We start from the raw sequence: 230,686 nt of genomic DNA on the forward strand, positions 1-230,686 counted from the left end.
TAAAGCTTCAAAAAACGATGTAAAGAGCCTATTCTTCTGGATTGATATGAGCCATTACCATTTTTAAACTCCCATAATCGTATTTACCTGGATATTCCTGCCTGATTTGTGCCAAGTCAAATTGATGCATCACAATCACATTCCGAAGTTCTTCGATATATTCTGGAGTAAAATGCTGCTCAATCTCTATCCGCCCTTCTGTAATCCCTTTGGCCAAATGACTTTTGATGGTGGACTCTGCCAATCCTCTCATTTCAGCGATTTGGAGAAAGGTAAGCCCTTCATCATGCAGAGCATAGGTGATTTCATAGGTTTCCCCTTTGGCTTTCTTTAGATTGGGACCATCTTCTTTCTTCTTTTTTCCAGTTTTGTTTTTGGCAAATTTTGGATTGGCAATCGCTTCTTCTTTGGCTTTGGTACGCATTTCCTTGGTTTGATTGGAGAGCTCCCGAGAGAAGTTCTCCATTTTAGGAATTTCCTCTCCATTGATGATGCAGGCTACCAAGGTCTTGGTACGAGCGATTTCCAGTAATTTTCTGAAAATTAGCAATTCAATTTCCGCTAATTTCTCAAGGTATTGCTTGGTTTGACTAAATCGCTCTACCTCGGCCATGTGCTTGTATAAAGTTTTCAGTGCTTCTGTCAAAAATGTCTGGTAATAAGCACTGCCTTTTTCTAGGCGCTCCGAGAGATGGTCTATTTGTTGGTGATGCGCGAGATAGACCAATTGGCGCTGGAATTTAAAGGTGTTTTCTGATTCCGTTGCCATCCATGCCAGTAATTGTGGGATAGCTAGATTCATTTCCTCGTCTTCAAATGCCAAACTGCTATCTGAGTCTTTTTGAAAGTCTTGGATTCCTAAGATGATTTCATAAAAGTTGAAGGTTTTTTCTAAAAGAGTTAGCATGTAGGCCTGCTGTCCTTTGGATAACAAGCTGTCTAAGGGCTCTTGGCTTTCGGTACTTTTGGTAAAATGACTGGCTTCCGGGTCCGAAGAAATCACCATGGGCTGGATTTTGGTGCGCAGAATCAAGCCATCCAAACTCCGCAGTCTGGAAAGAGCCACATACACCTGTCCAGGAGCAAAGGCCTGCCCTACATCAATAATGGCTTTGTCAAATGTCAGACCTTGACTTTTGTGTACCGTTACAGCCCAAGCTAGTTTGATAGGAAACTGCTGAAAAGTACCGATGACCTCTTCTTGGATTTCTTTGGTATCTTCTTTGACCGCATAGCGCTTATTTTCCCATACTTCTCGACTCAGATGGTAGCTCACATAAGTGTCACTCATTTTCACCTCAATCCCATCTTCCTCAAAGCCCGTCACAGTTGCCATTTTACCGTTGTAAAACCTTCCTTCCCCGCTCGTATCATTTTTGATAAACATGATTTGAGCACCTATTTTTAACTCTAAGGTATAGGGAACCGGATAAAGAGATTCGGGAAAGTCTTTTTCTACCACTGCTTCAAAAAACTGAGCTTTCCCAGGCAATGCATCCAATTCCTTTCGGTTTTGTTGATCTGCTTTGTAATTATGTGTGGTGATCGTGATTACTTCTTTCTCTTGTTCAATCTCCGTTTCGGTTTTGAAAAAACGATTAAGGAAATCCACATCTTGGCGCTCTATTTTATTTAACCTGAGCTTGTTGAGGATATCGATAAAGTTCTGATCCTTCTGTCGAAAAATTTTATCCAATTCAATGTAGACCATTCCTGAATTTCGCAAGGCTAGGGCTTCAAAAAAATGCATGCCTTTGTAAAATTTACCTAAAACAGCCCATTCATCATCCTTGACAATGGGAGGGAGCTGGAATAAATCCCCAATCATCAACACCTGCACACCCCCAAAGGGCTCATCGAAATTTTGTTTGAGACTTTTCATTCGGTAATCGATGGCATCCAAAATATCTGCCCGTAACATGGATACCTCATCGATGATGATCAGGTCTACTGATCGTAACACTTTTCTGCGGGCACCATTCAAGGCATGTCTTCTTCCCAAAGTAAACTGGGAATAAAAATTGCCTGATTGTGAAAAATTCCCCTCCGGTTCTCGACTGGGAATAAAAGAACCAAATGGCAATAAAAACTGGGAATGAATAGTCACGCCCTTGGCATTCAGCGCTGCTATACCTGTTGGAGCGACGATAATGAAGTTTTTGTGCGTAATGCTGGTAAGCTTACGTAAAAAGGTAGTCTTGCCTGTTCCTGCTTTTCCTGTAAGGAAAATAGGCTTGTTGGTGCTGTTGACAAATTGTGCAGCAACCTCAATTTTATCGGTCAGTTCAAATTCCATGCACTAAAATTAAACAATAGCAGTGGGATGAGTCGGGAAATAAACGTTTAAATGTGGGAAGTTTTTAAAAAAATGTAACTTTGTCTCTTGAAGATAGTTGTCATACTAACTATTAAAACACGAATCAAATGCCGCAATCAATTCTCGTTACTGGTGGTACCAAAGGCATAGGCCGAGCCATTGTTGAGCGATTTGCCCGAGAGGGTTACGATATTTATACTTGCGCTAGAAATGCTGCTGATTTGGCAGCCATGGAGCAGGAGCTTACTGAGAAATATCCTTCAGTTCAACTTTTTACGATGCAAGCTGATTTATCTAAAATGGAAGAAGTCAAAGCTTTTGCTGAAGCTGTGAAAGCGAAGACGGTTCCTGATATTTTGGTAAACAACACAGGTATTTTTCTTCCTGGGTCAATCTATAATGAGCCCGAGGGAAATTTCGAGTTGATGATGCAGACCAATCTATTTTCAGCATACCATTTGACAAGAGCTTTTGCTAATGACATGATCGAGCGGAAGTCTGGACATATCTTTTCGATTGGGTCGATAGCTGGAATTACAGCTTACGCCAATGGGGGGTCTTACGCGATTTCCAAATGGGCAATGCTTGGATTTACCAAATGCTTGAGACAAGAATTGAAAGATTTTAATATTCGAGTGACCTCCATCCTTCCAGGAGCCACGTATACCGCAAGTTGGGAAGGAGTAGAATTGCCAGTGGAGCGATTTATGAAAGCAGAGGATGTGGCAGAAGCTGTGTGGGGTGCGTTCAACCTTTCTGCCTATTCAGTTGTTGAAGAAATGATCATTAGACCTCAATTAGGAGATTTATAAACCTATGCACACCAAGGACCTTTTAGAAAGCATCAAGTATTGTAATAGCCTGACACAGTACTCGCGTAGAAAAACCATTCCAGTCAAAGTAGGAGATGTCATCATCGGTGGAGATAATCCCATCGTGGTACAATCCATGACGACGGTGGACACCATGGATACCATGGGTTCAGTGGAGCAATGCATCCGCATGATTGAGGCGGGCTGTCAGCTGATCCGGATTACTGCGCCGAGTATTAAAGAGGCTGAAAATCTCCGTGAAATCAGGAAAGAGTTACGTGCTAGGGGATATCAAGCTCCCTTAGTTGCAGATATTCATTTTACTCCCAATGCGGCAGAAATTGCAGCTAAGATTGTGGAAAAAGTCCGTATCAATCCGGGAAATTATGCGGATAAAAAGAAGTTTGAAGTGATTGAATATACAGATGAAAGCTATCAGGAGGAGTTAGACCGGATTCGGGAGCGATTCCTTCCTTTAGTTAAAATCTGCAAGGAACATGGTACAGCCATGAGAATCGGTACCAATCATGGTTCTCTTTCGGATAGAATCATGAGCCGCTATGGGGATACCCCGCTGGGTATGGTGGAGTCTGCTTTAGAGTTTTTACGCATTTGTGAAGATGAAAATTTTCATGACATTGTAATATCCATGAAATCATCTAACACACAAGTGATGGTGCAAGCCTATCGTTTGTTAGTTCAAAAGTTAGAAGAAGGTGGTTTTAAACCTTATCCTTTGCATTTGGGTGTGACCGAGGCAGGTGATGGAGAAGATGGAAGAATCAAATCTGCAGTAGGTATTGGAGCGCTTTTAGAAGATGGATTGGGTGATACAGTCCGTGTTTCTTTGACAGAGGATCCTGAGTTTGAACCACCAGTTGCCCAAGCGTTGGTTGACCGTTATAAGGTCAGGGCTTCACATGTACCGATCCAAGAAATTAAAAACTATCCTATCACGCCTTTTGAGTACAATAAACGGGAGAGTTTGGAGGTATTCAACTTTGGTGGAGGCAATGTGCCAAGGGTGATCACAGATATTTCCATTTTGCCCGCTATCACGGAAAAAGAAGTGAAAGCTGTTGGTCATTTCTACTTACCAGAATTGGACAAGTGGAAAATGAACGATCAGGGAGCAGATTATGTGTATTCGGGAAAAAATCCGATTCCTTTCATGTTACCAAATGGGATGAAAGAAATTCAAGATTATGCGGTGTGGCAATCTGTGGAGGATAAAACCAACAAGTTCCCGCTTTTTACATTCGAAGAGTTCAAGCAAGCAGAAGAAGCTCATTATGGGTTGAATTTTCTCACAATCGCCGATACTGCTATAGCGGAAGCAATCCCCTTTTTGCAAGACCGAAAAGATGTAGTCGTTATTTTGAGCAGTGATAATTTCCACAATTTACCTGCGCTTCGGAGAGCTTTTGTGACTATGATGGAGCACCACTTATTACTTCCTGTGGTTGTAAAGGTGGATTACCCAGTACAGGAAAGCGACAAGACCATGTTACATGCAGCTACAGATGTAGGGGGATTATTGATTGACGGATTGGGAGAAGGTATCTGTATAGGTGCTGCTGCTTATGCGGAAGCTGAACGATCAGAGAAAGAAGCTCAAATCAAATTGCATAACTCGGTTAGTTTTGGTGTGTTGCAAGCTGCCCGTACTCGTATGTCTAAAACTGAGTATATCTCATGTCCTTCTTGTGGACGAACACTCTTCGATTTGCAGGAAACTACCGCTATGATCCGAAAAAGAACAGACCATTTAAAAGGGGTGAAAATTGGAATCATGGGTTGTATTGTCAACGGTCCAGGTGAAATGGCCGATGCAGATTATGGGTATGTCGGTTCTGGAAAAGGAAAAATTACCCTTTATAAAGGAAAAGAAGTCATGAAAAAGTCTGTTCCTTCTGAAAAAGCAGTAGATGAATTGATTGAAATTATCCGTAAGGATGGCATGTGGATCGAACCGGAGGTGTAAGTTGACCATCTTGGAGTCTTGGGGTTAAATCTGAAAGGGAGGGGAGCAGCTTAGGATCAGCTCCCTTTGAGTTTTTCCCCTTTGGCTGAAAGTTCTACGAGTTGTTGAATTCTAGCTTGTCGAGTTTTTTCGGTTTTCGCCAATTTTAGCCAGCGTAGTACAAAGCGTTTGCTAGAGTCATTGATCGAATGAAAAAAGGTTTCTGCGCCTTCAAGTTGTCTCAAGGCCTGAAGTAAATCTTCAGGGATGATTAATTGGTCCACATCATCCATAAAGTTCCATAAACCTGCTTGCTTGGAAAGTTCGATGGATGTTAGCCCTGCTTCAGTCATTTTTCCATCTTCGATCAATTTTGCAGCCCTGTCTTTATAGCTTTTTGCCCAGTGTTCTACCCTTCTGGGAGAAATTAATTGCATCGTTCGGTGATCATCTAGTTTTCTTCGGATACCATCAATCCAGCCAAAACAAAGCAACTCATCTAAAACATCGGCTGTAGAAAGGTATTTTTCAGGAATAGATTTTTTGAAAGTAACCAACCAAACACTTGCCTCTTGTTGGTGGTGTTGGGAAAGCCAGTTTCTTAGTTCTTGACTAGAGCTGACTTCAATTTTCTCAAAATTTTCGGTTTGGATCATTGGTTAATGGATTTTAGGAGGTTGGATGAGGTTTATTTTTATAACAAGCATCTCAAATAAAGAATTGTTTTTGTGGATTGTCAGGGACTCATTTTTAGTACCTTTGTACCCGAAAGAATTACTGCATTTATGAAACATATGTACTGGCTGCTGTGTTTTGTACGTATTCTAGTAACAATCTAAATTAGCATTCCCATGGCAAATAGCAGAGTTAAAGAGTTTTTTAAACTAGGTGAGGTAGGAAATTATATCTTGGGTATATTTAAAAAGCCAGACCCTAATAAGCCCACAAACTTCAATTTGAGGATGATGCACGGAATCAATAAGATTTCTATTTTGATGTTTTTAGGTGCGATAGTGTTCATTTTTATCAAAAAAGTGATTCTCTAACTTGAATTTTCAAATCCTTGGATATCATCTATTTTCGAAACTATTGTCTTGCAAAAAAAGGAGTTATTGAAGAAACTCCTTTTGACGTAAATACGCTATGCTTCAAAGTAGGGGGAAAAATCTTTGCTATTATCGACATTGAGCTTTTTGAATCTGTCAACCTCAAATGTGATCCAGAGAGGTCCGTTTTTTTGAGAGAACAATATGACCATATCATAGCAGGGTATCACATGAATAAGAAACACTGGAATACGGTGTTATTTAACCGTTCTGTTTCTGATAAACTGATCCTTGAATTGGTGGACCACTCATACGAATTGGTCTTTCAATCTTTGCAAAAAAAGGTTCAGCTTGAACTTGCTAACCCATGAGTTTCTTATCCATTCAGCAAGTAAACAAAGACTACACTTCACAAAAAGGTGTGGTGAAGGATTTTACCTTGCAGCTGGAAAAAGGGGATATATTGGCCTTACTTGGAGAGAGCGGATCTGGAAAGTCAACGCTTTTGAAAATGATTGCTGGCCTTGAAAATAAGGACACAGGAGAAATCAATGTGGGTGATTTGAAGGTTAAAAACCCCAGCGAGCGCTTAGTGCCAGGATACGACGAGGTACAATTGGTCTATCAGGATTATAAACTTTATCCCAACGCAACAGTCGCTGAAAATATTTTAAGACCTTTGTTGCTTTATGATAGATCCTATCGTGAAAGTAGAGTCAGATTTTTGCTCGATCTGCTCAAACTCGAAGCTTACAAGGATAAATTGCCAAGGCATTTATCCGGTGGTCAGCAGCAAAAAGTAGCCATTGGACGTGCCTTGAGTTTGGAGCCTGAACTGATTTTATTGGACGAGCCTTTTTCAAGTTTGGACACTATCCAGCGGAGAGAGCTGTTGGTGGAGTTAAAGTCCATGTTTAAAGCGCTGGGAGTTACTGTGGTGTTTGTAACCCATGATTTGGATGATGCGTTACAATTGACCGATCAGCTGGCTCTAATCAAGCAAGGAGTATTGATTCAGCGAGGTACGGCTGCAGAAATTTTCAAGCATCCTGCCAACCTCTATGCTGCCCAGCTGTTCAGCCATCTGAATGCTATTCCTGAACAAACAACATCTTTCATCCGACCTTCTGATATTAAGTTATTCAAAACCAAGGGGGTTAAAGCAAAAGTCATGGACGTTCAGTACTTGATTCATTACAACCAATTATTTGTTCAGCTTGCCAATGGGCACCATTGGAGACTAGAGGATCAGTCCCGTAGTTTTCAAATAGGGGATTCAGTGTATTTGCAATGGGAAGAGTCTAAAATTTTACACTTCAATCAAAGTTCAAGTAAGGCTTGATTTTCTCTACCCAATCCTCTGTAAAAATCTTGACTTTCAATAAATCCTCCGCTTCGGAGTAAGGTCCGTGTTGGGTCCGATAAGCTACGATTACTTTGGCAGCCCCATACGTAATGTAAGGATGATTGGCTAAGGAGGAAGCATCCCATTGGTTGATAGCAACTTTTTTATAAATACCTGGAGTAAAATCAAAATATTGAAATACACGTTCCATAACCTCTTCGTTCATACCAAAGACATCTAGCAATTGTTCTTTTTCCATCATTCCGCCTAAACCATCTCTGAATTTAACAATTCTTCCAGCCATCGTTTGACCAATCCCTGGGACGATTTGAAGCACTATAGAATCCGCTTCGTTAAAGTCCAACTTATTGAGTGCCGTTGCTCTCGGTCTTGGGGTTGAATTCCTCTTTTGAGTGCTGTCTTGCTGTTGTGTTTCAAGGTTTGGTATAGTCCGTTCGTAACCAGCGATGACAAGACTATCAATGATGTTTTGGTAGGAATTATAATCAGTGGAAGTGTGTTGTTGAACAATATGTTCATAAATCTTCGGGATGGAATAAAGACCAACCAAAATCGGTAATACCAAAACAAACCCTTGTGATTCCCGTTTGGAGAATCCTAGATAGGTTTTGAGCCAAAAAAAGAATTTGTTTTTCATGAAAATGAGATGTTAGAAATCCAAGATCACTTCATTGCTCGTATCTATGAGTGATAAGTTAATACAATTAGAATAATTATCCAATTTTCATGAATTTTGTCAACGAAAACAGAATGAATGATTGGGAAAAATTATTTAGATGAATTATAAATTATGATTAACGAATCATGTGATTTTCCTCTCTCATCTTTCTGATTTAAATTTGTATGTTAAAAGTAGATCAAATGTCCACAAAGTTTAGAGCTATTAGTTTGTCGCATAAGAGTGCTCCTGTACAAATCAGGGAAGTCATTGCTTTAGATGAACGTTCTATACATTCCCTTTTACTGAAGTTTAGTGAATTTTTTAGCATTCAGGATACATTGATATTATCTACATGCAACCGTACAGAAGTATACTACTCACATCAGCTCGATTTGAGTACAGAGATAATTAAATTAATAGGGCTAGAAAAAGGATTGACTAATATCGTTGAATATCAACATTACTTCAAAGTAATGAATGATGATCAGGATGCGATCAATCATTTGTTCAGAGTATCCATGGGATTGGAAGCTCAAGTTGTTGGAGATCAACAAATAGCTAGTCAGGTGAAGAAAGCCTATCAATTGTCTGCTGACTTAGATATGGCTGGGCCTTTCTTGCATCGATTGATGCACTCTGTTTTCTTTACAAGTAAGCGTGTGGTACAAGAAACAGCATTTCGCGATGGAGCGGCTTCCGTTTCTTATGCTGCAGTTGAATTAATTGAAGAGATTACTTCTAACACGTATCAGCCAAGGGTATTATTGATAGGTGTAGGTGAGATAGGGGAAGATGTGGCGAGAAATATGGTGCATATCCCTGAAGCAAAAGTGACCATTACCAATCGTACATTCGATAAGGCCAAAGTATTGGCAGATGAATTGGGTTTTGAAGTGGTTCCTTTTGAAAAATGCTTCGAATATGTACAGGAATCTGATGTAATCGTTTGCTCGATCATGAAATCAGACCCGTTCATCACCAAAGCGCTGGTACAATCCTTGGATATTCCTAGTTACAAGCTTTTTGTGGATTTATCTGTGCCTAGAAGTATTGAAACATCCATTGAGGAAGTTCCTGGTGCTTTATTATATAATGTAGACAATATCCGTAGTAAGGCATCTGCTACTCTTGAAAAGCGTTTAGAGGCTATCCCTCAAGTAGAGCAGATAATTGAGGAGTCAATCAATGACTTCTTTAATTGGAAAAAAGAAATGTTGGTATTCCCAACAATCAATAAGCTCAAAAATGTATTAGAACAGATCAGGCAGGAAGAACTCTCTCGATACCTTAAGAATGCTGATGAAAAAGAAATTGCTGTGATTGATAAAATCACCAAGAGCATGATGCAAAAAATACTTAAGGTTCCAGTAGTTCAATTGAGAGCAGCTTGTCAGCGTGATGATGCTGATCAAATGATTGATATCATCACAGATTTATTTGATCTTGAAAAAGTAACCGACGATAAAAAATAAACCGGAGCATCTCCGGTTTTTTGCTTGAAATACCATCCCAAACTTGTTACTTTACTTTTTCAATTAGATGAAGACTTATGGTATTGAAAAAGGCATCGCTTGTGCTGGTAGTGAGTATATTTTCACTTGCTTCATATGCGCAGACGTACGAGGTTTTTGACAAGGATTTAAAGCTCAAATTTAGAGTTGAGTACGATCAAATTAATATTCTGGGAGAAGCGGTACGTATCAGTACTGTCAACAACGAGCTCAAACTCTTGAGTAAGGAATATAAACCCTATTTTGATTTAAAAGCTAATCAGGTTATTGCTTACGATCAACCTTGGATTGTGGTCAAAGGAAAAGATGGTATGGGAGCCTTCCACGAATATGGAATAGAGGTTTTTCCAACCACCTATGATGATATTCAGACCTATTTTACCAGGGTCTTAGCCAAAAAAGGAGATCGGTATTTTGTATATGATCATGCTACAAAGCAAACAAAGCCAATTGGAGCTTTTGATGAAGCATTTATGGCACTTAATGGTCAAGTGGTAGCTAAAAACTCTCAAGGATATTTTTTACCCCTATCTGGCAATCCGGACAGGATCTTCGAAAAAATCACACAAGTCAATGAAAATTTTCTCTTTGTTCAGCAGCCTACAGGATATGGTTTAGTGAATAGAGAGGGAGATTATGTATTAGAGCCTGTTATTGATCGCTTGGACCATTTAGAAGGGGATTATTTTTTTGGTTTTGATGGAAATCAGTACATGTTGATCAAAGGAAGGGAAGGGAAAGCAGATATTCGCTATACTTCTTATCACAAAATCACGGTTGAAAATGATGTGATCTTGGAATACATCCATGGAAAACTAAGGAGAGTGATGAATTATGATGGGATCCTCTTAGACCAGGTGGGAATGGAAGCCGTCAGCAGTGTAGGAGAGAAGCATTACAATGTACGATTGAGAGATGCAAAAATAGGACTTTTAGGTCCCAAAGGATGGGAAGTCAATCCCATGTCACAAGTAGATAAAATTTTACCCGGTTCAGAAGGACTATATCCGGCATATAAAGGAGGAAAGATAGGCTTTGTCGATAAACAAGGAAGGTGGGTTATACCGCCTTCTTACGAACAGGTAGGTAAATTTAGTCAAGGCAAAGCCGCTGTCAGTACTCGTGGGAGTTGGGCGTTTATCAATACGCAAGGAAATCCATTGACAGAGTTCAAGTTTGAGCAAAGCCAAGGGTTTGTTCAGGGAGTTGCTGTAGTTCAGTATCAAGGCTTGTTTAATTTGGTTGATGCAGCTGGTCATGTATTGTTTGATCAAGGATTTGATCGGATTTTCCCTACAGAAAATAATTATTATTTAACAGAAAGGCAAGGCTTAATGGGGCTATTATCTCCTGCGGGTAAAGTCATAGCAGAGCCTTCTTTCCAAGAAATCAGAAGGGAAGAATTTGATAGAATCGTCGCAAGGCAGGGAGATAAATATGGGATTCTCAATGAAAATGGAGAATTTTTGTTACCGCTTTATTATCGCAATATCATTTTTGATCAAGGGTCTCAACAGATTTTGGCAGAAGATGCATATCAATTTGAGATAGAAGATCTCACCAAGTCTTCAACCTCTAATCAGGGTAAAAAGAAAAGGGGTTCTTGATACTTGAATCATTTCCTGAATAACTTTGATAGATATTTTTGTGCTGACATTCCTGAAAATTTAAGCCTAGGGATATCAACCAATTGTAATTGAACATAAAAAAAGCGAGTCAACAGGTATGCTGACTCGCTTTTTTTTTAATTGGACTCAAGTTATTTGGTAGAATCTTGGCTTGATGTTGTCGACCCACTACTATTTGGGTCAGCAATGGAAGTTCTCATTTCTGTGTCAGATTTGATATTTTCCATTTTGTAATAATCCATTACTCCCAAATTTCCTGATCTGAATGCTTCTGAAATAGCTTTCGGTACCTCAGCTTCTGCTTCAATTACTTTAGCTCTCATTTCTACAGCTTTAGCCTTCATTTCTTGTTCCAATGCGACGGCCATCGCGCGTCTTTCTTCAGCCTTTGCTTCCGCAACTTTCAAATCAGCAGAGGCCTGATCAATTTGTAGTTTTGCACCAATATTTGTTCCTACATCAATATCCGCAATATCAATGGAAAGAATTTCAAAGGCAGTACCCGCATCTAAACCTCTCTCCAAAACCAATTTGGAGATCTTATCAGGGTTTTCCAATACCATCTTATGATTTTGAGCCGAACCGATAGAGGTTACAATACCTTCACCAACCCTTGCTAAAATAGTATCTTCACCCGCACCACCGACCAACTGAGCAATGTTTGCCCGTACGGTTACACGCGCCTTAGCAATCAATTGGATGCCATCAGCAGCCACTGCAGCCACAGAAGGGGTATTGATTACCTTCGGGTTTACCGAGATTTGAACTGCTTCAAACACATCTCTTCCCGCCAAATCAATGGCAGTAGCTTGCTTAAAACTCAACTTGATGTTTGCTTTGTCCGCTGAAATAAGTGCTCGGATTACGTTAGGTACATTTCCTCCTGCTAGGTAATGTGTTTCTAGATCATTGGTAGTCAAATCAAGCCCTGCTTTGGTTGCAGTAATCATTGCATTGACAATTACTCCAGGGGGTACTTTTCGGATACGCATCCCTATCAATTCTCCAATACCTACTTTCACATTTGCGAAAATAGCTGTGATCCATAGGTTGACCGGTACAAAGTACAAGAAGATAAAAAGCAGGGTTAAACCTGCAAAGGCAGCAAATAAGATAAATGCTGAATTGGTAATTTCCATAAGTTATACTTTAACGATGATTGTATTATTTTCTAATTTACTAATCCAAACTTTGGTTCCCACACGGATAAAGCCCGCATCAGATTTTACTTCATAAATTTTGTCTGCAAATTCTGCTTTTCCAATAGGTTTGATGTCGGAAGTTGCCACACCCTCCATTTGGACGTATAAACCTTCCAAACGGTTGTCAAAAGCGCGGCTTTGAATAGAATTTGTTAATGCGAACTTTTTCCAAACCCCTGAGCGTAATCCATAAATTAGCATGCCGAGATTTGCAGTTAAGGTAGCAGCAGCTACTCCATAGGCTACATTTATATCTAGACTGATAAACGCATAATAGACTCCTACAACAGTTACTATGGCTCCCAAAATACCTACAAGAGTAGTGCCCGGTACAAATAAGACTTCTGCGACGACTAAGATTAGGCCTATGGTCAAAAGGCTAATTAAAATAAACCAAGTCATTTTCAGTTAACTAATGGTGAAAAGCGCATTTCATTCTAACAACAATACAATATAGGCATTAAATACGAAAAAAAACGCCAGACATATAAGTCTAGCGTTTGAATTTAGTAAGCTCTAGCAAATAAGACCCGTTTATTTGATGGATTACCTGTAAAGATGCAAGCACCTGATTCCTCTTTGACATCGATGGGAATACAGCGAATGGTAGCTTTGGTCAATTCTTTAATTTTTTCTTCAGTTTCTTTTGTACCATCCCAATGAGCGGAAATAAATCCACCTTTATTTTCCAAAAGATCCTGAAACTCATCCCAAGTATTGGCATCCGTAGTCATGGATGTGCGGAAATTTAATGCTTTGGTATAAATTGTTTCTTGGATTTCATCCAGCAAGTCCAAAATATAAGGAGCTATTGAAATGCCTTCTAATGAAAGTGTAGATTTGGTAAGTGTATCTCTTCTAGCAAGTTCTATTGTGTTGTTTTCCAAGTCCCGTGGACCCATGGCTATTCGCAAAGGCACTCCTTTTAATTCATACTCTGCAAATTTCCATCCAGGTTTATGTGTGTCTCGATCGTCAAATTTCACGGTGATTCCTACTCGTCTGAGTTGCTGCATGATTTCATGTGCTTTTTCAGAAATTTTTTGCAGCTCATCTTCTCCTTTATAGATGGGAACAATTACCACTTGAATAGGTGCTAGTTTTGGAGGGAGTACTAATCCGTTGTCATCCGAATGAGCCATAATCAAAGCCCCCATCAAACGTGTACTTACTCCCCAGCTAGTTCCCCAGACATATTCCAATCCACCTTCTTTGGTAGCAAATTTCACATCAAATGCTTTGGCGAAATTTTGGCCTAAAAAGTGGGAAGTTCCTGCTTGTAGTGCTTTGCCATCTTGCATCAATGCTTCTATACAATACGTGTCTTCAGCTCCAGCAAATCGTTCATTTTCACTCTTTACTCCTTTTACTACGGGAAGAGCCATAAAAGTTTCTGCAAATTCTGCGTAGACATTCATCATTTGTACTGTTTCAGAAATTGCCTCAGCTTTAGTCGCATGTGCTGTATGGCCTTCCTGCCATAGAAATTCAGTAGTGCGGAGGAACAGCCTTGTTCTCATTTCCCATCGAACTACATTGGCCCATTGATTGACCAAAAGAGGTAGGTCTCTATAGGATTGGATCCAGTTTTTATAAGTGCTCCAAATGACTGTTTCAGAAGTAGGTCTAACAATCAATTCTTCCTCTAATTTGGCGTCTGGGTCCACTATAACGCTTTTTCCATCTTCGGAATTTTTTAGCCTGTAATGCGTTACCACAGCACATTCTTTTGCAAACCCTTCCACGTGGCTGGCTTCTTTGGATAGGAATGATTTAGGGATGAAAAGTGGAAAATAGGCATTGGTATGACCAGTTTCCTTAAACATCCGGTCAAGTTCAGCCTGCATCTTTTCCCAAATGGAGTATCCATAAGGTTTGATGACCATACACCCCCTAACTGCGGAATTTTCGGCCAAGTCAGCTCTTTTTACTAATTCATTGTACCACAAAGAGTAGTCTTCGCTTCTTTTTGGCAATCCTTTGCTCATAGTATTTTTTTGATTTGAAAAATCTCTTTATATTCGCTCAACTATATTTCAGGCAAATATATAGGAAATATTACAACCCTCGAGTATTTGACTCGTATAAAAAGAGTACAAGTAAAAGCCAAACAAATGAAACGATTAAACAAATTCTTGCCCTTTGGAGCCGCTGCCATGCTAGTGTTAACTTCATGCAGTACCTCGTTCAATGCCATGAAAGGTGGTGAAACAGACGATCTTTATTTCATGGCGAGTGATGCTCGCGTAGCGACTGAGTTCGCCGTGAGAAATAACAATCCGGAAAATTTCAGGTCTTTTAACTCCTTATCTCAAGATAATTTTGAGCAGGAGAACTTTTCGGCAAGAAATGTTAATCCCGAGTATATCGCTAGATATTCAGAGCAGACTGCTGTTCAAGATAATGAGACAGTATATTTTGACGATAATCAAATGCAATCTACGCCCAATGTAAATGTTTACAATAACTTTTATGGTGGAGGTGTAAATGGCATGGGATGGAATCAGCCTCGTATGAACGTCAACCTTGGTCTTGGCTTTGGCTTTGGTGGTGGCATGTGGGGTAACCCTTGGATGATGCCTGGCTTTGGCTGGGGAGGCATGGGCATGATGGGTATGGGAATGTGGGATCCTTTTTGGGATCCATTCTGGCCAGGTATGGGCTTTGGTCCTGGATTTGGCTGGGGCATGAGACCTGGATTCGGTATGGGTTGGAACTCCATGTGGGGAATGAATGCTGGCTTCGGTTGGGGCGGTGGTATGTGGGGTAACCCATGGATGAGACCAGGCTTTGGCTGGGGAGGTTTTGGTCCTGGCTTCGGCTGGGGAGGACCTGGTGTAATTATAGTGAATCCAGGATGGAATGGTAGTGAAGGTCAGCGAAGAGTTGTACGCGGTGCACGTCCTGGTACTGGTTCATCTATGGCACCTGGTTATAGAGGAGGTACAACTGGAGCTCCTGCAACGGCAAGAGCAGCAAGAAGAGATGCAGCTAGTGGAGTTAATGCAACTTCTCCTAATAATAGAGTGAATTCTGGAAGAGATTTCTCTAGATCTCAAAATGATTTATATAATAATAGAAGTAGAGTAGCATCAAACCCTACAGCAGGAAATAGAACAACTAGTTCTGCAGCTGCTACAAGACCGAGTAGAAACTCAGCGGTAAATAGTGCTAATCCTGCCTATACCCGAGGAGCGGGTTCTAGAGGAGCAGCGATGAATCCTTCTGCGACTAGAGGTGGTAACACTGGATTTAATAACAGAGGTACTATGCCTTCCAATAGATCAGCAAGCCCATCCTACAACAGAGGTGCTACGAGAAATGCAAATCCATCTTATAATAGAGGAGGTACAATGAATAGAAGTGGTTCTACCATGCAACGTTCAACAACAGCCCCGAGCAGATCTTCTGGAATGTCAGCCCCGAGTAATAGAAGCTCATCGTTTGGCTCGGCACCTTCAAGAAGTAGTTCTGGTGGAGGTGGATTTAGTTCCGGCGGTGGCGCATCGAGAGGTGGCGGCGGCGGAATGAGCTCCGGCGGTGGCGGTGGATCACGAGGAGGAAGGGGGAATTAATTCCCCCTTTTTTTGGCTCGAATTTTGCCCAAACTATTAGAAAACTAATCCATCTAATTACTTATTACTTATTATGCGAATCTCGAAAATCTTTTTTTTGATCTTCTTGGTGTATGCTATTGAATATAATCAAGCCCATGCACAATTTGGATACTTTGAAGATGCTTTACGTTTCAGCCAATTCCGCTCCACTGGTTCTGCCAGAGTCAATGGATTGGGAGGTGCCCAAGTGTCATTAGGAGGAGATATTTCCAACATTCATATGAATCCAGCAGGATTGGGATTTTTTAGAAGGTCGGAATTTAGCATGACACCGACAATTAGCAATTGGCAAACAGAATCAATTTTTCTTGGTCAATCCCAAGAAAATAGAGTGAGCAATTTCGCTCTTCCCAATATCGGAGTAGTTATCTCAAACCCCAAGGGACCACTTCAGAGTGGCGCATTTAGGGGAGGATCTTTTGGTATCAGCTTCAATAGAAGTAATTTCTTTAACACAGATGTCGGATATTTCTCGGATGTAGAGGGAGATATTTCAATCATTGATTTTTTTCTAAGAAGGGCTGATGGCATTCCTGAAAGTCAGATTCAAAACGCAGGTTTGACAGGTCTTGCTTATGAGACATTTTTGATCAATCCAATTACTGTTGATGGGAATGGAAATCCAATTGCTAATCCAACTCAATACGATTCATTTGTATTGGGATTTCCTTTTCAAGATGAGTTGATTATTACCACTGGTAGAACTTCCCAGACAACCTTTTCGTATGGTGCCAACTTTTACAACAAGTTGTTCCTAGGCGCTGGAGTCATGTTTACGGCTGCTAATTTTCGCCGCGAAAGAAGATATACAGAGGAATTCTTTAATGAACCTTTGATCACTACCACAACACGAGAGTTTTTAGAAACTTCAGGTGGAGGTGTAAGTCTAAATTTTGGTGCTATTTATAAGCCTATTGATCAAGTAAATCTTGGTTTCAATTTCCAGTCTCCTACGTGGTACCGCTTCAATGAGCAGTATGATGCAAGTATGGTCAATGTATTTGATAATTTCTTTTTTGAACCAGAAAATATTACCCTAGGAAGAGAGGAAGCAAGGACTGATATTATTTTAGGTACTTACAATTTAAATACACCTCTTAGGGTAAGTGGTGGAGCTACTTTCTTTGTTGGTAAAAATGGTTTTATAACCGCAGATGTTGATTTCCTAGATTACACCACAAGTAGAATCAATTCCCGTGATTTCAATCCATCAGATGATAATTTAGAAATTAGAAGATTGTATGGTCAGGTATTCAATTACCGATTAGGGGGCGAATTTAGACATGATATCTTTCGCTTGAGAGGGGGATATGGTTTTTATGGAGATCCATTTGCCAATTCTAATGATTTTGACAGATCTATGCAGCAATTCTCAGGAGGTGCCGGTATTCGTCTGAAAAGATTTTATGTAGACTTCTCGTACTCAGTATTAATGTTTGATCAATTGTATAATTCATTTCCCTTCATAGAAAATGGATTTAACATCGGTCCATTTACGGAAATTCGTAATCGGATAAATTCCGGGAGTTTGACCTTTGGGATTAACTTTTAAAGTAGTGTAAGAGTTCTGAATATACTTGCTCAGTGGAAACATCATCTCCACTGAGCTTTATTTTTGATAGTTGATAGTATGGACTTCGTATTTGTGATAAGTCCTCTAATCTTGTTTTCAATTCAGTGCTGTCAAGACCTGAAAAAAGAGGTCTCACGCTGCCAGAGTAAATTAATCGTTGATGGATAGTAGTAATTGGTACATCCAAAAAAATGGAGATTGCCACTGCATTTATCCGCTCCATATTATCATGGAAGCAAGGAGTACCACCGCCTGTTGATAAAACTAAACTTGAAAAACCTTCTAAGACCTTTTCTAGGTAGTAGGTTTCTAATTTTCGAAAGGTACCCTCTCCAAGCTCTTGAAAAATTGTTGAAATGCTCTTGTGCTCCTCCTGTTCTATATACTGATCTAAATCAATAAATGGGAAGCCTAACTCATCGGCTAAGATCTTTCCAAACGTTGACTTTCCACAGCCAGGAAGGCCTACTAACACGATCTTTAAGTTATTTTTGTTCATTGAACAAACAAGCTTTTGGCATCAAATCCGGTAGGAGTATTTCTAAAGTGATATTTCTTCAACACTACGCCATCTTTTAAAAGCATAATGCCGGGATTTGAACGCATAATAGTTTTGATTACGGTTGCATCTCCAAGATAAGTTGGGATCGTCCAATTTAACTGTGCCATCATAGCATCGATTTCCTCTTGGGAAGAAGCTGCTACTACCGAAACCTGTATGGGACTTTCTGAAAGCTCTTGAATTAAGTCTTTCATTTTTCTTAAGTTATCTAAATTGAGTTTGCGGACATTGGAAATTAAGATTAACGCCTGATTACCTGAGAGAATCTCTTCTGTAAAATCTCCTTGACTGTTCCAGATGGCGAAATCAGTGATTTTTGGCAATGCTTCTTCGTTGATCAAACGCATTTCTACGAACTCATATCCATCTTCCATTGGATAGGTGTCAAAAATAAATTCGTCTCCATCCTTGGTCATGACGTATTCATATTGCAAAGGTGCTGATGGTAGCATTGCATCTGTAATATTTACTCCTTCCTTGTAGGCTCTAAAATCTATGAAAGGGAGGTTTCTAATAGCGATGATGGCTAATAAAAGAGAGACTACTAAGCTAACTCTTGTAGTCCAAGAAGCCCATGCTGGACTATCATTACCCAAATCTTTTTTGAAAATGAATAAAAAGCCTAAGAGTACTAATAAAACTACATCCTTTGCAAAGGATTCCCAGGGAGTCAATTTGATGGCATCACCAAAACATCCACAGTCCGTTACTTTGTTAAAATACGCAGAATAAAAGGTGAGGAAGGTGAAGAACACCGTTAGTCCCAGCAAAGTATACAGGGTCCACCTGAGACGGGTACCAGTGATCAGCATAACTCCCAATACTACTTCTAATACCACGATAAACACAGCCAATGGTAATGCGATATCTTTGAAAACAAAGAAAAAAGAAGCAATGTCATTGGAAAAAACATCAAAGTATTCTTCTAATTTAATGGCTGTTCCTACAGGGTCATTTACTTTGATCAGTCCAGAGAAAATAAAAACTCCTCCAACGAAAAAACGAACAATGAATATAGCTAAGTTTTTAAGCATGGTCTTTAAATTTGATTAAACAGAATACTGCATAGTTAATCATGTCTTGGTAGTTTGCCTCAATGCCTTCTGACACTAAAGTGTTACCAGAGTTGTCTTCAATTTGTTTTACTCGGTATAGTTTCATGAGAATGATATCAGTGATGGAAGAGATACGCATATCTCGCCACGCTTCACCGTAATCATGGTTTTTATTTTCTAATAGTTTGCGTGTTGCATTTGCCCAGTGGTCGTAGAGCGGGTCTAATTCCTCATAAGGAATTTCCAAGCGATCATCATTTTGTAATTGAATCTGTATCAACGCAATGATGCAATAGTTGATAATTCCTACAAACTCATCTGCAATTGGGTCATTCACTTTTTGATTTCCTTTTTCTTGGATAGAGCGAATGCGTTGTGCTTTGATGAAAATTTGATCGGTGATAGATGGAAGACGAAGAATTCTCCAAGCAGTCCCATAGTCTATTGCTTTCTTCTTAAAAAGTTCTTTACAATGGCTGATAACTTCATTATATTCGCTCACAGTTTGTGTTTTCAAAGGTATCGTGTTTAATGGATTCCAATATTAGTAATTCTTCGAAAATCGAAGATAAATCTTTTGCTGCAAAAATAACACTTCAATCCAAAGGAAAGCTTTTTTTATTGGATGAACCGAAGGTAATGGGCATTTTAAATTTGACGCCTGATTCATTTTTCGAAGGGAGTAGGGTCCAACTAGATGCAGATGTCTTACACTTAAAAGTAAAACAGATGGTAGATGATGGTGTTGATATCATTGATATCGGAGGCTACAGCACCAGACCCGGGGCAGATGAGGTAACTGTTGAGGAGGAATGTGAGCGTACTGTTTGGGCAGTAGCCTTCATTAAGGAAAAATTTCCAGATCATTGGATTTCCATAGATACTTTTCGTGCGGAAGTTGCCAAAGCGGCAGTCCATGCTGGTGCTGATATCGTAAATGATATTTCAGCCGGCTCGTTAGACCCAAAGATGATTGAAATCGTAGGGAGACTAGGAGTTCCTTACATTGCCATGCATATGAGAGGCAATCCTCAAACGATGCAAGGATTGACTCAATACGAGGATATCTTGAAGGAAATGTTGGTTTTCTTTCAAGAAAAATATCAACAGTGTATTCAAGCTGGAATTCGGGATGTGATTTTAGATCCTGGCTTTGGTTTTGCAAAAACTTTGGAACAAAATTATTGGATTCTCAAAAATTTATCTTATTTTAAGAACATTCCAATACCGATACTCGTAGGGCTTTCAAGGAAATCTATGATATACAAAAAATTAGGAGTAAGTGCTGAAGAATCATTAAATGGAACTACTGCACTTCATATGGTGTCTTTAATAAATGGGGCACAAGTTTTGAGAGTGCATGATGTATTGGAGGCAAAACAAACCATTGAATTATATAAACAAGTATACCGTTGATATTTTTATTTAAAATAGGCTTTTTGGAAATCTCCATCGTGAATCTAGTCGATATCTCGTTGGTAAGTATCCTGATTTATCAGGTCTATAAGTTATTGCGCGGTAGTGTGGCCATTAAAATCTTTTTAGGCTTCTTGTCGATTTACTTGGTGTATTTGTTGGTCAATGCCCTCCGAATGGAATTGCTTACAATTATTCTTGGTCAATTTATGGGTGTGGGTGTCATTGCGGCAATCATCATTTTTGCTCCTGAAATACGGAAGTTTTTATTGATCATTGGAAGATCATCCTTTTTATCCAATGAAAGTATTTGGCAAGAGTTGTTGTTTTGGCGAAAGCGAGAATCCAGTGCATTTAATATCAACCCTATCATAGAAGCTACCAAATCTTTGGCAGGTACCAATACAGGGGCTTTGATGGTTTTGTCTAAAAATTCAGAATTGAAATTTTATTCTGAGAGTGGTGATATGATGGATGCAATTCTTTCTAAGCGTCTCTTGATTTCAATTTTCAATAAATACAGTCCTTTACATGATGGAGCAGTTATTATTTACAATGGGAAAGTAAAAGCAGCTCGATGTATTTTGCCAGTAACGGAGCGAGACATACCTGCACAATTTGGCTTAAGGCACAGGGCAGCTATCGGAATGTCTGAGGCCACAGATACTTTGGTATTGATTGTTTCTGAAGAAACAGGACAAGTTTCTTTAGCTAAAAATGGTAAAATTTTACACAATCTCTCTTATCAAGAAGTAAGAGAATTTTTAAATGATTACCTATCTGGTGTAGATATTGACGATAAGTTTGATCCTATATCTGTATATGAGCGTCCACAGTTTAAAAAGCCAACGATAAAAACGGGCTGAAAACGAACAAGGGGAATGAGCTTAAACTCAATCCCCTTTTTTTGTAATCTAACTTTTATACGCCCTTTTTAATCCAAATTATCTTCCTCTTTTTCCTCGTACTCTACCAGTTTAGGTCCTTCTTCTACCTCAACCTGTTCCATCCTTCCCATAGTCTCTTGGCGAGTAGCTTCTCTTCTTTCTTGATCAGCTTTTACTTCACTCAATGGCTTTAGATTTGATGGAGGTGGAGGAAGTAATTCTTCGTCATCTCGTTCATAAGGGAAAACTTCAACTATTGGACTTTCAGTGATATCTGGGACTCTGAACGTCACCAACATATTGCTTAAACTTTCATGAATACGCTCATAAGCCTCTTTTACATCATGGGCTGTGACGAGCATATATTGATTAACTTTCTTTTCCTTTCCACTATCTGCGTCTGCTACGACATATGTAATTTTACATTTGTGCCAAACATCGATATCATCGTAGGGAAAAACATCTACAAAATTACTTTTACTGATATTGGTCACTTGAAAATCTCCACGTATAGTGGATCCCAACATATCATAAATACGTGCTTCAGCTTCTGTAAAGGACACAGCATCAACCAAGTACTGTTCCGATACATTTTTCAGCAGACCCTGCTCATTTTCTTTCGCGTATTTTACTTTGCACAAAAACCAGATTCTCATGTTCATTCATTTTTAGAGAAACGAAGGTAAGGGATAATACTAAAAGCCACAATTAAAAAAATCATTTAGATATCTTTTAAATTTTCACGTATATTCCCGTACAAACTAATGGCCGATGTGGGATAAATTTTTGTATAGTTTTCCTGTTCAGTTGCTCTTTTTACATCTTAAAAAGAACCTGCTGTTGTTGTTATTTTGGTTTGTACTTTTTCTGATAATCATACAGAGTTTTGGGACAGTTTTAGGGATTCCTTTTTTGTTTCTAGACCCCGAGTATCTCAACGAGGTATCATGGCAGAGTTTTTTTATCGTAGGTATGGCTTTGGCTATTTTCACAATGGCTTTTCAGATGACTACCTATATTTTGGATGGGGCTCGCTTCAAATTCCTTGCTGTATCCAATAGGCCTTTCCTTCAGTTTTGTCTCAACAATTCAATTATCCCTATCATTTTTCATGTAATTTATCTCTTGTCAGTGTATCAGTTTCAGCAGAGCAACGAATTGGGAGCCCAGCAAGCTGTATGGAAACTCATCCTTGGCTTTTTGGTAGGAAACTTATTGACTTATATAATTTTACTGATCTATTTTGGAGCTACCAACAAAGATTTTTTTATTCTTTTTGCTGATTCTGTGGAAAAAAGACTCCGAAAAACGAAGCTTCCTCGAGCCAATATGTTGAGAAGGATCAAGGAAACTCAACAAACCCAAAACAAGGTTCTATATTATTTTGATATTAGCTTTAATTTTATCCCTGTTAGGCAAGATTTATCAAAATTTGAGGCGCAAAAACTTTTGAAAGTATTTGATCAGAACCATTTAAACTTGGTGATCATACAGACAGTCTTGATTAGCTCTATTTTTCTGCTGAGTATTTTCCGAGAGAATCCATATGTGCAAATTCCTGCTGCAGCAAGTACCATTTTATTGATGGCTATTCTTACAATGATGGTAGGAGCTATTTCTTTTTGGTTGAGAAGTTGGGCTATTCCGGCCGTACTGGGAGCATTGATTCTGTTCAATTACTTTTCTGATATTGCTTTATTCAATCGTCCACACGAAGCATTTGGATTGGATTATAAAGGAGAGCCATTAGAGTATACAATGGATCAGATTCGAGCTCATCTTCACGAAGATTCAGTCAAGGAGGATAAAGCCTATATGATTGAAGTTTTAAACAATTGGAGAGCGAAGTTTCCTATAAATCAACAGCCAAAAATGGTCTTTATTGCCGTCAGTGGAGGAGGTCAGCGATCGGCACTCTGGACTACGCATGTATTACAACAGTTGCAAAAGCAGACCGATGAAAAACTTTTTAAGCATACACATCTTATTACAGGTGCCTCAGGAGGAATGATCGGAGCTGCTTTTTTTAGAGAACTTTATTTGAGGAATCAATTGAAAGTAGATGATCCGTATTTATCGGCTGAGTTTCTGGATCAAATAGCTGCTGATAATCTCAACCCTATTATTTTTTCTTTGTTAGTGAATGATCTGATTTTTAGAACTCAATATGTAGAATTCAATGGGAATAAATATCTCAAGGATAGGGGATTTGCTTTTGAAAATCAATTAAGTATAAATACTAAAGGCATTTTAAATAAACCGATTGCTGACTATCAAGCACCCGAACGGGAGGCTTTGATTCCCTTACTTCCAATTACACCGTTGATTACTAATGACGGGAGAAAGCTAATTATTTCTCCTACGCCTATGTCATATTTGGCAATCTCGGACGAAAGACTAGAAGGATGGAATGAAAAAAATCAAGGAATTGATTTCCAGAGATTTTTTTATAAAAAAGATGCTATGCAGCTTCGTTTTCTCTCTGCCCTGAGAATGGGAGCAACCTTTCCTTTTATCACTCCAAGCGTACATTTGCCTACTGACCCTCGGATGGAGACCATGGATGCAGGGCTATCGGATAATTTTGGTATTCAAGATGCTCTAAAGTTTATGCATGTTTTCCGGGATTGGATATCCCAAAACACTTCGGGGGTTGTATTAGTGACTATTCGGGATTCTGAAAAATTTACTGAAATCAAAGAAAAACCAAATCCCAAATATCTTCAAAAGCTTTTTACTCCGTTGCAAAATATTTATGTCAATTGGGACAATGTTCAAACGCTGCATAATGAAGCTCTATTTACTCGATTTAAAGAAAAAGCAACTTTCCCTATTCAACGGATAGAATTTGAGTATTCAACAGAAGAATTTTTAAGAGAAAGGGGCTTGGTGGATGCGGGTGGAGATGTACCTACCAATCTACGGGATATCCAACGCGCCTCCCTAAATTGGAGATTAACCTCTCAAGAAAAGAAATCCATTTTGGACAATATTTACTATCCATTTAATCAAGCCTCGCTTCGAAGAGTATCTGAAGTTCCGTGGATAGAGTAGAATACGGGGGCTTTGGGAGGGGGGCATAGGTTTTTCCCCGCACTCTCACAGATACTTTAAATATGACCTCTTTCTCAGCAAGCAAAAATATGCTAAAATTTGATCAGAGTCGATTAATCAACTTCCAACTCTTTTTCAAATATCTCAATTGCATCAGGCTTTCCTACTACATATACCGCATCTCCGAATTTGAGTGTTTGTTCTGCTTTAATATCAGTAATGGTTTTACCATTTCGTTTGATTGCTACAATATTGATACCTAAAAGATCTCTGATCTTAGCATCCTTAAGAGCAACATTGACATATTGCCCAGAATCTTTTTCAACTTTTAGGCAAACAAAATTAATTTCTGGTAAATCGATTTTAGTTTGTGTCTTGGTACTGAGAGGAGTTCTGAAAAGCTCGTAATTATGTGAACGGATTTCCTCTGTGAAACTTTCGATGTCATGTCTAGCGACCAAGTACTTATCCAATACCCTATAAAATATTTCAATAGAAGTTTCAAACTCTTCGGGGATGACTTCATTCGCTCCTAGGTTGATATTTTCTTCAATCTCGTTGACATAGCGTGTTCTTACAATGATGTAAGGGTTAGAACTCATGTGTCTTATGGTAGATACAATGCGTTTGGTTGAGTCAGCATTAGAGATTGCTACGACTGCAACACGAGCCTTGTTGATATTGACATGCTCGAGTACTGTTTCATTCGCAGCATCTCCGTAGATGATTGGTTCACCATTGGATGATTCTACTTTCACTGTTTCTGGATTCATCTCAATAATAACATAAGGGATATTTGCTGATTTGGCCGCAAGTGATAAGTTTCTACCATTGAGTCCATAGCCTATGATTACCAGGTGATCTTTTAGCTCATCTTCATTGAGGGCAATAGTTTGAGATATTTTACTACTAAATCGTTTGTTGAGTCTACTTGAAACAGGTAGATTGATTATTTTAAATGCAAGTTTTTCGCGATTATTCAAAAGAAAAGGAGTAATTGTCATGGTAAGAATGGAAATCGCCAGAAAATATTGATAGGTGACAGGATCAAGTAGATTGAGGCGCATCCCCTCTTTTGCTAAAAGCAAGGAGAATTCACCGATTTGGAAGATAGACAAGCCTACAATGATTGAGTCCTTAAAGTTTTGCCCAATTGCTTTGACTGAGAGAGTAGTGATTATGAATTTCACCCCGAAAGTAAGTAAGGTGAGTAGCAAAATCACACCAATGTTTTTGAAAAGGAAGGTAATATCAAATAACATACCTACAGACACAAAGAAAAAGCTGAGAAAGACTTCTCTAAATGGGAGGATTTTTCCCGTAGCATGATGGCTATAATCTGATTCGGATATAATCAATCCTGCCAAAAAAGCACCTAAACCTAGCGATAGCCCTAGTAAAGAGGTGAGATATGCGATAGCAAAACAAATGACGATAATGCTCAGCAAGAAAAGCTCTTCATTACGGGTTTTAGCAATTCTAAATAATAGTTGAGGCATTAAGTATTTGGCTGTCACAATAGTAATTGCTATAACGGCAACGCCTTTGGCAGCCATCAAAAATAAAGACAAAGCAATATTGTCAGATTCACCTGCCAACATTGGTGTGAATAACATCAAAGGGACAATTACAATGTCTTGAAAAATCAATACGGCCAATGTCGTTCTACCGGAAATCGTATTGACCTGCCCAGCTTCTTGCAAGAGTTTTAATACGATAGCTGTGCTACTCAAGGAAATCAAGAAACCTATGAAAACTGCCACATTCCATTCAAAACCTAACAGCGAAGCAAGTAGGGTAGAAACACCTATCGTGATGAAGACCTGTAATGAGCCACCGATAAAGACTGCTTTTTTGATAGCCATCAAACTTTTAAGGGAAAATTCCATCCCTATTACAAAAAGTAACAGGATCACCCCTATTTCTGATAACACTTCAACGGTAGTAGAGGCTTGAACCAATGAAAGCCCGTAAGGACCGGCTAGTGCTCCAGTGAAAAGAAAACCGATGATTGTAGGGACTTTGAATCTCATAAAGACCAAAATCACAAGAGTGGCAAGCCCAAAAATCCAGACAAGATCTGATAGCATTGGCATCTCCGCAGATGCAAGAATGAAATTTAGCATTGTGATGATTGGTGAATAGTTACTTAAAAATACAAGCTTTCAGTGGTATTTGTTCCGTTTTAAACAGATAAAAATATATTTTAAATAATATACACTACTTACACGATTGAAATATGGCAATGAAAAAGGGTTAAAAAAAAAGAGCTTGAGTAAACTGATAGCTTTAGGGATCCTTTCGACATCTGAACAGTTTACAAGTCCAGATGTCGGCAAGGACGAGATGTTATTAATAAGCTAACCCTAATTTTTTGTAGATAAAATGCATCAGCCATGCTGGTCCAATCAACAGAAATTGCAAGTCTTTAAGGAATGAAGGTTTTTTACCTTCTATTTTATGTCCATAAAATTGAAAGATCCAAGCTACTACAAAAATTGCCACACTTACCAACCACAAGGGTATATCTAGTGCAAGGTTAATAAAATTAGCGAGTGCTAAGCAAATGGCAGAGAAGAATAGCATGCCCAATGCTAGGGGAGGAGAGATGGAAACATAATAAAATAAGACGAGTACCAAAATTAGGGTAGCCCAATTGGCAAAGCTATGAAGGAAGGGTAGTAAGCTGATGAGAGGGCCTGCTGGAATAGAGAATATAAGTCCAACGATACTGAAAAATATAGCAGGAACACATATCCAGTGGATCAACTTATTGGTTTCATTTTGGTGACTCAATCCATATTCGTGTAATAATTCATCAATTTTTCTCATGGGTTATCAGGTGATTTTGAGTTTATTTGTAGAACAGGATACAAGTTAAACAATCACCTTTACAATTTGAAATAGAATTCTGCATGTGGAGCTATTGGGAGTGGAAAAATTTTAAACAGTATGATCTTATTGTGATTGGAGCAGGCATTGTAGGTTTGTCAACTGCAATTCAGTACAAGGAAAAGTTTCCAGAGAGGAAGGTTTTAGTCTTGGAAAGAGGTTTGCTTCCAACAGGTGCGAGTACTAAAAATGCAGGATTTGCCTGCTTTGGTAGTTTGACTGAGATTTTGGATGATTTAGAAGTGTTGACTGAGCAAGAGGTCTTACAGTTGGTTCGGCGAAGGTATAGCGGTTTACAGGCAATCCGTGATCGTTTTGGAGATGCTGTCCTTGGGTTTAAGGATTCGGGAGGATATGAATTGTTTACTACGAATGAGCTGCCTCTTTTGAATCAAATGGAGGTTGTAAACCAGTTGTTGCTCCCTATTTTCAATGAACCTGTTTTTTCATTGGTTCCATTGCATCAAGCACTTGGTTTCGGTCCATCCGTCAAAGCTATTGTCAAAAATCGATTTGAAGGAGAGCTGGATACGGGGTATTTTATCCAGACTCTATGGCATCAGGCTCAACTACTAGGGGTTTTTATAATGACAGGCGCAGATGTACAGGGCTTGGATAGAGAGACTGGTCAAGTGAGTGTGCGTCAATTTGATGGCGCCGAACGCGTATTTGATGGAGGTCAGATTGCTGTATGCACCAATGCATTTACCAAGAAGTTAATTCCTTCACTTACCTTAAAGCCGGGTAGAGGCTTAGTGTTAGTCACAAAACCTCTATTAAATCCAATTAATTGGGAGGGATCTTTTCATTACGATAAGGGATATGTTTATTTTAGAAGTATTGATAATCGTTTATTAATAGGCGGTGGAAGAAATCAAGACTTTGAAACAGAGGAGACCTTAGGTTTTGAAGTCAACTCTAGGATCAGGGATTACCTTTTAAATATTTTACATGAAACCATTCTTCCAGATGAAGCTGCTCAAATCGAATTCGAATGGACAGGAATAATGGCTTTTGGTCCGAGTAAAATGCCTGTAATACAGCAAATCAGCGATCGCTTGCATTGTGCGGTGAGGCTTGGAGGTATGGGAGTAGCGGTTGGATGGCAGACAGCTTCCGAGTTGGTTGATTTATTTTAATCGTGTGACATTGATGAAATTTTATTACATTCAAGCTTTAAAAAATTTTAAAATCGATTGAATGGCTATTCAGCGGAAAGAACCCACCCTGTCGGAAGCTCTTTTTCCGATACTCTTCTTGATCGTTTTGTTGGTGATCAATATTGGTATTTTTGGTACAGAGGGATTATCAGGATCAAATCAAGTTGTATTAGTTGTATCATCTGCGGTAGCAGCTTTGGTGGCCACTTTCAGACTTAGGATTAAATGGGAGCATTTGCAAGACGGGATCGTTAAGAGTATTTCTTCTGCCATGTCCAGTATTTTGATTCTATTGCTGATAGGCGCACTAGCAGGCACTTGGCTATTAAGTGGGATAGTACCGGCAATGATTTATTATGGATTGCAAATATTAAATCCTACCATTTTTTTAATAGCGGCATGTATTGTATCAGCCATAGTCTCCATATCCACAGGAAGTAGCTGGACCACAGTAGCAACAGTCGGTGTAGCTCTGTTGGGTATAGGAAAGGCGCTTGGGTTTGAAGAGGGCATTATTGCTGGAGCTATTATATCTGGAGCTTACTTTGGTGATAAAATGTCTCCATTGTCAGACACTACCAATTTGGCACCAGCGATGGCAGGGACTGATTTATTTACTCATATCCGTCACATGACCAAGACTACGTTTCCTTCTATTGCTATCACATTGGTGATTTTTGGGATCATTGGTTTCACAATAGGAGCCGAAGGTTCGGTAGATCAAGTAAGAGAAATATCAGCCATCATTGTTGATACTTTCAATATTTCTGGTTGGTTGTTTATCGTGCCTGTATTGGTTTTGGCAATGATTATCAAAAAGGTGCCTGCGGTGCCGGCGTTATTAGCAGGGGCTATTTTGGGAGGTGTTTTTGCAGTTATTTTCCAGCCGGAAATAATCCTGACCATTTCCAATACAGAAGCAGTAGGCTATGCTTATCACTCATTCAAAGCAGTGATGTTGGCCCTCTATGGAGAAATCAGCATTGTAACTACCAATGAAGTTGTAAATGAATTATTGGTTACAGGAGGAATGTCGGGCATGTTGAATACCATTTGGTTGATTTTGTGTGCCATGGCTTTTGGAGGAATTATGGAAGAAAGTGGTATGCTTCGTGTATTGGCGGAGGCAGTGATTGCAAAAGTTCACTCGATTGGGTCATTAATCGCTTCTACGGCAGCCACTTGCATGTTTTTCAATGTCACTACCTCTGATCAGTATTTGGCGATACTGGTACCTGGACGAATGTATGCAGATATTTATAGAAAGAAAGGATTGAAAGGGGAAAATCTCAGCCGTACATTGGAAGATTCGGCAACGGTTACTTCGGTGCTCATTCCTTGGAATACCTGTGGAGCTACACAAGCTTCTGTTTTGGGGGTTGCTACTTTAACCTATGCGCCTTATTGTTTTTTCAATATCATTTCACCCTTTATGACAATTCTTTTTGGGTACTTGAAATTGGGAATTAACTATTACTCTGAGGAGGAAATGTTGGAGATTAAAAAAGAGTTTGCGGTATGATTCCTATGCGTATAAGCAAAGAGGAGATTAATGAATTACCCCTTGGTCAGTTTGAAGGAGAGATCAACTTGATTGATGACTTGGATCAGATAGAGGAAGTGATGCAAAGTCTTCGAGGTGAGCAATTATTGGGTTTTGATACAGAAACAAGGCCCTCTTTCCGAAAAGGTGTGCAATATCAGGTGTCGCTTTTACAGCTTTCGACTCCAGATCAAGCTTTTTTGTTTCGTTTAAACAAAATAGGTCTGCCAAGACCCATCCAAAAGGTACTTGAAAACCCAGAAATAGTGAAAGTAGGCGCTGCTGTCCTAGATGACTTAAGAGCCCTTAGGAAACTAGCGATTGACTTTCAGCCCAATGGCTTCTTTGATCTTAATGAGGAGTTGAAAAAAGTCGGTTTTGAAAATGTGGGTGTTCGAAATCTTTGCGGAATGGTGCTGAATATTCGGATCAGCAAAAGTGAGCAGGTTTCCAATTGGGAGTCATTAGAACTTACCAACAAACAACAGGTTTACGCAGCCACGGATGCTTGGGCATGTTTAGAAATTTATAAAAAACTTCAGTACCAAGGATACTTGGACTCCCTATTTAACTGCTAATCTACGTTAGCTACCTCCGCAAATTTCTCACGGACTTCAGTTGTAAGCGCTTGTCTGACCTTGATTTTCATCAGGCAGGTATTATCAAAAGTTTGTTCTAAAATATCCAGTTGGTAGTCTTTAATGATTTTCATGACTTGATTCATCTGTATGTAGTCAAATGAGACGCTAACCGTTGAACATAGAATCTCCGTCACGATGGTATTGGCTGCAATAGCTTCCCCCGCTGCTGTTTTGTAGGCTTGAATCAAACCGCTAACTCCAAGTTTGGTACCTCCAAAATATCGGATAACCACAATTAGCACGTTAGTCAATTGATTGGATCGAATCTGTCCAAGGATAGGGTCCCCAGCAGAATGATTGGGTTCGCCATCGTCATTGGCTCGGTATTGGGTCATTTCTTTTCCAAGCATGTAAGCGTAACAATGGTGCCTGGCATCAAAGTATTTCTTTCGTAGACTTTCCAAATGTTCTTTTATTTCCTCTTCTGAGGAAACAGGGTAAGCAAAAGCCAAGAATTTGCTTCCTTTTTCTTTATATATAGCTTCTGAGTTTCCTGCAAGAGTTAAGTAACTGTCTTCTGCTTCCAATGCTTTCAAGTTTAAGCATGTAAAAATAAGAATTAAGATTTTTTCCCCCCATTTATTAAGCGATAAGTGTAATTTTAAATCATGAAGCAAATGATCGAACGGCCTTATCTTTTAGATTTACCAAGTAAACAAAGTACTGATGGATGGATAACTTTTGCCGAATTGGGAGCATTGATTCAAATGCCTATTAAAAGGATATTTTGGATCAAAGATGTGCCCAAAGGTGCCAAAAGGGGCGTACATGCCCACACCAATGAAAATCAACTGCTTGTCTGTTTAGCAGGTTCTGTGCATGTTTCCATGGAACTATTGGATGGAACTCACACGCTTTATTGTCTGAATAGCGCAGATCAAGCGCTGTATTTGCCGGCATTTGCTTGGTCTGAACTTACTTTTCAGGCGGATGCTGTTCTTTTAGTGCTCTCAGATCAGGTCTTTGATGAGGATAATTATATTCGGGAAAAAAGTAAATTCAAAGAATTGCAGCAAAACTATGAAGCAGGAGAGCTGTGAATTTATGGAAGAAGCGGAGATAAAGCGTTATTCTTTTCCATAATCAAGAGTCTTCTGCTTTTGTTTCCTATTCAAGGATTCCTTCAATGCATTTTTTGATTAAGATGATTTTAACCTCTAAAACAGTAGATGCACGAATGATATCTGGGGAAGAAAAGTATTAAAAAAAATAGTCTAAGAGCTGTTCTTTAAAAGGTCAAAATGGTAACATTAATTGAAGATATAAATGATTTGCCGCTAGTATCCATCATTTGTACGGTATACAATCAGGAGTCCATGATTAACCAAACACTGGAAAGTGTATTTGGTCAAACATACCCTCATTTGGAATTGTTGATAATCGATAATGGGAGTAGGGATGCTAGTCTCAAAATCATAGAAAACTCTTTAAAAAGATGCCCTTCACATATCCCTGCATCTGTTTTCATTCATCCATTTACAAAAAATTATTGCCAATCATTTAATGAAGTGTTTTTACATGCTAAAGGGAAGTACTTTATAGATCTCTCAGGGGATGATATTTTGATGGCTGATCATATCAATATTGCTGTTAAGAGATTGCTAGAAAAACCAGAGGCGTGGGCAGTATTTTCTAATGTACTTTTATTTGAAAGGGAGCGAAAAACCTTTTCTCATTTTTATCAAACTACTACAGAAAGCCATATAGAAGAAGGGAATCTTTATATGTCGATTGTAGGAGGAAATCCAGTATTGTCGGTTTCATTGGTAGTTGATACAGAAAAATTTAAAAAAGAAGGTATGTACGACGAGCATTTGGTATATGAAGATTTCGACATGATGGTCCGAATGAGTAGAAAATATCCTCTATTCTATACAGGGGTGGTGGGCGTGGAGAAGACAATCCACCAACATTCTTTTTCTGCCACCCAATACCAAGCAAGAAATTCTCGCATGCTTCCGTCAACATACCAAGTTTGTAGGAAGATTCAAGTTCTCAATCAAACAGCAGAAGAGCACCAAGCACTTATCAAGCGAGTATCCTATGAATTGAAAATGGCTGTAGTTTCTGGTAATTTCAGCGTAGCTGAGGATTTTATTCAACTCGGTAAAGAAATAGGCCTTTCACATGTTCAGCTTTGTTGGAGTCAATTTGTTTGTTGGCTACGTTTGGACATGTCATTCATTCTACCTTTCAAAGAAAATCTAACCTTCATGCGAAGGAAATTTACCCGACAATAGAACCTACGAAGTAATCTTGGGATATCAATTGTTGGCCGGTTCGTTGAATATCTGCTGCTTGGAAATTTTTCAGGAATGATAGGCGGTTTTCATAGAAGGATAGGTCGAGGCCAGCTTGATGAATCCCCTTAAACCGGTTAATCAATTCAAATGATGAGCTAAAAGTAGAAAGTAGGTTACCAATGAGGTAATTTCTTACAGTTTCCAACTCTTCAATTGGTATCTCTTGATATTGCAGGATTTCCAGTTCTTTGTAGATTTCATCCAGAACTTCAGAGGTATATTCTTTTTTAACATCTGCTGCGATCACCCAGTAATCCGAACTTTTCAAACCACCAATACTACTATAAATACCGTACGTATGACCTTTGTCTTCCCTGATGTTTTTAATCAATCTGCTCCCAAAGTAACCACCTAAAAAGGTATTGAACACAGAAAGGGCATGATAATCTGGATGTGTTTTAGGGATTAGATGGCAGCCCAAGCGAACGCTGGATTGTACAGATTTCTCTCTGTTTTCAATTAGTAACTCTTTTCCAATATTGGCAAATTGTGGAGGGGTACTTTGGTAGCTATGTACAGGTAAATCCCCCAAAACATTTTCAATTAGCTCTAATTCATTTTCAGTAAGATCTCCCGCAATAAAAATTTCCGGATTGACCCACAAATAGTTTTGATAATAATCTACTAAATCTTCACGGTTGATCAACGCAACATCCCTTTCTTCTGAAATCATCCCATAGGGGTGAGATTCGCCGAATAATTGTTGACGAAAAAGGTGAGAAGCCCTTACAGCATTTTTTTCGAATTGGATACTGATATTGAGTGCTTTTTGTGATTTTAGCTTTTGAAGTTCCTTTTCAGGAAAAACGGCTTCTGTCATCAATTCTCTGAATACTGGAAGAACACTTGAAAAATGTTTCTTGGTAGTAAGCAGCGCAATACCTTGATGTTCGAAACTGGAGATGATCTCAACTTCCGAGGCATAATAATCAAAGAAATCATCCAATTCAGCTCCCGACTTAGTAACAGTTCCTTCGAGTAACATGTGTAAGGTAAAGAAGGAAACCATTTTTTTTGTAACGCCAAGCTCTCCTCTAAGGGATTCTCCATTTACTTCAATCCTTACAGCTCCAAGGTTTGGTGTAGAGTTAAAATACAAATGGACTCCATTGGGTAGAGTCCTTTTCGTAGGTTTAATAAAAGAAATCTCCTCCGGAATGATAAAGGGAGGAGCAGTAGTTCTGTCTAAACTCATCTTGTTGGAATATTGTAGCTTAGAGATAATCTGACTGTTTCACCTAAAGGATGGTTTTGAACTTGTGGTATGAGGTATGAAAAGTCAAAATTAAATTTTTCCTGATATCTTAAGCCAAGACCCACAGTGATAAATCTTCTTCCACCCTTGTTAGGGTTTTCATAGAAGTATCCCGAACGTAAAGCAAACATTTCTCTGTGTAGATATTCGACACCTGCTGAAATCATTAATTCTTGTAGTTCCTCTCTAAAACCTCCTGGAGCATCAGCAAATGATCCAAACATACCTGATAACAAAGGTCTATTCGGATCCCTACCAGATGCGATTTCAGGTGTTCCGTCAGGACGAACGATGATCAATCCGTTTTCGTCTCTTCTGAATATGGGGGGCGAAGGAACCATCAGCTTATTGATATCTAACAAGAATGTGATTTTATTGGATTCATTCATATCGATGGAATACCCCATCCCAACACGCAACATTGTAGGAATAAAATCTAAATCTTCTGCACTGTTATACGTTATTTTTGGTCCAATATTGGCAATAGTTACTCCCCAAGATAGTGTTCCTGTCTTTTCTCCTGGAAATATCTCTTTGGCATAATATAAACCTACATCTGTTCCCACTGTTACGCCAGGCCTACTTTCCGTTCCTCCTGCAGAAGAAATGTTGCCAGAAAGGTTGGAATGAATAAAACGAGCCGATATTCCAAGGCCTAATTTATCAGATAATTTCCTAGAGTATGTACCGCCGATGGCAATATCCCTAGGTGTAAAAACACCCAATTCATTACCTCTTCCATCGGTCCATTCCATTTCTCCCATATTGAAGTAGCGAATGTCCACACCCCAAGCAGAAACTTCATCAATTCTTTTGTAGGCAGTCAGATAACTTACTGACATATCGTTCACTAATCTTCCCAACCATGGAGAATAGGAAAGAGAAAATCCCATGTCATTTTTGATAAATGCTAACTTACCAGCATTCCAATGAGCTGAAAAGGCATCTGGTGAGGACGCAACTCCTGCATCACCCATGGCAGAATGTCTACTATCAGGTGCGAAATTTAGGAATGGAACAGCCGTGGTGATCACACGATTATTCGGGTCTTGTCCTGATATGATGGACGAACTCTGTCCAAAAGCAGTTGAAGACATCATGGTGACTACCAAAAAAATCCAAACCTTCGGAAATGATTGTTTACTTATTTTCATTTAATCAGTATTTTTCCAGACCTAGTGTCCGAACTGCCGTCGCGTTCAGATATCAGCTGTAAGTTGTAAATATAAGTCCCTTTTGCTGGAAATTTTGTTTCTGTTTGGAAAAATTTCCATTCCAAATCATCAATTACAAATTCTGCTCCAATATAACGCCTTTGCTCTGTTATTATTTCTTGCCCCATCAAAGAATAAACACGTAAGATTAGAATTAGGTTTTCTCCTGGACGATTTTGTACAATTTTAAATCTGCTATGAGTAATCGTTGGATTAGGATAATTCACTAAGTCAATGATTTTCAATACATTTGTATTTTTAATTTCTATTGTTGTTTGAATAATGGACTGATTCCCGACATTATCCCAAGCCTCAACTTTTACCGTGTTGGTACCGTCTCGCAGACCACGCAAAGCTGTTCTAACGGTGCCTTTTTGAAACTGATTATTTAATGCTTGGAACGATGCGTTCAATATTTCTTGTCGTTCGCCGTTAATATCGAGGACAATATTTTTTGCAGGATTGGTAAACAACACATTGATTCCACTTTCGTCTTCTAATTCTATGAGTAAAGGGATAAATGCTGTCTCAAAACTACGGAGAGTAGGGTCTTCTTCCAATCCAAATTTCAATAAGATTTGAGGTCCCTCAGTGTCAGAAGAATTTCTCATGCTGCCTTCCAGGGTAATGGCATCTGAACCAAATGCCTCCATGCCATTTTCTAAGGTTGCAAAGATTCTGATTTGTCCTTTTGCCAAAGATTCTTCCATATGCGTAGGAATGAAAACCTCCGAGCGGAATTTTCCATCAACAATCAATCCTTTTCCTTGGAAGAGGGCATTGGTGCGTTCTTGTAAGGTGATGGTCGGGTTCTCATCTCCAAGTGTAGTAAACTCTTTGGGTCTGTCCAATATTTGGAGATTAAATTCACCTTTTTGGTGAGTTAACTGTGCCCCTGTAAGTGGATCTTCTATGATTCCTTCGATGGCTATGAGTTGCCCTCCCGAAATTTTGGAAATTTCCGAATTCAGATTGATATCCACTATCCGTTCAGTACTAGTACGAAGATCGGGGAGAGCCAATGTTAAGGAAGGGTCACCTAAAAGTGAGAAATTCCTATTTAGAGAGCCATTTAAACTATTGTTTTTGGTAAGTTTGAATATGGTTCCTAAATCTCTCCATTCACCCTCATCTTGCTTAAATACTGCTTGAATAAAGGCACTATTCAATCGAAAGTTGATGGAAGAAAACACAGGCCTTCCCGTAGTAAGAAGCCCTAAAGCACCTTTTCCTTCTGCAAAGATCATTTCTTCTGCTGCAGAGCGGAGCAGAGGACTGTCATGCCTTCCAAATTCGCAGGTGGCTGTGATAATTAGAGGCAAATGTGGATGCCTTCTCCAGTCATTAAGTTGGGAGACAGTAAATATTTCTTCTGCTGTCAGGGTGTTTTCATTGCCGTGACCTATAAAATTCAGGAATAAGACTCCATTTTCTATGGATTTGCGGAAGGCTTCCTGAGCTTCGGGAGAACGTTGACGGTTGGACGCGTCTTCAATTTGCTCGAATCGGTCTAAGTATATTTTCTGAATTGAAAATTCGGGATGGTTTTGTTCCAAATACCGAATATGATTTTCGGAATCTGTGATGTGTATGTTGTTGTCTCCGTCATCCGCTACAAATGCTAGCTGGCTTTTCCAAGGCCCCAAAGCCTGATCTACGTTTTCATAGTTGATGATTTTATCTACTGCCTCTCGTGCTTCCCGGGCATTGATGGCTGGAATTCTCCCAACTCCAATTTGCATAGGAGCATCTCCTGCTGGAGACTCTTCCCAAAACCCAATTCCGAATGCAATCATCCCGAAATAGTCATCAGAACTGTAGGTCATCAAAGGATTCAAGCTATTTCTTGATGTGTATATAGGTACAAGATTGGGTCTTCCACGGAAAATCCCTTTATAATCATACGTGCCTTTACCTAAAAACAATACGTTTTTTAGGTTTCCACCATTTTGGTACTTGTCCGCAATAAAATTGCGAATGCCTGTAACATCTCTGTTTCCATAGGCATAGCCGTCAAAAACGTCCTGAATCAAAACAACAGCAGTCTGTATGCCCTTACTGATTTTATGGTTGGCAAGTCGATTAGCCTGATTTTGGAGCAGGGGGTGCGTAATGATTAAAAGAGATGCATTTTGATGAGCAGTCCTACTCGATAGATTTACGGGTTGAAAATTACGAATGAGTGGGATTTGATTTTCCTGATAACTTGCAATTTTATCCAGAGGCTTTACTTCTGCATCTTCAGAAATGCTGTGAACTTCAAAATTTGAGTTTATTTTCCAAAATAGTCTGTTTCCATCAGGAGTAAGTCTAGCTAAATTTCCACGGTGTAGGTAAACTGCATTGGAAAGATTGGCCACTGAAACCTGCGAGGATAGGATGGCAAAATCTAAAAAGCCGGCTCCATTGAAGTCAGAAGACTCGTAGCGTGTTCTCACTTGAAGTTCATTTCCGGAATAGGTAACCATTCGTTGATACAAGCCCTCGATTCCTTTGATACCATAGGTGGTATTGGGAATTGGTGGAATAGGGAACGTTTCAAAATTTTGTCCAGCTACGCTGATATGAAACCGGTTTTCAGCTACTGCTTGTCCAAGGTAGTGGATAAACAGTTCATGCGTATTCCCCATTTTACTGGAAAGGGGCATGCTAAAATTAAATGTTTGACCACCGAAAAAAGGTCGGGAATACCAATTTCTTCCAGAGTTAAGGATGTTATCTTCTTGCCATTTCCTAAATTGAATAAAGGCAAGCTGATTGATCACAGGAAGGCTAGCATTTGCTTGTGCGGCTGAACTGATGCGCTGAGGCTGCGTCGTCCTACCAACCCAATAAAAAAGAGTATCTGTGTAGGGATTGCTTTGGATATGGAGTGTGTTGGCAGAGGCTTCTACACGGTGCGGACCTTGTGCATAAAAGACAAGACGGTTTCCAATAACTTGACTAGGTAGTTGATGTGGTTCTTTAAAATCTTCCGTAAGTACTTGATTCAATGGTCCATGTTGACCAAAGATTCCAACTTCTGAAATATTATTGAAACCATGTTGCCGTAAATCATCCATTGAGATGGCGTACATCCCTTCTGCTGTAATAGGAAATTTCATATACAGTTCTTGTGCTAGGCTATTAACCCAACACATGAATAATAAAAAATAAACTGTTACACTACGGCGCATTCTTTTGTACTAATCCTTCCACTACAGACAACACAATATACGTAATAATTAGCAAGGGAATACCTGCCCAGCCAAGAGATAATATCAATGTGGCTCCAAGGATGATTAAAATAAATCGAAACTCATTGCCTTTCCATTGCTTAGTTTTGAATTTTAAGGCTATCAAGGGTAATTCAGCAACTAATAAAAAGGAGCAAATCAGAGCCAAGCATACAAGTACATAAGCATTTTCCAAAAAGGCTACTGAGTTTCCAAATTTATCCATCAGAAATGGAAGAGTTGATATAAACAAAGCATTCGCCGGTGTTGGAACCCCTATAAATCGATCGGATTGGCGTTCATCTATATTAAATTTGGCTAATCGAACTGCGGAAAAAACGCCAATGATGAATGCAATAAATGGCAATATGGTGTTTGACGTATTTTGCTCAATCAATTGAAATAGAATAAAGGCTGGCAAGACCCCAAATGTCACCAAATCTGCGAGAGAGTCAAGCTGTTTGCCAATCTCACTACTGACCTTTAATAACCTTGCGGCAAAGCCATCCAGAAAATCAAAAACAGCGGCAAGGAAGATACAATAGGCTGCAAATGTCAAGTCTCCCTGAAAGGCGAAGTAAATACCAACCATTCCGGAGAACAAGTTAAGGCTCGTGAGACTATTGGGTATGTGTTGTTTGAAAGTCAAAATCGTGCGTTTTTACCAACAAATGGGTTATGAATTTTTTCAATCCCTATTGTCGTGGCGGGACCGTGCCCTGGATAAACTTTTGTATCATCAGGCAAGGTAAATAATTCCTCTCGGATGGCAGCAAGAAGTGTTTGATGATCTCCTCCCGGAAGATCTGTTCTACCTATACTTCCTTGAAACAACGTATCACCTACTATACAAATACCCGAAGGAGCATGGTAAAATACTAGGTGCCCTGGCGCATGTCCGGGTACAAAACGAATTTCTAATGATTCAGTCCCTATCTTAAATCTTGTGTGAGAATCTAAGAGCTCATCTGCTTCCGTCTCTTGATACGCCTGAAATCCATAACTTGGGGCATAGGCAGATACGGATTTGAGTACAGGAATTTCTTTTGAGTGGATCCACAAAGGGACTTGGTAGGTATGCTTAATAAAAGCATTACCCAAAACATGGTCTATATGGCAATGCGTATTGATAAGTGCTACTACCTCTAATTGCTCTTGATGAATAAAAAAAGTCAATTGATCTCTCTCTTGTTTCTCATAACACCCCGGATCAAAGATGACAGCCTTTTTTGTCTCATCGTAGGCGATGTATGTATTTTCCTGAAAAGGGTTAAAGGTGAATGTTTTAAGATAAAGCATGGACGATAGTTAGTTAGAAATCTCAAAATAACAAAGAAAGCAGCTATTTTTGGGTATGGAAATCGACTTTTTACTCATTGGTCAAGGTTTAGCGGGTACCGCATTGTCTTATCGCCTTCTAAAAGCTGGCCGAAAAGTCTTGGTAATGGACTTGCCACATGAAAATCAAAGCAGTAGAATTGCAGCAGGGTTGTATAATCCAATTACAGGCAAAAAAATGGTAAAAACATGGAAGGGTGATGTCTTATTCCCAGAGATTGAGCCTTTCTATGAGCAGCTAGAGAAAGAACTAGAAATTAATTTTCTATATAAGAAGGCAATTTATAGGCCTTTTTTGTCGATTGAGGAACAGAATGAATGGATGGGCTACAGTGGGGAGGAAGGGTTTCAAGCATACTTTCAGGAGATTTTTCAACAAACACATTTCCCAGAAGTAGTCAATCCATATGGGGGGATTTTGCTTGCGCAATCGGGGTATTTGGATATACCTACCTATTTAGATACCTACCGAGATTATCTTATCCGATTGGATGCCTATCGGGAAGAGCGATATGATGAAGAATTCTTGATGTTTACAGAAACAGGCGTTCGATACAAGGAAATTAATGCTAAGGGGATCGTTTACTGCAATGGATTAGGGACGATGGGAAGTAAATATTTCTCCAACGCGCCTTTCGCACCTGTTAAAGGAGAAATACTAGATATCCAACAAGATTTTGTACCAGACGAAATAATCAATCGCGGAGTATTCAGAATACCTCTTTCTAATGGCAATCTCAGAGTAGGTTCTACCTACACTTGGCATGATTTGGATAGCGGTCCAACCGAACGGGCTAAAGAAGAGATTTTTGAAAAGTTAGATAAATTGATGGTTTCCAATGAAAAAGTACTTGTTGCACACCGGACAGGAATCAGGCCCGCTACAAAGGATCGAAAACCGTTTTTAGGAAAACATCCTGAGTTTTCAAGCGTTTATATCTTCAATGGATTCGGCGCCAAGGGTGTGTCTTTAACTCCATATTTTAGTAAAGTAATGACAGATTTGTTGTTAAATAATCAAAATCCAGAAAAAGAAGTCAACATTAGCAGATGGAAATAAACATAAGTGGATTTTTTAAGTATATTTAAAAGTCAATGTAATTGGTACATGAAATCAAGAATCTTACCTCTTTTCATACTTCTCTTTTCTCTAGCACCGAGCATTGTTTTTGCGCAATTTGATAGGGATCGATTTGGTAAAAACCGTGTTCAGCATAAAAATATTGAATGGTACTTCTATTCATCTAATAATTTCGAAGTGTATTATTTCGATGGCGGGATGAATAATGCAAGAATGGCCATTGATTTTTTAGAAAGTGAATTTGATCGATTGACCCAATTGATCGGATATGTTGCCTATACAAAACCTAAGGTATTTATCTATAACTCACCACAGGAGTTACTCCAAAGTAATCTTAATTTAAATAAAGATGAATACACAATTGACGGACAAACCTATTTTAGTCGGTTGATTGGAGAAGTGGCTTTTGAAGGAACTTGGGAGAAATTCAAGAAAGATTTACTTTACACCACTTCCAAAATCATTATTGAAGAGATGTTGTATGGATCCACTATTGTGGATGCTTTTCAATCCAATCTCATAAATAGTTTTCCAGATTGGTACATCGATGGGGCTGCGCGATACATAGGCTATGGATGGAGCAGGGAAATGGATGATTTTGTAAGACACTATTTCAAGGATAATAAAAATATCAAACTACATCGATTACAAGAGGCAGAAGCGTCTTGGGTTGGGCAGTCTGTTTGGAATTTTGTGGTAGAAAAATATGGGCGCCGGTACATTTCTAGTATCCTCAATTTGAGTAGAATTAACCGGAATGAAGAAAATTCCATTGCTAATACCATTGGCTTGAACTATAAGTCATTTTTAGAACAATGGAGAAGTTTTTATGTATCAACAAGCGAGCCAGTTTTTACATCTTTCAAAGGTATTAATGAGTCTAATCAAATTAATGAAACAAATCCTTCTAATCTAGGCGCAATCAATGATATCAAATTCAGTCCGGATGCGAAGCATTTAGCATACGTAATCAATAATGGAGGGAAATTTAAGGTTCAAGTAAGGGAAATGTCATCGGGCAGAGAGCGTACAATATTTTCTGGAGGATCTTCTACACCTGACCAACCTGCCAACCTAACATCTCCTGTGATAGCTTGGAGGGATACATTGAATTTAACTATTGCAACCTTTCGAAGAGGAACGACAACCCTCCGATCTCGCGCCATTGATGGTTCTGCTCAAGACAGGATTTTCTTACGGAATATTACTCAGATTTTAAACTTAGATTTCAACTCTACGGGTAGAAATATGGTATTGTCTGCAATTTCGAACGGCAGAACAGATGTATATACGTTGAATGTCCGTGGGGTTGGAAGAAGATTGACAAATGATGTGTTTGATAACATCTATCCTGTATTTTTAAATGATTCGACCATAATTTTTGCTTCAAATCGTGCAGATCTTCCAGATTCTGTTTTGACCCGTACACCAGATGTCAAACAGTTACCTGATTATTTCAATCTCTATAAAGTAGATTTGACGGACACAACAAATCAGCTCCAGAAGTTGACCAATCAAAATAATCTCAACATCAAACCACGGGTACTCAATAGCAATAATTTACTATTGTTAAGTGATCAAAGTGGAATTATGAACCTAAACCGATTGACTATTTCCAACGGTATTTTAAGTCAGGTTTCAGCATTTAATAAGAGTTTAGAAGCTTTCGACTATTCTTCAAGAATCAACAGAATAGCTTACTCGGTAAGAGATGGTAATCAAAGTAGGCTGATAGTGGAGTCTTTTTCCAATGCGGATCAATTCACCCCTAGTACACCAAGAGTTCAATTGCTTCAAGCCAAGAACTTATCTGAACGCATTGCAACAAGGCGTACAGAAATGGATGTAGAAGAAAGGGTAGCCACTGAGCCAAGGCCGACGTTTGATAGAAACACTCGACCGTCGACTGTTAAAGCAGATACCTCATTGAATATTCGATTGGAAGATATTATGAGTGGGCGAGTAGCCAGTCAAGGAGAGCGAGTGGAAGTAGTGAGTCCAAGAGATACAATTCCACCAATCCTTAGTGATAGTTTGCCAACGCCTCAAAATTTAATCGGCAGTATCAATGTAGACCGTTTGCGTTTTGAAAGAAGTGGCGCTATTGATACCGATAATTACATTTTTGACACCATTCCTGCTGCATCTGCACTTGTCGAAGCTACGCGGACTCAGGCATCAACGCGCAGTAATTTGCTAGAGAATTTTAGAAGACAAGGCTTACAAAAGCGCGTAGTAGGTCCTCGTAGAATAGAACAGCAATTCATCACAAGTAGCCTCAATACAGATTGGGTTATTGATCCATTGAGAGGATTTGGAGTCAAGCTTGCAGGAGAAATGACAGATATCCTAGACAATCATGTTTTCAGGGGTTCGATCATGACACCATTGGATTTTCGATCTGGTAGTGATGTAATGTTTGAATATGAGTATCTGAAACAACGGGTAGATGCACGCTTGAGATATGACCGAAGAGCTATACAAGTTAATCAAGGTGATCTTACTTTCCAACGCTATGTATTAAACAAAGCTGAATTGGGTTTCTCCTATCCTGTAAATGTTCATGCACGCTTTACCGCTGCTCCATTCATTGCGCAAACTCAATACTTTAATTTGAATCCAGACTCGATTATTCGTGGTCAATTCCCTGAAAGGAATCGGTTAGATGTTAACTATGTAGGAGGTACGGCTGAATTTGTTTTGGATAAAACCCAGCAAATAGGACTATATGCTCAACAAGGAATGAAAGGTAAAATAGGGTTGAGGCATTATCAAGGATTAAATTTGGGAGAGCGCTCTTTTTCAAATTTTTACTTGGACTTCAGAAACTATCAGAAAATACATAAGAATATAGTATTTGCCTCAAGGCTTTTTGCGGGTTCCTTCTTTGGACAAAATCCTCAAAATTATTTGGTAGGAGGGATGAACAATTGGTTATTTAACCAATTCCGTACACCACCAGCTAATCGTCCTGAACAATCTCCGGTGAGGAATCCAGAGGGTGTTGAAAACTCGAATATTTTGTTTGCAGAGTTTGTTGATCTTCGAGGTTTCCTATTTGATGAAATTAGAGGAAGAAATGTAGTCACGTTCACCAGTGAATTAAGACTGCCGCTTTTCTCATACTTGTCCAGAGGAAATATAACTTCCAATTTTGTTAAAAATTTCCAATTGGTAGCCTTCTATGATGTTGGGTCTGCTTGGAATGATGCGGCACCATGGGAAAGAAATAATGATCAAAACACAGAAATAATACGAACCCCTGGTTCTCCATTCGTAATCACATTGAATAATTTTGGGAGTGCATGGCTGCAAAGTTATGGTGCTGGATTACGCACGATTTTCTTGAATTATTATTGCAAGTTTGATGTAGCAAGACCTGTAAGGAATTTCGAAACAGAGGATTTAAGATTTTATGTTACCTTAGGGTATAATTTCTAAATCAACCTTTTTGTTATGATTAAATCCATGACTGGCTACGGCCAGGCTATCTATGAAAGTGATCAACTGATTATTACAGTTGAAGTAAAAACACTTAATTCTAAGTTTCTCGACCTTAGCATCCGCAGTCCAAGGCAATATTCTGATAAGGAGTTGGAAATTAGGAATCTTGTTGGTCAAGTATTGGATAGAGGTAAGGTTAATTTGACAATTGAACTTACGCAAAAATCAGCTGCTGAACTCCCCGTTTCCTTTAATCAAGAACTGTTTCAATCATATATTTTGAAATACAAAGAGTTAAGTGATCGTAGTGGGGTAGAAGTACACGACTTATTTAAACTGGCCCTACAGTCACCAAACGTTATGACGTCAGTCGTTGAAAAGTCATCCTCAGAGGAGGATTGGCCTATCGTAAAGGAAACCATTCAACAAGCACTGACTGACTGTGATAAGTTTAGAATGGATGAAGGTAATGCACTGCAAGAGAAATTCCTTTCCAATCTTGAAATCATTCGTTTGCAACTCAGTCAGGTAAAAGTATTAGATCCTATGAGAAAAGAACGTGTACGATCACGGATTCGGACTAATTTTGCAGATTGGTTGGAAGAGAATAGCTTTGATAAAAATAGATTCGAGCAGGAATTGATTTATTACTTTGAGAAAATTGATATCACAGAAGAGATAGTCCGCTTAGAGATGCATCTCAATTATTTTGAGAAGAATTTATTGGAGGCGCTCAATCAAGGTAAAAAATTAGGGTTTATTTCCCAAGAAATCGGGCGAGAGATAAATACAATTGGCTCCAAAGCCAACGATGCTGAAATGCAACAATCAGTAGTTATCATGAAAGATGAGCTTGAAAAAGTCAAGGAACAAGCCTTGAATATATTGTAAAAAAAAAGAGGGATTGAAAATCCCTCTTTTTTTTTATCCTAATTTGAATCTCACTGGGAGTCTCATTCGTACTCTTACAGGTCTTCCTCTTTGCTTGCCTGGGGACCACTTTGGTGCAGAAGAAACTACTCTGATAGCTTCTTCATCGCAGCCTCCGCCGATACCTCTTAGTAGCTCAACATCTTGGATAGATCCATCTGTATTTACTACAAAGACTACGTATACTGTTCCCTCGATACCCATTCTTCTTGCTTGAGTAGGGTACTTCAAGTTTTTAGATAAGTACTGATACCATGCCTCCATACCTCCTGGGAATTCGGGTGCATTTTCTACAACGTCGAAAATTTCGTCTGCTTTCTCTACGACTGGAGCATCTGCAATGACTACTTCTCGAATGACCATTTCTTCTTTAACATCAACGTCAAAGTTTACTTCAATCTTTTCTTCGATTTCAACTTCATCCGGAATTTCTTGGATTACCGGTTGCTCCACTGGTGGTGGTGGAGGTGGTGGTTGTTCTGTGATTGGGATATCTAACAATTCCTCTATTTCAACGTCCAACTGTCCCAAATCTTTTAAATTACGATCGTCATAAGACTTGTATTCAAAAGCAAATAGAACGAGTCCAACACTGACTAGAAGACCCAAGTTCAGGAACATTCCTGATTTCTTGGATAAATCCGCTTGTGGCGTCTTTTTAGCTTCCATGGTTGTACTTTATAAAGGTTAATAATTTCACGGTTACGAATAACAATTGTAGTTATTAATTTTGATTTATACAAGTGAAGGCTTCACCTTATATAAAATTATAAAACCAATAAACCCAATTGTTCCACCAATCAAATTGGCAACAATGTCTTCATACTCAAATGACCTATTGGGGACATATGCTTGAACGTACTCAACAAATATAGGAAAAATAATTGTAAATACTAACAAATTAGTCAATAATTTTCTCCTAATTATTTTTTTTCTTTCATCCAGTGTTCCAATTTGAACCCAGAGAAAGGTAAGAACCCCAAATAAACCGATATGTGCGATTTTGTCTAAATGGGGAATGGATGGCCCTTTGGGAAGAGTATTACCTGGTGTCAGAAGCAATAGGATGACTAGCAAGAGCCAACCTATTGCAAAGTATAATTTAATTCGTTCTTTATCAGGCACCAATCAGCTCACTATATTCCTCTGCGCTCAGAAGATCAGATGGAAGGTCGCCTGTGATTTTCACTTTGATCATCCAGCCACTCTCGTAAGGAGATTCGTTTACTAATTCTGGAGAAGACTCTAACTCCTCATTGACTTCAATGATTTCGCCTTCTAAAGGCATGAAAAGGTCAGAAACAGTTTTTACAGCTTCTACAGTCCCAAAAATACTGCCTGTCGGCAAAAGATCTCCAACAGTTTCCACTTCTACATATACAATGTCTCCTAATTCTCTTTGAGCAAATTCTGTGATGCCAATAGTAGCAATATCGCCTTCGATTCGTACCCACTCATGGTCTTTGGTGTACTTTAATTCTTGAGGAAAATTCATGTTCATTTTTTTAAGGTCTCCAAAAATACAAGGATAAAATAAATCTAAAAACCTATTGAGATAAATTAAATCGTAATTGTCCACCAAAGGCCGTAGAACTTCTACGGAAGGCAGTGGTAACCCTTGGGTCATTGACAATTCTGTCGAAGTAAATCTGAATATTCAGATTTTGGTTTATGATATAACTCACAGTCGGTTTGATTTGTAAGTTGAGATTTCCGTTTGTAACAGTAGACCCCTCCTCTAATGTTCGCTGGATTTGTCGGGTATCCACTATACGGGTGTTTATCCGAACCTGAAGATCATTTTTTAATACTTCCTGTCTTCCTTGGATTTTGAAAGGAATTTTTACGCCTGCTTTGGTATAGCCTAAATCAAATCCAAAATCTCTGCTGCTTTGTTCGGTGATTTGAGCGTTGGAGAAATTGAGTCCGAGGTTTCGTTCAGTATTGTATTCCATGGTGATGTTTAATCTGCTTTTGGTCAACAAGTCTACTTGTATTAACGGGGAGAATCCTTCTGTCAAAATTACTTGATTGAGGATAAACACGGGGATAAACTCACCAAACTCATTGGTTAAGGTGGCACCTGGAATTTGCCTTACGCGGTTAAATAACTCCAACCCATCTTGATAGAGTAGGGAGTTGCTGAAATTACTCACTTCGTAACTCGACCTGTAAGCATGTAATAGATTGATACTTGAAAAATACTCCCTAAGGGCAGGAATATTGGATAGACCTTTATAATCTATCCGCCAGTTTGGAATAGGTATTTGGGGAAAAGGATTCAATTCAATGGTGTTAGGATCTCTTCCTGAGTATGCTGAAAGAAAAGCCAATGTCATAACATCTTGGCCGTTGGCAGAAAATTCACCCCCTGGGTTGGCAGTATTCAATCGATCTTGAATGATGAAACGGTTACTGGCAAACCTATCAAAAATTGGGGAGTTATTGTTACGGTCATCTCGTGCAAAGGTTGTCCGGATCATAGAATATGTAATACTGTAACCCGCCAATCGATTGGGGCTTAAAGAATTGAATTGTCCTGGAACAGCTTCCGATGCCCGAAATATCTCCGAGTATTCTCCCGTTTCTCTCTTTTTTGCCTCTAACGTTATTCTAAAATCTCTAAAGGGTTCTGCCAATACATTGACATTAATGTTCCTAGTCATATTTTGGCGGAACTGCTGAGTGAGTTCTGGACTTGGAGCCATGATCCCACGATCAGCAAAATCATTCCGAACTCCAGGGTTTTGTGCACCGAAGATAAAACCCAATCCAGGATTAAGGAAACTTCGATCAAGTCCCATCAAACCTGTGTTCTCCATAAACCCAGGAAGGAAGGTGCCTTCTACCAAGGAGTACCTGAAATTGACATCCTTCACCATCGTAACAAATTTAATGAGCCTTCTCGTGAATGGAGTTCCAATCGTATCCTCTGCATTGACTGTTTGGCGGCCTGGGATACTAGGTCTTCGGGGTGCATTCAGTGCCCGATATTTCGCATTTTTATTATATAACTTTACAAAATCCAGTTTCCCATCCAATGTTTGCTCACGTGTATTTTGGATTACGTTTCCGAGAGTATCTCGTTGACCAATGGCACCTGTTAGCCAAGCATAATTTGCAGCATAGCGATAATTTGCATTAATCCAGTTGGTAGCTTCTATCTTATCGAAAGGCACCTTGTAGTTAGCATTAAGGTTATGACTATAATTGGTTGGACGGCCAAAGTTTCTCAGATTGACTAAAATGGAGTCCCGCGCAATGTCTCTGCCTACATCTCCTTCGGGTTCATCAATCACAGCTAATACTCTGCTCGAAAAGTCTACTCTAAGGTTTTTGGTTAAATCCCAATTGACATTGTATGTTCTATTGAGAAAAAAACTCTTCTGAAAGAATGGATCAACCCCTTCGGTTCCTAGCTGGTCATTTCGGAATTGGGTTCGCATAAATCGCCTATCAAAATCTGCTCTTACTGCTACAGAGCTCGGTACGAAATTGACATTAAAATCTCGAACTAGTTTAAATTTATCTCCTCCAGTCCACGTGGCATTCTTAAATGGTTCCAAAACCAATGGTTTAGGCTGATATACATAAGCTACATTCCCAACATACGTTTCAAAAACATAGCTTTCGGTATTTATATTGGTTTGTCGTATAGAACCATAGGCGTAAGACACCGAAAAATTACTAATATCCCAAGGTTTGGGAGCTCCGCTTGCTTCTGGATTTCGATTTTTACGGATATTGGAAAAACCGATATTTCTTCTCCTAACTTGATCCAATACTAGCTCACGATAAGCTGCTCGCTCAGCATCCGTATCAAACTTAGTCAAGGCCAAATCTAATGGTACATCTGGATTGAGTGGGTCAAATTCTGGACGCATGATGGAGTTTTCCAAACTTACGTACATTGGGATTGTCATGTTAAGACCTTCTGGTAAAAGCTTTTCTACACTGACATTGGCAGAAACGTCGTATTGAGTCATGTCTGCTAGACTTCTTTGTGAAAGTCTAGTTTCCAAACCTCCAAAACCCACTGTGCTGTGCCTAATGGAGGTAGAAATCGTCGCTACATCTGCAATTTGTGCATTTAGTATAGCATTTGCAGCCCAACCGCTGGATTGAATAAAACCGGTTGCACGTAACTCGTTAGCCCAAATGCAAACGGACCTCGATGCGGTACCAGTTTCACCTGGATTTCGGATCCCAATCATAGAGGCCTGAATCAAACTGAGCTCAGGTCTACCTACAACAGTAACTTTATATTGTCTGATATCTTGGGTAAAAGCAAGATTTAAAGGTACTCGTTGAGCATCTCTGGCTACCTTAACACCTACGATTTCCGAGATTGCTATATCGATTTCGTTTTCCAATGGCCAGATTTCCCGTGGATTTCTAGTGCCGGGAGGTGTAATTAAAAGAGGGACCTCTATTTCATAATAATTGTCAGTATAATCCGTCCCCAGCCTTAAAAAAGCTGTTAATTCCCCGTCTTGTGCATCTTGAGAACCAGCATGGAAAAACATCCTAAGGCGCTCATATTGTACCAAATTCAAGGAGTTGGTGTTCTTGAAAACAGCTCTAGCATCCCTTGCTTGAAGATTGTCTACACACAGTCTTAGGGACTGCTCATTAAGCTGTCGTTCTACTGCTGCTAAGTTATCACGATCTCTCACAATTCCTGGAGGAAGTACATAGGGACTTTGGTTAGGTCCACCTTGGCTATTTTCTTCAATATTGACTACACCCACAACTAGGTTTGAATTGTCAGGCTCTGGTATTTCGAAAAACCCTCTTTCAAACAAAGATTCTTGGAATACACGCCACTGACTGGCTACCAACCTAAAGTTTGCCATACGCAAAACCACTGGCTGCTCAAAATCTGTCAAGTAGGTCCGCATAAAGCGAATTGATTTGAACCCGTTGATATCTCCTTGTACTCTATCAGGTGTTCTAATAGGTATTCGGAACAAATACCAATCGACTTGTTGCCCGTTGATTGGTGCAGTAGTAACCTTATCTACGACGTAGTTTCTTCCTACCTCCAGCTGTCCTGGTCTCAAATCGATTTCATATTCGTAGTAAGCTTCTAACTCATTAATGGTATTGTCATTGTTGAGATCTTCGTTATTTGGTAAGTTTGAACCGGCAGGAGTGAATCCAAGATTGACATTTCCTCCAATAGGCGTATTGCCTTCCATACCGTTGAAAAGTTTATGCCTTTCCAAAATTTTAGCATCTTCTCTGTCGAATGCCTCATCTAAGTAATACCTGAAATCATCCGCAGAAGGATCTTGAATGATTTGTTGCAAGGCCTGCTGGCTAACATTGAGGCGGTTGATAAAGCGATCCCTAAAAAACGCAGCTTCATCTTCATTGCGTAAACCATCCAAGCCTACGTCTTGATTGGCTCGTGCTTCTGGGGAATTGTCAAATGCTGGAAGCAAGAATTGATTTCTGGTAATACGCCCCCATTCAGTTGTATTAGCATCTAATGGATTACCGTCAGCCGGGAGACCATTTTCAAATCCGTGTCTTCCGTCACGAATAATATCCTCAGAAATTTCCCCCAAATTGAATCTTAAAACTCCTCCAGTGGTGTTGTTTTGATTGAAAATTCCATCCAAAACGCGTCCATTTTGTCCTTCAATAAAAGGATCTAATAACCAAAATTCAATATACTCTATGTTGGTACGATCAAAGTCAACTTCTGTAGTGATTGCTCTTGTAACTCCCCCGTAATTTTGTCTAGGATTTGGAAGCAAGCCATTTGTAGTCAACCCTGGATTATAATTGTACATTCCTCGCTCATGAGGAAAATAAGCAAGTTCAAATAAAGGTTCTGGTACAATGATTTGATCTCGATCCCGCTGCTGGAAAATTTCTTGTGGGATTACCCTTCTCACATAGTGATTTTGGCGGTCTTCTCGTGAAAGGTTTCCAGGAACTCCAGGACCCCCTTCTCTGTAAAAAATATTATCAATATTGTACCAAGCCACTTTTGCTCGCCGATAAGCATTTCCGAGTCGGTCTTCAGTTTGGTTACTGAGGTCAAAGGCGTCATTGTCTGTTTTTGGTGTGGCTGCAAGATTCCATGTTTGAGCGGCTGCACTTCCTAAGCCAAACGGGGTAATTGCTGTCTCAAAATCGTCTATGTAAATTGCTGGCTCACCTTGTACGCGAACAGAGGTTCCCGGTAAGAGTTGGGCAAATTCACCGCTAAACTGAACGATGGATTTCTCTTTGGTATTTGTAAATGGTAAAGCATCAGCCAATTTTGTCAAAAAGCGCGATTCATCATTGTAATTAGCATCCAAGCCCCACATGCTGTTTCGGAGTGTTTCCGAACCAACGGCAATTCTTGTGATATTGGGACGTTCGTTAAGGTATAAGAAAGTACCTCCAATATTTAACTTGGAATTAACCATGTAATCCAATCGAGTCCCAAGCATACTTCTGGTTTGGAAAGACACTAAGTCAGCCTTTTCAAAACCAATGGTAATTCGTTTTCCAGATTGGAGAATAGCTTCATTGATGATATTTACGCGGCCTATATTGTAATCAACCGTGTAGTCAACACCTTCTGTCAGGGGGATATTTCCTGCCGAAACTATAACAGAACCAGGTGAAATATTTAAACCTGGCAATAAAATTTCAGAAGCAGAGCCGGCTGTTAAACGTCCCTTGATGAAATATTTATCCAATCGTGTGACAAGTTCTGCATCAGCTAAGGTAGTACGATAAAGGGTGTCAAAGACATATTTTTCAGCTAAGTTGGCCTCATTTGGCAAAAACAAATCATTGAGAGTTCTCCCCAACGGTTCAAGCACAGGAAACGCAATCAAACCTCTATCAGGAAAGATGGTAATGCCAGGAATGAAGTCGAAATTACCATCAGGAGCAGGGTCATTCTGAGGATTCAATCGATCTAGCCCCATCAATCGAATCAGTGGCCTGTTTCGTACATTTTCACCTTCTAGTAGCGTAGGATTATCTAGACCCGTCCGGTCATCTCGATAAATTATTTGAAGCTGAAATCCGTCTTGCTGAATTTGGTTGGCATTCAGGTTATAGATATTTTTCATCATCAAATCCCAGGTAGGGATTCGGATATTGATCCGAGAGGGGCGAAGCATTTTTAAGTAAATCACCTCATTGGCCGGTCTACTCTGATAATCCTCGGATAGTTCACCTACTTTAAATACTTGCCCATTGAATGTATACTCAAAGGATACTCCAAGTACTTCGTCATTCTGGAGTCTTCTATTTAAACTGATATACCCCAATTCCCGATTAAAAATAAACTCTGAAGGTGCGAGCATTCGAGCACCATTCACTTGTTCATAATCAATTCCTCTGATGATATTTAAGTTGCTTTCAATAGCTCCTGAACCAGTGTCGAAAGGTCTAAAAGCTGGGTTATTGGCTAGATTTCTGAAAAGTAAATTTGCATCATTCCCCGCAGGCGCCGAAGGATTTCCCTGTCCGATATTGGGGTTGTCAGGTTTGAAAATTCTTCTCCCTTCCCCCAAATCCATAAAAGCCATGAAATTCCTTAGAGTTTCTGTATTGTTGGCCCGGTTCATAATGTAAACTTCCACTCGAGTGATATTTACCCCTGAAAGTACTTGAGGTAAGCCTCTCAACCAGCGTTCGTAGTTATCTCTAAAGAAGTGACCAAGGAAAAAGTGCCTGTTTTCATCGTATTGAGAACCTTGAATTTCAAACATTCTACCCTGTGTTCCACCCTCTAGGACTAGTTCATCCCTTCTGCCACGCTGAGTGGAGGCAACCGCCGTGACAAATAAGTTTCCAAATTGCATTTGCGTTTTGACGCCAAATAGATTTTGGGCACCTTGAATCAAGCTGTTTTGTACAGGCATGCTTACATTACCTATTTCAACAGATTTCAAAATATCCTCTTTAAAACCTACATATTCCAATTTGAGTTGATTTTGAAAATCAAAGGAATTGTTGGAATCGAAATTGGCACCTAAGCGGATTTTTTCTCCAATGTTGCCGGTTACGGCCATTTGGATTTGTTGATTGAAATTGAAATTTCCGTTTTGTTGCTGTCGAATAGGAATTGCTGGGTTGTCAATTCTTCTAAAAATACCGCCTAGATCTAAGTTTACAAATCCATTGGGTACGATATTGATCTCATCTCCTCCAAAAAGCCTGTCAAATTCCGGTGTCATTACCATGGGAGGAATCAAATCCCAGCCACCTACCGGGCTATTGCCATCCCTTCCTCTTGATCGGCTTCTCCAATAATCTTGTCTTACTTTGTATTCTTGTATTCTTGAAAACTCATCAAAATCATAGCGTACTCCCTGATTGACTGCGCCACTGTCTAATTCATCTTTGATAGTATAACGAATTGTAGAATCCATATCCACTTGCACCCGTTGATTGAAAGATGGATTCGGGTAAAAAGGTGAAAAATTGGGATTGTAAGGATTGGTATTTGGATACAATGGATTGGTGCGGTAGGTAGGCCAAAGTAAGTATGAAGGTATTCTAGTCCTTTGTTCTAAAGAGTCTAAGCGAGCCTTTTCCAAGGAATCTATTTTAACTTTGGCTAAAGAATCTTGCTGTGCTCGTTCGAGTATTCTGAGCCGAATCCTTTCTAGAGAGTCTACTTGATTGATTCTCAGACTATCAGAATTGATTTGTTGGGCTTGTCCTCCGTTCCAACTAAACAAAAATATACACACCAACAAGACGAACCATTTTGTTGGGAGCTTTGGTGGACTGTCTTTCAAAAAAACATCGAGGTAATGCAAAAGACTTGTAAGTTAAAGTATGTTAAGTTGTCTTTAAAGATGCCTTAATTAATTCTTCCAAGGAAATATTTGGGCCTGTTTTTTTGAGAACGGAAGCAATATTTTTTTCGGCAGCAACTTTTGGAAATCCAAGAGTAACCAAGGCTTGTAACGCTTCTTCCCTCAAATTCGTATGCGAGACATCAAAACCTTTTCCAAGATTCGTAGGGTCTAAACTTGACTCTTTTCCAACTTTGTCTTTTAATTCTAAGATGATGCGTTGCGCTGTTTTAGCACCGACACCTTTTACGCTTTGGATGATTCGCACATCTCCTTGAATGATAGCAACTTCAAGTTCCTCGGAATCCAAGGATGATAAAATCATTAGCGCTGTATTGGGGCCGACACCAGATATGGATAGTAAATGTAAAAAAAGTTTCTTTTCGGTCTCTTCCTTAAACCCATACAGCGTATGTGCATCTTCTTTGATATGTAAAAAAGTGAGGAGCATGATATGCTCCTCATCTTTTATTTTTGAATAGGTCTGCAAGGAGATTTTTACTTGATAACCGACACCATTGATATCGATGATTACAAATGTTGGATCCTTGTAGGTTAATTTTCCTTTCAGATAGGCGATCATAATTGTTCTTTGCTTTGTGCATCTACAACTGCGATAGCCACCATGTTAACAATTTCACGGATAGAGCTACCGAGCTGTAATATATGAACAGGTTTGTTCATTCCCAAGAGTACTGGACCAATTGCCTCTGCATTTCCTAATTCAGAAAGTAGCTTGTATGCAATGTTTCCAGAACTTAAATCAGGAAAAATCAACGTATTAGCTTTTTGACCGATCAAAGAAGAGAAAGGATAGTTTTCCCGTTGAATTTCTTCATTGAGGGCAACGTTTGCTTGCATTTCTCCCTCAATGATGAGGTTTGGATATTTTTCCTTGGCCTTTATAGTAGCTTCTGCCGTTTTGCTGGCAATTTCACCTTTGGCAGACCCAAAGTTTGAATAAGATAAAACAGCAACTCTTGGCTCTATGTCAAAGAATCGTACTCCTTTGGCGGTCAATCCAATAATCTCTACCAATTGATCCGCAGTGGGGTTTACATTAACAGTCGTATCGGAGAAGAAGAAAGGACCTTTGGAGGTGTTCATAATGTACATCCCCGCGACACGGTCTGTTCCTTTTTTCACGCCAATTACATGGAGTGCAGGGAGAATAGTTTTTGGGTAATCTTTGGTCAACCCTGAAATCAACGCATCTGCTTCTCCTAATTCCACCATCATTGCTCCAAAATAGTTCCGATCCCTCATCAGGCGTAAACACTCACGAGGAGTTAAGCCTTTTCTTTGACGCTTTTGATGCAGAATTTCAGCATATTGTTGAAGCTTTTCCTCTTCTTTGAATGGATCAATGATGGTTACGCCTGTCAGATCTAATCCATTTTCTTCGATGATCTTATCGATTTTCTCCATATTTCCCAATAGGATAGGAGTTGCCACTTTTTCTGTCCAAAGTAATTGAGCGGCTTTGAGTATTTTAACATTATCGGCTTCTGCAAATACGACGCGTTTCGGATCCTTTTTGGCCCGGGTAATCACACGGAGCATCAATCGTTGATCAATACCGATCCGCTCTTGCAATTCCAATTCATAAGCCTCCCAATCTTCTATATGATATTTGGCAACCCCAGATTCCATGGCTGCTTTTGCGACAGCAGGGGCAATCGTAGTTATCAAACGCGGATCGAATGGCTTTGGAATTAAGTAAAACCTTCCAAAAGCTAGTTTCTGATCACCATAAGCTTTGTTTACGATCTCAGGAACAGGTTCTTTTGCCAAAGCAGCAATGGCCTTAGCGGCAGCTAACTTCATTTCTTCATTGATACTTGTGGCTCTCACATCCAAAGCTCCTCTAAAGATATAAGGGAATCCCAATACATTATTTACCTGATTAGGATGATCTGATCGACCTGTAGCCATCACGATATCATCACGTGTAGCCATCGCTAAATCATATGCTATTTCCGGATTAGGATTTGCTAAAGCAAATACAATCGGATTTTCTGCCATTTGCTGGATTTGTTCTGGCTCCATGATATTACCTGCAGATAGTCCAAGAAATACATCTGCACCTATCAGTGCCTCAGAAAGGGTATGGACATCACGGGTGGTAGCAAATTCTTTCTTGATATCATCCAAGACTTCGCGATCAGCACGGATAGCACCATCACGGTCGCACATCACGATGTTTTCTTGCTTTACCCCTAAACTCATATAGAATCTGGTACAAGAAACAGCTGATGCACCAGCACCATTGACTACTAGCTTGATATCTTCGATTTTTTTGTTGACGACTTCAAGAGCATTTAGCAAGGCCGCTCCCGATATAATGGCAGTTCCGTGCTGATCATCATGCATCAACGGGATTTTCATTTCCTGTTTCAATGTTGTTTCAATTTCGAAACATTCAGGAGCTTTAATATCCTCTAAATTGACACCTCCAAAGGTGGGTTCCAAGGATTTGATGATCTGAATTAATTTTTTTGGATCCTTTTCATCAATTTCAATGTCGAATACATCTATACCGGCAAACTTTTTAAACAAAACACCTTTCCCTTCCATGACTGGCTTCGAAGCTTCAGGCCCTATATCACCTAAACCTAATACAGCTGTTCCATTAGAGATAACAGCTACTAAGTTTCCTTTAGCGGTATATTTATAAACGTTTTCCTTATTTTCTTTGATTTCTAAGCAAGGTTCCGCGACACCAGGGGAATAAGCTAAAGCTAAATCCAATTGGCTGGAAAGTGGTTTGGTTGGGACCACTTCAATTTTTCCGGGTTTTCCTTGTGTGTGGTAATTTAGAGCGTCCTCTTTACGGATTTTTATTGCCATATAGGTTTATTGTTTGATAGTTTCTATTCTTGATTCATCTGACTCGTGATTTCTGTTGCGAGTAATATGGTTTCTATTTCACGGATAGCTTCTCTATGCGCTTCATTTGGATAATACACAAAGCCTTCCATGTAGTACATTTTTCCTTTTTCATTGTCGACCAACAAATAACCTAGGAAAGATCCTCCCATGCTTAGATTGTTGGTCTTCCAACCTCCTCTAATTTCGACCGCAAAATTATCATTTATTTTGAAGTTATTAAATGCAGGACTAGGGTCTACCCGCTCAGTGACAATGTATGAGTTGCGATTGCTTGGATCTCCAAAGATGTGCTGTTTGGTAATACTTTCTCTGAGCGCTAGTACATTTTCAGGAAACACTTGATCCTCAGAGGTATAATCGGTACTGTAAAAAAACATACTGATATCGGGTTTATCCGAACGGGGAGTAGGTTGCCTTAGCCATAAAAAATTATTTTCTGCTTTGGCTATTTGATACGAGGCTGGAACATTCACTTCCAAGCCTAAGTCTCTACCAGCTACCTTGGCGGCGGAGTTTTTGCGTGCCAATAAAAGCTTTTCTAAGCGCCCTCGTTCTCTGACTTGAAATAGATTTTGAAGTCTTGACTTGTTTTCACGGATGTTTTTGATCAAACTTTCCTCGTCTCTTCCAAAAAGGTAAACTACTTCTTGTCCTTGTGCAAATTCATCCTTGCTTCTGAGCATGTATAAGGTTGGATCAGCAGCTGCTTTTTCCTTCGCTTCCTTTGAAAAGGTAGCATTGATACTTTGGCTTGCCGAACTTCTATCATCAAAAGTGGTAACGTATATGATATTAGTTGCCATTCGAAGGATACGGGTCATCCCACGCGGATCTACTTTTCGAATATCGAAAATATATTCGTCTCGGATGAGCCCTTTTTGATCTTCCATGAAGACTTCACGCAATGCCTGACCTACAGGTCCTTGCCATTTAGCAGAATCAATAGCCAAAATGATCTCCCCAATTGCCCCTCTAGCTTTTGGCTTGGTTGAGGAAGATCCTTCTTCATCATTGGAATCACAGGCACTAAACATACCTATCAATAGCAGTAGGCATAAAACACTAGTTAAATTAAGAATTTTTTTCATGAGAGTATTTTTTTTATTGAACAGAGGCGACCTTGTATTCTAGATAAGCTCTTATTGCTTCGGATTTTTATGACCGACAACTTTTGATGAGTTTGATTTGCAACACATGAGTTTATCCGCTCTAAGGTAAATAATCGGAGGGTGAATAAAAAGTATTTTACTATTAAATTAGTTTATCCGATGATTAATTTTTGCCCTGGCTTAATGTTCGTGTTTTGTAAATTGTTTAATTGTTTGATTTGCTCCACACTTAGTCCACTGGATTTTTTGGAAATAGTCCACAAGGAATCACCTGGTTGTACGGTGTAAACTTTTGGATTTCCGCTGGGTGAGTTATCGGCAAGCGTGGGAGAGGATGACTGATTGGTATAAATATAAAGTGTTTGTCCCACACGGATAGTGTTGGAATTCAAGTTATTCCAGTTTTTTATATTTTGGACGCTAGTTCCATGATTGGAAGCGATTTTACCCAAAACATCACCTGATCGTACTTTATAGGCTATTCTTTCCTTACCTGCAGTAGCCGAATTGTTGGTGATAGTATTTGCACCAGTAGAAGAACTAGTCCGCAATGCAACAGCCCGTTCAGGTTGTAACTCGATCGCTTCCTTGAAGAGCGATTTGTTTTCAGCAATGTAGGTAGATTTTGTTTTTGGGACTCTCACAGCCATATGTTGATTCGAACTTGGAATCAATTTGTTTTGAATGGATGGATTTAAGTATTCTAAATCACTCAAACAGATGTCGGCTAATTGAGCTAACTGCTCCAAATCGATTTCTTGATTAAATTTGATTCGATCGTAGGCAATCGGAAAGGTGGGGTTCTCTAAAATGATGTTGTGTTCGTCTGCATAACGGAAGATATACATCATTGCTTGAAATTGAGGGACATAACCTCGCGTCTCCTTAGGTAACCAATTGTAAATTTCCCAAAATGTCCGTTTACCACCAGATCTGCTGATTGCTTTCCGTACATTACCAGGACCACAATTATAAGCCGCTAGTGCTAATTCCCAGTCTCCAAACATGCGGTAGAGAGACTTTAGATATTTAGCAGCTGCTTCTGTTGACATATCAGGATCCATCCTGTCGTCTATGTCTCTGTTAACATGTAAATTATACATTCTGCCTGTAGCCGGCATAAATTGCCAAAGCCCCATAGCACCTACTCTAGACTTTGCTTTCGGATTGAGACCAGACTCAATAATTGCTAAGTATTTGATGTCATCCGGCATATCGTGTTCTTCCAGTGTTTTCTCAAAAAGTGGGAAGTAGGTATACTTTCGTTGCATAACCATACGGGTATAATCCCTGTTGCGCACCACAAAGTAATTGATAAATGAAAAAATACGTTCATTGAGCTCAAAAGACATACTTGTCTCCATTTTCCGAACGCGTTTTTCTACCTGCTCGTAGGTAAAATCAGGAATATAATCATAATTATAAACTGCTTGAAGGAGTTGTTCTTGTATGGCAGTTTCATTTATCCCATAAAGTTCTTGTGCATGAAGCGAATCCTTACCAGAAATGACAACAATCATCCATGTCAAAACGAAGAAGAATAAGCTGGTTTTCATGCACATTGATTTTAAGGTTTATTGATATCCATCAAATAGTCTGCGAAAGCATACAATTCAGCCTCTTTGAAGGAGTTTGCAATGATTTGAATTCCTACAGGAAGGCCTTTTTCATCTATGCCATTAGGAATTGATATAGCGGGTACGCCTGAAACGGACGCTTGAACGGTAAATAAGTCTTCCAGATACATGGCTACCGGATCATTGCTATGTTCTCCAAACTTAAACGCTGTGGAAGGCGTTGTTGGCATAATGATGTAGTCAAATTTATTCAATAAGTTTTCAGTAAACTCTTTGATTAGTCTACGTACTTTTTGAGCTTTGGTGAAATAGGCGTCGTAATAGCTGGCACTCAGCACGAATGTACCCAACATAATTCTTCGCTTCACCTCTTCTCCAAAACCTTCAGAACGAGTTTTTTTGTACATATTCTCCAAACTGTTTACACCGCTGGTTCTATACCCGTATTTTACGCCATCAAAACGCGATAGGTTAGAGCTTGCTTCTGCAGTTGTAAGAATATAGTAAGTTGGTAATACGTATTTCAATAGAGGGAACTCCACTTCTTCCACTTCATGCCCTTCATTTTTAAGTTTTTCCAACAATGCAAGAGTGTTTTTTTTAATCTCCGACTGCAAAGCGGGCGATTCAATGGTTTCTCTTAGGTAGGCTATTTTTACTCGCTTATCAAAGTGAAGTAATTCACTGTAGGGAGGTACTGGTTTTTTGGAAGAGGTACTGTCGAAATTATCATGGCCTGCCATAATTTCCATTACCAAGGCATTGTCACGGACGTTTCTAGAAAAAATGCCGATAGTGTCGAAAGAAGAGGCATAGGCTATTAAACCCCAACGGGAAACGCGAGAATACGTAGGTTTTATTCCAACTAATCCGGTGAAAGCTGCAGGCTGACGGACAGAACCTCCCGTATCTGTTCCGAGGGAAACGGTACAAAGATTAGCTTGAACGGCTACGGCAGAACCACCCGAAGAACCACCAGGTACACGGGTTTCATCGGCTGCATTCAGGGTTTTACCATGGCAAGAATTCTCGTTGGAGCTACCCATGCCAAACTCATCGCAATTCAGACGGCCAATGATGACAGCGTCTTCATCTATCAACCGTTGTACAGCAGTAGCAGTAAACTGAGATACAAAGCCTTTTAAGATGTTACTAGACGCATTGACTTCGTGGTCTTTATAGACCAAGACGTCTTTGATGCCTATTACCATACCTGCCAATCGGCCTGCTTTTCCCTCAGAGATTTTTTGATCAACCAAAGCTGCTTGCTCCATGGCTGATTCCGTATAAACTTCAACGAAGGCGTTGAGATGCGCCTTCGTCTGAATATTTTGGAGATAATAATTTACAATCGTGGTCACAGAGGTTTCCCCATTCTCCAGCGATTTTTGTATATCGTCAAAAGAAAGAAATTTTTCCAAAATCAAAATAATTGCTAAGCGTTAGTCTTTTTTCTTTTTATCGTTGAGTCCTTCCTCCAAATCATTTTGAATGTCTTTGGTGGCATCTTTGAACTCACGGATTCCTTTACCCAATCCTCTTGCCAATTCAGGGATTCTTTTTGCTCCGAACAAAAGAAGAATCACGAATAGGATGAGAATCATAGAACCTGGGCTCATTCCTCCGATAAATCCTAATGTAGTCATAATAGATCTGTTTTAGATGAATATTCCTTGCAAAGATACAGAACTGCGTAGCTAACACAAAAGAAAGCGACGCACAACTGTTCGTTTTTTTGTAAATATAAGGATATTTTATTTTAGCGTCCTGCCAGCCAACCAGACGGGTCCATAGGAGAAAGTCCTTTCCATGTTTCGAAATGCATTTCAGACACTCCGTCTTTGTTGGTATACACTTGCCCAATCACTTGCTTGGCCTTGACCTTATCACCTGTTTTTACAGAAATAACCTTGAGTTTACTGTATAAAGTGTAATATTCCCCATGTTTGATCAAAATGGTGCCTCCGTAGCCCGGAACTGTGGCAACTTTCACAACCTCTCCGTCAAAGACAGCGCGCACACCAGCATTAGGAGTGGTTTGGATGTCAATACCATCATTTGGTTCTACCACACCTTTCAAAGTTGGGTGGGGCTGATTCCCAAATCGCTTCGACACAAAACCTGATTCTACAGGCCAAGGTAATTTGCCTCGGTTACCTGCAAAAGAACTTGAAAGAGCTGCTGCTTCCGGAGTCAAAGGAATTGAGCTACCCGATGCTTTGGAAGCAGTGGAATTCGCTTTTTTTGCTTCGGCTTCCGCTCGTCTGATTTCCTCTTCAATGATGGATCGAATCAATCGATTCAGGTTTTCCTGCTGCTTACGAGCAGCTTCAATTTGTCTCCGAAGTTCTTGTTCTTGTTTATTCAAGGAATTAACAATGCCTTGCTGTTCTTGTTTGGCCTTGTCCAATTCCCGTTTTTGTTGCTGTTCTTTTTGGAGAACTTGCTGCTTTTCTTCTTTTTTCTTGGCCAAGTTTGTCCGCTCATTTACCAATTCTTCCGTAACTTTTTCAATTTGCGCTGCTTGCTTTTTACGGGCATCAGAATACTGTTTGAGGTATTTCAAACGCATGTAGAACTGCTTGAATGTGGTAGAGCTAAATACAAAAGCGGTTATCGTCAAACCTTGATTCAACTTGGCACTGGTGTATATCATTTTGGAATATTCCTCCTTAAGACTGGAGAGCTCATTTTCCAAAGATTTGATTTTAAATTCGGTATTTGCTATCTCCCGATCAATTAAATTGACTTCTCTGCTTAAGGTGCTGATATAAGTGACCCTTGCCTGTAATTGCTTGGTGACGGCATTTAGCTGGCCCACAGACACTTTTTTGGTCTCAGTAGTTTTTTTAAGAATCTGATCAAACTCCAGTAGCTTTTTTTGAATCTCTGCTTTTTCCTTTTCTAATTCTACACGAGATTTTCTGGTCTGAACGATGTTTTGTCCCTCAGCCATCCAGCCTATGCATAGCAAAAACAAGAAAATAAAAAGTTTCTTCATTAGTTAAACTGAAATGGGAAATTCAAAGAAGTTGACGTCCGTTCGATTCTGGAGATCTCCATATGGACCACCGTGTTTTGAGCCTCAGCACCCTCTCCAAGGATTAATTTGAACAGCATGTTGTTGGGGAATGGCTGTCCATCCACATCCTCAAAGGTAACATAACTAGCCATTAGTCCCCCTTTATCATTGATAGAGTTGCTCGTAAGTTCGGTAACTTTTCCATGACTCGTGCTTATTTTGGACTGGTATCTCACACCATCCCGTACTTGTGTTAAGTCAAAGTTGCTCCCGATCCTAATGAGACGATCCCTGTAGCTAAACTCATGTGGCACATTTGCAAAGGCCAAGTTTTGAATCAAATCAAATGAAAGATTCAAATCGAAACGGTCTTTCATTTCAGCAAAACTCATATTTATATCCTCACCGTTCAGGCGATCTTTGATTCTGATATAGTCTTTGGTAACAATGCCCCTGAGGGCTTCCAATCCCAATCCAGGCGTGACTGAAAACCAGATCACGCTGTCTTTTTTTGCTCGAAAGTTGATTGTTCCTTTTGTTACTTTTCCATTGGATTCCTCCAATACAATTCTACCTCTCGAACTTAGGTACTCAAAATCAAAGTAAATCCCCTCAAACTCCTGCATGATTTCATCCGAAGTATACAGGTTTGGTTTTTTGGCACATGAGAAAAAGAAAAATACCAATCCGGATAGTAATAATCCTCGCAAACTCACCTTAGTCATAGTACTTTTGATCTCTGATCTTTTTATTTAAAAATTCGGAGATGTCATCTCCTCCTTCTGCTTTCTTCCAATAGGTCATCGCTTCATTTCGTTTGCCTAAATGATATAGAATATCACCATAATGTTCAAACATTATACCGCTAGGATTTTCTTCACTCGCTAGAGCACGCTCCATAAAACTGCGGGCATCTTCGTATTCTTTCAATTGAAATAGAACCCATGCGTGTGTATCTAAATACGTGGCGTTTTTAGGAAATCTTTTCACCAGACCTTCAGACATTTTTTTCGCTTTTTCTAAATTCTGCTTAGAAAGGGATAGGAAATATGCATAGTTATTTAATACGTGCTCATCGTCTGGTTTTTCTGTCAGGACTTTATCATACATTTTAAATGCTTCTTCTTTTTTTCCTGCTTGGTGAAGGGCATCACCCAAAGAAGCCATTGCGAGTAAATCCAGTTGTTTATTTCTGCCACGGTTGATTTCTATTGCTTTTTCCAATGATTCAACGGCGGCTTCTCCTTTTTTCTGGGCCAACTTGGCAGTACCGTCAAAGAACCAGAATTCAGGTCTTTCAGGGAATTCATCAACTGCTATAATTGTGTAGGTTTCAATAGTCTCAAAATCCTGAGTAGATTCAAAGAGATTGGTGATGACTCCTTGCAAGACTTGTGCATTGGCAGGATTTATCTGCAAGGATGTCCGATACAATGCTAAGGCCTGTTCTTTATTTCCTGCGAAAAATGCACGGTCACCCACTACTGTATTGACATCGGCATCATTGGAATTTAATTCCAACATTGATTTTTCAAGGGTATCTAATAAGCGTTCTCTTCGTTCAGTTTTCATTTCCTGCAAGATTTCTGCAAAGGCTTTCGCTTTGATAGCAGGGTCCAGATCTGGGTTGGAAAAGGCGGTTTTGATAAAATCCTCGGCTGTAGCAACGTCTCCTCGTTCGCGGTAAAGTGCATAAGCTGCCATTTGTAATTCAGCCTGATTGGGGTACGCTTTTAGATTATCTTCAATTAAGTCAATGGCTTCTTGTGATCTCCCGTTGTTGAAGAGGATTTCTACCAGACTGATGACATTTTGAGCATTGCCAGGACTGGAGTTGATGAGCTTTTTACCTTCTTCTACAGCCGCTTTCAGGTTATTCCTTCGCAAGTAAATCCGCTGCTTTTGAAAAATCAGCTGATCAATTACCCCATAGTAATCCTCAGCTCTATCCAGTGCACTTAAGGCATTGTCAAAGTCACCTGCGGAGAGATATAAGGATGCCAAATCCAAGATATAATTTTGATTTTCTGTAGTATTGGCCATCAAGTCTTCCAAAATTTCTGCTGCCTTCCCCGGTTGACCCTGTTTGGTAAAAACCTCAGCCATAACCAGTCTATAATATTTATTGCTTGGGTCGGCATCTACTGCTTTCATTCCATAGGCTAATGCCTCATCTACTTGATTAGCTCGCAGTAGTATTTCTGCGACTTTAAAATTGGGAGCAGCCTCATGTGGTGTTAGCTCGAGGGTTTTTTTGAAATAAAAATAGGCTCTATCAAAGTCCTCCAGCATCATATAACGCTGTCCGTCAATGAAAAGGCGGTTTGCTTTTAATTGCTCCAATTCCTGCTTTTTTTCTTTCCTGGAAAGTTTTTGGGCAGAAAGCATAGAAGGTGCAGTCAAGCAAATGATTAAAAATATACTAATCTGAAGGATTTTCACTCGTAGGGAATATTTGGTTATGAGATTAAGGGTATGATTCTGCGCTCCAGGACATACCTTTCCGAATTCTAACGCAAACTTAATGCCTTTTTGTTTAGCAAAATATTAAAACTTGTTAGGGTTAGGATTTTCCTGTACTCCCATAGCCTCCTGCGCCGCGTTCAGTGTCTGATAAGAATTCCGTGGTTTCCCAAGTGATTTGTTCATGTCTAGCGATGACCATCTGGGCAATTCGCTCACCATCGTTGATCTCAAAGGGTTGATTGGAAATGTTCACCAAAAGAACCTTGATTTCTCCCCGATAATCGGCGTCCACGGTACCGGGGCTGTTTAGAACCGTCAATCCATACTTAAATGCCAAACCGCTGCGGGGACGGATCTGTGCTTCGAATCCAACGGGCAACTCTATGAATAAGCCTGTACCTATCAATTTTCTCTCCAATGGCTGCAATAGGACTGCTTCATCCAAATTGGCTCGTAGATCCATGCCAGCAGATGCAGCTGTTTGATAGGCAGGTAAGGAATGCTTGGAGCGATTAATAACTTTTACGTTCATGATTTTTTTTGATTTACCTGTTGAATGATTTGTTGAAGCTCTTTTTTTTCAATGATCAGAACGATCCCTACAAATAAAACTATGAAACTGTTTTGTAGTATAAATTCCACTAAAGGATTTTCTAACGAAACATAGTATCCAGCATAGCTAAACACAAATGCTAAGAATAGATAGAAAACGCCTTTTCCCGTTTGATAGGGGATAGGGAAATGCTTTTGTCCCCACCAATAGCATAGGATACTCATGACTAAGTAACAGCCAAGTGTACTCAAGGCGCCGCCCATAAATCCTAAACTTGGAATAGTCACAAGTAGAATTACCATGGTGACAATTGCGCCGATAAAGGTGATGTAAAAACTATACTTGGTTTTATCTGTGAGTTTGAACCAAATGCTGAGATTAAAATAAATGCCAAGTAGCAAATAGCCCATTAACAACACAGGGACGATGTAGGTAGCCCTGCTGTAACCTTCATTTCTTAATAATAAATTACCTAACCAACCCAAATTCACAGATACAGCAATCATCAGCGTACTGCAAAAGAGAATGAATACATGCATGACTCTTGCAAAGAGGGCTGGGCTATTTTTATCCGTAGATTGATTGAAAAAGAAGGGCTCTGCAGCATATTTGAATGCCTGAATTATCAGGTTCATTAAGATGGCTAACTTAAAATTTGCACCGAAAATACCTCCAGCTTCTCTACCTGTTAGGCCTGGGTAAAAATCATTTGGAATAAGATGTTCAAATAAATTTCTTGACATAGCTTCATTGACTACTCCTGCCAACCCCATAAATAGTAAGGGAAATGCATAGTGCCACATAGGGGAGAGATATTTTCTGTTAAGTTGGAAACTAAAGCCCCCCATATATTTGAATAGTACAGGGACCATCAGAGCGTTGGCTATCAAATTGGACAGAAGGATGTATTCTACCTCCCAATCAGGCTGGTAGAATTTACTGATGATTTCTTGCAATCCGGGAAGCCAATCCCCTAAGTGTATTTTTTTAAAAACGACAATGAACAGGATATTTAGTCCTACATTGATTAGAATATTGGAAAATTTGGTTAGAGCAAATTGTAACGATTTATTCTCTTTTCGAAGTCTCGCATATGGGATAGCCAAGATTGCATCAATAGCCAAAATCCAAGCGATCCAACGGAAAAGATACTCCTGTCCTGGATAATTTAAGACTTCGGCAAACCAAGGTGCGGAAAAATAAATTAGTGCACCTAAAGACAATGAACTCGTAATAAGCAGCGATTGTATTTGGTGGTAAACTTTGGTTGGGTCTAAACCCTTTCCCGTGGCAAATCGAAAATAGGTAGTCTCCATGCCATAGGTAAAAACTACATTAAAGAGTGCAATGTTAGCATATAAGGCCGTATATGCCCCCATACCCTCCTTAGACAAATAGGCCGTATATAAAGGAATGAGTAAAAAGTTTACTGTGCGTCCTAAAATGCTGCTGATACCATAAATAGCCGTCTGACCAGCAAGTTTTCTTAATTGACCCATAGGAGATAAAAATAAAAAAGGGGATGTTATTCCCCTTTAAAGACTGGTTTTCTCTTTTCGAGGAAGGCACTAGTACCTTCTTTGTAATCACCCGATTTGACGCAGCGGGCAAAACTATTGGCCTCTATCTGGTAACCATCCTCATTTGAGGTGTAAACGGCATTTACACAGTCTACAATCATTCCGATCGCTAAAGGAGCCTTGCTCATGATTTTCCTTAGAATTTCCTCTGACTTCTTTAATGCATCTTCTTTTGTTTCGCAAATATGATTAACCAATCCAAGTGATTTTGCCTCGGTTGCATCAATCATGTCTCCCGTCATCATCAACTCATTGGCTTTTCCTCTGCCTACTAAAAATGTCAGGCGCTGCGTTCCACCATATCCTGGGATAATTCCCAAGTTTACTTCAGGCTGTCCAAATCTAGCATGAGCAGTAGCTACTCGCATGTGACAGGCCATGGCTAACTCACAACCGCCCCCTAATGCAAAGCCATTGACCACAGCGATAACAGGTTTTGGACAAGTTTCAATCAAACTGAATATTTCTTGGCCATTTTCAGCGAACTTTCTGGCATTCAGCTCACTTAATTCAGCGATTTCACTGATATCTGCACCAGCAATAAATGCTTTTTCTCCCGAACCAGTAATAATTACCGCTTTTATGTTTTTGTTATCCACAACCTCTTCGAAGATTATTCGTAACTCCTCAAGGGTTGCAAAGTTGAGAGCATTCAGTTTGGATTCTCGGTTGACGCTTAGGTATAGAATCCCGTCACGTTCTTCCGATAAGATGTTTTTGCTTTCAGCCATAATTAAGGTGAATGTTAGACGTCAAATATACGAGTGAGGAGAGCATTCCCAAAGCATTTCTTAGAAAAATACAATGGATAAGTAATGAAAGGCCTAAATTTAAAAGAAAAGTAATGCATTGATTTATTTCGTATAACTGCTAATTTATGATAGGTTTATCCTGCCTTTCCGCTTTAATTTTGTATTTTTGCAGCGCCAAAGTAAAATCACAAAAACCCAATTATATATGTCTTCAAAAACGAAAATCACAGTAGCTTACGGTGACGGTATTGGACCTGAAATCATGCAAGCAACCTTGGATATCCTCGATGCAGCAGGTGCTCAACTGGAATATGATGTCATCGAAATCGGTGAAAAAGTATATTTAAAAGGAATCAGTTCAGGTATGGAGCCTAAAGCGTTTCAATCCTTAAGAGAGACCAAAGTATTTTTAAAATCTCCTATTACAACTCCCCAAGGTGGAGGTTTCAAGAGTTTGAATGTTACCACTAGAAAATCTTTTGGACTTTTTGCAAACGTCAGACCTTGCAAAGCATATCATCCATTTGTAAAAACTCATTTTCCAAAGACGGATTTGGTCATCATTCGTGAAAACGAAGAAGATTTATATGCTGGAATCGAGCACAGACAGACAGAAGAGGTATATCAAACGTTGAAATTGATTTCTCAGCCTGGTTCTGAAAAAATCATTCGCTATGCTTTTGAGTATGCCAAGAAATATGGTAGAAAAAAAGTGACTTGTATGACCAAAGACAACATCATGAAGTTGGGCGATGGTCTATTCCACAAAACCTTTGATGAGATTGCTAAAGAATACCCTGAGATTGAAAATGATCACAAGATTATCGATATCGGTTCGGCATTGATTGCTGAACGACCAGAAATTTTCGACGTGATCGTGACCCTCAACTTGTATGGTGATATCATTTCTGATATTGCTGCTCAAGTGACCGGTTCTGTGGGACTAGGTGGCTCGGCCAACGTAGGTGCTGAAGTGGCCATGTTTGAGGCCATCCATGGCTCTGCTCCTGATATTGCTGGAATGGATATGGCGAATCCATCGGGGTTATTAAATGGTGCGATTTCCATGTTAGTACACATCGGTCAGCCGGAAGTAGCAGAGAAAGTTGCCAATGCTTGGATGAAGACCTTGGAAGATGGTATTCACACAGGGGATATTTATCAGGAGGGTCTTTCTACCCAGAAAGTAGGAACCAAGGCATTTGCGCAAGCAGTGATCGAGCGTTTAGGTCAAATCCCTGCTAGTATGGTGCCGGCCAAGTTTGATAAATCAGACACGACGCCTATCAGCATCAAGCTAAGACCAGTAACCAAAGCCAAAAAAGAGTTGGTTGGAGTAGATGTTTTCATCGATTGGGATGAAGACAATAGAAATCCAGATTCGATTGGAGAAAGACTTAGAAAAGCAGATGCCAATGGGTTGAAATTGCATTTGATCACGAATAGAGGTGTAAAGGTATTTCCAGAGGGACAGCCAGAAACTTTCTGTACAGATCACTGGAGATGCAGATTCAAGACGGCTGATCAATCTGTGATCACTCATGAAGATGTGTTGGAATTGTTAGGACAGATCAAAGCATTGGGCTTTGACTTTATCAAGACCGAACATTTATATACCTTCGATGGTGTCAGAGGATATAGCTTGGCACAAGGAGAATAAAAAGCTAGAAGCTCCGGAGATATTCTTCGGAGCTTTTTTTAAGCCTTACGAAATCATTTTTTTTTTCAAGGAAGTTTCAATGAAGGGACCTTCTATTTAAAGGTGTCATTTCATATTTTTGAGGATACGTTCACTTTCAACAAAAAGCAATTTAAGATAGATGAGTATAGATGTAGCATTGCTAAGTAAAACCTGTGAAATCCCAGGAGCACCGGGTTTTGAGAAAAGAATTCGTGATTTTATAGTGGAACAGGTTAGTCCACACGCGGACGAGGTTCAAGTCGACAATTTGGGAAATGTCATTGCCATTAAAAAAGCAAAAAATAATCCATCGGGAAAACGGGTAATGCTCGCGGCCCACATGGATGAGATAGGCTTTATTGTCAAGCATATAGATGACAATGGGTTTTTGAGATTCCACACCTTGGGAGGTTTTGATCCTAAAACATTGGTGGCTCAGCGGGTGATTATTCATGGGAAAAAAGATTTAATAGGAGTGATGGGTACCAAACCCATCCATGTGATGTCTCCAGAAGAGCGAAATAAAATGCCACAGGTGACAGATTTTTTTATTGACATGGGCATGCCCAAATCAGAAGTGGAAAAATTCATCAGCATCGGCGATCCAATTACCCGTGATAGGGAATTGATAGAGATGGGGGATTGTGTCAACTGTAAGTCTATTGATAATAGAGTGGCTGTGTATATCCAATTGGAAACCTTGAAGCAATTGGAAAATCCAGCTTACGATGTATATGCGGCTTTTACTGTGCAGGAAGAAGTGGGTATTCGTGGAGCAAATGTAGCAGCTCATCAGATTAATCCTGATTTTGGAATTGCCTTGGATACCACCATTGCATTTGATGTACCTGGTGCACAAGCACATGAAAAGGTGACCGAATTAGGCAAAGGTACTGCTATCAAAATCATGGATGCCATGACTATTTGCGATTACCGCATGGTGGCATTTATGAAAGCTACAGCAGAAAAACATCAGATTCAATGGCAGCCCGAGATCCTAACAGCTGGAGGAACCGACACCGCAGGTGTTCAGCGTATGGGTAAACAGGGAGCGATAGCGGGAGCTATTTCCATCCCCACTCGCCATTTGCATCAGGTGATTGAAATGGCGCATAAGGAAGATATTGGAAATTCTATTCGCTTATTGAAAGCTTGTTTGGAGGAGATGGATCAGTGGGATTGGAAGCATTAGGGGAAAGGATGAAGGAGGAAGGATGAGAGAGGAAGCTCGCAGGATGCAAGGAAAATGCGGAAGAATTCGTATTCAAAAATCTGTATCCAAGTAGAGAAATTAAAATTCAGTTGTTAACTCCACCAATTTTCCCGGGTTAAAACCTGGTAAAATATGAGCATTTCCTGATCATATACGTGGGTTTTAACCCACTACCATGTAACGTCAGGGAACACACCAAATCACCGGAATAAATCTTTGAAAACTGTAAGGATTAGGATTTACCCAGCTAAAAGGAAGCAAAAGACAAAGCCTGTCCCGAATCAGGGAATCGAGAATGACACTAGATGGTGGTAAAGATTAATTGAGATAATGATTTTTCATTTGAATCAATAGTGAAATATGGAAAGCAGCAGCATTTTAATCTATCAAACCGAAGACGGTAAAACCAAAATAGAAACCCGCCTTGAAAATGAGACGGTATGGTTGACAATTGATCAGATGGCTGAACTTTTTCAAAAGTCCAGATCCACAATCAATGAGCACATACTTAATATTTATTCAGAAGGCGAACTAGATGAAGATACCTCTAAGAAAAAAATCGGAATTTCCGATTTTTCTACCAAGCCTACAAATTTTTACAATCTTGACATCATTATTTCTGTCGGTTACCGTGTTAAGAGTTTTCAGGGAACCAAATTCAGGCAATGGGCCACAGCAAGATTGAGAGAATATCTTATAAAAGGGTTTACCCTAAATGATGAGCTACTCAAGCAAGCGGGAGGAGGGAATTATTTCGATGAACTTTTGGCTCGCATCCGTGACATACGGAGTAGCGAAAAGGTATTTTGGAGAAAGGTCTTGGATATCTATGCTACTAGCATTGATTATGATCCAAAAAGTGATCTTTCCGTGCTGTTTTTTCAGACTGTGCAGAACAAAATACATTGGGCGGCTCATGGACATACTGCTGCTGAACTGATTTATAAACGGATCGATGCTGCCAAACCCAATCTGGGTCTTACAAATTTTAAAGGGGCTAAACCTACCAAACAGGATTTGGAAATTGCCAAAAATTACCTCAATGAGGAAGAACTGAATATGCTCAATCGAATGGTGACAGCTTATTTGGAACTGGCGGAATTGCAAGCACTCAATCGTAAACCTATGTATATGAAAGATTGGATTGAGCGATTAGATGATTTCCTTAGAATGACAGGAAATGAAATTCTAACCCATGCTGGCAAGATCAGTCATCAACAGATGCTTGATAAAGCCAAACTAGAATATGAAAAATATAAAGCTTTAACGGTTTCAGACCTGAGTGAGGCTGAGAAGCATTTTGTGGATTATCTGGAAAAGGAAACAAAAAAGCTGACTAACAATAGTAAAAAATAAATATTTAGTTATTTTTGAAATTATATGGAGATGAATCAACAGAACTCAAACAAGCCTTCTTTGACGGGATCGATAGAAAAGCTAATTGAAGCTTGTAAGCAAGAGGATGCTTACAATTCTGCCGGTTCGAAAACCATGAAGTGGGTGTATAGCCTATTTGGAGGGATAGCACTTTTAGCAGCTTGGGTTGTATCTATTGAATCCTGCGATTGTACGTATGACCGTGCGATTGCATATTCTTTCTTGTTTGGTGTTGCCTACTTTCTAGGGTATCTTTTTTGGGAGCAGAGAAAAAAGGCAAATTTCAGCTATGTTGTTCCTGCAGCTAAGCTTTTACCCTTGATTATACAGCGATTTGATATACAGGTCATTCAATTAGGAGCACTCATTCCTCCATTGCTAAGTGTAGGAACTGCCTTATCATTGGTAGTCAACAATCCTAAAGAAGACGACTTAAATTGGGTCAACTTTTGCTGGGTCTTTGGTTTATTCTTGTTAATCATTTTCATTTTTGCCTATGTTGGTTATCGGATTTGGAAGACTAGACAGCAGCCTTTGGTAGTAGAGGCAAGGAGATTGTTGGGGGAGTTGGATATGGCTAAATAACTGGATTTAAATTCAGTCAATTTAATCTTTTGCATATTAGATTATTCTGAAAATTTATCTTATTGATTTGTTAAATCTGATGTCAGAAATAGTTCAAGCTCATGTTTTCAAGCCAAGTGAACGATTAGAGTTGTTGGATAAGCGAAAAAATTTAATTGGTTGGTTTTTCGTTTTACTAGCTGTATTACTTTTCATACTTGATTATGCCTTTGTTGGATTGGCCATAGGTCTTTCTATATTTTCAATTTGCTATTTTCAAGCGTTTTTAAAATGATGGCAAAAAGAAAAGGTATTTGGATCATTTCCAGTTAAATTGAACTTTTATTCCGATAGATTTAACTTAGATGGAGAAGTTTTTAGGATAGATGAAGTCAAAATAACCAAACTTATTTGTTATGACTATGAGGGAAGGGATAATACAGGTTATGTCTTTGTGGTTAAATATCCTATGCGGTCCAGTGGTTCATGGAATCATCTTTCGTTTATTACTAATGGTCAAGAGGTAACTATGCGTTTTAGGCTTCGTTCATTTTTGGATAGTAAGAAATTGGAAGACTTGAAGCGCCATTGGGGGATTATTGACTAAGGTTTACTTTGAATGTTACATTGAAAAAATTGGATAATCAATCATTAAACGAATATTATATTTAACTATGACAATCCAATATGCCTCAGATCTTCATCTAGAATTCCCTGCCAACAAGCAATTTTTGAAGAGGAATCTTTTGCAGCCAATGGCAGATGTTTTGGTATTGTCGGGAGATATTGTCCCATTTGTGCTCATGGATAAGCATCAGGAGTTTTTTAGTTTTCTTTCGGATCATTTTAAAGCTACTTATTGGCTACCGGGCAATCACGAATATTACCATTTTGATATAGCCCAAAAAAGTGGTGTGTTGCATGAAACCATTAGAAGTAACGTGTTTTTGGTGAACAATACTTCGGTGGTTCATGATCATGTGCAACTTATTTTCTCTACCCTGTGGAGTCATATTAGTCCAGAATATCAATGGCAGATTGAACGTAGCTTGAGTGATTTTCATGTGATCAAAAATAAAGGTTATCGTCTTTCAGCGGAGAAATACAATCAGCTGCATTTGGAAAGTTTGGAGTTTTTGACCGATGAATTAAATGACAGGAAAGTGGACCAGGTAGCTGTTTTTACCCATCATTGTCCAACCTTTCTCAATTATCCTCAACAATACAAGGATAGTATTCTCAATGAAGCCTTTGCAGTGGAGCTGTACGACCTAATTGATACATCCAGAATAGACACTTGGGTGTATGGGCATCATCATAGCAATACCGCTACATTCCAAATTGGAGATACTAAACTATTGACCAATCAGCTGGGCTATGTACAGCGCAATGAGCATTTGCTTTTTGAAACAAGTAAAGTCATAATGTTATGAGAATCAAAACTGGAGAAAAAACTCGCCTAATCGAATTTTTCTCCAAAAATTAGTTTTCAATTAAGTATCGCTATTCCATCAAACCCACAGCCTTCAGCGCTGCTTCAGCGATGATCCCGTCTTGAGCAGAAGTAACTCCTGAGATACCAATAGCGCCAATGAGGTCTCCGTTTTTGAATATAGGCAAGCCACCTTCTACAGCTGTTATGGGCATGGTTTTATAAGGATGATATTATTTTTCACACGCTTAGTATTCATCAAGTTTTCAAATTTGCAAAAATAAGCATGTAAAGGAGCATTTTTTCACGCTACTGTCCCAACGTATGGACGCAACGCTCGCAAGGGAGGACATTTAATTTTTTTGTTTCGCTTGTAGGATCTCCCTTCTTTTATTTTTCTTGATTCCCCGATCTTCTGGACAAGCTTTATCTCTTGTTTATTGTCTCAAAAACTCTAACATCACACTCCTGCTTGCAGCAGGCAAGTCTAGTATCTCGCTTCTAATATCTAGTATCTCGCTTCTATTATCATTTACATATACCCTGCCACCTTATACATCGCAATACCCATCCACTCTTTCACCAATTTGTGCCACATAAAAATGGCATAGGGGTCTGGGTAGAAAAGATGGGGGATGTCCCATTTGGTATCGCTGGCATAGTAGTCCGTAGGGAAAGGATAAGTGATGAAACCAGCCTTTTCAAAGCAGCCTTTCGCTCTTTTCATATGGAAGGCTGATGTAATTAATATAAAGGATTGATCTGCCGGGATATCAAGCTCTTGTAAGGTTTCCTTTGTGAAAATTGCGTTCTGATACGTGTTTTTGGCTTGGTCTTCTATGATAATATCTGTTTCCGGAACTCCTGCAACCAGTAAAAAGTCTTTCAAGAGTTTAGCTTCTGTATTGGGGTTGGTTGGATTAAGTCCTTGGCCTCCCGTAATCAAAATCCTGTTGATATTACCTTCTTTATACAATTGAAGCGCATGAGTAATCCGATCTGCTCCTTTATTGAAAAACGTACGGTCATAGGTAGTTTTACTCAGGTTGGTTACACCAGTAAGTACAATACCGATATCATGTTTGGGAACCTCGCTCAAGGGGATAAAGTTAGGTTCCCACCGTTGCATGGCCCAATTGGCTAGAAATTGATTGCTGAAAAAACATAGTGATATTATACTTAGAAGGATGATTTTCTTTCCTTTTTTCCTGTCAGGCCAATAAAAACCAGTGATTAATCCGAGGAAGATCAGTGTCAATGGCATCACTAGGAAACTGAGAAATTGGGATAGAATAAAAAACATAGAAGCCTATTTTGCCCAAATGTAGGGAGTTTTCAACTGCAATGAAATACAGCTTATGATAGTATAAGAGTTTTGGTAATTAACGGTACTGAGTATTTGCAATTGAGGGTAAGAAATGATCTGACCAATTTGTATCATCCAAGAAATAAAAATAAAAGAATGGCAGTAGCAATAATTCCTAAGAATACACCGAAACTCAATCGTTTCTGAAATATTTTTCTGCTATGTCGCTCATCGATAAGAGCATTGTAAATAGCAGGATCTACTTTTTCATTTCGATTTCCTGCTTTATCATGATACGGATTATCTTTCAACGGAGCACGTTTGCTTTTGATGCTTCTGTTATCCTTGAAAGATTGAATCATGTTAAACCCTGAAGTTCCACCCGCCATAATCGTAATTTTAAGGCAGTATACTAAAAAAATATGAAAGCTACAAGGTAGAAGGGACACAAAGGCACGAAGGCACAAAGCGTTAGTTTACATTGATTCAAGACTTAGTTCTGGTCCTATCCTTTCAACAGTCTACAGACTGTTTACCAGCAGTCTAAAGACTGCAACCATTCTAGTCCAAGTCTCAAGACTTGAACTATCCTGTTTTTTCTGTGTATTCCGTGCCTTCTGCGAGAAATAATTCCCCTTTTTTCCATACTCACAAAATTCTCTGTGTATTTTTGACACATGAGTACAAATCCCACAAACCTATTGCCTTTTTTGCAAGCACTTGCCTCTTCTTTGGAGGGAGAGTTGAAGTTTGATTCCCTGAGCAAAACCCTCTATGCTACGGATGCTTCCGTATATCGGGAGATTCCGTTGGCAGTGGCTTTTCCAAAGTCTGAAAAGGATATTCAACTGCTTATTGCCTTTGCTAAAAAACATCAAACTTCCCTGATTCCCCGTACAGCAGGAACTTCCTTGGCAGGTCAATGTGTGGGCAATGGTATCGTAGTGGATGTTTCCAAGCACTTTACCTCCATTATTGAGTTTAATGCGGAAGAAAAGTGGGTGAGAGTACAGCCGGGTGTGGTAAGAGATGAATTGAATCGCTTTTTGAAACCTCATGGATTGTTTTTCAGCCCTATCACATCCACCGCCAATCGGGCCATGATCGGTGGGATGGTAGGAAACAATTCTTCTGGGACCACTTCCATCGTTTACGGCGTTACCCGAGATAAGGTGATGGAATTGAAGGTGCTCTTAAGTGATGGAAGTCCTGCGGTTTTTGGTTCACTAACTTCTGAAGTATTTGAACAAAAACGACTTCAGTCGGATCTGGAAGGAAAACTGTATCAGCAGATTTGGGAAGAACTCCAGGCAGAAGACGCTAGAAAGGAAATTCACGAACAATTTCCTAAAAAGAGTATTCACAGAAGAAATACGGGGTATGCGGTAGACGAACTTTTGAAGTCCGAGCTATTTGAAGGGGATGAGCCTTTCAATTTTTGTAAGTTATTGAGTGGTTCGGAAGGGACTTTGGCGTTTACCACAGAGATAAAAATCAGTTTGGATCCGCTCCCAGACCCCATCGAGGTCGTTGTAGCGGCTCACTTTGAAAGTATCCATCAAAGCATGAAAGCGGCTCAAGTTGCCATGAAGCATCCTGCGACTGCCGTGGAGTTGATGGATAAAATCATTTTGGATTGTACGAAGGAAAGTATTGAATACAGTAAAAACCGATACTTTGTGGACGGAGACCCCAAGGCAATTTTGATGGTGGAGTTCACGGGAAAATCGGAAGAGGAAGCGAGGGGGAAAGGAGAGAAATTAATTGAGGGTTTGAAAGCCGCAGGACTGGGTTACGCTTATCCAGTTATAGGTCCTGATCAAACCAAGGCCGCTTGGGCCCTCCGAAGTGCTGGCTTAGGTTTATTAGCGAATATTCCAGGTGATCCCAAGGCTGTTGCCTGCATTGAAGATACGGCTGTAGATATCGAGGATCTGGCCGATTACATAGATGAACTCGATGAAATCCTCAAAGGGTTCAATCAAGATCCCGTGCACTACGCGCATGCGGGAGCCGGAGAAATTCATATGCGTCCGATTTTGGATTTGAAAAAGGCCGAAGATGTAGAGGAGTTTTACAGAATTTCTGAAGCATCTGCGAAGTTGGTCAAGAAATTCAACGGCTCACTTTCTGGAGAACACGGGGATGGACGGGTAAGAGCCCCTTTTATCCCGATGATGGTTGGGGATAAAAATTATCAGTTGTTTAGACGCATCAAATACACTTGGGATCCTGACAATATCTTCAATCCGGGTAAAATAGTAGATACTGCACCGATGAATACTTCCTTGAGGTATGAAGTTGGTATGCAAACGCCGGAGCACAATACAGCACTTGATTTTTCTCAAGTGGGAGGGATTCTTCGCTTAGCAGAAAAGTGCAATGGAAGTGGAGATTGCCGAAAGCTACCGAGTTCTGGTGGTACCATGTGTCCAAGTTATCAAGCTACCCGCAATGAGAAAGATACTACCCGTGGACGGGCCAATACCTTACGGGAATTTTTGACAAAGGATAAACCTTCCAATCCTTTCGATCATGCAGAGATCAAAGATGCCTTGGATTTGTGTCTTTCCTGCAAAGGTTGTACCGCCGAATGTCCTTCCAATGTAGATATGGCATCCATGAAAGCGGAGTTTTTGTACCAATATCAGCAGACGCACGGTGTTCCGCTTCGCTCCAAAGCCTTTGCACATATCAATGAACTGAATAAACTTGGTTCTTTAATACCAGGTTTAACGAATTTTTCTTTAAGCAATTCCTTGACAGGAGGATTGTTGAAAAAAGTTTTGGGAGTTGCTCCTCAACGGGATTTGCCTGTGATAGCCAAAGAGAGTTTCCGTCAATGGTTGAAAAGATCTGCTAGCAGTATACCTGTGAAGCAGCCTGTGATCAAAGAAATTTACCTTTTTGTAGATGAGTTTATCAATTTCAATGAGCCTAGTATTGGCATTACTACGGTGAAGTTATTGAAGAAATTGGGTTATGAGGTGCTGCTGGTTGATCATGAAGAGAGCGGTCGCTCAGCTTTATCAAAAGGATTGCTAGAAAAAGCAAAGAAACATGCCAATGCAAATATCCAAACCTTTAAAGACTTGGTCAGTGGAGATCGGCCTTTGGTAGGAATTGAGCCATCGGCTATCTTGAGTTTCCGAGATGAATACCCACGCTTGGTGGATAAGCACTTGGTGGAGGCTGCTAAGAAAGTCAAGTTTCATACTTTATTGATAGATGAGTTTATTGGGCGGGAGATTGCGGCAGGAAATATCACTGCTGAGTCTTTTACCAAAGAATCCAAGACCATCAAATTGCATGGGCACTGCCATCAAAAGGCCTTGTCATCCTTAAACTGGACGCAAAAATTATTAAGCCTCCCGCAGAATTATACCGTCGAAACGATTCCTTCGGGTTGTTGTGGCATGGCTGGTTCCTTTGGTTATGAGGAGGAACACTACGAGCTGAGCATGCAAATAGGGGAGATGGTCTTATTTCCCGCAGTGCGGTCCGCTAGTGAGGAGACACTCATCGTTGCGCCTGGAACTTCCTGCCGTCATCAGATCGCAGACGGTACCCAACGAAAGGCTTTGCATCCCGTGGAGGTGTTGTTTGGGGCGTTGCTTTGAAAAAAAGTAGCTTTCTGTTGAGTAATATTTAAAAACGTTTAACTAAAAACGCGATAGTTTAGTACTAAATCCTTTGTGTCTTAGCGTCTTTGTGGCTATAAAAAAGTTTAAATTGCCACCAAGGCTCAAAGACACAAGGGATTTCTAAAGCCTTAACCAGAAAGGCTTTAGATTTGAATAGTATGAGGATGGTTATCAGATTCCTTTCTTAATTTAAATTTATTTTAAATCAAGTTCATCTCACCATCCTTAACTTTAATCACGACCTCCTGTAACAGCGCAGTCAATTCTTCTTGGATTTCTCGACCTTTATTGCTGTTATACCAATTTTGAACAGCAGTCAACACTTCGTCAAAAGCTGCATTACGTGCTTTCAACTCTGTATATAGAGCTTGACAACCAGCTGGGCGTGGTCCCCAAGTTGCTAAATCATTTCCATGCTCATCCCGGATAACTAATTTAGGGATAGCCTTTGCTCCATTGGTAAGGTACTTCTCTATGCTGAATGGCACAGAATCCCTCAATTCAAATGTGAGGTTGATGAGACTATTTTCTTGAGCGGCCAACATAATAAACGGATTCACATGTGCCGCATCTCCGCACCAAGGTTCGGTGATGACTAACCATTGTTGAGGGCTTTTGATTTCGCTCAATACTGATTTTAACTCTTCTGAAACTGTTTGAGTCTTCAACCAACGATTTTGCCTGCTGGTATTTAATCTTGTGTATTCCAAATAGTCAGCTTTGTTGTAAGGTGCTGTTTGTTCGTTCAAATTTGTTTGTACAATGGAGTTCATGTAGCCAAGGTACTGCTCGGTATTCATAGGATTCGTTGGTTTAGTTTTTACTATGGTGGATAAGGCTTTTGTTATCACCATTCATAAATCAATTGAGTAGCATGAAAGTTCAAAAAAAGGATGAAAAAGCGTATGCATCAATTGTTCCTATTCCATAAGTAGGTGAAAAAAAATCCTCTAATCGACTAAGTAATATTTAGTCGACTAGAGGATTCATTGCTTTTGGAAGCGCTTTGATTAGCAACTTTTGAAAGTAGGTTGAATCTTTTCCAAGGGTTACGTGCGATCAATAGAATTCATGGAGTCTATCAATCAATTTTGTAAAAGTTTTCTTAACCTTTCAACCAAGCAGTACTTTATTGTAGCACAACTTTTCCGCTATTGACAGCTTTGGCCAATAGCAAGGCTTCATACAAGTTGGCAATTTTGCCAGAGCGGGAAACCTGATTGAGTCTTACTTTTTGGGGATTATCTCCATTGACAAAAACTTCAAATTTAGGACTAATGCCTGATTGCATGATGATTTGCTTTACTTGAATGGCGGTCAATGCTGGGTAAAGTCCTCGTATTTTGGCTGCAATTCCCGAAACTGCCGGAGCAGCCATAGAGGTTCCACTCTGAAACTCATATTCATTTTCAGGCATGGTTGAGTAGATTCTAGCTCCGGGTGCAAAAACATCCACATTTAATCGACCGTAGTTGCTGAAAGAAGCAATCATATTTTCATCCCAAGATGGTGCTAAAGCTCCCACAGTAATGACATTAGGAGCAAACTCGGGTTCATTCAATAATTTATGGTCATTTGGGAAGTTAGGATTTTCTGGGTCGTCCAAGTCCATACCATCATTACCAGCAGCGTGTACGAGTAATACATCCTTCTCTGCGGCATATTTAATGGCGTCATACACCCATTCAGCATTGGGAGAAAAAGGCTTTCCGAAGCTCATGTTGATGACTTTAGCCCCATTATCAGCAGCATAGCGAATAGCCAAAGCAATATCTTTATCGTATTCATCCCCATTGGGTACTGCTCGGATGGACATAATTTGTGCATTGTTCGCAACTCCCTTAATTCCTCTGTTATTGTTTCTGTCAGCAGCAATAATACCTGCCACGTGAGTACCGTGGCTTTCGTCTTTTACTCGATGCATAGGGTCACCATTACCATACTTGGCATCTGTAATGTCATAAGGATCATCGCCCACCAAGGCTCTTCCATCAAAGTCCAATTTCAAATTGTAATCCAACTGATCCTTGTAATACTTAATCGCTTCATCAATTTGATCAAAAACTACCTGAATGGTTCCTTCTTCTGATAGAATATCTTGCATCAACTCTATATGCATAGGCGTGACCTCGGCATCTGTAGGGAAGGTTGCTAAGTCTTTTGCTGTATAAGAATCTTTTCCTAGTTTATTTCGGATAAGTTGATCGGTGTATTGAAAAATTTGATTCATCATCAGCATTTCTTCTGCAGATGAAGCTGCTTTTGTCAAATCTTTTTCAAAGCGTGCGCGAGCTTTTTCCTGTAGGGAGGCATCTCCAATTCCTAAATTGACAATGCGAGTAGCTTCTAATTGTTCATGGTAGGATTCACCCAAAAAGTTGTATCCATGGATGTCGTCGATGTAACCATTTCCATCATTGTCTTCCAAATCTTCGGCAATTTCTCCGGTATTTGTCCAAAGAACTGTTGATAAATCCTCATGACCTAAGTCAATTCCTGAATCAATCACTGCAACAATCACCTGCGGTACTGACTGATTTTTTATGATTTTCTTGTAAGCTTTATCCACAGACATCCCCGGAATTTTATCCTTTTTGGGGTCTAGGTGTGCCCATGATTGTATGGCTTCCGGATTTTTGTCAAAGATACTTTTAGAACCACCGCAGGATGCTAAAAATCCTGCAAGAATCAGCATTGCCAATCCTTTTTTAAATTGTGCCGTGAGGCTATTTCTACTCTTAATCATGCGTTAATATTTTCGAAGCCACAAATTGGGGAATTTTTTTTGAATCAGCTTTGCGCATGGCTAATAACTTGTAAGAATGATAGGAATTTGCTTAAAATTATAAATCATTTATTAGTCATCTAAATTGAAATGAAATTAAAGGAGAAATTGTTATTATTGAGTAAAGAAAAACTTATGGTGACAATAATCAAAAAAGGTATGTCCAAAAAAAAGGCAAAAATGCTCGTGGATGAGGCTGTAAATAAATCTCAGAAAAAGGATATTAAAAGATATGCTGGTATTCTGAATACAAAAATTGACCCATTGGAATACCAAAAGAAAATAAGGGATGAATGGGAATAGCCTCTTTGTAGATACAAATATTCTTTTATATTTCTTAAAATTTGATTCTCAAATAGTTGAGATGATTTCTGATAAAAATCTAATTTTATCAGTTATTTCAGAAATTGAGCTTCTTTCATTTCCAGATTTGGGAAAATTAGAAGAAGATCTGATAAATGAATTCCTTGATAATTGTGTTGTCTTTGATTTAAGTTTAGATATCAAGGGATTGGCAATTAGGTTAAGAAAAAAGTATAAGTTAAAACTACCCGATGCAATCATTGCCGCATCTGCAATTAATCTAAACATTCCTTTATTGACAAGTGATAAAGGTTTAGAAAGATTGAAGAATTAGAATTAATTATCTATGATTTTTCATGATTGTAATTTTTCAATATGATATTTTTATTGGATTTAAAATTCCGCTCTTTTCTTCCTTGAATAGTTTTAAAATTCGATTAATTGTTTTCATACCAGAATCATTAATTAATTCTTGGTATGCCAAAAATTGAGACAGGCTATCTAATTGGGTACACAGTAAGAGGTACAAAAATCCCGACAACCTCCGTCACTTATTTTTAATTCAGCGTAAAAAGCGTTTGATTTGCTTAGACCGTTTTTAATTGCATGGAACAAGCTCCTTTTATCATTTACAAATCTTCGGCAGGTTCGGGTAAGACGTATACGCTGACCTTGGAATACCTGAAAATTGCTTTAGCATATCCGGGCGCCTTCAAATCTATCTTAGCAGTGACCTTTACCAATAAAGCCACTCAAGAGATGAAGTCCAGGATTTTAGAATATTTGGAACGACTTTCACGGGAAGTAAAGCCGGAGGAATTTTTGGATAAGGAATTGATGAAGCATCTAAATATGAATGCTCCTGCATTGCAAAAGCGAGCACATGATACCTTATTGGATATATTGCATGCCTATGGATATTTTTCAGTGAGTACCATTGATGCCTTTTTTCAACGGGTGATTCGTTCTTTTGCCAAGGAAATGGACTTGCAGGCAAAGTTTGATCTAGAATTGGACCAAGAGGCGGTTTTGGAGCGCTTGGTGGATCGTTTGATGGAGAAAGTTTCTTTGGATCAAGCCTTGAAAAAATGGCTGGTTGAATACGCCACTGAGCAAATCCAGAATGGTGGTTCCTGGGATATCCGTGGAGGTATCCAAACCTTGGGAAGGGAGATTTTTACGGAGGGATTCAAAGCCCACCGACATACTTTTCAGCAAGCTATGGATCAAGAGGATTTTATCAAGCAACTCAAAGCCGAGTTGATGCAGCAGAGAGCTTTACTGATCAAAAAAGCCTTGGAATGGAAGCAAAAAGCGAATGATATCCGTGTTCAGTTTGGATTGGAATGGGGAGAGTTTAGTGGAGGAAATAGCGGACAGAATTTTGCACGAAAATTAGATCATCTGGGTGATAAGAAAAATCCATTTTCCAGCTTCAATGATAATCAACTTGCCAAAGCTCAAAGTGTTGATGGTTGGTACGCCAAAACCAGTAAGCGAAAGGATGCGATCGAATCGGCTGCGAATGCAGGATTAAGGGACCTAATTTTTGATTGTCATTCGAACAGAGTTCAATGGGAGACTTATGCAACTTTAATCAAACAATTAAATGTTTTCGGGATTTTTCGGGATTTGATTTTGGAGCTACGAGACCTGAAAGATGAGGAAAGTATCCTGCTGATCTCAGATGTCAATGATTTCCTAAAAGAAATTACAAAAGACAATGAGGCGCCTTTTGTCTATGAGAAAATCGGCAATCAATACAAACATTTTCTTATCGATGAGTTTCAGGATACCTCCGACTTTCAGTGGGCAAGTTTCCGACCTTTGTTGGAAAACTCCTTGGCTTCGGGGCATACCAATCTACTGGTGGGAGACGTCAAGCAATCCATCTACCGCTGGAGAGGAGGGAAGTTGGAGCTATTACTGGAAGAAGTGGAGCAGCAGATTTCTAGTCAATTGATTGAAGTGAAAAATTTGGATGTCAACTATAGGAGTTTACCTAAGGTGATTGATTTTAATAATTCTGTATTTGAACAGTTACCTTCTCTATTGGAAGTGTACATGCTTGAAAATACCAAAACAGCTGCTGATCATCTTTTGCAAAAAGCCTATGAAGATGTGAAGCAGCAAGTACCCCATAAAAAACGGGAGTTGCCATTTCAAGGAATGATTCAAATTCAATTTCATGAAAAGGCCGCTAGAAGCAGCTTCGGGAATGAGGAAGAGGAGGCTGAGGAAGAAAATGATGTGAACGTATTAGCCAAACTCCCTCAACTCCTCATGGATCTGCAAGATAAGGGCTATCAATTGAAGGATATTGCTTTTTTGGTGCGGAAGAAGAGTGAAGGTGCTGCTATTGCAGATTATTTGATGGAGTATGCTCAACAGCAGGTAGATGCTCCATACCGCTTTGATGTATTGTCAGAGGAATCCTTGTTTATTGACAAATCCATTGCGGTAAAAGCGATGGTGGCCCTATTGACTTACCTAAGAAATGCAGAAGATACGGTTGCCTTGAAAACAGCCTTCTACTACTATGCACTCCTGAAAGAGGTTCCTTTTTCGCATGAACTCTTTGAAAAATTTAGTCTACCGGTTGATTTACAGGCAAAATACAAGGAGTTGCAAGTTCTTCGGGGAAAATGGTTGCAGTATCCGCTTCTTGAATTGATTGAACATGTGATTCAGTTTTTGGATTTGACAACTGCTGGAAATGACTTGGCGTATATCGCTGGTTTTAAAGAAGCGGTATTTGATTATGTGAAAAAGAATCGAGCCGATTTAAATGGGTTATTGGATTGGTGGGAGTTGAACAAGACCAAGCGCACGGTCAAAATCCCCGAAGATCACGATGCCATGCGTATTCTGACTATCCATAAATCCAAAGGCTTGCAGTTTAAGATTGTTATTATGCCTTATCTTAATTGGACTATACTTCCTCCATATTCTCTAGCTCCTATTCTTTGGGCAACGTATGAACATAAGGGAATACCAACCATTGCTCCGATTAAGCAAGAAAAATCTCTCATGGACACACTTTTTGCGGAACTCTACACTCAGGAGGTGAAACTGGCTTATATGGATACCTTGAATATGTTATATGTAGCGTTTACGCGGGCAGAGGATATGCTGTGGGGCTTTGCAGAATATTCAAGTAATAAAGATGGCATTGTACAAACAAAAAGTACCGGAGGAGTTTTGAAAAATTTACTAGAGCACATGGGAAAGCATGGTGCTGCCGAAGAGATGGATTGGGATGCTGAACAAGAATGCTTTGTATGGGGTAGCATGGAAGGGATTAGCCATAGAAGTGAAATCAAGACTATTCAGCCTCCATTAGTCAGATGGGAATTTCGGGATTGGAATGAGCTTTTGAATCCCAAAGAGTATGCATGGGATTTTTCTCCTCAAGGCGTAGATGATCGATCACAACGGCGCATAGGAGTTTTGGTGCATGAGATTTTAGAACATTCCAATCGATTGGAGGATGCTTTGGGTTTAGTGCAAAGCTATGCCTTCGAAGGGCGCTTTACCTCAGAGGTTCAACAAGAAGTTGAGCAGCAATTAAGGGAATTATTTGCACTGCCTCAATTACAAGCTTGGTTTGGAGAAGGATATCAGTCTTTGGCTGAACAAGGGATTTTAATTCCCCAAGGTGGGCAAAAGCGACCAGATAGAATCTTTATTAGTGCAGAAGAAGCCTTGGTAGTGGATTTTAAAACGGGTGCACAAAAAACCCAACACCTTGAACAGGTCAGTTCATACATGAGTTTAGTTGCTTCTATCGTCCAAAAGCCGGTGAAGGGCTATGTTTGTTATTTGGAACCTACAGAATTGATTGAAGTACTATGAACAGTTTTTTGAAAGATACCGCGCAACAAGTTCTGAATTCAGGAAGGGACCTCAGTCAAATGGTAGTAGTGATGCCCAATAGGAGGGCAGGCTTGTTTTTTATCAAATATTTGGAAGAATTGATAAATGCCCCTACTTGGATGCCTGAGGTCAAAACCATTGAGCAGGTTTTTTCTGGGATAGCGAATCAACGGGCAGCAGACGATCTAACGTTGATTTTTGAATTGTACGATGTCTATCTACAGCTCCAACCTGAAGCGGAGACCTTTGATCGATTTTATTTTTGGGGGGAATTGATTTTGAAAGATTTTAATGATTTGGATCAATTTCTCGCTGATGCGAAGTTGGTTTACAGAAATTTATCTGAGATCAAAGCCATTGAATCGGATTTAAGTTTCTTGACAACGGAGCAGGTAGCTTTGATCTCTCAATTTTGGAAATCCTTCCAAGCCCAAAAACCGGAGGAGAAAGAACGATTTCTTCGTTTTTGGCAAGTTTTGGAAAAATTATACGAACAGTTTAATGCGCAATTGGATGTCTTGGGGTTGGCTTATGGAGGAAAAGTGTACAGAAAAGCAGTCTCCAAATTACCTGAACTAGCCAAGCCTGAAAAACACTATGTTTTTATTGGTTTCAATGCATTTACTCTTGCGGAGGAAAAGCTGATCAAGCATTTCATCAAAAATTATGGAGCAGAAGTATATTGGGATGTAGATGCATATTATATTCAGGATCAAAGACAAGAGTCGGGATTATTTTTTAGAGATTATATCAAAGATCCGATTTTAGGACCGACCTTTCCACAAGAGTTGCCTCATGCGATTGAGTCCAAGTCAGCCAGTATTCATACCTATGCCATCCCTTTAAAAATCAATCAAGCCAATGTAGTGGGGAAATTATTGGAGGGAGTATCCACAGAAGAGTCTTTGGAGGAAACGGTGGTGATTTTGCCAGATGAGCAATTGCTGTTTCCCTTGCTTCATGTGTTGCCAGACAATGTCGATAAGCTGAATGTGACCATGGGGTATCCTATTCGGAATGCACCCGTATATGCGTTTTTAGATGCCATCTTAGATTTGCAGCGATACATCAAGGTGAAAGAGGGTAAGGTTACATTTTATCACAAGCAGGTATTGGACTTATTGTCCTTTCCTTACTTGGCTGAAGCCAATCCCGAGTTTACCAAGGAACTCAAATCCGTTATCCAAACCACTAACCTCATTGAAATACCCTTAGAGCAATTGCAAAAAGGAGGAGGTTTATTTCAGGAGGTGTTCCAAAAGGTTGCCTCTAATGAATTGGTAAACTACTTAGCTCAATTGATGCAGCTACTTGCACAGCAATTGAAACAGGATACCATACAGTCGAGCTATTTATTCCAAGCTTACAAACAATTGAACCGAATTCAAGAAGTGCTCTCGGATCATCGATTGGGAAATTTGTCTTTGGAGTTTTTTTTGAAGCTTTTCAGGCAATTGTTTCAAGAGGTTCGATTGCCTTTTGAAGGAGAGCCTTTGCAGGGCTTGCAGGTCATGGGAGTGTTGGAATCTCGGAATTTAGATTTTCGAAGGGTGATAATTTGTGATGTGAACGAGGGGAGCTTTCCTCCCGGAGGAGGTATCAATTCTATGATCCCTCATAATCTGAGGAGAGCCTTTGGTTTGCCAGTGCAGGAGCAAAATGATGCCATCTATGCTTACACGTTCTATCGCTTACTCCATCGAGCAGAAGAAGTGCATTTGATTTATAGTACAGCTTCCGATCAAGGAAAGAATGGAGAGATGAGCCGCTTCTTGCAACAAATGCACGTTGAGTTAGGTATTTCCAAACCGCAAGTACAGTTGCTGTCTGCTGATTTAAATGTCGGTAAGGAAATCACTGTCCTAAAAGACGAGGCAGTTATGAAAAAGCTGAGTGAGTATTGGATGTCAAGTTCACTTGGGGAATTTAACAGATCCCTATCTGCCTCCGCCATCAATTCCTATTTAGATTGTCGGCTACGGTTTTATCTTCGATATGTGGCAGGTTTGAAAGAACAAGAGGAAGTAACTGCGGATGTAGATGCAGGTGTTTTTGGAACGATTTTGCATCGAGCCATTGAGTTGCTTTACCTGCCGGAAGGGGAACAAGCACCTAAATTATTCACTCCACATGAATTGAACCGAATTCAACCGACGATTACTACTGCGGTGGATAACGCCATCAGAGAGTTTTACCATGTAGGAAAAGGAGAAGACTTTGTATCGAGTGGTCAAATGCAAATCGTTCGAGAGATTTTTTTCGAGTATATACAAGGAATAGTGGCTCATGATATTGAACAGGGAGATTTTACGGTTTTAGGTTTAGAGCAACAACATACCACGTATATTCCGGTTCAAGTACAGGGTAGGGTAGAGGAAGTACGCTTATATGGCCTAATTGATCGGGTAGATCAAAAAGACGGGGTAATTCGATTGCTAGATTATAAGACCGGCAAGGACGAAAAGAAATTCAACACGATTGCCTCCTTGTTTGATCGGGAAGATAAGAATCGGAATAAAGCAGCTATGCAAACCATGCTTTATGCCTATTTCTATCAATTCACCAATCCTTCTAATCAGCAACCCTTGAAACCGGGGCTTTTCAATGTCAAAGAGATTTTCAAGGATAATTTCAATCCCTTTTTGATCAAGAGTGAAGGTAAGCTCAAGTTAGAAGTGGAAAACTATCTTGACCTGGCGGAAGAGTTTGAACAAAGTTTAAGTGGACTGCTCAGTGAATTATTTGATCCAGCTGTTCCCTTTGATCAGACTGCGGATGTCGATAAGTGCAAGTACTGTGCGTTTAAGGAAATGTGTGGAAGGTAGGGGAGAAGGGAGAGATTAGAAGCTAGAGACGAGAGTTTAGAAGCGAGATTCGAGAAGCGAGAGTTTAGAGACAATAGAAACAAGAACCAAGAATCAAGTGACAAGAGAAAGCTCGCAGAAAACACGGAAAACGCAGAAAAATTCGTATTGAAAAATTTTGTGTCCAAAGATAGAAATTAAGATACAGCTAGTTAACTCCATCAATTGCCCTGGTTTTTAACCCAGGGAAACATGAGTATCTCCTGATTTATATAGGCGGGTTTTAACTCACCATCATTTGTAGATTAAAACCCACAAGCGAAAGTTGCGCAGTGGACACACTGTCACTGTACACTGCTCAATATGCACTTTTCACTCCTCCCTCCAATGCCGGGGATTGAAATCCACGGCAATTGATGGGTGTTTTCCTTAGTAATCCGCAATAATTTGATTTCAAACTTCTAATCCAAATAGTGGGTTAAAACCCACAGTCTAAGGTTGTACTTTGGACTCACTGTCACACTACTCAATACTAACTGTTCACTGCACACTACTCACTGCTCACCCTAAAACCCTGTTTTTTGGATTTTTTTATGAGCTTCTGGAAGGAGTTGTAAGGCAGCGGAGGCATACCATTCGATTAACTCCATTTTAAGTACGCCAGCTTGAATAGCGGGGTCTGTATTGGTCAAAGCTTCTGCTTCTTCTTTTGTAGCGACATTGAATAGGAAAATGCCTCTTTTTTCTTTTCCATCAATGAAAGGACCTGCAAGAATCAATTTACCGTCTTCCGCTAACCTGTTTATGTTTGCCATATGTCCTTTTTGAATCTCAGTCCGTTGTTCGGGGCTGTAATCATCTGCACGATCTCCAGCCAGTAGGATCGCCATCACATAGGTTTTCATGCCATAGTCATCAGCTTGGAGTTCTTTTGCTAAGGTTTCTTCATAGGAAGTTTGCTGTGCAAAAATCGTAGAAAACAAACCTAAAGTCATTAGAAGGGTAAGAAAGTGGTTTTTCATTTTATTGTATAATTAATGAAAGCGTATCCGCTTTTGAGCGCAACTTGAGCCAGTCTTCTAGTTTTTTGAGCTCCTGTGCACTAGGCTTACTCTTAAACTTTGCGAAAGCCATCATGATGGTGTCTTTTTGATTGGTAGTTAAATCCGCAACAACTGAGCGGTTCATAGAAAAATTTTCTAAGGTAGGATGATTGATTTTGGCTTCTTGAGCAATATCCATGACCTGCTGATAGTTTTTTCCAAACTCTGACAATTCCCTTTCAAGTAAAGCTATTCTTCTGTCTTTGTCTTGTATGAGCGTTTCATTGCGCTCATATAAATCCTTAAGTATATCTGATCTTAAAACATTCATGTCTGCATTATCCCCACTTTGACGGATTCTCAAATAAGTATCCCTTAAGTTGAGACCCGCAAGTTTCTTTTCTATTTGGACAATTGTTTCATCTGAAATTCGCTCACCGATCAAACTGACTTCAATAAAACTGCTATCAGAAGCATATAGCAAATTAGAATTCAGCACTTGAGTTCTTGGAAGGTCAAATTCCACATTGACAAACTGGGTGGCAGACTTTTCCCAAATGGTCCGCTTTACGATGTTGTAGGCTAGGTAAACACTTGGAACAATTGTCAAGATCGTGAAAATCGTAATGTAAGTTTTGACTGTTTTTTCTCTTTTTGGATCCAAAAATTCCTTTTTTGGAAAATTCATAAAGCGTACAATCAAATAAGTGGATAGAGATATAAATACACTATTGATAAAAAATAAATAAAATGCCCCAAAAAAGAAGTAAAGATTTCCTGTAGCAAGCCCATACCCAGCGGTACATAATGGAGGCATCAGAGCCGTTGCGATAGCTACTCCTGGAATAGCATTACTTTTCTCTTTTCTCGAGCCTGCAACTATTCCCGCCAATCCCCCAAAGAGTGCAATTAGTACATCCCAAATGGTAGGTTCTGTACGAGCCAAAAGCTCCGATTGGGCATCGTCTAGTGGTGTAAAGGAAAAGTAAATAGTACTCGTGATAATGGAGATTAAAACAGCAATTCCAAGGTTCTTAAAAGACTTTTGAAGCAGCTCAAAATCATTGATGCCAGCTGCCATCCCAATACCCATGATTGGCCCCATCAGAGGTGAGATTAACATGGCTCCAATGATGACTGCTGTAGAGTTTACATTCAATCCCACGGAGGCAACAAAGATGGCAAAGATCAGAATCCACAGGTTGGCTCCCCGAAATTCTATATTCTTTTTGATGTAGTCAATGGTTTCCAATTCATCTTCTTTTCCTTCATGAAGATCGAATCGATCTCTAAAGAAGAGTAGGAGACCCATGATTTTATTTCTTAAGTTGAAAGCTCTATTAGTTGAATTCATGCGCCTATAATTTTGCTTTCGAAACTAATCAAAAAAAAGGACTCTTGTAACTTACTTGATTTTATTGGAAAAAATCAGGGAGTTTCAACTAATTGGAAGTCCAATTTTCTCCTTACTTAGTTATAAATTATGGACCTCGATCATTCTCAAGTGTTGCCTGCAGATGTATACCTTAACTGATTGATTGAATGAATTTTAAAAAGGGTTTAGATTAATCTAAATTTGATGAGTCTAAAAAAATTAGACATACCTAAAAGTTAAAAGAATTAAAATTTTGCCTTCTCCCAACATTAAGTTTTTATATTTGTAGTGAAGGAAGTTTTATTCATGGTACGAAGCTTGCTTAGGTAACCTAGGTCGCCAAATTTTACTTATCAAATTTTGAATTCTAGATATGAGCAAATCAATTAAGACCATTGTTTTTGTAGATGACGATAAAATTCAGCACATGATCAATCGTAAAAATATGTTACGATTGAAAGAGGATTTAGATCTCCAGTTTTTTGAAAATCCATATGAAGCTTTGAAATGGTTTGAAAGCAATGACGCAGATTTGCTTATCTTAGATGTGAATATGCCGGAAATGAAAGGTTGGGAGTTTTTGGATCAACTAAAACAACTGAACAAATCGATCGAGGTAAAAATGCTTACTTCCTCGGTGGATCCCGACGACATTGAAATCAGCACCCATTACAACATGGTTTCGGGTTTCTTGGTTAAGCCTTTGAAGAATGATATAATGGCCGAAATTTTAGGCATCTAATGGACTGTGTAAAAAATCTATGATCAATTTAACAGACGATAAAAGACCAATTTTATCCAAAAAACTAGACCGATTTTTTATGGGGCTTTCCAATGCATTTGCATTTGTTAAGCGCTTCTTCAAAGAGGTTTGGTTTCCCCCTTATGAATTGCGGGAAATCATGCGCCAATGTTATGAAATTGGTTATAGATCTTTGCCCTTGATATCTCTTACAGGGTTCATCATAGGCATCGTTTTTACCAATCAGTCGAGACCATCTCTAGCTGAGTTTGGAGCAACTTCTTGGTTACCCGCTTTGATATCGATTGCAATCGTTCGGGCCATGGGGCCTTTGGTCACGGCATTAATTGCAGCCGGTAAAGTAGGATCGAGTATTGGTGCGGAAATTGCCTCTATGAAGGTTACCGAACAAATTGATGCCATGGAAGTATCGGCTATCAATCCATTCAAATACCTTGTGGTCACAAGGGTGCTAGCTACAACTTTGATGATACCTGTGCTAGTTATGTACACAGATTTTGTTGCATTGATGGGTTCATTTGTAAATGTAAATCAAAATGAAATGGTTTCTATGTCTACGTTTTTCGTACAGGTATTCGAAGCTGTTTCATTTCTGGATATTTTCTCCTCAGTCATCAAATCATTAGTATTTGGGTTTACTATTGGAATAGTGGGATGTTATAAAGGCTATACATCCACTAAAGGTACAGAAGGTGTAGGTCAAGCAGCTAATTCATCGGTAGTAATGTCGATGTTCCTGATCTTTATCGAGGAGTTATTGGCCTTACAAATTGTAAATGCAATCAGATATGCCTAAGATCAGCACTGAATCAGTCATAGAGATCAATGGCTTGTACAAGTCTTTTGGAGAAAATCATGTCCTCAGAGGTGTGGATTTGGATTTGTACAAAGGAGAAAACTTAGTTGTACTCGGTAGATCGGGTACAGGTAAGTCTGTATTGATAAAAATCATTGTGGGATTGTTGACCCAAGATGAAGGAACAATTAAGGTTTTTGGAAGAAATACCCGTGGATTATCGCTGAAAGAACTGAATCAACTGCGTCTTAGGATTGGTTTTTCTTTCCAAGCATCTGCTCTATATGATTCCATGACCGTGAGGGAAAACCTTGAGTTTCCATTGGTAAGAAATGTTAAAAATCTCACAAGAAAAGAGATTGACTATAAAGTTGAAGACTTGTTAGATTCCGTTGGCCTAGCCCAAACAATCAATCAGATGCCTTCTGAATTGTCAGGTGGGCAGAAAAAGCGAATTGGTATTGCGCGAACACTGATCTTGAATCCTGAAATCATGTTGTACGATGAGCCTACGGCAGGTCTGGACCCCGTCACGTGTATCGATATCAACAACTTGATCAATGAGGTACAGGAAAAGTACAAGACATCCTCTATTGTTATTACCCACGACCTCACCTGTGCCAAACAAACAGGGGACCGAATGGCGGTATTAATAGAGGGGAAATTTAAATCTGTCGGTAGCTTCGAGGAGGTTTTCCATGATGCCAAAGACGAAAACATTCAATCATTCTATGATTATAACTTCATTAAATAATGAGAAACGATAATAAAAAATCAGTCATTGTAGGCATTTTCGTGTTGGTGGGTATCATCATCTTCGTTGCCGCAATTCTAACTTTAGGGGGACAACAAAAGAAATTTGTTAAAAGTATTTCCCTAAATACAGTTTTTGATGATGTAGCAGGTCTCCAAACAGGAAATAATGTTTGGTTTTCAGGGGTAAAGATTGGGACTGTACGAAAAATAAATTTTTATGGAGATTCTCAAGTCGAAATCGTCATGAATGTAGAATCTAAAGTCAGTGATTATATCCGAAAAGACTCCAAAGCCACTATTGGTTCAGATGGTCTGATTGGTAATAAAATCATCGTCATCTATGGAGGAACCACGCAAGCACCACCCGTTGAAGATGGGGACCGCTTGATGTCGGAGATGCCTTTGGATACTGATAAAATGATGACTACTCTACAAGAAAACAATAAAAACCTAGTTACTATAACCGAAAACCTAAAGGTTCTCACGACAAAAATTGCACAGGGACAAGGAATCGTTGGAACAGTTATGACAGATAGCTTATTAGGAGAAAACTTCAAAAATATCATTGTTAATTTGGATAGGGCGGCTAGTAACTCTAATCGAATGATCAATGAGATGAATAAGTTTACAGCTAATCTTAATAAAGAGGGAAACTTGTTTTATGATTTAGCTACTGATAAGTCAATTTATTCAGATTTACAGAGTTCTATTCAAGAATTACAAGCCACTGCAAACAATGCGAATAAACTAACTGAAAATCTGAATAGTATCACTGACAAACTCAATGATAAAAATAATACAGCAGGCATGCTTTTGAATGATGATGAGTTCGCTAAAAGCTTAAAACACACCCTTATTACAATCGATAGTTCCTCTGTTAATTTGAACCGTGGTTTAGAGGCGTTGGAATATACTTGGCCTTTCAGAAAAGGATTTAAAAGAAAAGCCAAGGCAGAGGCAAAAGCAGAGGAAGAAGAAAACTAAATAGATTCTAATGGATAGCGAAAATACCGCCCCATGAATTAGTCTGATTTGCTTTCCTTTGAAGTTATCATTAAAATTGACCCGCAGGTTTGCGGGTTTTTTTGTTTTATACCTATGCATCTTCCTGATTTTTTTGTTATTTGGCCGATGTTAAACCCTTCATCATGTCAAGTAGAAGAACTTTTATTAAAAAAAGCCTTGTTGCCGGATCAGCTTTAATTCCTCTTCAATTGGTGCAATCCTGCGCTACATCCGATGCATCCTCGAATTCTGAGAAATTTAAACCCTTAATCTTAGCAACTTGGGATCATGGGATGCCCGCCAATGATCGAGCATGGGAAGTCTTGGGTCAGACAGGTTCGGTTATTGACGCGGTAGAGGAAGGAGTAAAAGTTACAGAACTAGATATGGACAATCTTTCTGTAGGCCTTCAAGGGTTACCTGATCGAGAAGGGATAGCAACATTGGATGCTTCTATTATGAAAGGAGATGGATCCTGTGGTTCGGTTGCCTTCCTTAGGCAAATTAAGCATCCAATTTCTGTAGCTAGAAAGGTGATGGAAGAAACCCCTCATGTGATGTTGGCAGGTGAAGGAGCTAGGCAATTTGCCATTGCGAAAGGTTTTCCGTTGGAAGAAGAAATCCTAAGTCCTAAAGCAGCGAAGGCATTTGAAGCCTGGAAAGTCGATTCTCAATACAAGCCAATTATCAATATCGAAAACCACGACACCATTGGTATGATTGCTCTTGGTGCAGATGGTCAAATGGCTGGATCTTGTACTACATCTGGACTCGCATACAAAATGCATGGAAGAGTGGGAGATAGTCCAATTATTGGTGCTGGTTTGTTTGTAGATGAAGAGGTAGGTGCAGCAACCGCTACCGGACTTGGAGAATCAATTATTCGTATTTGTGGTTCATTTCTAATTGTAGAGTTGATGCGACAAGGCAGGAGCCCTCAGGAAGCTTGCGAAGAAGCTGTTAGAAGACTTATCAGCAAAAACAGGAAAGATCTAGATGATTTGCAAGTTGGTTTCCTTGCTTTCAACAAAGATGGTGAATATGGTGCTTATGCACTTAGGCAGGGATTTACCTATGCTTTACATCATACCGATGAAAAGGTTTTACGGAATTCAACATACGCAATTTGATGGGCTTACTAGAGGTTCCAGTTTTTACGGTAGAAGCAGCTTTAGAAGCTTTTCGGTGTGGCGCACACAGACTTGAATTGTGTTCAGATTTTTCGGAGGGTGGTACAACTCCATCTGCTGGATTACTCCAATTTTTAAAATCTAAGATCTCAATTCCTATTTTTGTTATGATTCGTCCACGGGGTGGGGATTTTATCTACACAGAAGAGGAGTTGGAAGTGATGGAGCAGGATATTTCCATTTTAGGTGCATCGGGTGCGGATGGTTTTGTTTTCGGTATTTTGGATGAAAATGGTATGGTGGATAGGAAAGCCAATGAGCGTCTGCTCAAGCTTGCTGAGAACAAACCATGTACTTTTCATCGGGCTTTTGATCTTACCCCCAATCTAAAAGAGTCATTGAACAAGATTCAAGAATTAGGGTTTGATCGAATATTAACCTCTGGAGGGAAAGCAACTGTCAGTGATGGCTGGGATATTATTTTGGAATTGGTAGAATTTGCTCAAAATCGAATCATAATTATGCCCGGAGGAGGTTCACATCCCCGACATGCTCGTGAACTTCAATCGTTGGGTTTACTCAAAGAGATTCATGCATCCTGTAAATCGCTGCGTTCTTCTTCGTCAGTATTCAAAAAAGAAGGGATGAATTTTTCCCTAGATATGGAAAGATTTCATCAGGTTTTAACGATCAACCCAATACTACTTTCTGAATTTTTAGCAGCGATGGAGTAATAGAGGCAGTAAAAATCACCGAATAAAATTTATTTTATTTTGCATTTGACGAAAAAATACTTTGTTTAGCCTCTTGTTTTTGACTAATTTTTAGTTTTTAAATATTACAGCAGATTTATTTTTATTTCTAATAACTTTTCCGTAAATTATTCTGTTCAAATAAACCCCTACAACTATGGTAAAAAGTTTTCAAGGTGTGCGTGTTGCAGAAAGTAAGAAACCAACCTCACCAATTTTAGTCAAAGATCATATGAGTACCAATTTGGTTACTTTTAAGCCACAGGATTCCATTGACCATGTACTGGATATGCTCACCAAAAGAAAAATATCGGGAGCACCCGTCGTCGATGAACTGGGACATTTGGTTGGAATCATTTCTGAAGTAGATTGTTTGAAAGAAATTATCAAAGGGAAATACTCCAATACCCCCAAATTTCCGGGTCTGGTAGAAGAGCATATGAGTAAAAACGTACTTACCATGTCACCCGAAACAACCTTGTTTGACGCGGCTCAAAAATTTTTAGAACATAAAATTAGACGTTTTCCTGTGCTTCAGGATGGTTTTTTAGTTGGACAGCTATCTTTGTCGGATGTCATCAGGGCATTTCCTAAGCTTAAAGCTACTACTTGGTAGATTTTGGTAAAAAAACTTTAATTAATCGTCATTTATGGATGACTGAATAGTTTATGTGAAATTAGGATAGTCTGCTCATATTGGATTGCTTCACTGATCAGGATATTCCTAATTTCCTATTTTCATCCACGCCATTCATTACGCAATGCTCATTGCTTTTAGCGCATCATTTCCCATTGCTTCCTCCTAATAATGCACCGTTTGTCCTCCTCATTAGTTGATTAATGATTTACCTTACTTCCCTCAAGGCTGTCCAGATTTCTTGGTCACGGGAGTAAATGTCTTGCCTGAAAAAATATTCTCCACGACTATTTGCCCAATAGGTGAGGTAAAAAATAACTACAGGAATCTTTCGATTAAGAGTAACTGTTCGTTCAGTGGTTTGATTCATCGCAAGACGAATGCGATCATCGGTCCAGCTTTCATCGTAAGAAAGTAAAATTTTGGCTAACTCAAATGGTTTTTGAATCCTGATACACCCGTGACTCAATGCCCTATCTTCACGAGCAAATAGGCTTCTGCTTGGGGTGTCGTGAATATATACCGCATATTTGTTGGGGAACATGAATTTCACTAAGCCAAGAGAGTTTTGTTGTCCAGGTTCCTGACGGATGGTATATGGAAAATTTCTTGGATTGACTTTAGACCATTCAATGCTTGATGGATCAACAGAAGCACCAGAGTTATTCAGGATCTTCATGTTTTTTTCCCTGAGGTAATTGTTATTTCTTTTTACAGCTGGAATTATCTCATTTCGAGTAATGGAAGTTGGTACAGTCCAAGTGGGACTAAATACAAGATAGGACATTTCGGCTTTAAACTGAGGCGTTGAATGGTACGATTTTCCAACGATAACTCTTGAACTTAGCAAGGTATCTCTGTTGACCAAGTAGTCCAGCTGAAAATTGGCTGTATTGACAATGATGAGTTCTTGCTCCTTGATTTCATGGGGTAGCCAGCGCATACGTTCTAGATTGACCGCTGCTGTTTGAGTCAAAGCCGTTGGACTCTGGTTCAGTGCATAAATTGTTCCCTGTCCAATAATACCATCGTTCTCCAATCCAAAACGTTTTTGAATCTGCTTGATAGCAGGAATCAGTAAGGAATCATATGTTTTTTCATTTTCTAGGACTTCTTGATTTTTCAAAAATCCCCAAATTCGTAGCCTTTCCCGTATTTCAGGAATAGAGTTATGGGTATCCCCAATCTTGATGGATTTGTCTGCTTTGATGGATTTCCAAGACGTGGTTGCAGCCTCTAGAGCTTTTTGTTCCAGCGCATAAGTTTCTCTCAAACCATCCCTCATGCGTCTGTAAATACTTAGTTGAGGATAGAGCTCCTCTAAACTCTTACGAATGCTACCTCCGGTTAATGCATCACTTAAACGCTGGTCAATTCGTAATTCAGGAGCATTTCGCTGAATATTCCAAGTCGTCTTTAAGTTTTCAGGATCTACTTTTCCCAAATAGAGATGAGAAGAAAGTAAGATAAAGGCATCTGTCAATAAAATATCTACTGAAGCAAGCGCCATGGGATCAACGGCTAATCCAAGCTTTTGGATGCGTTCCAATTGATCAAACAATTCATTGATTGCATCTAAATGATAATCTTGTGGGTTTAGGCCATCAAATTTTGCTTGTTGTATTTCATAGCGCATTTCATAGGCAATTTCAAAAAGTTTTTTACCATTGGACCAAGCAAATTCAAAATCTCTATGCTGATAGAAATTTTGAATTACTACAGAGCTGTATAGGGATCTCCCAACTACTTTTGGTTTTTTTTCATTTTGGCTTGACTCTATCAACTGCCTGATTAAAAAATCCTGTGGGGGAGAAAAGTTCATTACTTGCTGGGCAACGCTTAAGTGCCCAACAAGTAAAAATAAAATGAGGAGTGCTCTGTACATGATCATTGAGTTATTTTTTTCGCTTCCACTGCACAGAATACAGATCAAGTCTTCGTTGTTCCAAATTCCTAACGGAACCTGCTTTCCGTTGCTTGGTCAATAAGTCTAGGTCAATATCGGCAACAATGGTAGTTTCGGCATTTTCTGAAGCTTGTGCTACAGTAGCATCATGCGGAAAAGAAAAGTCAGAAGGCGAATAAATCGCTGATTGAGAAAATTGGATATCCATATTTTCTACTCGCGGTAAGTTCCCGACTGAACCAGTGATAGCGACGTAACATTCATTTTCGATGGCACGTGCTTTTGCACAGATATTGACACGCAAGAAGGCGTTTTTGGTATCAGTCCAAAAAGGTACAAAAAGTATATCCATCTCTTGCTCCGCCAGAATTCTCCCTAATTCAGGAAATTCTACATCATAACAAATCAAGATGCCAATTTTACCGGCGTCAGTATCAAAGACTTTAATCCCATTTCCCCCTTGTAAACCCCAGTAAGACTGTTCGTCTGGAGTAATATGGAGCTTGTATTGTTTATCAGTAGTTCCGTCCCTACGACATAAATAGCTTACATTTCTTAGTTTTTTTCCATCATATTCTGGCATGCTGCCTGCGATGATATTGACATTGTAGGAAAGTGCCAAATCGCTCATTCTACTCACAATTTCATCGGTATAATCTGCTAAGTTTCGGATGGCTTCAGATGCATCCATATCATTAAATTCAGCTAGTAGGGGTGCATTGAAAAATTCTGGCAGTAAGCAAAAATCAGATTTATAGCCAGATACGGTATCTACGAAAAATTCTACCTGCTGCATTAAATCATCCACTGAATTGAATCTACGCATTTTCCATTGAACAAGCCCTAGCCGAACGGTTGATTTTTTGTTTCCAATGAGCTTTTCATCTTTTTCATAATAGATATTGATCCATTCGAGTAAAGTCGCATAGGCTCTTGAATCGGTATCTTCTGGCAGGTATTTGGTAATTACTTTCCGAACGTGAAATTCATTGGCTAGCTGAAATGAAAGCACAGAGTCAAAAATCTCCTTACTTTTTACCAAATCAATGTATTTCCTTGGAGTCATCTGATCTGCATACTTGGAGTACCCAGGGATTCTGCCACCTGCAATGATAGAGCGAAGGTTGAGATTTTCGCATAGTTCCTTCCTAGCATCATATAATCTTCTACCTATTCTCATGCCTCGGTACTCTTGATGGACGAATACATCTGTTCCATACAGGGTGTCTCCATCATTGTCATGAGTATCAAATTTCCCAAAACCAGTGATTTGATCATAGGTGTGATTATCGCCAAATTTACCATAGTCTACCACGAGACTTAAGGCTGCTGCTACAACTTTACCATTATCTTCGATACAAATCTGCCCTTCTGGGAATGCCTTTATTTGATTTTTTAATTCTTGTTTAGTCCAAGCGCCACCTTGGTTTTTATAAATACTGACCATGATTTCTCTGATGTCTTCATAGTCTGAAAGTTTAATATTTCGGAGCTTTAGCCGGTGTTCTAATTCATCTCTCATAGATTACAAATATACGAAAAATTAAAGAGATTGGAGATTGTGATAGGTGGTCAGCGACTAAATGAAAGGTTCGAGCAGTAGCTATGTGGAGTAAGGTAATAAAGTAATCATTGATTAGTTGGATTGTGATTGAGTTTTTGGAACTATAAAATGAAATTTAAATCGCTTGCGATATAAAATCATTCTACATATATTTGTATCGCTCACGATATAAATTAATACATTATGCAAAAATTATATGAAACTTCTGCTACGGCAGTTGGCGGTAGAAATGGAAGTGTGAAGTCTTCAGATGGCGTATTGGAATTGGACGTACGTCTGCCGAAGGTTTTTGGGGGGCAGGGTGGAAGTTATACCAATCCTGAACAATTATTTGCGGCAGGTTACGCAGCATGCTTTGACAATGCTTTGAATTTTATCGCTAAATCTCAACGACTGGCGATTTCTTCCAAGGTGACGGCACATGTAGCCTTGATTCAAGGAACTCCTACTGCTTGGGATTTGGCGGTGACATTAGATGTTGAGATTAATGGTTTGGAGGAATCAGAAGCTCAAAAACTAATGGAGCAAGCACACGATAGTTGTCCTTATTCTAGGGCTATCCAGGGAAATGTCCAAGTAACGTTAAATTTAAAATAAGTCATGTCAACAAAGTTTTATGAATTTTCTGCCCAAACTCTTCAAGGAAAGGACGTTTCTATGGAGGAGTTTAAAGGAAAAACAATCTTAGTAGTCAATACAGCAAGTAAATGTGGCCTGACTCCTCAATATGAAGGGTTGGAGAAGTTGTATGAGAAATACAAGGACCAAGGTTTGGTAATTTTGGGCTTCCCTTGCAATCAATTTGGAAATCAAGAACCAGGAGATGCGTCTAGCATTGCATCTGGGTGCGTATTGAATTATGGTGTAACATTCCCGATGTTTGCCAAAATTGAAGTAAATGGCCCTCACACACATCCAATTTTTAAGTATCTAAAAGAGCGCTTGGGTGGTTTTCTAGGATCAAGAATTAAATGGAATTTTACTAAATTCTTGATTGATGATAAAGGTCGACCCTTGAAGCGTTATGCTCCCATTACCAAACCGGATCAAATAGAAAAAGATTTGGTCAAAATATTGGCAAAAAAGGCGTCTTAAGTACGCAAAAGTGAAAATGGCTTGAGTTATGACAGAAGAGGTATTAAAACTTGATAATCAAATCTGCTTTCCCTTTTATGCAATGTCCCGTGTTATCATTCGGGGATATCAACCGTATCTGGACAAATTAGGTCTTACCTATACTCAATATCTAGTGATGTTGGTACTTTGGGAACAAGATGGTCTGAGTGTAAATGAAATTGCGGAAAGACTCATTTTGAATACCAATACAGTAACTCCCATGCTCAAGCGCATGGAAGGTATGGGCCTATTGGAAAGGATCAAAGGGGAAGCAGATGAGCGTAAAGTCTTTATAAATATCACTGAAAAGGGGCAGGCAATGCATGAAGAAGCTTCACGCATTCCGAGCCAATTGCTGCAGGCTTTGAATCAAGAGGGCAAGGACTTGACAGATCTCTTGGAAATGAGAGATAAGATCAATGAATTATTGCATAGAGGCTACTAAAGTTGGTGTTTGAGGAACACGCTTGTTCATCATCCACATCCACAATGGGGGTACCAACGCCATCAGCATGCTTCCGGGATAACCTGTTGGTAATTGAGGACTTTCGTCCATATGTCTTAGGAGTTGATATTTTCTAGATGCCAAGTAATGGTGATCTGAGTGCCGAGTCAATTCGAATAACACAATTCGCCCCATTTCATGATCAGAATTCCAAGAATGCTTGGGCAAAACACGCTCATAACGACCAGATTCTAATAAGCGTCGTTGCAACCCATAGTGCTCGATGTAATTGATGGTCTCCAAAAGTAATACGGCAATCAAGCTTATGGACAGGGCAAAGGGTACCATGGACCAACCGAACATCACCCCAACACTCAGGAGATAAAGGATTTGATAGCATTGAAAGCGAATCATCTCATTTTTCCACGTCCACATGGAAAGCCCTTTTTTTGCTAAGCGCTCCTTCTCCAACATCCATGCACTCCGATACTGTCCAAAGATAGATCGAAAGAAAAACACATATATCCATTCCCCTTTTTTGGCAGTAGCTGGATCTAATGGAGTAGAGACATGTTTGTGATGTCCCCGATTGTGTTCAATGAAAAAATGCATGTATAAGACGGGTAAGAGTCCCATTTTTGCAAGAAATTGCTCGCCTTTAGTTGCTCTATGTCCCAATTCATGCGAGACATTGATGCCCAATGCCCCTAAGACTACTCCTAAGCTAAAGGTTAAACCAATTTTTTCAATGTTTTCCATAGGTACATTGCTGATGCTGTAAAAGTAAAAACCGATTAGGAGGTAGCAGATGGGGGCACACAGATAAAGCAAGATATCAAAGAAACGATTCGACAACTTTTCAGCTTCTTTTTCTGGAGAAAGGTTTTCAGTAGAAGCTGGAAGTAAAGCATCGAGTATTGGGAAAATTCCAAACGCTAAGATCACAGACGCCCAAGACCAAACCCCGCCCAACACCAATGCGAGTAAAAAGGACAAGGGCAGTAGATAAGCGCTGAGGTATTTTAGATCTTTGAGCATTTGGGTTAAAGACGGAGTAAAATTAAGTACTTAAATAAACGTTTAAGATAGCCAATTTTTTTTCATTTATCTTTTGGCTGCATTAATTTAACTGAAAAATAAATCAAAAATAGATTGCTAAACAAATTGAGTCCTAAGACTCATTCAAAATAAAGATTAAGAATAAAAAATGCTAGCTAATCCTTTATTCTTGATAATGGGAAAACTTCAATGCCCGTAAATTTGAAGAATAACTTAATTTCACACTATAATGAAAAAGATTGTGTCAATGTTCGCGTTCACCTTGTTCTTATTTGTATTCAGTACAAGTAATTTGAAAGCAAGTTGGTCTTACAAATCAGATGTTGGTTTAGATTTTATGGATGGTAGATTATATGTTGTTACTCATTGTACAAATAAAATTGGAGATGATTGTACAACACCTGGATCTGCTTCAAGATCGGATATTACAGTTATTTTAGAAATTGCTAAAGCTTTGGCAAAATTATAATGATTGGTAAGTTTAGTAATACTAGCGGCTATGAATTCGTAGCCGTTATTTTTCTACTGTTTTCTTGTCATTCTTCCTATGATTATACCTACTTTGATAGAGAGGATATTAAGCATGTAGAAGAATTTGATGTAAAGCTTCCTTTTAACTTTGTAAATCAAACAAAATGGTCTGTATATACAGAAAGTGGGAGGCTTCATCTTCTTGAATATGGTAGAACAAAAGAAGGGGATTTGCTCATTTTCCCATTGGATTTGGAAGCAAAAGCTTATGGTATTCCTATTCAAATCCCAAGAGAAGGACCAGAAGGGTTTAACGCAACTGATGCTGCGGTACAAATATTGACAAGAGATTCTATTTTAGTTTTTCCTATACCATCAAAGCGTTTTTACTTGTATAATGACTTAGGACATCTATTACGTACATATGAATATGAAAGTGAATTTGAATTTTATTTAGCTGGATTCTTCTCATCTGCCATAAAAATGGAAAACCATTTGATTTTCCCAACAAGTTCTTCTTTAGTAAGGTATGATGACCCTAGTTATTTTCAAAAGGTTTTGCCTGTTCATGTTTTTGATATTCACAATTCTAAGTTTGTTCAAGCACTACCATATCCAAAACAGCTTGAAAAAAAGTATTTGTGGAGCTTCTTGGATGGCGCTTCTTTATCCACTTTTCAAGATTCTTTGGTTTTGATAAATTTCAGGTTTTCGGATAGTTTGTATACATATTCTACCCAAACTCAAAATGTTCAAAGTAAATTCTTAGGAATTAACGCTGAACCTTTAGGATTAGTAAAACCTCCAACTAAAGGAGAGGAGCTCAATCTAATACTAAAGGAAAAGGATTACCTATACACATTAGCAGAAGACCATATACTATACAGGGTAGTAACTCATTTAGATAAATGGGAAATGAAAAATGTTGCGATACAAGATATTGTCGATTTCAATTATCGACGGATGACGGTAATTAGGCATAATTCATTGACAAATGAAACTCGTTATATAGATATGCCACTAACCCGCTATTTTATTCCATATAAAGGCAAGCTCATCGTAGGAAGTGTAGATACTTGGGAAGATGAAGATAACGACCAATGGAGAAAATTTTTTATTTATGAGTTTTGATTTTTTGAAATACTAAAATTCCCACTTTCACAGTCACCTATACAAAAAAGGCCAGAGAATTTGCTCTGGCCTTTTTTGTATACGGAGGATTCATCATCCTACATTCATTCGTTGGGTTTATTTCTTTTCTTCCACTTTTGCTGTTTTTACAACATCACCCTCTTTTAATTGTTTGGAGACAACAAAGTATGGGCCCACAATCAGTTCCTCACCTTCTGTAATACCTTCTAAAATTTGGATATTATCAAAATCAGAAATTCCAGTCTTGATTTCTCTGAATTTGGCCTTGCCTTCTTCAATTACAAAAATCAATTCTTTTGGTTTAGTGCTACCATCAGCATTTTTGGTAATTTGATCTTCCCGTGTAGTCACTGCACCTAATGGAATGGAAAGCACATTTTCTTTTTTCTGGGTAATGATATCCACACTTGCAGTCATTCCAGGTCTGAAAGGGAATTTGTTTCTTGCTGTGACAAGGTCCGCATAAGATTCGTTGATGATTCTAATTTTCACCTCAAATTCGGTCACTGCATCAATACTAGCTTTTGTGTTGGCAGAATTGGCAATAGAGGTAACCACACCTTTAAATTTCTTTCCTGTAGATGCATAGGAATCTACATCAATGAGCGTAGTGTCTCCCAAACTGATACGGATGATATCATTTTCGTTTACATTTACCCGAACTTCCATTCTGGCAAGGTCTGCTAAACGAAGCATTTCTGTTCCTGCCATTTGTTGAGTACCTACCACACGTTCGCCTTTTTCAACCAAAAGCTTGGATACAATACCATTTACAGGAGAATAAACATTTGTTAATCGTAGGTTTTCAGCAGCTTCATCTACGGTAGCTTGAGCACTTTTAATGATAAATTCAGCAGCTATTACAGATTGTTGTGCTGCATCCAAATCATTGGAAGCAGTAAAGAATGTAGCTTGTATTTGTTCCCAATCTGCATCCGAAATGACCTTGTCCTTATGAAGTCGCTCATTTCTCTTATATTCTAATTCGGCTCTAACAAACTGAGCTTCAGAGCGTTTGAGGTTAGCTCTGGATTGTGCCAGATTTGCCTTATTTTGATTGAGATTGGCCCGAGCTCTATCGAGTGCTGATATGAAGTTATCGGGGCGGATTTTCACCAATAGATCGCCGACCTTTACAGAGTCACCGTCCACCACATTTAGTTCGATGATCTCACCTGCTACATCTGGGCTAAGTTTAACTTCGATTTCAGGTTCAATTATGCCAGACCCACTTACTTTTTCGATGATCGTTGCTTTTTTCGCTGTACTTACCTCTACGCTTACCTCTTTTGGTCCTCCAATCCACCCTGCACTGCGACCGATAATTGCGAAAACAATTACAAAACCTAAAATTCCTAAAAGGATATAGATCAATTTATTAGATTTTTGCTTTTTAGCCATTGGTATTGTTCTGTTATAGTTTTAATGGATTTCCTAAATAAAAGTCAAGTACCTTCACTCGAAAGATAAAGGTGTATTTTGAGGTGATCAAATCAGCCTGCGCATTGAAGAAATTGTTTTGCGCCAGCTGATAGTCAGCAAAATTGATCGCTCCTGCATCAAAACGCTGTTGGGCAATTCTAAATGCTTCCTCCAAAGAGGCTACACGGGTTAACGATGCTTGATATGATAATCTGGATGCATAAGCATTGGTGTAAGCACTTTCAATATCCTGGCGTAGCTGGTTTTTAGTTTCTACTTCTTGAATCTCTGCCAGTCTTTTTTGTAATCTTGCTCGTTGGACGTTTGCCCGGTTTCTCATGTTTGAAAAAATAGGGACATTTAATTGTAAGTTTGCTGAGTTTGAAAAATTATTCCGGATTTGTGTGTTGAAAGCAGGGACTTCGCCAAAAACAGCCTGATCAATAAAGTTTGAAAATGCACTGACACCTACTCCTAAAGTAGGAAGGTATCCTCCTCTTGCTATCCTAACTCCGATATTTGCACTTTCAATGCCTAACTCGGCAGCTTTGATTTCGGGCATCAATTCCAACGCGATGGCGAAGATTTCATCCACATCGTTTTGAGCCATTTGAAAAGCATCTGTATCTAGCTCTGGAGCCAAAACATCCATTCGATCATCGAATGGGATCTGCATGGCTTGTGCTAAATTTAATTTTGCAATTCTTAGGTTGTTGCTGGCATTGATGACCTCTAACTCATTAGTAGCATTCTGTGCTTGGATGTCCAATTTATTCGCAAGTGGCAAAGAACCTGCGTCCACCAACTTGAGAGTTACTGCCATTTGTTCCTTGGTAGTATTGAGTTGATTTTGAGCAATATTCAACTGTTCTTTTGCAAATACAACATTGATAAACAGGTTGATCACATTTAATGTAATAGAGTTTTCTGTAGCAGCAACATTGTAAGAGGCAGCCTCGATGTCTACTTTTGATTGTCGAACACTATTGTTTATTTGTTGACCAGCAAATATAGTTGCGTTTGAATTGGCGAAGAGATTGATGTTTCCAATTCGATTGTTTTCAAAGAGATTTGTCACTGGGTTGATGGATCGTCCCCAACGATAGCCTGAACTCGCACCTGTACTTAAGGTTGGAATTCTTTGTCCTTGATTCGCGAGGTAGTTGGCCTCTTGCTGTGCGAGTGCTACCTGACTTCTTTGTAAATTGAGGTTGTTTTCTAGCGCAATCTCAATACAAGTTTCTAAGTCCATTACCCCTTGCTGTCCTGTTTGTGCAAAAGAAGCAAAAGTGATGGTTAGGCTCCATAAAATTAAAAGGTAATTTTTTTTCATATTAAAGGTCTATATCAGGAATATAAATTAAATCTTGTATCCAAGGGATGGTTTTTAAGTAATCGATGGTGGTGGCACGAATACCTGAATCCATTTCTATTACATGGCATGCCAAATCATTTTTTCCTTTTCTGGATACTGACATGGTTGCGATGTTTGATTTTTCTTGGGCAATGATATTTGAAATAAAAGCAATGGCCCCAGCTACATCTTGAGCTTTGATGATTAATGTATGAGATTGGGCAGTGAAATTGGCATTGAAACCGTCAACTTCTGCAATATTGATTAATCCTCCCCCCAAGCTTTCTCCGATTACCTCCACAGTTTTAGTACCCTTGGTTAGTATCAGTTTGATGGTATTTGGATGATAAACAGATGCATTTCCAATAGACTTGAAGCTGTATTGAATGCCTTTTTCTTTGATGATTTCAAAAGCTTCCTTGATATGAGGATCATCTGTCTTGAAATCCATTAAGCCACCCAAAATAGCCTTGTCACTACCATGTCCCTCGTAGGTTCTTGCAAATGAATTGTAAAAGGTAATGACAGCTGAATCAGGACTGCCTCCTAAGACACGGATAGCCGCCCGTGCAATACGAACTACTCCCGCAGTATGTGAAGAAGATGGTCCGATCATCACTGGTCCGATCATGTCAAATACACTACTTTTTGAACCCATTATGTATACATTTGTCAAAAGATGTGCTAATCTAGCAACTATTCTATAACTGTACCACGAAAGTATTAACTTAAGTACTTAAAACACCATTAATAAACCTTAAAATTTATGAGTGGTAATGCTCATAATTTTATTTAATCCTTTCATTGTCCATAAATGAACATTATAATGACCGATTTCAGTACACTTTTATTCTTGAAAAAGACCGACCATCTGTGGGAAGCTAGTGAGGAATTTTTGCATAACAGAGCATTTTTATTTGGGGATGGGTTGTTTGAAACTATGGTATTTACCCGTGGGAAAATACTTGATTTTGAATTGCATCGAGTACGATTATTACATGGCATGCATATATTGGGTTTGGATCCTGAAATAATTAGTACTCAGGAAGAGCTGGAGAGGTCAATTTTTTCTCATCTTTCATCGAGCCAAATCCTTCGCGTTCGTTGGAATGTTTTTAGGGGAGGGTTGGGTAAATATACCCCTGAAACTGATAAAGTTTTGGAAACTCTGCAAATTCAGCCATTCCACTATCCGCCAAGGATCAAAAAAACTGCGATGATATCTGCCAAATTTAGAGTTTACCCTCAAGTATGGTCCAATTGTAAAACCAGCAATGCATTACTTTATGTCTTAGCCAATCAGGAGCGCCAACAATACCAACAGGATGATGTGATATTGTTAGATTATAGAGGAAATGTTTCAGAAGCTGGAGCAGCCAACCTATTCTGGAAAAAAGATGGGGTATACTACACACCATCACTTTCTACGCATTGCATTGCAGGCATAGGTCGGTCTAAAATTATGCAGTGCTTACGAAACTTTTCGATCCCTCTAATTGAAGGAGAGTTTTCAGTTCAAGACCTATTGACAGCCGAAAAGGTTTTCACTTCAAATGTCACTGGACTGAGTTACATTGAATGTATCGAAGGGCATTGTTTCAATACTGAATCGGAAGAACTTTTGGATGCATTATTTAACCCAGCTAGGGAAATCTAAATAGCAACAGCCGCCTTTATATGAGGATGTGGATCGTAATTAAGCAATTCAAAATCTTCAAAAGTGAATTCGAAAATATCTTTTACTGCCGGATTGATTTGAATAGTTGGAAGGGGTCGGAAATCTCTACTTAATTGGAGATGCGCTTGTTCGAGGTGATTACTGTATAAATGCGCGTCACCAAAAGTATGGACAAATTCTCCTGGCTCCAGATCACATACTTGTGCAATCATCAATGTAAAAAGAGCGTAGGAAGCAATGTTAAAAGGAACTCCTAAAAACACATCGGCACTTCTCTGATACAATTGGCAGGAAAGTTTCCCTTCTGCTACATAAAATTGGAATAAAGTATGGCAAGGTGGCAAAGCCATTTGATCTACATTGGCAACATTCCAAGCGCTTACAATATGTCTTCTACTATCAGGTTTCGTCTTTATTTGATGGATCAGGTTTTTGATTTGATCAATTTCACCACCTTTTCCATCTGGCCAATGTCTCCATTGGTATCCATAGACAGGGCCTAAATCTCCATTTTCGTCTGCCCACTCGTCCCAAATGCTGACCTTATTTTCTTTCAAATAAGCAATGTTGGTATCCCCTTTTAAAAACCAGAGCAATTCATGGATGATGGATCGTAGGTGCAATTTTTTAGTCGTCACGAGAGGGAATCCATCTTGCAAATTGAATCGCATTTGGTATCCAAACACACTGATGGTACCGGTACCTGTCCGGTCTTCTTTTTTGACACCGTGGTCCAAAATATGCTGCATCAGGTCGTGGTACTGTTTCATGAGGATATGGATTATTGCTCTTTAGATTAAAAGCTAAAATTGAAAAAGTTGTGTAACTTTTCCAACAATTTTGTTGGGAATAAGTATGCTCTATAGATGAATTTCACAAAAAAGCAGTCCTACTTGGGGCTAATAATAGCCTTTCTACTGACCCTTTCCTTTATAGGTTTTCAACCACAGGTGCGTTTTGACTATGATTTCGAGAGTTTTTTTCCGCAGGAAAGTGAAGAATTACAGTTTTATTTGGAACACCGGCTAACGTTTGAAAATGATAATGACTATCTACTGATTGCTATCAATCACAAAGAAGGGATTTTTCGGCAGGATTTTTTGCAAAAGGTAGTAAGTTTCCAAGATCAGTTACAAAACTTGGAAAAAGTTGAGGGGGTGCAATCTTTATTGACCGCCAAGCAGCCGATTATCAGCCCTTTTGGGGTTAGGATGAATCGAGTATTAGACCCTTTAGATTCTGCTAGGTATTTGAAACAGGTGGAGTCTATTAAAAAAAGTTCTATTTGGGAAGGCTTTTATACTCCTGATGAACAGTTTTTACTGCTAGTCTTGCAAAATGAGCAACGTATTGAAAAAGAAGCGGGAGATGATTTGTATGAAGAAATTCGTCAATTGATAGAAATTGCCAATTTTGATAGGGTAGAGACCGCAGGGAAAATAAAGGCTCAAGGAGCTTTCGTAACCTTATTGCAAGAGGAGTTCTCATTCTTTTTGGGAGTTGGGATTATATTGATCGTGACCATTCTGTTTATCTTATTCCGATCCATTTGGGGAGTCGTAATTCCTTTGGTTGTCATTGCTTTGGGTATTGGTTGGACATTGGCTTGGATGTTATTGATGGGTAAGCCTTTGGATGTGATGACAGTGATGCAACCGATTATTTTATCGGTTATTGGTTTAGCAGGTCTTGTTCATTTTCTCAACTACTATTTGACATATGTTCGAGATGGAAAATCCCATGAACAAGCTGTTCAGGCTGCTTTTTCTGGACTGATTTTGGCGGTTTTTCTTACAAGTCTGACTACTTCTCTTGGTTTTTTGTCTTTGTATTTCACTCAAATTCCTACTCTTAGCTATTTTGGTTTGTATACTGGATTAGGAGTTGGTTGGATGTTTTTATCCATGATCTTGATCACCCCAGGGCTTTTGTATTTACTCCCTCCATTACCGGTCAAAGATCGGCCACAGATAATCGTTTTTTGGAGAAAGTCTATGCGGAAATTCTTTTTATGGGTGATTTCGTATAAAAAAAGTATTCCGTTAGTTTTTGGTGCAATTACCCTGATATCCATTATTGGATTGAGCCAATTAAAAGTCAATGGATATATCTTGGATAACCTTCCTGAAGGTAATGCACTCATGGAATCTTTTTTATTTTTTGATCAATCCTTTGGGGGAAGTAAGCCCTTAGAAATTGCACTCACCAAGGGAAGTTCGGTCAATTCATTGATTGAACTGGAAGTTTTAAAGGAGATTGAGAATTTAGAATTATTTTTAGCAGAAACCTACGATGCAGGCGCTATCATTTCACCTCTGAGTTTGGTAAAAACTGTCCATCAAGGCTTAAACAATGGGAATGAGCGAGCCTTTACTATTCCCTCCAAGGGTCAATTGAAGAAGGTGCAGCAGATGATGCCTTCGATGCTTGAAAACAGTCCTATTCCGATGGTGACAGAGGATTTGCAAAAAGGAAGATTGAGCGCAAGGACAGCAGATATGGGTAGTTTGAAGTCCAAACAGCTGAATGAGGAATTGATCAATTATGTGGACAAGCATATTTCGCCAGAGATTTTGATAGTACATTTGACTGGAACATCTCACTTAATTGATATTAGCCATGAAGCCGTGAGTCAACAATTAGCGAAAGGCTTATTTACAGCTTTTTTGTTGGTAGCATTCATTGCTGGTGTTTTATTCCGATCTTGGAGGATTGGCTTGATTGTGTTGATTCCAAATCTCATTCCTTTACTATGGTTGACTGGTATGATGTGGATATTTGGAATTGATTTTAAATTAACTACCGCCATTGTATTTACGGTTGCTTTTGGGATTGCCGTGGATGATAGCATACATTTTATGACCAAATTTTATCTGGAGCTGAAGAAAGGTTCTTCTATGTTATACGCTTTGAAAAGATCATTTTTGGAAACAGGCAAAGCGATTATTCTTACTACGTTGATCTTGGTGGCTGGATTCGGGGTATTAGTCCTCAGTCAATTTGGGGTTACATTTTACGCTGGTTTGCTTATTGGTTCGGCGCTGATATTTGCCTTACTGGCAGACCTTATATTATTGCCTGTGATGTTATTGAATTTACGCAAGTCTTGGATTTCGCTTGAAGGGAAAGCCTATTCCTGATCATTTTGGTGGGGTAGAAAAAAGGGTTTTTCAAAGGTTGCTGAGATTGGATAATGATCGGAGTAGTCCACTTCCCGATGGGTTTTGAAATCTGAAATTTGGAAACTTGGGTCGAAGAAAATGTTGTCAATTCGCAAAAAGAATAGAACCCTGTTGTAAGTAAAACCAAAGCCTCTTCCAGCTTTTTCGAATGCGTTGTCTAAATTTTTACGTAAGAAAAAGTATGTGTAAGAGTAGGGAACGTCGTTGAAATCCCCTACCAGAATGGTAGGATAAGGACAATTATCCATATGTTCCTTCAATATATCTAATTGAGATGCCCGGATTACTTGGCCATTTTTTAATTTGCGTAACGTCTCTCGATAGTTTTCTTTAATTCCTTCCAGGTTGTTGAGGTTGTCTTTATCGATACTCATAGATTCCAAGTGAGCATTATAAACTCGGATGGTATCTTTGTCTATTTTTATGTCGGCAAATATCACTCCATTATTTCTTCTGTTTTCGAATACTTTACCGTCATTGACAATGGGATATTTACTCAAAATCGCCATCCCGTAAGATCTTTTCTTAACATTACCCTCATTGATTTGATAGCTGTATTCATAGCCTGCCTCGGTTGCCAGTTGTTTGAGGTGATTTTTGGAGGGGGTAGTGAAATCTTGATAAAATTCCTGAAAGCATTTGATATCAGATGGGTTATCTTGAATCCATTTGACTAAATTCTCACTGTTGAGAGTTGCGCTTGATTTTTGATGATGGTAGTTAAACATATGAACATTATAGCTCAATACAGAAATACGGTCTTCAATTGGAGTGGGGATGTTGTATTGAAAAGTTGTTCCAACGTATTTCCATCCTGCAATCAAGGCAATGAATGGGAGAATGGCTAGTTTGCGTTTAGCAAAAACCAAGCTAATGAAAATGAAAGCATTTATACAGAGGAGTAGGGGATTAGTGAGCGTAAGTAAGCCAATGTATGGGAAATATTCAGGGGATATATAAACACTGTAAAAGAGAGCTAAAGAAACCAAGAAAAATAAGCTGACAATAAACCTAATCATAATTGTTTTAGAAAATCATTCGAAATTATAGGTTTAAACCTGTCTTTCCAACATTTGAAGGTGAATAAACGCATCTACCAAATAAAATAGTCAAGGTGGCAAGGGCGAAATATCAAGTAAACAGCCTAAGGATTGGATTAAACACGTTTCATATTCCTTCTTTTGCCCCATCAAATTCGAGCTGTCTTTATTTGTACATTACAGCCCGTGACAAGTAGAGGGGCGCTTAGGAGTACTGTTTTGGTAGAATTGATGCCTAAACTGGTATTTTTACCTTTCAACCAATCACCAAATCTACCTATCACTTATCAATAATCATAGTGAGGCTATGAGATCGATTCATTACATTTGCCCTAAAAGAAATAAACCCAATAATGGAAGATTCAATAAAGAAAATTCAACTCAATGACCTCCATGTGGCTTTGGGGGGTAAGATGGTTCCTTTTGCTGGATACAATATGCCGGTGCGTTATTCTTCAGATATCGAGGAACATAAAACCGTGCGTGAAGGAGTGGGTGTTTTTGATGTTTCCCATATGGGAGAATTCATGGTTACAGGACCCCATGCCTTGGAATTGATCCAAAAAGTCACCTCCAACGATGCATCCAAGCTTGTCAATGGTCAAGCACAATATTCTTGCTTCCCTAATGATAAAGGTGGGATTGTGGATGATTTGATCGTCTACAAATTTGAAGATCAAAAATATATGTTGGTAGTCAATGCCTCCAATATTGATAAAGATTGGGCATGGATTAATCAGAACAATACGATGGGCGCACATCTCAAGAATATTTCCGATCAACTTTCGCTTTTTGCTGTGCAAGGCCCCAAAGCTATTGAGGCTGTTCAATCCTTGACTTCAGTGAATTTATCAGAAGTTAAGTTTTATCACTTTACAGTGGGAGAGTTTGCAGGTGTGCAAGATGTTATCATTTCAGGAACTGGTTACACAGGGGCAGGTGGGTTTGAAATTTATGTGAAAAATGAACACGCAGAAAATGTTTGGAAAGCCATTTTTGAAGCAGGAAAAGACTTTAATATTAAACCAATAGGTTTAGGTGCTCGGGATACCTTGAGAATGGAGATGGGCTATTGTTTATATGGCAATGATATCAACGATGAAACGTCTCCTTTGGAAGCAGGTTTGGGATGGATTACCAAGTTTACCAAAGACTTTGTAAATTCTGAGAATCTCAAAAAACAAAAAGAGGCTGGTGTCGAGAAAAAGTTGGTAGGGTTTATTTTGAATGAGCGTGGAATTCCTAGAGCTCACTATCCAATTGTCAACGAAGCAGGTGAGGTAATAGGTGAGGTGACTTCTGGAACACAATCGCCATCCATGGGTGTAGGCATTGGGTTGGGGTACGTACAGACTGCTTTTTCAAGCCCTGGGACCAAGATAGCAATTGCTATTAGAAACAAATATATTCCTGCTACAGTGGAAAAGCTTCCCCTTTATAAAAAATAAATAAGTGTTTTATGGAACGGAAAACGTTGTGTTTTCCGTTTATTTTTTGCCTTCACCTTCACAGGTTTATTCATCCACTTAATCCCCCAAATTATCTGATGGCAACAATTGAAACTTGCTTGAGTCCTGATCTTTTGCCTTTGCATGAAGTAGCAGCAAAGAATGTAGTGATTGTAGATATCTTTCGTGCAACTTCAACCATGGTAGCTGCCTTAGCCAATGGTGTGAGTAGTATTCTACCCATTATGGATTTGGAAAGTTGCAGAGCCAAAGCTTCAGAAGGCTATGTCATAGCTGGTGAGCGAAATGGGAAGACTGCCTCAGGCTTTGAGTTAGGAAATTCGCCTTTGGCCTATACAAATGGGCAGTATGCTGGGAAAAGGATTGCCATGACAACCACTAATGGTACGGTAGCAATTGAGAAAACAGCTTCCTTTGCTAATCAAATTGTTTTGGGAGCTTTCATTAACTTAGAATCTACTGCAAACTATTTATTGGAGCAAAAAGAAGATGTTTTGATAGTATGTGCGGGTTGGAAAGGAAAGTTTAATTTGGAAGATTCTTTGTATGCAGGGGCTTTGGCAAAACTTTTAGTTCCTAGAATGCATACCGATTGCGACGCTACGATTGCAATGCGGAGTTTATACGAATCTAATGAACATAGACTCAAACTTTTTCTCAGTCAGGCAGCCCATTCCAAGCGTCTTCAAAATCACGGAATCGAGGAGGATATCGATTTTTGCCTGACCCTCAATCAGTATTCGGTTGTAGGAGTGGTAAAGGGAGGAGAATTGGTGGTGAACAGTGAAAATTGAGCAGTGGGGGAATTAGGAATCAACATTGAGCAATGATAAGGAACCACTAATTTCACAAATCACCCGAAGAATAATTTTTACTAAAATAGCATCTCTCATCTAGTGTTTCATGTCAAATTTATTGTTCCGATAGCTTACATTTTACGCGAATTGGTAGGGAAAAGGTTAAAGGAGAAAGGGAAAAGTTAGGTTCAGGTCAACCACCAATTCACGTGGATTTCAAGCCATGGAGTGAAGTTTCCTCTTGAATCCCGTGGTTTTCCGGTTGATTATTTTAGCCCCCCTTTCCTTGCTAGCCGATAGGACCATAATTGTATTTAACACTTTTCTGTGAGCTCTCGGCAGTGGACTATTGACTTGGTTTCAAGAAATGTTTTTTATTTTGCCCCTCATCAATAGTTCCACGTTATTTCAATAGTAAGACCATCGTATTTCTTTCAAAAAACTAAGTTTTGATGCTGGTCTCTTGCCTCTTGTTTCTTCCTTATCCTTTCTCCTTTACAACTCTGGTATCTATTTCCCCTTAATCAACACCAATTCAGTCTGCGGTTCAATAAGATACTTTGCTCCATCTTTAGTTACCACAGCCATTTCTTCGACTGACATGGTTTTTGTATTTCCATCTGGAAGATTCCAAGCGTGGAAACCATCAAAGGCAAAGATCATTCCTTCTTTCAAAGGTTTGACAGAAGCGGGTCTTGTACTTGGATCAGGCAGTAATCCCCCACCTAGATTGGGACCTATATCATGTGCAACATATCCCACTGGGTGTCCTGTGCTCCACATAACAGGAAGAGACCCTCTCGATTCCATCCAATCCCGCTGTGCTTTATCGACTTGATAGCCCAATACTCCTGGTTTCATGGCATCAAAAGCTGCTTTTCCTCCCCCAATGGAGGATTCAAAGTAAAATTGTACAGAATCAGGAGCTTGCGTTTCACCCGGACGTAGTACATAGGCGAATCGCTGAATATCCGAAACCCAAGTATCCCAAACCCGGATTCCAAAATCGGTCTGAATGACATCACCTGGCATGATTACTTTTTCTGTAGCATGTGAGTGTCCGCGGTCATATCCAGAGTTGACACTTGGATTTTGATCGGGAGACCAACCATCTTTGACTCCATATTGTTCCATTTTCTTTTTCAAGAAACGGGCTACATCTGCATCCGTGGTTGTTCCAGGGATTACCTGTGCATATGCTTCTAACTGCCATTGTGCCGTCAGTTCAGCGGCTTTGGTCATGATGTCGATTTCTGCTGGTAGTTTTACTGCAAGCCATTCATAGATCAATTCCTCAGAGGAAATGAGTTTGGAAGCTAAAGAGCCAAGTTCTTTTTCTAAGGTTGCTCGTTGTGTATAGCTAAGACCATCAGCCAATAATTCATTAAATGAACTATTGATAGCAATGCGGTTAAAGTTTTTTTCTTTGATAAACTCAGCCCCTGACCTGATTGCAGAGCTACCTCTTCCAACAGGAATAACCTCATCATGGATGGCCAATTCTGCTAAAGCAGTGGCTTCCCCAACAGGAGAGAAGACTTTTGACACCACTTGATTTCCTTCCAGGTAAAAAAGAAACAAAGCAGTACCTCCTGCATTTTCCCCTCCGATATGTTTTGCTATGGGGTCATTATTGTTTTCACGGCAAATGACAATCCAAGCATCTACATTTGCAGCCTGCATAGCTTCTGGAAGTAATTGCTGAATACGTTGTTTTCTGATCTCAGGCCAAGGATTAGGTCCTTCAAACGGGAGGTCTACTGATTCAGCTTCGATGTTTACTTGCTGCTGACATCCAGAAGATAGCGCCAAAAGCAAAGAAAAAGAGGCGACGTATGTGAGTAATTTCATTTTTACAATCATAAATTTTTTGAAAAGGATGGTGGATTCAATGGTGAAAAATACAAACTTAACGCTGATGGCAAAAGGATTTTTATTTATCTTCGGGGATAAAATTCATGAAACTATGAAAAAAATAAATCTATTCTTAACCATTTGCTTTGTATCCAGCAGTATGCTGTTGTTTTCATGTGGTTCCGAAAAATCAGCAGAGACATCAGAAACGGAAGAATCTTCCCAAACAGAGGTGAAGGCAACTGAACAAAGAGCTAGTCCACTTCGCACAATTGAAGGTTCCGTAGGGTCTGCTCAAGCAACCATACAGTATGGAGCACCTTCTGTGAAAGGCAGAGTGATCTGGGGCGACTTGGTCCCGTATAATGAAGTTTGGAGAACCGGAGCCAATGAGTCCACTTATATTGATATCAATAAAGATGTTATAGTAGAAGGGGAGACCTTAGCAGCCGGAAGATATTCTATCTTCACAATTCCGAAAGCATCCGGCAAGTGGACTGTGATTTTTAATTCCGAATGGGATCTAGAACATGGACATTTTCAATACAAAGAAGTAAATGACGTTTTGAGAGTAGAATCCTCTCCTGAATGGCAAGAAGAAAGTCAAGAACAATTAAGTATTGCCATTGAGTCTCCTGGAATCATCGTCAGATGGGAGCGGTTAGTACTACCAATCGTTATTCAGTAAAAATATACGACTATTTCCTTTCCTAATACCAAGCTACATTTAAGAAGGAAATACCTTAACAGTTTGGTGTCAGTAGTATTGAAGGTTTAGGCTATGTGTTGAATTATCGCAGACAGCCTAAACCTTCTTTATTTTAGTTTCCTTCATGAGTTCATATCAGAGAAGCTGTTCAGTATTTTTTTGAACTGGCGAGTTATCGGGATTTAAGGTAAAATGATATTTAAATTAAAAACCTGTTAGCCATAAGCTTGACGATTTTTTTGTTTTATTGAATAGATGACGGTGTACTAGATCCTGACCCAAGCAATTCTTGAAAAGATCCAAATTTTTTTCCGTTTTTTTGCAATTATAAGAATGCTACCAACTATATTTGTTTGCATTCACCCTAACCCCTACATAACCAATATATGCGCTATATAGGCTTCTTGATAACCCTTATCATCACTGCATCGCTAGGTGTAGTTTTATCCATTTCTATTAACTCAATACCTCCTTTAGGTATTTTATTGGATCCACACCATGGTTTTTGGCAACATGCCTACAGTGAAGATGCGCTTGCTCAGGAATCCATAGCTTTAAAAAATTTAAAAGGGACAGTTGAGGTCGTATATGATGAGCATTTGATTCCTCATATTTTCGCGGAAAATGATGAGGACCTTTACCGCGTTCAGGGTTATGTAACAGCTCAACATCGACTTTGGCAAATGGAGTTTCAAACCATGGCGGCCTCGGGGAGAATTTCTGAAATTGTAGGGGATATTGCGTTAGACATTGACCGTATGGCGAGAAGGAAAGGTTTGCCTTATGCTGCCGAGGTAGCTATGCAATATTTAGAAAAAAATGAGCCTGAGACAATCCGATTGGTTGAAGCTTACGCAGATGGAGTGAATCAATACATTGACAACCTTTCAATTGCTAGACTTCCATTGGAATACAAAATTCTTAATTACCGTCCGGAGTCTTGGTCCGCATATAAATCTATGCTATTATTAAAATACATGGCTGATATGTTGGTGGGGGATCGCGATTTGGAATTTACTAACCTTCGAAATATGTTGGGTTCGACGGTCTTGGGTAAGCTTTACCCTGATTTCCCAAGAGACAATGACCCTATCATTGAGGCCAGCAAAATATGGGATTTTGAGCCGTTGCCAGTTTCCCAGCCACAGGGAATACAGTATCCTAAAGATTCCATTTCTTTTGAAAACCTAACGCAGCCAGTGGAAGGTACGGGGAGCAATAACTGGGCAGTGCATGGTTCAAAAACCGCCTCTGGATCGCCTATTCTTGCCAATGACCCACACTTGAGTTTAAACTTACCTTCCATTTGGTACTCTTTACAGCTTTCTACGCCCGATCATACTGTGAAAGGTGCGAGTTTACCAGGAGCTTTAGGGATTATTTCTGGTTTCAATGAGCATATAGCATGGGGTGTGACCAATGCAACCAGGGATACTAGAGATTGGTATAAAATCACTTTCAAAGATGGAAATCGTGCAGAGTATTTATACAACGATCGCTATATTCAGAGTACATTTCGTATCGAGACCTTTAAGATCAAAGGTCAAGAGGATTTCATTGACACGATTGTTTATACCCATCATGGCCCGATCGTATTTGACAAAAGTTTTCGAGGGGATCGTTCAGATGTAAATTACGCCTTGCGTTGGACGGCCCACATGGAATCCAATGAGCAACGAACTTTTCTGGAATTGAATAAAGCCAAAGATCATGATGACTACATAGAAGCGTTAAACCATTACACTTCTCCTGCTCAAAATTTCGTTTTTGCATCCAAATCTGGGGATATTGCTATGAAAGTCCAAGGAAGATTTCCCCTTAAATGGGCTCAGCAAGGGAAGTTCTTGATGGATGGAAATGATCCAGCGTATGAATGGCAAGGTTTTATTCCCAACGAACACAATCCTGCTACTTTAAATCCTGCTAGAGGGTATGTGTCCTCAGCCAATCAGCATCCGGTTGATCCATCCTATCCCTATTTTGTCTTTGACGGATCATATGAGCATTATAGAAATAGACGGCTAAATTCACGGTTGGAAGAAATGCAAGCTATTACAATAGAAGATATGCAGCAATTGCAGTTTGATAACTTCAACTTACATGCAGCTGAAGCATTGCCAATAATGCTTAATTTATTGGATTTTGATGAAAGTACTGATCCTGATTCAGAGGATGCGAGGTATTTTTATCAATTGGCTGAATGGAACTTTTACACACATCCTAATCAAACAGAGCCTACACTTTTTCAAGTTTGGTGGGATAAATTCTATGAGCTGACCTGGGATAAATGGAAAAAAGAGAATCATCCCATACTCTTACCAAATAAGTATCAAACCACCTTATTGTTAGCGGAAGAGCCTGAAAGTGAGTTTTTTGATAAACCTGAAACCCCACAGATAGAGTCAGGGGCTGATTTGGTCAAGGAGGCATATAAAGAGCTTATATCTTTCATGAAGGTATGGAATGAAGAAAATGAAGAGTATTCTTGGGCGACCTATAAAAATACGACTGTGCAGCATTTAGTGCCAAATTTCAAGTCATTCAGTAGGTCGGGTGTATATACTGGTGGAGGTGCGGGGATTTTAAATGCTACTAGTTCCAGGCATGGAGCAAGCTGGAGAATGGTTGTGGAAATGGGTGATCAAATCAAAGCTTACGGCATTTACCCAGGAGGCCAATCAGGTAATCCCGGGAGTAAGTTTTACGATCATTTTCTTAAAACTTGGGCCATAGGTTCCTATGCAAACTTTGACTTGCGAACCAAGAATTCACGAGAAGGAATTTTATTTACCACTAAATTTTCAAAATGATGATACGATTTATCGCACAATTGTTCTTGGTGTTTCTTTTAGTTTTCTTTGTAGGTGGATTTTTCTCATTTTGGGTGTTGATGATTCTGACAGGAATAGGAGCTTTTTTCCTAGTCAAAAACAATACAGTAGCTTTTTTTAGCAGCGGACTTGGATTCGGCCTTGCATGGCTAGTAAAGGCATTCGTCATTACAGTAGAAACTGCGTCCCACCTACCTCAGCAAATGGCTGTATTGATGGGTGTAAGTAATGAAAATCTCTTGTTTGTAGCAACATTTGTGATCGGGTTTCTAATTGGAGGATTTTCAGGTTTAACTGGGGGATTACTGAAAAGTATCTTGCAAAATAAGCGGGAAGGCTATTATGGAGTGTGAGTTTTTAGAAGCGTGAGACTAGAAGCGAGAAGCGAGACAAAGAATCAAGATGCAAGAAACAAGACTTGTTTGTCGTAAGTAGACGATGGGGTTTAAATGAAATAAAGTAGAAATAAGGTGGAAATAAAGTTGAAATAATGAGTTGGGAGTGAAGAAGACTATTTCCAGTAACTATGTTATCAGTCCACGTTCGACAGTCCACATGTCAGTGAACAGTGTATAGTGAACAGTGTATAGTGAACAGTGCGTAGTGAGCAGTTAGTAGTGAACAGGGACAGAAATGTAGAATGAGGAATGAAAAATGTAGAATGAGATGGCAGAAAATAATTAAGATTACCTAAATATATAGCTCATATCTAAAACCAATTAGCGTTAATTGCGAACTATGTGAGCCAAAATTAGACCTGAGACGCTAGACATAAGACTTTCTATCCTATCAAGAGATTTTTATTCGTGTAATTTGTGAAATTCGCGGTTCCTTTTTCCTATGTTTTCGTAGTTCCAGCTATTTTTCAAAAATATTTTTTCAACCAGTTTAACAGAAGAAATCTTGCAGAAATATGTATTTCAAATAAATAAAGCGTCTGTTTATGTGAATAATTTGCAATTTTTTCTTTTTTGATTGAAGAAAGTGGGGGATAGGGCTATGAAAAAAAGTGAGAAAATCTTTTTGTAAACACAAAAGGGTGAGTACTTTTGTTGCGCAGTTTTTACGGCAATTATGTTAGATTCTTTAATTACTTCAAAGACACGCTTAAAACTTTTAGTCAAGTTTTTTAGCAATCCCCAGAATGTAGCGCATTTGAGGGGTTTGGCTGAGGAATTTGGAGAATCTACCAATGCCATTCGTAAGGAATTGAATCATCTATCAGAAGCAGGTTTATTGTTGAAGGTAAATGATAAAAATAAGATAGATTACACAGCAAATTACAATCATCCCTATTTCGAAAGCTTGAAAGACCTCACCCGAAAGTATTTGGGATTCGACAAACTTGTTGACACTGTTTTGGAACGAATGGGTGATGTGGAGGAAATTTCCCTCATTGGAGATTATAGCCGTGGCTTAGATTCCGGATATTTGGATGTGTTGATCAAAGGTAATAACCTATCAGAAGAATACTTAGAGCGCTTAACTTTTCGTTTGCAAGAATTAATTGGCAAACAAGTAAACTTCACTGTTAATGATTCTTTGTGTGAAAGCAATGATTCATTGGTGATTTATAAAAAATAAGACTACTTCTTAAAAGGTAGTCCACCCCAATTGCAGCCCGCTAAGCACAAAGAAATGTGACTGAGAGGGCGAAGCTGTGAGAAGAGGGAAAAGGTACGAGGGAAAAGGTACGAGAAAATAGAGTCTAGCTGAAGTATTGGGGGGAAGAAATGGAACAACTGTCAAAGTATTAATAAAACTTAGGTTTAGTGATTTCTTTTAAATATAGATTTTTAAAAAAATGGAAATAAAATCATTTGAAGATTTAGGAGTTTGGCAAAGGAGCTTCAAGTTAGCGGTTGATATTTTTGAAGTTACAAAACTCGATAAAAACTATGTTATTAAAGATCATCTAGTAAAGACGGCTTTGTCAGTTCCTTCAAACATTGCTGAGGGTTTTGAAAGGACATCAAATAAAGAATACATACGGTTTTTGGATATTTCAAAAGGTTCTAGCGGTGAGTTAAGAACACAACTGATGTTTGCTAAAGCCGTCAACATAATAGAAAACTCAAAAGCAGAGGAAATGATTACCGAATGCAGAGAAGTAGGAAAAATGCTCGGTGGATTGATTAAATCCAGAAGGCAAATTCAAAAAAAATTAGATAGTAAAGATACTTGAAACTGATTTTTACTTCACCCCCCCCTTTCTCCTTTCTCCTTTTACCTTTTCCCTCCTTGATTAACTTATGAAAAAACTATTTGTCATAATACTTCTTTTCACAGTAAACTTTGCTGTTTTAGCGCAATCCCTGTCGGATATTCAAAACGTGAAGGTAGATAATTTGTCGGATGCTCAGATAGAGCAGCTGATCAAACGTGCGGAAGCCTCTGGTATGAATGAGCAGCAATTAATTGCTATGGCACGTGAAAGAGGGATGCCTTCGAGTGAAATTTCCAAATTTCAGAGGAGGGTCAATAGCTTAAGAAATAAAGGTATTGATGCAGCAAATTTTGGAGGAGCTGATGCTGGTAGAGAAGGGATTACAGAAGAGGTTACCGTGCATGAAGAAGGTGCTAAATTAAATGAACAGCAGAGTAAAATTTTTGGTTTCTCTTTGTTTAGGAATAATAAAATGACATTTACTCCAAATCTGAATATTCCAACACCGATGAATTACATGTTAGGTACCGGAGATCAGTTATTGATTGATGTATATGGCGCTTCCCAGCAGCAGTATGATCAACGAATTAATAATGAGGGGATGATTTTTATCCCGAATATCGGACCTATCAATTTGGCAGGACTGACGGTAGAAGCAGCAACGGCACGATTACGGGCTACGTTGTCCAATATCTACAGTGGCTTATCAGGTTCTAATCCCAATACATTTTTGCAGGTGAGAGTAGGCAATATTCGCTCTATCCAAGTGGCTATGGTAGGGGAAGTCTTCGCCCCAGGAAATTACACCTTATCCTCTTTTGCTACAGTATTTAACGCCTTATATGCATCTGGGGGGGTTACTGAAAATGGATCTTTAAGAGCTATTAAGGTCTACAGAAATAATCGCTTGTTGGCGGAGGTTGATGTGTATAATTTTTTGGTGAATGCTGATCAGTCAACCAACGTACGCTTGCAAGACAATGACGTGATTATGGTACCTCCGGTACAAAAAAGAGTAGAAATTCAAGGTCCCGTTCGTCGTCCTGGCTTGTTTGAAATGGTACAAGATGAAACTTTACAGGATCTCTTAAACTTTGCGGGAGGATTTACTAGTATGGCCTATCCAAGCCGTGCAATTGTGTATAGAACTACAGAAAAAGAATTGAAAGTTGAAAATATAGAGGAGGATGCTTTTGCTAGCTTCAGACCTAGACAAGGAGATAATTTTATTTTTGGGGAGATTTTAACCCGTTATGAAAACAGGGTTCAAATCACAGGAGCCTTGATGCGGCCGGGAACTTTTGCTCTGCAAGAAGGGATGGGGATCAATGAGTTGATCAGGAAAGCAGAAGGGCTGAGAGAAGATGCATTTTTGAATCGTGCGACCTTGTATAGAACCCGTGCTGATTTTTCTTTGGAAATCGTTGCTTTAAATATTGGCGCCATTGTCAGAGGGGAAGAACAAGATGTGCAATTAGAGAGAGAAGATGTGTTGAATATTCCGAGTATCTATGATTTAAAAGAGGAGTATTATGTGCGGATCTCTGGAGAAGTTAATAGACCGGGAGCTTTTGCTTTTGGAGAAAATATGAGTGTTTCAGATTTAGTTTTAAAAGCAGGAGGCTTTAAGGAATCAGCAACGGCTTCTCAGTTGGAAATTGCTCGTAGGGTGAAGAACGATATTTCAGGCAAGTTGGCAGAGATCATTCGGATTGATATTGATAAGGATTTAAAAATCAACGCAGACGGGAAAGACCAGATCTTGAAACCCTTTGACCATGTCATTATCCGAAGAAGTCCAGGTTTCCAACGTCAAAAGTTGGTAAGCGTGGAGGGTGAGGTCTTTTATCCTGGGGATTATGCATTGTCTAATGCAAATGAACGGATTTCAGATTTATTGCAGCGAGCGGGAGGCTTAAATCAATTTGCTTATGCAAAAGGAGCTACGCTTATCCGAAGAAATGAGTTCTTTGATACGCCAAGTGAAAATGAAATGAAGGCGCAAAGTCTGACTGAGGTTAAAAGAAATGCGACTGCAAATCAGCAGGATAATACAGAAGCTGAAAAAATTATGTTGGCTCGAATTGATAGCAAGATCAATGAAAGAGGTGGTGATCAGGCGAATAAACGAGGTGGTCTACAGGCAGATGACTTTAGAAAAGAAACTATTGAGGAGATCTCAGAAAGTGAGACAATGAAAAATAGTCCAATCAGAACTACTGAAATGGTAGGGATTGATTTATTGGCAATCATCAATAATCCAGGCAGTAATAATGATTTAATTTTACAGGAGGGAGATGTCCTATCTGTACCAAAAGAATTGCAAACAGTCAGGATTCGAGGAGAAGTACTGTATCCAAATACAGCTAGGTACAGAGAATTAAGCTCCTTTAAGTCTTATATTTCAAGAGCTGGTGGGTTTACAGAAAAATCCCGTAGAGGTAGATCCTATGTGGTCTATGCAAATGGAGATGTTCAACGGACTAGGAAGTTTTTGTTTATAAATAATTATCCAGCAGTTGAACCTGGTGCAGAAATTATCGTTCCTGCTAAACCGGAAAAAGACCCACTATCTGCTCAAGCTTGGATAGGTATAGCTTCTTCTTTAGCCACTTTAGCATTATTGATTAATAATTTAACGAGATAAAGACCCTATTCGTATTAATTGCGAGCTATACGAGTCTAAATTCAATAATATATTTGTGTAATTCCTACCTGCAGCAGGCAGGAGCGTAATTCGCGGTTAAGCTTTTCCCTTTTACCTCGTTCTTTTCACCTTTTAAGAAATGACAGATAAAAATACTTCTTCTAATCAACATACCGTCAACGAAGACGAAATAGATCTGCTAGCCCTAGCTAAAACGCTTTGGATGAAACGTAAGACTATTATAGGGATTACAAGTGTATTCGTGGTTTTAGGCTTGTTAGTAGCCATACTTTCCCCGAAAGAATTTACTGCTACTTCTGTTTTTGTTCCGCAAGTAGGAGAGTCCAATCGTGGGGGAGGTTCCTTGGGAGGTCTTGCCTCTTTAGCGGGGATTAATTTAGGCGGGATGGGCGGAAGTTCTGAGATCCCACCCTCTTTGTACCCTAAGATAGTATCATCTGTTAATTTCAGATTGGCCATTTTAGATGCACCGTTAAGTGTAGAGGGGTTGGATAAGCCTGTAACGTATAGGCACTATTATGATTCCATTCATGATCCAGGAGTATTAAGTTACATTAAAAAGTTTACTATAGGCTTACCTGGACTTTTATTAAAAAGCTTAAGGGGTGATTCTGATGAAGTTGTGAAAGATGCAAATGATCAATTAATTCGGGTCAGTAAAGATGACTTTGAACATTTCAAACGCTTGGATGCTCAGATTTCGGTCACTCCCAACGATAAGGAAGGTTTTGTTTCATTGTCTTTTGTTTTACCAGAACCAATAATGGCTGCTCAGATGGCTCGTTTTGCACAAGACTTATTACAAGAGCAAGTAATAGCCTATAAAATCTCCAATGCGCAGGAACAGTTAAAGTTTACAGAAGAGCGATTTGAGGAAAAGAAAAAAGAATTTGAGGAGATCCAATCTAGGCTTGCAAATTTTAGAGACCGTAATCAAAATATTGCTTCTGCGGCTGTATTAAATCAACAGCAGCGCTTGGAAGCGGAGTATAATTTTGCTTTTAGTATCTACACAGAATTGGCTAAGCAATTGGAGCAAGCCAGAATACAAGTTGCGAAAGATACACCGGTATTTTCTGTGATTCAGCCTGTGACGGTTCCTGTGGAAAAGTCTGCTCCCAAACGGCCTTTGATTTTGATTATATTTATCATTTTGGGAGGTATTGTGGCCATAGGTTATGTATTTGGTATGGAGTTTTTTAAGGGTGTGAAAGAGCAGTGGGTTAATGTTTAAAAAAATAAATTTGTACATGAAAAAAGCTGTCATTGTTTCCGGTTATTTTAATCCCATCCACAAAGGTCATATCGAATACTTTAACCATGCCAAAGCAGCAGGTGATGTACTAATTGTCATCGTAAACAATGACCATCAACGTGCCTTAAAGGGCTCAAAAGAGTTCCAAGGGGAAGATGAACGACTTTTTATTGTCTCCAATATCAAAAGCGTAGATCAAGTATTCCTTTCCATAGATCAGGATAGAACAGTTTGTGAAACTATCAGACAAATACACAATCAATTAGGCAATACGTACCAACTCGCCTTCGCCAATGGTGGTGATCAGAATAACCAATCCATCCCTGAAGTTCCAGTCTGCGAGGAACTAGGAATTGAGCTCATAGACGGGCTAGGAGACAAAATCCAATCAAGCAGCTGGCTATTAAAAAGTAGTTAATGGTAAAAATTTAAAAGGTAAAACTATTTAATATTAAACTTCGCTATTTAGGGTAAGACAACAACCTTTTACCTTTCGCCTTTACCCTTTTTCCTTAAAAAGTTTTCTGTGAAACGCTGCGCCTCCTCAGTGAATCTCAGTGTTACTAAAAAAATATGGACAAATCTTCTAAAATATACATCGCTGGCCATCGAGGCATGGTCGGTTCAGCAATCTGGAGAGCCTTAGAAAATAAAGGCTACGTCAACCTGATAGGTCAATCTTCCAAAGAAGTGGACCTAAGAAACCAACAAGCGGTTCTAAATTTTTTCGATAGAGAAAAACCAGAGGTTGTCATCGATGCTGCGGCTAGGGTAGGAGGGATTCTAGCCAACAATGACTACCCTTATCAATTCTTGATGGAGAACATGCAGATTCAAAATAACCTGATTGATGCATCTCTCCAAGCCGATTGTCAAAAATTCATCTTCTTAGGATCTTCTTGCATTTATCCCAAACTTGCCCCACAACCACTCAAGGAAGAATACCTGCTCACTTCAAGCCTGGAGCCTACCAATGAATGGTATGCCATAGCCAAAATCACTGGTGTCAAAGCTTGTGAAGCCATCAGAAAGCAATTTGGAAAAGATTACATTTCCCTGATGCCGACCAACCTATATGGTTCTTTTGATAATTTTGACTTGAAAACCTCCCATGTCCTTCCTGCCATGATTCGCAAGTTCCATGAAGCAAAGCAGTCAACATTCAACGGTCAACAGTCGACAGTTACGCTTTGGGGTTCAGGAACACCCATGCGTGAATTCTTACATGTAGATGATATGGCAGATGCGGTAGTATTTGCCTTAGAAAATCAATTCCAAGATAACTTGTACAATGTGGGAACAGGCAAAGACCTCACCATCAAGGAACTCGCTAAAATGATTCAAAGGATAGTAGGTCACGAAGGAGATATCTTCTGGGATAGCAGCAAGCCCGATGGTACCCCAAGAAAACTCATGGACGTCTCAAAAATGTCCCAAGCCGGCTGGAAAGCCAAGATAGGACTAGAAGAAGGTATAAAAAGCACCTACCAATGGTTCCTCCAAAATCAAGATTCCTTCAAGGAAGTAAAGATGTGAAATTGCTTTCGCTTTAATTACACAGAGTTTCACTGAGGAGTCACTGAGTCACACAGAGAAAATATAAATAAAAAAACTAAGTGCATCTCGGTGCCTCCTCTATGTATCTCTGTGATTATAAAAAAATAAATATATGAAAGTTGCATTAATAACAGGAATAACAGGCCAAGACGGCTCCTACCTAGCCGAACTTTTACTCGAAAAAGGCTACATGGTCCACGGCATCAAGCGTAGAGCCTCATCATTCAATACCCAACGTGTAGACCACCTGTATGTAGATCAGCACGAAAACAATGTCAATTTCAAGCTCCATTACGGTGACTTAACAGACTCTACGAACCTGATCCGTATCATCCAAGAAACCCAGCCGGACGAGATATACAATCTAGGTGCCATGTCCCATGTCAAAGTCTCTTTTGATTCTCCGGAATATGTGGCCAATGTGGATGGTATTGGTACACTTAGGATTTTGGAAGCTGTAAGGATTTTAGGATTAGAAAAGAAAACCAGGATCTACCAAGCCTCTACTTCAGAGCTTTACGGCGGGATGCCTGAGAACAAAAATGAAAAGGGATTCTATGATGAAAATTCTCCTTTTTATCCCCGTTCTCCATACGGTGCAGCAAAAATTTATGGTTTTTGGATTACTAAAAATTACAGAGAAGCGTATAATATGTTTGCATGTAATGGAATTCTTTTTAACCATGAATCGCCTAGACGCGGGGAGACTTTTGTTACAAGAAAAATCACTAGAGCGGTCGCTAAAATAGCATTGGGCTTGCAAAAAGAACTCTATATGGGTAATCTAGATGCGCAAAGGGATTGGGGACATGCTAAAGATTATGTCAGAGCGATGTGGTTAATCCTACAACAAGATCAAGCTGATGATTATGTAATTGCCACAGGTGTGACTACTAGAGTTCGTGATTTTATTAAAATGGCATTTTCTCATGTGGGTTTCAATATCAGATTTGATGGAGAAGGAGTTGATGAAGTTGGTGTATTGGATTCAGTTGATCAATTTACTTTTGAAGCAGCTACAGGATTAAAGTTTAATCAAGTAAGCCTTAATCAAGGAGACACTTTGCTCAAAATAGATCCAATCTACTTCCGTCCTACTGAGGTTGATTTACTTCTTGGCGATCCGACCAAATCTAAAACTAAACTGGGCTGGGAGCCAGAATATGACTTAAAAGGACTGGTTGAAGATATGATGATTTCGGATTTGAAATTAATGGTTAAAGAACAATACCTAAAAGATGCTGGGTATAATATTTTAAAGAATTTAGAGTAGTTGTCGTACAAATTTAAAGAAAATTTTATGGTTGCCAATCAAACAATTAGTACAGCAAGTACTATCAAGGTTACAAAAGGAAAATTATCGGGAACAGTCAGACTTAGTGGGGCAAAAAACAGTGCGCTACGTTTATTAGCTGCTTCAATATTAACTAATGATCAGGTTCGTCTTTCGAACTTTCCAAATGATCTATTGGATATCCAAGTACATTTGGAAATGCTTTGGGTCTTAGGAAAGGAATATGTTGCTATGGATGATACTGTTGTAATTCGTCAGAATCGGATGCTTGATACAGAATTGAAATGGGAAAAAAGATCAATTAGAAATACGCTATTGATCTTAGGCGCATTAACAGCAAGATATGGAGAAGGAAGGGTTCCATTGCCCGGTGGGTGTAAATTGGGTGAGCGTAAATATGATATCCATATAATGTTGCTGGAGCAGTTGGGAGCAAAGGTATGGGTGGAAGATGGTATGTTATGTGCTAAAGTCGGACTGGAAAGAAGATTAATTGGGAATGATATTTATCTACCTATCAGATCCACAGGTGCCACTGAAAATGCCATATTGTGTGGTTCTTTAGCAATTGGAACTACTACAGTTTGGAATCCTCATATTCGCCCAGAAATACTTGATTTGATCCAAATGCTAAATAAAATGGGGGCAGAAATTAAGGTGTATGGTCAGAAATGTATTGTTATTCAGGGGAAAGAAGAATTAAGAGGTGTAGAGCATGAAGTCATTCCTGACAATATGGAAGCCCTTACATGGGCAATTGGGTCAGTAATTACTAATGGGGATGTTGAAATACTTAATTTCCCTAAGAATCATCTTGATGTACCTCTGGTATTCTTAAAAGAAAGTGGAATGAAGATATACGAAGGGGAGAATTCCGTTATTGTAAAAGGCGGTACGGCTTATCCCTTAGAAATTAGTACTGGGCCTTATCCAGGGATAAACTCAGATATGCAGCCATTATTAGCTGTCTATGGAGCAATGAGCAATGGGGTTTCTAAGATTGTTGATCTTAGGTTTCCTGGAAGATATGCCTATGCTGAAGAATTGGGTAAAATGGGACTGGATTTCGAAATAATAGGGGATTTGTTAGTTATCCATGGTGGAAGGCAGCTCTGTGGAGCTAAAGTTCAGGCACTTGATTTAAGAGCAGGAATAGCACTATTATTAGCTGGATTGACGGCTGATGGAGAAACTATAATTGAAAATGCGTGGCAGATTGAAAGAGGTTATAATAATCTTAATTATAAACTAGGTCAATTAGGAGTTAAACTCATAAATTAAGTTTTAGAAATTGAGATCTTTTTTACGAGATACTTTATCAGTAGGATTTTCAAATATTCTGATAATTCTTTTCAATCTCGGAGTATCAATTGTGACTGCTAGGTATTTAGGACCTGAGGGTAATGGTACAATAGCGGGTTTATTGGTCTACCCTTCAATATTTATGGCAATTGGGTCTTTAGGTGTAAGACAGTCGACAACATATATTTTAGGAAGAAAATTATTCAGTGAGGAACAGATAAAAAGAGCAATTTCACAAATTTGGTTTGTAAGTAGTGTGTTTTCTATTGTAATATGCCTATTACTAATTCTCAATTTTAGTAAATCTGGAACAAATATTTATTGGGTTACTTTTGCACTAATCCCAATTCCTTTTAGTTTATTTAATACTTATAATTCAGGTATATTTTTAGGGAAAAATAATATAAAATTTTTCAATAAAATAAACTGGTTTCCTCCGGCATTAGTTTTCATGGGGACGCTGTTTCTAGTGGTGTTGTTTCAATGGGGAATTAGTGGAGCGTTGATCGCTAAAATTATAGGCCCTCTTTTTTTGTTTTTTATACTGTTATTCAAAAATGATTTCATAAAATGTTTTTCATTTAATATAGAGGTAGATGTACTTTCGAAACTGGTTTCACTTGGTTTAATATACGCTTTTTCATTATTAGTGATAAATTTGAATTATAAAGTCGATGTTATACTACTTGATAAAATTAGCAATACCTATGAATTAGGGATATATAGTAAAGGGGCGGGTATCATTGAGTATTTATGGCAAATACCAATGGTATTTAGTTCTATAGTTTTTGCTAGAAGTAGTGTTGCTAAAGATAGTAGTTCCTTTTCAAATCAAGTGGCCCAATTATTAAGAGTTTCTCTAATATTGATAGGTGGAGCTTCAGTTGCTTTATTGTTATTGTCTAAATATATAATTTTGGGTATGTATGGTCAAGAATTTTTTGAGAGTATATCGGTATTAAAATTTCTTTTGCCGGGCGTACTTATTTTGACAATATATAAGGTAATGAACATGGATTTAGCTGGGAGAGGGAAACCATGGATATCCATGAAAGCGATGATCCCTGCTTTAGTTATTAATGTCTTATTGAATATAATTTTAATTCCTAAGTATGGTGCGGATGGGGCGGCTATTGCTTCAACGATAAGTTATTCATTTGCAGGGCTGTTGTTCCTTTGGTTTTACAGTAAAGAAGTCAAGATTGGAATTAAAGAAATTTTGAAATTCAAAAAAAGTGATTTTGATCCTCTTAAACGTGTGATAAGTAAATTTGTATAAATGAAAATATTTGAAGAATTTGATCTGACAAATTATAACTCATATAAAATTCATTCTAAGTGTAAGAAAGCTTATTTTCCAGATTCAGAGCAAGATATAGTTGATTTGTTCTCCAAAAAGCAAGATTATATTTTATTGGGTACAGGTCATAATGTAATTTTGTCAAAATCGTACTATGATAGAGAGTTTATAATTTTTAATGGTAATTTCTCAAGGTTAGGCAAAAGTATTAATGGTTTACTGGAAGCTGAGTCGGGTGTAACGATGTATGATTTGAGTCTTTTTGCATTAGATCATGGGTTGACAGGGTTAGAGATATTTTATGATATTCCGAGTTCGCTTGGTGGAGCTATAGTTATGAACGCTGGCGCAAGTGGAGAGGAGATTAAAGATGTGTTGGTTAAGGTTCGTTATTTGGATTTAGTAGATTTGCAGGTTAAGGAGATCCTTAAGGAAGAAATGGATTTTCAATACCGAAATAGTTTTTTTCAGAAAAATACAAACAAGATTGTAATTAAAGCTTGGCTAAAGCTTAAAGTAGGAGATTATGAGAAAATAAAAACAAAGATGGAGCTGATAAGAGCTCAGCGGTGGCAAAAACAGCCTAGAGACTTTCCAAACGCTGGCAGTGTTTTTAAGAGGCCAAAAGGGTATTATGTTGGATCTTTAATTGACGAATTGAAGCTGAAAGGTTTGACAAGAGGAGGAGCTAAAGTTTCCGAAAAACACGGAGGATTTATTATTAATTTTAATAATGCTAGTGGAAATGATATTATTGAATTGATTTCCGAGATAAAGGGTAGGGTATTGGAAAAATTTGGAGTAAATTTAGAAGTTGAACAAAGAATAGTATAGGTTTTGATGTTAGTTAGTATTGTTTCAGTCTTTTATAATCGAGAAGATGTTGTTGATTTTTCTGTTGAAAGTTTGCTTAAGCAAACTTATGAAAATATAGAGATTATTTTATGTGATGATGGATCGTCAGATAATACTTATAAGAAATTGAAAGTCTATGAATCACTGGATGATAGAGTGAGAGTGATACATCACCCGAATATCGGTTTTACAAATTCAATTCTAAAAGCTGTTGATAAAGCTGTTGGAGAATTGATAGCCATTCATGGGTCTGGAGATTACTCTTATCCTGAAAGAATTCAAAAACAGGTGAATTACTTGATAGAAAATCCATCTGTAGGAGTAGTAGGTTGTTTGTTTGAAAGGGAGGATTTGGTCCTTAATAGGAAGGTGGTTGTGGAACGTAGCAAAAGTGATGATGTGTTAAATAATATTTGCGTGAGTCACGGAGAAGTAATGTTCAGAAAAGATGTTTACAGTGCAGCAGGTGGATATAGGCCTTTTTTCCATTTTTCACAAGATAGGGATTTGTGGTTAAGGATGTCGTTATCCTGCAAGTTGGATTTTGTTCCTGAAGTTCTCTATACGGCTTTTACAAGAAATGATGGAGTAACCGGAAATGCTTATAAACGGGCAATTCAACTGTATTTCGCAGAAATGGCAAAGCAGATGTATGAAATGAGAAAACAAATTGGTTGGGATTTTATCGATCGATTTGGAAATAACGCTTGGGTGTTTATGAGAAAGTCCAAACGATTGGGAAAGGAATTGATGAAGCATTCACTATGGGCATTCAGGCAGGGTTATACCAAAGAGGCGAATAGGATTTTAAGTATAGCAAAAGATCAATCTAATACATTTTCAATATCGTTGATGTCTACAACAATATTTTTTTTAGGTCGATTTGAGAATGGGCCCTGTTATTTATCAAGAATTCTGGACTTCAAACGAAAGCTTCTTAAATGAGTTCGTTGGTAATCAAGAGGAATAAGTTGGAAAGATTTTTTGTTCTTATTCTTTTGTTTATAGTGGTTTATTTTCCTCCTTTAAGATTTCTCATGATATCACCAGAATATCTTATGATACTCGGTTTTTTAGGCTGGATTATTCTTCATTTAAACCTATTTAAACTGGGAATAACCAAAAAGGCTATATTTGTATTCACTCTGACTTTTGGACTTATGCTATTCTACTTGTTTCTACGAGAGTACTTGAGTACTGGAATTAAGGACATAGGGTACCAACATCTATATTGGGTTAAACAGGTACGTTTTTTTGTGAATATACTTTTTATTTCACTTCCATTTGCGCTACTCCTCTATAAACTGAAATGGACTGTTGAGGGCTTGTTGGAAGCATTTGTTATTGTTGCAGTTGTCCAATCTGTCTTTGCTGTCGTGATGTTATTAATTCCTTCTTTTAAGGATTTTGTTACATTAGATCTTCTGGATTTACAATTTATGTTTGATAAAAAAGAATATTTATTATTTTTTAGAATTTATGGATTATCTTCTGAATATTTGTTTACTTATCCTATATTTCAGGGTTTCGTTTTGATGATCATTTTTACGATGGTCGCTCAAGGGGTTTATAAATATGTTTGGTTTGTACCCTTAATAATAATAAGCATAGTTTTTAATGCCAGAATTGGGATAGTTGCTATACCAATTATTCTTTTTGTCTATTTTGTTTTTGCTTTAAGAAAATCTGATGCCTTTGTAAATCTTTCAAAGTTTTTTAAAACTTTTTCTGTTGTTTTGCTGGCGGTTTTATTGTTAGTTATTAATGTTTCATTGTTTATTGATCCAGAAATATTTACTTATATGGTCTTAAGGGGTTTGGAGGAGAATTCAACTGGAGCTAATCATTGGGACAATCTATTTGAAAGAATGCTGGTGTTACCAAGTAGTATTGGAGGGATTTTCTTTGGTGAAGGAAGGTATTTGTATGGAAACGTTTATGACGTTCAATCTGATATTGGCTATATTAATGATTTGTTGTTTGGTGGAGTATTCTATATTGTTTTTTATTTTAGTATGTTATATTATTTGTTTAGAAAAAAATATCACAGTTTTACAAGAATTCAAAGAGTGTTGTTTTCTGCTGTGTTTTTATACATAATTTTATGCAATTATAAAGGGCCGTTGCTAGTGAATAATGGCTTTTTAAGGGCTGTATTTATCATCCTTTTTCTTCACATATTAATGAGTAAAAATGAATCAAAATCCCTTAGTTACTATAGTGACAGTGTCGTATAATAGTGAAAAATATATTGATGACACCTTTAAATCCGTACTAAATCAAACCTATCACAACTTTGAGTATATCTTAATTGATGGTAAATCAACAGACGAGACCCTTACGAAAGCTCGTGCATTTAAAACAATTCTAGATCAAAAATTTACTATTATTTCAGAAAAGGATAAGGGCATTTACGATGCTATGAACAAAGGAATAAAATTAGCAAAAGGAGAGTTGATTTGTATTTTAAATAGCGATGATTTTTTTGAGCCGACTGCATTAGAAAGCTATGTGGATATTTATAAGAGAAATGATCTTACAAATAACCTGATAATTGTTGGTGACGCTAACATGGTTGATATTGAAGGGAATCTGAGGTATTTTCGTAAAAATAACCAGGCAATTCTTAACGATCAAATTGAGTTTACAATGCCATTGGTTCACCCTGCCTTTTGTGTCCATGAAAAGGTTTATAATAAATTGATAGGACTGTTTGATACCAAGTTCAAACTGATCGCTGATTACGATTTTACATATAAAGCTTTTAAATCTGGTAAAGTTGATTTTAAATTCGTTGATAAAGTAACTGTCAATATGCGGGAAGGTGGAGTTTCAGATGTTTTCGATTTGGAATTAATTTGGGACAGAACAATTGCCAGATATAAAATCAGGAGGCAATATCAAAGTTTCTTTATCAACATTTTACTTTGTTTAAAGTTCTATAGTGAGGAAATGGTCAGACAATTTCTCAAAAAAAAATTTAAGAATACAAAATTGTTAAAAACAAACCGTAAGCATGATTAAAAGATTAAGATTTTTGATTCCTGATAAACTTAAGCAGCGTCTTCTTTATCCAGGGTTTTATCTTTCAAACTTTAAAAAGACTGTTTTTAATAAATCTTTTACTAATTTTACAATTATTAGTGCTGGCTATAAAAATGAGTTTGGAGGTTATTTTAATATTCCGATTTCAAATAGTGTGGGAGATGTTTTGTTCCATGGTACTGATGAATCAGCCTTTTCTTGGCTTCCAAAGGGAAAAGTAGCAATATGTATAAAAAACGAAAAGCAGGAGAGGGCTGTAACCATTTCATACTCAAAGGCCTGGAATTGGCAACAGGGTGCTTTTTTAAGATGGCTATCTGATGAATTAATTTGCTTTAATGATTTTGATGAAATTACGGGTGATTACTTCTTGAAAATAATTAATAAAGAGGGTGAACTCAAAGGAAAAATTCGATATCCTTTAGGGGCCATAGATCAGACAGGAAAAACAGGAGTTTCATATAGTTTTGAGAGATTAAGTGTTCTTAGGGAAGATTATGGATATTTTGCAAAGGAAAACCTAGATGTTACAACTATTTTAAATGATTCAATAGCATTTAGAGTCATAAATCTGGAAGCTAATGATGTAGTTAGTTTGATTAAGTTCGACGCCTTAAGAAAGGTTTTAAAAATTAGTCCTGAAAAGGATAAAGTTAATCATTTTGAATTTAGCCCTGATGGGAGAAAATTGGCATATTTGTACAGGTATTGGTTAGGAGGTACAAAGTTTACTAAACTTATGGTGTTTGATTTGGATAAGGATTCAAATTCAATAGTAGGTGAAGAAGATTTTTATTCTCATTTTTGTTGGGTGGATAATGAAAAATTAATTGTGTTTGGTCAGCTTGATAACGTAAATAAATTTTTTGTGTTAAATGTTACGTTAAATAAAAAAATTGTTCCGAATTACTTTGTGCCTTTGCACGATTCTCATCCAGCGACAAATTTGGAAAATATACTTGTTTTCGATAGCTATCCCAGTTTTTTAAGGAAATCAAAAATCTATTTGTTGGATATTAAAAAAGGATTTAATTCAATGATCTATGAAACAATCCATCATCCAAAGTTTAGGGGGGTGAACCGAATAGATCACCATCCAAGAGTAAATCATGACGGGACGAAGGTATATATTGATGTTCCTAGTGGGACTAATAGAAAATTTGGAGTAGTTGAGTTGTGAAAGTTTCTATTGTATTGGCTTGTAGAGATAATACAGGTAGTTTGCAGGATACTATTAGGTCTATTTTAAGTCAGACTTATGCTGATTTTGAGCTGATCATAATTGATGACGGGTCTAAGCAACCAGTCGAGTCGACCTTGGCAGGAATCAGTGATCCGAGAATAAAAATATATCGAATTGAGGGACAAGGATTAGGGAGTGCATTGAATTTTGGTGTTTTAAAGAGCAAGGGATATTATGTTGCTCGTATTGATGATGATGATTTGATGGAAAATTCCAGAATTAAAAAACAAATGGACTTTTTAGATAGAAATGAAGATGTTGTATGTGTGGGAACTCAGCTATGGTTTAAATCAGATTATAAATATTGCGCATTAAGAAAATTTCCATTAACTCATGAGGAAATTGTAAGAGATTTAATCAAGCTTCGATTTAGCATTGCACATTGCTCAGTTATGTTTAGGAGAAGTTCATTTGACCTAATTGGTGGGTACAGAGTAAAAGGCGGAGGACAGGATTTAGATTTATTTTTACAATTTTCCAAGGTTGGAAAATTGGCTAATATAGATGAATTTTTGACCTACTATAATCTTTCTTTGGGCGGATTGTCTGTTAGGGCACCTAAAAGTAAGTATAGTGCGTATTTGTTTGCTATGAACTCAATTCTCAACGAAAAAAAGTTTGAAGGTTTCAAAGATGAGATTCTAAATACTGTTAAAACCTTAAAATCAAAATTGAATTTAGAATTTAACTATCTTTTTGCTTTTAAGAGATTTCTTCTTATTGGAAAAGTAAAGTTATTAGGAAAGAAAATTGATCTAAACAAAAAAGTAATTTAGGCTCAGATGAAGCTTTTTGGATATGAAATTAGGGATGAATTACCTAATATATTTAGTAATAAAAAAATAATTGTAAATACAATTAATCCACATTCTTATTGTGTGGCTAAATCTGATAGTATATTTAGAAAGTCGCTTCTAGATTCAGATTATTTGATTCCTGATGGTATTGGGATTGTTCTTGCAACTAAATTTATTTATGGTAAGAGAATTAAAAAAATTTCAGGTTTCGATTTACATAAATTTACTTTAGAAATTGCAGAAAAAAGTTCGGCAAAAGTTTTTTATCTTGGAGCGACAGAAAACACTTTATTAAAAATTAAAAGTAAAGTAAATTTTGAATATCCTAATATCCAAGTTGGTTCTTTCAGTCCACCGTTCAAGCCTAGTTTTACTAAAGAGGAAAATCAATTAATGCTGGATAAAATTAATTCATTTAATACTGATGTTTTGTTTGTTGGAATGACAGCACCAAAGCAAGAAAAATGGATTCAAGAAAATAAAGACAAGTTGAATGTAAAGTTTATCAGTGGAATTGGAGCAGTTTTTGACTTTTATGCAGGTACAGTTGAAAGGCCTTCCAAGTTTTGGATAGATTTAGGATTGGAATGGTTACCTCGACTAATCGGAGAACCAAGGCGCTTGTGGAAAAGAAATTTTATTTCAACCCCTGAATTTATATTTGATGTTATAAAGTTGAAGTTATTAGGGACTAGTAATAAGTAAATTTTCAAAGATCTTTTGAATGATTTTGGTCATAAAAAAAGTTAGAGCATACATGAAAATCTTTGTTTTAACATTTAACCAGGATTTAAAATGGCATAATATGATGAATTATCTAAAATCATTTTGATGACCTTCATTTTGAAAATATTAAAATTAATAAAATAACTATTTAATGTATAGTTATTCTTTTGTAAGGGCGCTCCCCATCATAATTTTCACTTTTTTTATTTGCGCGGCGGTAGCACAAACTATTCCAGCCGGAAATAAAATCCTAGAAGAATTTAGCAGACGCAATCAATTATTAAACAAGATTAATAGTGATAATCATTCGTTTACTTTGAGACCATTTTCAAATAAATTAGGTGTTGAAAATGATACAATAAAACTGAACATTGGCTTCACTCCGATTTATAGTACTACAGAATTTAATTCGAAAAGACCATATGGTTGGGGAAATGGACTCATGATTCCGAATGTGGGACTCCAACAGTATTTTTCAGGCGGAGTTTATGTGAAACATAAGTTTTTTGAAATCCAATTACAACCTGAAATGGTTTTTGCCCAAAATAGACAATTTGATGGTGTTTCTGAGGACTTAAATGATGATCTTATTAGATTTCGTTTTAGGGATTGGAACTTTGGTGATTTTCCTGAAAGATTCGGAGATGTTGCGTATTCTAATTTTTGGTGGGGGCAATCCAAGTTTGTATTTAAACTAGGTTCATATGAACTGGGCGCTTCCACCCAAAATATTTGGTGGGGACCGGGTCAATGGAACTCTTTATTATTTTCCAATAATGCTCAAGGCTTTCCTCATATCACTTTAAATACTCACAAACCAGCAAAAACATTTTTAGGGAATTTTGAAACACAAATCCTAATAGGTAGGCTGGAAAGTAGTAATTTACCACCTATTCAAAATGATGATTGGAATCAGCGGTTTTTTAAACCACTTTCTTCTGACTGGAGATATTTAAATGCTCTTTTGATTTCTTATAATCCTAAATGGATCCCAAACCTATTTGTAGGTTTGGGTAGGACATTTCAAGTATACAATCAAAGTAGGGGAAATAATTTTGATGATTGGTTACCAATTTTTGAAGCTTTTCAAAAAGAGCGGTTTTTTGTCGACGGTAATTCTGTTGAGTTTGATGCTAACGATAGAGACCAACAAGTATCTGTTTTTGCTAGATATGTAGTTCCAAAGGCAAAAGCTGAGATGTATTTTGAGTTTGGAAGAAGAGACCATGCATTAAATTGGAGAGAATTTATTTTAAATCCCGAGCATGCTAGAGCATATCTCTTTGGTTTTAAGAAACTATTTGATTTGACTGATCAAAAACTTATTCAAGTTAGGGGAGAGATAACTCATCAGCAAGAGTCTGTAAATAGATTTATAAGATATCGAGGTTTAACTGGATTCCATAGTTGGCATATGCATGATACGCAAAGAGGCTTTACAAATTTTGGACAACCGATTGGGGTTGGTTTAGGGCCAGGCTCAAATGTTCAAACGATTGAAGTAGCATTAGTTGAAAAATTCGACAAACTTGGATTACTTTTTGAAAGATTAGAAAACAATCAGGGCTTCTTCTACCGTGCCTTTGGTCAACAAAATGAACACCGCCCTTGGATTGACCTAAGTGTTGGACTTCTCTATGATAAACAATGGGATAATTTGCTCTTAAGTTCTAGGGTACAGCTAATCAATGGGATGAATTACCAATGGCAACTCCACCCCGACAGCACTCCTGAATTTCCACGTGGACAAAATCTATTTTCAGTTCACAGTCAGGTAAGTTTGATTTATTTGTTCAATAAAAAATAAATAATTTCGTTAATTTTAACCTTTTAAAATTTTCACTCACTAACTAATTCTATTTAAAATTTTATGAAAATTTCGAAGATTTGTTGTATTGGGGCTGGTTATGTTGGAGGCCCGACCATGGCTGTGATTGCCCAGAAGTGTCCGGATATCAAAGTTACCGTTGTTGATATCAACCAAGCAAGAATCGATGCGTGGAATGGAGAAGATTTAGATAAGTTACCTGTCTATGAACCAGGATTGGACAAAGTAGTCGCGGAAGCTCGCGGTAGGAACTTATTTTTCTCTACCGATGTCAATAAAGCCATCGAAGAAGCGGAAATGGTCTTTATTTCCGTAAATACTCCCACCAAGACCTATGGAGAAGGCAAAGGTCAAGCTGCGGATTTAAAGTGGGTTGAGTTGTGTGCACGTCAGATTGCTGCTGCCTCAACTTTTGACAAGATTGTGGTAGAAAAGTCCACGTTGCCTGTCAGAACAGCCCAAGCTGTCAAAGATATCTTAGATAACACGGGGAATGGACTAAAATTCCAAATTCTATCCAATCCAGAGTTTTTGGCTGAAGGTACTGCAGTAGAAGATTTGTTGCATGCTGATAGAGTTCTGATCGGTGGGGATTCAACCCCGGAAGGTCAGGAAGCTATCCAAGCTTTGGTGGACGTATATGCTCATTGGATCCCGAAAGATCGAATTTTAACGACAAACGTTTGGTCCTCTGAACTTTCGAAGCTTACCGCAAATGCTTTCTTGGCTCAGCGAGTGTCTTCCATTAATGCTATTTCTGAGCTTTGCGAAGTTACGGGCGCTGATGTCAATGAGGTGGCTCGAGCCATCGGTGCCGATTCCAGAATTGGATCTAAGTTTTTGAAAGCTTCGGTTGGTTTTGGTGGTTCTTGTTTCCAGAAAGATATCTTGAATATGGTGTATATCTCTCGTAGTTATGGGTTGCATGCCGTGGCCGATTATTGGGAGCAGGTAATCATTATGAATGATCATCAGAAAGCACGATTCGCTAAAAATATAATTAAGGCTTTATACAATACAGTTTCAGGAAAGAAAATCACCTTCTTTGGTTGGGCGTTTAAGAAAGATACCAATGACACCCGTGAATCAGCCGCTATCTATGTAGCAGATCACCTAGTAAGCGAACAAGCACATATTTATGTTTATGATCCAAAAGTCAGTGAAGAGAAAATATATGCTGATTTGGATTACCTAAACACCCGTTCTTCTGAAGAAAACAGGAAATATGTTACCGTAATCACAGATCCTTATGAAGCCGTTGCGGGTGCACATGCGGCTGCGATATTAACGGAGTGGGATGAGTTTAAAGAATATGACTGGTCAAAAATCTTTAACTCGATGTTGCAGCCTGCCCAAGTATTTGATGGACGTAATATTCTCCCTCACGAGGAACTCAAAAAAATCGGTTTCAGAGTTCAGGCCATTGGAAAGGATATTTAAAAATAGGGAAAAGGAACAAGGGAAAAGGAGCAAAGGAAAAGGTACTAGGAAAAAGAAACGAGGTTAATATAATGTCGTTGATACTTTTTTAGTTCTTTTTTTGTCCCTTTCCCCTTTAGCCTCATCCCTTTAACCTCACACCTTTAACCTTTAACCTTTCCCCCTATAACTTAAAAATTATGAAAGGCATCATACTCGCTGGTGGATCTGGAACACGCTTGTACCCGATTACCAAAGGTACATCCAAACAGTTATTGGCTATCTATGATAAGCCAATGATTTATTATCCTTTGTCAGTGCTAATGCTTGCGGGTATTCGAGAGATCTTGATCATTAGTACACCTCATGATTTGCCTAATTTCAAACATTTGTTTGGAGATGGTTCGGAGATCGGCTTATCTATCTCCTATGCCGAGCAACCTAGTCCGGACGGTTTAGCTCAGGCTTTTATTATCGGAAAGGAATTCATTGGAAATGATCATGTATGTCTGGTATTAGGAGATAATATTTTCTACGGTCATGGTTTTACCAAACTACTAAAGAACGCAGTTGATGCAGCGGAAGAAAAAGAACTAGCTACTGTGTTTGGCTATTATGTCAATGATCCACAACGCTACGGAGTAGTAGCATTTGATGAGTCGGGGAAAGCTACTAGTATAGAAGAGAAACCTTCCAATCCCCAAAGTAACTATGCGGTGGTTGGCCTATATTTTTATCCAAACTCTGTGGTGAAAGTAGCAAAAAGTATTCAACCAAGTGAACGAGGGGAATTAGAAATCACCACGGTCAATCAGCACTACCTAGAAGAAGAACAACTGCAAGTGGAACTCATGGGTAGGGGGTACGCATGGTTGGATACAGGAACTCATGAATCCATGATCGAGGCATCTAACTTCATCTATACCATAGAAAAGCGTCAGGGCTTGAAAGTGGCTTGCCTAGAAGAGATAGCATACGAGCTTGGATATATCAACAAAGAACAATTATTGACTCTTGCAGAAAAGCTCAAGAAAAATGAATATGGACAGTATCTGATTAAGAGGGCAAACAAGAACCACTAATTTAGGAGAAAGGGAACCGCGAATTGCGCAAATTTTCACAAATTACGTCTAAATAAACATTGTCTAAGGACAAAAAGTCTAACATCTCATGTCTAGCATCTAATGTCTAATTCTGGCTCACATAGTTCGCAAATAACACGAAGAGCCAGGTCAAAAGAGAAAGTTCAAAGGAGAAAGATGGTTTCAGGAGTGAAGATTCAATGTAGGTTACGATAATTGTAATTAGGCACTGTTCACTGCTAACTGTTCACTGCCCACTGGCTTCGACTTCGCTCAGCCGCTGCGGCAGTGTCACTGACTCCGTGGACCGTCGACTGTGGACTGTCGACATAACTAACAGGAAACGATTTTCTTTACCCCCATCTCAATTAGACCCTCATCGTCTAATTACGACAAACAAGTATTGTATCTTGAGTCTTGTATCTTGATTCTAAAAAATACGCTTCACTTAAACACTTTTACATATGTCTAACAACAAAATTCTAACACCATTACAAGATTCTAAAATTGCCATCATTGGTCTGGGGTATGTGGGCTTACCTTTGGCGGTAGCATTTGCGGAAAAATTTAAAACCGTTGGATTCGATATTAACGACATCCGGGTAGCTCAATTGCAACAGGGTAAAGATGCTACCTTGGAAGTGGAAGATGCAGACTTACAACAGGTATTGGTTAAAAACCTGAATGAACTAGATCAAGAACGTAAGGGATTACTGATTACCAACGATTCTTCTCCGATAGCAACCTGTAATATTTTTGTGATAACCGTTCCAACCCCGACGGATAAACACAATAGACCAGTGCTAACTCCCATGATTAAAGCTTCTGAGACAGTAGCTAAAGTTTTGAAAAGGGGAGATGTAGTTGTTTATGAGTCTACTGTATACCCGGGTGTTACCGAGGAGGAAATGGTTCCTGTGTTGGAACAATTATCTGGTTTGAAGTATAATGAAGATTTCTTTTGCGGGTACTCACCTGAACGTATCAATCCAGGGGATAAAGAACATACTGTCACTAAGATTTTAAAAGTAACTTCGGGTTCCACACCTGAAATTGCGGAATATGTAGATTCCTTGTACCGTGCAGTAATTACGGCTGGTACGCATAAAGCTTCTTCTATCAAAGTAGCAGAGGCTGCCAAGGTGATAGAAAACTCCCAGCGGGACATCAATATTGCCTTTGTCAACGAGTTATCTAAGATTTTCAATCTCTTGGATATTGATACATCTGAGGTACTGGCAGCAGCTGGGACTAAATGGAACTTCTTACCCTTCAAACCGGGATTGGTTGGAGGACATTGTATCGGAGTTGATCCTTTTTACCTGGCTCAAAAGGCTCAGGAAGTGGGATATCATCCCGAAATAATCCTTGCTGGAAGAAGGTTAAACGATAGCATGGGCAAACATGTAGCAACGGAAGTGATTAAACATATGATGCGCAAAAACTTAAAAGTAATTGATGCCAAGGTGTTGATCTTGGGTTTTACTTTTAAGGAAAACTGTCCGGATGTCAGAAATACTCGCGTGATCGATATTTACCAAGAGTTGAAGTCTTTTGACATGGATGTGGATGTATACGACCCGTGGGCAGATGCAGGTGAAGTTAAGCATGAATACGGAATTGATATTATTAGCGGTAGTACTCCCCCAAATATATCAGATTATGCAGCCGTCATTCTAACAGTAGCCCATAATGAATTTAAAAATCTTTCGTTGGAGAAATCTGATCAATTGGTAGTGTTTGATGTGAAAAGTTTACTTCCGAAAGAAAAAGTGGATGGTCGTTTATAAGATGATTGCATGATCATTTGTTAAAGGGTTTTGGTATAAATCGTACAATGAGGATTCCCTTTGTAAACTTAGAAACAGTGCACAAGATGCTTGCTTTAGAAATGGAGCAAGCATTTTTGTCTGTATACAATTCAGCATGGTATATTACAGGCGCAAAGTTGTTAGCATTTGAACAAGCATTTGCGACTTACAATCATGTAAAATATGCCATTGGGTTGAGTAATGGTTTAGATGCACTTACATTAGGGCTTCAAAGTGTCGGTGTTGGAAAAGACGATGAGGTCATCCTTCCTGCCCATACCTATATTGCGACTGCATTGGCAGTTTCTCGTGTTGGTGCTAAGCCAATTTTTGTAGAATCAACACCTAATACCTATCTTTTAAATCCTGATTTAATCGAAGAAGCAATTACCCCTCATACAAAAGCTATACTCCCTGTACATCTCTATGGGCAGGCATGTGATATGAGTCAAATCATGAATGTAGCAAAGCGTCATGAACTATTTGTTATAGAAGATTTCGCACAAGCTCATGGAGCAAGTTGGGCAGGTCGACTTGTTGGGACTTTTGGAAAGGTCAATGCCAGTAGTTTTTATCCAACAAAAAATCTCGGCGCTTTAGGAGATGCGGGTGTCTGTACTACTGATTGTCCTGAAATAGCGGCTCGTATCCGGCTTTTACAAAACTATGGGAGTTTGGAAAAAAATCAACATCAGCTTCGAGGATATAATATGAGAATGGATGAACTACAAGCTGCTTTTCTTTCGGTCAAGCTGCCCTTACTTGAACAGTGGAACTTGGAGCGTCAAGCAATAGCTGCTATCTACAGAGAATGCCTTGAAGGAGTAGGGGATCTTATATTGCCTTATACACACCCCGAAGCTACGCATGTTTTTCATTTATTTGTAATTCAAACGAGTCATCGAGACTCCTTAAGGAATTACCTGTTGGCAAATGGTGTAGAATCGATGGTTCATTATCCTACACCCGTACATTTACAAGTAGCCTATCAGGAACTTGGATTTATTAAGGGGAGTTTTCCGATCGCGGAAAATCTTTCTGAAACTCTCTTAAGTTTGCCTATTTGGCCTGGAATGAAATTAGACGAAATTGAATATGTAGTGCAGCAAATAAGATCTTTTTACAAATTCACAGCTAAAAAAAACTAGTTTAATCATGGGAAATAATTTGATAAAGATTTTAGTACCCAAAAATCAATCTTTTAAAAGTCATTAAATGCATTATATCACTTGATTTATAATTATTTTAAGATAAAGTTCTCAATATTCATCAAAAAATGCTGGTTAATTTAATTTATCTAAACAATTTATTTTCTTTGAAAAGAATTTTGAAAGCTATCTAAAGCATGTTATCTTTGCGGAGTAATACTATTTTTATGAAAGCTTTTCAAATACTTACCACGGCCTTTGTAATTGGTTTCTTTTTTTTACCAGTTCTCATCAAAATTTTGAAAAAAACCAATGTTATAGATGTTCCTGGAGGACGGAAAATACATAAAGGTTTTATTCCTTCTATGGGTGGTATTGGTTTTGTCGCAGCAACTCTTTTATCAGTCGCGATCTGGTTTAATTTTGAAGATGTAGTACAAACTCGTTATTTTCTGGCAGCATTTGGATTAATGTTTTTTGTCGGTCTTAGAGATGATTTAGTTGACCTGACAGCTTGGCAAAAGCTAGGGGGACAAATGGTTGCTGCTTACATGGTGGTGGTTGTAGCAGATATACGACTTGAAGGGTTTTATGGATTTTTAGGTATTTGGGATATACCGGTTTTGATTAGCTATGGTCTGTCCATGTTTATTATTTTAGCATTGACCAATTCTTTCAATTTAATTGATGGGTTGGATGGTCTAGCAGGTTCTCTGGCAATAATTTCATTTACCTTTTTAGGTTATTGGTTTTTTGTAACGGGCTTAATTCCCTATGCTTTGTTTAGCTTTGCTTGCGTAGGAGGGGTATTGTCGTTTTTGGTTTTCAATTGGCACCCTGCAAAAATTTTCATGGGGGATACAGGTTCCTTAAGTTTGGGGTTTGCTTTGTCGACGTTGACGATTTTGTTTATCAATGCAAATGGTACCATGACACAATCAGATGGTATCTTATTTATGGCTCCACTTGCAACAGGTATGGCTGTTTTGATTATTCCAATTTACGATACCCTAAGAGTATTTGTGCGAAGAATTAAAAGAGGAAAGTCTCCTATGGAAGCTGATAAAAGCCATATTCATCATTTTTTATTGAGAATGGGAATGCGTCATGATCAAGTAGCGATGACGTTAGCTGTGATAAAAATCGTATTCTTAGGAGTAGCGATCATAGGATCTTCCCTGACTGATGCGGTTATGATCCCTGTTATTGCTGGAATGGCTCTTGCCCTAGGATTAGGGCTGGATAAAATAACACTTAAGCAAGTGAAAAAAACAGTAAGAAAAGCGCCTCCAGTACTGGATGCCCGTAGGGCTAAGGCGGCTAAGAAAAAGCAACAAAAACCAGAAATTCCCCAACAAATCGTTCAGAATGCTGGCATGATGAAGAATTGATTTTAAATTAGACCTTTATAAAAAGCCTTAGTTCAATTGTAATGACCTAAGGCTTTTATTTTTTAGTGAATATTGAAGATTTTCAATCATTAAATTGTGTCATTGTCATTGCAATGCCCACCGTGCAAAAGCTTAGACACATATCTATTGCTTTATCCATTGCAAAGGGCAATTCATTAATTTCTTGCTGACTCCAACGGCCTAAGACATATTCCACTTGTCTTCCTTTAGGGAAATCATCACCAATACCAAATCGCAAACGTGGATAGTCCTGTCCACCACAGAGTGTTTCTATATTTTTTAAACCATTATGTCCAGCTGCCGATCCTTTCGCACGCATTCGTAATTTTCCAAAAGGAATCGCAACATCATCAACAATTACCAAGATATTCTCTTTGGGAATAGTCAATTCTTTCATCCAATAATTAACAGCCTTTCCACTGAGGTTCATGTAAGTTGTAGGCTTGATTAGGTGTATGCTTCTACCTTTGTACTTAAACTCGGAAGTAAAAGCAAGCCTTCCGCTTTTCCAATCTACCCCTTGCTTATCTGCTAAGCGATCCAGTGTTAAAAAACCCACGTTATGACGGGTTAATTCATATTCAGGACCAATATTGCCAAGACCGATGATAAGGTATTTCATTTTTTTTAGAGTTTTAGAAGCGAGAAATTAGAATAGAAACAAGAAACAAGAATCAAGAATCAAGAGGCAAGAAGCAAGAAACAAGAGGTTTGGCCTGTTTTATGGAATTGGTGGCAAATAAAGATGAGAAGAGGTCAAAGAAGAAGGGGCAAATGGGAAAGGAGGGTTAGTTATAATAAGTGCCTTGTCTCGCAATCATTGGGACAATTCATTCTAAATTCTACATTCCTAATTCCACATTCCCCAAAACTGTTCACTGCCAACTGTTCACTAAAAAACCCTACCCTTGTTGCCAAAGATAGGGTTCTTGAGTTCAGTTGGAGCTGAATTGATTATTCTGCTTTTTTACCTCTCAATGCTCTTGGAATACCGATGGTAACGATAGAAACATTTGGAGAAGTTAAGATTTCAAAACCTTCAGCGGTTAATTCACCTACTTTGAAGGATTTTCCAAGATCTAATTTAGAAATGTCCACCTTGATTTTGTCAGGAAGATTGGATGCCAATCCTTTAACTGCCAATTTTCTGGTTTTGATTTCCAATTTACCCCCTTTTTGGATACCTGGAGAAGTTCCTACGATATCAACAGGGATTTCAAATTTGATCGCTCTATCTTCACTGAATGCCAAGAAATCTGCATGTAACAAGGTCTCACTTACTGGATGAAACTGTGCATCTTTCAATACAGCCTTCATTTTGGTGCCTTCAATGTTTAAGTCAACCATGTGCACATCTGGCGTGTAAACCAAGTCTCTGAAAAGAATCGCAGGTGTGTAAAAGTGAATCTGACCATCAATTGCAGGTCCGTACACTACACAAGGAACATTGCCTTCTTCGCGGATCTCTTTCAAAGATGCGCTATCGAGATTTGCTCTTTTAAACCCTATAATCTCTAATGATTTCATAATGTGTTTGTTAAATTATTTGTTGCTCAGATCAGACCACCTGACCTAAACAGTTTGCAAAAGTACGGGTAAATTTTGAAAATAAAAACTGAGCGCTTCAAGAAAACCCAGATCTCAAAGAAAAATAGATGGTAATAGGACTTACCGCCTTACAATCACAAAGAGCGTTAAATCCAAGACTGAATTGTGATTCTTGTTTAACTTGAGTCTGAGCATAACTTACACAATTACACTAACAACACACAAGTCCAACTACTTAAGCTGAATTCGAGATTCCTTGCTTCTTACAACTGACAAAAAAATGAGGCTGTCTTATAAGTCAATGCTTTAAAATATTACCCAAATTTTATTTGATTTTCATTCAATGAAACTTTGTGACCTAGAGCCTTCGAGGCATATTTTGCTACAAAGACACTAAGTCACAAATGGATAGATTCTTAAACAGAATTTTGTTTGGATGATTATTCTGAAGTCCTATTTATAAAACAGCCTCATTCATTTTTTTTCCAGAAATTATCAAGCTGTAACAGCGATTGTTTTTTCTTCCAAAGCCCAGTCATTCATTCCACCTGCATAGTTGAGGATATTCTCAAACCCCTCTGCCTGTAGTATGGAATAAGCGATGGCCGCTCTACCGCCAGCTTGGCAATGTATGATTACAGGCTTGTCTTTGGCAATTTTATCCAAATTGTTGTATAATTTACCAAGTACCAAGTTATCAGCTGCTTCAATATGACCTTTCTTGAATTCCGCAGCGCCTCTTACGTCTACTACCTGTACGCCACCTTCAGCAATTTTTTCTTTCACTGTTTCTTTGGTGATAGGTGTGTAACTGCTCAAATTTCCTGCTTCAAATTCCATCAACTGTGCGGGCGTAATGAAACCTGACAAGTTATCCAATCCGATACGCATCAATTTGCGCATGATGTCTTCTACTTGAGCTTCTTCCGCAATTACGATAAAGCTTTCTTCATAATTCATGTACCAACCCATGTATGTGGAGAATGAATTATTATTAGTGATGCTCAAGGTGCCTTTTAAGTTGGCAGTTGCGTAATCCACCCATGGCCTAGTGTCAATAATTTTTAAGCCCTCCGCTTTTATTTGTGCAAACTCCTCTTTGGATAGGTTTTTGATTTTTGGAACCTCCGTTAAAAGCTTTCTATCGACCTTATTGAGTTTCTTCATCATTGCGAAATACTTTGGCGGCTCTGGTTGATCCGCTAGTAATTCCTGAGTGAAAGCTTGCTTATCATTTAACAGTTGAAGGGCCCAGTTTCTAATTTTTTCGTATCCAACAGTAGTAGAAGGAACTGCTCCTAGAGCTTTACCACAAGCTGAACCCGCACCGTGACCTGGCCATACTTGAATGTAGTCTCCTAACTTGGCAAATTCATGCAAGGAATCATACATTTGAGCAGCACCGATATCCTGAGTGCCTTTGATACCCGCAGCTTGTTCCAACAAGTCAGGTCTACCCACGTCACCAACGAATACAAAGTCACCTGTAAATAACATGACTGGTTCAGAAGATGCGGGCTTGTCCGTTAATAAGAAACTTACAGACTCTGGCGTGTGACCTGGTGTATGGATTACCTCAAAGGTTAAGTTATTCATTTTTATCACATCACCACCCTTGATTTTAGTATGAGGGAATTCATATTTCCAGTTTTCATCTCCTTCATCGGAAAGGAACATTTCGGCACCTGTTAAGGCAGCCAATTCTCTGGAACCAGAAAGGAAGTCCGCGTGAATGTGTGTTTCTAAAATATGGGTAATTTTAAGATTGTTGGCCTGAGCAATTTGCAAATAGGTATCCACATCTCTTTTTGGATCGATTACCGCAGCAATGCCGGCAGCTTGGCATCCAACTACATAACTGGCTTGCGCCAAACTTTTGTCATATACGAGTTCGAAGAACATAGGTATTTATTTTATGATGTTACTGTTTATTTTCTTTCAACGTTGTAACCAAACAACATGACAAAAATCAGGATTTTAGCGTTCATTTTTTGTGAGAAAAGTTACTTTCCTAACTTTTCCTCGTGTTCTGAAAGATATAATCCTATTTTTGCAGCCAATAAATTAGGAAATTCTTTACATACACACTCATGGCAGAGTATCTTCATCAGGAAATCGAAAAAAAATGGCAGGCTTACTGGGAAAAAAACCAAGTATTCAACGCCCAGGTAAATCCTGACAAACCTAAATTTTATTCGTTGGACATGTTCCCGTACCCCTCCGGTGCCGGCTTGCATGTTGGGCATCCGCTGGGGTATATCGCTTCGGATATCATTACCCGATATAAGCGCCTACAAGGATTCAATGTTCTGCACCCCATGGGCTATGATTCTTTTGGGTTACCAGCAGAGCAATATGCCATCCAAACAGGCCAACATCCAGCCATTACTACAGATCAAAACATCAAACGCTATGAAGAGCAACTCAAAAATATTGGGTTTGCCTTCGATTGGGCAAAAGAGGTCCGAACTTCCGATCCTTCCTATTATAAATGGACTCAGTGGATTTTCATGCAGCTATTTAACAGCTATTATGATAAAAAAGCTGATCGAGCCCAAGCGATCACTTCCTTGATTGCTCATTTTGAGAATCAAGGAAATACAGGTGTAGAGGCTGTCTGTGATGAGGATACACCGTCTTTTACTGCCGAAGAATGGAAAAATTTCTCCGAGCAGGAGCAGCAAGGTATTTTATTGAAATACAGGCTTACTTTTTTGGCAGAAACCACTGTCAATTGGTGTGCTGCCTTAGGAACTGTGCTTTCCAATGACGAAGTAAAGGATGGATTCTCCGAGCGGGGAGGGCACCCAGTGGAGAGGAAAAAAATGATGCAGTGGAGCATGCGAATTACAGCGTATGCCGAACGACTGCTTCAGGGTTTGGATGCTTTGCAGTGGACCGAACCTATCAAAGAAATGCAACGCAACTGGATTGGCAAATCTATTGGTGCAGAGATGGTATTTCAAGTAAAAGGACATGATAAGCAAATAAAAGTATTTACGACACGAATAGATACTATTTATGGAGTAACATACCTCGCATTGGCTCCAGAACACGAGTTTGTGACCTCCTTAATCTCAGAAGATCAACGAGCCACTGCAGAAGCGTACGTAGAAGTTGCCAAAAATAGATCAGAACGGGACCGAATGTCCGATGTAAAAACCATTTCTGGCGCTTTCACAGGATCTTATGCGATCAATCCATTCAATGGAGAGGAGATACAGATTTGGATTGCAGATTATGTGTTGGCAGGTTATGGTACAGGTGCGGTGATGGCAGTTCCTGCACATGATGAGCGGGATTATAACTTTGCTAAGCATTTTGGTTTGGAAATCCGCCAAGTGATAGAAGGGAGTATGGAGAATGGATCATTTCCAGGCAAAGGAGGAATTATCATCAATTCAGACTTCCTCACAGGCTTGGACATGAAAGATGCTATGACCAAGGCTATAGAGTTTTTGGAGGAGCGGAAAATAGGTAAAGGTAAAATTCAATACCGTATGCGGGATGCAATTTTTACCCGTCAGCGTTACTGGGGGGAGCCATTACCCGTATATTTCAAAGATGGGTTACCTTACCTGATCGATGAAAAAGACTTGCCTTTAGTGCTCCCTGAAGTAGATAAATATTTGCCTACTGAAGATGGTGAACCACCATTGGGTAGGGCTAAGGATTGGGTGTACCAAACCTCGGAAGGCGCATTTCCTTTAGAAAAAAGTACCATGCCAGGATGGGCAGGTTCAAGTTGGTACTTTTTTCGCTATATGGACCCGGAAAATACGGAAGCATTTGTCAATCCTGAAATTGAAAAATATTGGGGTGCAGTAGATCTATATATCGGAGGAGCGGAACATGCGACCGGTCACTTATTGTATTCCCGTTTTTGGACCAAGTTTTTGTTTGACAGGGGATATGTATCGATTGAGGAGCCTTTCCAAAAGATGATCAATCAGGGAATGATTCAAGGTCGTTCTAATTTTGTGTATAGAATCAAAGGGAACAATACATTTGTAAGTCACGGCCTCAAAGATCAACATGAGAGTGTAGCAATGCATGTGGATGTCAATATCGTACACAATGATGTATTGAATCTGGAGAAGTTTAAAGCTTGGAGACCGGATTTGGCACAGGCAGAATTTATCTTGGAGGATGGTAAATACATATGCGGTGCGGAGGTAGAAAAAATGTCCAAATCCAAATACAATGTAGTCAACCCAGATGATATCATCGAGCGTTATGGAGCAGATACCCTCCGCCTGTACGAAATGTTCTTGGGCCCATTGGAGCAATTCAAACCTTGGAATACCAATGGGATAGATGGGGTTTCGAAGTTTTTGAAAAAGCTTTGGAAACTGTATCATCATGCGGATGGAACATTTGAAGTGTCCGAGGCAGCGCCAAGCAAAGAAGAATTAAAGACATTGCATAAGACTATCAAGAAAGCTCAAGAGGATTTAGAGAATTATTCCTTTAATACTTCTGTGGCGTCCTTCATGATCTGTGTCAATGAGCTGACTGCTGCCAAGTGCAATAAACGGGCAATTTTAGAGCCCTTAGCTATTTTGGTTTCTCCTTATGCACCGCACATTGCCGAAGAGCTTTGGATGTTGTTAGGGCATGAGCAATCCATTATTCATGCAAGTTTCCCAGAGTTCAAAGAGGAATACTTAGTAGAGAATGCTCATGAGTATCCAGTTTCCATTAATGGAAAAGTGAGAAGTAAACTTTCGCTATCCCTTGCGCTCTCCAAAGAAGAAATTGAAGAGGTGGCGCTAGCAGATGCTACGGTACAAAAATGGCTAGAGGGAAAAGCTCCTAAAAAAGTCATTGTAGTTCCGGGAAAGATCATCAATATCGTGATTGGCTGATAGGTAATTTGATCGACTCGCTAACCAATAGAAAGACTTCCAATAAGCATGGAAGTCTTTCTGCTTTATACTAGTGATGTGGTTGTCGATATCCCTTTCCATCCGCCCATGCTGCTTACAATGAGCAGTGAGTTCATCTATCCCAATAACCTCCCAAAGCCTGAAGGGCTTTAATATTGAATAACCCCGGGTAAGGTGCTACTTAAATTCGCTTATCGACTGTCATCTTCAAGCGCCACAACGCGGGGTGTAGGTTTCCACCGAGAATCCAGAGGCTCGAACAATGATTGCCTTCGAGCTAAACACTCCTCCCGAGACGATACGATCCAAATTTTCTTTTAATGACCAATCTCTAATTATTTGAATTTGATTTTTCATGGTGGTTTTATAATCCTTTAAAGGAATTGTTCGCAGGACGCTAAAAACGAATCGTATTATTTACCGTGAAACAAGTCTTTTCTCTTGTTTCACGGCTCTACAGCCATCGATGGTATCAACGCAGTAATTCCAAACCAGACGGTATGAAAGTATCAGAAAGACCTTGTGTAAATGCTGAGAAGGTCAAAATCAATTTAAAAACTTCATTTAAAACCCATTTAGGCTGGTTTTATAAACCTCTGTTGAGTTTTTGAGCAATAGATTTTTGCTTTTTGATGTAGTATTGATGTAGCAATACATTAGTCCCTTTATCTATTTATTGTTTGTTTTGTTAATTGCATTTTGGATTTATCAATCACCAATTCAATAGACCCAGACTCTGTATGATCAAACCTCAAACCTACTCGGTTAAAAACGCCCCTATTTTAGCAATTGGGTTTTTTTTAGTTGGATTTATATGCTTTTTTATTTTTTCTACTGGTCCAATCATAGGGGTGTCATTTTCTGAATTATTTTCTATCACAATAAATGAAGCTGCAATTTTATTTGTGGGTTTTATCAATTCCTTGGTGAGTGATTCTTTTCAGCAGATTTTCTCTTGGGACCTAGATGCCTTCGGAAGCATCTTTTTTAGTAATGGATTATTTGCGGTATCAGGTATGATTTTCATTATATTGGTAATTCCAGAAACCAACAAAAAATCGCTGGAAGCATTGAAAGAAATTTTGATTAAAAGTAAATAAAATAAAGATGATGTTGAAAATCGGAGATTCATCACTGAATTTTTCAGAACAGCAAGTTAGTGGATCGTTTGTCCAAAAACAGGGAACCCTCTACTATAAAGTTGGTCATGTGGACCAAATGGCACCTTTCTTCATGTCTATTGTTAGTCATGACGAGCATTGGATGTTTATAGGCTCCAATGGTGCCCTTACTGCTGGTAGAAAAAATGAGGAACATGCCTTATTCCCTTACCATACAGACGATAAGATTTTAGATGCAGCTGGAAAAGTCGGGTCAAGTACCTTGATCCGAGTTCATATGGCTGATGGAGTCAAATTATGGAAGCCATTTTCCAAAGAGTATGCAGGTCTGTATCGATTGGAACAAAATTTATACAAAAGTCATTGGGGAAATGAGGTGATATTTGAGGAAATCAATCTTGATTTAGGAATCAGTTTCACCTATGCTTGGCAATTCTCTTCCAAGTTTGGCTTTGTTAAAAAAAGCAAAATCGAAAATCTTACAGAGCAAAACCTCCAATTGGAAGTTCTTGACTTGGTTCAGGATTTAATGCCAAATGGTATTTCATCTGGCCTGCAACAGCAGCGCAGCAATTTGGGAAATGCTTACAAACGGAATGAATTGCATGAGGCTTCTGGATTGGGAATTTTTGCTTTAAGTTCTTTGATTGTAGATCGAGCAGAGCCGAGTGAGGCATTAAAAGCGACCATCGCCTGGCATGTTGGTATACAAGCGGAAGAAGTTCTTTTATCTTCTTTACAAGTAGCAGCTTTTGCGAAAGGTGCGGAAGTACATACAGAGCGGGATATTAAAGGTACATCAGGATCTTATGGTATTAAGACTAGTATAAACTTAGCACCTGATGCAAATAAGGAATGGTATTTTTGTTTGGATATTGATCAATCTCCGGCTCAGGTAAATGACCGTATCCAAGTGCTCTCAAGTGCTCCGAAGGAAATTTTAGATGCTTTATTGGAGGATTTGCAGGCCGGAAGTAGACAGCTACAAAAAATCGTAGCCAAAGCTGATGGATTACAGGTTACTGCTGATCAGGCCTCCGTGAGTAGACATTATTCTAACGTCCTCTTCAATGTCATGCGTGGAGGGATTTTTGAGGATGATTACTCAATAGATAAGCAAGACTTTTTGCATTACATTCATGAGATTAACCGCCCTTTATTGGAGATTCACGCTTCATTTTTTGATGGGTTGAAAAAAAATGAAAGCTATGCAAGCTTGATCACTCAAGCAAAAGCAACAGGTTCTTCTGACTTAATCAGGGTGTGTACCGAATATCTTCCCTTAAGTTTTAGCCGTAGACATGGTGATCCAAGCAGGCCATGGAATAAATTCAGCATTGATCTAAAAAATCCTGATGGATCCAAGAGAAGGGCCTATGCGGGTAATTGGAGAGATATTTTCCAAAACTGGGAAGCTTTGGCTGTATCGTATCCTCAGTTTTTAGAGGGTATGATTTGGAAATTTTTAAATGCCTCTACCATGGATGGCTATAATCCCTACCGTATTTCCCGGAGTGGAGTTGACTGGGAGGTTATCGAGCCAGATGACCCATGGTCTTACATCGGCTATTGGGGAGATCACCAGTTGATTTACCTTCTCAAATTATTAGAACTCGCGCAAAAGCATCAGGTACTTTCTGTTAAGGAGTTAGCAGCTAAGGACTGGTTTGTATTTGCTAACGTTCCTTACAAGATTCGCTCATTTGACGACATCGTAAAAGACTCTCAAGATACAGTGATTTTTGACGATGTTATGGAACATCGTATTCGCCAGCGCTTTGCCGTCATCGGCGGGGATGGAAAGTTGGTTCCAACTAAAAGTGGAGCTATTCTCAAGAGTAGTTTTATGGAAAAGCTTTGGATTCCTTGGTTGACCAAACTGGGTAATTTAGTGCCAGATGCCGGTATTTGGATGAATACACAGCGTCCAGAATGGAATGATGCAAACAATGCTCTGGTAGGAAATGGAACTTCTATGGTGACGCTTTACTACATGTATCGTTTCACTAAATTCATGGAAAAGTGGATACAGGAAGAGCTTCAGGAAGACGTACAATTCCATAAAGAAGTTCATACTTGGATGCTGGGAATGTATGAAGTACTACAGTCGTTTGAGGAGAAGCTTCATAAAGGATTTGACGCCCAGACACGCTATAATTTTGTGAAGGATTTGGGTCTATTATCCGAGCAATACCGTGAAAATGTGTATTCCGGGTTTTCGGAAAGTAAGAAAACTGTTTCTGTTAAGAGTTTGCTCGACCTGTTGTCCATCACTAAAAAATACTTACAAAAATCCATTGAGCACAATAAGCGATCTGATGGTTTGTATCATGCGTATAACCTGATCGAGTTCAAAGGGGAAGCTATTGAAATAGATTACCTCTATGAAATGCTGGAAGGACAGGTCGCGATTCTTTCTTCCGGTTTCTTGAGCCCTGCTGAATCGGTGGATTTGCTTGAAAAAATGAAGGTCAGCTCAATTTATAGAGAAGATCAGTACAGCTATTTGCTCTATCCTAATCGTACCTTGGCTGGTTTCTTGGAAAAAAGTAAAGTTCCTTTGACAAGTGTCAAGGAAAACTCCTTGCTTTCAGAAATGCTTCGCAAAGGAGATCAACGAATAATCGAACAGGATTCCCAAGGGAATTGCTTCTTCAACAGTGACTTCAATAATGTAAAAACGCTTCGTACAATTTATGAGCAGGTCAAGCGGGATTATGAAGTCTTGGATGAAAAGGTATTTGACGAAATCGAAGTGCTCTACGAGCGTGTGTTCAATCATAAAGCTTTCACGGGAAGGTCTGGGACATTTTTTGCTTTTGAGGGATTGGGCAGCATTTACTGGCACATGGTTTCCAAATTATTGCTGGCGGTAGGTGAAATTTTATCTGAGGATACTCCCATGGAAGAAAATGTTCGCGGGAAACTCATTGATAATTATTATGAAATCCGTGCGGGCATTGGAATCAATAAAACGCCAACGGTCTATGGTGCTATTCCAACAGACCCTTACAGTCACACCCCTGCTCACAGAGGTGCACAGCAGCCAGGCATGACAGGCCAAGTGAAAGAGGATGTGCTAAATCGCTGGGCTGAATTAGGCATTCAGGTAGTGGATGGATGCATACAGTTAAATCCAACCTTTTTGGCTACACATGAATGGCTCAAAGAAGCTAAAGAGTTTTTATACTTGGATTTGACTGGCGATTTCAAAAAGTTAGCGTTGGAGAAAGACTCCCTTGGGTTTACCTATTGCCAAGTGCCCGTAAAGTATGTGAAGGGTTCGAAAAGCTTGGTACAAGTCATTGGTGAAAACTCTTTGATTTTGGAAAAGATAGAAGGGAATAGGCTTTCCCGAGAGATGTCATTGGAAATCTTCAATCGGACAGGAAAAGTTAAACTACTGTATTTCACAGTGTCAAAATAATGTTTGGGTTTATTTAAGTATACAAAGGCCATCTCTCTGAGGTGGCTTTTTTTTAATCATGAGCCCGATGGTCAAGTTTTAGATTCAATCGTTTACTTTTGCAAGTATCCCACGTCATTGGGTTCGGAACTTACCGTTTTCCGTGGATGAATTGCAACAACAGCTTTTTTTAGCTGTTTATAGACTCAATAAAACCGATAAAAGTTACATGTCAACCAACGAATTTATTTACCCAAATCTGACAGCTCCTCGAGCTGCCATCAAGCCATTCGATATAGTAGCCAAGCACGGACACCTACGTACAGATAATTATTACTGGCTCAATGATCGTGAAAACCCAGAGGTAATTGCCTATTTGAATGAGGAGAATACCTATTTTGAACAGATGCTAGGGCATACCAAGGTTTTTCAAGAGCGGTTATTTCAAGAAATGCGTTCCCGAGTGAAAGAAGACGATTCCTCTGTCCCTTCAAAAATTGATAATTACTACTATTATACCCGATTTGTAGAGGGAGGTGAGTATCCTATTTATGCTAGAAAACAGGAATCTTTGGATGCTGAGGAAGAAATTTTAGTGGATGGGAATGAATTAGGAAAAGATCAGGCGTTTTTGAATTTCTTTATTTCGGTAAGTCCAAACCATCAATTGATGGCCATTATCATGGATACACAGGGACGAAATTTCTATCAGGTACGCATTAAAAATTTGCAAACAGGAGAATACTACCCAGAGCAGATTTCTGATATCCGAAGTTCAGCTGTTTGGGCAAATGATAATCAATCTTTTTATTACGCAATACCTGATCCACAAACCTTGCGGAATTATCAGATCAAAAAACATGTGATAGGTTCTCCTTCGATTGATGATGCGCTGATTTTTCAAGAAGATGATGCAACACTTAATTGCAGCATTGGCAAAACCAAGTCCAAAGATTATATCATCATTTCTTCAGGAAGGACAGATGCTTCGTATTCCTTGTTTATAGACGCCAATAACCCTTCTAAGCCACAACTTATCGAAGCCCTTATTGACAATGTACAATACGATGTAGAGCATGCTGGTGGAGAAATATTTTATATTCACACCAATAAAGATGCTGTCAATTATAAGCTTTGTCAAGTGCCTGTAGCAACTCCAGCAGCTAGTAATTGGAAGGATCTTATGCCACATCGAACAGATGTCTTCTTAGAAACTGTTGAATTTTTCAAAAATTTCATGGTTGCGCAGGAAACTGTAGAAGGGTTAAATCATATCCGTATCATCCATCTTGATGGGAGTGGGGAACATACATTAGCCTTTGAGGAGGCGGCTTACACGGCAGGTATTTCTTACAATCCTGCTTTTGACACGGATATCCTACGATTTAATTATACATCCTTGACTACACCTGCATCAATTTTTGACTACGATATGCGGACAAAGAATCGTGAATTAAAGAAAGAGATGCCTGTATTGGGAGATTTCGATAAAAGTAATTACCAAACTGAGCGAATCATGGTTCCAGCAAGAGATGGAAAGTTGGTTCCCATGTCTTTGGTCTATCGCAAGGATCTATTTAAAAAGGATAGCTCTATGCCAGGTTGGATTTATTCTTATGGGTCATACGGATACTCCACAGAGCCGACATTCAGCAGGCCTCGGTTGAGTTTGTTGGATAGAGGTTTTGTGTTTGCCATTGCACATATCCGTGGAGGTCAAGAAATGGGTGGACACTGGTATGAGGAAGGTAAAATGATGCAAAAGAAAAATACATTTTACGATTTTATAGACTGCTCACAATGGTTGCAGGACAATGGCTATGTAGCCAAGGATAAATTATTTGCTTCGGGTGGTAGTGCAGGAGGATTGTTGATGGGAGCAGTGATGAATATGGCCCCTCAACTTTATCGCGGTCTTGTGGCGGCTGTGCCATTTGTAGATGTAGTGACCACGATGATGGATGATAGTATTCCTTTGACCACTTTTGAATGGTTGGAGTGGGGGAATCCTTCCATACAAGAGCAGTATGAATATATGCTTTCCTACTCTCCTTACGATCAAGTAGAAGGTAAAAATTATCCACATTTATTGGCTACAACCGGGCTTCATGATTCGCAGGTACAGTATTGGGAACCAGCCAAGTGGGTGGCCAAACTTCGGGTGTTAAAAACAGATTCAAATCATGTTTTTTTGTATACTAATATGGATGCAGGACATGGGGGAGCTAGTGGACGCTTTGAGAGTTTAAAAGAACTCGCTCGGGAGTATGCTTTTGTTTTTGATATTTTAGGCATCCGGGAATAAAGGATATTATCCGAAATTAGGTTGAAATATGCCTTTGAAAGTTCAATTGAAATCTACGATGCCTTAGAAAGAAAAATCGTGTAACAAGGTTGAAATACACCTAGATTAGAGAAGAAAGGGGGCTCACAAGCTTGGTGTCCAAATTTTCGGGACAGATACTCGTACTTCGTATTTGGTACAGGTTTGGGTATAAATCCTCCTTTTTTCCTCCTCAGAATTCCTTACCTTTGCGCAGATCAAAATCTAAATGAAATGACAAACCAACCATTGCCAACTTTACAATCTTGGGTTGCTGTACCGAAAAACTCTGATTTTACCATATACAATTTACCATTTGGGATTTTTCAAAGTAAGCGTTTATCTGCACGAGTTGGAATTGCCATAGGTGATAAAATTGTTGATTTATCAGTATTACATGAAGAAGGGTTTTTCTCCGAACTCAGTCAACTGCCCCATGATATTTTCTTAAGAGATGCTTTGAACGATTTCATTGCGCTTGGAAAGCCTGTTACCAGAAGAGTCCGTGAAAAAGTTCAAGAGCTATTAGTGGACGAAAATGACAGTTTAAAGGAGCATACCTGCAGAGGGAAAGCAATGGTCAACAGGTCTGAGGCTCAAATGCTGTTGCCAGTCAAAATAGGGGATTACACAGATTTTTACTCGAGTATAGAACATGCTACCAATGTAGGAACTATGTTTCGTGATCCGAGCAATGCGCTGCTGCCAAATTGGAAACACTTACCAGTTGGCTATCATGGCAGAGCATCCTCCATCATTCCATCTGGTACACCAATCTTCAGACCGAAAGGCCAATTTAAAGATGCCAATATGGATGCTCCCGAATTTGGACCTAGCCGACGCTTAGACTTTGAATTAGAAATGGCATTTATTGTTGGGAAATCCACTAAAATGGGAGATTCCATTACTACCGTTCAGGCCGAGGATCATATTTTTGGAATGGTTTTATTCAATGATTGGTCCGCACGAGATATTCAAGCGTGGGAATACGTACCTCTTGGGCCTTTTTTGGGAAAAAGCTTTGCCTCTAGCATCTCCCCTTGGGTAGTAACAATGGAAGCTTTAGAACCATTTAGAGCTCAAGGACCAGAACAAGATGTTCCTGTTTTACCCTATTTAGCATGTGAATCCAGCCATTCTTTTGATATCCACTTAGAAGTATATATTCAGCCGGAGGAAAACAAGGCGAGCAAGGTCTGTACTTCTAATTTCAAACATATGTACTGGAATATTGCTCAGCAGCTTGCACATCATACGGTCAATGGCTGTAATGTAAATGTTGGAGATATGATGGCCTCGGGAACCATCTCAGGAGCAACGCCTGATAGCTATGGATCTATGCTAGAACTCGCTTGGAAAGGAACCAAGCCAATTAGTTTAGAAGAAGGAGGAGAACGCAAATTTATTGAAGATGGTGATACTGTGATCATGAAGGGCTATTGTAAAAAAGAACATATTCGCGTCGGTTTTGGAGAAGTAAGCTCCAAGGTATTGCCTGCCAAATAACGATAAGTATTTGCCAAAATCAACCAATCCAACAATCACTAAATATATTTAATAGATTAGTTGGAGGGTAGTGTATTTATGTGCAGATTTGATAGTTCAATTCCTCAATAATTTATGAAAAAATATATTCTCATTGCCTGTTTTATACTTACATTGGTTATCAGTGCACAGGCGCAACAACAAGGTGGTACGCAAGCGTTTTATGCCGAGTTAGGCGGTGCTGGTTTGGCCTATTCATTCAATTATGATTTCCGATTTGACAAGGATGATATCAATTCTTGGGGGATGCGGATTGGTGCGGGGGGATGGTCAAGAAGAGATAGAAGCTGGGGTAACTCTTCAGAAGGCCTCTTAACCATGCCGATTATGTTGAATAAGCTGTATGGGAGAGACACACATTTTTTTGAAATGGGATTGGGCACAACATTTATCTATTACAGAGATCGTTGGGAAGATTGGAATGGAGCAGGTACAACCACATACAAAGAATTTGATTTTATACTCCCCTCAGGAAATACGCCTGCCTTTATGGGGGTTTTCAATTTAGGTTATCGAAGAGTTCCTGTGGATGGTGGATTTACCTTCCGTGCAAATCTTACTCCAATTTTCAATCATAATGGCTTTTGGCCATTATGGGTAGGTGTAGGTTTTGGCTATGCATTCTAAAGAGATTCAAGAATAGTTTTAACTTTGTGACTTATCCTATTAAACCTACAGATGCATGAAGGCAATTAATCCGACTAGTACACAAGCGTGGAATTCATTAACGGAACTTTCCCAGGAGTTTAACGCTATTCAAATAAAAAACTTATTCGCTGATTCTGATCGGTTTCAGAAATATTCCATCCAATTAGAGGATATTCTTGTTGACTATTCCAAAAATCGGGTTTCTGATGATGTGAAAAAGCAATTGCTAAATCTCGCTTCAGAGGTTGGCTTGCAAGAAGCAATAGAAGCGATGTTTACTGGCCAAACTATTAATGGAACTGAGGGCCGGGCAGTTTTACATACAGCACTTAGGAATCGTTCTAATGCTCCCGTATTTGTTGATGGAGAAGATGTGATGCCTGCCATCCATAAGGTATTGGCTCAAATGAAGGCGTTTGCTGATAAAATTCAGCAAGGGAGTTGGTTGGGGTACACTGGAAAGCCCATCAAGCATTTGGTCAATATTGGAATTGGAGGCTCTGACTTGGGACCTGTAATGGTTACAGAGGCTTTGAAACCGTATCAGCATCCAGATTTATCCATCTATTTTGTTTCGAATGTGGATGGGACTCATCTCGCAGAAACGCTTAAAAAAGTAGATCCTGAAACTACCTTATTTTTCATTGCTTCCAAGACATTCACCACTCAAGAGACCATGACCAATGCCCATTCGGCAAGACGCTGGTTTTTAGAGCATGCGAAAGATGAAGCTGCTGTTGCCAAGCATTTTGTGGCTTTGTCGACCAATGCCCAGGCTGTTGCAGCTTTTGGTATTGATACTGCCAATATGTTTGCGTTTTGGGATTGGGTAGGAGGAAGATATTCCCTCTGGTCTGCTATTGGTTTGCCAATTGCCTGTGCCATTGGCTTTGATAATTTTGAAGCTTTATTATCTGGTGCTCATTCAATGGATCAGCACTTTAGAACTGCCGATTTTGAAACAAATATCCCTGTAATCCTTGCTTTGATTGGTCTTTGGAACACCAATTTCCTTGGAGCCACTTCGGAGGCGATCTTACCGTATGATCAGTATCTGCATCGCTTTGCCGCGTATTTTCAGCAAGGAAATATGGAGTCTAATGGGAAATATGTGACGCGTGATGGAAAGAAGGTTAGTTATGCTACTGGTCCAATTATCTGGGGTGAACCTGGTACCAATGGACAGCATGCTTTTTATCAATTGATACATCAAGGCACACATTTGATTCCTTGTGATTTCATTGCTCCCGCCATCTCTCACAATCCTGTGGGCGATCATCACACAAAATTACTTTCCAATTTCTTTGCTCAGACAGAAGCATTGATGAATGGCAAGTCTTTGGAAGAAGTGACGGCTGAAATGGCCAAAGCAGGAAAATCTCCAGGAGAGATTGAAAAAATAGCCTCCCATCGGGTATTTGAAGGCAATAGGCCTACCAATTCTATCTTAGTGAAAAAAGTCACCCCATACACGCTTGGGCAAATGATCGCAATGTATGAGCATAAAATCTTTGTACAAGGAGTCATTTGGAATATCTATAGTTTCGATCAGTGGGGGGTAGAGTTAGGTAAGGTGTTAGCTAATGCGATTTTACCAGAACTAGCATCTGATGACGAAGTCACAAGTCATGATGCATCAACCAATGGTTTGATCAATACCTATAAATCATTCCGAAAATAAGGGCCTTTGTGTGTAAGGCTTGGAAAATTATCATGAAAAACCTGGCAGATTTTTAAATCCTGCCGGGTTTTTTTGGTTTTATCTCTACCAAGTGGGGACTGTAAATCCACATAATCTGCAAACAGAGATTACAGCTCTGAGTCAGAGCTTCTAGTAAGAAATGCTCAAGGCCGTACAAATATCCTCACAAATCGCGGTTGGTCACTCATCAAAATATCAATTGCCAAAGCTTTAATTTGACCGTCCCTTTGGATCGAAAACCCTATTCTGCTTTGGGGTGGAAATGAATCTAGACAAGATACACAGGAGAAATCAATGGATGTTACACAACTTTTACAGATGATCCATTCCGTCAGTTTATCGATTATCTCCGGTTCTGACATATTCGGAGGCAAGTTTCCTAAAAAAGCATTCACAGGTATAGACACTTTATCCAAGTCCCTTTGAGCCAAAGGATTGCAGAAAGCTGTGTCTAAGGTGCAGAGAAGGGGATCGTTATCATAGAATAATCCACAAGAACTGACGAAAAAGAAGCAAATCATGAGGACAATTGCATAAAGATTTTTCATAAGTCAATTTTCATATAATATTAGGACGCAGCATTGCGATGAAATGCTACAAGGGAAATTAAAGTACAGGGAGATACAAATAATTTTCTCATTTTTGAAAAATTTTGAGAGCCGTATTCCTCTAATTATTTCTTAATTTTGAAAATATTTATTTTTTCAGGGTAATATTTCTTGGACTATATTTTTTACTGAGACTATATAGGTCTGCGTTCAATTTTTAAGATTCATTTTTAATATCCCTATATTTGAATCAGACTAAAAAATAAATTACCTAAAGGTGCACATCCCAAAATTATTTACGATTTGTCTTTTCTTCCTTTTGATGAATTTGTCAAGTGGAATTTTGGCCCGTGACACCAAAATCGATCTTTCAAAGATTAAGCAGGAAATTATTATTTCAATCGCTGATTTGAGTTTTGTAGAGGATAAAACAAATTCTTTAACTTTTGATGAATTACTTTCTAACAGCAAGGATAGTTTATTTATTGAAAATCCCAATTTCAAAAAAAACAATTTTAATTCAAATTACACCTATTGGGTAAGGCTACCAATTGTAAAAAATAATCACGAGGATAAAATTTGGCTTGTTGAATTTTACGATCAAAGCATCAATTCTATTCAAGCGTATGTGCCTGTAGGGAATAACACTTTCAAAAGGTATCAAATGGGGAGTGCTTTACCTTTTTCAGAGCGGAAATTTAACCATAAAAATTTTCATGTGGTTGTACCATCTGAACTTGATGGAGAGCATTATTTTTATTTTCAAATTCAATCCAATCAAAAAGCCGATGTTAGAATCGCTATCAGATCGTATGATCGTTTTATATACTATGCATTGAATGAATATTTATTTTATGGACTTTTCTATGGGATGATATCGATTATCGCGTTTTATAATCTCATTGTTCTTTTTGCGGTAAGGGAATTAAAGTATGTGTACTATATCTTTTATCTGCTGAGTGTGGCGCTTTTTACTATGAGCTTGGATGGAGTAGGGTATCAATTTATTTGGCCGAATTTCCCAGAGTTCAATAATTTAGCAAATGGAGTATTTAGTTTTTCTGTTATTTTTTGGGCGATATTATTTGCCCTAAGATTTTTCAATACCGACAGGAGAGCGAAAAGGTTTCATGTTTTTTTGATAGGTTCACTTATTCTGAAGACAGTATATTTTTTATTGGGTATCTTCATTAGTCCCAAGTATTTTGAAATAGGGTATTATGATGTGATTCCATTTTCTTTGATTTTTATTACGGGAATTTATGTTTGGATCAAAGGATATAAAAGTGCGAGACTTTTTGTGTTAGCCTACGGATTTCTTTTTATAGGAGCTGTTGTTAAATTTCTCGCCAATGCGGCTATTATACCACACAATATCCCTATTTATTACAGTCTACATTTTGCGTTTCTTTTAGAAATGATTCTACTTTCCTTTGCCTTGGGGGATAGGATAAGAATTTTAAAAAGAAATAGAGATAAAGCTTTGAGGAATAGTATTCTTCAGTATCGTGAAAATATGGTTCTGAAAGAGAAGGTCAATAAAGAGCTTGAATTAAAAGTGAAGGAACGAACCTTGGAATTGCAAGAGAAAAATTCGTTGTTAGAAACCTATAATCAACAGCTGATCGAATACGACCAAGAAATTAAGCGAATAAATGCACAGTTGGATCGAGATAATTGGAAGCTCAAAAGTTCAATTAGGAGTTCTTTAAAAGATAGGCTTGCCAATAGATTATTGTCGTTTGATGAGTTTAAAACCATTTTTCCCGATACTGCTGCATGTAATCGATATTTGGAAAATTTGAAATGGTCTGGGGAGTTTAAATGTAGGAATTGTAGTGGCAATAAATGTAGTAATGGACCAAAGCTATTTACTAAACGTTGCTCCAAATGTGGATACATCGAGTCTGTTACCGCAGGTACAATTTTTCATGGAATAAGATTTCCACTTGAAAAAGCTTTTTTTATTGCTTATACCATGATTGCCAAATCAGACCCCCTGACGTTAGATCAACTTGCAGCAGAGCTAAATCTTCGAAGAAATACAATTTGGAGTTTTAAGAAAAAGATTAGTCAGAATGTCTCCAATCAGGAATTAAAAAATGGGTTGGAGTGGGAGGACTTAATTTTATCTAAAATCCATGAAGAGAAAAGCTAAGTGGAGGAGTTTTTAATTTTTGGTAAGAGATAGGGAAGTAATAAGAAAAAATCAAAGAAGTTTTTAATTAATGAATTAGTTTTTTTTCGAAAATAGGTTTGATTTTTTACAGGGAATATAATAACTCAAAACCTCTTTTAAGATGCATTTAGCTTACTTTTTATTAGTATTCAAGCGTGATAAAAGAGGTTAATTTTGGACTGTTTTTTAGCTTATTTTATGTGTTTTTTAAGTAAAAAAAATGGGTTACACATTTTAAAAATTAACTTAGTAATCGTTCAATACACTCTAAACAATCGATTTCCAATTAACCTAAAATGTCTAAATTCATGATTAAAAATTTATCCAAAAAAACAAAGAGTATTGGAGGACGTATTCCATACTTTTTCTTGATTAACTTCTTCTTCTTGTTTAATCTGATAATTTATGAAGGAAATGCTCAGCAACGAGTTGTAACAGGTGTAGTAGTAGATGCCAGTGGTGAGCCTATACCGGGCGTGACGGTGCTGGTTTCGGGAACTCCCAGAGGGACTGTTACTAATATTGAGGGCCGTTACAGCATTGAAGTTACGAATCAAGAAACGCTAGAGTTTTCATTTGTAGGTTTTAAAAAGATATCTAGACTCATTGGGAATTCCAGCGTTTTAGATATCACACTAGAGCAAGATACTCAAAACCTAGAAGAATTTGTTGTGGTGGGTTATGGAACTCAGCGGGAAAGGGATTTGACTTCAGCGATTTCTACGGTTAAAGCTGAAGATTTAGTTAAGACACCCAATGCCAATGCCATGCAGGCTCTGCAAGGGAGAGTAGCGGGTGTTCAGATTGTTAGTAGTGGAGCTCCAGGAGCGGGACCTACTGTGAGGGTCAGGGGAATAGGTTCATTTGAAGGAGGGGCTTCTCCCTTGTATGTGGTGGACGGAATGTTTTTTGATAGTATTGATTTTCTTAACCCAGATGACATTGAGAGCATCTCCATTCTAAAAGATGCGTCTGCGGCTGCAATTTATGGGGTACGAGCTGCCAATGGAGTGGTATTGATCAATACCAAGTCAGGAAATTACATGCAAAAGGGAGAGATCGTTTACAGTGGATATTATGGTTTTCAAAATCCTCAAGATGTTCTACAAATGGCCAACACTCAGCAATTTGTAAGGTATATCAATGAAACTGGTGCTCCCGCAGATTTACAATTTGTTCAAAATGCCATACAACGATTTGGAAGAAGCAGAATCGACCCTAATCTTCCGGACGTCAATACTGATTGGTTTGCAGAGATTATGAGTCCTGCAGCAATCCAGAATCATTCACTTACTTTTAGTGGCGGAAATGAAAACACGCGTTATTCAGTAGGTGGGAGTTATTTTAGTCAGGGAGGTCTATTGAATGAGACAAGAAATAAATTTGAGCGGATTAACTTTAGAGCACGTGTGGATTCAGATGTAAAAAGCTGGTTAAATGTAGGAGCCAACCTCAACATCAGTACTTCCCAGCAATACGTTGGCAATAATGGCGCATGGTTTCAAGCCTATTTTGCGGTCCCGTTTCTCCCGGTATTTGATGATCAAAATACCAGTGCTAATCCAACAAATTTTGCAAATGCTCAACAAATTGGTTTTAGAAGTCCTCAAAACCCCTTTATGAGTCTTGCATTTAATGATAGTAGGAATAACCTCAACAGGGTTTTGGGTAATTTCCATATGGAGGCATATGTGATACCTGACAAGCTTACTTTTAGAACAGAATACAATTATAACATAACCAATTTTAGAAGTAGGAACGTAAATTTTCCATTTAATGATGGAGTCACTGAACGAATTTCGAATTTAAGCAGGTCAAGTTCTATTCGTTTTGATCAAATTTGGGATAATTTCCTTACTTACCAAGAAAGAATTGGGAAGCACAGTTTCACAGCTGTAGTAGGCCAATCCTTCCGAAGCGAAAGTGGAGAAAACTTGTTTGCAAGAGGAGAAAACCTTAATCCTGCCCCAAATAGAACTAATGAAGAGTTTTGGTATTTATCTAATTCAACAGATTTCGATCTAAACGGATTGGGTGATGGAGGTTTTAATCTTTTCTTTTTGTCGTATTTTTCAAGACTTGCGTACAATTACAATGATAAATACTTATTGTATGGAACGTTTAGAAGAGATGGTAACAATAAGTTTCAACAAAGATGGGGGAACTTTGCTACGTTCGGTGCAGGATGGGTAATTTCTGAGGAATCTTTTTTTAACGTACCAGCGATCAATTTCTTAAAATTAAGAGGTTCTTGGGGACAGTTAGGAAACGATGCAGTTCGTCAGGCTGTAGGTGCTCCGACGATTTTTGACTCATCAGTAGCGATTGATAATACGATCCGTTTTGGAAGAATACTCAATCCGACTTTTGATCTGATAGATCAATGGGAAACTACCGTTGAAACCAATATCGGGATTAATGCCCGGATGTTCAGAGAAAGGTTAAGTATCGATGCTGATTATTATATCCGAGATACAAGAAATCTGGCCGTGGTAATCATTCCACCTGTAATCAGAGCGAGTGAAAGACGAAGTGTTGGATCTATCCGAAATGAAGGGTTTGAATTAACTATTAACTGGAGAGATCAGCTAAGTAAAGATTTCACGTATTATGTAGGGGGTAATTTTGCTACCTTAAAGAATAGTGTATTGGGATTAGGTGGTGCTGAAGGCCTTGATTCCGGTACGGCTGAATTTAGGCAGCGATCGATTATTGGATCTCCTTTTCAAGCATTTTATGGTTACAATGTCATCGGGGTTTTTCAAAATCAGGCAGACATTGATAATTCTGGTTTAAGTCCTGAGTTTATTCAGAACAACAATCTACAGCCAGGGGATTTAATCTTCAAGGATCAAAATGGAGATGGAATTATCAATGATGAGGATCGAGTGGTTTTGGGTTCTTTCTTACCACGATTCACCTTTGGTGCAAATCTCGGTTTTACCTATAAAAACTGGGATTTTTCTGCATTACTTCAAGGACAATCTGGATACAGTATTTTGAATAGAAAAAGAGGTGAAATTATTTTCACCAACGATACAAATATTGATGCGGATCTGGCCAATAACCTGTGGAGAGGAGAGGGTACATCTAATAGTTATCCATCAGCCTCGGGTTTGAGAAGAGGATGGAATCAAAACATGAGTGATTTCTTTGTTGAGGATGGCTCTTACTGGAGGATCCAAAATATTCAAGTGAATTATTCATTCGTCGATAGGCAGTTATTTGGTGTCAAGATGCCAAAAACGGTAGTATCAGTTACTGCAGAGCGCCCACTTACGTTCTTCAATTACAACGGCTTTAATCCAGAAGTACCCAATGGGATTGATAGACAGGTTTATCCGGTACCAGCTATTTACACACTAGGTTTGAATATTAAATTATAAAATGATGAATACCCAAATGAGACTAAGACTTGGTGTCATCCTACTAATTTTCACAATGTTATTTTCTTGTGGTGATTTATTGGATAGACCTTTAGAAAATGAATTTATTGCAGAAGGTACTGACTACACGCAGTCAGAGAATATGATTTTAATGGTGTATGGAGCTTACGCACAGCTTTATGCTTTTCAATGGGAAACACATCCCATCATAGGTGTTCGTGGAGATGATGTCAATGCCGCTGGAGATCAATTTCCTTTGCAAGAAACAGATGCCTTCAGGTATGATCGGAATTTCTGGATGTATAATTCAGTTTGGCTTAACCTATATACAGATTTACTTCGTTGGCATGGTGCCATTGAAGAAATTCAAAAATATGAGGCAGCAGGAGCGCGGCCTGAACTAGCCCAGCAATATATCGCAGAAATCAAAGTCATGCAGGGTTTCCAACTGCTCCAATTAGCGAGGTTATGGGGTGATATTTTGATTCCTAATCAATCTCAACCAAGTCATTTGTTTGATGTTCCTGTATCATCATTTGAGGAAGTAATGATGCATATTTCTATGAGTATGGATCAAGCCATTCCTTTATTGCCCAATGTAAGGCCCAATCAAAGGACGGATGTAAGGGGTGGAGTTACCAGAGCTGCCGCTCTAGCTGTTAAGGCCATGGCAAATCTTGAATTGAAGGATTATTCCAAAGTTGCAGAGGCGACAGGAGAGATTATCTCTAGTAATTTATACACGTTGAAAAATGACTATTATCAACTGTTTAAAATTCCAGGGAAGTTGGATAATGAATACATTCTTGAAGCTCAGTATTCAGACTTTGGCCAAGCCAGTGGAACCAACATTAGTTTCAACTTCTCTCCCTACGGACCTGCGAGTTGGACACCTGCTGTTGCTGGTGCTGGTCAGGGTTGGGGTTTTTGGGAGCCTACACAAAAATACATTAAATTTATGTTGAGAAGGAATGAGCAGGTTAGGCTTGAAACTTCTGTAATTTTCACACCGGCAGGTATCAATGCTATTCAGGAAGACCCTGAGTTTGCTGAGCTTCCAAGCTGGTTGTCCAACACTACGCGTGATGGGGATAGATTCAATAATCACCCAAGATACCTTTATTTGAGTGGTAAATTTTATCTTCCTTCCGTACAGTTAACCCCTGGTAGATTTGGATTTGGGACCAACAATAATTTCCAACTTATCAGGTATTCTGAAATACTTCTGATGCATGCTGAAGCTCTCACAAGCGGAGCAAGCAGTCCTGTAATGTCAGCAGTTGAGGCAGTCAATCTGGTACGCCAAAGAGCAGGTATGAGTCCTTTGAGTTCAGTGGATCTTAATGCTGTCCTAGATGAAAAATATGCAGAATTTGGTACCGAATGGGGAATCCGATTTGCAGACCTTATGAGGCATGGGAGGTTTGATGAGTTAAATCATGATGGGAAAACTTTCAATGCTGATAGACATAGATTCATTCCTTATCCATTGGAGCAGCAGGATATACTTCCCCAAATCAGGGCAGCAGCAATTAGAAGAGACCAATAAATCATTAAATGTTTAGATTATGAAAAAGATTAGTTTAATTATAAGTGTGGTGCTCTTGACGGTATTCGGATGTGAGCAGTCATACATTGATGAAATCCAACGAGTAGATCCAGGCCAAGATGTTTCTGCTCCTACCATTAACTTTAATTTTCCGTTAGATGGGACACAGATTAGGGTAGTAGAGGATGTCACTCCTATTACTATCAATCTTGAAGTGAATGATGATATCGAAATCAAGGAGGTTATCTTATCATTGAATGGGCAAGAAATTGTTCGCTTTGATGAGTTCAGAGATTTTAGGAGAGCTATATTAGAGTTTACCTATGAGGAGCTTCCTAATGGTGAACATACGATCGAAGCAAGAGCAGTAGACATGTCTGATCGAGTTACTGTACAAGCAGTAAACTTTGAAAAGATTGAGCCTTACAGACCAATTTATGACAATGAAATTTTCTATGCCCCCTTTGACGGTGACTTCACAGAGTTAGTGAGGATTAAGAGTCCTACCGTAAATGGTACAGGTTTGGGTTTTGCAGATGGGAAAGTAGGAAGAGCCTATCGTGGTTCAGCTAATGGCTTCCTAGTGTATCCTGCTGAGAACCTTACTAATCAGGAGTTTTCTGCTGTTTTTTGGTATAAAGTGAACGGTGATCCAAATAGAGCAGGTTTATTAGTGATGAGTGCTCCAGATGCAGTCAATCCTGCCAATCCTAACTTTAGAGCCAAAGGCTTTCGATTATTTAGAGAGGCAGCGGGACCCAATCAACGATTTAAATTGAATGTTGGTAATGGAACTGGTGATAACTGGTTTGATGGTGGTGCAGCAGCCGATATTAATCCAGCAGATAATGAATGGTCACACATTGCAATCACTATTTCGCAGCAGATGTGCACAGTATATATTAATGGAGAAATTGTTTCCCGAGGCAATTATTCAGGGATAGATTGGGAAAATTGTGATATCATTTCTGTAGGTTCTGGTGCTCCTCGATTTGTTGGGTGGGGACATAATTCCACACAAAGTTTGATGGATGAATTAAGGATTTTTGATGCAGAGCTGACACAAGAACAAATACAGACTATTATGCAAAATGAAATGAATTAAATCCGGGCGATTTTATTTAAAAAATAATGCCTTAAACATTCATGAAAGTTAAACGTCTAATTCATGTAGTTGGAATACTTCTTCTACTGGCTTGTCAAGAGTCAGTAGAAGAGTTTTCTAATTTTACCTTGATTTCTGCAAGAATCGGGGATCGTGAAATCCCTCTTGATCGTTCAGTTTTGGAAGGTGCTGATATCGACCGTACCATCTCCTTAGAGTTTTCCATGCCTTTGGATATACAGTCTATCAGCGACAATGTAATACTGAAGGCAGAGGATGAGGATATTCCCTTTGATTTTAATCTATTTTCGGGGGGGAGATTACTTACTATTTCGCAAAAAACAGCGCTTAGAACAGGTACTCTTTACAATTTACAAATTCTGAGTGGTCTGAGAAGTGTAGGAGGAGGAAAATCAAGTGATTATTCCTTGTTTATTCAAACAAGTGCATCTCCTATTACTTTATCAAAAATCGAGTTTATAGGAGCAGATGTTCTTAATTCGGGAAGAATAACGAACGTTGCCTTATCTCCTGAAATACTTCTTGAATTTTCTGAACCCATAGTTGAATCTTCGTTAACGAACGCTCTTTCTTTGGAAGGTTTCAACGGAGTCACTTGGCAATTAGAAAAGGTGGAAGACCATGCTTATAAATTAAAGTTTGACGGGTTCTTGCATCACTATTCAAAGTATAGCTTGCTTATCAGTGATCAGGTAGTTGGGGAAAAAGGAGGTGATTTTTCAGGAAGGAATGTTTCATTTTATACTGGCCCCACTTCTTCGCCTGTAAAGCCCGTGTTAGATGATGAATCCTTACTTGATTTAATTCAGCGGCAAACCTTCAACTATTTTTGGGATTTTGGACATGAAAATTCAGGATTGGCTAGAGAAAGAAATACATCTGGCAATTTGGTAACAACGGGTGGTTCAGGATTTGGCGCCATGGCGATGATTGTAGGAGTTGAAAGAGGCTATATTACGCGGGAGGAAGCCGTAGAACGGTGGAGCAAAATGATTGGATTTTTGGAAAATGCGGATCGTTTTAGAGGAACTTGGCCTCATTGGTTGAATGGTAATACTGGTACTACCATACCTTTTAGCTCCTTAGATGATGGAGCAGATCTAGTTGAAACAGCGCTTTTGATGCAGGGACTATTGACTGTACGGAGTTATTTGTTGGCGGATGATTTGACGGAAAATAATTTAAGGATGCGAATACTTGACCTTTATGATGAGATTGAGTGGAGTTGGTTTACCCGTGGACAAAATGAACTGTATTGGCACTGGTCTCCAAATTCAAGTTGGGCTATGAATTTACGAATTCAAGGCTACAATGAAAGTCTCATCGCTTTTATCCTCGCAGCAGCTTCAAAAAATTTCCCTATTGCAAATGAAGTCTATACCAGAGGTTGGTCCCGAAACGGGGCTATGGTAAATGGCTCCACTTATTTTGGAATAAGATTGCCCTTGGGTAAGGAGATGGGAGGCCCCCTATTCTTTGCTCATTATTCTTTTCTTGGTGTCGATCCGCGCAATTTATCCGATCAATTTGCCAATTATTGGGAACAAAATGTAAATCATACCAAAATCAATCGAGCCTATGTCATATCGAATCCTAGAGGTTTTGTTGGCTACAGTGATAAAAATTGGGGACTTACTGCTAGTGATAATGAAAGTGGCTATTTAGCCCATTCTCCTACCAATGATAGAGGGGTCATTACTCCAACGGCAGCAATTTCATCTATTCCTTACACCCCTGATGAATCTATGGATGCGATCAAGTTTTTTTATTATCAGCTAGGAGACAGACTTTGGGGCGAATATGGGTTTTATGATGCGTTCAATCTTACCGAAGACTGGTTCGCTCAAAGTTATTTGGCCATTGACCAAGGTCCAATAATTATCATGATAGAAAATCATCGGTCAGGTCTCATTTGGGACCTCATGCAAAAAAACGAAATTTTCAAGCAAGGCTTGAATCAATTAAACTTTAAATACTAACCAATGACTCGTATACTCTTGTATGTATTGTTGATAGCAAACCTTCTATTGATAGGTTGCGGAGATCCTAATAAATCTACTGGGGAACTATCAATTCCTGAAAAAATCAGCGAAGACTCTCTCTTTAATCTAGTTCAGTACAGGACATTTCAATATTTCTGGGAGGGAGCCGAGCCCAATTCTGGTCTAGCTAGAGAGCGATATCATGTAGATGGAGAATATTCTCAAAATGATCAACAGGTCGTGACTTCTGGAGGAAGTGGTTTTGGAATTATGGCCTTGATTGTTGGGATGGAACGTGGGTATATAAGCCGAGTAGAAGGGCTTGAAAGAATGGAACGGATTTTAGGATTTTTAGAATCTGCGGATAAATTTCATGGAGCATTTCCCCATTGGTGGTTTGGAGATACAGGCAAGGTTAAGCCATTTAGTTCAAATGATGATGGGGGAGATTTGGTCGAAACATCATTTTTGATCCAAGGCTTACTTACATTTAGGCAATACATGTCCGAAAACTCTACAAGAGAATCTGATATTATTTCCCGAATCAACTCGCTTTGGGAAGGTGTAGAGTATGATTTTTATAGAAATGGACAAGATGTTTTGTATTGGCATTGGAGTCCAAATCATGGTTGGAAAATGAATTTTGCAGTCAAAGGATATGATGAGTGTCTAATCATGTATGTCCTTGGAGCTTCCTCTCCTACACATCCCATACCCGCTGAAACTTATCATAAAGGATGGGCGAAAAATGGAGAAATCAAAAATGATCCAACCCATGAAGCATATGGATATCATCTCAGTTTGAGGCATAATGGTAGTGAACAAAATGGAGGCCCCTTATTTTGGGCTCATTATTCCTACTTGGGTCTAAGTCCCAAAGGCTTGAAAGATAGGTACGCTGATTATTGGGAGCACAACACCAACCATACATTGATTAATAGAGCTTGGTGTATTGAAAATCCACTGGGTTTTGAGGGATATGGAGCGTATAGCTGGGGGTTGACATCTAGTTATTCTACCAATGGATACGCGGGGCATGCACCCACAGAAACCCGGGACAGAGGAGTCATATCACCTACTGCGGCACTTTCGAGTATTCCATATACTCCAGAATATAGCAAAGAGGCCATGAGTTATTGGTACCATGAATTAGGTGAGAAGGTATTCGGAAAGTACGGGTTTTATGATGCTTTTAGTGAGACAGAAGAGTGGTTTCCCCAACGATACCTTGCAATCGATCAAGGACCTATTGTCGTGATGATGGAAAATCATAGAACAGGTTTGTTGTGGGATTTATTTATGAGTGCACCTGAAATCAAAATCGGGTTAGAAAAATTGGGATTTGAAAGTATTTATTTCAGCTCAGAGAGTAAAAATTAAGCTTCAGGTTAATTTAAAGCATTATAATATGATCAAATATGCATTAGTTGTACTCATTTTACTTAGTGGGTTTAATTGTACACATAAGTCTGAAGTAAGGGATGGCGATAGAGAAGAGGTTTTTCGACATCGAGCAGATTCTATAATGGCTTTGATGACATTAGACGAGAAAATAGGTCAATTGAACCTTCCTGCCGCAGGAGACATTACCACGGGACAAGCCAGCAATTCCAATGTTGCTGAAAAAATAAAAAATGGACAGGTGGGTGGCCTTTTTAATTTGAAATCAGCTGAAAAAATCAGGGAAGTTCAGCGCCTTGCAGTTGAAGAAAGTCGGCTTGGAATTCCCCTTTTATTTGGAATGGATGTAATTCATGGATATGAGACCATATTTCCAATTCCATTGGGCTTATCCAGTAGTTGGGATATGGATTTGATCAAAGAAACAGCTAGGATTGCAGCCAATGAGGCAAGTGCTGATGGGATTAGCTGGACTTTTTCACCTATGACTGATATCTCCAGAGATCCTAGATGGGGGAGAGTTTCAGAAGGAAATGGAGAAGATCCCTATCTTGCTTCACAGATAGCCAAAGCAATGGTGGAGGGTTATCAAGGGAATGATCTGAGTTTGGAAAATACCATAATGGCTTGTGTAAAGCATTTTGCCTTGTATGGAGCAGGAGAGGCTGGAAGGGATTATAATACGGTTGATATGAGTAAGATCCGAATGTATAATGAATACTTTCCTCCTTACAAAGCTGCAATCGATGCTGGGGTAGGTACAGTAATGACGGCATTCAATGAGGTGGATGGAATACCCGCAAGTGCTAATAGATGGTTGATGACACAAGTATTACGAGAGGATTGGGGATTTGATGGCTTCGTAGTTACTGACTACACAGCTATTGAAGAAATGATTGACCACGGGATCGGAGATTTGGACCATGTGTCGGCATTGGCTTTGAAAGCAGGAGTAGATATGGATATGGTAAGTGAAGGCTTCCTTACTACGTTAAAAAGCGCTCTTCAACAAGGGAAGATTTCAGAAAAAGATATCGATGATGCCTGTAGAAGAATTCTAATAGCAAAATTAAAATTGGGATTGTTTGAGGATCCTTATCGATATGCGGATCCTGAAAGAGCAAAAAAGGAAGTTTTCAGCGATGATAACAGAAAAAGAGCAAGAGAAATTGCCTCTCAGACCTTTGTTTTGTTGAAAAACGACAATGGAACATTACCACTTAAGAAAGGTAGTAAAATTGCCTTAGTGGGTCCCATGGCAGACAATGCCGAAAACATGTCCGGAACATGGTCTGTTGCTGGCAACTTCGGCGAGTCCATTTCTTTAAGAAAAGGTCTTGAAAATGCCTTGGGAGATGGGGCTTTAATTTCCTATGCCAAAGGATCAAATGTGGTTGTCGACTCTCTGTTGGAGTCAAGAGTGAGTATTTTTGGAAAACCGACCTATAGGGATCCTAGATCAGAACAAATATTGATAGAGGAAGCTTTAGTAGCTGCCAAAGATGCCGATGTCATTATAGCAGCAGTAGGTGAATCAGCTGAAATGAGTGGGGAGTCCTCCAGTCTGACAACTATAGAACTTCCTGAAAATCAAAGAAACTTACTAAAAGCTCTTCATAAGACAGGTAAACCTGTGATAGTAGTTCTTTTTACAGGAAGACCGATTGGTTTGGGATGGGAGAAGGAAAATATTCCAGCAATTTTAAATGTTTGGTTTGCTGGTTCAGAAGCAGGGGATGCTATTGCTGATGCCTTATTTGGAGAAGTAAACCCTTCCGGTAAATTAACGATGACATTTCCTCAAAATGTTGGTCAGATTCCTCTTTATTACAACCATAAAAATACTGGGAGACCTCTTGCAGAAGGAAAGTGGTTTGAGAAATTCAGGTCCAATTATCTCGATGTGACTAATGAGCCACTGTATCCATTTGGATTTGGATTGAGTTATACTTCATTTCAGTATGGAGAAATGGAGTTTAATAAAGTGGAGCTGAAAGGAGATGATAAATTGTTAGTTAAAATTCCAGTGACCAATATAGGTCAATATAGTGGTCAAGAAGTTGTCCAGCTCTACATCAGAGATAAAGTTGCTAGTGTCACGAGGCCAGTCAAGGAGCTCAAAGGATTTCAGAAAATCCAATTAGAGATAGGACAGACCAAGCTGGTTGAATTTGAAATCACCGTGAAGCATTTGAAGTTTTATGACTATGACTTAAATTATGTTTGGGAATCTGGTGATTTTGAAATTATGATAGGAGGTGATTCTCAACAAGTAAAATCCAAAACAATTAGCTGGAAAAATTAGAAGACTATGAAGAACTACATGTCGATCATCTTTGCTCTGATATTGATCGGGTATACCAATGCCTTAATGGCCCAATCTTACACAATTGCAAGCTATAATATAAGGTTTGATAATCCTGGAGACACAGGTAATTTATGGAAAGATAGATTGCCCCATTTAGTTTCCTTGATCAATTTTCATGAGATAGCCATTTTTGGTACACAAGAAGGGCTGAATAATCAGCTTGAAGATCTTGCACAAAATTTAGGGTATGCATTTATAGGAAGTGGCAGAGATGATGGTGGAAATACAGGGGAGCATAGTGCAATATTTTATGATCCCCTCACATTTAAATTACTTCAAAAGGGAGACTTTTGGTTATCTGAAACTCCAACTATTCCAAGCGTCGGTTGGGATGCTGCCATGAATAGAATTTGCTCTTTTGGTCAATTTCAAACAGAGGAGGGGATCGTTTTTTGGGTATTCAATGCCCACTATGATCATGTTGGACAAAAAGCTAGAGAAGAAAGCAGTAAACTGATCATGGGAAAAATTAAAGAGCTTAATAGTAAGAACGATCCAGTTATTTTCATGGGAGATTTGAATGTGACACCTGATAACATAGCGTATAAGACCATCATTCAATCTGATTTTTTAAAGGATAGTTATGAGCTGTCAGAGCAAGCGCCTCATGGGCCTATCGGTACGTTTAATGCCTTTAACTGGGACATGATGCCCGATAGAAGGATTGATTATATTTTTGTCAGTGAGCAAATAGGTGTAACAAAATATGCTGTTTTGTCTGACAATTATGGAAAAAAATACCCCTCTGATCACTTTCCGGTTTTTGCAAGAATATGGTTCAAATAGACTCAATCAGGAGCCTTTAAATTTGCGTTAAGAGGATGAAGGGTTTGAATGAATCGGTACTAATTTTTGATGATGGAAATATTGATTTTTTATAACTTAGCTGAGCAAGTAGGCTTTCTTACTCGATCAACTAATCAATCCAAGAGCTCAAATACCCTCATAAACCTCGGCTGTTCGCTCATCAGTATATCAAGTGCTAAGGTTTGTCTCTGACCATCTTTTGTGATGGAAAATCCTATTCGGCTTTGGGGAGGAAATGAAAACAAACAAGAAACACAAGAAAAATCAATAGAGACTACACAACTTTTACAAATTATCCATTTTTTAAGTCTATCGACTATTTCTGTTTCAGATAGATTAGAAGGTAAGCTCCCTAGAAAAGCATCTACAGGAATCCCTATCTTATCTTGGTCATCTAGTAACAAAGGATTACAAAAAGCTGTGTCTAAAGTGCATATCAAAGGATCATTGCGGTGAAACAATTCGCAGGAACTTGTCAATAAAAAACAGAGTAAGAATAGTAGTTTGATTGGATTTTTCATCTGTCAACAGTCTGATTATAGCTAGTACGCATGAAAAGCATAATCCGCTACACCCCTGACCAAAAATCCCATAAATTCCCTACATGAATTACACAAATAAAGAGGGAATGCAAATCCCCATTATCTCCAGTCCGAGATTGCAAATCTCGGACAGCAGGCAGCGGGTGTTTTTCAAAGATTAATCGTCTATTTAACACGCACAATTACATCGCCGCTAACCATGTATCAATTTATATCGCGTCAGTACATATCACTCTCTACCCCTCAAAATCAATCTATTCCAATATCTTACCTCGACTTCTCCAACGCCCGCTCAATATCAGCAATAATATCATCCTGATGCTCCAGACCTACCGAAATCCGTACCAAACCATCGGTGATCCTTACCAGAGCACGCTCTTCCGGACTAAGTTTGCTATGAGTAGTGGAGGCAGGATGGGTGACAATGCTGCGGCTATCACCGAGATTGGGCGTGATAGAAATCATCTGTAACTGATCAATGAAGCGTTGGGCTCTCACCAAACCACCATGTAGATTGAGCGTGATGATACCGCCCCCCAATTTCATTTGCTTTTTTGCTAGCTCATACTGGGGATGGCTAGGAAGAAATGGATATTTGACAAATTCTATATCCTTACTTTCTTGGAAGTATGAAGCTACTGCCAATGCATTGCTGCAATGCCTGTCCATTCTCACGGCCAAAGTCTCCATGCTTTTTGACAACACCCAAGCATTGAAAGGAGACATAGAAGGTCCAGTGTGTCGGGTGAAGTAAGTGACTTCATCCATCAATTCCTTAGTTCCCAAAATCAATCCTCCCAACACTCGTCCTTGTCCGTCAATGAATTTTGTTGCTGAATGTGTCACTATATGGGCTCCCCATTTGGCAGGTTGCTGCAGATAAGGGGTGGCAAAGCAATTGTCGACCACCAAAATTAGGTTATGGGCAGCAGCAAATTTTCCAGCCCATTCCAAATCAATGATCTCCAAACCTGGATTGGATGGCGTTTCTAAAAAAAGCATTTTGGTAGTTGGCTGCACTAACTGATCCCAATTTTGATAGTCTGAAATATCCCCATAGGTGGAGGTTATGCCCCATTTAGGAAATACTTTAGTCAACAGTTGGTGTGTAGATCCAAATAAGGAGCGTGCAGCCAAGATATGGTCTCCCTGCTGTAAAAGAGATGCTATTGAACCAAACATTGCTGCCATTCCTGAGGCAGTGGCGATTCCCGCTTCCGTTTCTTCAGCCACGCATAATTTATGAATCAATTCTGCAGTATTAGGATTGGAGTATCGGGAATAGATATTTCCCTCCACTTCTTCGGCAAACAGTTGACGGGCTTCTTCTGCACTTTCAAAGGTAAAAGAAGAGGTCAATGAAATAGGGATGGAGTGCTCCCGTTGATTGGGATTACTAGGGATATTTCGGATAGCGTTGGTTTCAAAATTAGACATGGGATTGCTTAATCAATGAGTTATTGTTTTTTTTAAACTATGGAAGGATACTGGTAAGGGTAGGTGATGACGATCTAAATTACTCCTATACTCGCTTGCGCTTGTATGACGCCTGCTAGTAGATCCATTAAAAATACCGGTAAGATGTTCCGATAAAGGAAAGAAAGTAAGGTTGAAGGTAGTAATTGTTTTGTACATAATCGTCAATTTATAGTTCCCCTAGGGGCAGGTTTTGGCACCTTTTCCTTGAGGGGGAATGGTTGCCAGAGGGTCACGGAGCCTGGTCTCTTACCTCTTCTTTATAAATTCGATAAAGAATCTGGCACAAAGAAAAGGACAGTCTCCTTGAAAAGCAAATTTGTTAATGGCTTTTCAAGAGAATGTCCTTTGAATCTATATGATCAAAGAGTCTCGAAAGGCTAGTTGGTCATCGCTGGAATATCTTTCTTGGAATTGGTCTCCCGATCTCCTACTTCTAAAACTTCGTAGACCACAAATTTTGCAGCTCCTCTCCAAGGAAGTGGGCTCAGATATTCCTTGTAGCGTAGTTCCACAAAGCGACCACTTGCTCTTTCCAATTGCTGGGCTACTTCATCTCCTTGGGCACTGAATCTAAATTCATTACTTTGAAGAGCACCTGCCGATGGACTTTGAAAGCCATCCTGAACCAAGCGTCCTTCCCAAGTCTTAAAAACAAATCCTTTTTTTTCAAAATAATTGAGTGTTCCTCCTTTGACTCCTTCTCCGAATACGAAGAAATATCGCCAATATACCAAGGCTACCAATACGAGGATGATTATTGGAATGCTTACTTTTAAAAATTTTCCCATGATATGCTGTGTTTAAATTCCAATAAATGTAAGAAAAGCTGCTTTCATTTTACAATCTTAAAAACATTCTGTCCTCAAATTTTATTTCAATACCATGCAAATGTTTCAGTTTTCATCGGATCGTAATTTATTACCCGCCCAAGGGGAGGCCTTCTATTATCAAGCATTTTTCAGTGATGAACAGTGCAGGACTTATTGGCATCGTTTGACACAGGAAATTGCTTGGAAGCAAGAACCTATATGGATGTTTGGCAAACAAGTGATGCAACCTAGACTCACAGCTTTGTATGGTGATCCTGAGAGACCCTATGGATACTCTGGCATTGAAATGATTCCTGTTGCATGGACAGATTTTTTGTTAGAAATCAAAAAGGCCGTGGAGCAAGTGTCTGAGGAGACCTTCACCCATGTTTTATTGAATTATTACCGTCATGGGGCTGATAGTATGGGCTGGCATAGGGATAATGAAAAAGTTCTCGGAGAAAACCCAACTATTGCATCCGTAAGTTTTGGGGCATCCAGAGCATTTCAATTGCGGCACTATCAAACAAAATCGATGAAGCAATCTATAGCCTTGGAAAATGGATCGCTGCTCTTAATGAAGGGGGAGTGTCAGCACTATTGGGAACATCAAATCCCCAAAACCAAAAAGGTTTTGGGGGGTAGAATTAATTTAACTTTTCGAAAATTACTGTACTAACCATTTGTAGGTTCCATAACCTTCTTTATCCATATCTGCTAAGGGTATAAACTTCATAGCAGCAGAATTCATGCAATAGCGAAGATTGGTTGGTTCCGGCCCATCATTGAATACATGGCCTAAGTGTGATTCGCCTAATTTGCTTCGGACTTCCACTCGTAGCATACCATAAGTTGAGTCTGTCGGCTTGTCAATCAACCGAGCGTCAATTGGTTTAGTAAAAGAAGGCCACCCAGAATAACTTTCATATTTGTCGGCACTGCTGAATAGAGGAGCACCTGAAACAATGCAGACATAAATGCCTTTTTCTTTGTTATCATTGTACGTATTGTTCCAAGCGCGCTCAGTCGCTTCGTGCATCGTAACATCGTATTGCAACTTGGTTAAGCGCTTTTTCAACTCTGCATCATTAGGTTTTTTATACTGATCTGATAAATTCACTGGCCAATGTTTGGCGATGAATGCATCTCTTCCTGAACCTCTTCTGTAGGCATAATATTCTCCTGGTTCTTTTTTGTAATAATCCTGATGATATTCCTCAGCTTCGTAGAAGTTGGTGAATTTGATTACAGGAGTGACAATTGGTTTATCAAAGATTTTCGCTTGGTCCAATGCTTTGATTGCTTTCTCAGCTACTTCTTTTTGGGTTTTGTCATGGTAGAAAATGGCCGAAGAATACTGGAAGCCTCTATCATAAAATGAACCTCCTTCATCGGTTGGATCGAATTGCTGAAAGAAGATGTCTACCAATTCCGAGTAAGAAATAACATCAGGATTAAATGTGATTTGTACAGATTCCCGATGACTCGTTTTGCCGGAAGATACATCTGAGTAGCTTGGGTTTTTTTCCTTTCCTCCTGCATAGCCGGATACAACTGAAATTACCCCATTGATTCCTTCAAATGGTGCTTCAATACACCAAAAGCAGCCACCTGCGAAAGTTGCTAACGAACGAGTATTTGAGAGCGTAGCAGCATCAGCTGATGTATCTTCTGGTTGAAGTTGTTTGTTCTCAGCTGAAGAACATTGTGAGAATAGCAAGGCTATCCCAAGTACTAGGTAACTAAACTGAACTTTTATTGAGCGCATAGGTCTTTTGATTATAATTTTATTTTCAGGCACGATTTTGGAAAAGGCATCGTTCTGAGGAAGTCAATATTTTATTTGGTTTTATCTACGAGTTAAAACTATGAAATAGATGCAGGTGTTTGTAAGATTTCCATCTTTTACCAACTATTAACAAAAAGCACTATGAAAAAAATCCTTCAATTAACCTTCGCCATGGCAGGTCTACTGTTCCTGTCTTTTACCCAACAAGTATATGCACAAACATCAGGAGGCTTTGGAATCCGAGGTGGTGTCAATTACAATTCTAGTGGACAGTATTTCAAAGATGCAGGTTTGGCATGGGGAAGTCCAATGGACAACGTAGGCTTCAACCTAGGAATGTTTGGAAAAGTAAATTTGGGTCCAATCTTTCTACGTCCGGAATTGAATTACACGCAAGTCCGCTCAGAAGTCAATTCAGAGGTTTTTAAAACCCAATTATTGGATGCGCCTTTACTGCTTGGAGTGAATGTACTAGGGCCTATCATTTCTGTATTTGCAGGTCCTGCTATGCATTATTATATCCAAGATGAATTAAGACCTTTTGAATTTGATAAATGGAATGCCGGTTATCAGTTTGGGATTGGTCTGAATTTCGGAAATTTAGGAATTGACCTCCGTTATCAGCGTGTGCTGAATGGACAAACCATTGTGATTGATGATGTATTCACCGGTAACGGAGATTTTGCTTTCCAGAATTTAATGTTGGGACTGTCGATTAAGTTTTAGCATGAAATGACGCTCGCAGAAAGCGCATAAATCGAAGAAGGAGTTTGAACTCAATGAGGTTTCTTGGATTTCTATGAAAACCTTGGGTTAGTGCAGACCTTCTCTATTTCATGAAATCAGCGAAAATGTGAATAAAAAAATCAGTACACATGAACAGCCTTAAAATTCAGCTCTCATGTGTACTGATTCATATTCATCCTTCATCCTTCATCCTTCATCCTTTATATTGTTTGTCTGTCCACAGATTGCTCAGGATAAATTTTGAAGTCATTTAATTCCTCAACAGCTCTCTTCTTCTTCTTCAATGATGGGGCTTAAAAGCCACGGCAATTGATATCTGCTATCTTTTGAAATACAATGAGTTTTATTCATTCAAACACTAATTTTTAAAGTGGGTTAGAACCCACAGTCCTATCCATCATTCAACATGTCTCGTCCTGAAATTACTTGATATTTTTTTAAGAACAATTCTCTTATCTACACGCCACTAATATATCTCCGAACCTGTCTACCACAAGTAGAAGCATATTTCAGTTTATTTCGCGTTAGCATATTTCACTTGTTTTGATTCTCTCTCTCGCATTTCGCTTCTATCTTCTAAACCCCAAACTTCTCCTTCAAATACGCTAATGCCATTCCATAGGCTTCTTCTGTAGCGCCAACATCGTGGCGTGGATTGGAAGGATTGGCAAAACCGTGTACAGCGTCGAAAATCTTATAGTTTAACTTTTTGCCAGCTTCTTGCATAGCAGCCGCAAACTCCTCGATGATGGCCTTCGAAATATTTTGCTCTGTGGCAAATAGACCCAAAACGTCAGAATTAAGCGTTTTTAATTGCTCTACATCTCTCACGGGCATACCATAATATATGATGGATCCTATATTTGTTTCTCCCAAAATCAAGGCTGATTTCAAAGACCAAGCACCACCAAAGCACCAACCTACATTGGCAATTTCAGCACCTTTCCCAGCAAATGCTTGTGCTGCTTTCACTATGGTAGTCAAGCGATTTTCATCAGCCCCTCTCATAAAAGTCATGGCTTCTTGAGGGTTGGAAGTAACATTGCCATCATACATATCGATGGCCAGTACATTGACTTTGCCTCCCAAATCCCGATGAAATTTTTCTGCTTCTTCCTTGATGTTGTCATTCAACCCCCACCATTCCTGATAGACAAACAACCAACGGTCAGAAGTTTCTGTGGCCAATAAAAGGTATCCTTGCGCATCTTTTCCATCTTCCGCCTGAAAAGAAACCATTTCTCCAGAAGGATTGAAATCAAAAGGAATAGGAGAGGGGTGAAAGGCTACAAAGGTAGGGTCATCCAAAAAAGCAATCATTTCGGAAGGGCCGGAATGGCAAAGTGTAATAGCAGGAGCTATGATTTCTTTTTCACTGTTGGAAGTCCTTTGACTCCAGGCCAAAAGGCCAATAAGAAACACTTGAAAATAAATAGTTAATTTAAACATGGCTTGATGGGTTTGGAATAAAGATACACAATGTTTGAGACCTTTACTTAACCCATCAAGCTCTATTTGGTTTAAATCTCCTTGACTTCGGCTGTCAACTTCTGAAGAGTAGCCTTGGCATCTCCAAAAAGCATTTTTGTTTTGGGATAGAAAAACAGCTCATTTTCAATCCCAGCATAGCCAGCGGCCATACCCCTCTTCATGATGATCACATTTTTGGCTTGCTCTACCTCTAAGATCGGCATTCCATAAATAGGAGAACTAGGATCATTTTTAGCAGCGGGATTTACTACATCGTTGGCACCTATGACTACGACTACATCTGTATTGGCAAACTTGTCGTTGATTTCTTCCATTTCCTGCATGCGCTCATAGGGCACATCGGCTTCTGCCAACAATACGTTCATATGACCAGGCATTCTTCCTGCTACCGGATGGATCGCATAGTTTACTTCTACCCCCTTTTCTTCCAGCAATTTCTCCAATTCATGGCAGATGTGCTGCGCCTGCGCAACTGCCAGGCCATAGCCAGGCACAATGACTACTTGTTGTGAATAAGATAAGAGTACAGCCGTATCCGAAATAGAAATTTCACGGACGGTTTGATCCCCACTGCCTGTTTTAGCGGCTCCTTTTGATCCACCTCCAAAAGCACCCAGCAATACGTTGGTCAGGGATCGATTCATAGCATTGCACATCAAGATAGTTAAGATGGTCCCCGCTGAACCCACCAAGATACCACCGGTCAGCATGGCTTTGTTTCCATACAAGAATCCTCCAAATGCAGCTGCCATCCCCGTGAAAGAATTGAGTAAGGAGATCACTACCGGCATATCTGCTCCACCAATTGGCATGACAAATAGGATACCATACACCAAGGCTAAGACCAAAACCGCATAAAAGATCAACGGATTTGAGCCTATGACGAGTTGGTAAACTATCAATAATACAATGGATAGAAGTAAAGTCATGTTCACGGCTTGATTGAATGGCAAGACCTTATCCTTGATTTTACCTTCTAATTTGCCATAAGCAATTAGAGAGCCGGAGAAAGAAACAGAACCAATCAATAAGCCTAAGAGCATGACAAGCAATTCTCCATCAAAACCAGTAACTGTACTGTCTTGATGATGCTGATATTCGATGATCGCAATCAAAGCCGCACAGGCCCCGCCCATGCCGTTGAAGAAAGATACCATTTGAGGCATCGCAGTCATTTGAACTTTTTGAGCCATCATTGTTCCGATGACCGTTCCGATGACTAAGCCGCCAAAAATCAACCCATAATTTACTAATTTGCTACTATCGAAATCTTGATACAAAGTCAAGGTGACTACGATGGCTAGCAACATACCAGCAGCCGCTATCAAATTTCCTTTTCTTGCAGAATCGGGATGAGACAGCATTTTGAGTCCTATGATAAATGTCAGAGAGGCAATCAAATACGCTATCTCTAAGAATGTTAGTTGGATCATGATTTTTTAGGCTTTTTCTTAAACATCTCTAACATTCTGTCGGTCACTACAAAGCCACCTATTACATTCAACGTCCCTACAATCACAGCTAGGAATCCTACTCCTAAGGCGAGGTAATTATCTGGGGATGCTTGCAACATGACGATGATAGCGCCGACGACCACTACCCCGTGGATGGCATTTGCGCCAGACATCAGGGGAGTGTGTAAAATTGCAGGGACATTGGAAATGACTTCCACGCCCAATAAAATGGCTAATACAAGGAAATATACCATTTCCATGTTTTCACCTATAAATTGAAAGACTGTTTCCATAAGTTAGGGATTTAAACGTTGGATGATGCGGGGGCTGATAGCCTCGCCTTGGTGACAAACACAGGTGCCTTGTACGATGTCATCTTCGAAATTAAGGTTCAACTCACCGTCTTTGATGATGAGTTTTAAAAAATTCAAGTAATTTTTGCCATACATCTTGCTGGCATCTTGAGGCATGTCGGCAGCTAAGTTGCTAACTCCTACAATGCGCACACCCTCCACATCAATGGTCTGATCGGGTTGAGAAAGTGCACAATTTCCTCCAGAACTCGCAGCCAAGTCAATAATGACAGATCCTGGTTTCATGGCACGTACAGTACGCTCTTCGACTAATTGAGGGGCTTTTCTTCCGGGAATTTGTGCTGTAGTGATTATGATATCTGATTTCAGGGCATACTCGTGAATGGTATCTTTTTGCTTTTGTAAATAGGCTTCACTCTGTTCGACTGCGTAACCTCCAGCACCTTTATCTTCGGTAGCGCCTTCCACATCTACAAATTTGGCGCCCAAGGAAAGCACTTCTTCTTTGGCTGCTTGTCTTACGTCAAAGGCAAACACATTTGCACCCAATCTTCGAGCGGTAGCGATGGCCTGTAAACCTGCAACTCCTGCTCCCAAAATCAATATTCGGGCGGGCGTAATGCTTCCTGCTGCAGTCATAAACATGGGGAAGAAGCGTGGAAGCATATTCGCGGCTAGCAGCACTGCTTTATATCCAATAACGGTTGCCATAGAAGAGAGTACATCCATGGACTGAGCTCTAGTCGTTCGTGGCACCAATTCCATGCTGAAGGCAGTCTTCTTAGCTTGCAACAGGTAGCCAGTCAAAGCGTCATTGAAAAGCGCATCCATCTGACCGAATAACACTGAGTCAGTCTTGGTTTGTGCAATCTCCTCTTTAGCTATGGGCTGAATTCCACAAATCAGATCAGCTTGTTGAAGAAGCTCCTCCCTACTTTTAATTGATACACCTAGACTTGTGTATAACTCATCGGGACAAAAAGCTCCAAGTCCTGCTCCTGTTTCCAGCCACACTTCCAGTTTCCAATCAAGGAGCGTTTTCACTGCCTCTGGGAGGAAAGCAACACGCGCTTCTCCTGTTGGCTCTTTAAGAATTCCAATTATCATGTTTAGCTTTTATAAGTGGATAGAATGAATCCAACCTTAAAGCTATCAAAATGTTATAGAAAAAAAAGTGACATTCGTCATTTAAAAAAGGTTTTTTGGTGTAGCGAATGTAAAACGATAGAAAAGTAGGATGAACTGCTTATTTGGCAAAAAGGCCAATCGTACCGCCAACCCAATCTTTATCTTTGTTAAATTTGACACCGATCATCTCTCCTCTGCTCAAGCGTACCAGATTTCCCATAAGGGTAGGGGATTCATCCTTTTCTGGCCAAACAGCCAAAATGCGTAGTTCTGCTTTCACGTGCCCTTCAATCGCTTGGATAATTGGTTTGTAGGTGGCTTTCTTTTGTAAAATGTATAAATCTTTTTCCTCCACGGCTAGTACGTCTTCCTTGGTCACATGAAAAATCACGCCGCTACCTGAAAATGAAAACAAGGGTTTGAGTACGTAGTTTTCCAAATCTTCTGGAATTTCCTTCAAATCTGAGAGGAGTACTGTATCGTTGAAATAGGGGCCTTTAAGGTATGGTAAAATAAATTTGCTGATACGGGCAAACCAATTGGGGTGGCCAGCCCATTCCACATCAAGTTCCTCAAAAAATGAAAAACTCATATCCAAATCTTTTCTCGCCATCAATTCATCAAAAATGACCCGATTGTAAATGCGTTTGATTTGAATTTTCTCACCTGAGTCGCTTGTGTAAAATAGTTTATTGCCCTCTTTTTCGATTTCTGTCACACAGATGTAAGGGATATTCAAATCCTTTTTGCAGTAATAAAAATCAATTTTGGTGTTTTGCTTTTCAGGCTCTATTTCCAATAAGATTACTTCTTGCGCTTGATGGCCATTTAAAATCGTCTCCTTTACTTTTTCAAAATAGCTGTTTTCATCTAGCCCACTCAGATAGGGTGTGAAATCTGATAAAAAAGGGTAGGTCTGCTGAATTTTTTTAAATAAATTAAATTGAAAATTGAAGATGGATGGAAATCCCTGAACTTCAATAAGTTTAGGGATAATTTTCCCGTTTTCCTCACAGATTCCAAAATCGATGGCTAAAAATTGGGTGTGTGCATCTTGGTTGGGAACATCAAAGTTTACATCTATAGCCTTTTGTGTCAGCTCATTGAAGTCGGGCCTTTTGATAAAATCAATGACCTGTTGACAAGCCTCTTCTACTTGTGCTTTCAATTCATTGGTGATAAAAAAAGGAGTTTCCGCAATTCGGAAAGTAGGCATATAGTCAAAATCTGCTGCAATGCTTTGGAGCATGGCTTGGTATTTTTCTTGACTAAACTGTTGATTGAAAAATTGTCTGTGCTGACTGATCATAAATACTATGAATGGGTAAGTGTATGCTGTTGTTGGATAAGTTCCAAAGACTGACGAATGAAGTTAGGAATTAAGGTTTCGTTAGTCTTGTATATGGTATTTTCTTCCACTAGATGCTCAAGCATTTTCAGGTAACGTGCCCTTCCACGCATGTGGATGATTTTTTCTCGTACTTCGGGCTTTCTTAAATGTGCATGAAAGCTTTCGGGGTCTGCTTCTGGGTGAAACTGGGTTCCTACCATTTCAGGAGAAAACCGAACCGCCATAATTGCACGCTCATATTCTACGTGCGTCCTGATTTTTTCCAAAGCAATGATTTTAGCACCCATTGCTTTGAATTTTTTATGATGGGGCTGTACGATTTGATAGTCTCTGCTATCGACGGCCCAAAAGGGATTATCCAAATTTTCGAACAAAGGATCATTCATTCCTGCCTCTGTTTTGTGGATGGTCATTACGCCAAAGGAGGTAGATTTACGCTTCGTAATCTCAGCAAGTCCAAAGTGATGAATGGCCATTTGATAAGAATGGCAAATAAACAGTACGTACTTTTTTTGTTCCTGCTGTTTGTTCCATTCATATAGCTGATCAAGCAAGGCATAGTATTTCACATCCCAAATACCATCCCCTTCTAAGGGGTTTCCAGGACCTCCCGAGGAAATGTAAAGATCATAAGCAGCGATGTCAGGGATTTGCGCCAATTGCCTTACATTGTATGTAGTACAGAATATTTGAGAAGAAAAACGTCCTAAAATATCCTGAATACAGCGCATTCCTTGATTGGGCTCGCCGTCATACATGTCTAGGATGGCTACGTTTATTTTTTCTTGCATGATTTTTTTGTTTGGGAGCGCAAAGGTACGAAAATTAATCCAAGTGGCTGTCTTTCAAAGCTCTTGTATTTGAAGTCAATTATTTTCGCTTTCAAAGACAGCCACTGCATTAAATGTTTTTGGAAAATTCCCCTACGATGAAGTCTACTACCTTTGATAGATCTTGGGTTTCTTCAAAGATTTTCAATTGCTTATCTGCTCCGGTACCTTCATGGAGTATTTTATGGATATAATTGATTTCGTCTCTACTTCCCAATTCATCTACTACATCATCCACAAAATCAAGTAGCTCCATCATCAATTCCTTGTAAGGCACTTCTTTTCGCTGTCCAAAGTCAATCATCATACCATCCGTGCCATAGCGCGCTGCCCGAAATTTATTTTCCCGAATCAGTGCGATGCGGTAGACATTGAAACTGGTATTCATCAAGTGCATCTTGTACAATTTAGCAACGACTGCTTGTATCAATGCCACCACACACATGGTTTCATCCACTGTAAGGCACATGTCACAAATCCTAAATTCAATAGTGCTAAAGAAAGGGTGCATGCGTAGGTCCCACCATATTTTCTTTGGATTGTCAATGCAATTGGTTTTTACAAGCGTCTCCAAGAAATTGTCGTAGGATTGCACCGAGTCAAAATACTCTGGTAGTCCTGTACGTGGAAATTTAGCAAAAACATGCGCGCGGAAGGCCTTAAACCCAGTATTTCTACCTTCCCAGAAGGGGGAGTTAGTGGTCAAGGCATAAATATGAGGCAGGAAGTAGCAAGCCTGATTCATGATTTGAAGCGCGATCTCACGATTTTCTATTCCCACGTGTACATGCAACCCAAAAATTAAGTTGGATCGGGCTGTATCTTGCAGCTCATTGACAATCATGTGATAGCGGGGATCATCGGTAATGGGTTGATCCTGCCATTTGGAGAAAGGGTGGGTGCCTGAGGCACCCACAACCAACCCCTGTTCGGCTGCCAAATCGACGATTTTTTTACGAAGAAAAGCCACCTCTTTTCTAGCATCGTGGACATTTTGGCAAATATTCGTACCCACTTCTACCACTGACTGATGCATTTCAGCTTTGACTTGTTCTTTCAAAAAAATCTTAGCTCCATCCACAATTTTGGACATATGTGAGCGAAGATCACGGGTTTGAGGGTCGATTATCTGATATTCCTCTTCTACTCCAAGGGTAAAAACGGGTAATTTTTTCATATGTTAAAAACGTTTTGCGTTACTTACAGCATCTTTCATAAAGGTGCCCCAAGTCAAATTAATCTTACCGGGCTTTTGAGCTTTGGCATAGGCTATCGCCATCTTTGCAGCCTCTTCCACCACCCATTCAAAATTTTCCTGCCCCACAGAGTTGATGTCTGCATCAGGTGCTGGATTGCCAAAATCGATCGCATAAGGAATTCCGTCTTTGACAGCAAATTCCACTGTATTGAAGTCGTAGCCTAACCCTTGACATAAGGCGATTGTATATTCTTTGACTTTGGCTAGTAATTTTTTGGAGGATGGCGGCCTGTCTACCACATAGCGTAAGTGATGCGGGTTTCTTGGCTCATACTCCATTATTCTTACAGCTTTACCACCTAGACAATAAACCCTGAAGTACTCCTCAAATACGATTTCCTCTTGAAGAAGCATGACAAGCTGCCCAGTTTCTCGGTGTTTATGGAAAAATTCTTCCTTATTTTCCAAGCGATATACGTTTTTCCAACCTCCGCCAGCATATGGTTTCATGTACGCGGGGAATCCCACATAATCAAAGATAGCTTCCCAATCTAAAGGCATTTTTAAGTTACGGAAAGATTTTGCAGTGGTGTCTGTCGGATGCTCAGCCGAAGGTAAAATTACAGTGTTAGGCAAAGGAACACCTAGTTTATCTGCCAAAGCATTGTTGAAAAACTTGTCGTCGGCACTCCACCAAAATGGATTGTTGATGACAGCTGTACCTGTCAATGCTGCATTTTTTAGATATGCTCTGTAAAAGGGAACATCTTGTGAAATACGATCAATAATTACTGCGTATTCTGTTAACTGATTTTGGACTACTTTATCAATTGATACAGGCTCTGCAATGATGCCTTTTTCGGCTTTTTGATTTACCCGTTCTACAAATGCATGGGGAAAAGTATCTTCCATGCCAAATAAGATTCCGATCTTTTTCATATGAGTTAATTGAATTTGATTCTTGATAAATAATGAGGAAACATCTCCTTCCATACAGGCCAATCGTGCTGTTTATCTCTTCTGACGTCCAACCAATGACCCACCCCTCTAGACTCTAGTACATCTGAAAGTTTGATGTTGGCATCAAAGCAAATATCCCAGTTGGAGGTTCCCAATACGATGTCCATTTTCCAAAGTTCATGGTCATTCAATCCTTTGAGGTATTCTAAAGGAGAGTTGTAAAAGATATCTTCATGCTGATATCCATCCATAAAACTTCGGATTTCAAAAGCCCCTGACATTGAAAACATGTGACTGACATATCCAGGATGTCTGAAGGCAAAATTGGCCGCATGATAGCCACCAAAACTGCAGCCAGCCATCACAACTTTACCTGAGCCTGTATTTAAACGTACCCGCTCTACAATATCATGACAGATCATTTTATCATACCTGACATGATTTTGAATCCGCTCATGTGGATGTATATGTTTATTGTAAAAGCTAGCGCGGTCGCTAGAGTCTGGACAAAATATCTGAATCAATCCTTGCTCAATATACCAACGGGCTGACTCAATCAGTCCCATATCACGGTTTTCATGGAATGAACCCATAGACGTAGGAAATAATATCACTGGATACCCTTTGTGCCCAAAAACCAACATTTCAACATCTCGATGAACAGTCGGAGAGTACCACTTAAAATATTCTTGTTTCATATACAAATTAGCTAGCTGGAATTCATTAAAATTAGTTTCCTTTTGCGGATTACCAAAAAAATCTGACAAGTTTTTATTTGAAGTAGAAATATCGTTTGGATAATTGCAAAATCTAAAAAATAAAGATTTATCTTTTTCAAGATAATAATTTGGCAGGCCATGTTTTTGTAGTTGTCTAAAAAATATAATTCCGTGGATTGCTTCAGCTTTTTTTATTTCACGGCTGAAGAAAAAAGGCTCCTGCTAGATAATTTGTAAATTTTTAGAGGTTTGCCATATGCCAATCATCTGCGGTATCTATGTCAGACAAGGTTTCAATACAAGTAAATGAGCGATTTAAGTCTTCAAGTATGGTTGTGGTTTGTTCATACACAGTGGAGGTGCTCCATGCTATGTTCTGAAAAAGCTGTGGAGTCAATTGTGTGAGTCCCAATAAGTAGTATCCCCCATCTTTTGCTGGCCCAATGACGCATGTATGGGTGTCCAAATAATCAAAGGCTGCTTTCAAATGATGCTTCCGAATAGCAAGACAGTCAGTGCCAATAATCAGTACTTTTTCAAAACCCAAGTTAAATACCTCTTCAAAAGCGTGTTTCATTTTATCCCCTAAATCATTTCCATGTTGAAGTTTCAGCTGGAAATTAGAAGGAGCATTGACAGCAGTACCGAGGAGAAATTTATTTTGATAGATGAAAATTGAGGTGTCTCCCAAGGTTTGAATGGTTTGATGGGTATGAGTGATCAAGGCCTGATAAATTTCAAGCGCTTTTTCTGCACCTACCGATTTTGCTAGTCTCGTCTTGACTTCGCCCAAAACCAATGCCTTTTGAAATACGATCACCGCCTGTTTCATCAAGAAATTAGGAAGTGGCCCCGCCGCAACTCGAACCTGCTCCTGCTGTACAGCCAAAGCAATGTTGATTTACAATAATTTCCCGGTCTAATAGAGTTTGTCTGTTCCAGTCTTTGATGTGACGGCTTTGTTGAGTAGCGACTGGTAATTCCAGCATTTGATTGAAATCGCAATCATAAAGCTGACCATCCCACCCCACAGAAATCATGCTTCTACACATGACTTGTGATGCAGCCAAAGGATTATAGGACTCTATTAACTTTTCCATGTAGGATTCATAATTGCCACTTCTTACCAAAAATTCCAAAAAGCGGGAAATTGGTAAGTTGGTAATGGTGAAAAGTGAATTAAATTCAATGCCATACAATTTCTCTAACTTCTTTTTAAATTCTGCTTCCAATCCTGCTTGCGATCCAGGGAGAAATGCCCCAGAAGGATTGTACACCAAGTTTAATATCAAGCCTGTACCTTCTTTCCCATAACCTACTTCGTTGAGCATGTGAAGTGCTTCGATAGATTTTTCAAAAACCCCATCACCTCTTTGCGCATTTGTTTTCAAAGCGGTGAAGTAAGGGAGGGAAGAGACTACCGTGATGTTATTTTCTTTAAAAAATGCTGGCAAATCATTGAACTTTGGATTTGCCACGATGATAGTCAAGTTACAGCGAACAATGATTTCTACACTTGGATTGATTTGTCGGATTTGACTGACAAACCATCTGAAATGAGGGTTCATCTCCGGAGCTCCACCTGTTAAATCTATGGATTTAATTTTTTCAGATGCAATCACGTTTAAACATGCTTTCATGATTTCTTGATCCATGATTTCTTTTCGATCAGGTCCAGCATCTACATGGCAGTGTTTACATACTTGATTACACATTTTGCCTACGTTGATTTGCAAAACATCTAGACTTATAGGCTGTAATGGAAAAAGATCTGATTCTTGTAATTTTTCTTGAAATGAATAGGGGTATTCACTATTTTCTAAGAGGTCCAACTCGGCAGCTGAATTAGCTAAAGGGTGATTCTGTGCACGTAATGATTTCATTTTTCAGTATATTTTTCACCAGCCTCTATGTATACATCCAAGATGTTTTGTTTGGGTGGAAGCGGGCAAGTGGCATATGGAGTAAAAACACAAGGTGGATTGTAAGCTTTATTGAAATCAATAACAACATCATTGCGATCCTGGTTTGGTTTTTCTATATAAAGATATCTTCCTCCACCATAAGTCTGCAGTCCACTGCTGGCATCTGCAAGAATGAGGTATAGTTGTGAACCTGCATCTAAAGCATCGAGTTGATAGCTTTTTCCATCTTTTTCAAAACTTACAAATCCAGGAGAAAGGTTTACACTGGTTTGCCCAACTACGTTGGTGATCACTATTTCTTTCACAGGTATGTATGGAGTGAAGGTTCCTTGGAGTCTCCAAGTGAGGTTGGTAGGAAACCTATCAATTTCTTTAAATTCTTTAACGGCTGGAGCCTCTAAATCACGTAGACGGATACCGAGTGCATCTCCTCTCTTGATGATCGTCCATCGGAAAGATTGAAAGGAAAGAGGCTTGGCAGATTCCTCTTGTTTTTCAGAAAATACGCTTATAGGTGAAGAGACCTGCTGATCTACACTGTAGATACCTTCAGTTTGGGGATAAAATACAAGTTCAGATTCTTCTTTAACAAAATAGCCTAGAGAGCTTGGAAAACTGTCACTTTTGATTGTAAAATCATTTTCTTCTGAACTGCCCATGCGGGTAGTGTCTGCTGTTATCCAATGTAAGCCGATCAGGTTTAGCCAACCATTTTCCTTTTTTAGGGAAGCGGTCCTTTCATTTACCCATTCTTCGATCTCTTGTACATGATCTGCCTCTGATATGACATTGCCATGCCTTTCTGAACAAGCCGGAAAGTAGAATAGACCAATTGAAAATAAGATGAAGAGTTTTTTGGGGAAATTCGATTCCATGGATGATCATTTAGAATAAAGGAGACTTTGTTATGCAAGATGAAAAATACTTTACAAGCTACAAAACTTAACATAGTTCTTTCACAGTTATTGATCTTCGCAGAGGCATTGATCTTTTTCTTTTTTTTCATCTAATCTAAGCTGTTTTTTTCCTATATTTAAAATCGATTGTCAGTAATTTTTCAATGAAAAATAGTGCATTTCGAATTCGAAAAAATGAAGAAAATAGCAGACGAGTTAAAGTTGTATAGAATTTTGGATTCGGAGAAGGAAGTGTTTTTTGATAAAATCACTGAAATTTCTACCGCGTTTACTGGTTGTGAGGTAGGCTTAGTCGTTTTTTTGGACAATCATCGGCAATGGTTTAAGGCATCCACTGGATTAGATCTTGTGGAAACTCCTATGGAATATTCACTTTGCAAAGAGTTGGTGGGTACTGATCTTGATATACTCATAATTCCTGACCTTTCTTCAGATCCGTATTTTGAAAACCATCCAGCATTAATGGAATTTGGTATTAAGTTTTACGCTGGTGCGGCTATTTATTCAGCCTCCAATATACTCCTAGGTACGGTATGCGTCATGGACAAACAGCCCCGGTCTTTGAAAGACTTTCAAATAGACTTCTTGAAAAATCAGGCTGAACAAGTTAGGCAAATGCTTGAATTGCGAAGAAAGACCTTTCAATTGGAAAAAGAGAAACAAGCCTTGGAGGTTTGGCGCTCTTTTACTGAGATGTCAGCAGTTTTAGGTGGGGTAGGTGGTTTGATAATCAATCTTGCTAAACAAAAGCTCCATTGGTGGCCGACAAATAACACTTTGTTTGAAATGCCTTATGACACCGTTATTTCATTTGGGGATTTTGAAAGTGAAGACGTTTCTCATCTAAAAATCAATCACTTGGATGAATTTTTTGCTAAACTGAAAGCACTTGTTTTTGACAAGGGTAGAGAAGAAGGAACGTATTTATTTGAAGCTAAAAAACTGCAAAAGATCTTCAAGATTACTTATAAAAGAGAAGCTGATCTTTTCTTAGTGTTTATCCATGATGAAACCAAACACATTCTCTCTCAACAAGAAATCAACAAACAAAATAAGCTAATTCATAAATTAGAGCGTGTAAGTGACCTTGGAGCATGGGAATTTGATTTGTTGAATCGGGAGTTGCTTGTAACTTCTAATTTTAAAAAAATACTCAATTTTCCTTCTGATGCGACGCTTTCTGAGCTGGAGCTTAAAAAGTGTTTTAGTGTAGATACATGGTCTCAGATTGTAAAAAATTGTACAAGAAGTATATATTCCCATACGCCTTTAACGAATATATATTCCATAACTACATTTAATGGAAGTCAAAAATGGCTGAAGGTATATGCGGAGCCAGTAGAACATGAAGATCAAGTCGTAAGACTGACAGGCAGTGCTCAAGATGTAACTGAAGACATTTTGCTAGTGCAGGCACTCAAAGAAAAGGTGAGCGATATCGAAAGTAAAAATAGATATTTGGATGGTTTAGTTAATAATCAATCCTTCTTTATTTTTAAGACTAATTTAGAAGGCGAAATCACATTTTACAATACCTTTTATGAAGAGAAGTTTATCAAAAGTGGGAGCTCTCTTATAGGTCATCAGGCTTTGGACATCATCCATGAGGGTGATCGAGAATTATGTCTTGAGACAATTAAAAAAGCAATAGCTTCTCCGGGTAAGATTTTTAAAGTTAAATTTCGCTCAGTTTCCAAAACAGGAGAAATATTGGTAGGTATTTGGGATTTTCGCTGTCAAGGTTCCGATAATAATATGGGCGCAGAAATCCTTTGTTTGGGGTGTGATATTTCTGAATTGGAAGAAAAAAGTTCACGACTGCAGCAGTTGTCACATTTTTCTGGGTTTCTGAATAACAAATTAATTGAGTTCAGTAACATTACTTCCCATAATATCCGGTCTCAAGTAAGTAATTTGAAAGGGCTATTGGTATTATTGGAATTTGCTGAAGATTCTACTGAAAAAGCAGAGTACATACAATTCATGAATCAAACAGTCAGTAACCTGGACAAATTATTACACAAGATCATTGAAGCTTTAGCAATTAATAACGTTGAAAATAATCAGAAAGAGCGCATTGAATTGAAAAGTTTTATCAATTCAATCGTTGAAGAAAGCTTCCCACTCTTCGGTTCTACAAAAGCTAAGCTTACCATTGCTTGCGATCAAGAGATGAATGTTTTGCTTAACCGATCGTATTTACAAAGTGTTTTTGTTAAGTTATTGACCAATGCCATTGACTATAAGGACCCTCAACGGGATTTGGATGTTTTGGTGGAAGCCTTTGTATGCCCCAAAAATGAAAGGGTATTTGTAATAAAAATTACGGATAATGGCCTTGGAATGGAAATAGATCCTGATCCTTCCAAATTATTTCGCTTGTATCAAACAAACCATGAAATTTCTGGGAGTAAAGGGTTTGGTCTTTTCTTTGTAAAGAATATTATAGAGTACATGGGTGGCATTATATCCATTGACAGTCAAGTAAATTTAGGTACAACCATCAAAATTGAGCTTCCATATGATAATTGATACCATCATCCTAGTAGATGATGATCCCTTAGCTATCTTAATTTCCAAAAGTTTATTGCAAAAGTCGGAAGTTTTAAATGAAGGTATTCAGCTGCATACATTCACAAAACCTCAAGCAGCATTGGAGTATATGCAAACATTTGCCAGTGTGCCAAATCGTAGTGCTGTTGTATTATTGGATATCAACATGCCTGTAATGGACGGCTTTCAATTATTAGCTGCATTGGAGAAGTCTAACACTTCCGCTGCATTCAAAGTAATCATGCTTACCTCATCCATATCCCTTCAAGATAAGGAAAGAGCTGAGAGCTTTCCTTCTGTAGTGGATTATTTTTCCAAGCCATTGGACTTCAACAAAATTGATTTTATTCGGTCACTTTTGAAGGCTGGCTAAATTTTGTTGATTTATTAAAATCCATTATATTCAAAATTCTGTAGTTAAAATTACAAATTTTTGAAATATGGATACTAATTTATACCACCCAAAGGGGTTTTACGATGAAATGTTTTCAAGTGACGGAGCTTGTAGACCACATTACTGTGATTTTTTAGAGATTTTGAAAAAAACCAGTGCAAAGAAGATGGCGCACCTTCAACACTCCGCTAACAAAACTCAGGTGGCCATGGGCATGACTTTTAATGTGTACCACGACAATCAGGGAGTTGAAAAAATTCTTCACTTAGATATTGTTCCAAGAATTATTGCACATGCGGAATGGAAGCATTTAGAGGCTGGATTAAAACAACGGATCTATGCATTGAATTTGTTTATACATGACATGTATAATGATCAGAAAGCGTTAAAGGATAAAATTATCCCGAAGGATTTGATTTTGGGTAGTAAAGACTACTTAAAAGCTTGTCAGGGATTGATACCTCCCAAAGATATATGGTGCCACATCACAGGGACAGACCTTGTCAAGGATAAAGATGGAGAATACTATATTTTGGAAGATAATCTGCGCTGTCCTTCAGGTGTTTCCTACATGCTGGAGAGTAGAGAAATTATCAAAACAGCCTATCCAGACTTGTTCAATAAGCTAGGAGTGATGCCTGTATCGGATTATCCTGCCAAACTGTTGAAAATGCTTCAATTCATTTCCAATAAGGATAGACCAGTAGTAGGGGTATTAACACCCGGTATATATAATTCCGCCTATTTTGAGCATTCCTACCTAGCCTTGCAAATGGGGGTAGAATTGGTGTCTGGTGTCGATCTTATTACCAAAGGGAAAAAGGTCTATATGCAAACCACCAAAGGATTAGAGCAAATTGATGTGCTTTACAGGAGAATTGATGATACGTTTTTAGATCCGTTGACTTTCAATCCACACTCACTTTTGGGCGTTCCTGGGATCTTTGAGGCCTACAAAGCAGGAAATATTGCCTTGGCAAATGCGCCCGGTACAGGAATCGCAGATGATAAGGCGGTATATGCTTACGTGCCAAGATTAATCAAGTATTACTTGGGAGAAGAACCTATCTTGAATAATGTCCCAACCTATCTCTGTAGGGAAGAAAAAGATCGTCAATATGTGTTGGACCATATCGAAGATTTAGTGGTCAAAGAAACCAACGCAGCCGGTGGTTATGGTATGTTGATAGGTCCTAAATCCACTCAAGAGGAACATGCCAAGTTCAGACAGTTGATTAAGGACAATCCTACAAATTACATCGCACAACCCACCCTTTCTCTTTCAACTGTTCCTACATGGACCGAGGATGGTTTAGAGCCAAGACACGTAGATCTCCGACCGTACATTTTGTATGGAGAAGATATTGAAGTAATCCCGGGTGCGCTGACTCGCGTTGCTTTGAAAAAAGGGTCCTTGGTTGTCAATAGTTCACAAGGTGGAGGAAGCAAGGATACTTGGGTTCTTTACAGCGATGAAGGAAATACCCCATCAATTTAAATAATTTTTAACGGTATAATTTAAAATTTCAATCATGTTAAGTAGAGTAGGAAACTCCATTTATTGGCTAGGTAGATATCTGGAAAGAGCTGAAAACTATGCGCGGTTTTTGGATGTGAATTTTAATTTGATGTTGGACCTTCCTCAGGATCTAAAGGCACAATGGGAGCCCTTGGTTTATGCCACAGGTGATCATGAACTGTATTTGAAAAAATCCAATCAGTTTGATCGAAAGTCCGTCATATATTTCCTGACTTTTGATGAGGACAACCCGAATTCAATATTTTCATCCATCAGTTACGCTCGTGAAAATGCACGCGTAATTCGTGAAAATCTTACCAAAGAAACTTGGGAAAAGTTAAACGAGCTCTACCATTTCGTGAAAAAACGCGCTGAGAAAAAAGAGCTCGGAAAAGAAGATCCAAGAGTATTTTTTGAAAGTATCAAAAATCAAATTTTGTTGTTATACGGATTGGCAGACAGTACAGTAGCCCGAACAGAAGGCTGGCATTTCCGTCAATTGGGGATGTTTTTGGAACGTGCAGACAAAACAAGCCGAATGGTGGATGTGAAATACCACATGTTGCTCCCTTCTCCTAACTGGGTAGGAACGCCTCTGGATTTTCTTCACTGGACAGCGCTGCTAAAATCTGTCACAGCATTTAATACCTACCGAAGGCTCTATGGAAATATAGAACCCTCTGCTGTAGTGGAATTTTTGCTGCTCAATAAGTTTTTTCCAAGATCTGTTTTTTTCTGTATTAAAGAGGCTGAAAGGTGCTTGCACAATATTTCAGGAAATAAAGAAACAGGATTTAGAAATTCTGCAGAAAAATCTGTCGGTGAACTCCGTTCAAAATTAGAATTTACAGATGTAGAGGAGATCATCGAAGTAGGTTTACATGAATACATCGATCAACTTCAAATAAAAATAAATCAGATTTCTAATCGCATTAATGATAACTTCTTCCAAATAAAGGATAACTTTAGCATTCAAAATTCAGTACAAGAATGACCTTTTGCTTAGGAATCAAAACCAAATTTGGAATTATTGGGCTTTCAGATACCCGCATTACTTCAGGCACAGAAACGACTACATCCAAGAAGGTATTTACTGTCAACCGTGACAAACATTCCTTTTTCATCATGACATCGGGACTCCGCTCGGTGAGAGATAAGGCCATTACTTATTTTTCAGAAGTTATAGAAGAGCAAGACCAAGAATTCACCAAACTTTACAAAGCGGTAAATGAGTTTGGGAATCAGGTGAAGCGAGTAGCAAAGGAAGATCAAGCGTTTTTGGAAGCAGGAGGCTTATCCTTTAACTTGTTTTCCATTATCGGGGGGCAGTTGGAAGATGATAAAACACCGAAACTTTACTTATTATACCCGCAAGGTAATTGGATTGAAATCAGAAGAGGAACACCCTTTGTTTCCATTGGGAATACAGGTGCAGGAAACCCTGTCTTAAGACGCTCGCTGACATACGAAGATTCTTTGGAGTATGCTTTGAAATGTGCTTTTTTGGCTTTTGATGCCACCCGTATCTCAGCAAATGATGTCGATTTCCCAATCGATACGGTATACCTTGAAAATGATCAGTACCACATCGTTGAAAAGCGATTTGACAAAAAAGAACTGGAGCATATATCAGAATTTTGGAATGACCGCATCAAAGAAGGTATTCGGGCCTTACCGGCAGAAGTGTTGATGAAAATTTTTGAAAATCAAGAAAAAGCTGCAACCTGATGAAACTAAACATTCAGCATACGACCTCTTACACATACGATCAAGCCGTTCAGCTGAGTGTTCAAGTAATCAACCTCATCCCGCAATTTAGAAGTTACTATACGGTAGATCAACAACAAATCACGATCACGCCTCATCCAGTAGGATTGCATACCCGCTTGGATATTGAAAATAATTTGCATTATCAGGCTTGGTTTGAAGGGGCTACTAAACAATTCCATGTGGAGGTAGCCTACGAATTGACCCTGCAAGAAATCAATCCCTTTGGTTTTATTGTGAAGCCATCATTTGTGTTTACCAAAACAGGTATTTCCTATGAATCTAAGGACTTCCTTTTTTTAAACCACTATTTGGCGATTGATGCATTGCCTGCTGCGGTCAAAGATTTTTCCTTACGCATGCTTGGAGGCGCTGATAGTATCGTCACTTTTCTTGTCAACTTGGTTGAAAAATTACATGCTGATTGGAAGTACGAGGTAAGACAAGAAGAGGGAGTTTGGCCTGCGGAATTGACTTTCAGTAATAAGTTTGGTTCATGCAGAGACCTTGCTTGGATGCTCATACAAATGCTTCGCTCCCTAGGTTTCGCAGCCAGATTTATCAGCGGATATGCTTTCAATCCGGAATTGGAAGAAGGACATGAATTGCATGCATGGGCGGAGGTTTTTTTACCTGGAGCAGGTTGGATTGGATTAGATCCTAGTTTAGGGTTGTTGACTGATCATCATTACGTCCCACTTGCGTGCAGTGCAGATTTTGAACGTGCGGCACCATTAATTGGTACTTTTGGCGGAGTGGCTACCAGTAGCTTGGAAACTTTTGTTTCTATGACAACCAAATGAACATATTTTACTTTATAAATGTATAATAGGTTAGAACCAACTATTGATACATGAACACATTCGGGGCGGCTATCTTTCTTGCCGCAGTCTTTTTATTTGCAACCTTTCTTAATTGGTATGTTTTTCAGGCAATTAAGACCTTAAGTCTTTCTGTTGCAGAGGAAAAAAATCGAACCATCATCTCAATCGTTTATTGGATCATCTTTCAGGGGCTATCGGTGTGGTTGATTCTCACGTTTTTGAAAGTATTTCGCATGGGTGAAATTACGGCCGATATTCAGACGGTGATGAATATATTTCTCACCATTATGGTTACCCAGATGGTGTGTATTTTAGTGCTTTTTGGGGAGGATGTACTCAGAAATCTCCAAGCAGGATTTCAATATGTGTCGGGAGGATTTCAGGGAATCCCTTTTCCTTCACGCAATAAATGGGTTTCTCTAGTGGCTATTATGCTGGCTACGGTCCCTTTTTTTTCCTTTGTCTATGGGATCAAATATGGGAAGTTCAATTACCAGGTGAAAGAAGAAATTTTATATTTCGATGATTTACCAGCAGCCTTTGATGGTTTTCGGGTTGTTCAGATTTCTGATATTCATTCGGGAAGTTTCAAAGATGATCAGGGAATTCAAAAAGGTATTGAGTTGGTTAAACTGCAAAAGGCAGATCTATTTGTATTTACGGGTGATTTGGTCAATCATAAGGCTGATGAAATTGAACCTTTTATCCCCAATTTTGCTCAAATCAAAACCCCTTATGGACAGTTTTCGATCATAGGAAATCACGATTATGGAGATTATGTAAGTTGGGAAAATGCAGCTGCAAAAAAGCAAAATTTCGAGCGACTTCAAGCGAATCATGCTAAATTGGGTTGGAAGCTTCTCAATGATACACATGTCAAGATTGAAAAAGAGGGGCAGCATATTGTTTTAATGGGTGTAGAAAACTGGGGCCTGGGATTCAAAACACAAGGTGATTTAAATAAGGCTTTGGAAGGGGTGGAATCCGATGATTTTAAAATCCTCCTTTCCCATGATCCTTCCCATTGGGAGGCGGAGGTCAAAAACCATGTGATGCCCATTCACTTGACCCTATCAGGACATACGCATGGGATGCAATTTGGGATAGAAACACCCCTATTTCGATGGAGTCCGGTACAGTACCGATACCCGAATTGGGCAGGACTTTCGGAATCTAAAGGACGATATCTTTATGTCAACAGAGGTTTTGGCTTCCATGCATTTTCAGGACGAGTAGGGATTTGGCCTGAGATTACGGTAATCGAATTAAGAAGGAAAGGCGAATGATATGTCACTAATCGTTGTTGGAATAGTTTGGTGGATGTTTGGAATGGTACAATCACAAGATTCTGTCCTATTGAAGGATTTGCAGTGGAAGAATCGGGTGGTCTTATATTTTCCAGGAGAGGCGGCTACTTGGGAAGAACCATCAAACGCACAAATTTCTGCATTAAAGGAGCGAAAAGTTCTTTATTGGGTGTATGGGGATGTATCGATATCCAATGCTGGGAAATCCTTACATCCTAGTGAATGGGAACGAATGAAACGTGCATATGTACCAAAATCAAACAAAGATTTATGGCTGTTGATTGGCTTGGACGGAGGAGTAAAAGCCGTTGATCAGTCAAACTTAGACTGGTCTACTATTTTCAAGTTAATCGATGGGATGCCAATGAGAAGGTCAGAAATTCGAAATGGAAGCTAAAAAATACCCTGATCAGGGTATTTTTTAAAAGTTCGAAAGAGCGTAAATTTGTTAACTAAACATTTTTACTATGAAATTCTTTTACGTTTCTTCCATTCCAGATTTTAAAGGTCGTTTTTTGATTCACACAAAAGAGTGTCCTTATATTCCCAGTATGTTGGATCGAGATTACTTGGGCCCATTCAATACTGGCACTGAGGCGCAACGAAAGGCTGCCAAGATCCGAACATCTACCAGTTGCTGTTCCTGCTGTTCCAAAGACCGATTGATGGTTTTTTCAGCTATTCGCAGTGACAGTTTTGTAGAAAGTAGAGAATAATATCCGTAGTCGATACGATACCTACCAAATTTCCATCTTCCACCACTGGAAGAATATGAAATTTTTCCGTGGTAAAGATTTGTCCAACCTCCTGAATGCTTTGTTCTGCATGGGCTACCTTGAGCTTTGAAGTCATCACTTCAGGTATGGATAACATTTCTAGCACCGTCTCATCTGCATTGCTTTGGTTTTCGAATAAGGCACCAAAGCTTAAGCGATTGATATCAGTACGGCTGATCATTCCAACCAGTTGCATTCCTCTCAGTACAGGGACATGCCTAACTTTGTGTTTTTTAAACATGTTGATGACCTCATTCAAATCTCCATTTTCTTGGATTGAAAAAACATGGGTAGTCATGATGTTTTTTATAGGGACTTGGGTTTTCATGATTTCTTAAAGGTTGATTTCTTGAATACGAATTTACCTTCTTTATTCTTTGAAAAAGCTGATATTAATCATGTCGGGGTTTGATATATACTCTTTGAAAAAATCGTGTATTTCCAGAAATTAGGGTGCTTTTAATAAATTGACTACCTTAAGAATAAACTAAACCCGAACAAACCATATGAAAAATTTAGAAAATAAAGTAGCAATCATCACCGGAGCGAGTTCTGGCATTGGAGCAGCAATTGCCAAACTATTTGCAAAAGAAGGTGCCCAAGTGGTGGTCAGTGATATAGTGGAGGATAAAGGGAATGTAGTAGTGGAGGCTATTCGCGAGGCAGGAGGACAAGCGATTTTTGTCTATGCTGACACCTCCAAACCGGAAGATAATGAAGCCTTGGTAAAGGCTGCTGTTCAGGAATTTGGCGCCTTGCATATCGCGGTAAACAACGCAGGTATTGGAGGTGCTGCTGCCATGACAGGAGAATATCCACTAGAGTCTTGGCGGCAAGTGATTGATATCAATCTTTCCGGAGTATTCTATGGTATGCATTTTCAGATTCCTGAAATGCTGAAAACAGGAGGCGGCAGTATCATCAATATGGCTTCCATCTTAGGTCAGGTTGGATTTGCCACCGCTCCGGCCTATGTAGCCTCCAAGCATGGAGTAGTGGGCTTGACCAAGGCAGCAGCAGTGGAGTATGGTCCTCAAAACCTTCGGATCAATTCCATCGGACCTGCATTTATCTATACAGGCCTAGTCAATGAAGAAACGATGGGGAAAGAAACCATTGATTTTCTAGCTTCCAAGCATGCATTGGGCCGGTTAGGAGAAGCAGAAGAAGTTGCAGAGCTGGCTTTATTCCTTGCATCTGATAAATCATCCTTTATGACAGGCGGCTACTACCCGGTAGATGGGGGGTATTTGGCGGTGTAAATGCTGTTTTTCACCTGATGTAGCCCATAAATTCTTTTTTCATAGCAGAAAAGTTTTTATGGGCTAATTTATTGATAATCAATTTTTTAACAATCTAAAATAAATATGTATCAGATATGAAACACCTGTTGTTTCACGATAAACACGATTCTTTTACTTAGTTGAGGGTGGAAAAATTATGTTTGTATAACATTTTTTTTAAAAGATTAATTTTTTCTATTTTTCGGGTGACAAGGGGAGAGAAAGTCAGGGATTCTCTCCACCTTTCTTCCTGAACACACCCTTCATCAGCCCGTTATGCTAAGATTTCTAGGAGTAATCCTACTAGTGCTTTTGACTGGCATAGCTAGTATTGCTATGCCTTATGCAAGTTTGAGGACCGCCACCAACGATTGGAAAAAATCAAATAAGTCATCCTTTTTAGATGGTAGGGTTACGGCAAGTATGCTAGATTCTTTGGATGCTATTTATGCTCAAAAACCAAGTGGGTATAATTTTTTTCTGAGTGGAAATGACTTGCAGGTTTTTGTAGGCTGTGCTTTTGATTTGTATAAAGTAACCGAACAGGGTTTAGACTCTAAATACAAGCTCTATAATAGGGGGTATACTTGCGGAAGTTATCCTTTTCAACGGGATTCGATAACGTATCTTATTGGAGGTAATGGATTTTGGTCCGCACACATGGACTTGTTGTGGTTTGATGAGTTTCATGGGTCTTGGGAGTTTATCAAAACCAAGAATCAACCTTTGAATTATTTCACAAACGGTATTTTTACAAATTCTCAAGGTATTTACACGCTATTTGGATCCTATTTCAATCCAAGAAGGGAGTTATCTGAACCAGAATATCAAGGGTACTTTTTGGATTGGGAAAGTAAGGAGTGGAAACGGGTTTTGATAGCAATAGATGGATTTGATAATTTTGCTTTAAAGAATAGTAGCAATATTCGCTATTTAGAAACACAAGATTATCTCTATTTTGTACTTACCAATCAAGATGAACCAAATTTGGGTTGGAATATCATAGAGAAAGAAACTGGCAAAGTTTATTTCTATGAAGCGCTAAAGAATGAAGATGTGTTTCTTTCTCCTTTCAATGAAATCATTGGTAACCAAATTTTTTACCAATCCCCAAACGGGAGAGCAGTGATGTTGGATTTGGATAGGTTAAAATCACAGTCCAAAGAAGTGGGGAAATTAACGATCACCGATATTCAGGAAAGCAGAAGCTTTTTAACCAAAGATTTGGCTTATAGTTTAGTGATTGTTTCATTAGTGCTATTTATTGGCTTTAGGCAATGGAAACGCTCGGAACAAGAATCCATCATCATTTCCAAAGAAGATGACATGGAAGTCTTGATTCAAAAAATCTTGAAATATGCCGGTGAAGTGCTTGATACGGATACTTTGGACCAACTTTTGGGAGTGGATGCCGTTGAGAATATTGATTCTAAACGTCTCAAGCGTTCCCGTATGGTCAATCGGGTCAATGATTTTTATATGGGGGATAAGGGCAAAGAACTGATTGTTCGTGTAAAAAATCCCACCGATAAACGTTACGTTTCTTACAAGATTGATGCATAAGTCTGAAAGCAAGTGGTTTTTTGTCTGAAAACCAATTGTATGTATGCTTTGAGAGATGAGACCGATCTGGACTGGAGTTATGAGATTTTCATGGACGAAGACGAGCAGGAACTTCGAGTCAACTACTCTTTTGGAATGAGTACCTCTTATCAAACTCAGTATTATAAGCGCTCTACGATAAAGTATGGGGATTTTTGTGGGGGGTAAGATGTTTTAAAGTTAAAGGAAATGAATGCTAAGATAGACTTTTCTTTTTGGCGAGGTTTACATGATTGATAGTTCTTAACACTAGAGATAAACTCAACCATAAAATCCGAACCTTCAAAAGAATAATTGGGTGTCCAAAACAAAAAAAGAGTCACGATCTCTCGCAACTCCCTGATAATCAAGTCGGGGTGACAGGATTTGAACCTGCGACCACACGCCCCCCAGACGTGTACGCTACCGGACTGCGCCACACCCCGATGGAAGCGATTTTTTTCTCTTCACTGCGAAATTATCACCTGTCCAATAATTATCAAAACTTCTTCCCGAAAATTACCAATCCCAATTTCAAATCCACTGAAAAACAATTTTTTATACCCAGCTTTTGGATGAATCGGTATTTTTTTTTCACCTTTGCACCATGAAGTCATAACGCAATCTCCGGTTTTTTTATTGATTCACTCTATCCATTCGTTAAGCGTATGACGATCCGTAAATTCCTACATCATTTCAAATTAGCCGTACAAGGCAAAGAAGAAGATTATACCAGCATCAGCATCAAAAAATCCATCTTCTATCTATCCATCCCCATGATTTTAGAGATGGTGATGGAATCACTATTTGCTGTAGTAGACATCTTTTTTGTTGGCAAACTCGGAGTCAATGCCGTGGCTACCGTGGGATTGACCGAATCGGTGTTGACAATCATTTACTCTATAGCCATAGGCTTGAGTATGGCGGCTACCGCTATTGTGGCAAGAAGAATAGGGGAGAAAAACCAACAAGCAGCTTCTATAGCAGCCTTTCAGGCCATAATGGTCTGTTCCATTTTTGCGATTGCCATGGCTGTGGTAGGGGTTTGGCAGGCCCAAACGATGTTGCGCTTGATGGGCGGATCGGAGGAATTGATCGCTGATGGCTATCGTTACACGCAGGTTGTGTTTGGTGGCAATGTCGCGATTATGCTGCTCTTTTTGATCAATGGTATTTTCAGAGGTGCTGGTAATGCGGCCTTGGCCATGCGCGCCTTATGGATTGCCAATGGTTTTAATATTGTCTTGGATCCCTTGCTGATATTTGGATGGGGACCTATTCCTGCCTTGGGCTTGGAAGGAGCTGCTTGGGCAACCACTATTGGAAGGAGTTTGGGGGTGGTCTTTCAATTGGTAGTCCTGTTTAAAGGCATGTCTATCATCCGCTTTTATTGGGAGAGTTTGCAGATGAATTGGAAGACCATTTGGACAATCTTAAAAGTGGCATCGGGTGGTATGGGGCAGTTCTTGATTGAATCGGCTTCCTGGATTTTCCTGATGCGTATCATTTCTGAATCGGGTTCAGTGGCTTTGGCAGGTTACACCATTGCCGTACGGCTAATCATCTTTGTCTTGCTTCCTGCTTTTGGTTTTTCTAATGCAGCCGCTACGTTGGTTGGGCAAAATCTAGGAGCCTTGCAACCGGGAAGGGCAGAGCGCTCAGCTTGGCTATCGGCACATATTACTGCCCTGTTTCTGGGGGTTTGTTCCGTGATATTTATCATTGGTGCCGGTTATTTTATTGCCATTTTCAATCAAGAAGCAGGCGTAATTGAGGTAGGAAGATTAGGTTTGACGATCATTTGCCTGGGGTATGTCTTTTTTGCTTATGGTATGGTCATGACCCAATCCCTCAATGGGGCAGGGGATACGCGCACTCCAACCATCATCAACTTAGCAGTATTGTGGGTTTTCCAACTTCCCTTGGCTTATGTTTTGGCGAATACGTTTAACATGGGAGCCGTCGGGGTGTTTTGGGCAATCACGATCGCACACTCCGTACATGCGATGGTCAGTATGTGGGTATTTAAGAAGGGGAAATGGAAACTGGTCAACGTTTGATAGACCATCAGGATACAGCTTTGTAATATTTTCTCATCGCTTGTTCGTGATGATCTTTAGAAATGGTGATTTCTTTTCTGGTATAGCTGATAATACCTTTTTTCTTCAGGTCATTCAAACAGGCAGTGATGTTTTGACGGCAGTTTTTAAGGATACTGGCTAAATCATCATGGGTGAAGAAATTTGGAATGCTTACATGGGAATAGGATTCTTTTCCATAGAGTAAACTAAAATCAAACAATAAGAAAAACACCCGCTCTTGGAGTTCCAAATCAAAATTTTTCACCTTTTGCTGATGGATTCTCCGAAGTCGATCCTGATAGAATTCAAGCATTAATGAAGGAATTGCCTCCCTCTCAGAGGTATCAAGTTTGTTGATGGGTAGGAACCGAAGTTTGGAATTTTTCATGCATTCCAAAAAGAAAAGATCATTCGATTGGTAATTTTCAGCAGTTAGCCAAACGAACTCCTGTTCAAAAATCAAGTCTGTATTTACTTTCAGGCCTTTTTCATTGGTACCATAGATTTTTGCCAAGCCAGACTCTACCCAAGCAAGCCCTTCACAAGTAAGGGGATTGAGAGGAAGTACTTGTACACATTCCCCTTCCTTTTGTAAAATACTGCTAAAATATGTTCGAAGCTTTATCTTGTCCATCGCTATCAAAGCTCCGAAAAAAGTATCATCCGAATGTGATCGAAATGTAAACAAAAAGTTAAAAAAAAGACCTGCCACTGGCAGGTCTCTTTTGAATTGGTAAGATTGTAAGATTAGAAGTTGTAACGTACACCTAACTGCACTTGGAAAGGAGGGTTAGCTTTGACAGTCTCTCCAAATGTTGGATTGACTCTGTAGGCATATTGTGGACGGCCTGCTGCAGTTGCAATAGGATCTAAACCCAGTGTCTGTAATAACACTTGGTTTCCACCTGGTACGGTTCGTGCGCCACCCCACTCAGAGTTCAGTAAGTTAGTGAAGTTGAAAATCTCTCCGATAAACTCCATGTAGCTTTTACCCAATCCTTTGATAACTGTGTTATCAAGTTTGTAGGTTAATCTCACATCTACATTATGCCAGAATGGGTTATAAATTTCATTTCTTGGAGCTATTTCTCCCAAGTTATCGATTAATAGTCCACGTGCGATGTTATCAGGATTGCTCAAGACGACATCCATACCATCTGCGATGATGTTTTCAAAGGGGGTTCGATCGGGATTCCCTCGGATGGTTTCAGGATTGAAGATGAATGCTCTTTTGTTGGCATTGATCAACAAACCAGCACCATCACCTACAATGTCTCCAAAAACCAATGGGGACCAAGGTGTACCTGACTGACCTACATAGCGAGTTGAGATAGAGATGTTTTTGAAGGTTGGAGTAGTACCGAATAAGATAATTTTATGTCTGAAATCAGTATTAGCGCCACCTCTATTGGCAATTAAGTCTCTTGGGTCATCCACAATTGCAGTCAACACAGAGGTACGGGCAATACAGCAGTTGTAGGAATTGTTATCCTCTGTTCGGTTCAAAGTAAAGGTACCGGTGATGGTTCCGCCTTTAGGGAAGATATAACCGGACTCAAAAATGATTCCTCGTTGCCAGATATCAGAGTCTCCATTGAGTTCAAGTACTCTTCCCAAGTTAGGGTTAGCATTGGTTACTGCTGGATTGATTGGGTACACGACTACACCTGGGCTGTTGACGTTCACTGGAGTGATTTGATCAGGTCTAGCAAAAACCCCTCTGCCGTTTTCATTAGCTAAGCGGAAAGCGAAATCCTGTCTTAAGTTAAGATCCTGGTATCGGTAATTGTTGAGTGTGCGTGCAAAATAGGCATTGGCACCCACGTAAAACTCATTGGTCAAAAACTTTCGATAAGCTAAGTTACCTTTCCAAGTATAAGGCGCTTGAAAGTTATCACCGATCAAGTTGATGTAAGGAGACCTTCCTTGTCCACCTGCGGGTACTCCGGGTACGGTGCTTGGATCAGTAATGTACGATGGGAAATCAGGAGTAGGTACATCTGCGCCTCTCAATAATAAATCTGTTAAAATAGTCCCTGATTGCAAGATGTTGCTCAATTGTGCCCAGTGGACGATGTTGGCTGAATAGCCCCCGATTCCAAATTTCAAGACATTGCGCTGATCTTCATTGAAATCATAGATGAATTGTAGACGAGGCTGGAAATTATTTAAATCAGAAGCCACTACATCTGTTCTTCTGCCCAATTCGCGTTCTACCAAAGGATTGAATTCGGGAGTGGTCATAAAGATCGTAGCATCCCAGCGCAAGCCAAAGGAGGCACTTAATTTGGAGCTGAAGTTTACATCAGCTTGGGTGAAAGCAGATAAGTCTAATGCAGTTTGTTTCAATTTCGGTGCATAACGTCCATCAGGATTGTTTGGTACCAATCTAGAATACTGGAAAGGAGTCTGAGCTTCCAAGGCATCTAAGTTGGCGAATTGAAATAATCCTCCTTGCTCATTTGTATTGAGCGTATTGGTGAAGGTTACAATGTTATCTGTCCCAAAAGTCCAGAAAATTTTACCTGTTTGAAGATAGGTAGTATTGATCAATTGCAATTGTTTTTCACCTTGCTCCTCAGGAGCAATTCTATTACCCCCAAACTGAAACTGTCTAAACAACCTTGTACCGTCCTCTTGGAAGGATTCAATCCCTACAAAGCCTCTGGGTGCAAAGGAGCGGGCTACAAAGTCACGTTGTGCCCGTAGGTACTGAACTTTTAGCTCATTGGTTAATTTTGGTGAAAAGGTGGATCGAAGCGCTAATTGGGAGTTAAGACCAAATATTTCAATATCACCTCTAGAGTCTGCAAGGGCTGTCTGATCACCTCCAATTACAAATTCATTAGCGCCCCAAAACATGTTGTTTCGGAAAGTCAATTTATGGATATCATTGATTTGCCAATCCAAACGGGCAAAAATGGTTCTGTTGGTAGGCTTTCGGGTAAAGAGTCCTGTTTGCTGTCTAGAAGGATCGAGTCCATATTGGTTTTGCAAAATCCCCAAAAAACGATCGAGGTTTTGTTGCGTAATCTGCTCCAATCGTTCGGTCGTAGCATCTCTGACGTCAATAATGGCAAAAGGCTCACTCCTGTCTTCAAAGTCCAAGGCAGTAAAGAAGTGGAGTTTATCTTTAATGATAGGACCACCAAGGGAGAATCCGTATTGATTGATATTGAAATCATTGATCGGTCTACCGATGTAGTCTTCATCTGCGGTGAGGCGCTGATTTCTGTTAAACAAAAATGCAGAACCTGTAAATTCATTGGTTCCTGATTTTGTCACCACGTTTATGGCTCCTCCGCCTTGTCTGCCTTCCCGTACATTGTATTCGTTGGTTGTGACTTCAAATTCACGAATAGCTTCCATGGAAACCGTGTATTGAGAGATCAAGCCCCCATTCATCATGAATCGTTGATTGCCTCCATCCAAGGTGATAGAAGTAGAGCTTTCTCTGGTACCGCCGATCGCAAGAGATCCACCGGGAGCAGTGGTAGGGGCGAGGTTGGCCAAGTCTTGGAAACTTCTGCCGTTGGTAGGCATGTTTTTCATCTCTGCAATGCCCAAGCGGGTCGCTCCACCAATTGGGGAAACTCTGTTGGGAGCATAATCTGAAGCAGTAACAGTGATCATTTCCAGTTGTCCTTCCCCATCCCGTAACTCAAAGTCCACACGTACTTGGTCACCTAGATTTAAGAAATATCCTGATTTACTTACTTGGCCTTCTCCTACAAAGGAAGCAGTTAGGATGTACGGTCCACCCAAGGGAAGCTGACTGAGTTGGAATCTTCCTTCCAAGTTGGTTACTGTTCCGGTAACGAAGCCTGTGGATTCATTTTTGATCTGTAGGTTCGCACCTGGCAGGGTTTCTCCTGCGGCATTTCTCACACTTCCAAAGAAAGAAGCGGAGGCGTTTTGTGCAAAGGCTTCCAAGCCGTAGATGCTTAGAAAGCCAATCAATGTGAGTAGTACTAGTTTTTTCATAGAAGGTGTGAATTAGATTCACGAAACTAGTACGCGAGTAGAAGCCGTATTTGTCGGTATACGACATTATCTCCAACTTAATGAATTCTTAATTTTAAGGTAAAATTGAGTCTGATGCCTCCTGCGATGAGTCAGAAGCATTTTTGAACCATTCAGCATACTTGGGATAATTTCCAGCAGTGCGCTCAATGACAGCAAGCATTTCAGGTCCTGTGGCTTTTACTTTCTTTGCTGGTGTACCGGCATAGATGCTGTTGGATTCAACCACTGTGCCAGCCAATACAACTGCTCCTGCTGCAATGACCGCTCCGGAGTGAATGACTGCTTTATCCATCACAATAGCCCCCATACCTATCAAAACATTGTCATGAATTGTGCATCCATGTACCACGGCATTGTGGGCAATCGATACTTTATTGCCGATAATCGTACCAGACTGCTGATATGTGCCATGAATGACCACTCCATCCTGTATATTGGTATCGTCACCGATGCGGATTTCATGCACATCCCCTCTGATGACAGCATTGAACCAAACAGTACAATTTTTGCCCATGATGACATCTCCTACAATGGTAGCGTTCGGGGCAAACCAACAATTTTCTGCCCACATGGGGTGTTTTCCTCTTACTTCCAGGATATGTGCCATAGTTTTTAGCTTTAGGTGCTTGAATATTTGGAATCAAAAATAATTTTTTTCGTCTGAAATGAACTTTTTTGCTTCAATTTAGTTTTCATGTCTATACATTAATTAAGAAACCAACTTATCTCAATAATTATGAAATTTATTCAAAGAACAGGTTTATTTGCAGCCGCAGCTTTATTGGCTTTTGCTTGTGGAAAGCCAGGTGACACTGTTGAAACTTCAGATGCTCAGGATGTAGCTGCTGGTTCAGGTCTTACCTTAGCTATCAGCCCAGAGACCTCATCTGTTAACTGGACTGGTTACAAGCCTACCGGTAAGCATTACGGAATCATCCCAGTAACAGCTGGAGAGGTAATGGTAGAAGGCACTAACCTAACTGGTGCTCGTTTTGCATTTGATATCACAGGTTTGAGAATCGATGATATCCCTGCTGACAACGAGAATTATGGTAAATTATGGGGTCATCTTCAGTCCGCTGATTTCTTCGATGCTGCTAACTTCCCAGAAGCTGTATTTGAAATGACAGGTGTAGAGCCTTTTTCTGCTGGTTCTATCGAAGACAAAGAGGAATTTGCAACTGATAACACGCCTGCATCAGATTCAGAATTGGCTGGTAACCCAACTCACTGGATTTCTGGTAACCTAACTATGAGAGGTACTACTAAAAACATTAAATTCCCAGCAACTGTATCCATCGTAGATGGTGCTGTAACTGCAAAAGCAGGATTCAATATTGACAGAACTGCTTGGGGATTGGCTTATGGTGACGAGAGCACTGCTGTAGATAAAGCAAAAGATCAATTTATCTATAACACAGTCAGTGTTGGATTCGAAATCAAGGCAAACTAAGATAATTTCATAGATTGTTTGTTTGGTAAAAAGGAAGCCTTAGGGTTTCCTTTTTTTGTATCCTTATATTTGCATGATGTTTCAAATAGAATTACCTGAATCTGAATTACAAGAATTTTTTTTCCAAGCTATTGCTTGGTGTACAGAAAACTACCCATACGTTGCTGGTTTTGATGGAAATTCTGTTAATTATCCTCAAGGCACATTTCCCAAAGCAATCTATGCAGGATCTAATGTTTCATCTCTAGAGGAACTATCAGATGATTATAAAAAGAAGGTTGGTATAATTTCCTATGACCTCAAAAATCAATTAGAAAAACTTTCAAGCTCAAGAACTCCTTTGGTAGAAGTTCCTGATACCCTTTTTTTTGAAGTAAGTTTTTCGCTGATTTTTAATGAAACCGCCATTTCTATGGATGTTCTCCATGCAAATGAAGTGTATGAAAAAATCAGGCAATCTGTACTCCTGACTAAACCTAATCCTAAGGTAAGTATTCAACCCTTGACTTCCAGAGAAAAATATATTGAAAATGTCCATGCAATTAGACAGCATATTGAAGAGGGCGATATGTATGAGTTGAATTACTGTCTTGCTTATACATTTGTGGAGAATACATGGAATCCTATTTTAGCATTCAAAGAATTAATGCATGTTTCACCTATGCCTTTCTCTGTTTTTTTCAAAGCAAAGCATCAGTATTTACTTGGAGCATCTCCTGAGCGATTTTTAAAGAAAGAAGGGGATGCATTGATCGCCCAACCCATTAAAGGAACCATTAGAAGGGGAAAAACATGGGAAGAAGACAGTAATTTGGCATCTTTATTACTTAATTCAGAAAAAGAGCGTGCCGAAAACTTGATGATTGTGGATCTGATGCGTAATGATCTGTCTAAAATCTCTAAAGTCGGTTCAGTAAAAGTAGAGGAGCTTTTTGGTGTTTATCCTTTTCCAAGAGTTCATCAAATGATTTCGACGGTTACCTCAACAATTAAGGATAATGTTAGTATTGCCGATATTTTTCAAGCAACATTCCCTATGGGAAGTATGACTGGTGCACCAAAAATAAAATGCATGGAGTTAATCGATCGCTATGAGGATTTCCGAAGAGGATGGTTTTCAGGATCTGTAGGGATTTTTCAACCAAACGGTGACTTTGATTTGAATGTAATCATTCGTAGCATCATCTATGACCAAGCCACGGGCAAAGGTTACTTCGCCGTGGGTTCCGCCATTACCTATGACGCCGATCCGGCGTATGAATATGAAGAGTGTCAGTTGAAGGCCTCGGCTATTCGGCAGATATTGGAGTGAGCAGTGTACAGTGAGCAATTGGCAGTGAACAGTGAGATAAATTAAGAATGAGGAATGATCTAAGAATCAAGAATCAAGAAAAGCTCGCAGAATACACGGAAAACGCAGCAAAATTAGCCTTGAAAAATTTGTACCTAAAGAGAGAAATTAATAATCAACCAAATAACTCCATCAATTGCCCCTGGTGTTAACCCACTCATTAATTGTTATTGCGTGAAAATCAGATGCTTTTCAAGGGAGTTCACCTATCAGTTGCCGTGGATTTTAATCCTCGGTATTGGAGTCTATTTCACGAAGGGGATTGCAAATCCCCCTTGATCTACTGGCCGAGAGAGTACATCTAGCATATCATCGTTCTTGGCACTACATATTATGAACTAATAACATGAGCTGCTTGCGTGACTTTTTCTATTTTGAATTTACGTACGCCTGCTGGTAAAGGCCACTCGATTTCCTGACCTTCCTGAAAACCAATTAAGGCGACACCTAAAGGTGATAAGATAGAAAGCTTGTTTTCAGCCAAATTGGCGTTTTTTGGAAAAGTAAGCATGAATTGCAATCTTTTTCCACTCTCAGCTGCGACGGGCGAGCTTCTCGAAATTTGCAATTTCGGGAAACAGATAGTGTGGGATTTGCAATCCCACTAAGTGATTTGTATTTTAACTCAATTTTAAAAGTGTGATTTATTAATTGAAGTTTATGGCATCACCATTCACGGTTAAGGATCAAAATGCCTTACATTTTGTAACATTTACAGTTCATCAATGGGCTGATGTTTTTACGAGGGAATTGTATGTTGATTTGTTGATAGATAGCATAAATTACTGTCAACGAAATAAAGGATTAAAAGTATATGCATGGGTGATCATGTCAAATCATTGCCATTTCATACTAAGTTCTGATAAAACTCCCTTGAGTGATATAATTAGAGATTTTAAGAAATTTTCAGCAAAAGCTATTTATAAAGCGATTCAAGAAAACCTGCAAGAGAGTAGAAAAAGTTGGCTTCTTTGGTTGCTAAGGAAAGATGAAAAAATCTGGTTTTGGGAGGCAGGCTACCATGGTGAAGAAATTTATACTGAAGATTTTTTGAAGACTAAAATTAAGTACATTCATCACAATCCAGTTCGAGCGAAGATAGTTGAAAGCGAAGAGGAGTATTTGAACAGCAGCTGTGGAGAGTTTTATGGTTTAAGAAAAAGTAAAATCAGATTAGAGCCGATTTGATGTTAGGATATTATGAAATTTTAGGGGATTGCAAATCCCCCTTTATCTCCCGACCGAGATTGCAAATCTCGGTCAGCATCGACAGCCGTGCTCCGTGCTTCTCGAAATTTGCAATTTCGGGAAACAGATAGTGTGGGATTTGCAATCCCACTAGGTGAATTGTATTAAAAAAACTTTTTCGATGGTTTTTACTCATTCCCACACGGCTTCATCATTCATCTTTAAGGATCAAGTAATTGAAGAGAATTTTATTGTAAAAGTAAGTGTGGCACCAATTTGAGGCATTGGAGTCTATTTCACGAAGGGGATTGCAAATCCCCCTTGATCTACTGGCCGAGAGAGTACATCTAGCATATCATCGTGCTTGGCACTACATATTATGAACTAATAACATGAGCTGCTTGCGTGACTTTTTCTATTTTGAATTTACGTACGCCTGCTGGTAAAGGCCACTCGATTTCCTGACCTTCCTGAAAACCAATTAAGGCGACACCTAAAGGTGATAAGATGGAAAGCTTGTTTTCAGCCAAATTGGCGTTTTTTGGAAAAGTAAGCATGAATTGCAATCTTTTTCCACTCGCGATGTCGATAATTTCAAAACTGGAATCAAGTTGTATGACTTTGTCAGAGATTTTCTTATCGGTCAAAATTTTAGCTCTTCGTAACTCGGATTGCAGTATGCCCAGTTCTTTGGTTCGTTGACTGGATGGAATATTTTCCATCAATGTCAAAAGGGCTTTTTCGTCTGATTTTTTAATGATAGGTACCATGATTGATTGCGTATGATTTTTGTGAAATATAGATGCCCGAGCAAATACAGCAGACCTAATTGGTGCGTGGCTATTTCAGTCGGAAATTGATAGAATTTACCTTACAAGTGAAAGGTAAGGGGTTCCCCTGCTAAAGCACTGTTTTAAAGAGATAGCAGGGGCTTAGTTACAAAGGCCTTGCTATGGGACGATTTGAAAAAATGCATAGTATTCCCGCTAAAAGTTGGTTTGTAATTTTTCGATATTTTTACCTGCGAAAACATTTAATGCAAGTTACGCTTTATTTATTCAATCACAGATATATCACAGAAGATTTGTTTAGCTTGAACATCTAAAATCTACAATAGCCAAAAGGCCCAATGATTGAAGAAACGACCATACGGAAAATTATTCATGTGGACATGGATGCTTTTTATGCATCGGTAGAGCAGATGGATAATCCTGATCTAAGAGGTAAGCCGGTGGCCGTTGGAGGAAATCGAGAACGGGGGGTAGTGGCGGCTGCTTCCTATGAAGCCAGAAAGTATGGCGTAAGGTCTGCTATGTCAGGCAAAATGGCCGCCTTGAAATGTCCCCACCTGATATTCGTGCCACCAAGATTTGAGCGATATAAAGAGCTTTCCTATCACATCCGAGAAATCTTTTATGCCTATACCGATTTGGTAGAACCTTTATCTCTTGATGAGGCCTTTTTGGATGTTACCACAAATAAGGTCAATAACCCTTCTGCTACATTATTGGCCCAGGAAATTAGGAAAAGGATTAAAGATGAGGTTGGCCTACATGCCTCTGCTGGAATTTCTTACAATAAATTCTTGGCCAAAACAGCCTCTGATATCAACAAACCCAATGGACAGGCAGTCATCTTACCCAAGGATGCGGAAGTTTTTTTGGAAAAATTACCCATCGAACGGTTTTATGGCGTAGGGAAAGTAACCGCTGAGAAAATGAATAAGCTTGGTATTTACAATGGCTACGACCTCAAGCAGTATTCCCTGCAGTTTTTAACCAAAAAATTTGGGAAGTCAGGCCTGCATTACTTCAATATCGTCAGAGGTAACCATCAGAGTGAAGTACAGCCAAACCGCCTTCGAAAATCGCTTTCGGCTGAAAATACCTTCGAGCAGGACTTACCGACCGTTGCTGATTGTTTGGGGGCCTTGGAGGAGGTATTGGTGGAGGTCCAAAAGCGCATGGAACGAACTGGCATCAAAGGACGTACTGTCACGCTGAAAATCAAGTATTCGGATTTCACCATTCAGACCCGTAGTAAAACCTTTGAGCAATACCCTGAAACAGATAAAATTTGGGAAACGGTGCAGGCTTTATTGGAACAAGAGGTCCTAAAAATGCCTGTTCGCTTATTGGGTATTGGGCTATCAAACCTGAATATTGAAGAAGAAAAAATACTTTTCGGAAAGCAGCTGCATTTTGATTTTGAAGGCTTTGAATAAGGGCTAGGAAAAACAGGAATTCTAGTGAAAATCTTGGCAGGTTTTTGAAACCTGCCAAGATTAGCCCTGAGGATTAGATTCACTTTTCTACCACCATTTTTATCCCGAATCCACCACTCAGCAAAATTGATGCTGCAGCCCGTGATTTTTTTCTAATTTCGCATAGATAAATCTGTCTTATGAAAAAGAAATCTATGTTTTTCATGCTCCTTTGTTGTCTTATGGCAGCAGGAAGCATACGTGCACAAGAGGCACCGCAATGGCTGCGTTACCCTTCCATATCACCTGATGGTGGGTTGATCGCATTTACTTACAAAGGTGATATCTACACGATTTCTTCCCAAGGAGGAAAAGCCAATCAGTTGACATTTCACGAGGCGCATGATTTCATGCCTGTATGGAGTAAGGATGGTCAAAGCATTGCTTTCGCATCCGATCGCTATGGAAATTTCGACGTGTACATCATGCCTGCTCAAGGAGGAAATGCCACCCGATTGACCTACCATTCCAATGATGAGATGCCCTATAGTTTTTCTTCCGATGGTAAGCATGTCATTTTTGGAGGGGTGCGTCAGGATTTGGCCGAACACAGACAATACCCGACGGGTTCACAGCCGGAATTATATCAAGTACCCATCAAAGGGGGTAGAGTGGATCAAGTATGGACGATTCCATCCGAATCCCTGAGTGTATCGAAAGATGGTAGCAAAATGCTTTACCAGGATAAAAAGGGGGGAGAGAATGAATGGAGAAAAAAACATCAATCCGGTATAGCTCGTGATATTTGGGTGTATGACCGCGCTAGCAATTCCCATCAAATGTTGACCTCTTTTTATGGAGAGGACAGGAATCCAGTATTTGCTCCGAATGGAGAAGATTTCTACTATTTATCTGAGGAACAAGGGAGTTTTAACGTTTGGAAGGCTTCAATCTCCAATCCTGCGAACAAGCAAGCCTTGACATCTTTGAAGGATTTTCCAGTACGTTTTTTGAGTATTTCGGATGATGGCTTGATGAGCTTTTCGTACGATGGACAGTTGTATACACTTCGTGAAGGTGGACAGCCACAATTGGTGGACGTTTCCTTGACCACTCAGTCCATCAGCAATTCCGATAGTTTCATTACCATCAATGGAGAAGTGAGAGAAATGTCCTTGTCTGCTGACGGCAAAGAAATTGCATTTATTTCCAGGGGTGAGGTATTCGTGACTTCCGTAGATGGATCGTTGACCAAAAGAATTACAACAACTCCGGAACAAGAGCGTTTTGTTCAGTTTGCTCCAGATGGCAAATCCATCATCTATGCAGCGGAGCGTGGCGGTAAGTGGCAGATTTTGCAAACTAAGCGTGTACGGGAAAAAGAAGAGCCGTTCTTCTTTGCCAGTACCTTGCTTCAAGAAGAAGTTTTGGTATCGAAGGATGTAGATGTATATCAGCCTAAACTCTCACCTGATGGGAAAAAGTTAGCTTACATCGAAAATCGCAAGAATTTAATCGTAATGGATTTGGCTACAAAGGCCAGTGTTACGCTGATGGACGATACACAATTGTATCATATGCAGGACGGAGATCAGTTTTTTTCGTGGAGTCCGGATAGTAAATGGTTGTTGGCGGAATTTAATCCGACTATGGCTAATGGAGAGGTGGTTTTATTGGATGTCACAGGGAAGAAACCCATGGAGAATATTTCTCAAAATGGTTTCCGAGATTACAGACCAAAGTGGGTCAATGGTGGGAAACAGATTTTGTGGTTTTCCAATCGGGATGGGTTGAAAAGTTTGGCCACCAGTGGAGGCTCTCAAGGGGATGTTTACACACTCTTCCTGACCAAAGAAGGATTCGATAAATTCAACATGAGTAAGGAAGATTTCGATTTGATGAAGGAAGTCGAAAAAGCCAACAAAAAAGGGGATGATAAAAAAGCCGAGGATAAGAAAGAAGATTCCAAAAAAGTAGAAGAAGTTAAAATCGATTGGGATGATTTGATTTATCGCAAAGCAAAGTTGACCATACATTCGTCCTCACTAGGAGATGCCGTTTTGGATAAGGAGGGAGAGAAACTGTATTACTTGGCGCGCTTTGAAAAAGGAATGAATTTATGGAGCACAGATTTGCGTACCAAAGAAACCAAGATGGAACTGAAACTCGACACGGGTTTTGGTTCTTTGGAATGGGATTCGGAGATGAAAAATCTGTTTTTATTGGCCAATGGTTCTATTTCTAAGATTACGAGTAACGGGACCAAGCGGGAGCAGATTAAAATTGCAGGGGAGATGACCTTGGATACGGACTTGGAAAGAAAGGCGATGTTTGATCACATTCGTATCCGAACCAAAGGGGCATTTTACACCCCAGATATGCATGGAGTGGATTGGGATGCGTTGGCAGATGCCCACGAAAAATACCTACCACATATCGGCAATGGCTATGAGTTTGCAGAGATGATCTCCGAATTGATTGGGGAGCTGAATGTGTCTCATGCCGGTGCACGCTACTCCAGAAGAGTCGCTCAATCGGATGCTACGGCGAGTTTGGGAATATTTATGGATTATGCTTACGAGGGTGACGGCATCAAGATTGCAGAGATTTTGAAGGATGGGCCTTTGGATAAGGCTGGTTTGGATATTAGTCCGGGCATGATCATCGAAAAAATTGATGGGCAGCTGATTTCTAAGGATCAGGATGTAGCCATGTATCTGAATCGTAAGGCGGATAAATTCACCTTGTTGGAATTGATCCAACCTCAGGGCAATGTACGCAAGCAAGTGACTGTCAAACCAATAAGCTTGGGTGCAGAAAACCAATTGCTATACAAGCGTTGGGTAAGAAAAAATCAAGAAGAGGTAGATAAGTTGTCCGGAGGTAAGTTGGGCTATGTTCATATCCCAGGCATGTCAGATGGGCCTTTCCGTACGACTTATGAGGAAATGATGGGTAAATATCATGACCGAGCAGGTGTGATTGTGGATACCCGTTTCAATGGAGGAGGAGACTTGGTAGCAGATTTGGCCATGTTCTTCACGGGAGAAAAGTTCATCACCTATGCAGTGGAAGGCAGAGATGTAGGCTATGAACCAACCTTCCGATGGACCAAGCCAACGTTAGCGATGTTTAACGAAGCGAATTATTCGGATGGGCATTGCTTTGCTTGTGGGTATTCGGATTTGCAAATCGGCAAAACAGTAGGGATGCCAACACCAGGAACCTGTTCCTTTGCAGGCTGGGAGTCATTGCCCAACGGAGGTCGCTGGGGTATCGTGCCCATATCGGCTAAGGACAAGCAAGGCAACTGGATGGAAAACAACGAAACCAAGCCACAGTTTGAAGTGAAAAATATGCCTGGAAAGATTGATCAAGGGATCGATCAGCAGTTGGAAAAAGCTGTGGAGGAGTTGATGAAGGATGTAAAGTAATAAATTCCTAAAGAGGAGTAAAACACCTCAATTTAGACCTCAAATTCAGACCCGGCAGGTTTTTGAAACCTGCTGGGTTTTTTTGCACTTATGAGATTAAGATATGAGGTTAAGTTGTCGATTATGCATATTCATGCTCAACATTTTGGCTTCTCACAAAAAACCTTCGAAGAAGCTTTTCACCACGTTCGGTATTATTTCCTGTATGGTGCGATTGAGAGCTTTCCACTCCTTGAAATTCTTCCAATATCCATGCAATTTCAATTCCTGTATGGTGCGATTGAGAGAGTGCAAAATACTTTTCAACTACGTAATTTAAAACTATTTCAATTCCTGTATGGTGCGATTGAGAGGAAACTACAAAGCTATGAATCCGACACAAAAGGTTAATTTCAATTCCTGTATGGTGCGATTGAGAGTGCGGTTTTGGATGGAAGTACTCAATAGAAACGCAAATTTCAATTCCTGTATGGTGCGATTGAGAGACTCCACCTGCTCTTTTTGCCATGAGCTCTTTACCAATTTCAATTCCTGTATGGTGCGATTGAGAGTATGCTCAAACTCTACCTAGATACAGGAGATTATTATTTCAATTCCTGTATGGTGCGATTGAGAGAGGAGAGATCAACCGTGTACAGCCAAAAGACTTTGATTTCAATTCCTGTATGGTGCGATTGAGAGCGGGCAGCCCACTCTAAACAGGCAGCGCTCCTCGATATTTCAATTCCTGTATGGTGCGATTGAGAGCTTTTTGGATCCAGCAGGAACTTTGATAGGTATTTCATTTCAATTCCTGTATGGTGCGATTGAGAGACTTCCCTACTGGAATACTCCTGTAGCTGGTCTAGAATTTCAATTCCTGTATGGTGCGATTGAGAGTCCGAGGTGTTTAATCTGGTAGGTGATCATATTTACCATTTCAATTCCTGTATGGTGCGATTGAGAGTCCATTCTTTTGTTGAGATCATGTTTACAATTTCCGATTTCAATTCCTGTATGGTGCGATTGAGAGAATCATTGAATTCGTAAAAATGCACGCCGTAAAAATATTTCAATTCCTGTATGGTGCGATTGAGAGGCTGAATTCTTCCGATACCTAATCTAAGGTAATTCCATTTCAATTCCTGTATGGTGCGATTGAGAGCATGCTTTCCCCTGGAACAAAGCGCCGTGAAACAGAATTTCAATTCCTGTATGGTGCGATTGAGAGAGTAGAAAAAACTTCTATCAATTGCCTTATTATTATATTTCAATTCCTGTATGGTGCGATTGAGAGTATTTGATTGTCAAGGACTTTGATAGCTTTTATCATATTTCAATTCCTGTATGGTGCGATTGAGAGATGTTAATTTCTCCAAATTGGTTAATTTCAAATAAATTTCAATTCCTGTATGGTGCGATTGAGAGTGTAGAAATAATCAATATTGAATGCTACATAATTGCATTTCAATTCCTGTATGGTGCGATTGAGAGAATTGTTTTGTTTCAAAAAATCCAATTGCGTACTTTATTTCAATTCCTGTATGGTGCGATTGAGAGATTTATTCATATACATAATAGCTGCAAACGAAACTAATTTCAATTCCTGTATGGTGCGATTGAGAGTTGAATGCAATCTATTCTATTGATACGTACTTTCCATTTCAATTCCTGTATGGTGCGATTGAGAGTGCGGTCGAAAAAATTGCTTTTTGTGTGGCTGATCAATTTCAATTCCTGTATGGTGCGATTGAGAGAAAGTTAGTTTCTATTTCATCCGCTATTTCTTTTACATTTCAATTCCTGTATGGTGCGATTGAGAGCGTTGAATGAAATCCTTAAGCAGATCAGAACTTCCAATTTCAATTCCTGTATGGTGCGATTGAGAGTTAAGCTGAGTGTCATATCAGGGATTGTTTCACTATTTCAATTCCTGTATGGTGCGATTGAGAGTGAAGGTAATAAACAATATGCCTACAAAGATCAAGCATTTCAATTCCTGTATGGTGCGATTGAGAGTGAACTAAGATGATAAAGGAACTAGTTGCAAAGATATTTCAATTCCTGTATGGTGCGATTGAGAGAAATCATTTTCGGGTAGTTGATCATTTTCGTTTGTATTTCAATTCCTGTATGGTGCGATTGAGAGTGAAGATTTTGCTACAATTCAAGATTCTAGTTTTTAATTTCAATTCCTGTATGGAGCGATTGAGAGGTTAATCGGTGCTTCAGCAGCCGATATTACAGACAGATTTCAATTCCTGTATGGTGCGATTGAGAGTAAGTTCAAGTATTACACTGAGAAACTTAGAAAGATATTTCAATTCCTGTATGGTGCGATTGAGAGGTTGACCATTGCTCGTTTGATGGAGAATCTACCCTATTTCAATTCCTGTATGGTGCGATTGAGAGTGTCATTGTAGATGTTTCAAATCCCCCAACTGTTAGATTTCAATTCCTGTATGGTGCGATTGAGAGCTTGCAGGAGGCAGGACTTAACCCGAATCTCATCTAATTTCAATTCCTGTATGGTGCGATTGAGAGCCGAATCAAATTGCCTACTAATCTACCGCCTTCCTTATTTCAATTCCTGTATGGTGCGATTGAGAGGACCTGAAAACGTGACTTTTGATCCCTCTCAGGTTGATTTCAATTCCTGTATGGTGCGATTGAGAGTTGCGAGGATTCACGCAATAGAAACGAATCAAGACAATTTCAATTCCTGTATGGTGCGATTGAGAGTATGCTCAAACTCTACCTAGATACAGGAGATTATTATTTCAATTCCTGTATGGTGCGATTGAGAGAGGAGAGATCAACCGTGTACAGCCAAAAGACTTTGATTTCAATTCCTGTATGGTGCGATTGAGAGCGGGCAGCCCACTCTAAACAGGCAGCGCTCCTCGATATTTCAATTCCTGTATGGTGCGATTGAGAGCTTTTTGGATCCAGCAGGAACTTTGATAGGTATTTCATTTCAATTCCTGTATGGTGCGATTGAGAGACTTCCCTACTGGAATACTCCTGTAGCTGGTCTAGAATTTCAATTCCTGTATGGTGCGATTGAGAGGAAGAGATATGGATTAACCCTGCAAACAATGATGTTATTTCAATTCCTGTATGGTGCGATTGAGAGATCATTGCCATTATCGGTAAAGTACTTGGGTTTTCTATTTCAATTCCTGTATGGTGCGATTGAGAGTGTATCTGCATTATTATACCAAGCTAGCGGAGATTTATTTCAATTCCTGTATGGTGCGATTGAGAGTACCAATTTATTGAGCAAAGAGTATAATAATATTTTATTTCAATTCCTGTATGGTGCGATTGAGAGTAGCCTCTAATTTTCGAACACTCGCCGCCAATCCTTTATTTCAATTCCTGTATGGTGCGATTGAGAGAACCGCATAAATGAACTGATTTTCCGTCCCTTGAGGATTTCAATTCCTGTATGGTGCGATTGAGAGTTAAACCCCTTTCAAGTTTACTACGATCGTGAAACAATTTCAATTCCTGTATGGTGCGATTGAGAGATTCACTTTCATATTATTGCCAATAGGTTTTGTAATATTTCAATTCCTGTATGGTGCGATTGAGAGACTTCCTTATTTTTAATTTCCTGCTCACCGATGTGTATTTCAATTCCTGTATGGTGCGATTGAGAGCATTTTGGAAAGTTCCATCTGATTGGCGTCTTATCCATTTCAATTCCTGTATGGTGCGATTGAGAGGATCGCATCGCCCAAATTCCTCTCCCACATAATCCTATTTCAATTCCTGTATGGTGCGATTGAGAGAACTGCATTTCAACAAACTGTAAACGCCTCATCTAGATTTCAATTCCTGTATGGTGCGATTGAGAGTGCATTTTATGAAATCGGTTTATCAGTTAGAAATTTATTTCAATTCCTGTATGGTGCGATTGAGAGGGTGCTTCGTCACGCCTTATCAGTCTATCTATCCCTATTTCAATTCCTGTATGGTGCGATTGAGAGCATCATGATGATTCAACATGATATTACTTTGAGCTAATTTCAATTCCTGTATGGTGCGATTGAGAGCGCTGCACGGTACCCAACCCCCCAGGAACTCCAAGATTTCAATTCCTGTATGGTGCGATTGAG

At 39.2% G+C, this 230,686-nt stretch carries 183 protein-coding genes, 1 tRNA gene, 1 CRISPR repeat array and 1 riboswitch (1 of these 186 running past the window's edge); of the genes, 109 read left to right on the forward strand and 75 right to left on the reverse strand.

What is annotated here, in order from left to right; all coding sequences use genetic code 11:
• Positions 1–28 precede the first annotated feature (28 nt).
• On the reverse strand, positions 29–2,296 hold the full coding sequence (locus IPZ59_RS10470) for a helix-turn-helix domain-containing protein (RefSeq protein WP_236135995.1): 2,268 nt from the start codon (positions 2,294–2,296) through the stop codon (positions 29–31).
• A gap of 128 nt (positions 2,297–2,424) precedes the next feature.
• Between IPZ59_RS10470 and IPZ59_RS10475 the strand changes: the two genes are divergently transcribed.
• Both IPZ59_RS10475 and ispG read left to right on the forward strand, forming a co-directional pair.
• Positions 2,425–3,129 (forward strand): SDR family oxidoreductase, encoded by a 705-nt coding sequence (locus IPZ59_RS10475; protein WP_236135996.1) that lies wholly within the window; start codon positions 2,425–2,427, stop codon positions 3,127–3,129.
• A 4-nt stretch (positions 3,130–3,133) separates the two neighbouring features.
• Positions 3,134–5,113 carry a (E)-4-hydroxy-3-methylbut-2-enyl-diphosphate synthase gene (gene ispG, locus IPZ59_RS10480; RefSeq protein ID WP_236135997.1) on the forward strand — a complete coding sequence of 660 codons (1,980 nt, stop codon included), beginning with the start codon at positions 3,134–3,136 and terminating at the stop codon, positions 5,111–5,113.
• Between the two features lie 56 nt (positions 5,114–5,169).
• Here the strand turns inward: ispG and IPZ59_RS10485 are convergent, their stop codons facing one another.
• Entirely contained in the window at positions 5,170–5,748 is a 579-nt protein-coding gene (locus tag IPZ59_RS10485) for a YdeI/OmpD-associated family protein (RefSeq protein WP_236135998.1), read from the reverse strand.
• A gap of 195 nt (positions 5,749–5,943) precedes the next feature.
• On the opposite strand from IPZ59_RS10485, the gene IPZ59_RS10490 reads away from it, so the two are divergent.
• The 3 genes from IPZ59_RS10490 to IPZ59_RS10500 are packed head-to-tail and all read left to right on the forward strand — an operon-like array spanning position 5,944 to position 7,480.
• Positions 5,944–6,138 carry a DUF6728 family protein gene (locus IPZ59_RS10490; RefSeq protein WP_236135999.1) on the forward strand — a complete coding sequence of 65 codons (195 nt, stop codon included), beginning with the start codon at positions 5,944–5,946 and terminating at the stop codon, positions 6,136–6,138.
• Between the two features lie 17 nt (positions 6,139–6,155).
• Positions 6,156–6,509, forward strand: a complete 354-nt coding sequence (locus IPZ59_RS10495) for an MmcQ/YjbR family DNA-binding protein (protein ID WP_236136000.1) — start codon at positions 6,156–6,158, stop codon at positions 6,507–6,509.
• Positions 6,506–7,480, forward strand: a complete 975-nt coding sequence (locus IPZ59_RS10500; RefSeq protein WP_236136001.1) for an ABC transporter ATP-binding protein — start codon at positions 6,506–6,508, stop codon at positions 7,478–7,480. Before IPZ59_RS10495 ends, IPZ59_RS10500 begins: the two co-directional genes overlap by 4 nt.
• Here the strand turns inward: IPZ59_RS10500 and IPZ59_RS10505 are convergent.
• Complete coding sequence (locus IPZ59_RS10505; protein WP_236136002.1) at positions 7,455–8,141, reverse strand: ComEA family DNA-binding protein; 687 nt, start codon at positions 8,139–8,141, stop codon at positions 7,455–7,457. The two genes, IPZ59_RS10500 and IPZ59_RS10505, sit on opposite strands and share 26 nt — an antisense overlap.
• A 224-nt stretch (positions 8,142–8,365) precedes the next feature.
• On the opposite strand from IPZ59_RS10505, the gene hemA reads away from it, so the two are divergent.
• Together hemA and IPZ59_RS10515 are read left to right on the forward strand one after the other, a co-directional pair.
• The gene (gene hemA / locus IPZ59_RS10510) at positions 8,366–9,637 is read left to right on the forward strand and encodes a glutamyl-tRNA reductase (RefSeq protein ID WP_236139798.1); all 1,272 of its coding nucleotides are present in this window, start codon (positions 8,366–8,368) and stop codon (positions 9,635–9,637) included.
• 77 nt (positions 9,638–9,714) lie between these two features.
• Positions 9,715–11,283, forward strand: coding sequence for a WG repeat-containing protein (locus IPZ59_RS10515; RefSeq protein WP_236136003.1), 1,569 nt, complete (start codon positions 9,715–9,717; stop codon positions 11,281–11,283).
• A gap of 152 nt (positions 11,284–11,435) precedes the next feature.
• On the opposite strand, the gene floA is transcribed toward IPZ59_RS10515, so the two are convergent.
• The 3 genes from floA to proS form a co-directional block, all read right to left on the reverse strand.
• Positions 11,436–12,443, reverse strand: a complete 1,008-nt coding sequence (gene floA, locus IPZ59_RS10520; RefSeq protein WP_236136004.1) for a flotillin-like protein FloA — start codon at positions 12,441–12,443, stop codon at positions 11,436–11,438.
• Between the two features lie 3 nt (positions 12,444–12,446).
• Positions 12,447–12,908 carry an NfeD family protein gene (locus IPZ59_RS10525; protein ID WP_236136005.1) on the reverse strand — a complete coding sequence of 154 codons (462 nt, stop codon included), beginning with the start codon at positions 12,906–12,908 and terminating at the stop codon, positions 12,447–12,449.
• A gap of 104 nt (positions 12,909–13,012) precedes the next feature.
• On the reverse strand, positions 13,013–14,494 hold the full coding sequence (proS, locus tag IPZ59_RS10530; RefSeq protein WP_236136006.1) for a proline--tRNA ligase: 1,482 nt from the start codon (positions 14,492–14,494) through the stop codon (positions 13,013–13,015).
• Positions 14,495–14,620: 126 nt separating this feature from the next.
• Here proS and IPZ59_RS10535 point away from each other — a divergent pair, with 126 nt between their 5' ends.
• Entirely contained in the window at positions 14,621–16,081 is a 1,461-nt protein-coding gene (locus tag IPZ59_RS10535; protein WP_236136007.1) for a hypothetical protein, read from the forward strand.
• A gap of 73 nt (positions 16,082–16,154) precedes the next feature.
• Entirely contained in the window at positions 16,155–17,675 is a 1,521-nt protein-coding gene (locus tag IPZ59_RS10540) for an OmpP1/FadL family transporter (protein WP_236136008.1), read from the forward strand.
• On the opposite strand, the gene IPZ59_RS10545 is transcribed toward IPZ59_RS10540, so the two are convergent.
• The 3 genes from IPZ59_RS10545 to IPZ59_RS10555 are packed head-to-tail and all read right to left on the reverse strand — an operon-like array spanning position 17,665 to position 19,830.
• Positions 17,665–18,195, reverse strand: coding sequence for a shikimate kinase (locus IPZ59_RS10545; protein ID WP_236136009.1), 531 nt, complete (start codon positions 18,193–18,195; stop codon positions 17,665–17,667). The genes IPZ59_RS10540 and IPZ59_RS10545 overlap by 11 nt on opposite strands.
• Positions 18,192–19,292: a BT_3928 family protein gene (locus tag IPZ59_RS10550; protein WP_236136010.1), complete on the reverse strand. Its 1,101-nt coding sequence runs from the start codon at positions 19,290–19,292 to the stop codon at positions 18,192–18,194. Before IPZ59_RS10550 ends, IPZ59_RS10545 begins: the two co-directional genes overlap by 4 nt.
• Positions 19,285–19,830 carry a DUF1599 domain-containing protein gene (locus tag IPZ59_RS10555; RefSeq protein WP_236136011.1) on the reverse strand — a complete coding sequence of 182 codons (546 nt, stop codon included), beginning with the start codon at positions 19,828–19,830 and terminating at the stop codon, positions 19,285–19,287. Before IPZ59_RS10555 ends, IPZ59_RS10550 begins: the two co-directional genes overlap by 8 nt.
• A 14-nt stretch (positions 19,831–19,844) precedes the next feature.
• Here IPZ59_RS10555 and folP point away from each other — a divergent pair, with 14 nt between their 5' ends.
• Positions 19,845–20,729 (forward strand): dihydropteroate synthase, encoded by an 885-nt coding sequence (folP, locus tag IPZ59_RS10560; RefSeq protein ID WP_236136012.1) that lies wholly within the window; start codon positions 19,845–19,847, stop codon positions 20,727–20,729.
• Positions 20,726–21,595: a diadenylate cyclase CdaA gene (gene cdaA, locus IPZ59_RS10565; RefSeq protein WP_236136013.1), complete on the forward strand. Its 870-nt coding sequence runs from the start codon at positions 20,726–20,728 to the stop codon at positions 21,593–21,595. Before folP ends, cdaA begins: the two co-directional genes overlap by 4 nt.
• 68 nt (positions 21,596–21,663) lie before the next feature.
• Here cdaA and IPZ59_RS10570 read toward each other — a convergent pair whose 3' ends face one another.
• Positions 21,664–22,272: a DUF4494 domain-containing protein gene (locus tag IPZ59_RS10570; protein ID WP_236136014.1), complete on the reverse strand. Its 609-nt coding sequence runs from the start codon at positions 22,270–22,272 to the stop codon at positions 21,664–21,666.
• Between the two features lie 115 nt (positions 22,273–22,387).
• Here IPZ59_RS10570 and IPZ59_RS10575 point away from each other — a divergent pair, with 115 nt between their 5' ends.
• Positions 22,388–24,670, forward strand: coding sequence for a patatin-like phospholipase family protein (locus IPZ59_RS10575; RefSeq protein WP_236136015.1), 2,283 nt, complete (start codon positions 22,388–22,390; stop codon positions 24,668–24,670).
• Between the two features lie 113 nt (positions 24,671–24,783).
• Here IPZ59_RS10575 and IPZ59_RS10580 read toward each other — a convergent pair whose 3' ends face one another.
• Both IPZ59_RS10580 and IPZ59_RS10585 read right to left on the reverse strand, forming a co-directional pair.
• Complete coding sequence (locus IPZ59_RS10580; protein ID WP_236136016.1) at positions 24,784–26,796, reverse strand: cation:proton antiporter domain-containing protein; 2,013 nt, start codon at positions 26,794–26,796, stop codon at positions 24,784–24,786.
• A gap of 226 nt (positions 26,797–27,022) precedes the next feature.
• On the reverse strand, positions 27,023–27,502 hold the full coding sequence (locus IPZ59_RS10585; protein WP_236136017.1) for an Mpo1 family 2-hydroxy fatty acid dioxygenase: 480 nt from the start codon (positions 27,500–27,502) through the stop codon (positions 27,023–27,025).
• An 83-nt stretch (positions 27,503–27,585) separates the two neighbouring features.
• Here IPZ59_RS10585 and IPZ59_RS10590 point away from each other — a divergent pair, with 83 nt between their 5' ends.
• The 3 genes from IPZ59_RS10590 to IPZ59_RS10600 all read left to right on the forward strand — a co-directional run bounded on the left by IPZ59_RS10590 (position 27,586) and on the right by IPZ59_RS10600 (position 30,843).
• Positions 27,586–28,701 carry an NAD(P)/FAD-dependent oxidoreductase gene (locus IPZ59_RS10590; RefSeq protein ID WP_236136018.1) on the forward strand — a complete coding sequence of 372 codons (1,116 nt, stop codon included), beginning with the start codon at positions 27,586–27,588 and terminating at the stop codon, positions 28,699–28,701.
• A 61-nt stretch (positions 28,702–28,762) separates the two neighbouring features.
• A complete protein-coding gene (gene nhaC, locus IPZ59_RS10595; RefSeq protein ID WP_236136019.1) occupies positions 28,763–30,244 on the forward strand; it encodes a Na+/H+ antiporter NhaC in 1,482 nt (493 codons plus the stop codon).
• Complete coding sequence (locus IPZ59_RS10600) at positions 30,241–30,843, forward strand: 3'-5' exonuclease (RefSeq protein ID WP_236136020.1); 603 nt, start codon at positions 30,241–30,243, stop codon at positions 30,841–30,843. Before nhaC ends, IPZ59_RS10600 begins: the two co-directional genes overlap by 4 nt.
• Here IPZ59_RS10600 and IPZ59_RS10605 read toward each other — a convergent pair.
• On the reverse strand, positions 30,840–31,433 hold the full coding sequence (locus tag IPZ59_RS10605) for an IMPACT family protein (protein ID WP_236139799.1): 594 nt from the start codon (positions 31,431–31,433) through the stop codon (positions 30,840–30,842). The genes IPZ59_RS10600 and IPZ59_RS10605 overlap by 4 nt on opposite strands.
• Positions 31,434–31,514: 81 nt before the next feature.
• On the opposite strand from IPZ59_RS10605, the gene IPZ59_RS10610 reads away from it, so the two are divergent.
• Positions 31,515–31,946 carry a sugar 3,4-ketoisomerase gene (locus tag IPZ59_RS10610; protein WP_236136021.1) on the forward strand — a complete coding sequence of 144 codons (432 nt, stop codon included), beginning with the start codon at positions 31,515–31,517 and terminating at the stop codon, positions 31,944–31,946.
• 201 nt (positions 31,947–32,147) lie between these two features.
• The gene (locus IPZ59_RS10615; RefSeq protein WP_236136022.1) at positions 32,148–33,146 is read left to right on the forward strand and encodes a glycosyltransferase family A protein; all 999 of its coding nucleotides are present in this window, start codon (positions 32,148–32,150) and stop codon (positions 33,144–33,146) included.
• Here IPZ59_RS10615 and IPZ59_RS10620 read toward each other — a convergent pair.
• The 5 genes from IPZ59_RS10620 to IPZ59_RS10640 are packed head-to-tail and all read right to left on the reverse strand — an operon-like array spanning position 33,133 to position 40,192.
• Positions 33,133–34,404, reverse strand: a complete 1,272-nt coding sequence (locus tag IPZ59_RS10620; protein ID WP_236136023.1) for a M16 family metallopeptidase — start codon at positions 34,402–34,404, stop codon at positions 33,133–33,135. The two genes, IPZ59_RS10615 and IPZ59_RS10620, sit on opposite strands and share 14 nt — an antisense overlap.
• A complete protein-coding gene (gene porV, locus IPZ59_RS10625; RefSeq protein WP_236136024.1) occupies positions 34,401–35,618 on the reverse strand; it encodes a type IX secretion system outer membrane channel protein PorV in 1,218 nt (405 codons plus the stop codon). The genes IPZ59_RS10620 and porV overlap by 4 nt, the downstream gene beginning before the upstream one ends.
• Positions 35,615–38,854, reverse strand: coding sequence for a type IX secretion system sortase PorU (gene porU, locus IPZ59_RS10630; RefSeq protein WP_317208004.1), 3,240 nt, complete (start codon positions 38,852–38,854; stop codon positions 35,615–35,617). Before porU ends, porV begins: the two co-directional genes overlap by 4 nt.
• The gene (gene pssA / locus IPZ59_RS10635; protein ID WP_236136026.1) at positions 38,844–39,542 is read right to left on the reverse strand and encodes a CDP-diacylglycerol--serine O-phosphatidyltransferase; all 699 of its coding nucleotides are present in this window, start codon (positions 39,540–39,542) and stop codon (positions 38,844–38,846) included. The genes porU and pssA overlap by 11 nt, the downstream gene beginning before the upstream one ends.
• Positions 39,539–40,192, reverse strand: coding sequence for an MBL fold metallo-hydrolase (locus tag IPZ59_RS10640; protein WP_236136027.1), 654 nt, complete (start codon positions 40,190–40,192; stop codon positions 39,539–39,541). The genes pssA and IPZ59_RS10640 overlap by 4 nt, the downstream gene beginning before the upstream one ends.
• 55 nt (positions 40,193–40,247) lie before the next feature.
• On the opposite strand from IPZ59_RS10640, the gene IPZ59_RS10645 reads away from it, so the two are divergent.
• The 3 genes from IPZ59_RS10645 to IPZ59_RS10655 are packed head-to-tail and all read left to right on the forward strand — an operon-like array spanning position 40,248 to position 45,647.
• Entirely contained in the window at positions 40,248–41,291 is a 1,044-nt protein-coding gene (locus IPZ59_RS10645) for an NAD(P)/FAD-dependent oxidoreductase (RefSeq protein WP_236136028.1), read from the forward strand.
• A gap of 48 nt (positions 41,292–41,339) precedes the next feature.
• Positions 41,340–44,753, forward strand: a complete 3,414-nt coding sequence (locus IPZ59_RS10650; RefSeq protein ID WP_236136029.1) for a BamA/TamA family outer membrane protein — start codon at positions 41,340–41,342, stop codon at positions 44,751–44,753.
• A 15-nt stretch (positions 44,754–44,768) separates the two neighbouring features.
• Positions 44,769–45,647: a YicC/YloC family endoribonuclease gene (locus IPZ59_RS10655; protein WP_236136030.1), complete on the forward strand. Its 879-nt coding sequence runs from the start codon at positions 44,769–44,771 to the stop codon at positions 45,645–45,647.
• Positions 45,648–45,680: 33 nt separating this feature from the next.
• Here IPZ59_RS10655 and IPZ59_RS10660 read toward each other — a convergent pair whose 3' ends face one another.
• From IPZ59_RS10660 to IPZ59_RS10735, 16 genes are all read right to left on the reverse strand, one after another.
• Positions 45,681–46,355, reverse strand: a complete 675-nt coding sequence (locus IPZ59_RS10660; protein WP_236136031.1) for an energy transducer TonB — start codon at positions 46,353–46,355, stop codon at positions 45,681–45,683.
• 66 nt (positions 46,356–46,421) lie between these two features.
• Positions 46,422–46,811, reverse strand: coding sequence for a VanZ family protein (locus IPZ59_RS10665; RefSeq protein ID WP_236136032.1), 390 nt, complete (start codon positions 46,809–46,811; stop codon positions 46,422–46,424).
• Complete coding sequence (gene gcvH, locus IPZ59_RS10670; RefSeq protein WP_236136033.1) at positions 46,804–47,181, reverse strand: glycine cleavage system protein GcvH; 378 nt, start codon at positions 47,179–47,181, stop codon at positions 46,804–46,806. The genes IPZ59_RS10665 and gcvH overlap by 8 nt, the downstream gene beginning before the upstream one ends.
• Before the next feature lie 52 nt (positions 47,182–47,233).
• The gene (sov, locus tag IPZ59_RS10675; RefSeq protein ID WP_449560094.1) at positions 47,234–54,391 is read right to left on the reverse strand and encodes a T9SS outer membrane translocon Sov/SprA; all 7,158 of its coding nucleotides are present in this window, start codon (positions 54,389–54,391) and stop codon (positions 47,234–47,236) included.
• Positions 54,392–54,494: 103 nt separating this feature from the next.
• Positions 54,495–55,094 carry a Holliday junction branch migration protein RuvA gene (ruvA, locus tag IPZ59_RS10680; RefSeq protein WP_236136034.1) on the reverse strand — a complete coding sequence of 200 codons (600 nt, stop codon included), beginning with the start codon at positions 55,092–55,094 and terminating at the stop codon, positions 54,495–54,497.
• Positions 55,091–57,361: an NADP-dependent malic enzyme gene (locus IPZ59_RS10685; protein ID WP_236136035.1), complete on the reverse strand. Its 2,271-nt coding sequence runs from the start codon at positions 57,359–57,361 to the stop codon at positions 55,091–55,093. Before IPZ59_RS10685 ends, ruvA begins: the two co-directional genes overlap by 4 nt.
• Positions 57,362–57,384: 23 nt before the next feature.
• Positions 57,385–58,491: a DUF4837 family protein gene (locus IPZ59_RS10690; RefSeq protein ID WP_236136036.1), complete on the reverse strand. Its 1,107-nt coding sequence runs from the start codon at positions 58,489–58,491 to the stop codon at positions 57,385–57,387.
• Positions 58,492–58,664: 173 nt separating this feature from the next.
• The gene (locus IPZ59_RS10695; RefSeq protein ID WP_236136037.1) at positions 58,665–60,068 is read right to left on the reverse strand and encodes a transglycosylase SLT domain-containing protein; all 1,404 of its coding nucleotides are present in this window, start codon (positions 60,066–60,068) and stop codon (positions 58,665–58,667) included.
• 11 nt (positions 60,069–60,079) lie between these two features.
• Positions 60,080–61,510, reverse strand: coding sequence for an Asp-tRNA(Asn)/Glu-tRNA(Gln) amidotransferase subunit GatA (gene gatA / locus IPZ59_RS10700; RefSeq protein WP_236136038.1), 1,431 nt, complete (start codon positions 61,508–61,510; stop codon positions 60,080–60,082).
• 21 nt (positions 61,511–61,531) lie between these two features.
• Positions 61,532–61,735, reverse strand: coding sequence for a twin-arginine translocase TatA/TatE family subunit (gene tatA / locus IPZ59_RS10705; protein WP_236136039.1), 204 nt, complete (start codon positions 61,733–61,735; stop codon positions 61,532–61,534).
• A gap of 113 nt (positions 61,736–61,848) precedes the next feature.
• Entirely contained in the window at positions 61,849–63,090 is a 1,242-nt protein-coding gene (locus tag IPZ59_RS10710) for a murein hydrolase activator EnvC family protein (RefSeq protein WP_236136040.1), read from the reverse strand.
• Positions 63,090–63,836, reverse strand: a complete 747-nt coding sequence (locus IPZ59_RS10715) for a DUF4292 domain-containing protein (protein ID WP_236136041.1) — start codon at positions 63,834–63,836, stop codon at positions 63,090–63,092. The genes IPZ59_RS10710 and IPZ59_RS10715 overlap by 1 nt, the downstream gene beginning before the upstream one ends.
• Positions 63,829–65,553 carry a tetratricopeptide repeat protein gene (locus IPZ59_RS10720; protein WP_317208005.1) on the reverse strand — a complete coding sequence of 575 codons (1,725 nt, stop codon included), beginning with the start codon at positions 65,551–65,553 and terminating at the stop codon, positions 63,829–63,831. Before IPZ59_RS10720 ends, IPZ59_RS10715 begins: the two co-directional genes overlap by 8 nt.
• A gap of 121 nt (positions 65,554–65,674) precedes the next feature.
• On the reverse strand, positions 65,675–66,109 hold the full coding sequence (gene dut / locus IPZ59_RS10725; protein ID WP_236136042.1) for a dUTP diphosphatase: 435 nt from the start codon (positions 66,107–66,109) through the stop codon (positions 65,675–65,677).
• A complete protein-coding gene (locus IPZ59_RS10730; protein WP_236136043.1) occupies positions 66,106–67,629 on the reverse strand; it encodes a lipopolysaccharide biosynthesis protein in 1,524 nt (507 codons plus the stop codon). Before IPZ59_RS10730 ends, dut begins: the two co-directional genes overlap by 4 nt.
• A gap of 26 nt (positions 67,630–67,655) precedes the next feature.
• Positions 67,656–68,441: an enoyl-CoA hydratase/isomerase family protein gene (locus tag IPZ59_RS10735; RefSeq protein WP_236136044.1), complete on the reverse strand. Its 786-nt coding sequence runs from the start codon at positions 68,439–68,441 to the stop codon at positions 67,656–67,658.
• A 226-nt stretch (positions 68,442–68,667) separates the two neighbouring features.
• On the opposite strand from IPZ59_RS10735, the gene IPZ59_RS10740 reads away from it, so the two are divergent.
• The 7 genes from IPZ59_RS10740 to IPZ59_RS10770 all read left to right on the forward strand — a co-directional run bounded on the left by IPZ59_RS10740 (position 68,668) and on the right by IPZ59_RS10770 (position 74,730).
• Positions 68,668–70,122: an NADP-dependent isocitrate dehydrogenase gene (locus tag IPZ59_RS10740; RefSeq protein ID WP_236136045.1), complete on the forward strand. Its 1,455-nt coding sequence runs from the start codon at positions 68,668–68,670 to the stop codon at positions 70,120–70,122.
• Positions 70,123–70,282: 160 nt separating this feature from the next.
• Positions 70,283–71,335, forward strand: coding sequence for a M42 family metallopeptidase (locus IPZ59_RS10745; RefSeq protein WP_236136046.1), 1,053 nt, complete (start codon positions 70,283–70,285; stop codon positions 71,333–71,335).
• 381 nt (positions 71,336–71,716) lie between these two features.
• Positions 71,717–72,712, forward strand: a complete 996-nt coding sequence (rhuM, locus tag IPZ59_RS10750) for a virulence RhuM family protein (protein ID WP_236136047.1) — start codon at positions 71,717–71,719, stop codon at positions 72,710–72,712.
• A 30-nt stretch (positions 72,713–72,742) separates the two neighbouring features.
• Positions 72,743–73,318: a hypothetical protein gene (locus IPZ59_RS10755; protein ID WP_236136048.1), complete on the forward strand. Its 576-nt coding sequence runs from the start codon at positions 72,743–72,745 to the stop codon at positions 73,316–73,318.
• A gap of 79 nt (positions 73,319–73,397) precedes the next feature.
• The gene (locus tag IPZ59_RS10760; RefSeq protein WP_236136049.1) at positions 73,398–73,592 is read left to right on the forward strand and encodes a hypothetical protein; all 195 of its coding nucleotides are present in this window, start codon (positions 73,398–73,400) and stop codon (positions 73,590–73,592) included.
• A 39-nt stretch (positions 73,593–73,631) separates the two neighbouring features.
• Positions 73,632–73,904 carry a hypothetical protein gene (locus IPZ59_RS10765; protein ID WP_236136050.1) on the forward strand — a complete coding sequence of 91 codons (273 nt, stop codon included), beginning with the start codon at positions 73,632–73,634 and terminating at the stop codon, positions 73,902–73,904.
• A 67-nt stretch (positions 73,905–73,971) separates the two neighbouring features.
• Entirely contained in the window at positions 73,972–74,730 is a 759-nt protein-coding gene (locus IPZ59_RS10770; RefSeq protein WP_236136051.1) for a metallophosphoesterase, read from the forward strand.
• 70 nt (positions 74,731–74,800) lie between these two features.
• Here the strand turns inward: IPZ59_RS10770 and IPZ59_RS10775 are convergent, their stop codons facing one another.
• The 3 genes from IPZ59_RS10775 to IPZ59_RS10785 all read right to left on the reverse strand — a co-directional run bounded on the left by IPZ59_RS10775 (position 74,801) and on the right by IPZ59_RS10785 (position 76,424).
• Complete coding sequence (locus tag IPZ59_RS10775; protein ID WP_236136052.1) at positions 74,801–74,944, reverse strand: heme-binding protein; 144 nt, start codon at positions 74,942–74,944, stop codon at positions 74,801–74,803.
• Positions 74,945–75,261: 317 nt separating this feature from the next.
• Complete coding sequence (locus tag IPZ59_RS10780) at positions 75,262–76,032, reverse strand: YdcF family protein (RefSeq protein WP_236136053.1); 771 nt, start codon at positions 76,030–76,032, stop codon at positions 75,262–75,264.
• Between the two features lie 134 nt (positions 76,033–76,166).
• Entirely contained in the window at positions 76,167–76,424 is a 258-nt protein-coding gene (locus IPZ59_RS10785) for a hypothetical protein (RefSeq protein WP_236136054.1), read from the reverse strand.
• Between the two features lie 288 nt (positions 76,425–76,712).
• Here IPZ59_RS10785 and IPZ59_RS10790 point away from each other — a divergent pair, with 288 nt between their 5' ends.
• Entirely contained in the window at positions 76,713–79,655 is a 2,943-nt protein-coding gene (locus IPZ59_RS10790) for an FAD-binding and (Fe-S)-binding domain-containing protein (RefSeq protein WP_236136055.1), read from the forward strand.
• 224 nt (positions 79,656–79,879) lie between these two features.
• On the opposite strand, the gene IPZ59_RS10795 is transcribed toward IPZ59_RS10790, so the two are convergent.
• Complete coding sequence (locus IPZ59_RS10795; protein WP_236136056.1) at positions 79,880–80,479, reverse strand: thioredoxin family protein; 600 nt, start codon at positions 80,477–80,479, stop codon at positions 79,880–79,882.
• Positions 80,480–80,808: 329 nt separating this feature from the next.
• Positions 80,809–82,425 carry a S8 family peptidase gene (locus IPZ59_RS10800; protein ID WP_236136057.1) on the reverse strand — a complete coding sequence of 539 codons (1,617 nt, stop codon included), beginning with the start codon at positions 82,423–82,425 and terminating at the stop codon, positions 80,809–80,811.
• Between the two features lie 129 nt (positions 82,426–82,554).
• Between IPZ59_RS10800 and IPZ59_RS10805 the strand changes: the two genes are divergently transcribed.
• The 4 genes from IPZ59_RS10805 to IPZ59_RS10820 all read left to right on the forward strand — a co-directional run bounded on the left by IPZ59_RS10805 (position 82,555) and on the right by IPZ59_RS10820 (position 89,468).
• A complete protein-coding gene (locus IPZ59_RS10805) occupies positions 82,555–82,767 on the forward strand; it encodes a hypothetical protein (protein WP_236136058.1) in 213 nt (70 codons plus the stop codon).
• Positions 82,754–83,101 carry a type II toxin-antitoxin system VapC family toxin gene (locus IPZ59_RS10810; protein WP_236136059.1) on the forward strand — a complete coding sequence of 116 codons (348 nt, stop codon included), beginning with the start codon at positions 82,754–82,756 and terminating at the stop codon, positions 83,099–83,101. The genes IPZ59_RS10805 and IPZ59_RS10810 overlap by 14 nt, the downstream gene beginning before the upstream one ends.
• Before the next feature lie 272 nt (positions 83,102–83,373).
• Positions 83,374–86,622, forward strand: coding sequence for a UvrD-helicase domain-containing protein (locus IPZ59_RS10815; RefSeq protein ID WP_236136060.1), 3,249 nt, complete (start codon positions 83,374–83,376; stop codon positions 86,620–86,622).
• Positions 86,619–89,468, forward strand: a complete 2,850-nt coding sequence (locus IPZ59_RS10820) for a PD-(D/E)XK nuclease family protein (protein ID WP_236136061.1) — start codon at positions 86,619–86,621, stop codon at positions 89,466–89,468. The genes IPZ59_RS10815 and IPZ59_RS10820 overlap by 4 nt, the downstream gene beginning before the upstream one ends.
• Before the next feature lie 545 nt (positions 89,469–90,013).
• On the opposite strand, the gene IPZ59_RS10825 is transcribed toward IPZ59_RS10820, so the two are convergent.
• Both IPZ59_RS10825 and IPZ59_RS10830 read right to left on the reverse strand, forming a co-directional pair.
• Positions 90,014–90,469 carry a YciI family protein gene (locus IPZ59_RS10825; RefSeq protein WP_236136062.1) on the reverse strand — a complete coding sequence of 152 codons (456 nt, stop codon included), beginning with the start codon at positions 90,467–90,469 and terminating at the stop codon, positions 90,014–90,016.
• A 1-nt stretch (position 90,470) separates the two neighbouring features.
• Positions 90,471–91,844 carry a TIGR00341 family protein gene (locus IPZ59_RS10830; protein ID WP_236136063.1) on the reverse strand — a complete coding sequence of 458 codons (1,374 nt, stop codon included), beginning with the start codon at positions 91,842–91,844 and terminating at the stop codon, positions 90,471–90,473.
• 394 nt (positions 91,845–92,238) lie between these two features.
• Between IPZ59_RS10830 and IPZ59_RS10835 the strand changes: the two genes are divergently transcribed.
• The 7 genes from IPZ59_RS10835 to IPZ59_RS10865 all read left to right on the forward strand — a co-directional run bounded on the left by IPZ59_RS10835 (position 92,239) and on the right by IPZ59_RS10865 (position 97,683).
• On the forward strand, positions 92,239–92,607 hold the full coding sequence (locus IPZ59_RS10835; RefSeq protein WP_236136064.1) for a response regulator: 369 nt from the start codon (positions 92,239–92,241) through the stop codon (positions 92,605–92,607).
• A 19-nt stretch (positions 92,608–92,626) separates the two neighbouring features.
• Complete coding sequence (locus tag IPZ59_RS10840) at positions 92,627–93,424, forward strand: MlaE family ABC transporter permease (protein ID WP_236136065.1); 798 nt, start codon at positions 92,627–92,629, stop codon at positions 93,422–93,424.
• Positions 93,417–94,178 (forward strand): ABC transporter ATP-binding protein, encoded by a 762-nt coding sequence (locus IPZ59_RS10845; RefSeq protein ID WP_236136066.1) that lies wholly within the window; start codon positions 93,417–93,419, stop codon positions 94,176–94,178. The genes IPZ59_RS10840 and IPZ59_RS10845 overlap by 8 nt, the downstream gene beginning before the upstream one ends.
• Complete coding sequence (locus IPZ59_RS10850; protein ID WP_236136067.1) at positions 94,178–95,164, forward strand: MlaD family protein; 987 nt, start codon at positions 94,178–94,180, stop codon at positions 95,162–95,164. The genes IPZ59_RS10845 and IPZ59_RS10850 overlap by 1 nt, the downstream gene beginning before the upstream one ends.
• Before the next feature lie 164 nt (positions 95,165–95,328).
• Positions 95,329–96,315, forward strand: a complete 987-nt coding sequence (locus IPZ59_RS10855) for a N(4)-(beta-N-acetylglucosaminyl)-L-asparaginase (RefSeq protein WP_236136068.1) — start codon at positions 95,329–95,331, stop codon at positions 96,313–96,315.
• Positions 96,315–97,049, forward strand: a complete 735-nt coding sequence (locus tag IPZ59_RS10860) for a copper homeostasis protein CutC (protein ID WP_236136069.1) — start codon at positions 96,315–96,317, stop codon at positions 97,047–97,049. Before IPZ59_RS10855 ends, IPZ59_RS10860 begins: the two co-directional genes overlap by 1 nt.
• A gap of 175 nt (positions 97,050–97,224) precedes the next feature.
• A complete protein-coding gene (locus IPZ59_RS10865) occupies positions 97,225–97,683 on the forward strand; it encodes a CBS domain-containing protein (RefSeq protein ID WP_236136070.1) in 459 nt (152 codons plus the stop codon).
• Between the two features lie 229 nt (positions 97,684–97,912).
• Here IPZ59_RS10865 and IPZ59_RS10870 read toward each other — a convergent pair whose 3' ends face one another.
• A complete protein-coding gene (locus tag IPZ59_RS10870; RefSeq protein WP_236136071.1) occupies positions 97,913–99,589 on the reverse strand; it encodes a L,D-transpeptidase family protein in 1,677 nt (558 codons plus the stop codon).
• A 10-nt stretch (positions 99,590–99,599) separates the two neighbouring features.
• The gene (locus tag IPZ59_RS10875; RefSeq protein ID WP_236136072.1) at positions 99,600–101,132 is read right to left on the reverse strand and encodes a bifunctional GNAT family N-acetyltransferase/carbon-nitrogen hydrolase family protein; all 1,533 of its coding nucleotides are present in this window, start codon (positions 101,130–101,132) and stop codon (positions 99,600–99,602) included.
• Between the two features lie 225 nt (positions 101,133–101,357).
• Between IPZ59_RS10875 and IPZ59_RS10880 the strand changes: the two genes are divergently transcribed.
• From IPZ59_RS10880 to IPZ59_RS10890, 3 genes are read left to right on the forward strand one after another with little or no spacing between them, the layout of a single operon-like run.
• Positions 101,358–101,771, forward strand: coding sequence for an organic hydroperoxide resistance protein (locus IPZ59_RS10880; protein ID WP_236136073.1), 414 nt, complete (start codon positions 101,358–101,360; stop codon positions 101,769–101,771).
• Positions 101,772–101,774: 3 nt separating this feature from the next.
• The gene (locus IPZ59_RS10885) at positions 101,775–102,269 is read left to right on the forward strand and encodes a glutathione peroxidase (protein WP_236136074.1); all 495 of its coding nucleotides are present in this window, start codon (positions 101,775–101,777) and stop codon (positions 102,267–102,269) included.
• Between the two features lie 28 nt (positions 102,270–102,297).
• Entirely contained in the window at positions 102,298–102,735 is a 438-nt protein-coding gene (locus IPZ59_RS10890) for a MarR family winged helix-turn-helix transcriptional regulator (RefSeq protein ID WP_236136075.1), read from the forward strand.
• Here IPZ59_RS10890 and IPZ59_RS10895 read toward each other — a convergent pair.
• On the reverse strand, positions 102,715–103,773 hold the full coding sequence (locus IPZ59_RS10895) for an alkane 1-monooxygenase (protein WP_236136076.1): 1,059 nt from the start codon (positions 103,771–103,773) through the stop codon (positions 102,715–102,717). The two genes, IPZ59_RS10890 and IPZ59_RS10895, sit on opposite strands and share 21 nt — an antisense overlap.
• A gap of 313 nt (positions 103,774–104,086) precedes the next feature.
• Between IPZ59_RS10895 and IPZ59_RS10900 the strand changes: the two genes are divergently transcribed.
• Together IPZ59_RS10900 and IPZ59_RS10905 are read left to right on the forward strand one after the other, a co-directional pair.
• Positions 104,087–104,263 (forward strand): hypothetical protein, encoded by a 177-nt coding sequence (locus tag IPZ59_RS10900; protein ID WP_236136077.1) that lies wholly within the window; start codon positions 104,087–104,089, stop codon positions 104,261–104,263.
• The gene (locus IPZ59_RS10905) at positions 104,263–105,396 is read left to right on the forward strand and encodes a hypothetical protein (RefSeq protein WP_236136078.1); all 1,134 of its coding nucleotides are present in this window, start codon (positions 104,263–104,265) and stop codon (positions 105,394–105,396) included. The genes IPZ59_RS10900 and IPZ59_RS10905 overlap by 1 nt, the downstream gene beginning before the upstream one ends.
• A 117-nt stretch (positions 105,397–105,513) precedes the next feature.
• Here IPZ59_RS10905 and IPZ59_RS10910 read toward each other — a convergent pair whose 3' ends face one another.
• Genes IPZ59_RS10910 through sdaAB form a run of 3 tightly spaced genes read right to left on the reverse strand, consistent with a single transcriptional unit; the run spans position 105,514 to position 108,851 of the window.
• A complete protein-coding gene (locus tag IPZ59_RS10910; protein WP_236136079.1) occupies positions 105,514–106,818 on the reverse strand; it encodes an efflux RND transporter periplasmic adaptor subunit in 1,305 nt (434 codons plus the stop codon).
• 13 nt (positions 106,819–106,831) lie between these two features.
• Positions 106,832–108,172 (reverse strand): TolC family protein, encoded by a 1,341-nt coding sequence (locus IPZ59_RS10915; protein WP_236136080.1) that lies wholly within the window; start codon positions 108,170–108,172, stop codon positions 106,832–106,834.
• 1 nt (position 108,173) lies between these two features.
• Entirely contained in the window at positions 108,174–108,851 is a 678-nt protein-coding gene (gene sdaAB / locus IPZ59_RS10920) for an L-serine ammonia-lyase, iron-sulfur-dependent subunit beta (protein WP_236136081.1), read from the reverse strand.
• A 168-nt stretch (positions 108,852–109,019) separates the two neighbouring features.
• On the opposite strand from sdaAB, the gene IPZ59_RS10925 reads away from it, so the two are divergent.
• Positions 109,020–109,850 carry an aminotransferase class IV gene (locus tag IPZ59_RS10925; protein ID WP_236136082.1) on the forward strand — a complete coding sequence of 277 codons (831 nt, stop codon included), beginning with the start codon at positions 109,020–109,022 and terminating at the stop codon, positions 109,848–109,850.
• On the opposite strand, the gene IPZ59_RS10930 is transcribed toward IPZ59_RS10925, so the two are convergent.
• A complete protein-coding gene (locus IPZ59_RS10930; protein WP_236136083.1) occupies positions 109,847–110,641 on the reverse strand; it encodes a thymidylate synthase in 795 nt (264 codons plus the stop codon). The two genes, IPZ59_RS10925 and IPZ59_RS10930, sit on opposite strands and share 4 nt — an antisense overlap.
• Before the next feature lie 96 nt (positions 110,642–110,737).
• Here IPZ59_RS10930 and IPZ59_RS10935 point away from each other — a divergent pair, with 96 nt between their 5' ends.
• On the forward strand, positions 110,738–113,011 hold the full coding sequence (locus IPZ59_RS10935) for an efflux RND transporter permease subunit (protein WP_236136084.1): 2,274 nt from the start codon (positions 110,738–110,740) through the stop codon (positions 113,009–113,011).
• Here IPZ59_RS10935 and IPZ59_RS10940 read toward each other — a convergent pair.
• Positions 113,002–114,072, reverse strand: coding sequence for an endonuclease/exonuclease/phosphatase family protein (locus tag IPZ59_RS10940; RefSeq protein WP_236136085.1), 1,071 nt, complete (start codon positions 114,070–114,072; stop codon positions 113,002–113,004). The genes IPZ59_RS10935 and IPZ59_RS10940 overlap by 10 nt on opposite strands.
• Before the next feature lie 374 nt (positions 114,073–114,446).
• On the opposite strand from IPZ59_RS10940, the gene gcvT reads away from it, so the two are divergent.
• Both gcvT and IPZ59_RS10950 read left to right on the forward strand, forming a co-directional pair.
• On the forward strand, positions 114,447–115,541 hold the full coding sequence (gcvT, locus tag IPZ59_RS10945; protein ID WP_236136086.1) for a glycine cleavage system aminomethyltransferase GcvT: 1,095 nt from the start codon (positions 114,447–114,449) through the stop codon (positions 115,539–115,541).
• Positions 115,542–115,639: 98 nt separating this feature from the next.
• Complete coding sequence (locus tag IPZ59_RS10950) at positions 115,640–116,356, forward strand: 2-phosphosulfolactate phosphatase (protein ID WP_236136087.1); 717 nt, start codon at positions 115,640–115,642, stop codon at positions 116,354–116,356.
• A gap of 513 nt (positions 116,357–116,869) precedes the next feature.
• Here the strand turns inward: IPZ59_RS10950 and IPZ59_RS10955 are convergent.
• Positions 116,870–118,210 (reverse strand): M24 family metallopeptidase, encoded by a 1,341-nt coding sequence (locus IPZ59_RS10955; RefSeq protein WP_236136088.1) that lies wholly within the window; start codon positions 118,208–118,210, stop codon positions 116,870–116,872.
• A 115-nt stretch (positions 118,211–118,325) separates the two neighbouring features.
• Between IPZ59_RS10955 and IPZ59_RS10960 the strand changes: the two genes are divergently transcribed.
• The 25 genes from IPZ59_RS10960 (at position 118,326) to IPZ59_RS11080 (ending at position 148,641) form a co-directional block, all read left to right on the forward strand.
• On the forward strand, positions 118,326–118,901 hold the full coding sequence (locus IPZ59_RS10960; RefSeq protein ID WP_236136089.1) for a DUF2911 domain-containing protein: 576 nt from the start codon (positions 118,326–118,328) through the stop codon (positions 118,899–118,901).
• A 407-nt stretch (positions 118,902–119,308) separates the two neighbouring features.
• On the forward strand, positions 119,309–121,732 hold the full coding sequence (locus IPZ59_RS10965; RefSeq protein WP_236136090.1) for a penicillin acylase family protein: 2,424 nt from the start codon (positions 119,309–119,311) through the stop codon (positions 121,730–121,732).
• Complete coding sequence (locus tag IPZ59_RS10970) at positions 121,729–122,106, forward strand: hypothetical protein (RefSeq protein WP_236136091.1); 378 nt, start codon at positions 121,729–121,731, stop codon at positions 122,104–122,106. Before IPZ59_RS10965 ends, IPZ59_RS10970 begins: the two co-directional genes overlap by 4 nt.
• 721 nt (positions 122,107–122,827) lie before the next feature.
• Positions 122,828–123,337 carry a helix-turn-helix domain-containing protein gene (locus IPZ59_RS10975; protein WP_236136092.1) on the forward strand — a complete coding sequence of 170 codons (510 nt, stop codon included), beginning with the start codon at positions 122,828–122,830 and terminating at the stop codon, positions 123,335–123,337.
• 220 nt (positions 123,338–123,557) lie between these two features.
• Positions 123,558–123,938 carry a four helix bundle protein gene (locus IPZ59_RS10980; protein WP_236136093.1) on the forward strand — a complete coding sequence of 127 codons (381 nt, stop codon included), beginning with the start codon at positions 123,558–123,560 and terminating at the stop codon, positions 123,936–123,938.
• A gap of 67 nt (positions 123,939–124,005) precedes the next feature.
• On the forward strand, positions 124,006–126,567 hold the full coding sequence (locus tag IPZ59_RS10985; RefSeq protein ID WP_236136094.1) for an SLBB domain-containing protein: 2,562 nt from the start codon (positions 124,006–124,008) through the stop codon (positions 126,565–126,567).
• A gap of 139 nt (positions 126,568–126,706) precedes the next feature.
• The gene (locus IPZ59_RS10990) at positions 126,707–127,822 is read left to right on the forward strand and encodes a Wzz/FepE/Etk N-terminal domain-containing protein (protein WP_236136095.1); all 1,116 of its coding nucleotides are present in this window, start codon (positions 126,707–126,709) and stop codon (positions 127,820–127,822) included.
• Positions 127,823–127,838: 16 nt separating this feature from the next.
• Positions 127,839–128,261, forward strand: coding sequence for an adenylyltransferase/cytidyltransferase family protein (locus IPZ59_RS10995; protein ID WP_236136096.1), 423 nt, complete (start codon positions 127,839–127,841; stop codon positions 128,259–128,261).
• 155 nt (positions 128,262–128,416) lie between these two features.
• A complete protein-coding gene (locus IPZ59_RS11000; RefSeq protein WP_236136097.1) occupies positions 128,417–129,379 on the forward strand; it encodes a GDP-L-fucose synthase family protein in 963 nt (320 codons plus the stop codon).
• Positions 129,380–129,512: 133 nt separating this feature from the next.
• On the forward strand, positions 129,513–130,673 hold the full coding sequence (gmd, locus tag IPZ59_RS11005; RefSeq protein WP_236136098.1) for a GDP-mannose 4,6-dehydratase: 1,161 nt from the start codon (positions 129,513–129,515) through the stop codon (positions 130,671–130,673).
• Positions 130,674–131,975 carry a UDP-N-acetylglucosamine 1-carboxyvinyltransferase gene (locus IPZ59_RS11010; RefSeq protein ID WP_236136099.1) on the forward strand — a complete coding sequence of 434 codons (1,302 nt, stop codon included), beginning with the start codon at positions 130,674–130,676 and terminating at the stop codon, positions 131,973–131,975.
• Between the two features lie 10 nt (positions 131,976–131,985).
• Positions 131,986–133,275, forward strand: coding sequence for a flippase (locus IPZ59_RS11015; protein WP_236136100.1), 1,290 nt, complete (start codon positions 131,986–131,988; stop codon positions 133,273–133,275).
• The gene (gene murB, locus IPZ59_RS11020; protein ID WP_236136101.1) at positions 133,276–134,130 is read left to right on the forward strand and encodes a UDP-N-acetylmuramate dehydrogenase; all 855 of its coding nucleotides are present in this window, start codon (positions 133,276–133,278) and stop codon (positions 134,128–134,130) included.
• 6 nt (positions 134,131–134,136) lie between these two features.
• Positions 134,137–135,096, forward strand: coding sequence for a glycosyltransferase family 2 protein (locus tag IPZ59_RS11025; RefSeq protein WP_236136102.1), 960 nt, complete (start codon positions 134,137–134,139; stop codon positions 135,094–135,096).
• A gap of 311 nt (positions 135,097–135,407) precedes the next feature.
• Positions 135,408–136,388 carry a hypothetical protein gene (locus IPZ59_RS11030; RefSeq protein ID WP_236136103.1) on the forward strand — a complete coding sequence of 327 codons (981 nt, stop codon included), beginning with the start codon at positions 135,408–135,410 and terminating at the stop codon, positions 136,386–136,388.
• Positions 136,345–137,175 carry a glycosyltransferase family 2 protein gene (locus tag IPZ59_RS11035; protein WP_236136104.1) on the forward strand — a complete coding sequence of 277 codons (831 nt, stop codon included), beginning with the start codon at positions 136,345–136,347 and terminating at the stop codon, positions 137,173–137,175. Before IPZ59_RS11030 ends, IPZ59_RS11035 begins: the two co-directional genes overlap by 44 nt.
• Entirely contained in the window at positions 137,168–138,376 is a 1,209-nt protein-coding gene (locus IPZ59_RS11040; protein ID WP_236136105.1) for a hypothetical protein, read from the forward strand. Before IPZ59_RS11035 ends, IPZ59_RS11040 begins: the two co-directional genes overlap by 8 nt.
• Entirely contained in the window at positions 138,373–139,215 is an 843-nt protein-coding gene (locus IPZ59_RS11045) for a glycosyltransferase family 2 protein (protein ID WP_236136106.1), read from the forward strand. Before IPZ59_RS11040 ends, IPZ59_RS11045 begins: the two co-directional genes overlap by 4 nt.
• Before the next feature lie 6 nt (positions 139,216–139,221).
• Positions 139,222–139,941, forward strand: coding sequence for a WecB/TagA/CpsF family glycosyltransferase (locus IPZ59_RS11050; protein ID WP_236136107.1), 720 nt, complete (start codon positions 139,222–139,224; stop codon positions 139,939–139,941).
• A gap of 337 nt (positions 139,942–140,278) precedes the next feature.
• A complete protein-coding gene (locus IPZ59_RS11055) occupies positions 140,279–141,769 on the forward strand; it encodes a capsule assembly Wzi family protein (protein WP_236136108.1) in 1,491 nt (496 codons plus the stop codon).
• Between the two features lie 63 nt (positions 141,770–141,832).
• The gene (locus IPZ59_RS11060) at positions 141,833–143,230 is read left to right on the forward strand and encodes a nucleotide sugar dehydrogenase (protein WP_236136109.1); all 1,398 of its coding nucleotides are present in this window, start codon (positions 141,833–141,835) and stop codon (positions 143,228–143,230) included.
• A 179-nt stretch (positions 143,231–143,409) separates the two neighbouring features.
• Positions 143,410–144,291: a glucose-1-phosphate thymidylyltransferase RfbA gene (gene rfbA / locus IPZ59_RS11065; RefSeq protein ID WP_236136110.1), complete on the forward strand. Its 882-nt coding sequence runs from the start codon at positions 143,410–143,412 to the stop codon at positions 144,289–144,291.
• A gap of 479 nt (positions 144,292–144,770) precedes the next feature.
• Positions 144,771–146,081 (forward strand): nucleotide sugar dehydrogenase, encoded by a 1,311-nt coding sequence (locus IPZ59_RS11070; RefSeq protein ID WP_317208050.1) that lies wholly within the window; start codon positions 144,771–144,773, stop codon positions 146,079–146,081.
• 86 nt (positions 146,082–146,167) lie between these two features.
• On the forward strand, positions 146,168–147,250 hold the full coding sequence (locus IPZ59_RS11075) for a DegT/DnrJ/EryC1/StrS family aminotransferase (protein WP_236136112.1): 1,083 nt from the start codon (positions 146,168–146,170) through the stop codon (positions 147,248–147,250).
• 227 nt (positions 147,251–147,477) lie between these two features.
• Complete coding sequence (locus tag IPZ59_RS11080; protein WP_236136113.1) at positions 147,478–148,641, forward strand: glycosyltransferase family 4 protein; 1,164 nt, start codon at positions 147,478–147,480, stop codon at positions 148,639–148,641.
• Positions 148,642–148,723: 82 nt separating this feature from the next.
• Here IPZ59_RS11080 and pth read toward each other — a convergent pair whose 3' ends face one another.
• From pth to IPZ59_RS11095, 3 genes are all read right to left on the reverse strand, one after another.
• Positions 148,724–149,284: an aminoacyl-tRNA hydrolase gene (gene pth / locus IPZ59_RS11085; RefSeq protein WP_236136114.1), complete on the reverse strand. Its 561-nt coding sequence runs from the start codon at positions 149,282–149,284 to the stop codon at positions 148,724–148,726.
• 332 nt (positions 149,285–149,616) lie between these two features.
• Positions 149,617–150,189: a 50S ribosomal protein L25/general stress protein Ctc gene (locus IPZ59_RS11090; protein ID WP_236136115.1), complete on the reverse strand. Its 573-nt coding sequence runs from the start codon at positions 150,187–150,189 to the stop codon at positions 149,617–149,619.
• 516 nt (positions 150,190–150,705) lie between these two features.
• Positions 150,706–152,112, reverse strand: a complete 1,407-nt coding sequence (locus IPZ59_RS11095; RefSeq protein WP_236136116.1) for an MBL fold metallo-hydrolase — start codon at positions 152,110–152,112, stop codon at positions 150,706–150,708.
• A gap of 188 nt (positions 152,113–152,300) precedes the next feature.
• On the opposite strand from IPZ59_RS11095, the gene leuS reads away from it, so the two are divergent.
• From leuS to IPZ59_RS11175, 16 genes are all read left to right on the forward strand, one after another.
• Positions 152,301–155,078 (forward strand): leucine--tRNA ligase, encoded by a 2,778-nt coding sequence (gene leuS / locus IPZ59_RS11100; protein ID WP_236136117.1) that lies wholly within the window; start codon positions 152,301–152,303, stop codon positions 155,076–155,078.
• Between the two features lie 761 nt (positions 155,079–155,839).
• Complete coding sequence (locus IPZ59_RS11105) at positions 155,840–156,199, forward strand: MFS transporter (protein WP_236136118.1); 360 nt, start codon at positions 155,840–155,842, stop codon at positions 156,197–156,199.
• Positions 156,200–156,206: 7 nt separating this feature from the next.
• Positions 156,207–159,647 carry a hypothetical protein gene (locus IPZ59_RS11110; RefSeq protein ID WP_236136119.1) on the forward strand — a complete coding sequence of 1,147 codons (3,441 nt, stop codon included), beginning with the start codon at positions 156,207–156,209 and terminating at the stop codon, positions 159,645–159,647.
• Positions 159,648–159,855: 208 nt separating this feature from the next.
• The gene (locus tag IPZ59_RS11115) at positions 159,856–161,931 is read left to right on the forward strand and encodes a S9 family peptidase (protein WP_236136120.1); all 2,076 of its coding nucleotides are present in this window, start codon (positions 159,856–159,858) and stop codon (positions 161,929–161,931) included.
• Between the two features lie 252 nt (positions 161,932–162,183).
• Positions 162,184–163,455 (forward strand): fumarylacetoacetase, encoded by a 1,272-nt coding sequence (gene fahA, locus IPZ59_RS11120; RefSeq protein WP_236136121.1) that lies wholly within the window; start codon positions 162,184–162,186, stop codon positions 163,453–163,455.
• 114 nt (positions 163,456–163,569) lie between these two features.
• Positions 163,570–164,121, forward strand: coding sequence for a hypothetical protein (locus IPZ59_RS11125; protein WP_236136122.1), 552 nt, complete (start codon positions 163,570–163,572; stop codon positions 164,119–164,121).
• A gap of 55 nt (positions 164,122–164,176) precedes the next feature.
• Positions 164,177–165,823 (forward strand): glucose-6-phosphate isomerase, encoded by a 1,647-nt coding sequence (pgi, locus tag IPZ59_RS11130; RefSeq protein WP_236136123.1) that lies wholly within the window; start codon positions 164,177–164,179, stop codon positions 165,821–165,823.
• 846 nt (positions 165,824–166,669) lie between these two features.
• Complete coding sequence (locus tag IPZ59_RS11135) at positions 166,670–168,550, forward strand: 7TM diverse intracellular signaling domain-containing protein (protein WP_236136124.1); 1,881 nt, start codon at positions 166,670–166,672, stop codon at positions 168,548–168,550.
• Between the two features lie 329 nt (positions 168,551–168,879).
• Positions 168,880–171,957, forward strand: a complete 3,078-nt coding sequence (locus IPZ59_RS11140) for a SusC/RagA family TonB-linked outer membrane protein (RefSeq protein ID WP_236136125.1) — start codon at positions 168,880–168,882, stop codon at positions 171,955–171,957.
• A gap of 16 nt (positions 171,958–171,973) precedes the next feature.
• Positions 171,974–173,506: a RagB/SusD family nutrient uptake outer membrane protein gene (locus IPZ59_RS11145; protein WP_236136126.1), complete on the forward strand. Its 1,533-nt coding sequence runs from the start codon at positions 171,974–171,976 to the stop codon at positions 173,504–173,506.
• Between the two features lie 19 nt (positions 173,507–173,525).
• Entirely contained in the window at positions 173,526–174,611 is a 1,086-nt protein-coding gene (locus IPZ59_RS11150; RefSeq protein WP_236136127.1) for a LamG-like jellyroll fold domain-containing protein, read from the forward strand.
• Positions 174,612–174,652: 41 nt separating this feature from the next.
• Complete coding sequence (locus IPZ59_RS11155) at positions 174,653–176,611, forward strand: glucoamylase family protein (protein ID WP_236136128.1); 1,959 nt, start codon at positions 174,653–174,655, stop codon at positions 176,609–176,611.
• 3 nt (positions 176,612–176,614) lie between these two features.
• On the forward strand, positions 176,615–177,994 hold the full coding sequence (locus IPZ59_RS11160; protein ID WP_236136129.1) for a glucoamylase family protein: 1,380 nt from the start codon (positions 176,615–176,617) through the stop codon (positions 177,992–177,994).
• 28 nt (positions 177,995–178,022) lie between these two features.
• Entirely contained in the window at positions 178,023–180,320 is a 2,298-nt protein-coding gene (bglX, locus tag IPZ59_RS11165; RefSeq protein ID WP_262912208.1) for a beta-glucosidase BglX, read from the forward strand.
• Between the two features lie 6 nt (positions 180,321–180,326).
• Entirely contained in the window at positions 180,327–181,169 is an 843-nt protein-coding gene (locus tag IPZ59_RS11170; RefSeq protein ID WP_236136130.1) for an endonuclease/exonuclease/phosphatase family protein, read from the forward strand.
• Between the two features lie 225 nt (positions 181,170–181,394).
• Positions 181,395–181,646 (forward strand): hypothetical protein, encoded by a 252-nt coding sequence (locus tag IPZ59_RS11175; RefSeq protein ID WP_236136131.1) that lies wholly within the window; start codon positions 181,395–181,397, stop codon positions 181,644–181,646.
• Between the two features lie 353 nt (positions 181,647–181,999).
• Here IPZ59_RS11175 and IPZ59_RS11180 read toward each other — a convergent pair whose 3' ends face one another.
• Both IPZ59_RS11180 and IPZ59_RS11185 read right to left on the reverse strand, forming a co-directional pair.
• Positions 182,000–183,169: a trans-sulfuration enzyme family protein gene (locus IPZ59_RS11180; RefSeq protein ID WP_236136132.1), complete on the reverse strand. Its 1,170-nt coding sequence runs from the start codon at positions 183,167–183,169 to the stop codon at positions 182,000–182,002.
• A gap of 205 nt (positions 183,170–183,374) precedes the next feature.
• Positions 183,375–183,477: riboswitch (SAM riboswitch) on the reverse strand.
• A 111-nt stretch (positions 183,478–183,588) separates the two neighbouring features.
• Positions 183,589–183,999: a hypothetical protein gene (locus tag IPZ59_RS11185; protein WP_236136133.1), complete on the reverse strand. Its 411-nt coding sequence runs from the start codon at positions 183,997–183,999 to the stop codon at positions 183,589–183,591.
• Between the two features lie 100 nt (positions 184,000–184,099).
• Here IPZ59_RS11185 and IPZ59_RS11190 point away from each other — a divergent pair, with 100 nt between their 5' ends.
• Complete coding sequence (locus IPZ59_RS11190) at positions 184,100–184,699, forward strand: alpha-ketoglutarate-dependent dioxygenase AlkB family protein (protein ID WP_236136134.1); 600 nt, start codon at positions 184,100–184,102, stop codon at positions 184,697–184,699.
• Here IPZ59_RS11190 and msrB read toward each other — a convergent pair.
• Complete coding sequence (gene msrB, locus IPZ59_RS11195; RefSeq protein WP_236136135.1) at positions 184,688–185,788, reverse strand: peptide-methionine (R)-S-oxide reductase MsrB; 1,101 nt, start codon at positions 185,786–185,788, stop codon at positions 184,688–184,690. The genes IPZ59_RS11190 and msrB overlap by 12 nt on opposite strands.
• A gap of 162 nt (positions 185,789–185,950) precedes the next feature.
• Here msrB and IPZ59_RS11200 point away from each other — a divergent pair, with 162 nt between their 5' ends.
• Complete coding sequence (locus IPZ59_RS11200) at positions 185,951–186,535, forward strand: outer membrane beta-barrel protein (RefSeq protein WP_236136136.1); 585 nt, start codon at positions 185,951–185,953, stop codon at positions 186,533–186,535.
• Positions 186,536–187,132: 597 nt separating this feature from the next.
• On the opposite strand, the gene IPZ59_RS11205 is transcribed toward IPZ59_RS11200, so the two are convergent.
• From IPZ59_RS11205 to IPZ59_RS11260, 12 genes are all read right to left on the reverse strand, one after another.
• Entirely contained in the window at positions 187,133–188,005 is an 873-nt protein-coding gene (locus IPZ59_RS11205; RefSeq protein ID WP_236136137.1) for a dienelactone hydrolase family protein, read from the reverse strand.
• Positions 188,006–188,076: 71 nt separating this feature from the next.
• Complete coding sequence (locus tag IPZ59_RS11210) at positions 188,077–189,477, reverse strand: NAD(P)(+) transhydrogenase (Re/Si-specific) subunit beta (RefSeq protein WP_236139803.1); 1,401 nt, start codon at positions 189,475–189,477, stop codon at positions 188,077–188,079.
• Positions 189,477–189,794, reverse strand: a complete 318-nt coding sequence (locus tag IPZ59_RS11215) for an NAD(P) transhydrogenase subunit alpha (RefSeq protein ID WP_236136138.1) — start codon at positions 189,792–189,794, stop codon at positions 189,477–189,479. Before IPZ59_RS11215 ends, IPZ59_RS11210 begins: the two co-directional genes overlap by 1 nt.
• Before the next feature lie 3 nt (positions 189,795–189,797).
• Positions 189,798–190,922 (reverse strand): NAD(P) transhydrogenase subunit alpha, encoded by a 1,125-nt coding sequence (locus IPZ59_RS11220; protein WP_236136139.1) that lies wholly within the window; start codon positions 190,920–190,922, stop codon positions 189,798–189,800.
• A 139-nt stretch (positions 190,923–191,061) separates the two neighbouring features.
• Positions 191,062–192,252, reverse strand: a complete 1,191-nt coding sequence (locus IPZ59_RS11225) for a hypothetical protein (RefSeq protein WP_236136140.1) — start codon at positions 192,250–192,252, stop codon at positions 191,062–191,064.
• Between the two features lie 5 nt (positions 192,253–192,257).
• Complete coding sequence (locus IPZ59_RS11230) at positions 192,258–193,085, reverse strand: type 1 glutamine amidotransferase (protein ID WP_236136141.1); 828 nt, start codon at positions 193,083–193,085, stop codon at positions 192,258–192,260.
• A 109-nt stretch (positions 193,086–193,194) separates the two neighbouring features.
• Complete coding sequence (locus IPZ59_RS11235) at positions 193,195–194,301, reverse strand: carboxylate-amine ligase (RefSeq protein WP_236136142.1); 1,107 nt, start codon at positions 194,299–194,301, stop codon at positions 193,195–193,197.
• 3 nt (positions 194,302–194,304) lie between these two features.
• Entirely contained in the window at positions 194,305–195,261 is a 957-nt protein-coding gene (locus IPZ59_RS11240) for an ATP-grasp domain-containing protein (RefSeq protein WP_236136143.1), read from the reverse strand.
• Positions 195,262–195,266: 5 nt separating this feature from the next.
• A complete protein-coding gene (locus IPZ59_RS11245; RefSeq protein ID WP_236136144.1) occupies positions 195,267–195,980 on the reverse strand; it encodes an esterase family protein in 714 nt (237 codons plus the stop codon).
• Positions 195,981–196,242: 262 nt separating this feature from the next.
• A complete protein-coding gene (locus IPZ59_RS11250) occupies positions 196,243–196,890 on the reverse strand; it encodes a TIGR04282 family arsenosugar biosynthesis glycosyltransferase (RefSeq protein ID WP_236136145.1) in 648 nt (215 codons plus the stop codon).
• Positions 196,841–197,884 (reverse strand): arsenosugar biosynthesis radical SAM (seleno)protein ArsS, encoded by a 1,044-nt coding sequence (gene arsS, locus IPZ59_RS11255; protein WP_236136146.1) that lies wholly within the window; start codon positions 197,882–197,884, stop codon positions 196,841–196,843. The genes IPZ59_RS11250 and arsS overlap by 50 nt, the downstream gene beginning before the upstream one ends.
• Positions 197,881–198,801 carry a DUF1684 domain-containing protein gene (locus IPZ59_RS11260; RefSeq protein ID WP_236136147.1) on the reverse strand — a complete coding sequence of 307 codons (921 nt, stop codon included), beginning with the start codon at positions 198,799–198,801 and terminating at the stop codon, positions 197,881–197,883. The genes arsS and IPZ59_RS11260 overlap by 4 nt, the downstream gene beginning before the upstream one ends.
• A 216-nt stretch (positions 198,802–199,017) precedes the next feature.
• Here IPZ59_RS11260 and IPZ59_RS11265 point away from each other — a divergent pair, with 216 nt between their 5' ends.
• The 9 genes from IPZ59_RS11265 to IPZ59_RS11305 all read left to right on the forward strand — a co-directional run bounded on the left by IPZ59_RS11265 (position 199,018) and on the right by IPZ59_RS11305 (position 207,923).
• Entirely contained in the window at positions 199,018–201,375 is a 2,358-nt protein-coding gene (locus IPZ59_RS11265) for a sensor histidine kinase (RefSeq protein WP_236136148.1), read from the forward strand.
• On the forward strand, positions 201,365–201,769 hold the full coding sequence (locus IPZ59_RS11270) for a response regulator (RefSeq protein WP_236136149.1): 405 nt from the start codon (positions 201,365–201,367) through the stop codon (positions 201,767–201,769). Before IPZ59_RS11265 ends, IPZ59_RS11270 begins: the two co-directional genes overlap by 11 nt.
• Positions 201,770–201,836: 67 nt before the next feature.
• Positions 201,837–203,288: a circularly permuted type 2 ATP-grasp protein gene (locus IPZ59_RS11275; RefSeq protein WP_236136150.1), complete on the forward strand. Its 1,452-nt coding sequence runs from the start codon at positions 201,837–201,839 to the stop codon at positions 203,286–203,288.
• Between the two features lie 34 nt (positions 203,289–203,322).
• Entirely contained in the window at positions 203,323–204,303 is a 981-nt protein-coding gene (locus IPZ59_RS11280; RefSeq protein WP_236136151.1) for an alpha-E domain-containing protein, read from the forward strand.
• Positions 204,300–205,037, forward strand: a complete 738-nt coding sequence (locus tag IPZ59_RS11285) for a peptidase (RefSeq protein WP_236136152.1) — start codon at positions 204,300–204,302, stop codon at positions 205,035–205,037. Before IPZ59_RS11280 ends, IPZ59_RS11285 begins: the two co-directional genes overlap by 4 nt.
• Positions 205,037–205,879 (forward strand): transglutaminase family protein, encoded by an 843-nt coding sequence (locus IPZ59_RS11290; RefSeq protein WP_236136153.1) that lies wholly within the window; start codon positions 205,037–205,039, stop codon positions 205,877–205,879. Before IPZ59_RS11285 ends, IPZ59_RS11290 begins: the two co-directional genes overlap by 1 nt.
• 50 nt (positions 205,880–205,929) lie before the next feature.
• Positions 205,930–207,186 carry a metallophosphoesterase gene (locus tag IPZ59_RS11295; protein WP_236136154.1) on the forward strand — a complete coding sequence of 419 codons (1,257 nt, stop codon included), beginning with the start codon at positions 205,930–205,932 and terminating at the stop codon, positions 207,184–207,186.
• Between the two features lies 1 nt (position 207,187).
• A complete protein-coding gene (locus IPZ59_RS11300; RefSeq protein WP_236136155.1) occupies positions 207,188–207,604 on the forward strand; it encodes a DUF4174 domain-containing protein in 417 nt (138 codons plus the stop codon).
• 70 nt (positions 207,605–207,674) lie between these two features.
• A complete protein-coding gene (locus IPZ59_RS11305) occupies positions 207,675–207,923 on the forward strand; it encodes a hypothetical protein (protein ID WP_236136156.1) in 249 nt (82 codons plus the stop codon).
• Here IPZ59_RS11305 and IPZ59_RS11310 read toward each other — a convergent pair.
• Complete coding sequence (locus tag IPZ59_RS11310) at positions 207,886–208,311, reverse strand: CBS domain-containing protein (RefSeq protein WP_236136157.1); 426 nt, start codon at positions 208,309–208,311, stop codon at positions 207,886–207,888. The genes IPZ59_RS11305 and IPZ59_RS11310 overlap by 38 nt on opposite strands.
• A gap of 178 nt (positions 208,312–208,489) precedes the next feature.
• Here IPZ59_RS11310 and IPZ59_RS11315 point away from each other — a divergent pair, with 178 nt between their 5' ends.
• The 3 genes from IPZ59_RS11315 to IPZ59_RS11325 all read left to right on the forward strand — a co-directional run bounded on the left by IPZ59_RS11315 (position 208,490) and on the right by IPZ59_RS11325 (position 211,036).
• Positions 208,490–209,245 (forward strand): SDR family NAD(P)-dependent oxidoreductase, encoded by a 756-nt coding sequence (locus IPZ59_RS11315; RefSeq protein WP_236136158.1) that lies wholly within the window; start codon positions 208,490–208,492, stop codon positions 209,243–209,245.
• 297 nt (positions 209,246–209,542) lie between these two features.
• Positions 209,543–210,829 carry a hypothetical protein gene (locus tag IPZ59_RS11320; RefSeq protein WP_236136159.1) on the forward strand — a complete coding sequence of 429 codons (1,287 nt, stop codon included), beginning with the start codon at positions 209,543–209,545 and terminating at the stop codon, positions 210,827–210,829.
• A 39-nt stretch (positions 210,830–210,868) separates the two neighbouring features.
• Positions 210,869–211,036 (forward strand): hypothetical protein, encoded by a 168-nt coding sequence (locus tag IPZ59_RS11325; RefSeq protein ID WP_236136160.1) that lies wholly within the window; start codon positions 210,869–210,871, stop codon positions 211,034–211,036.
• Between the two features lie 183 nt (positions 211,037–211,219).
• Here IPZ59_RS11325 and IPZ59_RS11330 read toward each other — a convergent pair.
• Positions 211,220–211,293, reverse strand: a tRNA-Pro gene (locus IPZ59_RS11330).
• 222 nt (positions 211,294–211,515) lie between these two features.
• On the opposite strand from IPZ59_RS11330, the gene IPZ59_RS11335 reads away from it, so the two are divergent.
• On the forward strand, positions 211,516–212,907 hold the full coding sequence (locus tag IPZ59_RS11335; RefSeq protein WP_236136161.1) for an MATE family efflux transporter: 1,392 nt from the start codon (positions 211,516–211,518) through the stop codon (positions 212,905–212,907).
• Between the two features lie 7 nt (positions 212,908–212,914).
• On the opposite strand, the gene IPZ59_RS11340 is transcribed toward IPZ59_RS11335, so the two are convergent.
• From IPZ59_RS11340 to IPZ59_RS11350, 3 genes are all read right to left on the reverse strand, one after another.
• Complete coding sequence (locus IPZ59_RS11340; protein WP_236136162.1) at positions 212,915–213,616, reverse strand: Crp/Fnr family transcriptional regulator; 702 nt, start codon at positions 213,614–213,616, stop codon at positions 212,915–212,917.
• Between the two features lie 59 nt (positions 213,617–213,675).
• Positions 213,676–216,912 (reverse strand): TonB-dependent receptor, encoded by a 3,237-nt coding sequence (locus IPZ59_RS11345; protein WP_236136163.1) that lies wholly within the window; start codon positions 216,910–216,912, stop codon positions 213,676–213,678.
• Between the two features lie 94 nt (positions 216,913–217,006).
• Positions 217,007–217,561, reverse strand: coding sequence for a gamma carbonic anhydrase family protein (locus IPZ59_RS11350; protein ID WP_236136164.1), 555 nt, complete (start codon positions 217,559–217,561; stop codon positions 217,007–217,009).
• A 129-nt stretch (positions 217,562–217,690) separates the two neighbouring features.
• Between IPZ59_RS11350 and IPZ59_RS11355 the strand changes: the two genes are divergently transcribed.
• A complete protein-coding gene (locus tag IPZ59_RS11355) occupies positions 217,691–218,407 on the forward strand; it encodes a YceI family protein (RefSeq protein WP_236136165.1) in 717 nt (238 codons plus the stop codon).
• A 73-nt stretch (positions 218,408–218,480) separates the two neighbouring features.
• Positions 218,481–219,719: an anthranilate synthase component I family protein gene (locus tag IPZ59_RS11360; protein WP_236136166.1), complete on the forward strand. Its 1,239-nt coding sequence runs from the start codon at positions 218,481–218,483 to the stop codon at positions 219,717–219,719.
• Between the two features lie 370 nt (positions 219,720–220,089).
• Here the strand turns inward: IPZ59_RS11360 and IPZ59_RS11365 are convergent, their stop codons facing one another.
• A complete protein-coding gene (locus IPZ59_RS11365; protein WP_262912209.1) occupies positions 220,090–220,326 on the reverse strand; it encodes a GreA/GreB family elongation factor in 237 nt (78 codons plus the stop codon).
• 92 nt (positions 220,327–220,418) lie between these two features.
• On the opposite strand from IPZ59_RS11365, the gene IPZ59_RS11370 reads away from it, so the two are divergent.
• Positions 220,419–220,946 carry an REP-associated tyrosine transposase gene (locus IPZ59_RS11370; RefSeq protein ID WP_236136168.1) on the forward strand — a complete coding sequence of 176 codons (528 nt, stop codon included), beginning with the start codon at positions 220,419–220,421 and terminating at the stop codon, positions 220,944–220,946.
• A 377-nt stretch (positions 220,947–221,323) separates the two neighbouring features.
• Here IPZ59_RS11370 and IPZ59_RS11375 read toward each other — a convergent pair whose 3' ends face one another.
• Positions 221,324–221,716: a GreA/GreB family elongation factor gene (locus IPZ59_RS11375; protein WP_236136169.1), complete on the reverse strand. Its 393-nt coding sequence runs from the start codon at positions 221,714–221,716 to the stop codon at positions 221,324–221,326.
• A gap of 359 nt (positions 221,717–222,075) precedes the next feature.
• On the opposite strand from IPZ59_RS11375, the gene dinB reads away from it, so the two are divergent.
• Both dinB and IPZ59_RS11385 read left to right on the forward strand, forming a co-directional pair.
• Positions 222,076–223,170, forward strand: coding sequence for a DNA polymerase IV (dinB, locus tag IPZ59_RS11380; RefSeq protein ID WP_236136170.1), 1,095 nt, complete (start codon positions 222,076–222,078; stop codon positions 223,168–223,170).
• Positions 223,171–223,349: 179 nt separating this feature from the next.
• A complete protein-coding gene (locus tag IPZ59_RS11385) occupies positions 223,350–226,583 on the forward strand; it encodes a S41 family peptidase (RefSeq protein WP_394800708.1) in 3,234 nt (1,077 codons plus the stop codon).
• Between the two features lie 191 nt (positions 226,584–226,774).
• A CRISPR array of direct repeats spans positions 226,775–230,686; the repeat unit is 30 nt; unit sequence ATTTCAATTCCTGTATGGTGCGATTGAGAG (it continues 6,771 nt past the right edge of the window).

The organism is Mongoliitalea daihaiensis (assembly GCF_021596945.1).
GTDB lineage: Bacteria > Bacteroidota > Bacteroidia > Cytophagales > Cyclobacteriaceae > Mongoliitalea > Mongoliitalea daihaiensis.

What these genes read in the sequence shown, in the direction of transcription:
- IPZ59_RS10470 (WP_236135995.1), bottom strand. Translation starts at nt 2,296, where the DNA reads ATGGAATTTGAACTGACCGATAAAATTGAGGTTGCTGCACAATTTGTC.
- IPZ59_RS10475 (WP_236135996.1), top strand. Translation starts at nt 2,425, where the DNA reads ATGCCGCAATCAATTCTCGTTACTGGTGGTACCAAAGGCATAGGCCGA.
- ispG (WP_236135997.1), top strand. Translation starts at nt 3,134, where the DNA reads ATGCACACCAAGGACCTTTTAGAAAGCATCAAGTATTGTAATAGCCTG.
- IPZ59_RS10485 (WP_236135998.1), bottom strand. Translation starts at nt 5,748, where the DNA reads ATGATCCAAACCGAAAATTTTGAGAAAATTGAAGTCAGCTCTAGTCAA.
- IPZ59_RS10490 (WP_236135999.1), top strand. Translation starts at nt 5,944, where the DNA reads ATGGCAAATAGCAGAGTTAAAGAGTTTTTTAAACTAGGTGAGGTAGGA.
- IPZ59_RS10500 (WP_236136001.1), top strand. Translation starts at nt 6,506, where the DNA reads ATGAGTTTCTTATCCATTCAGCAAGTAAACAAAGACTACACTTCACAA.
- IPZ59_RS10505 (WP_236136002.1), bottom strand. Translation starts at nt 8,141, where the DNA reads ATGAAAAACAAATTCTTTTTTTGGCTCAAAACCTATCTAGGATTCTCC.
- hemA (WP_236139798.1), top strand. Translation starts at nt 8,366, where the DNA reads ATGTCCACAAAGTTTAGAGCTATTAGTTTGTCGCATAAGAGTGCTCCT.
- IPZ59_RS10515 (WP_236136003.1), top strand. Translation starts at nt 9,715, where the DNA reads ATGGTATTGAAAAAGGCATCGCTTGTGCTGGTAGTGAGTATATTTTCA.
- floA (WP_236136004.1), bottom strand. Translation starts at nt 12,443, where the DNA reads ATGGAAATTACCAATTCAGCATTTATCTTATTTGCTGCCTTTGCAGGT.
- IPZ59_RS10525 (WP_236136005.1), bottom strand. Translation starts at nt 12,908, where the DNA reads ATGACTTGGTTTATTTTAATTAGCCTTTTGACCATAGGCCTAATCTTA.
- proS (WP_236136006.1), bottom strand. Translation starts at nt 14,494, where the DNA reads ATGAGCAAAGGATTGCCAAAAAGAAGCGAAGACTACTCTTTGTGGTAC.
- IPZ59_RS10535 (WP_236136007.1), top strand. Translation starts at nt 14,621, where the DNA reads ATGAAACGATTAAACAAATTCTTGCCCTTTGGAGCCGCTGCCATGCTA.
- IPZ59_RS10540 (WP_236136008.1), top strand. Translation starts at nt 16,155, where the DNA reads ATGCGAATCTCGAAAATCTTTTTTTTGATCTTCTTGGTGTATGCTATT.
- IPZ59_RS10545 (WP_236136009.1), bottom strand. Translation starts at nt 18,195, where the DNA reads ATGAACAAAAATAACTTAAAGATCGTGTTAGTAGGCCTTCCTGGCTGT.
- IPZ59_RS10550 (WP_236136010.1), bottom strand. Translation starts at nt 19,292, where the DNA reads ATGCTTAAAAACTTAGCTATATTCATTGTTCGTTTTTTCGTTGGAGGA.
- folP (WP_236136012.1), top strand. Translation starts at nt 19,845, where the DNA reads ATGGATTCCAATATTAGTAATTCTTCGAAAATCGAAGATAAATCTTTT.
- IPZ59_RS10570 (WP_236136014.1), bottom strand. Translation starts at nt 22,272, where the DNA reads ATGAGAATCTGGTTTTTGTGCAAAGTAAAATACGCGAAAGAAAATGAG.
- IPZ59_RS10575 (WP_236136015.1), top strand. Translation starts at nt 22,388, where the DNA reads ATGTGGGATAAATTTTTGTATAGTTTTCCTGTTCAGTTGCTCTTTTTA.
- IPZ59_RS10580 (WP_236136016.1), bottom strand. Translation starts at nt 26,796, where the DNA reads ATGCTAAATTTCATTCTTGCATCTGCGGAGATGCCAATGCTATCAGAT.
- IPZ59_RS10585 (WP_236136017.1), bottom strand. Translation starts at nt 27,502, where the DNA reads ATGAGAAAAATTGATGAATTATTACACGAATATGGATTGAGTCACCAA.
- IPZ59_RS10590 (WP_236136018.1), top strand. Translation starts at nt 27,586, where the DNA reads ATGTGGAGCTATTGGGAGTGGAAAAATTTTAAACAGTATGATCTTATT.
- nhaC (WP_236136019.1), top strand. Translation starts at nt 28,763, where the DNA reads ATGGCTATTCAGCGGAAAGAACCCACCCTGTCGGAAGCTCTTTTTCCG.
- IPZ59_RS10600 (WP_236136020.1), top strand. Translation starts at nt 30,241, where the DNA reads ATGATTCCTATGCGTATAAGCAAAGAGGAGATTAATGAATTACCCCTT.
- IPZ59_RS10610 (WP_236136021.1), top strand. Translation starts at nt 31,515, where the DNA reads ATGAAGCAAATGATCGAACGGCCTTATCTTTTAGATTTACCAAGTAAA.
- IPZ59_RS10615 (WP_236136022.1), top strand. Translation starts at nt 32,148, where the DNA reads ATGGTAACATTAATTGAAGATATAAATGATTTGCCGCTAGTATCCATC.
- IPZ59_RS10620 (WP_236136023.1), bottom strand. Translation starts at nt 34,404, where the DNA reads ATGAGTTTAGACAGAACTACTGCTCCTCCCTTTATCATTCCGGAGGAG.
- porV (WP_236136024.1), bottom strand. Translation starts at nt 35,618, where the DNA reads ATGAAAATAAGTAAACAATCATTTCCGAAGGTTTGGATTTTTTTGGTA.
- porU (WP_317208004.1), bottom strand. Translation starts at nt 38,854, where the DNA reads ATGCGCCGTAGTGTAACAGTTTATTTTTTATTATTCATGTGTTGGGTT.
- IPZ59_RS10640 (WP_236136027.1), bottom strand. Translation starts at nt 40,192, where the DNA reads ATGCTTTATCTTAAAACATTCACCTTTAACCCTTTTCAGGAAAATACA.
- IPZ59_RS10645 (WP_236136028.1), top strand. Translation starts at nt 40,248, where the DNA reads ATGGAAATCGACTTTTTACTCATTGGTCAAGGTTTAGCGGGTACCGCA.
- IPZ59_RS10650 (WP_236136029.1), top strand. Translation starts at nt 41,340, where the DNA reads ATGAAATCAAGAATCTTACCTCTTTTCATACTTCTCTTTTCTCTAGCA.
- IPZ59_RS10655 (WP_236136030.1), top strand. Translation starts at nt 44,769, where the DNA reads ATGATTAAATCCATGACTGGCTACGGCCAGGCTATCTATGAAAGTGAT.
- IPZ59_RS10660 (WP_236136031.1), bottom strand. Translation starts at nt 46,355, where the DNA reads ATGGAAGCTAAAAAGACGCCACAAGCGGATTTATCCAAGAAATCAGGA.
- gcvH (WP_236136033.1), bottom strand. Translation starts at nt 47,181, where the DNA reads ATGAATTTTCCTCAAGAATTAAAGTACACCAAAGACCATGAGTGGGTA.
- ruvA (WP_236136034.1), bottom strand. Translation starts at nt 55,094, where the DNA reads ATGATCGCCTATCTGAAAGGAAAATTAACCTACAAGGATCCAACATTT.
- IPZ59_RS10685 (WP_236136035.1), bottom strand. Translation starts at nt 57,361, where the DNA reads ATGGCAATAAAAATCCGTAAAGAGGACGCTCTAAATTACCACACACAA.
- IPZ59_RS10690 (WP_236136036.1), bottom strand. Translation starts at nt 58,491, where the DNA reads ATGAAAAAAATTCTTAATTTAACTAGTGTTTTATGCCTACTGCTATTG.
- IPZ59_RS10695 (WP_236136037.1), bottom strand. Translation starts at nt 60,068, where the DNA reads ATGAAAACCAGCTTATTCTTCTTCGTTTTGACATGGATGATTGTTGTC.
- tatA (WP_236136039.1), bottom strand. Translation starts at nt 61,735, where the DNA reads ATGACTACATTAGGATTTATCGGAGGAATGAGCCCAGGTTCTATGATT.
- IPZ59_RS10710 (WP_236136040.1), bottom strand. Translation starts at nt 63,090, where the DNA reads ATGAAGAAACTTTTTATTTTCTTGTTTTTGCTATGCATAGGCTGGATG.
- IPZ59_RS10715 (WP_236136041.1), bottom strand. Translation starts at nt 63,836, where the DNA reads ATGACTAAGGTGAGTTTGCGAGGATTATTACTATCCGGATTGGTATTT.
- dut (WP_236136042.1), bottom strand. Translation starts at nt 66,109, where the DNA reads ATGAACGTAAAAGTTATTAATCGCTCCAAGCATTCCTTACCTGCCTAT.
- IPZ59_RS10730 (WP_236136043.1), bottom strand. Translation starts at nt 67,629, where the DNA reads ATGGGTCAATTAAGAAAACTTGCTGGTCAGACGGCTATTTATGGTATC.
- IPZ59_RS10735 (WP_236136044.1), bottom strand. Translation starts at nt 68,441, where the DNA reads ATGGCTGAAAGCAAAAACATCTTATCGGAAGAACGTGACGGGATTCTA.
- IPZ59_RS10740 (WP_236136045.1), top strand. Translation starts at nt 68,668, where the DNA reads ATGTCTTCAAAAACGAAAATCACAGTAGCTTACGGTGACGGTATTGGA.
- IPZ59_RS10745 (WP_236136046.1), top strand. Translation starts at nt 70,283, where the DNA reads ATGAGTATAGATGTAGCATTGCTAAGTAAAACCTGTGAAATCCCAGGA.
- rhuM (WP_236136047.1), top strand. Translation starts at nt 71,717, where the DNA reads ATGGAAAGCAGCAGCATTTTAATCTATCAAACCGAAGACGGTAAAACC.
- IPZ59_RS10755 (WP_236136048.1), top strand. Translation starts at nt 72,743, where the DNA reads ATGAATCAACAGAACTCAAACAAGCCTTCTTTGACGGGATCGATAGAA.
- IPZ59_RS10760 (WP_236136049.1), top strand. Translation starts at nt 73,398, where the DNA reads ATGTCAGAAATAGTTCAAGCTCATGTTTTCAAGCCAAGTGAACGATTA.
- IPZ59_RS10770 (WP_236136051.1), top strand. Translation starts at nt 73,972, where the DNA reads ATGACAATCCAATATGCCTCAGATCTTCATCTAGAATTCCCTGCCAAC.
- IPZ59_RS10775 (WP_236136052.1), bottom strand. Translation starts at nt 74,944, where the DNA reads ATGCCCATAACAGCTGTAGAAGGTGGCTTGCCTATATTCAAAAACGGA.
- IPZ59_RS10780 (WP_236136053.1), bottom strand. Translation starts at nt 76,032, where the DNA reads ATGTTTTTTATTCTATCCCAATTTCTCAGTTTCCTAGTGATGCCATTG.
- IPZ59_RS10785 (WP_236136054.1), bottom strand. Translation starts at nt 76,424, where the DNA reads ATGGCGGGTGGAACTTCAGGGTTTAACATGATTCAATCTTTCAAGGAT.
- IPZ59_RS10790 (WP_236136055.1), top strand. Translation starts at nt 76,713, where the DNA reads ATGAGTACAAATCCCACAAACCTATTGCCTTTTTTGCAAGCACTTGCC.
- IPZ59_RS10795 (WP_236136056.1), bottom strand. Translation starts at nt 80,479, where the DNA reads ATGAATACCGAGCAGTACCTTGGCTACATGAACTCCATTGTACAAACA.
- IPZ59_RS10800 (WP_236136057.1), bottom strand. Translation starts at nt 82,425, where the DNA reads ATGATTAAGAGTAGAAATAGCCTCACGGCACAATTTAAAAAAGGATTG.
- IPZ59_RS10805 (WP_236136058.1), top strand. Translation starts at nt 82,555, where the DNA reads ATGAAATTAAAGGAGAAATTGTTATTATTGAGTAAAGAAAAACTTATG.
- IPZ59_RS10810 (WP_236136059.1), top strand. Translation starts at nt 82,754, where the DNA reads ATGAATGGGAATAGCCTCTTTGTAGATACAAATATTCTTTTATATTTC.
- IPZ59_RS10815 (WP_236136060.1), top strand. Translation starts at nt 83,374, where the DNA reads ATGGAACAAGCTCCTTTTATCATTTACAAATCTTCGGCAGGTTCGGGT.
- IPZ59_RS10820 (WP_236136061.1), top strand. Translation starts at nt 86,619, where the DNA reads ATGAACAGTTTTTTGAAAGATACCGCGCAACAAGTTCTGAATTCAGGA.
- IPZ59_RS10825 (WP_236136062.1), bottom strand. Translation starts at nt 90,469, where the DNA reads ATGAAAAACCACTTTCTTACCCTTCTAATGACTTTAGGTTTGTTTTCT.
- IPZ59_RS10830 (WP_236136063.1), bottom strand. Translation starts at nt 91,844, where the DNA reads ATGAATTCAACTAATAGAGCTTTCAACTTAAGAAATAAAATCATGGGT.
- IPZ59_RS10835 (WP_236136064.1), top strand. Translation starts at nt 92,239, where the DNA reads ATGAGCAAATCAATTAAGACCATTGTTTTTGTAGATGACGATAAAATT.
- IPZ59_RS10840 (WP_236136065.1), top strand. Translation starts at nt 92,627, where the DNA reads ATGATCAATTTAACAGACGATAAAAGACCAATTTTATCCAAAAAACTA.
- IPZ59_RS10845 (WP_236136066.1), top strand. Translation starts at nt 93,417, where the DNA reads ATGCCTAAGATCAGCACTGAATCAGTCATAGAGATCAATGGCTTGTAC.
- IPZ59_RS10850 (WP_236136067.1), top strand. Translation starts at nt 94,178, where the DNA reads ATGAGAAACGATAATAAAAAATCAGTCATTGTAGGCATTTTCGTGTTG.
- IPZ59_RS10855 (WP_236136068.1), top strand. Translation starts at nt 95,329, where the DNA reads ATGTCAAGTAGAAGAACTTTTATTAAAAAAAGCCTTGTTGCCGGATCA.
- IPZ59_RS10860 (WP_236136069.1), top strand. Translation starts at nt 96,315, where the DNA reads ATGGGCTTACTAGAGGTTCCAGTTTTTACGGTAGAAGCAGCTTTAGAA.
- IPZ59_RS10865 (WP_236136070.1), top strand. Translation starts at nt 97,225, where the DNA reads ATGGTAAAAAGTTTTCAAGGTGTGCGTGTTGCAGAAAGTAAGAAACCA.
- IPZ59_RS10870 (WP_236136071.1), bottom strand. Translation starts at nt 99,589, where the DNA reads ATGTACAGAGCACTCCTCATTTTATTTTTACTTGTTGGGCACTTAAGC.
- IPZ59_RS10875 (WP_236136072.1), bottom strand. Translation starts at nt 101,132, where the DNA reads ATGAGAGATGAATTAGAACACCGGCTAAAGCTCCGAAATATTAAACTT.
- IPZ59_RS10880 (WP_236136073.1), top strand. Translation starts at nt 101,358, where the DNA reads ATGCAAAAATTATATGAAACTTCTGCTACGGCAGTTGGCGGTAGAAAT.
- IPZ59_RS10885 (WP_236136074.1), top strand. Translation starts at nt 101,775, where the DNA reads ATGTCAACAAAGTTTTATGAATTTTCTGCCCAAACTCTTCAAGGAAAG.
- IPZ59_RS10890 (WP_236136075.1), top strand. Translation starts at nt 102,298, where the DNA reads ATGACAGAAGAGGTATTAAAACTTGATAATCAAATCTGCTTTCCCTTT.
- IPZ59_RS10895 (WP_236136076.1), bottom strand. Translation starts at nt 103,773, where the DNA reads ATGCTCAAAGATCTAAAATACCTCAGCGCTTATCTACTGCCCTTGTCC.
- IPZ59_RS10905 (WP_236136078.1), top strand. Translation starts at nt 104,263, where the DNA reads ATGATTGGTAAGTTTAGTAATACTAGCGGCTATGAATTCGTAGCCGTT.
- IPZ59_RS10910 (WP_236136079.1), bottom strand. Translation starts at nt 106,818, where the DNA reads ATGGCTAAAAAGCAAAAATCTAATAAATTGATCTATATCCTTTTAGGA.
- IPZ59_RS10915 (WP_236136080.1), bottom strand. Translation starts at nt 108,172, where the DNA reads ATGAAAAAAAATTACCTTTTAATTTTATGGAGCCTAACCATCACTTTT.
- sdaAB (WP_236136081.1), bottom strand. Translation starts at nt 108,851, where the DNA reads ATGGGTTCAAAAAGTAGTGTATTTGACATGATCGGACCAGTGATGATC.
- IPZ59_RS10925 (WP_236136082.1), top strand. Translation starts at nt 109,020, where the DNA reads ATGACCGATTTCAGTACACTTTTATTCTTGAAAAAGACCGACCATCTG.
- IPZ59_RS10930 (WP_236136083.1), bottom strand. Translation starts at nt 110,641, where the DNA reads ATGAAACAGTACCACGACCTGATGCAGCATATTTTGGACCACGGTGTC.
- IPZ59_RS10935 (WP_236136084.1), top strand. Translation starts at nt 110,738, where the DNA reads ATGAATTTCACAAAAAAGCAGTCCTACTTGGGGCTAATAATAGCCTTT.
- IPZ59_RS10940 (WP_236136085.1), bottom strand. Translation starts at nt 114,072, where the DNA reads ATGATTAGGTTTATTGTCAGCTTATTTTTCTTGGTTTCTTTAGCTCTC.
- gcvT (WP_236136086.1), top strand. Translation starts at nt 114,447, where the DNA reads ATGGAAGATTCAATAAAGAAAATTCAACTCAATGACCTCCATGTGGCT.
- IPZ59_RS10950 (WP_236136087.1), top strand. Translation starts at nt 115,640, where the DNA reads ATGGCAACAATTGAAACTTGCTTGAGTCCTGATCTTTTGCCTTTGCAT.
- IPZ59_RS10955 (WP_236136088.1), bottom strand. Translation starts at nt 118,210, where the DNA reads ATGAAATTACTCACATACGTCGCCTCTTTTTCTTTGCTTTTGGCGCTA.
- IPZ59_RS10960 (WP_236136089.1), top strand. Translation starts at nt 118,326, where the DNA reads ATGAAAAAAATAAATCTATTCTTAACCATTTGCTTTGTATCCAGCAGT.
- IPZ59_RS10965 (WP_236136090.1), top strand. Translation starts at nt 119,309, where the DNA reads ATGCGCTATATAGGCTTCTTGATAACCCTTATCATCACTGCATCGCTA.
- IPZ59_RS10970 (WP_236136091.1), top strand. Translation starts at nt 121,729, where the DNA reads ATGATGATACGATTTATCGCACAATTGTTCTTGGTGTTTCTTTTAGTT.
- IPZ59_RS10975 (WP_236136092.1), top strand. Translation starts at nt 122,828, where the DNA reads ATGTTAGATTCTTTAATTACTTCAAAGACACGCTTAAAACTTTTAGTC.
- IPZ59_RS10980 (WP_236136093.1), top strand. Translation starts at nt 123,558, where the DNA reads ATGGAAATAAAATCATTTGAAGATTTAGGAGTTTGGCAAAGGAGCTTC.
- IPZ59_RS10985 (WP_236136094.1), top strand. Translation starts at nt 124,006, where the DNA reads ATGAAAAAACTATTTGTCATAATACTTCTTTTCACAGTAAACTTTGCT.
- IPZ59_RS10990 (WP_236136095.1), top strand. Translation starts at nt 126,707, where the DNA reads ATGACAGATAAAAATACTTCTTCTAATCAACATACCGTCAACGAAGAC.
- IPZ59_RS10995 (WP_236136096.1), top strand. Translation starts at nt 127,839, where the DNA reads ATGAAAAAAGCTGTCATTGTTTCCGGTTATTTTAATCCCATCCACAAA.
- IPZ59_RS11000 (WP_236136097.1), top strand. Translation starts at nt 128,417, where the DNA reads ATGGACAAATCTTCTAAAATATACATCGCTGGCCATCGAGGCATGGTC.
- gmd (WP_236136098.1), top strand. Translation starts at nt 129,513, where the DNA reads ATGAAAGTTGCATTAATAACAGGAATAACAGGCCAAGACGGCTCCTAC.
- murB (WP_236136101.1), top strand. Translation starts at nt 133,276, where the DNA reads ATGAAAATATTTGAAGAATTTGATCTGACAAATTATAACTCATATAAA.
- IPZ59_RS11025 (WP_236136102.1), top strand. Translation starts at nt 134,137, where the DNA reads ATGTTAGTTAGTATTGTTTCAGTCTTTTATAATCGAGAAGATGTTGTT.
- IPZ59_RS11035 (WP_236136104.1), top strand. Translation starts at nt 136,345, where the DNA reads ATGAATCAAAATCCCTTAGTTACTATAGTGACAGTGTCGTATAATAGT.
- IPZ59_RS11040 (WP_236136105.1), top strand. Translation starts at nt 137,168, where the DNA reads ATGATTAAAAGATTAAGATTTTTGATTCCTGATAAACTTAAGCAGCGT.
- IPZ59_RS11050 (WP_236136107.1), top strand. Translation starts at nt 139,222, where the DNA reads ATGAAGCTTTTTGGATATGAAATTAGGGATGAATTACCTAATATATTT.
- IPZ59_RS11060 (WP_236136109.1), top strand. Translation starts at nt 141,833, where the DNA reads ATGAAAATTTCGAAGATTTGTTGTATTGGGGCTGGTTATGTTGGAGGC.
- rfbA (WP_236136110.1), top strand. Translation starts at nt 143,410, where the DNA reads ATGAAAGGCATCATACTCGCTGGTGGATCTGGAACACGCTTGTACCCG.
- IPZ59_RS11075 (WP_236136112.1), top strand. Translation starts at nt 146,168, where the DNA reads ATGCTTGCTTTAGAAATGGAGCAAGCATTTTTGTCTGTATACAATTCA.
- IPZ59_RS11080 (WP_236136113.1), top strand. Translation starts at nt 147,478, where the DNA reads ATGAAAGCTTTTCAAATACTTACCACGGCCTTTGTAATTGGTTTCTTT.
- pth (WP_236136114.1), bottom strand. Translation starts at nt 149,284, where the DNA reads ATGAAATACCTTATCATCGGTCTTGGCAATATTGGTCCTGAATATGAA.
- IPZ59_RS11090 (WP_236136115.1), bottom strand. Translation starts at nt 150,189, where the DNA reads ATGAAATCATTAGAGATTATAGGGTTTAAAAGAGCAAATCTCGATAGC.
- IPZ59_RS11095 (WP_236136116.1), bottom strand. Translation starts at nt 152,112, where the DNA reads ATGTTCTTCGAACTCGTATATGACAAAAGTTTGGCGCAAGCCAGTTAT.
- leuS (WP_236136117.1), top strand. Translation starts at nt 152,301, where the DNA reads ATGGCAGAGTATCTTCATCAGGAAATCGAAAAAAAATGGCAGGCTTAC.
- IPZ59_RS11105 (WP_236136118.1), top strand. Translation starts at nt 155,840, where the DNA reads ATGATCAAACCTCAAACCTACTCGGTTAAAAACGCCCCTATTTTAGCA.
- IPZ59_RS11110 (WP_236136119.1), top strand. Translation starts at nt 156,207, where the DNA reads ATGATGTTGAAAATCGGAGATTCATCACTGAATTTTTCAGAACAGCAA.
- IPZ59_RS11115 (WP_236136120.1), top strand. Translation starts at nt 159,856, where the DNA reads ATGTCAACCAACGAATTTATTTACCCAAATCTGACAGCTCCTCGAGCT.
- fahA (WP_236136121.1), top strand. Translation starts at nt 162,184, where the DNA reads ATGACAAACCAACCATTGCCAACTTTACAATCTTGGGTTGCTGTACCG.
- IPZ59_RS11125 (WP_236136122.1), top strand. Translation starts at nt 163,570, where the DNA reads ATGAAAAAATATATTCTCATTGCCTGTTTTATACTTACATTGGTTATC.
- pgi (WP_236136123.1), top strand. Translation starts at nt 164,177, where the DNA reads ATGAAGGCAATTAATCCGACTAGTACACAAGCGTGGAATTCATTAACG.
- IPZ59_RS11140 (WP_236136125.1), top strand. Translation starts at nt 168,880, where the DNA reads ATGATTAAAAATTTATCCAAAAAAACAAAGAGTATTGGAGGACGTATT.
- IPZ59_RS11145 (WP_236136126.1), top strand. Translation starts at nt 171,974, where the DNA reads ATGAGACTAAGACTTGGTGTCATCCTACTAATTTTCACAATGTTATTT.
- IPZ59_RS11150 (WP_236136127.1), top strand. Translation starts at nt 173,526, where the DNA reads ATGAAAAAGATTAGTTTAATTATAAGTGTGGTGCTCTTGACGGTATTC.
- IPZ59_RS11155 (WP_236136128.1), top strand. Translation starts at nt 174,653, where the DNA reads ATGAAAGTTAAACGTCTAATTCATGTAGTTGGAATACTTCTTCTACTG.
- IPZ59_RS11160 (WP_236136129.1), top strand. Translation starts at nt 176,615, where the DNA reads ATGACTCGTATACTCTTGTATGTATTGTTGATAGCAAACCTTCTATTG.
- bglX (WP_262912208.1), top strand. Translation starts at nt 178,023, where the DNA reads ATGATCAAATATGCATTAGTTGTACTCATTTTACTTAGTGGGTTTAAT.
- IPZ59_RS11170 (WP_236136130.1), top strand. Translation starts at nt 180,327, where the DNA reads ATGAAGAACTACATGTCGATCATCTTTGCTCTGATATTGATCGGGTAT.
- IPZ59_RS11175 (WP_236136131.1), top strand. Translation starts at nt 181,395, where the DNA reads ATGGAAAATCCTATTCGGCTTTGGGGAGGAAATGAAAACAAACAAGAA.
- IPZ59_RS11180 (WP_236136132.1), bottom strand. Translation starts at nt 183,169, where the DNA reads ATGTCTAATTTTGAAACCAACGCTATCCGAAATATCCCTAGTAATCCC.
- IPZ59_RS11185 (WP_236136133.1), bottom strand. Translation starts at nt 183,999, where the DNA reads ATGGGAAAATTTTTAAAAGTAAGCATTCCAATAATCATCCTCGTATTG.
- IPZ59_RS11190 (WP_236136134.1), top strand. Translation starts at nt 184,100, where the DNA reads ATGTTTCAGTTTTCATCGGATCGTAATTTATTACCCGCCCAAGGGGAG.
- msrB (WP_236136135.1), bottom strand. Translation starts at nt 185,788, where the DNA reads ATGCGCTCAATAAAAGTTCAGTTTAGTTACCTAGTACTTGGGATAGCC.
- IPZ59_RS11200 (WP_236136136.1), top strand. Translation starts at nt 185,951, where the DNA reads ATGAAAAAAATCCTTCAATTAACCTTCGCCATGGCAGGTCTACTGTTC.
- IPZ59_RS11205 (WP_236136137.1), bottom strand. Translation starts at nt 188,005, where the DNA reads ATGTTTAAATTAACTATTTATTTTCAAGTGTTTCTTATTGGCCTTTTG.
- IPZ59_RS11215 (WP_236136138.1), bottom strand. Translation starts at nt 189,794, where the DNA reads ATGGAAACAGTCTTTCAATTTATAGGTGAAAACATGGAAATGGTATAT.
- IPZ59_RS11220 (WP_236136139.1), bottom strand. Translation starts at nt 190,922, where the DNA reads ATGATAATTGGAATTCTTAAAGAGCCAACAGGAGAAGCGCGTGTTGCT.
- IPZ59_RS11225 (WP_236136140.1), bottom strand. Translation starts at nt 192,252, where the DNA reads ATGATCAGTCAGCACAGACAATTTTTCAATCAACAGTTTAGTCAAGAA.
- IPZ59_RS11230 (WP_236136141.1), bottom strand. Translation starts at nt 193,085, where the DNA reads ATGCAAGAAAAAATAAACGTAGCCATCCTAGACATGTATGACGGCGAG.
- IPZ59_RS11235 (WP_236136142.1), bottom strand. Translation starts at nt 194,301, where the DNA reads ATGAAAAAATTACCCGTTTTTACCCTTGGAGTAGAAGAGGAATATCAG.
- IPZ59_RS11240 (WP_236136143.1), bottom strand. Translation starts at nt 195,261, where the DNA reads ATGAAAAAGATCGGAATCTTATTTGGCATGGAAGATACTTTTCCCCAT.
- IPZ59_RS11245 (WP_236136144.1), bottom strand. Translation starts at nt 195,980, where the DNA reads ATGAAACAAGAATATTTTAAGTGGTACTCTCCGACTGTTCATCGAGAT.
- arsS (WP_236136146.1), bottom strand. Translation starts at nt 197,884, where the DNA reads ATGAAATCATTACGTGCACAGAATCACCCTTTAGCTAATTCAGCTGCC.
- IPZ59_RS11260 (WP_236136147.1), bottom strand. Translation starts at nt 198,801, where the DNA reads ATGGAATCGAATTTCCCCAAAAAACTCTTCATCTTATTTTCAATTGGT.
- IPZ59_RS11265 (WP_236136148.1), top strand. Translation starts at nt 199,018, where the DNA reads ATGAAGAAAATAGCAGACGAGTTAAAGTTGTATAGAATTTTGGATTCG.
- IPZ59_RS11270 (WP_236136149.1), top strand. Translation starts at nt 201,365, where the DNA reads ATGATAATTGATACCATCATCCTAGTAGATGATGATCCCTTAGCTATC.
- IPZ59_RS11275 (WP_236136150.1), top strand. Translation starts at nt 201,837, where the DNA reads ATGGATACTAATTTATACCACCCAAAGGGGTTTTACGATGAAATGTTT.
- IPZ59_RS11280 (WP_236136151.1), top strand. Translation starts at nt 203,323, where the DNA reads ATGTTAAGTAGAGTAGGAAACTCCATTTATTGGCTAGGTAGATATCTG.
- IPZ59_RS11285 (WP_236136152.1), top strand. Translation starts at nt 204,300, where the DNA reads ATGACCTTTTGCTTAGGAATCAAAACCAAATTTGGAATTATTGGGCTT.
- IPZ59_RS11290 (WP_236136153.1), top strand. Translation starts at nt 205,037, where the DNA reads ATGAAACTAAACATTCAGCATACGACCTCTTACACATACGATCAAGCC.
- IPZ59_RS11295 (WP_236136154.1), top strand. Translation starts at nt 205,930, where the DNA reads ATGAACACATTCGGGGCGGCTATCTTTCTTGCCGCAGTCTTTTTATTT.
- IPZ59_RS11300 (WP_236136155.1), top strand. Translation starts at nt 207,188, where the DNA reads ATGTCACTAATCGTTGTTGGAATAGTTTGGTGGATGTTTGGAATGGTA.
- IPZ59_RS11305 (WP_236136156.1), top strand. Translation starts at nt 207,675, where the DNA reads ATGAAATTCTTTTACGTTTCTTCCATTCCAGATTTTAAAGGTCGTTTT.
- IPZ59_RS11310 (WP_236136157.1), bottom strand. Translation starts at nt 208,311, where the DNA reads ATGAAAACCCAAGTCCCTATAAAAAACATCATGACTACCCATGTTTTT.
- IPZ59_RS11315 (WP_236136158.1), top strand. Translation starts at nt 208,490, where the DNA reads ATGAAAAATTTAGAAAATAAAGTAGCAATCATCACCGGAGCGAGTTCT.
- IPZ59_RS11320 (WP_236136159.1), top strand. Translation starts at nt 209,543, where the DNA reads ATGCTAAGATTTCTAGGAGTAATCCTACTAGTGCTTTTGACTGGCATA.
- IPZ59_RS11325 (WP_236136160.1), top strand. Translation starts at nt 210,869, where the DNA reads ATGTATGCTTTGAGAGATGAGACCGATCTGGACTGGAGTTATGAGATT.
- IPZ59_RS11335 (WP_236136161.1), top strand. Translation starts at nt 211,516, where the DNA reads ATGACGATCCGTAAATTCCTACATCATTTCAAATTAGCCGTACAAGGC.
- IPZ59_RS11345 (WP_236136163.1), bottom strand. Translation starts at nt 216,912, where the DNA reads ATGAAAAAACTAGTACTACTCACATTGATTGGCTTTCTAAGCATCTAC.
- IPZ59_RS11350 (WP_236136164.1), bottom strand. Translation starts at nt 217,561, where the DNA reads ATGGCACATATCCTGGAAGTAAGAGGAAAACACCCCATGTGGGCAGAA.
- IPZ59_RS11355 (WP_236136165.1), top strand. Translation starts at nt 217,691, where the DNA reads ATGAAATTTATTCAAAGAACAGGTTTATTTGCAGCCGCAGCTTTATTG.
- IPZ59_RS11360 (WP_236136166.1), top strand. Translation starts at nt 218,481, where the DNA reads ATGATGTTTCAAATAGAATTACCTGAATCTGAATTACAAGAATTTTTT.
- IPZ59_RS11370 (WP_236136168.1), top strand. Translation starts at nt 220,419, where the DNA reads ATGGCATCACCATTCACGGTTAAGGATCAAAATGCCTTACATTTTGTA.
- IPZ59_RS11375 (WP_236136169.1), bottom strand. Translation starts at nt 221,716, where the DNA reads ATGGTACCTATCATTAAAAAATCAGACGAAAAAGCCCTTTTGACATTG.
- dinB (WP_236136170.1), top strand. Translation starts at nt 222,076, where the DNA reads ATGATTGAAGAAACGACCATACGGAAAATTATTCATGTGGACATGGAT.
- IPZ59_RS11385 (WP_394800708.1), top strand. Translation starts at nt 223,350, where the DNA reads ATGAAAAAGAAATCTATGTTTTTCATGCTCCTTTGTTGTCTTATGGCA.